Source organism: Nostoc sphaeroides (assembly GCF_003443655.1).
In the GTDB taxonomy this organism is placed as follows: Bacteria; Cyanobacteriota; Cyanobacteriia; order Cyanobacteriales; family Nostocaceae; genus Nostoc; species Nostoc sphaeroides.
The window spans coordinates 1,787,640-2,018,325 of the sequence record NZ_CP031941.1 but is presented as its reverse complement, the minus strand read 5'-3'; the positions used below and the strand labels follow the sequence as shown (position 1 = coordinate 2,018,325).

At 42.0% G+C, this 230,686-nt stretch carries 188 protein-coding genes, 11 pseudogenes and 1 riboswitch; of the genes and pseudogenes, 104 read left to right on the top strand and 95 right to left on the bottom strand.

The window, feature by feature from the left end:
* Positions 1-11: 11 nt before the first annotated feature.
* The 3 genes from D1367_RS09160 (at position 12) to D1367_RS09150 (ending at position 2,960) form a co-directional block, all read left to right on the top strand.
* A complete protein-coding gene (locus D1367_RS09160; RefSeq protein WP_118165944.1) occupies positions 12-848 on the top strand; it encodes a S1C family serine protease in 837 nt (278 codons plus the stop codon).
* Positions 845-1,477 (top strand): response regulator transcription factor, encoded by a 633-nt coding sequence (locus D1367_RS09155; RefSeq protein ID WP_118165941.1) that lies wholly within the window; start codon positions 845-847, stop codon positions 1,475-1,477. The genes D1367_RS09160 and D1367_RS09155 overlap by 4 nt, the downstream gene beginning before the upstream one ends.
* Before the next feature lie 244 nt (positions 1,478-1,721).
* Positions 1,722-2,960 carry a glycosyltransferase family 4 protein gene (locus D1367_RS09150; RefSeq protein ID WP_118165933.1) on the top strand — a complete coding sequence of 413 codons (1,239 nt, stop codon included), beginning with the start codon at positions 1,722-1,724 and terminating at the stop codon, positions 2,958-2,960.
* A 204-nt stretch (positions 2,961-3,164) separates the two neighbouring features.
* Here the strand turns inward: D1367_RS09150 and D1367_RS09145 are convergent, their stop codons facing one another.
* Complete coding sequence (locus D1367_RS09145; RefSeq protein WP_118165930.1) at positions 3,165-3,446, bottom strand: hypothetical protein; 282 nt, start codon at positions 3,444-3,446, stop codon at positions 3,165-3,167.
* Positions 3,439-3,672: a hypothetical protein gene (locus D1367_RS09140; protein WP_118165928.1), complete on the bottom strand. Its 234-nt coding sequence runs from the start codon at positions 3,670-3,672 to the stop codon at positions 3,439-3,441. The genes D1367_RS09145 and D1367_RS09140 overlap by 8 nt, the downstream gene beginning before the upstream one ends.
* A gap of 824 nt (positions 3,673-4,496) precedes the next feature.
* Here D1367_RS09140 and D1367_RS09135 point away from each other — a divergent pair.
* From D1367_RS09135 to D1367_RS09115, 5 genes are all read left to right on the top strand, one after another.
* Complete coding sequence (locus D1367_RS09135; RefSeq protein WP_118165925.1) at positions 4,497-6,023, top strand: calcium-binding protein; 1,527 nt, start codon at positions 4,497-4,499, stop codon at positions 6,021-6,023.
* 122 nt (positions 6,024-6,145) lie between these two features.
* Positions 6,146-6,955: a hypothetical protein gene (locus tag D1367_RS09130; protein WP_118165923.1), complete on the top strand. Its 810-nt coding sequence runs from the start codon at positions 6,146-6,148 to the stop codon at positions 6,953-6,955.
* 26 nt (positions 6,956-6,981) lie between these two features.
* Positions 6,982-7,110 (top strand): hypothetical protein, encoded by a 129-nt coding sequence (locus tag D1367_RS32730; protein WP_267255535.1) that lies wholly within the window; start codon positions 6,982-6,984, stop codon positions 7,108-7,110.
* A gap of 995 nt (positions 7,111-8,105) precedes the next feature.
* Positions 8,106-9,335 (top strand): MFS transporter, encoded by a 1,230-nt coding sequence (locus D1367_RS09120; RefSeq protein ID WP_118165918.1) that lies wholly within the window; start codon positions 8,106-8,108, stop codon positions 9,333-9,335.
* Positions 9,336-9,573: 238 nt separating this feature from the next.
* Positions 9,574-10,551, top strand: a complete 978-nt coding sequence (locus D1367_RS09115; protein ID WP_118165916.1) for a hypothetical protein — start codon at positions 9,574-9,576, stop codon at positions 10,549-10,551.
* Positions 10,552-10,904: 353 nt separating this feature from the next.
* On the opposite strand, the gene D1367_RS09110 is transcribed toward D1367_RS09115, so the two are convergent.
* From D1367_RS09110 to D1367_RS09095, 4 genes are all read right to left on the bottom strand, one after another.
* On the bottom strand, positions 10,905-12,962 hold the full coding sequence (locus tag D1367_RS09110; RefSeq protein ID WP_118165914.1) for a bluetail domain-containing putative surface protein: 2,058 nt from the start codon (positions 12,960-12,962) through the stop codon (positions 10,905-10,907).
* Positions 12,963-13,406: 444 nt separating this feature from the next.
* The gene (locus tag D1367_RS09105; protein WP_118165911.1) at positions 13,407-14,855 is read right to left on the bottom strand and encodes a deoxyribodipyrimidine photo-lyase, 8-HDF type; all 1,449 of its coding nucleotides are present in this window, start codon (positions 14,853-14,855) and stop codon (positions 13,407-13,409) included.
* A gap of 38 nt (positions 14,856-14,893) precedes the next feature.
* Positions 14,894-15,091, bottom strand: a complete 198-nt coding sequence (locus tag D1367_RS09100) for a hypothetical protein (protein ID WP_118165908.1) — start codon at positions 15,089-15,091, stop codon at positions 14,894-14,896.
* 25 nt (positions 15,092-15,116) lie between these two features.
* Entirely contained in the window at positions 15,117-16,466 is a 1,350-nt protein-coding gene (locus tag D1367_RS09095; protein WP_118165905.1) for an APC family permease, read from the bottom strand.
* Between the two features lie 281 nt (positions 16,467-16,747).
* Here D1367_RS09095 and D1367_RS09090 point away from each other — a divergent pair, with 281 nt between their 5' ends.
* From D1367_RS09090 to D1367_RS30635, 4 genes are all read left to right on the top strand, one after another.
* Positions 16,748-17,194 (top strand): TOBE domain-containing protein, encoded by a 447-nt coding sequence (locus D1367_RS09090; RefSeq protein WP_118165903.1) that lies wholly within the window; start codon positions 16,748-16,750, stop codon positions 17,192-17,194.
* Positions 17,195-17,962: 768 nt separating this feature from the next.
* Entirely contained in the window at positions 17,963-18,148 is a 186-nt protein-coding gene (locus tag D1367_RS09085) for a DUF2949 domain-containing protein (protein ID WP_118165901.1), read from the top strand.
* Positions 18,149-18,239: 91 nt separating this feature from the next.
* Positions 18,240-20,114 (top strand): ATP-dependent zinc metalloprotease FtsH, encoded by a 1,875-nt coding sequence (ftsH4, locus tag D1367_RS09080; RefSeq protein ID WP_118165898.1) that lies wholly within the window; start codon positions 18,240-18,242, stop codon positions 20,112-20,114.
* Between the two features lie 42 nt (positions 20,115-20,156).
* Entirely contained in the window at positions 20,157-20,372 is a 216-nt protein-coding gene (locus D1367_RS30635) for a hypothetical protein (RefSeq protein ID WP_181985116.1), read from the top strand.
* Between the two features lie 16 nt (positions 20,373-20,388).
* Here D1367_RS30635 and moeB read toward each other — a convergent pair whose 3' ends face one another.
* Positions 20,389-21,561, bottom strand: a complete 1,173-nt coding sequence (moeB, locus tag D1367_RS09075; RefSeq protein WP_118165896.1) for a molybdopterin-synthase adenylyltransferase MoeB — start codon at positions 21,559-21,561, stop codon at positions 20,389-20,391.
* A gap of 67 nt (positions 21,562-21,628) precedes the next feature.
* On the bottom strand, positions 21,629-22,087 hold the full coding sequence (locus tag D1367_RS09070) for a M67 family metallopeptidase (RefSeq protein ID WP_118165893.1): 459 nt from the start codon (positions 22,085-22,087) through the stop codon (positions 21,629-21,631).
* A 1,032-nt stretch (positions 22,088-23,119) separates the two neighbouring features.
* On the opposite strand from D1367_RS09070, the gene D1367_RS09065 reads away from it, so the two are divergent.
* Positions 23,120-24,538 (top strand): calcium-binding protein, encoded by a 1,419-nt coding sequence (locus tag D1367_RS09065; RefSeq protein ID WP_118165890.1) that lies wholly within the window; start codon positions 23,120-23,122, stop codon positions 24,536-24,538.
* Between the two features lie 111 nt (positions 24,539-24,649).
* Here the strand turns inward: D1367_RS09065 and D1367_RS09060 are convergent, their stop codons facing one another.
* From D1367_RS09060 to gatB, 9 genes and pseudogenes are all read right to left on the bottom strand, one after another.
* Positions 24,650-25,975 (bottom strand): DUF58 domain-containing protein, encoded by a 1,326-nt coding sequence (locus tag D1367_RS09060; RefSeq protein ID WP_118165887.1) that lies wholly within the window; start codon positions 25,973-25,975, stop codon positions 24,650-24,652.
* Between the two features lie 36 nt (positions 25,976-26,011).
* Positions 26,012-26,869: a nitrate ABC transporter ATP-binding protein gene (locus tag D1367_RS09055; protein WP_118165884.1), complete on the bottom strand. Its 858-nt coding sequence runs from the start codon at positions 26,867-26,869 to the stop codon at positions 26,012-26,014.
* Between the two features lie 292 nt (positions 26,870-27,161).
* The gene (locus tag D1367_RS09050) at positions 27,162-27,440 is read right to left on the bottom strand and encodes a coiled-coil domain-containing protein (protein WP_181985115.1); all 279 of its coding nucleotides are present in this window, start codon (positions 27,438-27,440) and stop codon (positions 27,162-27,164) included.
* A 54-nt stretch (positions 27,441-27,494) separates the two neighbouring features.
* Positions 27,495-29,501 (bottom strand): ABC transporter ATP-binding/substrate-binding protein, encoded by a 2,007-nt coding sequence (locus D1367_RS09045; protein ID WP_118165878.1) that lies wholly within the window; start codon positions 29,499-29,501, stop codon positions 27,495-27,497.
* Positions 29,502-29,754: 253 nt separating this feature from the next.
* Positions 29,755-30,594 carry a nitrate ABC transporter permease gene (gene ntrB, locus D1367_RS09035; protein ID WP_118165873.1) on the bottom strand — a complete coding sequence of 280 codons (840 nt, stop codon included), beginning with the start codon at positions 30,592-30,594 and terminating at the stop codon, positions 29,755-29,757.
* Positions 30,595-30,682: 88 nt separating this feature from the next.
* A complete protein-coding gene (locus tag D1367_RS09030) occupies positions 30,683-32,065 on the bottom strand; it encodes a CmpA/NrtA family ABC transporter substrate-binding protein (protein WP_118165871.1) in 1,383 nt (460 codons plus the stop codon).
* Positions 32,066-32,624: 559 nt separating this feature from the next.
* Entirely contained in the window at positions 32,625-33,866 is a 1,242-nt protein-coding gene (gene argJ, locus D1367_RS09025) for a bifunctional ornithine acetyltransferase/N-acetylglutamate synthase (protein WP_118165868.1), read from the bottom strand.
* Positions 33,867-34,005: 139 nt separating this feature from the next.
* Positions 34,006-34,050 (bottom strand): annotated as a pseudogene (locus tag D1367_RS33275) (hypothetical protein); the annotation flags it as partial.
* Positions 34,051-34,523: 473 nt separating this feature from the next.
* Positions 34,524-35,999 carry an Asp-tRNA(Asn)/Glu-tRNA(Gln) amidotransferase subunit GatB gene (gatB, locus tag D1367_RS09015; protein WP_118165865.1) on the bottom strand — a complete coding sequence of 492 codons (1,476 nt, stop codon included), beginning with the start codon at positions 35,997-35,999 and terminating at the stop codon, positions 34,524-34,526.
* A gap of 129 nt (positions 36,000-36,128) precedes the next feature.
* On the opposite strand from gatB, the gene D1367_RS09010 reads away from it, so the two are divergent.
* From D1367_RS09010 to D1367_RS08990, 6 genes are all read left to right on the top strand, one after another.
* On the top strand, positions 36,129-36,656 hold the full coding sequence (locus tag D1367_RS09010) for a DNA topology modulation protein (protein WP_118165863.1): 528 nt from the start codon (positions 36,129-36,131) through the stop codon (positions 36,654-36,656).
* A gap of 434 nt (positions 36,657-37,090) precedes the next feature.
* Complete coding sequence (locus D1367_RS09005; RefSeq protein ID WP_118165861.1) at positions 37,091-37,327, top strand: hypothetical protein; 237 nt, start codon at positions 37,091-37,093, stop codon at positions 37,325-37,327.
* A gap of 172 nt (positions 37,328-37,499) precedes the next feature.
* Entirely contained in the window at positions 37,500-37,625 is a 126-nt protein-coding gene (locus tag D1367_RS32725) for a hypothetical protein (protein ID WP_267255537.1), read from the top strand.
* 99 nt (positions 37,626-37,724) lie between these two features.
* Positions 37,725-37,964 (top strand): PAS domain-containing protein, encoded by a 240-nt coding sequence (locus tag D1367_RS32135; protein WP_225892306.1) that lies wholly within the window; start codon positions 37,725-37,727, stop codon positions 37,962-37,964.
* 64 nt (positions 37,965-38,028) lie between these two features.
* Entirely contained in the window at positions 38,029-38,448 is a 420-nt protein-coding gene (locus D1367_RS08995; RefSeq protein ID WP_118165858.1) for an Hpt domain-containing protein, read from the top strand.
* Positions 38,445-39,413: a GGDEF domain-containing response regulator gene (locus D1367_RS08990; protein ID WP_118165856.1), complete on the top strand. Its 969-nt coding sequence runs from the start codon at positions 38,445-38,447 to the stop codon at positions 39,411-39,413. The genes D1367_RS08995 and D1367_RS08990 overlap by 4 nt, the downstream gene beginning before the upstream one ends.
* Here the strand turns inward: D1367_RS08990 and D1367_RS08985 are convergent.
* The 3 genes from D1367_RS08985 to D1367_RS08975 form a co-directional block, all read right to left on the bottom strand.
* Positions 39,387-40,505, bottom strand: a complete 1,119-nt coding sequence (locus D1367_RS08985; protein ID WP_118165854.1) for a HigA family addiction module antitoxin — start codon at positions 40,503-40,505, stop codon at positions 39,387-39,389. The two genes, D1367_RS08990 and D1367_RS08985, sit on opposite strands and share 27 nt — an antisense overlap.
* Positions 40,498-40,827: a type II toxin-antitoxin system RelE/ParE family toxin gene (locus tag D1367_RS08980; protein WP_118165851.1), complete on the bottom strand. Its 330-nt coding sequence runs from the start codon at positions 40,825-40,827 to the stop codon at positions 40,498-40,500. The genes D1367_RS08985 and D1367_RS08980 overlap by 8 nt, the downstream gene beginning before the upstream one ends.
* Before the next feature lie 89 nt (positions 40,828-40,916).
* Positions 40,917-42,053, bottom strand: coding sequence for a cob(I)yrinic acid a,c-diamide adenosyltransferase (locus tag D1367_RS08975; protein WP_118165848.1), 1,137 nt, complete (start codon positions 42,051-42,053; stop codon positions 40,917-40,919).
* A 220-nt stretch (positions 42,054-42,273) separates the two neighbouring features.
* On the opposite strand from D1367_RS08975, the gene fraC reads away from it, so the two are divergent.
* From fraC to D1367_RS08960, 3 genes are all read left to right on the top strand, one after another.
* The gene (gene fraC, locus D1367_RS08970) at positions 42,274-42,813 is read left to right on the top strand and encodes a filament integrity protein FraC (protein ID WP_118165846.1); all 540 of its coding nucleotides are present in this window, start codon (positions 42,274-42,276) and stop codon (positions 42,811-42,813) included.
* Positions 42,814-42,869: 56 nt separating this feature from the next.
* Positions 42,870-43,877, top strand: a complete 1,008-nt coding sequence (fraD, locus tag D1367_RS08965; RefSeq protein WP_118165844.1) for a septal junction protein FraD — start codon at positions 42,870-42,872, stop codon at positions 43,875-43,877.
* Positions 43,878-44,027: 150 nt separating this feature from the next.
* The gene (locus tag D1367_RS08960; RefSeq protein ID WP_118165842.1) at positions 44,028-44,807 is read left to right on the top strand and encodes an ABC transporter permease; all 780 of its coding nucleotides are present in this window, start codon (positions 44,028-44,030) and stop codon (positions 44,805-44,807) included.
* A gap of 108 nt (positions 44,808-44,915) precedes the next feature.
* On the opposite strand, the gene D1367_RS08955 is transcribed toward D1367_RS08960, so the two are convergent.
* Complete coding sequence (locus tag D1367_RS08955) at positions 44,916-45,572, bottom strand: pentapeptide repeat-containing protein (RefSeq protein WP_118165840.1); 657 nt, start codon at positions 45,570-45,572, stop codon at positions 44,916-44,918.
* A gap of 468 nt (positions 45,573-46,040) precedes the next feature.
* Positions 46,041-46,814: a glucosamine-6-phosphate deaminase gene (locus tag D1367_RS08945; protein ID WP_118165835.1), complete on the bottom strand. Its 774-nt coding sequence runs from the start codon at positions 46,812-46,814 to the stop codon at positions 46,041-46,043.
* 292 nt (positions 46,815-47,106) lie between these two features.
* Between D1367_RS08945 and D1367_RS08940 the strand changes: the two genes are divergently transcribed.
* Together D1367_RS08940 and D1367_RS08935 are read left to right on the top strand one after the other, a co-directional pair.
* The gene (locus tag D1367_RS08940) at positions 47,107-47,793 is read left to right on the top strand and encodes an HAD family hydrolase (RefSeq protein WP_118165833.1); all 687 of its coding nucleotides are present in this window, start codon (positions 47,107-47,109) and stop codon (positions 47,791-47,793) included.
* Positions 47,794-48,185: 392 nt separating this feature from the next.
* The gene (locus D1367_RS08935) at positions 48,186-48,644 is read left to right on the top strand and encodes a helix-turn-helix domain-containing protein (RefSeq protein WP_118165830.1); all 459 of its coding nucleotides are present in this window, start codon (positions 48,186-48,188) and stop codon (positions 48,642-48,644) included.
* Positions 48,645-48,754: 110 nt separating this feature from the next.
* Here the strand turns inward: D1367_RS08935 and gatA are convergent, their stop codons facing one another.
* The 5 genes from gatA to D1367_RS08910 form a co-directional block, all read right to left on the bottom strand.
* Positions 48,755-50,215, bottom strand: coding sequence for an Asp-tRNA(Asn)/Glu-tRNA(Gln) amidotransferase subunit GatA (gatA, locus tag D1367_RS08930; protein WP_118165827.1), 1,461 nt, complete (start codon positions 50,213-50,215; stop codon positions 48,755-48,757).
* Positions 50,216-50,524: 309 nt separating this feature from the next.
* The gene (locus tag D1367_RS08925) at positions 50,525-51,727 is read right to left on the bottom strand and encodes an acyl-CoA dehydrogenase family protein (protein WP_118171248.1); all 1,203 of its coding nucleotides are present in this window, start codon (positions 51,725-51,727) and stop codon (positions 50,525-50,527) included.
* Between the two features lie 551 nt (positions 51,728-52,278).
* Positions 52,279-53,913: a mechanosensitive ion channel family protein gene (locus D1367_RS08920; protein WP_118165825.1), complete on the bottom strand. Its 1,635-nt coding sequence runs from the start codon at positions 53,911-53,913 to the stop codon at positions 52,279-52,281.
* Positions 53,914-53,960: 47 nt separating this feature from the next.
* Entirely contained in the window at positions 53,961-55,715 is a 1,755-nt protein-coding gene (mutL, locus tag D1367_RS08915; RefSeq protein WP_118165822.1) for a DNA mismatch repair endonuclease MutL, read from the bottom strand.
* 218 nt (positions 55,716-55,933) lie between these two features.
* The gene (locus D1367_RS08910) at positions 55,934-56,983 is read right to left on the bottom strand and encodes an adenosine deaminase (protein WP_118171245.1); all 1,050 of its coding nucleotides are present in this window, start codon (positions 56,981-56,983) and stop codon (positions 55,934-55,936) included.
* Between the two features lie 366 nt (positions 56,984-57,349).
* Here D1367_RS08910 and D1367_RS08905 point away from each other — a divergent pair, with 366 nt between their 5' ends.
* A complete protein-coding gene (locus tag D1367_RS08905; protein ID WP_094352741.1) occupies positions 57,350-57,559 on the top strand; it encodes a hypothetical protein in 210 nt (69 codons plus the stop codon).
* 310 nt (positions 57,560-57,869) lie between these two features.
* Here the strand turns inward: D1367_RS08905 and D1367_RS08900 are convergent, their stop codons facing one another.
* The gene (locus tag D1367_RS08900) at positions 57,870-58,799 is read right to left on the bottom strand and encodes a trypsin-like serine peptidase (RefSeq protein WP_118165819.1); all 930 of its coding nucleotides are present in this window, start codon (positions 58,797-58,799) and stop codon (positions 57,870-57,872) included.
* A 195-nt stretch (positions 58,800-58,994) separates the two neighbouring features.
* A complete protein-coding gene (locus D1367_RS08895) occupies positions 58,995-62,417 on the bottom strand; it encodes a CHAT domain-containing protein (protein WP_118165816.1) in 3,423 nt (1,140 codons plus the stop codon).
* A gap of 450 nt (positions 62,418-62,867) precedes the next feature.
* Between D1367_RS08895 and D1367_RS08890 the strand changes: the two genes are divergently transcribed.
* Both D1367_RS08890 and D1367_RS08885 read left to right on the top strand, forming a co-directional pair.
* On the top strand, positions 62,868-63,092 hold the full coding sequence (locus tag D1367_RS08890; RefSeq protein WP_118165813.1) for a hypothetical protein: 225 nt from the start codon (positions 62,868-62,870) through the stop codon (positions 63,090-63,092).
* Entirely contained in the window at positions 63,082-63,459 is a 378-nt protein-coding gene (locus D1367_RS08885; RefSeq protein WP_118165810.1) for a type II toxin-antitoxin system VapC family toxin, read from the top strand. The genes D1367_RS08890 and D1367_RS08885 overlap by 11 nt, the downstream gene beginning before the upstream one ends.
* A gap of 134 nt (positions 63,460-63,593) precedes the next feature.
* On the opposite strand, the gene D1367_RS08880 is transcribed toward D1367_RS08885, so the two are convergent.
* Positions 63,594-63,905, bottom strand: a complete 312-nt coding sequence (locus D1367_RS08880; protein ID WP_118165807.1) for a threonine dehydratase — start codon at positions 63,903-63,905, stop codon at positions 63,594-63,596.
* Positions 63,906-64,175: 270 nt separating this feature from the next.
* Here D1367_RS08880 and D1367_RS08875 point away from each other — a divergent pair, with 270 nt between their 5' ends.
* Positions 64,176-66,461, top strand: coding sequence for a glycoside hydrolase family 10-like protein (locus D1367_RS08875; protein ID WP_118165805.1), 2,286 nt, complete (start codon positions 64,176-64,178; stop codon positions 66,459-66,461).
* Between the two features lie 572 nt (positions 66,462-67,033).
* Here the strand turns inward: D1367_RS08875 and D1367_RS08870 are convergent.
* Positions 67,034-67,912, bottom strand: a complete 879-nt coding sequence (locus D1367_RS08870; protein ID WP_118165802.1) for a phosphodiester glycosidase family protein — start codon at positions 67,910-67,912, stop codon at positions 67,034-67,036.
* Positions 67,913-68,013: 101 nt separating this feature from the next.
* On the opposite strand from D1367_RS08870, the gene D1367_RS08865 reads away from it, so the two are divergent.
* The 3 genes from D1367_RS08865 to D1367_RS30060 all read left to right on the top strand — a co-directional run bounded on the left by D1367_RS08865 (position 68,014) and on the right by D1367_RS30060 (position 69,374).
* Positions 68,014-68,319 carry a hypothetical protein gene (locus D1367_RS08865; protein ID WP_118165800.1) on the top strand — a complete coding sequence of 102 codons (306 nt, stop codon included), beginning with the start codon at positions 68,014-68,016 and terminating at the stop codon, positions 68,317-68,319.
* Positions 68,320-68,769: a type II toxin-antitoxin system VapC family toxin gene (locus D1367_RS08860; RefSeq protein ID WP_118165797.1), complete on the top strand. Its 450-nt coding sequence runs from the start codon at positions 68,320-68,322 to the stop codon at positions 68,767-68,769.
* A gap of 332 nt (positions 68,770-69,101) precedes the next feature.
* Positions 69,102-69,374, top strand: coding sequence for a hypothetical protein (locus D1367_RS30060; protein WP_181985114.1), 273 nt, complete (start codon positions 69,102-69,104; stop codon positions 69,372-69,374).
* Between the two features lie 8 nt (positions 69,375-69,382).
* On the opposite strand, the gene D1367_RS08855 is transcribed toward D1367_RS30060, so the two are convergent.
* Positions 69,383-71,584 (bottom strand): PAS domain S-box protein, encoded by a 2,202-nt coding sequence (locus tag D1367_RS08855; protein WP_228674586.1) that lies wholly within the window; start codon positions 71,582-71,584, stop codon positions 69,383-69,385.
* Between the two features lie 519 nt (positions 71,585-72,103).
* Between D1367_RS08855 and D1367_RS08850 the strand changes: the two genes are divergently transcribed.
* The gene (locus tag D1367_RS08850) at positions 72,104-73,447 is read left to right on the top strand and encodes an adenylosuccinate synthase (protein WP_118165791.1); all 1,344 of its coding nucleotides are present in this window, start codon (positions 72,104-72,106) and stop codon (positions 73,445-73,447) included.
* Positions 73,448-73,686: 239 nt separating this feature from the next.
* Entirely contained in the window at positions 73,687-74,292 is a 606-nt protein-coding gene (locus D1367_RS08845) for a 50S ribosomal protein L25/general stress protein Ctc (RefSeq protein ID WP_118165788.1), read from the top strand.
* A 74-nt stretch (positions 74,293-74,366) separates the two neighbouring features.
* On the opposite strand, the pseudogene D1367_RS08840 reads toward D1367_RS08845, so the two are convergent.
* Positions 74,367-76,091: pseudogene (locus D1367_RS08840) on the bottom strand (tetratricopeptide repeat protein); the annotation flags it as partial.
* A gap of 318 nt (positions 76,092-76,409) precedes the next feature.
* On the opposite strand from D1367_RS08840, the gene D1367_RS08830 reads away from it, so the two are divergent.
* From D1367_RS08830 to D1367_RS08810, 5 genes and pseudogenes are all read left to right on the top strand, one after another.
* Positions 76,410-76,688 (top strand): hypothetical protein, encoded by a 279-nt coding sequence (locus D1367_RS08830; RefSeq protein ID WP_181985113.1) that lies wholly within the window; start codon positions 76,410-76,412, stop codon positions 76,686-76,688.
* 199 nt (positions 76,689-76,887) lie between these two features.
* Positions 76,888-78,423: a bifunctional aminoglycoside phosphotransferase/ATP-binding protein gene (locus D1367_RS08825; RefSeq protein ID WP_118165782.1), complete on the top strand. Its 1,536-nt coding sequence runs from the start codon at positions 76,888-76,890 to the stop codon at positions 78,421-78,423.
* A 144-nt stretch (positions 78,424-78,567) separates the two neighbouring features.
* Entirely contained in the window at positions 78,568-78,777 is a 210-nt protein-coding gene (locus D1367_RS08820) for a hypothetical protein (protein WP_118165780.1), read from the top strand.
* Between the two features lie 132 nt (positions 78,778-78,909).
* Positions 78,910-79,417 (top strand): annotated as a pseudogene (locus D1367_RS08815) (hypothetical protein); the annotation flags it as partial.
* 124 nt (positions 79,418-79,541) lie between these two features.
* Positions 79,542-80,333 (top strand): YdcF family protein, encoded by a 792-nt coding sequence (locus D1367_RS08810; RefSeq protein ID WP_118165775.1) that lies wholly within the window; start codon positions 79,542-79,544, stop codon positions 80,331-80,333.
* 85 nt (positions 80,334-80,418) lie between these two features.
* On the opposite strand, the gene D1367_RS08805 is transcribed toward D1367_RS08810, so the two are convergent.
* A complete protein-coding gene (locus D1367_RS08805) occupies positions 80,419-81,324 on the bottom strand; it encodes an IS982 family transposase (protein ID WP_118171243.1) in 906 nt (301 codons plus the stop codon).
* Between the two features lie 747 nt (positions 81,325-82,071).
* Between D1367_RS08805 and D1367_RS08795 the strand changes: the two genes are divergently transcribed.
* Positions 82,072-82,293 (top strand): hypothetical protein, encoded by a 222-nt coding sequence (locus D1367_RS08795; protein ID WP_118165772.1) that lies wholly within the window; start codon positions 82,072-82,074, stop codon positions 82,291-82,293.
* A 5-nt stretch (positions 82,294-82,298) separates the two neighbouring features.
* Here the strand turns inward: D1367_RS08795 and D1367_RS08790 are convergent, their stop codons facing one another.
* The 3 genes from D1367_RS08790 to D1367_RS08780 all read right to left on the bottom strand — a co-directional run bounded on the left by D1367_RS08790 (position 82,299) and on the right by D1367_RS08780 (position 85,393).
* Positions 82,299-82,520 (bottom strand): ferredoxin-thioredoxin reductase variable chain, encoded by a 222-nt coding sequence (locus D1367_RS08790; RefSeq protein WP_181985194.1) that lies wholly within the window; start codon positions 82,518-82,520, stop codon positions 82,299-82,301.
* Between the two features lie 400 nt (positions 82,521-82,920).
* Positions 82,921-83,259: a hypothetical protein gene (locus D1367_RS08785; protein WP_118165768.1), complete on the bottom strand. Its 339-nt coding sequence runs from the start codon at positions 83,257-83,259 to the stop codon at positions 82,921-82,923.
* 115 nt (positions 83,260-83,374) lie between these two features.
* Positions 83,375-85,393, bottom strand: coding sequence for a protein phosphatase 2C domain-containing protein (locus tag D1367_RS08780; protein ID WP_118165766.1), 2,019 nt, complete (start codon positions 85,391-85,393; stop codon positions 83,375-83,377).
* 233 nt (positions 85,394-85,626) lie between these two features.
* Here D1367_RS08780 and D1367_RS08775 point away from each other — a divergent pair, with 233 nt between their 5' ends.
* The 5 genes and pseudogenes from D1367_RS08775 (at position 85,627) to D1367_RS08755 (ending at position 89,364) form a co-directional block, all read left to right on the top strand.
* The gene (locus tag D1367_RS08775; protein WP_118165764.1) at positions 85,627-86,061 is read left to right on the top strand and encodes an NfeD family protein; all 435 of its coding nucleotides are present in this window, start codon (positions 85,627-85,629) and stop codon (positions 86,059-86,061) included.
* A gap of 214 nt (positions 86,062-86,275) precedes the next feature.
* A pseudogene (locus tag D1367_RS08770) lies at positions 86,276-87,283 on the top strand (SPFH domain-containing protein).
* 539 nt (positions 87,284-87,822) lie between these two features.
* Complete coding sequence (locus D1367_RS08765) at positions 87,823-88,170, top strand: DUF433 domain-containing protein (protein WP_118165761.1); 348 nt, start codon at positions 87,823-87,825, stop codon at positions 88,168-88,170.
* Positions 88,171-88,348: 178 nt separating this feature from the next.
* Positions 88,349-88,531: a DUF5615 family PIN-like protein gene (locus tag D1367_RS33070; protein ID WP_338042148.1), complete on the top strand. Its 183-nt coding sequence runs from the start codon at positions 88,349-88,351 to the stop codon at positions 88,529-88,531.
* A gap of 263 nt (positions 88,532-88,794) precedes the next feature.
* Positions 88,795-89,364 carry a Uma2 family endonuclease gene (locus D1367_RS08755; RefSeq protein WP_118165759.1) on the top strand — a complete coding sequence of 190 codons (570 nt, stop codon included), beginning with the start codon at positions 88,795-88,797 and terminating at the stop codon, positions 89,362-89,364.
* 158 nt (positions 89,365-89,522) lie between these two features.
* Here the strand turns inward: D1367_RS08755 and D1367_RS08750 are convergent, their stop codons facing one another.
* On the bottom strand, positions 89,523-89,927 hold the full coding sequence (locus D1367_RS08750; RefSeq protein WP_118165757.1) for a Fur family transcriptional regulator: 405 nt from the start codon (positions 89,925-89,927) through the stop codon (positions 89,523-89,525).
* Between the two features lie 144 nt (positions 89,928-90,071).
* Between D1367_RS08750 and purS the strand changes: the two genes are divergently transcribed.
* On the top strand, positions 90,072-90,350 hold the full coding sequence (gene purS, locus D1367_RS08745) for a phosphoribosylformylglycinamidine synthase subunit PurS (RefSeq protein WP_118165755.1): 279 nt from the start codon (positions 90,072-90,074) through the stop codon (positions 90,348-90,350).
* Positions 90,351-90,686: 336 nt separating this feature from the next.
* Entirely contained in the window at positions 90,687-91,361 is a 675-nt protein-coding gene (gene purQ, locus D1367_RS08735) for a phosphoribosylformylglycinamidine synthase subunit PurQ (RefSeq protein ID WP_118165751.1), read from the top strand.
* A 228-nt stretch (positions 91,362-91,589) separates the two neighbouring features.
* On the opposite strand, the gene D1367_RS08730 is transcribed toward purQ, so the two are convergent.
* From D1367_RS08730 to D1367_RS08695, 7 genes are all read right to left on the bottom strand, one after another.
* Positions 91,590-92,087: a DUF427 domain-containing protein gene (locus tag D1367_RS08730; RefSeq protein ID WP_118165749.1), complete on the bottom strand. Its 498-nt coding sequence runs from the start codon at positions 92,085-92,087 to the stop codon at positions 91,590-91,592.
* 107 nt (positions 92,088-92,194) lie between these two features.
* Positions 92,195-93,778 carry a beta-barrel domain-containing protein gene (locus D1367_RS08725; protein WP_118165747.1) on the bottom strand — a complete coding sequence of 528 codons (1,584 nt, stop codon included), beginning with the start codon at positions 93,776-93,778 and terminating at the stop codon, positions 92,195-92,197.
* Positions 93,779-94,011: 233 nt separating this feature from the next.
* Positions 94,012-97,017, bottom strand: a complete 3,006-nt coding sequence (locus D1367_RS08720; RefSeq protein WP_118165744.1) for a peptidase domain-containing ABC transporter — start codon at positions 97,015-97,017, stop codon at positions 94,012-94,014.
* A 919-nt stretch (positions 97,018-97,936) separates the two neighbouring features.
* Positions 97,937-101,026 (bottom strand): esterase-like activity of phytase family protein, encoded by a 3,090-nt coding sequence (locus D1367_RS08715; RefSeq protein WP_118165742.1) that lies wholly within the window; start codon positions 101,024-101,026, stop codon positions 97,937-97,939.
* 1,442 nt (positions 101,027-102,468) lie between these two features.
* Positions 102,469-107,892 (bottom strand): phytase, encoded by a 5,424-nt coding sequence (locus tag D1367_RS08705; RefSeq protein ID WP_118165738.1) that lies wholly within the window; start codon positions 107,890-107,892, stop codon positions 102,469-102,471.
* Positions 107,893-107,969: 77 nt separating this feature from the next.
* Positions 107,970-112,865, bottom strand: a complete 4,896-nt coding sequence (locus tag D1367_RS32125; RefSeq protein WP_181985111.1) for a choice-of-anchor I family protein — start codon at positions 112,863-112,865, stop codon at positions 107,970-107,972.
* A gap of 70 nt (positions 112,866-112,935) precedes the next feature.
* Positions 112,936-113,634 (bottom strand): PEP-CTERM sorting domain-containing protein, encoded by a 699-nt coding sequence (locus tag D1367_RS08695; RefSeq protein WP_118165734.1) that lies wholly within the window; start codon positions 113,632-113,634, stop codon positions 112,936-112,938.
* 123 nt (positions 113,635-113,757) lie between these two features.
* Here D1367_RS08695 and D1367_RS08690 point away from each other — a divergent pair, with 123 nt between their 5' ends.
* A complete protein-coding gene (locus D1367_RS08690; protein WP_118165732.1) occupies positions 113,758-113,982 on the top strand; it encodes a hypothetical protein in 225 nt (74 codons plus the stop codon).
* A gap of 135 nt (positions 113,983-114,117) precedes the next feature.
* Here D1367_RS08690 and D1367_RS08685 read toward each other — a convergent pair whose 3' ends face one another.
* Positions 114,118-114,912, bottom strand: coding sequence for a COP23 domain-containing protein (locus D1367_RS08685; protein ID WP_118165730.1), 795 nt, complete (start codon positions 114,910-114,912; stop codon positions 114,118-114,120).
* Positions 114,913-115,052: 140 nt separating this feature from the next.
* On the opposite strand from D1367_RS08685, the gene D1367_RS30630 reads away from it, so the two are divergent.
* Entirely contained in the window at positions 115,053-115,190 is a 138-nt protein-coding gene (locus D1367_RS30630) for a hypothetical protein (RefSeq protein WP_181985110.1), read from the top strand.
* Between the two features lie 87 nt (positions 115,191-115,277).
* Here the strand turns inward: D1367_RS30630 and D1367_RS08680 are convergent.
* The 6 genes and pseudogenes from D1367_RS08680 to D1367_RS08645 all read right to left on the bottom strand — a co-directional run.
* A pseudogene (locus D1367_RS08680) lies at positions 115,278-116,375 on the bottom strand (M48 family metallopeptidase); the annotation flags it as partial.
* A gap of 440 nt (positions 116,376-116,815) precedes the next feature.
* A pseudogene (locus tag D1367_RS08675) lies at positions 116,816-117,352 on the bottom strand (peptidase M48 Ste24p); the annotation flags it as partial.
* A gap of 374 nt (positions 117,353-117,726) precedes the next feature.
* Complete coding sequence (locus D1367_RS08670; protein WP_323808634.1) at positions 117,727-118,047, bottom strand: hypothetical protein; 321 nt, start codon at positions 118,045-118,047, stop codon at positions 117,727-117,729.
* 144 nt (positions 118,048-118,191) lie between these two features.
* The gene (gene psb34 / locus D1367_RS08665) at positions 118,192-118,362 is read right to left on the bottom strand and encodes a photosystem II assembly protein Psb34 (RefSeq protein ID WP_118165726.1); all 171 of its coding nucleotides are present in this window, start codon (positions 118,360-118,362) and stop codon (positions 118,192-118,194) included.
* 283 nt (positions 118,363-118,645) lie between these two features.
* Positions 118,646-119,692, bottom strand: a complete 1,047-nt coding sequence (locus D1367_RS08660) for an N-acetyltransferase DgcN family protein (protein ID WP_118165723.1) — start codon at positions 119,690-119,692, stop codon at positions 118,646-118,648.
* 376 nt (positions 119,693-120,068) lie between these two features.
* Positions 120,069-121,121 (bottom strand): dipeptide epimerase, encoded by a 1,053-nt coding sequence (locus D1367_RS08645; RefSeq protein ID WP_118165719.1) that lies wholly within the window; start codon positions 121,119-121,121, stop codon positions 120,069-120,071.
* A 127-nt stretch (positions 121,122-121,248) separates the two neighbouring features.
* Between D1367_RS08645 and D1367_RS08640 the strand changes: the two genes are divergently transcribed.
* The 4 genes from D1367_RS08640 (at position 121,249) to D1367_RS08625 (ending at position 123,178) form a co-directional block, all read left to right on the top strand.
* Complete coding sequence (locus D1367_RS08640) at positions 121,249-121,800, top strand: NUDIX hydrolase (protein ID WP_118165717.1); 552 nt, start codon at positions 121,249-121,251, stop codon at positions 121,798-121,800.
* Positions 121,801-121,991: 191 nt separating this feature from the next.
* Complete coding sequence (locus D1367_RS08635) at positions 121,992-122,405, top strand: hypothetical protein (RefSeq protein ID WP_220451022.1); 414 nt, start codon at positions 121,992-121,994, stop codon at positions 122,403-122,405.
* Between the two features lie 8 nt (positions 122,406-122,413).
* Positions 122,414-122,749 (top strand): hypothetical protein, encoded by a 336-nt coding sequence (locus D1367_RS08630; RefSeq protein WP_118165715.1) that lies wholly within the window; start codon positions 122,414-122,416, stop codon positions 122,747-122,749.
* 168 nt (positions 122,750-122,917) lie between these two features.
* Positions 122,918-123,178, top strand: a complete 261-nt coding sequence (locus D1367_RS08625) for a hypothetical protein (protein WP_118165713.1) — start codon at positions 122,918-122,920, stop codon at positions 123,176-123,178.
* 29 nt (positions 123,179-123,207) lie between these two features.
* Here the strand turns inward: D1367_RS08625 and D1367_RS08620 are convergent, their stop codons facing one another.
* Positions 123,208-124,131, bottom strand: coding sequence for a nucleoside hydrolase (locus D1367_RS08620; protein ID WP_118165711.1), 924 nt, complete (start codon positions 124,129-124,131; stop codon positions 123,208-123,210).
* A 15-nt stretch (positions 124,132-124,146) separates the two neighbouring features.
* On the opposite strand from D1367_RS08620, the gene D1367_RS08615 reads away from it, so the two are divergent.
* A complete protein-coding gene (locus D1367_RS08615; RefSeq protein ID WP_118165709.1) occupies positions 124,147-124,578 on the top strand; it encodes a nucleoside deaminase in 432 nt (143 codons plus the stop codon).
* A gap of 154 nt (positions 124,579-124,732) precedes the next feature.
* On the opposite strand, the gene D1367_RS08610 is transcribed toward D1367_RS08615, so the two are convergent.
* Entirely contained in the window at positions 124,733-125,857 is a 1,125-nt protein-coding gene (locus D1367_RS08610; protein WP_118165707.1) for a metallophosphoesterase family protein, read from the bottom strand.
* Positions 125,858-126,325: 468 nt separating this feature from the next.
* Here D1367_RS08610 and D1367_RS08605 point away from each other — a divergent pair, with 468 nt between their 5' ends.
* From D1367_RS08605 to D1367_RS08595, 3 genes and pseudogenes are all read left to right on the top strand, one after another.
* A complete protein-coding gene (locus tag D1367_RS08605) occupies positions 126,326-127,198 on the top strand; it encodes an S-methyl-5'-thioadenosine phosphorylase (RefSeq protein WP_118165705.1) in 873 nt (290 codons plus the stop codon).
* Between the two features lie 120 nt (positions 127,199-127,318).
* Positions 127,319-127,732 (top strand): annotated as a pseudogene (locus D1367_RS08600) (DUF4351 domain-containing protein); the annotation flags it as partial.
* 252 nt (positions 127,733-127,984) lie between these two features.
* The gene (locus D1367_RS08595; protein WP_118165703.1) at positions 127,985-129,211 is read left to right on the top strand and encodes an RNA-guided endonuclease InsQ/TnpB family protein; all 1,227 of its coding nucleotides are present in this window, start codon (positions 127,985-127,987) and stop codon (positions 129,209-129,211) included.
* Positions 129,212-129,629: 418 nt separating this feature from the next.
* On the opposite strand, the gene D1367_RS08590 is transcribed toward D1367_RS08595, so the two are convergent.
* Both D1367_RS08590 and argZ read right to left on the bottom strand, forming a co-directional pair.
* Complete coding sequence (locus D1367_RS08590) at positions 129,630-130,181, bottom strand: DUF2085 domain-containing protein (RefSeq protein ID WP_118165701.1); 552 nt, start codon at positions 130,179-130,181, stop codon at positions 129,630-129,632.
* Positions 130,182-130,227: 46 nt separating this feature from the next.
* Positions 130,228-132,339, bottom strand: coding sequence for a bifunctional arginine dihydrolase/ornithine cyclodeaminase (gene argZ / locus D1367_RS08585; protein WP_118165699.1), 2,112 nt, complete (start codon positions 132,337-132,339; stop codon positions 130,228-130,230).
* 983 nt (positions 132,340-133,322) lie between these two features.
* Between argZ and D1367_RS08580 the strand changes: the two genes are divergently transcribed.
* Together D1367_RS08580 and D1367_RS08575 are read left to right on the top strand one after the other, a co-directional pair.
* Entirely contained in the window at positions 133,323-134,906 is a 1,584-nt protein-coding gene (locus tag D1367_RS08580; RefSeq protein WP_118165697.1) for a glycosyltransferase family 39 protein, read from the top strand.
* 235 nt (positions 134,907-135,141) lie between these two features.
* Positions 135,142-139,083: a DUF2157 domain-containing protein gene (locus D1367_RS08575; RefSeq protein ID WP_118165694.1), complete on the top strand. Its 3,942-nt coding sequence runs from the start codon at positions 135,142-135,144 to the stop codon at positions 139,081-139,083.
* Between the two features lie 260 nt (positions 139,084-139,343).
* On the opposite strand, the gene D1367_RS08565 is transcribed toward D1367_RS08575, so the two are convergent.
* The 6 genes from D1367_RS08565 to D1367_RS08545 all read right to left on the bottom strand — a co-directional run bounded on the left by D1367_RS08565 (position 139,344) and on the right by D1367_RS08545 (position 143,386).
* Positions 139,344-139,700 carry a hypothetical protein gene (locus D1367_RS08565; protein WP_118165690.1) on the bottom strand — a complete coding sequence of 119 codons (357 nt, stop codon included), beginning with the start codon at positions 139,698-139,700 and terminating at the stop codon, positions 139,344-139,346.
* Between the two features lie 23 nt (positions 139,701-139,723).
* Positions 139,724-140,626 carry a hypothetical protein gene (locus tag D1367_RS08560; RefSeq protein ID WP_118165687.1) on the bottom strand — a complete coding sequence of 301 codons (903 nt, stop codon included), beginning with the start codon at positions 140,624-140,626 and terminating at the stop codon, positions 139,724-139,726.
* A gap of 225 nt (positions 140,627-140,851) precedes the next feature.
* Entirely contained in the window at positions 140,852-141,019 is a 168-nt protein-coding gene (locus D1367_RS30625) for a hypothetical protein (protein WP_181985237.1), read from the bottom strand.
* A gap of 291 nt (positions 141,020-141,310) precedes the next feature.
* Positions 141,311-141,547, bottom strand: coding sequence for a hypothetical protein (locus D1367_RS08555; protein WP_118165685.1), 237 nt, complete (start codon positions 141,545-141,547; stop codon positions 141,311-141,313).
* 154 nt (positions 141,548-141,701) lie between these two features.
* Entirely contained in the window at positions 141,702-141,869 is a 168-nt protein-coding gene (locus D1367_RS08550; RefSeq protein WP_228674592.1) for a hypothetical protein, read from the bottom strand.
* Positions 141,870-142,438: 569 nt separating this feature from the next.
* Positions 142,439-143,386, bottom strand: coding sequence for an NAD-dependent epimerase/dehydratase family protein (locus D1367_RS08545; RefSeq protein ID WP_118165683.1), 948 nt, complete (start codon positions 143,384-143,386; stop codon positions 142,439-142,441).
* Between the two features lie 689 nt (positions 143,387-144,075).
* Here D1367_RS08545 and purD point away from each other — a divergent pair.
* The 4 genes from purD (at position 144,076) to nblS (ending at position 148,350) form a co-directional block, all read left to right on the top strand.
* A complete protein-coding gene (purD, locus tag D1367_RS08540) occupies positions 144,076-145,374 on the top strand; it encodes a phosphoribosylamine--glycine ligase (RefSeq protein ID WP_118165681.1) in 1,299 nt (432 codons plus the stop codon).
* A gap of 121 nt (positions 145,375-145,495) precedes the next feature.
* On the top strand, positions 145,496-145,912 hold the full coding sequence (locus D1367_RS08535) for a XisH family protein (RefSeq protein WP_118165679.1): 417 nt from the start codon (positions 145,496-145,498) through the stop codon (positions 145,910-145,912).
* Complete coding sequence (locus D1367_RS08530) at positions 145,900-146,244, top strand: XisI protein (RefSeq protein ID WP_118165677.1); 345 nt, start codon at positions 145,900-145,902, stop codon at positions 146,242-146,244. Before D1367_RS08535 ends, D1367_RS08530 begins: the two co-directional genes overlap by 13 nt.
* A gap of 159 nt (positions 146,245-146,403) precedes the next feature.
* Positions 146,404-148,350 (top strand): two-component system sensor histidine kinase NblS, encoded by a 1,947-nt coding sequence (gene nblS, locus D1367_RS08525; protein ID WP_118165675.1) that lies wholly within the window; start codon positions 146,404-146,406, stop codon positions 148,348-148,350.
* Positions 148,351-148,591: 241 nt separating this feature from the next.
* Here nblS and D1367_RS08520 read toward each other — a convergent pair whose 3' ends face one another.
* Positions 148,592-148,960, bottom strand: a complete 369-nt coding sequence (locus D1367_RS08520) for a zinc ribbon domain-containing protein (RefSeq protein WP_118165673.1) — start codon at positions 148,958-148,960, stop codon at positions 148,592-148,594.
* A gap of 264 nt (positions 148,961-149,224) precedes the next feature.
* On the opposite strand from D1367_RS08520, the gene D1367_RS08515 reads away from it, so the two are divergent.
* From D1367_RS08515 to D1367_RS08505, 3 genes are read left to right on the top strand one after another with little or no spacing between them, the layout of a single operon-like run.
* Positions 149,225-150,634: an AAA family ATPase gene (locus D1367_RS08515; protein ID WP_118165671.1), complete on the top strand. Its 1,410-nt coding sequence runs from the start codon at positions 149,225-149,227 to the stop codon at positions 150,632-150,634.
* Positions 150,634-151,377, top strand: a complete 744-nt coding sequence (locus tag D1367_RS08510; RefSeq protein ID WP_118165669.1) for a ParB N-terminal domain-containing protein — start codon at positions 150,634-150,636, stop codon at positions 151,375-151,377. Before D1367_RS08515 ends, D1367_RS08510 begins: the two co-directional genes overlap by 1 nt.
* 42 nt (positions 151,378-151,419) lie before the next feature.
* Entirely contained in the window at positions 151,420-152,175 is a 756-nt protein-coding gene (locus tag D1367_RS08505) for a hypothetical protein (RefSeq protein ID WP_118165667.1), read from the top strand.
* 361 nt (positions 152,176-152,536) lie between these two features.
* On the opposite strand, the gene D1367_RS08500 is transcribed toward D1367_RS08505, so the two are convergent.
* Entirely contained in the window at positions 152,537-153,484 is a 948-nt protein-coding gene (locus D1367_RS08500; protein WP_118165665.1) for a glycosyltransferase family 2 protein, read from the bottom strand.
* 373 nt (positions 153,485-153,857) lie between these two features.
* Here D1367_RS08500 and D1367_RS08495 point away from each other — a divergent pair, with 373 nt between their 5' ends.
* Complete coding sequence (locus D1367_RS08495) at positions 153,858-154,583, top strand: gamma-glutamylcyclotransferase (RefSeq protein ID WP_118165662.1); 726 nt, start codon at positions 153,858-153,860, stop codon at positions 154,581-154,583.
* A 285-nt stretch (positions 154,584-154,868) separates the two neighbouring features.
* Here D1367_RS08495 and D1367_RS08490 read toward each other — a convergent pair whose 3' ends face one another.
* Positions 154,869-155,366 (bottom strand): GNAT family N-acetyltransferase, encoded by a 498-nt coding sequence (locus D1367_RS08490; RefSeq protein WP_118165660.1) that lies wholly within the window; start codon positions 155,364-155,366, stop codon positions 154,869-154,871.
* 277 nt (positions 155,367-155,643) lie between these two features.
* Between D1367_RS08490 and D1367_RS08485 the strand changes: the two genes are divergently transcribed.
* Entirely contained in the window at positions 155,644-156,129 is a 486-nt protein-coding gene (locus D1367_RS08485) for a protein tyrosine phosphatase family protein (RefSeq protein WP_420819798.1), read from the top strand.
* Positions 156,130-156,324: 195 nt separating this feature from the next.
* Here D1367_RS08485 and D1367_RS08480 read toward each other — a convergent pair whose 3' ends face one another.
* Both D1367_RS08480 and D1367_RS08475 read right to left on the bottom strand, forming a co-directional pair.
* The gene (locus D1367_RS08480) at positions 156,325-157,545 is read right to left on the bottom strand and encodes an RNA-guided endonuclease InsQ/TnpB family protein (protein WP_118165656.1); all 1,221 of its coding nucleotides are present in this window, start codon (positions 157,543-157,545) and stop codon (positions 156,325-156,327) included.
* Positions 157,546-157,575: 30 nt separating this feature from the next.
* Positions 157,576-157,818 (bottom strand): hypothetical protein, encoded by a 243-nt coding sequence (locus D1367_RS08475; RefSeq protein ID WP_118165653.1) that lies wholly within the window; start codon positions 157,816-157,818, stop codon positions 157,576-157,578.
* A 239-nt stretch (positions 157,819-158,057) separates the two neighbouring features.
* On the opposite strand from D1367_RS08475, the gene D1367_RS08470 reads away from it, so the two are divergent.
* The 6 genes from D1367_RS08470 to D1367_RS08450 all read left to right on the top strand — a co-directional run bounded on the left by D1367_RS08470 (position 158,058) and on the right by D1367_RS08450 (position 161,768).
* On the top strand, positions 158,058-158,816 hold the full coding sequence (locus D1367_RS08470) for a hypothetical protein (RefSeq protein ID WP_118165651.1): 759 nt from the start codon (positions 158,058-158,060) through the stop codon (positions 158,814-158,816).
* A gap of 5 nt (positions 158,817-158,821) precedes the next feature.
* Entirely contained in the window at positions 158,822-159,298 is a 477-nt protein-coding gene (locus D1367_RS08465) for a DUF2726 domain-containing protein (RefSeq protein WP_118165649.1), read from the top strand.
* 179 nt (positions 159,299-159,477) lie between these two features.
* Positions 159,478-159,591 carry a DUF6888 family protein gene (locus D1367_RS33270; RefSeq protein WP_420819799.1) on the top strand — a complete coding sequence of 38 codons (114 nt, stop codon included), beginning with the start codon at positions 159,478-159,480 and terminating at the stop codon, positions 159,589-159,591.
* Entirely contained in the window at positions 159,588-159,803 is a 216-nt protein-coding gene (locus D1367_RS08460; protein WP_118165647.1) for a DUF6887 family protein, read from the top strand. The genes D1367_RS33270 and D1367_RS08460 overlap by 4 nt, the downstream gene beginning before the upstream one ends.
* An 80-nt stretch (positions 159,804-159,883) precedes the next feature.
* Positions 159,884-159,980: riboswitch (TPP riboswitch) on the top strand.
* Positions 159,981-159,987: 7 nt separating this feature from the next.
* Positions 159,988-161,361, top strand: a complete 1,374-nt coding sequence (thiC, locus tag D1367_RS08455) for a phosphomethylpyrimidine synthase (RefSeq protein ID WP_118165645.1) — start codon at positions 159,988-159,990, stop codon at positions 161,359-161,361.
* A 65-nt stretch (positions 161,362-161,426) separates the two neighbouring features.
* Positions 161,427-161,768 carry a ribosomal eL19 family protein gene (locus tag D1367_RS08450; RefSeq protein WP_118165642.1) on the top strand — a complete coding sequence of 114 codons (342 nt, stop codon included), beginning with the start codon at positions 161,427-161,429 and terminating at the stop codon, positions 161,766-161,768.
* Positions 161,769-162,025: 257 nt separating this feature from the next.
* Here D1367_RS08450 and D1367_RS08445 read toward each other — a convergent pair whose 3' ends face one another.
* Positions 162,026-164,014, bottom strand: coding sequence for a S8 family serine peptidase (locus D1367_RS08445; RefSeq protein ID WP_118165640.1), 1,989 nt, complete (start codon positions 164,012-164,014; stop codon positions 162,026-162,028).
* 360 nt (positions 164,015-164,374) lie between these two features.
* Between D1367_RS08445 and D1367_RS08440 the strand changes: the two genes are divergently transcribed.
* Positions 164,375-164,959, top strand: coding sequence for a hypothetical protein (locus D1367_RS08440; protein WP_118165638.1), 585 nt, complete (start codon positions 164,375-164,377; stop codon positions 164,957-164,959).
* Positions 164,960-165,286: 327 nt separating this feature from the next.
* Positions 165,287-165,646 carry a Rieske (2Fe-2S) protein gene (locus D1367_RS08435; protein ID WP_118165636.1) on the top strand — a complete coding sequence of 120 codons (360 nt, stop codon included), beginning with the start codon at positions 165,287-165,289 and terminating at the stop codon, positions 165,644-165,646.
* A 380-nt stretch (positions 165,647-166,026) separates the two neighbouring features.
* Here the strand turns inward: D1367_RS08435 and D1367_RS08430 are convergent.
* The 9 genes and pseudogenes from D1367_RS08430 to D1367_RS08390 all read right to left on the bottom strand — a co-directional run.
* Positions 166,027-166,185 (bottom strand): annotated as a pseudogene (locus tag D1367_RS08430) (IS701 family transposase); the annotation flags it as partial.
* Between the two features lie 141 nt (positions 166,186-166,326).
* Positions 166,327-166,704 carry a pentapeptide repeat-containing protein gene (locus tag D1367_RS08425; protein ID WP_118165634.1) on the bottom strand — a complete coding sequence of 126 codons (378 nt, stop codon included), beginning with the start codon at positions 166,702-166,704 and terminating at the stop codon, positions 166,327-166,329.
* Positions 166,694-167,008: a hypothetical protein gene (locus D1367_RS08420; RefSeq protein WP_181985109.1), complete on the bottom strand. Its 315-nt coding sequence runs from the start codon at positions 167,006-167,008 to the stop codon at positions 166,694-166,696. Before D1367_RS08420 ends, D1367_RS08425 begins: the two co-directional genes overlap by 11 nt.
* A gap of 104 nt (positions 167,009-167,112) precedes the next feature.
* A complete protein-coding gene (locus D1367_RS08415) occupies positions 167,113-167,643 on the bottom strand; it encodes a hypothetical protein (RefSeq protein WP_181985108.1) in 531 nt (176 codons plus the stop codon).
* A gap of 153 nt (positions 167,644-167,796) precedes the next feature.
* A complete protein-coding gene (locus tag D1367_RS08410) occupies positions 167,797-168,519 on the bottom strand; it encodes a class I SAM-dependent methyltransferase (protein ID WP_118165632.1) in 723 nt (240 codons plus the stop codon).
* A 12-nt stretch (positions 168,520-168,531) separates the two neighbouring features.
* Positions 168,532-169,155, bottom strand: a complete 624-nt coding sequence (locus D1367_RS08405) for a hypothetical protein (RefSeq protein WP_118171231.1) — start codon at positions 169,153-169,155, stop codon at positions 168,532-168,534.
* A gap of 123 nt (positions 169,156-169,278) precedes the next feature.
* Positions 169,279-169,995, bottom strand: a complete 717-nt coding sequence (locus tag D1367_RS08400) for a pirin family protein (RefSeq protein ID WP_118165630.1) — start codon at positions 169,993-169,995, stop codon at positions 169,279-169,281.
* A gap of 303 nt (positions 169,996-170,298) precedes the next feature.
* Positions 170,299-170,871 carry a DNA starvation/stationary phase protection protein Dps gene (gene dps / locus D1367_RS08395; protein WP_118165628.1) on the bottom strand — a complete coding sequence of 191 codons (573 nt, stop codon included), beginning with the start codon at positions 170,869-170,871 and terminating at the stop codon, positions 170,299-170,301.
* A 116-nt stretch (positions 170,872-170,987) separates the two neighbouring features.
* Positions 170,988-172,062: pseudogene (locus D1367_RS08390) on the bottom strand (aldo/keto reductase).
* Positions 172,063-172,539: 477 nt separating this feature from the next.
* On the opposite strand from D1367_RS08390, the gene D1367_RS08385 reads away from it, so the two are divergent.
* From D1367_RS08385 to D1367_RS08365, 5 genes are all read left to right on the top strand, one after another.
* Entirely contained in the window at positions 172,540-173,145 is a 606-nt protein-coding gene (locus D1367_RS08385) for a Uma2 family endonuclease (protein WP_118165626.1), read from the top strand.
* 136 nt (positions 173,146-173,281) lie between these two features.
* On the top strand, positions 173,282-173,683 hold the full coding sequence (locus D1367_RS08380) for a thiol-disulfide oxidoreductase DCC family protein (protein WP_118165624.1): 402 nt from the start codon (positions 173,282-173,284) through the stop codon (positions 173,681-173,683).
* A 299-nt stretch (positions 173,684-173,982) separates the two neighbouring features.
* Positions 173,983-175,830, top strand: coding sequence for a malto-oligosyltrehalose trehalohydrolase (treZ, locus tag D1367_RS08375; RefSeq protein ID WP_118171227.1), 1,848 nt, complete (start codon positions 173,983-173,985; stop codon positions 175,828-175,830).
* Between the two features lie 383 nt (positions 175,831-176,213).
* Positions 176,214-179,012: a malto-oligosyltrehalose synthase gene (treY, locus tag D1367_RS08370; protein WP_118165622.1), complete on the top strand. Its 2,799-nt coding sequence runs from the start codon at positions 176,214-176,216 to the stop codon at positions 179,010-179,012.
* 125 nt (positions 179,013-179,137) lie between these two features.
* A complete protein-coding gene (locus tag D1367_RS08365; RefSeq protein WP_118165620.1) occupies positions 179,138-180,655 on the top strand; it encodes a trehalase family glycosidase in 1,518 nt (505 codons plus the stop codon).
* A 207-nt stretch (positions 180,656-180,862) separates the two neighbouring features.
* Here the strand turns inward: D1367_RS08365 and D1367_RS30055 are convergent, their stop codons facing one another.
* The gene (locus D1367_RS30055) at positions 180,863-181,069 is read right to left on the bottom strand and encodes a hypothetical protein (protein ID WP_147337343.1); all 207 of its coding nucleotides are present in this window, start codon (positions 181,067-181,069) and stop codon (positions 180,863-180,865) included.
* A gap of 596 nt (positions 181,070-181,665) precedes the next feature.
* Here D1367_RS30055 and D1367_RS08360 point away from each other — a divergent pair.
* Complete coding sequence (locus D1367_RS08360) at positions 181,666-182,328, top strand: PEP-CTERM sorting domain-containing protein (RefSeq protein ID WP_118171224.1); 663 nt, start codon at positions 181,666-181,668, stop codon at positions 182,326-182,328.
* A gap of 443 nt (positions 182,329-182,771) precedes the next feature.
* Here the strand turns inward: D1367_RS08360 and D1367_RS08355 are convergent, their stop codons facing one another.
* Positions 182,772-183,098: a hypothetical protein gene (locus D1367_RS08355; RefSeq protein WP_118165618.1), complete on the bottom strand. Its 327-nt coding sequence runs from the start codon at positions 183,096-183,098 to the stop codon at positions 182,772-182,774.
* Between the two features lie 857 nt (positions 183,099-183,955).
* The gene (locus D1367_RS30620) at positions 183,956-184,108 is read right to left on the bottom strand and encodes a hypothetical protein (RefSeq protein ID WP_181985107.1); all 153 of its coding nucleotides are present in this window, start codon (positions 184,106-184,108) and stop codon (positions 183,956-183,958) included.
* Positions 184,109-184,791: 683 nt separating this feature from the next.
* On the opposite strand from D1367_RS30620, the gene D1367_RS08350 reads away from it, so the two are divergent.
* The 4 genes from D1367_RS08350 (at position 184,792) to D1367_RS08335 (ending at position 189,485) form a co-directional block, all read left to right on the top strand.
* A complete protein-coding gene (locus tag D1367_RS08350; protein WP_118165615.1) occupies positions 184,792-186,207 on the top strand; it encodes a nicotinate phosphoribosyltransferase in 1,416 nt (471 codons plus the stop codon).
* Between the two features lie 99 nt (positions 186,208-186,306).
* Positions 186,307-186,906 carry a nicotinate-nucleotide adenylyltransferase gene (locus D1367_RS08345; RefSeq protein WP_118165613.1) on the top strand — a complete coding sequence of 200 codons (600 nt, stop codon included), beginning with the start codon at positions 186,307-186,309 and terminating at the stop codon, positions 186,904-186,906.
* Positions 186,867-187,613: an NUDIX hydrolase gene (locus tag D1367_RS08340; protein WP_012411955.1), complete on the top strand. Its 747-nt coding sequence runs from the start codon at positions 186,867-186,869 to the stop codon at positions 187,611-187,613. Before D1367_RS08345 ends, D1367_RS08340 begins: the two co-directional genes overlap by 40 nt.
* Positions 187,614-187,736: 123 nt before the next feature.
* The gene (locus D1367_RS08335; RefSeq protein WP_118165611.1) at positions 187,737-189,485 is read left to right on the top strand and encodes an NAD+ synthase; all 1,749 of its coding nucleotides are present in this window, start codon (positions 187,737-187,739) and stop codon (positions 189,483-189,485) included.
* Positions 189,486-189,897: 412 nt separating this feature from the next.
* On the opposite strand, the gene D1367_RS08330 is transcribed toward D1367_RS08335, so the two are convergent.
* The 6 genes and pseudogenes from D1367_RS08330 to D1367_RS33415 form a co-directional block, all read right to left on the bottom strand.
* A complete protein-coding gene (locus D1367_RS08330; RefSeq protein WP_118165609.1) occupies positions 189,898-191,112 on the bottom strand; it encodes an HhoA/HhoB/HtrA family serine endopeptidase in 1,215 nt (404 codons plus the stop codon).
* Between the two features lie 530 nt (positions 191,113-191,642).
* On the bottom strand, positions 191,643-192,965 hold the full coding sequence (locus tag D1367_RS08325; protein WP_118165607.1) for a D-alanyl-D-alanine carboxypeptidase: 1,323 nt from the start codon (positions 192,963-192,965) through the stop codon (positions 191,643-191,645).
* Positions 192,966-193,965: 1,000 nt separating this feature from the next.
* Positions 193,966-195,036, bottom strand: a complete 1,071-nt coding sequence (locus D1367_RS08320) for an LOG family protein (RefSeq protein WP_118165605.1) — start codon at positions 195,034-195,036, stop codon at positions 193,966-193,968.
* A 97-nt stretch (positions 195,037-195,133) separates the two neighbouring features.
* Positions 195,134-195,595, bottom strand: coding sequence for a hypothetical protein (locus tag D1367_RS30050; protein WP_147337342.1), 462 nt, complete (start codon positions 195,593-195,595; stop codon positions 195,134-195,136).
* A 10-nt stretch (positions 195,596-195,605) separates the two neighbouring features.
* Positions 195,606-196,061: a pentapeptide repeat-containing protein gene (locus D1367_RS33265; RefSeq protein WP_476739225.1), complete on the bottom strand. Its 456-nt coding sequence runs from the start codon at positions 196,059-196,061 to the stop codon at positions 195,606-195,608.
* A 30-nt stretch (positions 196,062-196,091) separates the two neighbouring features.
* Positions 196,092-196,325: pseudogene (locus D1367_RS33415) on the bottom strand (pentapeptide repeat-containing protein); the annotation flags it as partial.
* Between D1367_RS33415 and D1367_RS33255 the strand changes: the two are divergent.
* On the top strand, positions 196,225-196,527 hold the full coding sequence (locus D1367_RS33255; protein WP_476739224.1) for a pentapeptide repeat-containing protein: 303 nt from the start codon (positions 196,225-196,227) through the stop codon (positions 196,525-196,527). The pseudogene D1367_RS33415 and the gene D1367_RS33255 sit on opposite strands and share 101 nt — an antisense overlap.
* On the opposite strand, the pseudogene D1367_RS33250 reads toward D1367_RS33255, so the two are convergent.
* Positions 196,434-196,868, bottom strand: a pseudogene (locus D1367_RS33250) (pentapeptide repeat-containing protein); the annotation flags it as partial. The gene D1367_RS33255 and the pseudogene D1367_RS33250 overlap by 94 nt on opposite strands.
* 1,040 nt (positions 196,869-197,908) lie before the next feature.
* On the opposite strand from D1367_RS33250, the gene D1367_RS08310 reads away from it, so the two are divergent.
* On the top strand, positions 197,909-200,905 hold the full coding sequence (locus tag D1367_RS08310) for a zinc-dependent metalloprotease (RefSeq protein ID WP_118165603.1): 2,997 nt from the start codon (positions 197,909-197,911) through the stop codon (positions 200,903-200,905).
* Positions 200,906-201,074: 169 nt separating this feature from the next.
* On the top strand, positions 201,075-203,996 hold the full coding sequence (locus tag D1367_RS08305; protein ID WP_181985106.1) for a two-partner secretion domain-containing protein: 2,922 nt from the start codon (positions 201,075-201,077) through the stop codon (positions 203,994-203,996).
* A 231-nt stretch (positions 203,997-204,227) separates the two neighbouring features.
* Here the strand turns inward: D1367_RS08305 and D1367_RS08300 are convergent, their stop codons facing one another.
* Entirely contained in the window at positions 204,228-204,962 is a 735-nt protein-coding gene (locus tag D1367_RS08300; protein ID WP_118165599.1) for a DUF1995 family protein, read from the bottom strand.
* A 508-nt stretch (positions 204,963-205,470) separates the two neighbouring features.
* Here D1367_RS08300 and D1367_RS08295 point away from each other — a divergent pair.
* The 5 genes from D1367_RS08295 (at position 205,471) to D1367_RS31700 (ending at position 207,666) form a co-directional block, all read left to right on the top strand.
* Positions 205,471-206,133 carry a DUF1294 domain-containing protein gene (locus tag D1367_RS08295; RefSeq protein WP_118165597.1) on the top strand — a complete coding sequence of 221 codons (663 nt, stop codon included), beginning with the start codon at positions 205,471-205,473 and terminating at the stop codon, positions 206,131-206,133.
* 10 nt (positions 206,134-206,143) lie between these two features.
* Entirely contained in the window at positions 206,144-206,269 is a 126-nt protein-coding gene (locus tag D1367_RS32720; protein ID WP_267255540.1) for a hypothetical protein, read from the top strand.
* Positions 206,270-206,800: 531 nt separating this feature from the next.
* Positions 206,801-207,064 carry a helix-turn-helix domain-containing protein gene (locus D1367_RS08290; protein WP_118165595.1) on the top strand — a complete coding sequence of 88 codons (264 nt, stop codon included), beginning with the start codon at positions 206,801-206,803 and terminating at the stop codon, positions 207,062-207,064.
* Positions 207,061-207,324 (top strand): hypothetical protein, encoded by a 264-nt coding sequence (locus D1367_RS31705; protein ID WP_220451021.1) that lies wholly within the window; start codon positions 207,061-207,063, stop codon positions 207,322-207,324. The genes D1367_RS08290 and D1367_RS31705 overlap by 4 nt, the downstream gene beginning before the upstream one ends.
* A 117-nt stretch (positions 207,325-207,441) precedes the next feature.
* Positions 207,442-207,666, top strand: a complete 225-nt coding sequence (locus D1367_RS31700) for a hypothetical protein (protein WP_220451020.1) — start codon at positions 207,442-207,444, stop codon at positions 207,664-207,666.
* Between the two features lie 277 nt (positions 207,667-207,943).
* On the opposite strand, the gene D1367_RS08280 is transcribed toward D1367_RS31700, so the two are convergent.
* The 3 genes from D1367_RS08280 to D1367_RS08270 all read right to left on the bottom strand — a co-directional run bounded on the left by D1367_RS08280 (position 207,944) and on the right by D1367_RS08270 (position 210,553).
* A complete protein-coding gene (locus tag D1367_RS08280; protein ID WP_220451019.1) occupies positions 207,944-208,555 on the bottom strand; it encodes a DNA methyltransferase in 612 nt (203 codons plus the stop codon).
* 176 nt (positions 208,556-208,731) lie between these two features.
* Complete coding sequence (locus tag D1367_RS08275; protein WP_220451018.1) at positions 208,732-209,160, bottom strand: hypothetical protein; 429 nt, start codon at positions 209,158-209,160, stop codon at positions 208,732-208,734.
* Positions 209,161-209,383: 223 nt separating this feature from the next.
* Positions 209,384-210,553, bottom strand: coding sequence for a cysteine desulfurase family protein (locus D1367_RS08270; RefSeq protein WP_118165593.1), 1,170 nt, complete (start codon positions 210,551-210,553; stop codon positions 209,384-209,386).
* Positions 210,554-210,825: 272 nt separating this feature from the next.
* Here D1367_RS08270 and D1367_RS08265 point away from each other — a divergent pair, with 272 nt between their 5' ends.
* A complete protein-coding gene (locus tag D1367_RS08265) occupies positions 210,826-212,457 on the top strand; it encodes a DUF655 domain-containing protein (protein ID WP_118165591.1) in 1,632 nt (543 codons plus the stop codon).
* A 69-nt stretch (positions 212,458-212,526) separates the two neighbouring features.
* On the opposite strand, the gene D1367_RS31695 is transcribed toward D1367_RS08265, so the two are convergent.
* Together D1367_RS31695 and D1367_RS08260 are read right to left on the bottom strand one after the other, a co-directional pair.
* Entirely contained in the window at positions 212,527-212,688 is a 162-nt protein-coding gene (locus D1367_RS31695) for a hypothetical protein (RefSeq protein WP_220451017.1), read from the bottom strand.
* A 179-nt stretch (positions 212,689-212,867) separates the two neighbouring features.
* Positions 212,868-213,953, bottom strand: coding sequence for a glycosyltransferase family 4 protein (locus tag D1367_RS08260; RefSeq protein WP_118165589.1), 1,086 nt, complete (start codon positions 213,951-213,953; stop codon positions 212,868-212,870).
* Between the two features lie 577 nt (positions 213,954-214,530).
* Between D1367_RS08260 and D1367_RS08255 the strand changes: the two genes are divergently transcribed.
* From D1367_RS08255 to D1367_RS08235, 4 genes are all read left to right on the top strand, one after another.
* Positions 214,531-215,340, top strand: coding sequence for an ABC transporter permease (locus D1367_RS08255; protein WP_118165587.1), 810 nt, complete (start codon positions 214,531-214,533; stop codon positions 215,338-215,340).
* Positions 215,341-215,747: 407 nt separating this feature from the next.
* Positions 215,748-217,586 (top strand): bifunctional serine/threonine-protein kinase/formylglycine-generating enzyme family protein, encoded by a 1,839-nt coding sequence (locus D1367_RS08245; protein ID WP_181985105.1) that lies wholly within the window; start codon positions 215,748-215,750, stop codon positions 217,584-217,586.
* A 27-nt stretch (positions 217,587-217,613) separates the two neighbouring features.
* Positions 217,614-218,075, top strand: coding sequence for a hypothetical protein (locus D1367_RS08240; RefSeq protein ID WP_118165583.1), 462 nt, complete (start codon positions 217,614-217,616; stop codon positions 218,073-218,075).
* Positions 218,076-218,582: 507 nt separating this feature from the next.
* On the top strand, positions 218,583-219,257 hold the full coding sequence (locus D1367_RS08235) for a hypothetical protein (RefSeq protein ID WP_118165581.1): 675 nt from the start codon (positions 218,583-218,585) through the stop codon (positions 219,255-219,257).
* Here the strand turns inward: D1367_RS08235 and D1367_RS08230 are convergent.
* Entirely contained in the window at positions 219,244-220,785 is a 1,542-nt protein-coding gene (locus D1367_RS08230) for a phytoene desaturase family protein (RefSeq protein ID WP_118165579.1), read from the bottom strand. The two genes, D1367_RS08235 and D1367_RS08230, sit on opposite strands and share 14 nt — an antisense overlap.
* A gap of 324 nt (positions 220,786-221,109) precedes the next feature.
* Here D1367_RS08230 and D1367_RS08225 point away from each other — a divergent pair, with 324 nt between their 5' ends.
* From D1367_RS08225 to D1367_RS08215, 3 genes are all read left to right on the top strand, one after another.
* The gene (locus tag D1367_RS08225; protein WP_181985104.1) at positions 221,110-221,958 is read left to right on the top strand and encodes a prohibitin family protein; all 849 of its coding nucleotides are present in this window, start codon (positions 221,110-221,112) and stop codon (positions 221,956-221,958) included.
* Between the two features lie 175 nt (positions 221,959-222,133).
* Positions 222,134-222,550: a DUF1824 family protein gene (locus tag D1367_RS08220; RefSeq protein ID WP_118165575.1), complete on the top strand. Its 417-nt coding sequence runs from the start codon at positions 222,134-222,136 to the stop codon at positions 222,548-222,550.
* A gap of 71 nt (positions 222,551-222,621) precedes the next feature.
* Positions 222,622-224,550 (top strand): ABC-F family ATP-binding cassette domain-containing protein, encoded by a 1,929-nt coding sequence (locus tag D1367_RS08215; protein ID WP_118165573.1) that lies wholly within the window; start codon positions 222,622-222,624, stop codon positions 224,548-224,550.
* Positions 224,551-224,708: 158 nt separating this feature from the next.
* Here the strand turns inward: D1367_RS08215 and D1367_RS08210 are convergent, their stop codons facing one another.
* Positions 224,709-224,921, bottom strand: coding sequence for a hypothetical protein (locus D1367_RS08210; protein ID WP_118165571.1), 213 nt, complete (start codon positions 224,919-224,921; stop codon positions 224,709-224,711).
* 113 nt (positions 224,922-225,034) lie between these two features.
* Between D1367_RS08210 and D1367_RS08205 the strand changes: the two genes are divergently transcribed.
* The 3 genes from D1367_RS08205 to D1367_RS08195 all read left to right on the top strand — a co-directional run bounded on the left by D1367_RS08205 (position 225,035) and on the right by D1367_RS08195 (position 230,660).
* On the top strand, positions 225,035-229,366 hold the full coding sequence (locus tag D1367_RS08205) for an NB-ARC domain-containing protein (RefSeq protein ID WP_220451016.1): 4,332 nt from the start codon (positions 225,035-225,037) through the stop codon (positions 229,364-229,366).
* A gap of 540 nt (positions 229,367-229,906) precedes the next feature.
* A complete protein-coding gene (locus D1367_RS08200) occupies positions 229,907-230,161 on the top strand; it encodes a UPF0175 family protein (RefSeq protein ID WP_118165569.1) in 255 nt (84 codons plus the stop codon).
* Positions 230,154-230,660 (top strand): PIN domain-containing protein, encoded by a 507-nt coding sequence (locus D1367_RS08195; protein WP_118165567.1) that lies wholly within the window; start codon positions 230,154-230,156, stop codon positions 230,658-230,660. The genes D1367_RS08200 and D1367_RS08195 overlap by 8 nt, the downstream gene beginning before the upstream one ends.
* Positions 230,661-230,686 lie beyond the last annotated feature (26 nt).

Below are 230,686 nucleotides of genomic sequence, written 5' to 3'. Positions count from 1 at the left end.
AATTGTACAACATGGCAAACACAACATTAACTAACATCGCTGCTGAATTAACAGAGGTAGCTGCTAAACTACGCGATCGCACTGTCAAAGTAAAAAGCGGCTCTCTAGGAGTGGGTTCTGGTGTAATTTGGCAATCTGACGGACTAATTATTACTAATGCCCATGTCGCAACCAGCAACCGCGCAACTGTGGAATTGGCAGATGGAAGGGTATTTGATGCGGTGCGGACACAATTTGATCCACAGCAAGATTTAGCAGCCCTAAAAATTGTCGCCACTAATTTAACTGCTGCAACGATTGGTAATTCTGAGGCGCTACGAGTGGGTGAATTAGTTTTAGCGGTGGGTAATCCCTTTGCTGACAGTGGTGCTGTGACAACTGGAATTATTTATGCAAATAATCCACGGGCTGTTATGGCTGATTTGCAGCTATATCCTGGAAATTCTGGGGGGCCGCTTGCCGATTGTCAAGGCCGAGTCGTGGGAATTAATACGATGATTGTTAATGGATTAGCTGTGGCAGTTAAGAGCAACACCGTTGAGCGTTTTTTACAGGGAAATAGTCGTCCGCAACTGGGAATTACACTGCAACCTGTGCTTTTAAGTAGGCGTAGCTTGGGTTTATTAGTGTTGTCAATTCTACCTAATAGTGCAGCAGAAATTGCTGGTGTACAAATCGGCGATGTTTTAATTGGAGTTTCGGGGCAATTATTTACTAGCATGAATGATTTAACTAAATATCTCCATGACAGTAAAGATTCTGTGCCGCTACAACTCCTACGCAATGGGAAGCAATTCGTAATTTATGTTGAGGTGCAGTCTGGTAGAACTGCTGTGGAGGCGACATGATCCGAGTGATGGTAGTTGCCACTTCCCCTGTAGTACGGGCAGGGTTATCAGCTGTGGTAACTACCAATCCTCGGTTGAAGGTTGTGGGTAGTGCATCCGATTTGGATGTATTGGCTAGGGAAGTTGGGCAATTGCAACCAGATGTGGTACTGGTAGATTTGAGTGGCAATCTTCAACAATCGGTGTGGGAAAAATTGCTGGTTATTCAAGAACAGCAATATCCATTAGGAATGATCGTCATTGTTGAGGAACTTGACAGCATTGATTTAGAGACGGGGTTACGTTCTGGTATCCGGGGGATATTGCCCAGTACTAGCACAGAGTCAGAAATTGTTGCGGCTGTAGAGGCGATCGCTTCTGGTTTGGTGGTGCTGCACCCGGATGCTATAGAATTATTATCTATCCGGGAAAAAGTGGTAGCAAATCCCGTACAAACCTTGACACCACGAGAGATAGAGGTTTTAGGTATGCTTGGTTCTGGGTTGGGGAATAAAGCGATCGCTAAAGGCTTGCACATTTCTGAGCATACCGTCAAATTTCATCTCTCATCCATTTTTCAAAAGCTCAGTGTCTCCAGCCGCACCGAGGCTGTTGCTGTGGGCGTGCGACTGGGTTTGATTATGCTGTAAAAAAAGACCTAACCCCCAGCCCCTCAATACGGTTCGGTTAAGGCAAGAGACGCGATGAATCGCCGTCTTTACAATAATCAGTCCTTTGTAGAGACGGCGATTTATCGCGTCTTTTAGGAGAGAGGAATGGAAGTGAGGTCAAAAATTGAGTTGCACATCGGGTGAGGTCTATTCAATATCAAATGATGACATACAGCCTGCAATGAGGTGATGGTATATGTATCACATTTGATTCATCACTTATATGAACATTTTAATGATCTCTTCCACCTTTCCCTACCCACCAACACGCGGGGGAACCCAAGTCAGGACATTTAATTTACTTAAATACCTCAGTCAACGCCATAAAATTACCCTAGTAACTCAACGCGAGGGCGATGTTACAGACGCAGAAGTAGCAGGATTACGCGATTGTGTAGATCATCTAGCCATTTTTGAACGCCCGCCAGATTCTCAAACTACTGGAATATTGAAGAAAATACAGCGATTTGGCAGCTTTTTGCAACAGGGAACACCACCAAGCGTACTTAACCGCTACTCAGTTGAGATGCAAACATGGGTTGATAACTGGGTGGAAGCGGGGAAATGCGATGTAATTACCTGCGAACATAGCGTCAATGAAATTTATGTGCGATGTCTACGACGGGCTACGCCTACGCATTTTCCCAAACAACTAAAAACTATAGTTAATATTCATAGTTCAGTTTACGCTACCTGTCGCAACCAACTAGCAACAGGAATTTCAGAAAATTCGCTCAGAGACAGAATTAATCTGCCACTTTTGCGGCGTTATGAGCAAAACTACTGTGCTAAATTTTCGGCAATCGTTGCGACAACAGAAGAAGATAAAATTCAACTACAAGAGTTTAACCCCAATAGTGAAATTACAGTTATCCCTAATGGCGTAGATTTAGTTTCTTTCCCCAACCGTACCAACGATCCAGGTGGACACCGTTTAATTTTTATCGGTGCAATGGATAATTTAGCAAACATTGATGCTGTCTGCTTTTTCAGCAACGAAGTTTTGCCAGAAATCCAAAAATTGTATCCTAATACAACTTTCGATATTGTCGGTTCTCATCCGGTGGCAGAAGTTTTAGCACTTGCTCAAAAACCAGGAATTAATGTAATTGGGCGTGTGCCTTCAATGGTAAAATATTTACATCAATCTACCATCTGCGTTGTACCCATGCGGACTGGGTTTGGTATTAAAAATAAAACTTTAGAGGCAATGGCAGCTGGTGTACCGATAGTAGCTAGCGATCGCGGTTTAGAAGGATTAGCCGTAGATGTTGCTAGTCATCCATTACGGGCATTACGAGCAAATAAACCGATAGAGTACATCACCGCTATTAATCAACTATTTGAGCAGCCACATCTGCGTTCAGAATTGTCTCACAACGGCAGACAACTGGTAGAAACAGAATTCACTTGGGATATTGCTGGTAAAAGTTATGAACAAGTGTGTCTGAAAAGAGATTAATACTAATTCGTAATTAGCACACACATAAAAATGCTTGATTTAATAGAAACCCACCACTAGCTTCTAGATAAATTCTAATTGTTCTTTCTTGCCAGTGTGGAACAGATGTCTGTAGAGACGTTGCAATCCAATGTCTCTACATCGGCCGTACAAATTATCTTATCTAAATCGAATTGGTTCAGGGTTAGCTTGTAAAGAAACACATCAATTATTGTCAAATTTAGTTGAAGCACCTAACACAAGTAATTTCTTCTGCTTACGTTTATTTTTATTTTTGAGAGTTGTCAAATAATTATCAACGTAGCGGAAAGCCGCTGCACCATCGTAATCAGCAATGGCTATAGCTTGTAAGAAAACCTTTGAAGGAATTTCAAACCCTAAAAATTTTTCTGTTAAAATTAACAAATCTTTATCTGTGGCAGGAAAAGTAATTTCTTCTGTCTCTTCTGGATCGGAAAATATATCTTCAATTAATGCTTTATACACTTTGTACCTCCCCAAAAGCATAAGACGCAAAGCCTGTGATAAAGTTTAGCTGCTGATCGCGAGTTTGTAAGTTAAGTGGGAGTTCAGTCCCAGGACATCCAATCTCTCGCAAAATCTCCAAACAATAAACACCGAGTTGAGTGTATGGAGCAAGCTCCAATTCATGAGCTACTTCTAGAGCCATCTCCAGATTGACTTGGATAACCGTCTTTACAGGGTTGGTCATAAACACGCCCTAATAAACTGGATGCTCTAAGTTTTGATCACAAGTTCAAATAGCGTAACGGTGTTTTTGCGGATTTTATGAAGAGGCGAAAATAAAGTATCAGCGCATTTGCGGTAATGTATCCAAAATTATCCAAATCAGTATGATACCAACTTGAAAAATCATTGCGACAGATAGACAGAGAAAACCCCGATGCACCAAGCGGTTTTCAATCCAAAATCCAAGATAGTATGAAATGCGATCGCACTAGAAGACGTTGGCGTAACCATTTGGGTGTCTTGCTACGCGCAGCATGTCGTAAATCAGACAAAAATAGGACTTACTCACTGTACAAATGCATCGTGATGTGCATTAACTAGTTCCGTGGGTTTAAGTCCCCCGGTTCTACAACCGATAAGTTTTGTGTTGGGGTAAAATCCCCATTACAAAACTTAATTACGAATTACGAATTACGAATTATTTTAACGATGCTCCCGGAAGTTTTCAGGCTTTTCTTAATTATCCTGCGATCATAAATAGACCATGTTGTAGGGAATAAAGGGTGATTAGCAAAAGGCTGAAATGACCTATTGGCTTTGATGCACAGAATATTCTTTTTGTAAAGAATATAAAACATAATGTTATTACTTCTCAATATTTACGACACAATAATACATTTTTGAGAAACCTGAATCTTGATGCATCTTTTGTTTATCAGATATATAAAACAACATTAATTATATTTTAGATGACTTCATCATAAATTTATAATTACAGTACTTGTATTATGCCAGTATTACAACGATCAAATGTATTTGATCTGAAAAATTACAAAGGTATATATTATGTCCATTATTGTTGGAACTCCTAACAAGGTTTTTTTGTCGGGCACTGATAGTGATGCTCAGATTTTGGTTGGTGGAGGCAATGTCAATATCTCCCTTGGTTTGAAAAATGTCGTAATCGATATTGGAGATGGCAATGACAAGTTGGCTCTTAATAAGGTAGATACTCCGTCTACTATTGTTGGAACTTGTAACGATGATTTTTTGTCGGGTACTAATGGTAACGATCAGATTTCTGGTCGTGGAGGCAATGACAATATCTCCGGTGGTCTGGGAAATGATGTAATTAATGGTGGAAATGGCAAAGACCTGATTGATGGTGGTGCAGGCAATGACACGTTAATAGGTGGTGCAGGCGATGATACCTTCAAGGGGAGTCGGGGTAACGACAGCATCAATGGCGGAGATGGCTTTGATAAAGCAGACTACAGCAAACTAGGTAAAGCCATCACCCTCTCAGGTGTAGGGACAATTAAAAAAGCTGGTGGCTTGGGAACAGATATAGTCTTTAAAGTAGAAACAGTTATTGCTGATGCTAGCGTTGCCAATAACACCATAGATGCGTCTGAATCTTTGCCTGGAGTATATGCCACCGCCGACCTAGAAGCCCAAACTATCTATGCCAGTAACGTTCCTGGTTTGGGAAGATTAAAATTCAATGTAGTCAACTTTGACAATCTTATTGGTACAAATGAGGCTGACAGCATTAAGGGCGATAGTCAAAATAATCAATTAAAGGGTCTAGCTGGGGATGACTTAATTGATGGTAGAGGTGGCAATGATCTGATTGATGGTGGTGCAGGTAATGACACATTAATAGGTGGTGCAGGCGATGACACCTTCAAGGGGAGTTGGGGTAACGACAGCATCAATGGCGGAGATGGCTTTGATAAAGCAGACTACAGCAAACTAGGTAAAGCCATCACCCTCTCAGGTGTAGGATCAATTAAAAAAGCTGGAGGGTTTGGAACAGATATAGTCTTTAAAGTAGAAACAGTTATTGCTGACGCTGGTGTTTCCAATAACACCATAGATGCGTCTGAATCTTTACCTGGGGTATCTGCCACCGCTAACCTAGAAACCCAAACTATCTATGCCAGTAACGTTCCTGGTTTGGGAAGATTAAAATTCAATGTAGTCAACTTTGACAATCTTATTGGTACAAATGAGGCTGACAGCATTACTGGCGATAAGCAAAATAACCGATTAGTCGGTAATGCTGGCAATGACACTATCTCAGGTGGCTTGGGTAATGACACCATCATCGGTGGAAAAGGTAAGGATGTTCTCACCGGTGGACTTGGTGCAGATAAGTTTCTCTTCAACAGCCTCAAAGACGGTATTGACACCATCAAAGATTATAACTTTGGTCAGAGCGATCTAATCCAAGTTTCTAAAGTAGGGTTTGGTACTACTAAGAGTAGTGACTTTTCCTATGATAGTTCTACAGGTAACTTGTCTTTCTTAGGAAATCAATTTGCTTTCCTTGAAAATCTCTCAGCCAATTTGAGTATTGAGTTGGTATAAAATTATCAAAGTTTACAGATTCATGACAAGTTAAAGCTTTTTGATCGTTGAAACAGGAATCATGCGACTTTGAGTCGTGTGAGGTTCAAGATATTATTCTACAAAATTCAGGAGTAAACCTTGTGGCATTTACGAGCAATCAATTCTTCCAGTTATCTGTTAAATATTTACCAGCAATTACAGCCATAATAACGCTTCTCCCTTTACCAGTTAAAGCAGCTACATTTTTAGTAAATGAACGCGCTCTTTTAGGAGGTAATGATGAAGTTAATTGGGGAAGTTTAGGTAAAGTACTCAATCCGTCTGCACCTGACTTTTCTGTTTTTTTACCTAACTCTTTTTTAGCAACATCCCAAGGTGGCTTAGGCTTAGATGTAAATATAACTCCAGCTAAAAATCCTCAGATTACTCCACCATATATCTTTGAAACGTTACCTCCACCTGGCATTCGGACTAACTTCGCCCAAGGAGATTTTATTCTTTTCGGAGGTATAAACCCAACAGCTTTTCAACCTCGTGTTCCTGGCGCTCCCGATCCTCGGACTGAGGGGAATGGAGAACCTTTAAGCATTAGTTTTGCCCAACCTGTTTATGGCGCGGGTACTCAGATAGCTGTAGATATTAGTAATTTAGAAGTTGAAACTTTTATCAACGCTTTTGATAGCAGCAATAACTTGTTGGGTAGTTTTTCAGTTCTCAGTACTTCGTCGCTAGCATTAGATAACTCGGCAGTATTCTTGGGGGTTCGTAGTGACACTGCAAACATCTCACGAATCGTTTTTAGCAGTTCTGCTCCACAATACGCCTTGGCTATTAATCAGGTAAGTATTGTTGCAGCTCCTGAACCAACTTTGACTTTGGCTATATTAGCTTTTGGTGTTTCAGGTGTTGTTTTAAAACGACGCCAACGCCCTTGGTCAAATAATTGCTAATTTGTAATATAGCGGTTCCCACTCAGATGGGTTACAACATTACATCACGAGGTGTAGGGGCACGGCAGTGCCGTGCCCCTACGCGTGTACCTCACCAAAACGACAACCGCTATACTCGCAAAGAGCAAGAAACAAGCTACGTAATTCGTAATTGAAGAGGGTACAGCTGATTGGCTGGTCTGGAAAACAGCAAGATCCCCGTAGGGGTATGCAAACTCGCTTTTTCGTGTCGCTATAAGTGATGAGTTCTTAGCTCAAGACATTTCTGAATAATAAATTGCCAGGTCAATTAAAACACCCCTTTTCCCAGTAGGGACAATACAGTTCGGTTAAGGGTAAAGGATAAATTCAAACATCCACCCCTTTTCCCAGATGGCACTCTTAGGTTAAGAGTGGAATGGCACTAAGAAAAGCCCAAAGACTTATGTAGCACTCGTTCCCAGCCTCGAGGCTGGGAACGAATTCCGAATGGGCTGCTGCTTCTCGTCAAGAAAGAGGAGGCGGAGCCTCTGGGAATGGTTTCCCAGCCTCGAGGCTGGGAACCAGTTGGAGCAAGGGCTGTATCTTAACTTAGTGCCATTCGGTTAAGAGTGCTTATCTGAGGCGTATTGTCAAGAGATAATCCGAACTAATTTAATGGGTATATCAGATAATTTATTTTCCGGAAATCGCCTAACAGTGATTGTAGTTAACAATCACGTAGCTTATTTCTCGCTTGAGGCGAGTATTATTATCAATGGCAAATTATTTTGACGCTGTGGAAACGTCAAAATAATTCGTCATTCAATCAGATCGAGGTTTACGACATACTCAAACTTCTGTCAAATGTAAGCTCCACATAATTTTTATCTTTAGCAAGATTAAAGTCAATGTCATACAAAGAATTAGAAGACATCATAGACGCTAAGATACAAAAAGCTATACGCAAGCACGAGGTCATAGTTGCTTCTATTAGTAGTATTATTGGCTTGATTTTTATACTGGGTTTGTTCCATGCTATTTTGCTCAACCACACTCAAATTCAATCATTTTGCTTGAGATTATTACTGGTTGCATTCAATGGGTTTTTATTATCAAGCGTTCCCTAATGTTCTATGCAACCTCATAGATAATCGATATTACACATATTTTTATAAAAGGGAATTGCACTATGGAGACTAAAAATAGTAGCAGGGCTATATTCGTATTATTTTTGACTGTATTTATAGACTTGCTCGGCTTCGGAATTATCCTGCCGATACTGCCTTTGTATGCTGAACAATTTGGTGCAAAACCTAATGAAGCGACACTACTTGTAGCTATTTATTCTTTAATGCAGTTCTTATTTGCACCATTATGGGGCAAGTTTAGCGATCGCTACGGTCGCCGTCCGATTTTATTGCTTACTTTATTCGGTTCTGTAATTGCATACGCAGGGTTAGGTTTTGCCAATTCATTATGGATTTTGTTTATTGCTCGTAGTCTTGCCGGAATTATGGCAGGGAATATTGCGACTGCTCAAGCGTACATAGCAGATATTACCACGCCAGCTAATCGATCTCGTGGCATGGGCATAATCGGAGCAGCTTTTGGTCTTGGCTTTATTCTCGGCCCAGCTATTGGAGGTCTTCTGATCGGATCTGATCGAAACAACGCTAACTTTCATCTACCGTCGTTGTTCGCAGCCGGATTATCTTTATTAGCATTGCTTTGTGCTTTGATGTTACTTCCAGAATCTCTGAATTCTGAGACTAAAGCCAAAATCCAAGCTAATCGCTACCGTCAGCGACGGCTGAACTTGCTACAAGTGTCACAACGTCCACAGTTTTGCTTGCTTGCTGGCATCTACTTTTTTGTTACCTTTGCTGTTGCGTCTATGGACTCTACATTGGCTTTATGGTCAAAGCAGCAATTAAACTGGGGCCCTCAACAAACAAGTTATCTTTTTGCCTTCATGGGGATTGTCAGCACAATCATTCAAGGAGGACTAATCGGATTCCTTAAAAAATACTTCGGTGAAATAAAGTTACTGATCTTGGGGATATTAGGATTAGGTTTAGGATTACTGTTAATTGGATTCTCACAAAGCTTAATTTTATTGTTGGTTGCCACCACACTTGTAGCATGGGGAATTAGTGTTAGTCAACCAATATTAAACAGCCTAATTTCCCAAATTACAGCCCCAGAAGAACAAGGACAAATATTAGGTATTGCTAGTTCTTGCTCTGCGTTGGCACGCATCGTTGGCCCAACGTGGGCAGGGGTTAGTTTTATGAAATTTGGAATTTATGCTCCTTTTTTGAGTGGATCTTTAGTAATGTTGGTAGCTTTCACTCTTAGTTTGCGAGTAACGAAAAGCGCATCTGAACCAAACAGAGAACGTGTAGCCTCACAATCTTGATTTCAAAGCTTAATAATTTTTGGAAACAGCCTTGTATTAAATATTTTTAATTCCAAATCTAAAATCTAAAACAATACTGCGTAGGCTTTGAATATTCGTAGGTTGGGTTGAGGCAATGCGTTACCCAACAAACCCAGGAAAATGTTGGGTTTCGTTCCTCAACTCAACCTACACATTTCTATTTTTTATGCAAAACCTACGCAGTATTGAAATCTAAAATCTAAAATCTAAAATTACTATGACTGGTCGCCGAGTATTGTTTTTAGGCATTATTGTAAGCATCCTTCTCACCTACGCAATTTGGGTAGGTGGGAGCATTCCTGCAAGCATCATTAAACTTCCCGATCAAGGATTAAACTGGTATTACTGGAAGCTTCCCCAACCAACCTTTTGGAGTCGGGCGACGGCTTGGGGTATGTACATTGGGCATCAGTTTAGCATCTGGGGGTGTATCTTGTGGGCGCAGCGATCGCAGTTGAAATACAAATCAGCGTTGCACCCGATTAATTACCTCATGCTTGCTATTAATGGTGCATTCATCGCTTTACACTTTCTCCAAACTTATATTTGGTACGATGCTCTAGCTCAAGATACTTCAATTTGGGCTTCTCAAGGTGCAGTTGTTCTTCTACTGGTGTTCGTACTGATTTTGGAAACGCCTCGACGCGGTTTGTTTTTTGGCAATTCTGTTCCATTTCATCAACAGTTTTTGCAAATTATCAAGCTGTACCACGGCTACTTTTTCTCCTTCGCCGCTATCTACACCTTTTGGTATCATCCAATGGAGGCGACTTTGGGGCACTTAATTGGTTTTCTTTACATGTTCTTGCTTCTGCTGCAATCGTCGTTGATATTTAACCGCAGCCATGTAAATCGCTGGTGGACATTTACTTTAGAAATTACAGTGGTTTTACATAGTGTAGTTGTATCTTTGATGCTAGGGCAAAGCAAGTGGCCAACATTCCTCTTTGGTTTTCTTGGCATTTTAATACTTACTCAACTCCACGGTTTACCTGTAAGTATTTTGACTAAACGTACTATTTATGGAGCCTTTTTAGTGAGTGTACTGGCCGTTTATGGACTGACTGAACGCGGCTTGGGCAGAATTTATGAAGTAACCTATATTCCTCTGATTGAGTTTGGGCTGGTTGGCGTAATTTACTTAATCTTCTTGCTCATCTTATGGACAATTTCTCGTTTACCTATCAAGGCGTAAGTAATATGATTAGGACTAACGCACACTCTACGATTCTTGGCTTCTTGTCTAAGAGACCCTACACATTCGCGCAGCGTCCCGTAGGGAAGGAAAGGCGATTCGATAAATTAAGCTTTTTGGCAATTTTTGCGTAAGTCCTAATGATGTCCGGGCAATTAAGCATAATATCGCCAAGCCCACCCCGCCAAAACTGCGCTTTAGCTCATAATTCCTCTTTTCTCTGTGTTCTCTGCGCCTAATAAGGTTTATTGAAGGAGGCAGAAGACAGGGAGCTTTCTAGCAAGGGGGATAATAAATTCAAATTTGGACAAAGGGTACGAACCGACGCTCTAGTTTTGGTCAGCAGTATGAAGTTAGACAACTGCTAAATTATTCAAGCTGCCTTTGTAGCTACTAATCTCAATCACAGCATCCGTGAGGGCAGAGAATTCATTAGTGTTATCGTTGAGTACCAGAAAAGTCTGCTGATGATTGCCTGTACCGAGGGTAAAAGTTGCCGCACCTTTAGCTACAAAAGCAGTTGCAGTCAATATCTGTTGTATATCTGAGACATTTAGACTCGCAACAGTGCCAAGTTGAACTAAATTAGCCGCGCTAACTGCATATAGCCCATCAATTTTATCTTGAGAAATGTTCAAGTCAGTTATTTTATCAAAGCTAGACAGCAGCGAATCACTTAGACTACTGAACACAAATGTATCAGCGCTACAACCGCCTGTGAGGGTATCACGCCCAGCGCCACCATTGAGGATGTCATTACCACTACCACCAACTAGTTTGTCATTTCCGGCTAATCCAAAGAGTTTATCATTGCCATTTTTGCCGGAAATTTGATCATTACCAGCCCCACCACTGAGTTCATCTGCACCGTTACCACCTTTTAAAGTAATCTTTGGCACATTTACGTCTGTAGTGGTTTTGCTGATTAATTGACCATTGGTATCATACAGATAAGTGGCAACTGCATCAGTAATGCCATCACTGTTGTTGTCAATATCTGCGGAAATTAGTTTGCCATTGCGATCGTAGTTGAAAGTGGTAATCTCATCAGGGATGCCATCATTATTTTTGTCAGCTAGCTGTGCAGTCTGTTTGCCGTTAGCGTCGTAACTGTAAGCGGTGACTTCATCAAAGATGCCATCATCATTATTGTCAATTTTTTGTGATTTCAGGTTGCCGTTAAAATCGTAGCTGTAGATGCCAACTGCATCAATTACACCATCATTGTTGAAGTCATAGCTAGCGGATGCGCGTCCATAAGTATAGGAAGTATAGGTTTGGACAGGATCAAATCTGCCGTCGCCGTTGTTTTCAACTCTAAAGGATGTCAGGTTGCCCTTGGCATCATAAGTAGAGGTTTCGACATAATCAACTTTGCCGTCACCGTTGAAGTCACGGCTAAAGGATGTCCGGTTGCCCTTGGCATCATAAGTAGAGGTTTCGACAAAATCAACTTTGCCGTCGCCGTTGTCGTCACGGCTATTGGATGTCACCTTGCCCTTGGCATCATAAGTAGAGGTTTCGACAGAATCAACTTTGCCGTCGCCGTTGTCGTCACGGCTATTGGATGTCACCTTGCCCTTGGCATCATAAGTAGAGGTTTCGACAGAATCAACTTTGCCGTCGCCGTTGTTGTCATAGCTGGTGGATGTCCGGTTGCCCTTGGCATCATAAGTATAGGTTTGGACAGAATCAACTTTGCCGTCGCCGTTGTTGTCAAAGCTATTGGATATCAGGTTGCCCTTGGCATCATAAGTATAGGTGGTGACATAAATAGGTATGCCGTCGCCGTTGGCAAAGCTACTAAATGTCACCTTGCCCTTGGCATCATAAGTATAGGTTTGGACATACTCAGGTATGCCGTCGCCCTTCAAGTCAACGCTATCAGATGTCAGGTTGCCCTTGGCATCATAAGTATAGGTTTGGACATAATCAACTTTGCCGTCGCCGTTGCTATCAGAAGTATAGGATGTCACCTTGCCCTTGGCATTATAAATAAAAGTGTCGACAGAATCAACTTTGCCGTCGCCGTTGTTGTCAAGGCTATTGGATGTCTGGTTGCCCTTGGCATCATAAGTATAGGTTTGGACAGAATCAACTTTGCCGTCGTCGTTGTTGTCACTGCTGGTGGATGTCCGGTTGCCCTTGGCATCATAAGTAGAGGTTTCGACATAATCAACTTTGCCGTCGCCGTTGAAGTCACGGCTGGTGGATGTCTGGTTGCCCTTGGCATCATAAGTAGAGGTTTCGACAAAATCAACTTTGCCGTCGCCGGTGAAGTCTTGGCTAAAGGATGTCAGGTCATAGCGGTAGGTAATAACTGAGTCTATTATCCCATCACCGTTGTTGTCTGTCCTCTCAGATATCACTTTGCCATCGACATCGTAAGTGTAAGTTGTGGTTGAGGTCATAAATTGGTGTTCCTTATCTGTTTGATTCCAGTTGTTTTACTACCGCATTTATTATTTCATTTGTCAATGCGTAAGAGAGACGTAGCAGTGCTACGTCTCTCGTCAATAAGTAGTCCGACAAAAATATTTACAGTCAATTGCGAGCGATCGCAATGATATTGTGTAATCAATTCTGTCTGACTACTTATTTAGATGCGATCGCCCTATAGCAACACAGGGCTATTTCGTTCTAGACATAAATCGCCCACAACTAAAGTTCAGAGGCTTTTAGCTAAAGTCCGTTTTAACGAACTATAACCTTTTATCAGTCGTCTAAAGACGACTTTCGCTATAAGAGAGGTGAATTCATTCTGAGGCGGGCTAGATGAGAATGAAATAGCCCTATAGCAAGATTTTTATTATGATACAGTATCAACCTAAATAAACATTAAAAAATTCACAATTTTACTCACCACCATTACTAACGGTTTTTTGCTGTTGATAACGCAGTTTAAATTGCTGTTGTTGTATTTTATGATCCACAATAGGTTCAGGATAGCCAACAGCATGACGTTCTAAAGATGGAATTTTCCCAGTAACTAAATATTCTGTATCTACAGACCGCAATTCTGACACCCATTGCCGAATATATTCCCCCTCTGGATCAAATTTTTGTGTTTGACTGGCTGGGTTAAAAATCCGCACAGGTTTAGGATCCATGCCGCTAGAAGCACTCCATTGCCAACCGCCATTATTAGCAGATAAGTCACCATCAATCAGGTGCTGCATAAAGTATTTTTCTCCCAATTGGGGATTAATTAGCAAGTCTTTGGTAAGGAAACTAGCAACAATCATTCGACAACGGTTATGCATCCAGCCACTTTCATTCATCTGGCGCATTGCTGCATCTACAATAGGGTAGCCAGTTCTCCCCTCACACCAAGCTTGGAAATGTTCTTCGTTAGTTTGCCAAGGAAAGTTTTTAAAAGTGTCACGAAAAGCACCATCAGCTAATTCGGGGAAGTTATACATTGCATGTTGATAAAACTCCCGCCAAGCTAATTCTTGTTGCCATGTACGAATATTAACTGCTGTTTCTTCACTGCGGCTGTTTTCTAGTGCTTCTATGGTGGCTTGCCAAACAGTGCGAATGCCAATTACGCCAAATTTTAAAGCTGCACTCAGTTGCGATGTTCCGTCCACTGCGGGAAAATTTCGCTGTTCTTGATATTCAGTAATCGCTTTAGCCGTAAATTCCTCTAGCCGTTCTTGCGCTGCCGCCTCTCCTGGTGAAATAATTAATTCTCCATCCCAAATAAATCCTAAATCTTTCGCTGAAGGTAACGTTAAGGCTCCTGCAAGTTTAGCAATTTCCTGTTCAGCTTCCGTTAAACCCTCAACATTTTGCAGAGTTTCTACTGGGTTCGCTTTCGGTTTGGTAATCCAATTTTTCCAGAAGGGGGTGTAAACCGTGTAAGGTTGATTGCTACCGGTGCGTAATTGTTCTGGGGAATTGAGAATTTGATCCCAGTTTTGGTTAAGAAACTGAATACCTTTTTCTTTGAGGGCATTTATAATGGTACGATCGCGTTCTTGCGAATAAGGTTCTACATCCCAATTCCAAAAAACAGCTTTGGCATTTATTGCTTCTGCTAAAGCTGGTATCGCTTGTATAGGATTGGCGTGGAGTATTAACAACTGGCTACCAACTTCAGCATATCGCTCTTGGAGTTTCTGCAAACAGCCAATCATATAAGTTACTTTCACAGGAGCAACATCATCCCGTTCCAGAATATTCGGATCGAGGCAAAACACCCCCACTACTTTCGGACTTTGTTGTTTTGCCGCAGCCAGTCCCGTATTGTCAGAAATGCGTAAATCGCGCCGATGCCAAAACAGAATTAAGTCAGACATTCCATGTTACATATAGTTCACCCGTACTAGCTTAAATGCTAGTGGTACCAATGAACATCATTCTGGCGATAAATTTCTTTTGGGGGTGGGGATTGGGCATTGGGCATCAATACAGTTCGGTTAAGGCAAAAGACGCGATGAATCGCCGTCTTTACAATAATCGGTCTTTTGTCTTGACGGCGATAAATCGCGTCTTTGTGATAAATTATCGAATCTTTGTGATCTAAAATTTTCATCAAAAAACCTTAACCGAACCGTATTTCATTGGGCATTGGTTATTAATTCTTCTCCCTCACTCCCTCCTCCCCCTGCCTCCTTCATGGTACTTGGGCGATTCGCTCGGCGAATTTTGTGCCAAATTAACCCTGCGACAATCAACCCTAAACCCACTTGCCAAATTGCAGATTCTACCCAGAAAGCCAGAAAAAGGCAACTTACAAGACCTAACCAACCTACCCATACAGGATATAGTCGCTCTGATGGGGTTAGACGCAGGGCGGCGAAGCTGGTAATTGCGTAATAAATTAAAACACTAAAGGCACTAAACGACCAGGTAGTTTTGACATTACCCAACAGTACTAATAGAGCGATCGCTATTCCGACAAATATTACAGCCCAATATGGGGTTGTCTGTTCTTGGTTAAGCCGTGCTAAAAATTTTGGAGCATCTGAACGCCGTCCCATTGCCAGTAACACACGAGATAAGCCCAAAATCAGGTTCAATAGCACGCCTAGCATGGCTGTCACCGCACCAATCCCTAAAACCAATGCACCACCGGAACCGGCAACGCTGCGGACTGCCACTTCTAGGGGCGCTGCCGTCTGCCCTGTGCTACTACCCAAGACATCTGCCCCCACAGCCCCAATACCAACTATTGCTACTGCCATGTAAAGTAACATTGTTAACAGCAGACAGACAATCATCGCTTTAGGAATCGTTTCCCTTGGGGAGCGTGCTTCCTCTCCCATTGTGGCAATGCGCCCATAACCTGTGTAGGCGACAAACATCAAGGCGCTAGCATGAAGTATTGCGGCTGGAGAGGTTCTGAAAAAAGGTGTCAAATTCTCAATTCCCACCTCGGTAGCACGGGGTAGACAAGCCAGGATAAAGAAGCCTAAAGATAGTAGCGTTACCGACACAATCACTGTATTGGTTACATTAGAGCGGCGGATACCACTTAAGACAACTAACGTCATGATCGCTACAGCTAAGACGGCTGTAGGAACTACCCAACTAGAACTCAAACCCCCAATATTCAGTAAGTAACCAGCAAAACCTAAAGCGGCGGTTGCGGCTGATGCAGTCTTTGCTACCAAAAACATCCAGCCGGCGGTGAAGCCCAATGCGGGGGTAAGATATTTGTAACCATATTCATAAGTGCCACCACTGACAGCATGATTAGCTGCTAACTGGGCGCTGTTGAGTCCATTACAGGTAGCAACAATTGCCCCAATTGCTACCGCCAAAATTACCGCCGGGCCAGCAATGCCTGCTGCAATCCCGATAGTGACAAATACACCCGTCCCGACAATCGAACCCAGTCCCATCAAGGTTGCACCAACCACCCCTAACTCTCGTTTCAGTTGGGGTGGAGAATTTGTGGCAGACATATTTGATCTCCCTGTTTAGATTGTTAAGATGTAGCGTTTATCAGTGAGGATATCACGACAGAAAGGCTTGCCGATAATCATAATTTTGATCCCAAAATAAGTAACAAATTGTTTTGTCCCTACAAAAAATAAATATTTATGTAGTTAAATGTATGAGATTAGTTAATGAATTTTCTAGAAAATTGGAGAAAAACCTTCCAAAAAAATATTTTTATTAAAACAACACATCCAATTGATACTTGGTAGAATCATACCAACGAAGAACCAAAATTGATAACATTATGCCAAGAAAAGAACAAGGATGGGTCACATTTCAAACCTCAGAGGACGAGCGGAAGATTCTAGAGGAGTTCTGCGAACAGTCTCAACGCACTAAGACTGAGATTCTGCGGGAACTCGTGCGTAGCCTTAATCACCAATCATCAGCACCGATATCACCACCAATTCAGCAGGAAAAACAGGAAGATATCTACTACACTCAAAAACCTGATGTAGAAAGTAGTATTCAAAAGAAATCACTAAAAGTTAGCTCTCGTAATATTCTTAAAGGTGTCGTTAAACGAGTTGTTTATGGAGCAGTTAATAGTGAGGTGACTCTAGAGATTATTCATAAAGTAGAATTAACCTCGATTATCACTAGAGCTTCGGCAGAAGAGTTGGAACTATCTGAGGGAAAAGAAGCTTATGCAGTCATTAAATCTAACGATATTGTCATTGCTAGAGAATAGAAATACGTTGAGTTTAGGCGTTGGATATTAAAAAGATGAATTATCACCATTAACAAACATTTTTGATCTTGGAAAGCTGCAAGATAAATTGAGTATATATAGTTAATGCGATGCTTACAATCGGCTATTGGGCGTCGCATATCCAATTGCTTAGGGATTAATACCATTTCACTTTAATAATGATAGAAATACGCTCTTTTGGGGCATGGCATTGCCATGCCCCTACGAGAAATCTATATGTATCAGGATTTTCGTGAATTGGTAAAACACGGATCATTTTTGTTTGGCTTGCTGCTATACAAGACTTTACAAAAAGATTTGCAATTGGATGTTGCGATGCCGAATAGCCCGTCGTAGATATCGCTCTGTCCAGATTGTGTACGTATCTATCTAAAGATATAAATTATTGGTGAAAAATGAACATTACATGGGGATATGGAACAGAACACAGAGATTTATCTTTGCTTCTCAGAATCTCTGCCTCTTCTTGGACAGCATTTTCTTCACTAAAGTTTTCTGATTTCGAGTCGTGTAAACTCTTTGAGTACGGTAAACCGTATTTGCTCGTTAGTTCCCAAAGATTAATTTAATTGTTAAGTTTAGTTACATAAATAAAAAAAAATCTGCAACCATTGCTAAATGGAGGAAATTATGAAAAGCGGTAGTATTCTTAACGATCAAAACAAACTGAACAACTTAGCGATGCAGCCTGGACATTACAGCACACAGGTTAAGCTCTCTGAGAAATAAGGCTTATTTAACATTGCTATGAAACCTACAGATAAATTGGTGCATTTTTTAAAGGAAGAGTTGGGTATTCCTAGTGGAGCAATTTCTCTTGCTTTGCGACATTGTGAGCAGACCCCCAACTTTCTGGCTATGACCCTCTGGCAGTATGGACTGGTAACACTGGATCAGTTAGCCCAAATTTTTGATTGGTTGGAAACAGTATAAGCTAGTGCTGCAACTATTCAGATGGTAAATAACAGACTTTCTGTGAAAGTCACATTCTCAACAGTTTTCATTTTAAGGATTGGTAATATTTATGGGAATTAAAGAACAGCCCAAGTCACCTCGGTTTCGGATCATTGCTAATATATTACTGGCAGTATCAGGGCTATTTTTGCTCTTAAATTTATTTTTGCCTGGTTTATTTGCTTCTGGCCCGACTGGTGTTCCTTATAGCTTGTTTATTCATCAAGTACAAGAAGGGGAAGTCAGCCGCGTTTCCGTTGGTCAAAACCAGATTATTTACCAACTAAAAGCAGAAAATGCCGAGCCGCCCCAGGTGTTTGCAACTACACCAATATTTGATTTAGAGTTACCCAAACTGCTAGAACAAAAGGGAGTTGAGTTCGCTGCTACACCTCCACCGAAGAATACTTGGTTTACAACCCTTTTAAGTTGGGTGATTCCACCACTGATTTTTATTGGTATTTGGCAATTCTTTCTCGCCCGTGGTGGTGGCGGTGGCCCCCAAGGTGCGCTTTCTATTGGTAAGAGCAAAGCTAAGGTTTACGTTGAAGGCGAATCAGCTAAAATTACCTTTGCAGACGTGGCTGGGGTAGAAGAAGCGAAAACTGAGTTAGTGGAAATTGTCGATTTCCTCAAGACTCCGGCACGATTTACCCAAATTGGCGCTAGGATTCCCAAAGGTGTGTTGTTGGTTGGCCCTCCGGGTACTGGTAAGACACTTTTAGCGAAAGCCGTAGCCGGAGAAGCAGGAGTTCCATTCTTCAGTATCTCTGGTTCGGAGTTTGTAGAATTGTTTGTCGGTGTAGGATCTTCAAGAGTGCGGGATTTGTTTGAGCAAGCTAAAAAACAGGCTCCCTGTATTATATTTATTGATGAATTAGATGCGATCGGTAAGTCTCGTAGCAGTAACGGCTTCTACGGTGGTAACGATGAGCGAGAACAGACTCTCAACCAGTTACTAACAGAGATGGACGGGTTTGCAGCTGGGGATGCAACAGTGATTGTACTAGCAGCTACCAACCGCCCCGAAAGCCTTGACTCTGCATTGCTGCGTCCAGGGCGCTTTGACCGCCAAGTGTTGGTAGACCGTCCCGATTTATCTGGTCGGGAAGCAATTCTCAAAATTCACGCTCAAAAGGTAAAATTAGGAGATGATGTAAATTTAAAAGCGATCGCTACTCGTACCCCTGGTTTTGCTGGTGCAGATTTGGCAAACTTGGTGAACGAAGCCGCATTATTAGCAGCCCGTAATCTACGTGAAAGTGTTGCTCAAGAAGACTTCGCCGAAGCAATTGAGCGGGTAGTCGCCGGTTTAGAGAAAAAGAGTCGAGTGATGAATGAGACTGAGAAAAAGATTGTTGCTTACCATGAAGTTGGTCACGCAATGGTCGGGGCGCTAACAACAGGAAACGGTCGCGTAGAAAAGATTTCGATTATTCCTCGTGGGATGGCTGCTTTGGGCTACACTCTGCAATTACCAACTGAAGACCGCTTTTTGATGAATGAAGAGGAACTGCGGGGTCAGATTGCGACTTTGTTAGGTGGACGTTCCGCCGAAGAGATTGTGTTTAACAGTATTACAACAGGTGCTTCCAACGATTTGCAACGAGCAACTGACTTGGCAGAACGGATGGTAACATCTTATGGTATGAGCAAAGTCTTAGGGCCATTGGCTTACCAACAAGGACAACAATCGATGTTTTTGGGTAATGGTGGGGCTAATCCTCGGCGGGCGGTGAGTGAAGACACATCCAAAGCTATTGATAGCGAAGTCAAAGAAATCGTGGAAACAGCCCACGAGCAAGCCCTAGAGATTCTCAGACAGAATCGAGACTTGCTAGAAGCGATCGCGACTCAACTCTTAGAAACAGAGGTCATTGAAGGCGAAAAACTGCACGATTTGCTAAGTCAGGTTAAACCTGTAGCTAAGACAACTGCTGATTAGGGACTTCCAAGTAAAAAAATATTCCATTGCTATTGTTGACTGTTGACCGTTGACGGTTCACGAGTTTTCAGTCAACAGTCAACAGTCAACAGTCAACAGTCAACGACTTTAATGTGGAATAATTTATTTTTTGGAGTTCCCTTATGTCGCATCTTAGAACGCCAGAATTTTAAACGCAAAGGAACGCAAAGTTATTCTCTGCGTTCCTCTGCGCTTTCCTTTGTGTACCTAAAGCGTTTCAAAAATGCCACTCTTTAAGGAAAGCAGTGCGTTTTTAATACTCTGGAACAGAAGGATCGATTTCTCGACTCCAAGCGGTAATTCCGCCTTTGACATTCGTCCCGACAATCCCGGCTTCTTTGAGAATAGCGAGGGCTTTTGCCGATCGCCCGCCCATCTTACAATGAGCAATTAAGCGGTGACCGTTCAATATTTCCTTCACCTTGGCAACGCCATTCCCATTTTCAATCTCTGGTAAAGGCACTAACACTGAACCAGGAATCTTAGCAATGTCGTACTCATTGGGGTTGCGGACATCTAGCAGTACAAAATCCTTCGCACCACTATCTAGCAACTCCTTCAAATCCTTAACAGTCATTTCTTGCATTTCCATCTGCTGTTTAGCCTCCTCTGCCTTAGCTTGTGGAATTCCGCAGAATTGTTCGTAGTCTATCAGCTTTTCAATCACTGGGCGAATTGGGTTAGGACGCAGCTTCAACTCCCGGAATTTCATATCTAAGGCGTTGTATAGCAGCAATCGTCCACTTAATGTATTACCTTGTCCCAGAATAATTTTGACAGTTTCCGTTGCTTGAATTAAACCAATAATTCCTGGTAAAATTCCCAAAACGCCACCTTCTGCACAAGAGGGAACCATCCCTGGTGGTGGTGGTTCTGGGAAAAGATCACGATAATTTGGCCCACCTTGGTAGTTAAATACAGTAGCTTGCCCTTCAAAGCGTAAAATTGAACCGTAGACGTTGGGCTTATTCAGCAATACGCAAGCGTCGTTAACTAGATATCTCGTGGGGAAGTTATCAGTACCATCCACAACGATATCGTAAGGTTGAAGGATTTCTAAAGCGTTTTCGGAAGTTAGACGGGTTTCATATAAATCAACCTGACAATAGGGGTTAATCTCGTGAATGCGGTTTTTTGCCGATTCAATCTTAGGTTTACCTACCCACGATGTACCGTGAATTACTTGGCGTTGTAAGTTGGAAGTATCGACAACATCGAAATCGACAATCCCGATACGTCCAATACCCGCCGCCGCCAGATATAAAAGTAATGGTGAACCTAGTCCACCTGTACCGATACACTGGACACTGGCAGCTTTTAGGCGCTTCTGTCCTTCTAATCCTACTTCCGGTAAAATCAGGTGTCGGGAGTAGCGTTCGTAATCGTCTTTGGTCAACTGGATTTCATCCAGATTGGGATTTAGCATAGCAGTTATGATCTGGGACGGAATATTAATCCTATCGAAAAACGATATGCGTCTTTAAAACAAGCCGTTAAATTATATTTTCAATTGCCTCTGCTTGAAACTGATGATGTTCATCAAGGCTCCAGCTTTGCAGTTCTCCAGCTTTGCCGTTTTGGACGGAAACTATTATATACGAATATCCTTGCCAAGCGTATAGGCGATCGCATTCTGAAGGGATAGCAGGATGATCTGGGTGGGAGTGAAAAATACCGATAATGTTGAGTGATTTGTCGCGTGCTTCCCTTTGTGTTTTTAACATGACTTCGGGTGCGATCGCATATTGCCGTCTTTTACTTTCTGCTGTGCGTTCCCCTGCAAACTCAGCCGCCGCTTCTGTATTCCAGGCATTTTCTGTTGGTATGACCTCTACCACAACTTTACCCCCATTAGCCAGATAGCCCAAAATCATACCACAGGACTCCTCTGGATAAGTGCTTTCGGCATGGGTGCGGATAGTTTGCAAGTGTTCTTGGCTAACTCTGATCATCTCTGCGTTTGTAATTTTAGTAACCTATAGCGGGGCGTTGCACAGACTCTACACACTTTCTTTATTTTGCTCACTGCGTAAGTGTAGCCTAACCAAAGCGATCGCCACGATTAATTTTGTATTTCTTTCTTTCAACCATCTAACAAGTTCCCTGCCTTGGAATCTCGGCTCAAACAACTCTTTGTCTGTTGCTTTGTGCAAATAAATTCTTGGCTATAAAAATGTTATGGATACAGATAAGTAAGTATATATATGTACATTAGCATAAAAAATGTGAAGAGTATGCAAAGATGTGTTTTAAGTATGGACATCTCGGTAAATATTCATATATGGTTATTACAAATGGTTATTACAGTGTTATTTAAATGTTTCCTATTTTAAACTAGACACTTACGGGCGATAGCCCGCAACAAGGGTATAAAAATCCCTTTACCTATTTTCAAGACAGCAGGACTTACGTATTGAAAAATATAAAGTATGGAATCTGAGTTTCAGGCATTTAAGCTTAATTTAGCGAGGCTTTTTGAGTGATTGCTATTCAATCAAGGATGATTAAAACAAGCCTGAAACGACTTATTTGAGTTCATTCATACACTCATGAATTTGTACAGTGTGTAAAATGTAATATTTAGATGAGTGCCAGTACTACTCGGTTAAGAAAATTTGTAGGTTGGATTGTAGCAAGATCCCCGTAGGGGTAGGTCGTGAAACCCAACAAAGCCCTGAAAATTTTGGGTTATCGTGCGGGAAGCCCCTTCTCTACGAGACGCTCTGCGAAGGGGCCTACGTTCCTCAACTCAACCTACACCGAAGTGATTTTTTAGGCAAAACCTACGCAGTATTGAAATAGGTGCTACTTGTAAGCTGCTCAACAGAATGAATTTTCGATAAAAATTACTGTTTCTCAATAGTGACACAAAAGAATTTGTCGAAAGTGTCAACTCTCGGCTAGTTCTTTGTGCGCTAAAACAGCACTAACTCAGGGTTTAGAACTAAAGTTACTCCAACAAGAGATTAAATAAGGTAAAAATTATGACAAATATCATTGGAACTATCGGTAATGATACTCTCATTGGTGGCGAGGGGAATAACATCCTCGTTGGTTATACTGGTAGCGATTACTTAGACGTTAACTCTTCAACAGGCAATAACTTATTAGATGGTGGCGATGGCAATGATACTCTTAGTGCCTTAGGTGACTACAATGTGGTGTCTGGTAACAACACCCTCAACGGTGGCGCTGGTAACGATACCTTGAGTGCTGACAGTTCAGCAGGCGATAACCTACTAGATGGTGGTAATGGCAATGATTTTCTTAGTGTCTCTGGTGGATACTACAATCCTGAGGTGTCTGGTAATAACACCCTCAACGGTGGTGCTGGTAACGATACCTTGAGAGCTTTCTATTCAACAGGCGAGAACTTCCTGGATGGTGGGGATGACAATGATTATCTTAACGTCAATCTTGCCAATGGTAATAACACCCTCAACGGTGGTCTTGGTGACGATTCTTTGAGTGCTAACATTTCAAAAGGCAATAACCTACTGGATGGTGGCGATGGCAATGATACTCTTAGTGCCTCTGACTTCGAGGGCTACAGGTTTGATAATACTTCTGGCAAGAATACCCTCAATGGTGGCGCTGGTGACGATTACTTGAATGTTAACTATTCACGAGGCGCTAATCTGCTCAATGGAGGCGATGGCAATGATACTCTTAGTGCTTCTACTTACGACTACGGCTACGGAGGAAGGTTTTATACGACCACTGGCAATAACACTCTTAATGGTGGTGCTGGTGGCGATAACTTAAATGTTGACTATTCATCAGGCGCTAATCTGCTCAATGGAGACGATGGCAATGATACTCTTAGTGCCTCTGGCTACGAGTACGACGAACAGGGCGAGTTCGGCAAAGGAGTCTATCGCAGGACATTAGGAAATAACACCCTCAACGGTGGCGCTGGTGCTGATAACTTGATTGTTGATTATTCAACAGGCACTAATCTTTTGGATGGTGGCGATGGCAACGATACTCTTAGTGCATACAGCGCATTAGGTAATAACACTCTTTATGGTGGTTTAGGTAATGATATCATTACAGGTGGTTTTGGTAATGACACTCTCTATGGAGGAGATGGTACTGATACCTTTACTTTCAATAGTTATAATCAAGGCGTTGATAGTCTTTATGATTTCAACGCCACTGATGAGTTGATTCAGGTATCTGCTACTGGTTTTGGTGGCAACTTAGCAACACCTTCACTCTTTGCCAGTCAGTTTACCATCGGGACATCTGCAACAGCGATCGCTCAACGATTCATTTATGACAATATTACAGGTGGATTGTTCTTTGACCAAGATGGCAGTGCATCTGCATTTACTCAGGTAAAATTTGCCCAATTATCTGCTGGATTATCTCTAACCAACAACAACTTTGTGGTTGTTTAATCATAATTAGAGACATCTCCAAAAATGAATGTAGAGACGTTGCATTGCAACATCTCTACAAGGGTTTCAGGTAACGCATAATTAATTTATGGAGATGTCTAATGCAATTCGCTAAAGTTGATTCCGGGCTTTGAGTTGCACATATCGCTCAACTACCTGATCGGCAATTTGATTTGCTGGTGCATCTAGTACTAATACACCTTTTTGTTTCAACTGAGCATAAGCTACTTGTCGTTGCATTAATAAATCTAGTGCCACTGCACGGGCATAAGCATCTGTAACATTATCTGTGAAGGTGTGTGCTAAACGATCAACTTGCGGATCTCGCAGAGTAACACAAAATGGCAGATACCGGGGGGCTAGCTTAGAGAGTGCAGCTAGGAGTTCTGTAGAAGCGGTGACATCAATTAAGTCGGTAATCACCACTACCAGCGCCCTGCGAGTTTGACGCTGCACAACATTTGTCACCGCCCCCAAATAATCAGATTCAACTAATACTGGTTGAATTGGTGTCAGGCGATCGATTAGCTGATTCAAATGATGTTGACCGCGTTCTGGGGGAATCCACGTATGCATTTGGCAGTCAAATACACCAACACCGACGCGATCGCCTCGATGCAACCCCGCTAATGCTAAGGATAAAGTTGCATTCAAACCCCAATCAAATCGCTGCAAATTCTGTACTTTTGCTGTCATTAATCGCCCGCGATCGAGCAAGATTAGTAAAGTTTGTTCCTGTTCGGGTTCTAGAACTCTCACCAGTGGCGTTGCATTATTATAAGCCCCAACCCGACGGGCGGTAGCTTTCCAATCAATAAATCGTAAATCGTCACCACTGCGATAGTTCCGCAGTTCGGCAAATTCTGTACCAATACCAGTTTTGCGGGATTGGCGGATTGATCCTGATGATTGCAATGTTAAACGAATTGTCAGCGATCGCAACCCCACTAAATCAGGATAAACTTTCACTGGCAAACTTTGGGTAATTTGCCAATCATCCCAAGCTAATCCCCAAATTCCCAACTGTCGAGCTTGGATATTTCCCCAAGGAAACTCGCCGCGCTGTGTCGGGTTGACGGTATATGTCAATTCCTGGGTGCTGTTGCTGGGAATAATAGCCTGAAGTTTGGGTGCAGATACCCCAAATCCTGTTGGGTAGTAATCGCAGATTTCAATTAAAGCGTTGGTATTGGGCGATGTTACTTTTAACACCACTGGATTATCCCGCCCAATGGATAATCGTGAAGGTAATTCGCGGGTAATTTGCACGCGAGAACGGCGTACCTGCAAACCATCTACAACCATCAATCCGAGAACGATCGCATCAAATATCACAGTGATGGCGATCGCTGCTTTAATGTTGAAAAAAAGGCATAGGATCGGGGCGATCGCTATACCTAAAACCAGCAATAAATAAACTCGTCTGGAAGGAACCATTTTTTAGAGTGAAAACTTAGGAGAATGACGATTAGTTTAACCTACGTCATCATGGGCAAAGCGATTAAAGAGGAAATCTAAGGCATAATTACGTAGTTGGTAGTATTGTGGATCTTCCATGATCCGGGCGCGATCGCGGGGACGAGAAAAGGGAATTTCCATAACTTCGCCAATTTTCGCATGAGGCCCATTGGTCATCATTACCAATTTATCTGCTAAAAATAGTGCCTCGTCGATGTCGTGGGTAATCATCAGCACTGTACAACGGTTATCGCCCCAAATTTTCAGCAATTCTTCTTGTAATTCTTCTTTGGTGATGGCATCCAGCGCCCCAAAAGGTTCATCTAAAATTAAAACTTTCGGGCGAATCGCCAAAGCACGGGCAATAGAAACCCGTTGTCTCATCCCACCGGACATTTGCATTGGTTTCTTTTCCATTGCATCAGCCAGTCCTACCATTGCCAAATGATCGCGGACGATCGCTCTTTTTTCGGCTTGTGGTTTGTTGGGATAAACGGCGTTAACAGCTAAGTAGATGTTTTCAAAAGCAGTTCGCCAAGGTAGCAAGGCATAATTTTGGAAGACAACCATCCTGTCTGGGCCTGGCTTGGTGATTGGTTCTCCTTCGAGTAACACTTGCCCGGAGGTGGGAAAGTTAAAACCGGATACCATATTTAGTAGTGTCGATTTGCCACAGCCAGAGTGGCCGATGAGGCAAATAAACTCCCCCTGTTCGACGTTGAGGTTAACGCCATCGAGTACGGTGAAGGGGCCTTTCTTTGTGGGGTAGACTTTGGTAACGTCTTTAATTTCTAGAAAAGGTCTGCGGTTGGTGGTTGCAGTGACGAATGGTTTTCCTAGTGTGCTTGTAGTTGTAAAGTTACGGTTTTGCATGGTATTTGGTGTTTGGGGATTAAAAAGCTTAATGTTAAAGTTCAAAGATTCGTTGACTCAGAATTTGCACCAGTTCCCACGACCGCCTCAGAATGAATTCTGAAGTTTATAGCTAAAGTCTATCTATTGAAGACTAATGAGCCTTGCAAAAATAACTTGAACAATTTTGATGGGGAAGTTAAGCTCACAAGTCGTTCCAGATTAAATTTGTACAACTTATTTTTACATGATGCCTAAGTAAGGGTTTTAGTCCACTTGAGTGGACTTGGGCTATTAGCCTGAGAATTTATTCTCAGGCGGTCGTAGGGACTGGTGCAAGATATAACTTGACAAAGTTCGGAGGTTCATTAAAGGAGTTCAAAGCCTCATTAATGGAGTTCAAAGCCTCATTAAAGGAGTTCAAAGACTCATTAATGGAGTTCAAAGACTCATTAATGGAGTTCAAAGCCTCATTAATGGAGTTCAAAGACTCATTAATGGAGTTCAAAGACTCATTAATGGAGTTCAAAGACTCATTAATGGAGTTCAAAGACTCATTAATGGAGTTCAAAGCCTCATTAATGGAGTTCAAAGACTCGCGCGTGATGTGCTACTTCTCCCACTCCCTCTTTCTCTCACGACTTTTTTATGACGCGAGTCTCCTTCTTGGTGCATCAAGAACAACTTCCGCAACTGAAAAATCACGTTTAATTTTTAAGTTGTTGAGATAAGCGATCGGATCATCGGCGTTAAAGGGAGTACCATCGAACAGTTGAATCGGTTGGCGAATATAGCTAATATCCAAACCTAATTCTCGTGCAGCGGTGCTGAAAACACGAACTCGACACACCCGTTCAACAACTTCTACCCAATTTCTGGGGAAGGGAGTATCACCCCAACGCGCCAATTGACTCATAATCCAAATTTGTTCGGTGCGACTGGGGCGGTTAATGGCAGACTCAGAATAAAATTGGAGATGGGCATAGTCTCGCAACGGATGGTCTAAGTCACAGGTGAGACTATCTGGATCTTCGAGTTGAATGTATTCTAAATCAGTGCTGACATAATCTCGCCCTGCTAAAATTTGCCGAATTTCTTGGGTATTTTCGGGATTTGCACAATACACGCAAGCTTCTAACAATGCTTTAGTCAAGGCGATATGCGTATTTGGATAATTTTCTGCCCAATCTTCCCGCACACCAAGAACTTTACCGGGGTGTCCCAGCCAAACTTCTAAGTCGGTAGCGATGGTAAAGCCGACATTTTCCACAGCAGCGCGGTAGTTCCAAGGTTCACCCACGCAGTAACCATCAATGCTTCCGGCTTTTAAGTCGGCTACCATCTGCGCTGGGGGAATGGTCTTCATGTCCACATCGCTATCTGGGTCAATTCCACCAGCCGCTAGCCAGTAACGCAGCAGCAAGTTATGCATTGATGCGGCATGTACTACTCCCATTGTGTGCCGTTGGTCACGAGTGTGAAGCAGGTATCTTTTAAAATCTGATAAAGTGTGTACACCTTCGTCATAAAAGTGTTTTGCTAAGGTGATGGCGTTACCGTTGCGAGTCATGGTAAGGGCAGTGACAACCGGCAGAGGTTGGTTATTATGTCCTCCCAAAGTTAGCCACATCGGCATCCCTGAAGGCATTTGCGCCGCATCTAAATAACCACCACTTATGCCATCTTCTATACCCCGCCAGCTACTTTCCCGCACCAGGTTAACTTCATCTAAACCATGCTTGACAAAAAAGCCTTTTTCTTTAGCAACTGCTAAGGGGGCGCAAGCTGTCAGAGGTAAAAAGCCAATTTCTAGGTTAACTTTTTCTAATCCATGACGGGCAACGTCGGCAGTTTTCCGCGCCCGAATTTTCTTGATCCGTTTCTGCTGATTCAGGAAGTAAATCATCTCACTCCGCAAGCTGTAGTAGCTAGGATGTTCTACTACTTCCATCCGCTTGCGGGGTCTGGGAATATCCACTTCTAAAATGTCGCCGATTTTAGATTCGGGGCCGTTGGTTAACATCACGATTCTGTCAGATAACAGCACGGCTTCATCTACATCATGAGTAACCATGACGGCGGTAACTTGATTTTCTTCGCAAATTTGCATAAGTTGTTCTTGCAAATTGCCGCGTGTGAGTGCATCCAATGCACCAAATGGTTCATCTAGCAAGAGTAATTTGGGACGAATCGCTAAAGCGCGGGCGATCGCAACTCGCTGTTTTTGTCCACCTGACAACATTCCCGGTTGTTTGTCAGCATGGGGACGCAAACCCACCATATTTATATGTTTTTCGATAATGGCGTTGCGATCGGCTGGGAGTAAACCTTTCATTACTGAGTCCACGGCGAGGGCAATATTTTCTCTTACCGTCCGCCAAGGTAATAAGGAATAATTTTGGAACACCACCATCCTGTCTGGGCCGGGTTTGGTGATTTTTTGTCCTTCAAGAGTGACAATACCTTCAGTGGGCAAATCCAAACCCGCAATCATATTTAATAGAGTGGATTTACCGCAACCGGAGTGACCAATCAAAGAAACAAATTCTCCTTTTTTAATTTGGAGGTCGATTCCTTTGAGGGCGATATATTTGCCACCACCAGTTAATTCAAAAACTTTGTCAATTTGATCAACAGCTACAAACATGCTTATTTGTCCTTTCTTATTTATCGTTTGTTATTTGTTATTTGTCCTTGGTAAGTGGTCATTAGGTTGTGTTTTCAAACCTCTCTTTAAGCACCCTAGTCTTTGAAGATCCCCCCAACCCCCCGATAAATTGGGGGGCTTTTAGAATTTCTTTTCCCCCCTTTTTAAGGGGGGTTAGGGGGGATCTTCGAGTTTGAAAACAGTCTCTAGTCGTTAGTTTTTTACAAATAACCAATGACCAATGACCAATGACCAATGACTATTTTTGCTCTGTTGGTAAAATCTGGTTTTGAAGCCAACCCATTGCTTTATCTAGAAGCAAGCCAACAATGCCGATATAAACTAGAGCTAAAATAACTTCGCTGACGTTGTTATTTTGATAGGCGTCCCAGATGAAAAAGCCGATGCCGACAATACCGGACATGACTATTTCGGCGGCGATAATCGCTAACCATGCTAAACCGATCGCAATTCTCAAGCCGGTAAAGATGTAGGGTAATGCCGCAGGAATCAAAATGTTAGTGAAATATTCTTTGCGGCTAAGTTGCAGAACTTTGGCGACGTTGTTGTAATCTTGGGGAATTTGGGTAACGCCGACAGCAGTGTTAATTAAGATGGGCCAAATGGCGGTGATGAAAATTACGAATAAGGCTGCGGGTTCGTTTTGTCGTAAAGCTGCTAAAGAAATGGGAACCCAAGCCAGAGGTGGTACTGTCCGCAGTAGTTGAAAAATGGGGTCTAATGCTTTAGACATGGTTTTATTCACCCCAATCAAAATGCCTAAGCCAATACCAACGATCGCAGCTAGGGTATAACTGATAGCAACCCGTTGTAGACTGGCGAGAATCTGCCAAAATAGACCTTTATCAATGCCACCTCGGTCATAAAAAGGCCAGAAAATGAGAATCCAAGTGTCTTGAATAACCTGTATTGGCCCTGGTAATGTTGCGCCGGGAGTCCAAGCGAAGAGTTGCCAGAGAACGAGGAAGATTGTGAGGGCGATCGTTGGTGGTATCAGATCAGGAAATTGCTTTTTCAGGCTGGAGATAAAGCTATTACTCAATCTAGGGCTTGCAGGGCGTTTTTGAGCTATTGTCATGATGCTGTGTTCTCCTCAAATTTTATTTTTTATTTGTCGTAGTCGTAGACGCGATGAATCGCGTCTCTACAAGTGATGAATCGTGCGTCTAAATACTGACCTTCTTGATTTTCAAACTCTTCAAATATTCTTCTGGTTTTTCAGGGTCAAATTTGATGCCATCAAAAAACTCTTCTACACCACGGGATGTATTTGTGGGAATTTCAGCAGCAGCAATGCCAGCTTCTTTGGCAGCTTCTTTCCAAATATCTTCACGGTTGACTTTGTTGATAATTTCTTTAGCTTTGGCAGCATTATTGTCTAGGTAATCTTTTGGCAAGAATCCCCAGCGAACGTTTTCAACTATGAACCATAAATCATGACTCTTGTAAGGATAAGAAACACTACCTTTTTCATCTTTCCAGTAGTAAGCTGCCATTGATTTATCATCAATTTTACGACCATCACCCATGTCATATTTACCTTGGTATGGATCGGCCAGTATTTCAGGTGAAGAAAGATTGAAATAATTTCGTCCAGCCAAAATTTGAGCCGCTTCTTTGCGATTATCAAAATTATCTAACCATTGTTGGGCTTCCATAATTCCTTTTAAAATCGCTTTGGTAGCTTTGGGATTTTTATCAACCCAGTCGCCTCTCATAGCGAAGTATTCTTCAGGATGATTTTTCCAAATTTCTGCGGTTAATGCTGCTACGTAGCCAATCTTGTCTTGAACCAGGCGATAAGGCCAGGGGTCGCCTGTACTAAAGGCATCCATTGTTCCTGTTTTCATGTTGGCCACAGTTTGCGCCGCAGGTACTGTGAGCAATTTGACATCTGTATCGGGATCTAAGCCGCCTGCTGCTAACCAGTAGCGAATCCACAAATCTTGGTTGACGTGGGGAAAGGTGAATGCTGCTGTAAAGGGTGTTGAGGATTTTAATTCCGTGAATAGGGACTTAGCGCTGGCGAGTTGTAAACTAATACCTTTGCCTTGATGCTTGTTTGCGATCGCAATTCCATTTCCATGCGTAATTAATTGACATAATACATACATGGGAATTTTTTTATTTCCCTTGGTGATTAAACCTTCTGAAATTAAATGTGGCATTGGCATCTGCCATTGACCGCCATCTATACCACCACCCGCCGAACCAATTTCTACGTTGTCTCTGGCTGCACCCCAAGAAGCTTGTTTGGAAAGGCCAACATCAGTCATGCCATACTTGGCAAAAAAGCCTTTTTCTTTAGCAATAATTAAAGGAGCCGCTTCTACAATGGGAATATATCCCAACTTTACTGTAGTAGTTTCTGGTGTTTGTTCAGGACTAATATTAGCAACCGTTTGAGCCGTTGGTTGTGCTTGAGTGCTTCCACCAGTTAGGTTGTCAGGGGGATTCCCCAAACAGCCTTTGAGGAATACAGTACCCGCAGATACCCCAGCCGTAAAGATGAATTTGCGACGGGAAATTTGATTAAAAAATTCTGTCATAATATCTCCTAAAAACGTAAATTTTATTTTTTATAGCTATGACAATTTCGGCAATAAAACGTTGTGTTTATTGCTGTATTAATGATTAATCAAGCTATCCTTGGCAAAGCAACCGCAGCCATTCCATCAATGACGCGGCAACTTATATAAAAACTCGGCTAATTTTTTGACTCTGCTCTAGTGTGTTTTAGAGGTGTCATTCACCTTGTTGAAATCAGTTTACAGCCTTTGAAGCCAAATTGCTCAACTTGGAGTATCGATTTATTAAAGAAATATTAAATTGGATATATAAGGAAAAATTTATCTATTTTCCTTAACTATATGGATAATTTTTAATATATAAACTTTTATCTATGGAGACTATTAGTTTTATAATATGATTTGCTATTTTCGCTTATTTTGCGACTTAATTTTAGTAGTATTTTCTAATATATAAACTCTTATTTATGGATACTATTATCTTGGAACTATGATTTAGGGTAGCACAGCTAGCTGTGCTACCCTAAAAACGCATTTGTATCAACCTGAAAGTAGAAACGGTATACCTGTAAACGAGATTTTAAGTAGTGTATTCGGCGTTAATCCTCACGTAGTCGTAACTCAAATCACAACCCCAAGCTTTACCTGAACCATGACCATTGCCAACGTTAACGGAGATTAATACAGTATCCTGTTGGAGATAAGCACCCGCCACTGCTTTTTTCAAATAAGCACTCGCTGCTGCACGGTCAAATTGCAGAGGTTGCCCATTTTCTAACATTAAGAAATCCCCTAGCTTTATTTGCAGGTTTTCTTGCTCAAAGGGCACACCGGCACGTCCGGCGGCGGCGGCGATGCGTCCCCAGTTGGGATCTCGTCCAAAGATTGCAGATTTAACTAAGGATGAACCGGCGATGGTTTTGGCTATTTGTCGGGCTGAAATTTCATCATGGGCCCCTGTTACTTCCACTTCAATTAGACAGGTTGCGCCTTCACCATCACGAGCGATCGCTTTGGCTAAATGCTGACAAACTGCTGTTAACATCGCCTCTAATTTCTCTGCTTCTGCACCCCATTCTGTAATTGCTGGGGTGCGAGATTGACCGTTTGCCAAGGCGATTAAGCTGTCGTTGGTGCTGGTATCACCATCCACGGTAATGGAATTAAAGCTTCTATCAGCTGCCCTTGCTAACATCTGTTGCCAAAGGTGAGGCGAAACCACAGCATCACAAGTAACAAATGCCAGCATAGTTGCCATGTTCGGGTGAATCATGCCGGAACCCTTGGCAATGCCACCAATTCGTACCGGGCGATCGCTTATAGTTGTCTCTAGGGCAATGGATTTTGTTACCAAATCTGTAGTGATAATCGCTCCGGCGGCGGCATCTGAGCCTGTTTGTGATAGTGCTGCTACTACCTTGGGAATCCCACTTCGCAAAGCATCCATCTTAATTCTTTGACCAATCACGCCAGTGGAAGCCACTAACACAGATTCAGACGAAATGTTTAGTGCTTGACCGACTGCCATAGCAGATTCTAAAGTATCAAGGTAGCCTTGAGTCCCTGTAGCGGCGTTTGCTTGTCCGGCGTTGCAGAGGATGGCACGAGCGCTCTGTTTAGCTTGCAAGCGTTGGCGACAATATTCTACGCAGGCAGCTTTAACTTGGCTGGTGGTGAATACACCAGCTGCGATCGCTTCCACCTCTGAGAATATCAAAGCTAAATCTGGCAACCCCGAAGGTTTCAATCCTGCGGTAATTCCCGCCGCTTGATACCCCCTTGGTGCTGTGATGCCACCTGTTATTTCTTGCCAATCTGCCATTCTTCTTCCTTACAACTATCAAGTTGGATAGGTCAATTTGTACTTTGGAAAAGTGCTTTCAAAAAGTGCTGAGTTAGGAGTTAGGAGTTGAAAGTTATTAGTTTTCCCCTAATCCCCACTCCCCACTCCCCACTCCCTTTTATTGTGAGTTTATTTGCTGATGGCAATAATAATGCACTAGTTGGCAATTAGCATAATTGTTTTTACCTTTCTTATGAAGAAAGACAAAAGCACAAAAGGAGAGCCACTTGGGTCGCTCTCCAGATCATTACGGTGCATCTTTTTATCACACCATATCACTGATGATGTAAGGAGTAATACTTATTTATTAAGATTATTTTTAAAAATTTGATGAAGTTTTTACGTAAATACCACATAAATCAAATAAAAAAGAGAGCCACTTAGGCAGCTCTCCAGATCATCAGGGTGCATCTACTTACCACAGCATAGCATTTTAGGTATGCGGGCTGTTACCAGTTTTTATATGAAGATTTTGTGAAGAACCACCGCGTAAATACTGACTTGGGAATTGGGACTTGGGAATTGGGAATTGGGAATTGGGAATTGGGGATTGGGAATTTTTTTGCTTCCCCTGCTCCCCCTGCCTCCCCTGCTTCCCCTGCTCCCCTGCCTCCCCTGCTCCCCGTGCCTCCCCTGCTAGGCGTTCAGTTTTTTCTCCACCAATTCGTTAGTCAGCTTAGGATCGGCACGTTTACCTGTCTTTTTCAGAACTTGTCCAACAAAGAAGCCTTTGAGATTGGTGTTACCGTTGCGATACTTTTCTAGTTCTTTGGGATTGGCAGCTATGACTTCATCAACAATGGGTTCTAGTACATTAGGATCGGTGATTAACTCTTGACCTGCAAAGGCTTTTTCAGGAGAAATACCAGTGAGCAAATCTGGTAACTTTTCTTTAGCTTGAGCATTGCTAATTTTGCCTGTTTCAATGCGAGTGATGATATCAGCTAGATTGGTGGGAGTTAGTCCGATTTCAGTAATACTGAGTTTTTGCTTATTGAGGTGGGCGGCGATATCTTGAGTAATCCAGTTTGCAGCAGCTTTCGGATTTGCTCCAGATGCGATCGCAGTTTCAAAATATTCTGCTATTGAACGATCTTCTGTTAACACTCGCGCATCGTAAGCGGAAAGCCCCAACTCACTTTCATAACGATGGCGTTTTTGGGCTGGTAATTCTGGTAATTCGCTACGCCATTTCTCTAATTCGCCATCTGTTACCTCAATTGGTGCTAAATCTGGTTCGGGGAAGTAACGGTAATCGCTAGAACCTTCTTTTACCCGCATACTACTTGTGCGTTGAGCGCCTTCTTCCCATAGCCGAGTTTCTTGGATGATGCGATCGCCTGCTTCGATTGCGGCAATTTGACGTTCAATTTCGTAGTCAATCGCTCGTTGAATGGCGCTAAACGAGTTCATGTTTTTAATTTCTACCTTGGTGCCAAATTCCTTTCGTCCCACTGGACGCACAGAAATGTTGACATCGCAGCGCAGAGATCCTTCTTGCATATTGCCGTCACTCACGCCGAGATACCGCACAATCCGGCGCAACTCTTCGGCATATTCAGCAGCTTCTAATCCAGAACGCAAATCAGGTTCCGAGACAATTTCTACTAACGGTACACCTGCGCGATTGTAGTCTACCAAAGAATAGGAAGAACCGGAGAGGCGATCGCTACCTGCATGTACCAATTTTCCAGCATCTTCTTCCATGTGTAGACGTGTGATGCCAATACGTTTGCGAGTCGGATTCCCCTCAGCATCCACCAACTCAATTTCTAACCATCCATGTTCTGCGATCGGTAGATCGTATTGAGAAATTTGGTAATTTTTGGGTAAGTCAGGATAAAAATACTGTTTCCGGTCAAATTTGCTATATCTAGCGATTTGACAATTCAGTGCCAAACCAGCCTTGACGGCGTATTCTAATACTTTTTCATTGAGTACAGGTAAGACCCCAGGTAAACCCATACAAACCGGGTCAATGTTAGTATTGGGGTCAGCACCGAATGCGGTAGAGCTATTAGAGAAAATCTTCGTGTTAGTACTCAGCTGACAATGGGTTTCTAGGCCAATAATCGCTTCATACTCAGTTTTTACGGTTGTAGCAGTGGTCATAATATCAATATTTGGGCATAATCCTTGTAGTGGTACTATTGTAGCGGCGTATTGAGTTGCCCTGAAGACGGTTATTTGGGTGAGTAATGCTTATCCTTATGAGCTTGAAAAGGGAGATGCAAACACAAGGTGAAGAAAATCTTAATTATTGGTTCTGGGGGTGCTGGTAAATCTACCCTAGCCCGCGAACTGGGAACCATCTTAGGCTTAGAAGTTATTCACTTGGATGCTTGGTACTGGAATCCTGGCTGGGTTGAGACTCCAAAAGCTGAATGGCAAAACATAATTCAAGACCTAACCCTACGAGAATCTTGGATTATGGATGGTAACTATGGCGGGACTCTCGACGTTCGTTTGTCGGTTGCAGATACGGTAATTTTTTTGGATTTTCCCCGTCTTTTATGTTTGTCACGAGTGATTAAACGTCGCTTCATTTATGCTGGACAATCCAGACCTGATATGGCATCAAATTGTCCTGAAAGATTAAATTGGGAATTTCTCAAATATATCTGGTCATACCCAATTAATCGTCGTCCTGAAATTATCAAAAAACTTAGTCAAATAACACCAAATCAGCAAGTTATTATTCTTTGCGAACCAACAGAAGTCAGAGATTTTTTACAAAATATTTATCACCATTCATATTTAATCAATTGATTTTATTAAAAAAGTGTAACCAAAGTTAAATTACTATAATAAAGGATGATAGAAAAATTAAGGGTGTGTCCGCCCGATTAATCATACGCACGTTATTGTTCATTCTCAACTTACTTTTTAAGACGTTGGCGTTCATTTTAACACTGATGCAGATTTTACTTATTTGTATGGATATAAATCATACAAACCCAATATTTGCCAAACTTTCTGCTTGAGCATTGTTGTAGCCTAGAAACAATTGCAAATTAAGGCTTTGAGATTCATTACCACCCGAAAATTCCAACTTAAGTGGTCTAAAATATAGCGCTCAGTGTTGACAATTTTTCCAGAATCGAATAACAAGGTGGCAGCAGCATTAAAAAAAAAGCGTTAGTGCATTCCTACCTAGAAACTAATTAACGCCCTTCATTAAACTTCATACGGTTAACATAATTATGCCAGAAAATACGGATTACAAAGCTTCCAAATCAGACAATCAAGCTATTGCCTATAAAGAACGCCTCAATTCTTGGGCGATCGCTCGTCTACTTCCTAATACGCAACGGCAGATCGTTGCTCGCTTCCGCAGCCGTTCTGATGCCGAAGGCTATATGCGGCACCTCCCTCAAGAAATACCAAATGCTTCCTACATGGTTGTTTTTGATTGTCAACGCCAAGAAGCTGTGATTTAAGGTATAGGCAATAGACCTATCTTGAAAGAGGGCAGTTTTCCGTAAGCTCAAACTGCCCTCTGCCTTCCTCAGTAAAAAAATTAAAAATAGACATCTCCGAAAATGAATGTAGAGACGTAGCACTGCTACGTCTCTACAATGGTTTCAGACAACGAATAATTAATTTCTGGAGATGTCTGTTGAAGAAACCTTGAGACTGAGGGAGAGGGCACTTGCTGCTAGCAGTAATGCAATTATTATTGCCGATGCCAGACTCGCCCATCATCTAGTTATTTACGTCAACCCAGCTTTTGAATAAATAACAGGCTACAGTGCTGCTGATGTGATTGGGCAAAACTGTCGATTTTTGCAACGCACAGACAACCAGCAACTAGCACTCAAATAACTGCACATATCAATGAAAGCTGGAACAAGTTGCAAAGTTGTTCTCCGTAACTATCGCAAAGATGGTACTGTATCTTGGAATGAATTGAGTATTTCTCCTATCCATGACGAAAATGGTAAGTTAAGTCACTTCATTGGAATTCAAACAGATATTAGTTTACGCAAGCTTGCTGAAGCGAGTCTGTGTCGGCAAGCCCTCACCTTGATCCTTTACTCAAGGCGGTTGAACCGATCTGCCGACAAATTGGGCTGAAAGCTGAATTAAGCAGTTCCAAAGAAGTTCTGAATTCACTTCCAGAGGAAAACAAAGTAAAGTGATGTGCTTAGAATTGGAACCTTCGCAAAATATCCTACAGTCAGGGCAAAACCAGACATTAAAAAGCGTCAAAATCGATGCCAAAATTCTCCAATCCTTGCAGAATATGCTTAGAGGAGATCGTGTGGCATTTGTTGAACTAATTGAGTGTTATCTGACAGAGACACCGAGACTGGTGCAAGATATCAGCACAGCTATCACAACTCACGATGCCCAGACTCTATTAAACACAGCCCATCAGCTTAAGTCTAGCAGTGCTTCTGTTGGAGCGATCGCCCTGGCACAGCTTTGCAAGGTGTTAGAAGCACAGGGATGCAGCAGTAAATTAGAAAACAGCCTAGAATTAATCTCGCAATTATATCAGGAATATGAACAAGTTAAAACTGCCTTAGAAAAAGAACTTGCCAAGGAAATACCATGAAAGCCGATGCCCTAGAAAGCCAATCTTTAGTTCTAATTGTTGATGATGAACCTTTTATCCGCCTGATATTGCGGCAGTTCTTAGATCGGGAAGGGTATCAAATAGCGGAAGCTAAAAATGGCATAGAGGCAATAAAAGTTTTTAAGGAATTGCATCCTGATATAGTACTCCTTGATGCTCTAATGCCAGAGATGGATGGGTTCGAGTGTTGCACTCAGTTACGGAGTCTTGATAGTAGCAAGTATACTCCAGTTTTAATGGTTACAGGACTTGAAGATCAAAAGTCAGTTGACCGGGCATTTGCTGTGGGGGCAATAGATTATGTTACCAAACCGATCCATTGGGCAGTTTTGCGCCAACGGGTAAAACGTTTGATTGAGCAATCTCAGTTACAGCAAGAACTGGAAGCGGTTAATATGGAATTGCAGCGATTAGCTACTATCGATGGATTAACTCAAATAGCTAACCGCCGACGGTTTGAAGAGTATTTTAACCAAGAATGGCAGCGCATGAAACGGGATAAATGCCCCCTTTCCCTGATTCTTTGCGATGTTGATTTCTTCAAATTATATAACGATACATACGGTCATCGGATAGGCGATCGCTGTCTTCAAGAAATTGCTAAAGCGCTCAAAGATATTATTAAGCGTCCGGGAGATTTAGTTGCCCGTTATGGTGGGGAAGAATTTGCTGTGATTTTACCTAACACAAATGCCGAGGGGGCGACTTATGTTGCCGAAAAAATTTGTCATGCTGTCCGAACACTAGCAATTCCTCATAAAAATTCCCAAGTTAGTCCTCATGTAACCATTAGTGTCGGGTTGACGACAGAAATTCCTCAGCCAGATTCTGACATAGAAGAAATGATTGCCGCCGCAGATCGGGCGTTGTATCAAGCAAAGACAGCAGGACGCGATCGCTTTGTGCAAAATATTCAACTACCCAGAAGTCAAAATTCCGGCTAGTGCGCCAAACTTCACTTTTAAACCATTCATCCAAGACGGATCAATTAGATGATCGTGTTGCAGCCGACCTACAACAATACCAGGATTAATACTGATACCTTTGGCAAAATCAATTACATCAGTTTCAGATTTAAGCTTCGCTAATTCCCCCTCATACTCAGGTGGGATCAAAAATTCCCGTGACCATTTATCTGCTTGGCGTTCCTGCTCAGATTTCAAACTTTCCCCACTATTCCATTCATCAAGAAAAATATTTTCTTTATCATGTAGCAAAATATGTGCTGCTTCATGGAAAAAATTAAACCAGAAGCGGTCATTGGTTTTACCATAAAGCGAAAGTTGAATCAGTGCCTTATGGGGGTTTAACCATCGTGCAACACCACTGACGTGCGCTTTCTTGATTGATGGTACTAAAACAAGCACAACCCCTGCTTCCCAGCACAACTTTTGCATCTGTGGTTCAAACTCTTCTGGCGGTAACACCGTCAAAGTGCGAATTTCCCGCACCGCCTTTTCAAATTTTGGTTTACTGTACTTGGGAGAGTCTAGTTGTTCTGCTTTTATTTCCCCCAAACGTAACCAAGTAGAAATAGCACCAACATCACTTTGATTTTCGCGTGTACGACGAAAAGCAACTTCCATACCTGCATAATAATTCTGCCAATCTTCCGGCGAGGCAACACCGAAAAATTGCAGTAACTTTTTTACTAAATCAGGCTTATTCTTGTCAATTAACCGACACTTAGGAATTACACCTTGATTCATCAATTCTTTGACTGGTAAGCGATCTAACCAAGATGTCCACCCCTTTAAGCGGTTTTCTTCTTCTTTCTTTGCCAAAGCGGCGCGATATTGAGCTTCATATCTGAGCCAGAATGCTGCTGTACTACCCATAACCCGTTCTAGCTTCAGGGCTGTTTCTTCATTGATGGGTGCTTTACCATTGATCAACTGGCTAATATGTTTTGTGGTGTAGCCTAAACGCTCTGCTAATTGTGCTTGTGTCCAATCACGTTCTTCTAATAAATCAGCGATGGCATCACCGGGAGGAGATACCCAATCTGGTGTAAAGGTACGGGTTGTCTCAATCATGGTAATCTCCAATGAAAACAATACAAACAGCACTCACTTTTGACCAATCAATGTTTCCATCCTCGGTAAGGGGGATGGGGTCGTTATCTGGCTTAAATACAAGTCGTTTACCACCTTCTAGGTTGACTGCAAATTCACCTGCCCTATCTCCTTTTAAGGGATGGGGATGACCAATAACTAATTCCGCGACACAACTAGCAGCACCAAGAATAGCCAACTGGGTTGTCAATTTCTTGGCACAATTTGCACCCAATTTTCTTTGCGCTAGGTTTTGTTGTTCGCATAGCTTTTGCAGTTTGCCGTCAGCGAAGGTGATTTCCATGCGTTACTAGACTAATATAAGTTTACCATTTTGGTAAACAAATTTGTTATGTTTCTAGAGAATCTAGCATATCAACTAATCAGCAACGCCTAAAAATCTACCCCTCGTTTAAGTTCTACCCCTTGATTGGCATAGTGTTTATGGCAGTAAACCTCTGAGTGGACGCTAGCCAAGTCGAAGTACGCTGGTGGATTTTGGCAGCGGCCAGTAATAATGATTTCGGTGTCGCGGGGTTTGCGGAGTAAAGCTTGGACAATAGGTTCAACGGGGAGTAATTCTAAGTCAACGGTGGGATTTAGTTCATCAAGAATAATAGTTTTATACAACCCAGAGGCGATCGCAACTTTAGCGATTTCCCAACCCCGTTCGGCTTCTACATAATCTAATTCTTGCCGGGAATTTCGCCAGACGATCGCATCTCCACCGCAACGCTGATGATCCACCACTTCTGGATATGACTGCTGTAAGGCGGCGATCGCAGCGTCTTCTGTGTAGCCAGTACCACCTTTAAGCCACTGCATAATCAGCACACGGGTAGACCCTGGATGATTTATTCCCCTACCAATGGCTTGTAAGGCTTTGCCCAAAGCACTAGTAGACTTACCTTTACCAGCACCAGTATAAATTTCAATCCCTTCAAGAAACAGGGCTTTGGCTGTTGGGTGGTGATGAGGTTTCATTTCTGAGTGCAAATCTGCAATATCGAGCAACTTTTCCGGTGCGGCGCGTCCGGTAGCAATAATTTCTAACTCTTGGGGTTTAGATTTTAATGTCTTTACCACTTCATCTACTGGTAGCAAACCCAAATCCAGAACCGGGTTAATTTCATCCAAGACGACAACTGAATATAAACCACTAGCGATCGCGCCTTTGGCGACATCCCAACCTCGCGCTGCTTCCTCTCGGTCAAAAGTGGTAATTTCATCATGCCCAAAAAATTCGGCTCTCCCAGTGCGAACCTGGTCAATTAAATGAGGAAACCCGCGTTGCAAAGCTGCGATCGCGCCATCTTCGTCATAATCACGTTCCGGCCCTTTTAAAAACCGCAGCAGTAAAACCCGGTTAGAATTGCTAGGCGTATTTATCCCCAAGCCAATAGAGCGCAAAACCACCCCCAAAGCCGCTTGGGACTTACCTTTACCCACGCCATCGTAGACGTGAATTTGACCAACGAGCCGTTCCTGTCGCACTTGCGCCGTGCGAATACCAATACCGTTCCTTGTCATTTCTCGAAAAGCTATAAGTGGCAGTCTTTAATCTTACCGTCTTGTAATCTTAGGTAAAGAAACTGTTCCTCTGATCCGTCCGTACAATGTATAAATAATATCGACAAGATAATATTGACACACCAACATAGTAAAGGACAAAAACAATCAGATAATTTCCCCCATCACCCTCACTATCCCAGTTATACTCTCTACAGTTAACCCTTAACCTTGACCATTTATGCCTGAAAATTGGATGCTTCCGAGGATTTTTCCTATTGGTGGAATTCTGTTTGACTTTTTATTTGTACTGATTGCCATCCCCATCGAAGCCTATGTTTTGCACAATCGATTAAAATTTGACAAAAAGACTAGCATTTTTTATGCTATCTCTATGAATCTGTTTTCTAGTGTAATTGGTTGGTTCATATTTTTTGTAGCAGAACCAATGTTGCCGATATATCTGAAATCAGAACTAATTAGCTATATGTTTTTTAATAATTTTAAATCAGCAAATACACAAAGTTTATTAATTTTAACTGCCTGTATAATTTTCTTTGCTACTTTTATAATGAAGTTTTTCATTTTAAGGGTATTACTACTATCATTGAGTGAACCAGTTGCTAAAAAAGAAGACGAACCTCAAAAATCTCAACGGCAGAGATGGCGTAGTTTTAGCGGTGCTAAATTACAAAATACTAATTTAGTGACTACTACATTAATTGCGAATTCTCTAAGTTATAGTGCTATAACCATTCTTTTATTCTTTCGGTCAAAGTAGCAAGAATTTACTTAATTCAAAGGAAGACTAGTGATTAATTAGGTGTAGAGAAGAATATGAATACGTTACTTAAAGATGTATTTGGGGTTTTTAAATTTGCTGAAGGGCTTTATGCAGGAATTAGAAAGGTATTAGTTCCACCTAAAGCTTATTCTTGGCAAACATTTATTTATTTGAGTGTTTTTTCTTGGGTAGTTTCATATTTTGCTATAGGTTATATAAAAGATATAATTGCTTTTTTCGGTTGGTTATTTTTAATTGCCGGCACAGCTTGGTATACAACTGAAGATCCTTTGAGGGTTCCTGGTACTTTTATGCCAGTTGGGGCAGTGATCACTGGATTTTTAGTGAGTGTTTTTGCATTTGGAAATCAACAGGATATAATTACACCAAGAACAATCGTTTTTTGGCCGACAATTTCAGCGCTAATTACGGCTATACCAGAATTTATTGAAGGAAATGATACCGATGCAAAAGCTCGAATTCCGAAACCAGAAGACCGCCAAAGAATTATAATTTTAGTTGCTAGTAGTATGCTGCTAAGTTGCTGGATTAATTTTCACTTTGTGATGAATAATTGGTTTCAACAATATCCCAGTTTGCAGGCAGATACTTTTAGAACTAGTACCGTTCTTGTCAGTACAGAAAAACGACTAAAAATCCCACGCAACGGCGCTATAATTCTAGAGAAACTTCAACCAATAGTAGTAGAACAAATAGCCCAAAGACCTTGGTCAGAAGTAGAGAAATGGTTGCTTGATGCCAAACAACGGGTAGGAACTCTGGGTAGGGGAATAATCCAAAAAAACCTGGGCAAATATGAAGAAAAGGAACTATGGCGCATTGAACCGCGCGTAGCTAATACTAAGTCTGGATATATATTAGATTTATTAAGTATTTGGATAGGCCCGAGTTCTAACCCACGGGGCTATTACTTGAAAAAAGCTTGTCGCATTGAACCAGTTGCAGCAACTAGCAATTCAGACAATAAGATTACAGTTGCAGAAATTGAATGCGATCGCGGCAGTAAATTGATTTCTGACTCACCGCCTCCGCAACAGTGAAGGTAGGGAATGGGGAGTAGGGAGTAGGGAGTAGGGCAGGGGAAGGAGGGGGAGAAGAAGCAATGTCATTCCCCATTCCCCATTCCCCATTCCCCATTCCTCATTCCCCATTCCGCACTCCCCACTCCCCACTCCCCACTCCAAAGAAAAATGACTATTAACAGAATTTTTGTATTGGCAAAGAATGTGTTTCAGGAAGTGGTACGCGATCGCATCCTATTTATTATTAGTTTTTATGCGCTGATACTCGCCATTGCCTTCCGCGTCCTTCCTGAATTTGCAGCTACGACTGAAGACAAAATCTTTTTAGATTTTGGGATGGCGGCGATGAATGCCATCGGGCTAATTGTGACGATATTTATTGGTACGGGACTGGTTAATAAAGAAATTGAAAAACGTACTATTTTGGTGTTAATTGCTAAACCTGTCAGCCGCAGTGAAATTATCATAGGCAAATATTTAGGTTTATCGGCAGTATTAGCTGTGCTTGTCGCCACAATGACAGCAATTTATCTAGTGTTTCTGCAATTTGGTAGCATTCCTCATCCAACCGTGAGCATTCTAATTGCTGCAATTTTTTTATTATTGCAGTTGTCATTAATCACGGCTGTGGCTATTACCTTCGGTGTTTTCACTGCTTCTTTACTGGCGACTGTTTTAACCTTTGCGGTATATTTAATTGGAAATATTACTCAAGATTTAGTACAACTTGGTCGTCTCAGCCGTAATCCTGGTATGGAAAGTCTAACTCAAGGTTTGTTTCTCATCTTGCCAGATTTATCTCGATTAAATTTAAAAAATGATGCCATTTATGGTCTGCAAGCACTACCTGACACAACTACACTGATTACAAATGCTGGCTATGGCCTACTTTATAGTGCCATGTTGCTAGCGATCGCTACTTTCATCTTCTCACAACGTGAGTTTTAATCATAGGGCATTGGACATTGGAGCAAACAGAAAATTCTTCTCTCCTGACTCCTGTACAGACGCGATTAATCGCGTCTCTACTCAATACTCCTAACTCCTAACTCCTAACTAATAAATAACTATCTGAGGTTGCTCAATTGTGCCATCAGGCATGATAGTATCCCCAAGCTTCGCATAAATCAAGTTTGTCTCCCAAAGGTTTGCTTTATTCAAGTTTGCCTTGGTTAAATTTGCCCATGTCAGGTCTGCACCAGTTAAGTTGGCCTCAGTTAAATTAGCTTCTAGTAATTTTGCTCCACATAACTTTGCTCCTGTGAGATTTGCTCTAACTAAATTCGCTTCAATCAGTGATGCTTCAATTAATTTGGCTTCACTTAAGTCTGCTTCTCTCAAATCCACATCACATAAAGAAGCACCCCAAAGATTACTACCTGTGAATTTTGCCCGCCATAAGAAAGTTCCGCACAAATTTGCTCGTGTTAAATCAGCATTAATCAAATTAGCTTCGCACAAAGATGCTTCATACAAATTAGCTTCACGTAGGTTAGCTTGCATCAGATTTGCGCCACTTAAGTTAGCACGAGTGAGGATACAGCCACACAAATTTGCATCACGCAAATCTGCTCCTATGAAGTTAACACCACTTAAATCAATTCCTTTCAGGTCGATTCCACGCAAGTCACATCTACTGAAATCTCGGCGCTGATAATATTTATTTGTGATTTGACTTAATATAAATTCCTGTTGAGCAGCATAATTTTTCATGGTATTCACCTCTGGGTGTAATTTATCTCAAAGGTCGAGTGTGATAGTTACCGTATATTGAGAGTACACCGCAAATGGAGATCATCTGAGTAAATAATCAGAAATAAATTCCCAAAAAATCGCTAGGAGCTTGAAAATGCGCTTTTTAACTGGTTATAAAAACAAAAAATGCTGACATAGGTCAGGAAACATTGATAAGTCAAGTGAGGATAATACAAGCGGTAAGCTTGGTACTTCTGGGACTTCCCAATGTTCGGGCTGCACATCATCAATGGCGCTAACTTTAACATCGTACTCCTTTAGGACTGCAACAGAATGTTGTCCTAAACTTTGGAGTCCGCATACTAAGAAAAGGTCTTGGGGTTTTTTGGGATTATTGCTAAAAGGGGGATGCACTTTCTGTTGATGGCAGCATTCAATACTGCTAACAGTATGTGTTTGCTAGGACTATACAGCAGTTTTCGTTTTTCACGACAGCAAACTAGCAGAATTGACATCCAAAAATAACGTCGCTTGAGATTGTTGACGAAGAATAGAAGCTGGACAGTCTGTACTTATAGCTCCTTGCAACATATCTTTTACCACATTCGCTTTACGTGTTTCTGGAGCCAGACAGATAATTTTTTTAGCTGAACAAATCGTCGGGATGGTGACAGTAAAAGCATATTGTGGGACAGTTTCTAGATTCGGAAACTGACCTGTGCTTACTTGTTGCTGACGGTTCACTGTATCTAGTTTTACTAGTTTCACACTGTAATGATCTTGAAAATTTGCTACTGCTGGATCGTTAAAAGCTAAATGTCCATTTTCCCCAACACCAAGACAGCATAAGTCAATTGGTTGTGCAAGGAGTAATTTAGTGTAGCGATCGCACTCTGCCACTGGTTGCAATGTATCACCTTCTATATAGTGAAATTGCTTAGGAACAACCCGCTTCTCTACACGTTCTCGCATATAGCGCCGGAAACTCGCAGAATGTTCAGCCGTAATTCCCAAATATTCATCTAGATGGAACAGAATAATTCGTGACCAATCTACACCACCCAATGCAATCAAAGCATCGAGAAATCTGAGTTGGGAGTTACCTGTTGCTAATAAGACAGCAGCTGTATCCTGAAGATTAAGAACTTGCTGTAAATGCTTTTGCGCGATTTCGGCAACATCCTGGGCCATTTCGACTTCAGAGTTGTAAATCTGCACTAGTAAATCATCAACGCGAAAAAAGTTTGTAGCGGCTAGCATTTGCTTACACAGAAGGTTATCAATTATACGGCAGTCACTTGAGAGGCTGTATCTGTTTGTCTTTACATGCCCTATCAGGTATAGATTTTAAGATTTAGCGCGACTTTTTCCCCCCAATAAACGGGGGGATTAAGGGGGGTAATTCGACTTGTGTGTACACCGTAGCCTTTTTAAGGGGGGTTAGGCGGGATCAAAATTTCAAGTTTTCATCGCGTAATTCCTAATAAGGGCAAAAAAACGATGTAAACTATTTAAATTAAGTTAACAATTATTTACATTTTACCCAAAAATCATGCTGGCTGCAATTCTCTTTGACCTAGACGGCACTATTGTCAACACTGACCCTATACACTACCTAGCTTGGCGGGAAATGCTGTTAAATTACAGCATAGAAATTGACGAAACATTTTATAAATCCCGAATTAGTGGGCGATTAAACCCAGAAATTGTTAAGGATATTCTGCCACAATTATCAACAGCAGAGGGGCAAAAATTTGCCGATGAAAAAGAGGCGCTTTTTCGCAAACTCGCCCCCCATCTAAAACCGTTGAGTGGATTTTCTGAACTCCTAGCATGGACAGAGACACATCAGTTAAAGCGGGCATTAGTAACTAATGCCCCTAGATTAAATGCAGAATTTATGCTAGAAGTTTTGGGAATCAAAGAAGCTTTTCATACAGTTGTTTTAGCAGATGATTGTATTGCAGGTAAACCCGACCCTGCACCCTATCAAGTCGCCCTGAGTAACTTGGGGATTACAGCAGAGGAAGCGATCGCTTTAGAAGACTCTCCCTCTGGTATTCGTTCGGCGGTGAGTGCAGATATCCGCACTATTGGCATCGCCTCCACCCACGATCCCCAAGTATTGCAGGAAATCGGCGCATTTATGGCAATTCCAGATTTTACTGATTTGCAGTTGTGGACATTGCTCAACTCACTCATTGAACCAGATTTGAGTGCGATCGCTTCTAACTTGTAAGTGCAAAATCTTAAAACATCGAGAGTAGAGACGTGAATTTACCGAAACAGAATACATGGGTTAGTCGTCATAATTCATACTGAATTCTGACCAAAAGTGTCTAAACATAAATTGGGAAACATACCCTCATTGCGACTATAGCCCAATACGGTTCAGTTAAGGATTTTTGGTGCTAATTTTAGACCTGTAGAGACGCGAAATTTCGCGTCTTTTAAAGTGTCTATATTAACAATATATTTACTTAGCATAAGCAGCAATAGCATTTTCCAATCTAGATTTCAACCATTATTAAAAAATTTCTCCTGAAAATCAATTATCCAGTAAAAATACGTATGCGCTTTTAAGTCTTCTGACTATATGAATAGTAGGATTAGCCCATACAGTAGAAGACAGTGACACTCTTAAACCAATCTCAAGTAGAGCAGCTAAAAGAAATAACTACACACTTGCGACAAGTAAGACAACAAAAATCTATATGCATAGAAGAAATAGCTGCAAGAACACTCATCAGAGCAGGCGTTTTGCAAGCTTTAGAAGAAGAACGATTTGAAGAATTGCCTGAACCTATTTTTGTTCAAGGATTCATCCGTCGCTATGGAGATGCTTTAGGACTGGATGGAAATGCTTTATCACATACTCTTATAAGCAATGTAGTCTGCCAAGACTCGAAGAATGCTCATAATAATTCAGGCAACAAATCAAATACATACATACCCCTTGTTGTCACCTACATTCTATTGTTATTAGCTGCATCTGCTGGTCTTTTATATACCCTTAATCCACCACAAATTACATCTGAATCCCCGACTCCAGAAGTCAATAGTCAACAGTCAATGGTTAGTAATAAGTGAGTGCGTAGAGACGCGATTAATCGCGTCTGTACAAAGTGGGGAGCAGGGGAAGCAAGGGGAGATGAGGGACAAATGACAAATGACAAATGACAAATGACAAATGCCCATTTTCAAGATATTTGCGGTTTACGCAGATGCCAACTAGTAGATTGCTCATAAGCGTAAGCTACTTGAAATAGTAGGTCTTCTCGCAGGACATTGCTAATTAGCTGTAATCCTATCGGTAGCCCCTGATCGTCAAAACCACATGGCAAACTTAAACTAGGTAAACCAGCAAGATTTACAGGAATAGTCATCAAGTCAGTTAAATACATGCTCAAGGGGTCAGTAGTTTTTTCCCCTGCTTTGAATGCTGTAGTGGGAGATGTGGGACAAACTAACACATCAACTAAGCCAAAAGCCTTTTCAAAATCTCGCTTAATCAGGGTGCGGACTTTTTGCGCTTTCAGGTAGTAAGCATCATAATAGCCAGCCGAAAGTGCATAAGTGCCGATCATAATCCGGCGTTTGACTTCTGTTCCAAAACCAGTGGCACGGGTACGAGTGTACATTGATAGCAGATTATCGGCATCAGGGGCGCGGTAACCATATTTAACGCCATCGTAACGAGCTAGGTTTGCTGACGCTTCTGACGGGGCGATGATGTAGTAAGTGGGTAAGCCATAACGAAAGGTGGGACAGGAAATTATATGAATTTCCGCTCCTAAACTTTGTAGTTGATCTACTGCTTTGGTAACAGCTTGTTCCACTACAGCGTCTAAACCTTCACCAAAAGTTTCTTTGATGATCCCAATTTTTAGCTGACCTCTGGGTTTGAAGTTTGGTTTTAAGCTGGCGGCGTAGTTGGGAATGGCTACTTTGAGACTGGTAGAGTCTTTGGGATCGTAACCTGCGATCGCATTTAATAATATTGCCGCATCTTCTACTGTGTTTCCAAATGGCCCAATTTGATCCAAAGAGGAAGCGTAAGCCACCAAACCATAACGGGAAACCAGACCATAAGTCGGTTTCATTCCTACCACACCGCAAAAAGATGCAGGTTGCCGAATCGAACCGCCAGTATCAGAACCGAGAGCAACCACACATTCTTGAGCCGCTACCGCCGCCGCAGAACCCCCCGAAGAACCACCTGGAACTCGTGACAAATCCCAAGGGTTAGCCGTGACTTGATAGGCAGAGTTTTCTGTGGAACTACCCATTGCAAACTCATCCAAATTGGTTTTGCCTACCATTACCGCGCCAGCATCTGCCAGTTTTTGCGTAGCTGTTGATTCATAAGGCGGCACGAAATTTTCCAAAATCCGGGAGGCGCAGGTGGTAGGAATTCCCTTAGTACATAAATTGTCCTTAATCCCAACAGGAATGCCTGCTAGCAGCCCAATTTCTTCTCCCGCAGCAATTTTCGCATCCACAGCACCTGCCTGCTCTAATGCCCGTTCTGCGGTCACATATAAAAAGCTGTGCAATTTCGGCTCTAACGCTTGAATGCGCTCTAAAGCTTCTTGGGTAATTTCAACGGCAGAACGTTCTTTCTTAACCAGCTGTTGGTGCAACTCGCGGATGGATGCCATGATTGCTCTCTTTGTGACTCAAGTCATTGATTTTAGTACATATTGGTTGATATTGGGTATTGGGTATTGGGTATTGGGTATTGGGTATTGGGTATTAGTCATTTGTCATTTGTGAATAATTAATAAATGGCGTTGCTGATTGCGCTATGAAAACAGATTGTGCTTTGTGGTGAAAATCCTTGTAGAGACGTAAAATTTTACGTCTCTACATCCAAAATTCATACCTCGATTCAGCAACGCCCAATAAATAGTTCTTCTCCCCTGCCTCCCCTGCTCCCTCATCCCCACTCCCCACTCCCCATTCCCCACTCACTTTACTTTCAATACACTCTTCCCTAAAGACTGGCAAATAACATCATTTTGCGGTGTATGAATACGGCTGCACAGAACGTCACGGTAGTGTCGCTCTAAAGGATTCTTTTTTGACAGACCAGGATTACCAGTCAGTTCTAAGGCAATCTCTACAGCACGAATCGAGTTAGTTGTGGTGAGATATTTAACAGCTTGTGCCTGTAATCCTACGTTAGGCTGATACTCGCCCTGCTCAATATCTTGAGCCAAGCTATAAATCAATCTATTGTTAGCAAACAGCAATGCTTCTATCTCACCCACAGCAGTTTGGAAACGTGGCAGAGTTGCCAGTGGCTCTTTGAGATTAGAAGGCGATCGCTCCCAAAGATATTTTACCAGCCAGTCTCGCGCACTAGTAGCAACACCGAGATATAAAGCACTCACTGTCAAACTGCCCCAAGTGGAAATCAGAGGATCAAAGGATGGCGCGGTTGATATGGGGCTAATATTCAAAGCATACTCTCTTGGAATTAATACATTCTCCAAAATGAGATCGTGGCTGCCTGTAGCTCTCATTCCCAAGTGATCCCAGGTTTCGACAATTTGCACTCCCGGCACATCGCGCGGAACCAGAAAACTGCCAACTTGTGGTTCATCCTCAGTTGTCCGTGCCCAAACAATAAAGTAACTAAGGATGGGACTACCCGTGGTGTATTGCTTGTGGCCTGTTAAACGCCAACCCTCTGGTGTCCACTCGGCAATTGTGGCAGGTAATCCGCCTCTAGCTGGCGTTCCTAACTCAGGTTCGACACGGGCAGCATTGAGCAGGGCAATACCTTCAATCGATTCACGACACAGCCGTTTATATACTTCTGGATGCCAACGACGGCTACGGGCTGCATGGGCATGTTGGAGATAGTGCATTGTTAGTACTAGCGCCGTCGAAGCATCGCCACGCGCTATCCCTTCAATCACTCGGCAGATAGTTGGCAGCCCTAAACCCTGTCCACCTAATTCACGGGGAATGGTAAGGCTGAGTAATCCTGCCTCATGCAAAGCTGTAAAATTCTCGAAGGGAAAGGAACCATCTTTGTCGTGTGCCCCTGCACGGGTGGCAAAGTCTTTGGCCAAAACCTCAACCTGGTCGAACATATTATTGGGGAAAGTTTCTAAGCCTTTAGTTACAAAGGTGTTTGGCACTGCTTGCTCCAACTGTGACATAAATATTCCTTTAAAACTCACTTTACTACTGAATCCCATCCTGCGAAAAATTGATGTTTCTGCAAACTTCTGTTGGCTTCCACGCCCGCCCAGAAATAAATTTCAGCGGCTCAAAGCTAAAGTCTACTGAAGTAGACTAAAGATTTTTAGGAATATTTAGTCTACTTCAGTAGACTTTAGCTATTATCCTTGGAACTTCAGTTCCTTGCGGGATATGGCTTTTACGTTAAGTTGACACCAATGGCAAGATGCCCACCCAACAATACTTTTACTTCCAGGTAATATGTAAGGTTATTTGTCCAACAGCTTACTACTTAAAATAAATCGGGATTTAGTACTGAGTAAGTATGACACAAACAACTTTCTAATAGCAAGCCAAACATCCAAATTTACGTTTGATTTTGACCAAATAATTATTAATTCATAATTCATAATTCATAAATTATATGGCTTGGGAGCCAACAATGAAATTTTTGAATCTTGGTGGTCTACAAGAGCGTGGTGGGTTCAGAGCCAACAAAGAATTGCAATTATGAATTAGTAATTATTAATTATGAATTAGATTGACTTGGCTTGATTGGATCTATGCGTTGTTGATGGTTTGACAATCGTTCAAACATTTGTATTAAGGCTAACTGCATTTCTGGCGTAAATTCTAATGTGCCAGAACGCAGATGTAAATCTAACTGGGGGAAGGGGATTTCAATTTGTCTTTGCTGTAATGATTCGTAGATATTGTAGTATAAATCACTTTTGAGCAAAAATTGTTTATTAGGTTCCGCAGTCCATACTAATAACTCAAAATTTAAGCTGTTGTTGCCCAACTCTTTAAATAATACTAGAGGAGAAGGAACTTCCAATACATTGGGATGCTTAGAGGCTGCTTCTAAAAGAGCAGCTTGCACGACTTTGGGATCTGAACTATAAGCAACGCTAACGGGGAGATGAAGGCGAGAAATCGGGTTGCGGTGGCTCCAGTTGATTACTTCTTTTTCTAAGAAACGAGAGTTAGGTACAATGATTGAAACGTGGTCAAGAGTCCGAATTTCGGTACTTCTGCCACCTATTCGCTCGACAGTACCTGTATATTCCCCAACTTCTACAAAATCTCCAACCTGAATCGGACGCTCAAATACTAGTACTAAACCACTGCCAAAATTCTTAGCAATATCCTGTAAACCAAAGCCAATTCCAACGCTTAAAGCACTTGCTAAAATTGTCAAAGAGCTAATGTCAAGCCCCCAGATTTGTAGCAGTACCAGTGTGCCAATAAAAATCAGACCATATTTGAAAAGTATTACAATCGCTTCTTGAGCGCCACGATTGATTCCAGTAAAAGATAGAATGCGAGAACGTAAAAAATTGGTTAAAGTTCCAGCAAAGATAACTAAGCCGAACAACAAACCAATCAAAATTATTAATTCAGTAAGAGAGTAAGGATTCTTGCCTAATGTCAGAATAGGTGAGGTGAAACTGGTGATCAGGATATTTGAAATTTGGTAGCTCCATTGACGAGTGAAAGGAAAGAGATTAGTGATATAAAGAATCGTACTTATCCAAAGTGCGATACGCATACTCGCCAACACTAATTTGAAAAATAATTCCAATACTTTTAGCAGTTCAGAATTAGGTATCTCATTGTTAGGAGTAGTTAAGCGTTGTGAAGCTACTCGGAAAAAGTGATGATTAATCCATCCTAATAGCCAAGTGAATCCGGCAGTTATGAGTAAAATTGCTACTGCTACAAAAGTCGTATGTTGGAGATAGGTTTTAGTTCGCTCTAAACGAGCTTGCTGTAACGCTTCTTCAATTTCCTGCCCCCAAATCCTTGCCTGCTCATCAACTGTGCTACCTGGAACAGTATCTTGTTCTGTAACTGTTAACAGATAGCGGCCATTTAGCAAAATAGTAGGTAGCTGGTTGCGTTCTTCAATTTTAACTTGAATAAATTCAGAAGTTTTAATCGCATATTTTAGTTGTGAGTTGATTAAATTTGTCCGTTCTTGAGCGCTATAATGACCAGAATCGCTGATTTTAAAAATCTCTTGCCCATCTAAAATAACCGGAGCTTTAGTTAATGCTTGAGCAACGACAGGAGTTAACCAGATAAATAAAACAAAAGTTAGTACTGCAATAAAAATATTGAAATATTTTAATGGCAGTCGCAAACGGTGAGAATAACGCATTATGATTCTAACAAGATAATTTTAGTCTAGCTAATTAATATTAACTATCAAATTCCATGACTTTTACCAATTACCCAATTCCGCCGGAAAAACCGGGCTAAAGCTGATTCTTCTAAGGATAAATAAATTGGGCGTCCGTGGGGACAGGTGCGAGGGTTGCGAGTGTGTTGCCAATTATCTAAAAGTGTCTGCATTTCTTGTTGGTTCATAGGTGTACCGTTACGAATGGCACTGCGACAGGCGACAGCTACTTGGGCTGTTTGTAAGTCGCCTCCCCAACTAAGTTCTAAAATTGCTTCTGCACAGTCGTCTCGCTGTCGCAAAGGTGCAGGGATGTTTCGCACTGCCCAAAGTTGTTCGCCAAAGGGTTCTATTTCTAAACCGATGCGTTGCAGTTGCGATAGTTGCGCTGGTGACAATTGATAAAGAATGATTGGCGGTTCAACGGGGACAAGTTGCCAATTATCACACAATTGCTCATACAAAACTCGCTCATGGGCAATGTGCTGTTCCACTAACCACATACCACCTGAATGTTCCGCCACAATATAGGTGTTGCTAACTTGAGCGACAGCTTTTAAAGAGTTAGGAGAGACGCGATTAATCGCGTCTGTACAAGAGTTGGGATTTTGAGGATTGAAATTGTAGCCGCCTTTGGCTTCTGCGGCTTTGAGTAATTTACTAACTCGTGTTGTATGGACAGCTTCTTTGAGATTGCTAGAAGAGATGCTGAGTGCTTGGTTAATTGCTTGGGTAATTTGTTCTTGCCAATAAATGATTTCGTTGAGGTAAATTTCTGTTTTTGCTGGATTGCGATTCCAATTAATTTGATCGGGGGAAATGGCAAGATGTAAGAAACAAATTGGATAGCGATCGCGTGGTAATGTTCTATGAAATGCTGATAATATCGTTTGCTCTAGTTCTGGTGTCTTAACCACCCTGCCGTTAATGGCTACACGTACCCAATCTGGACGATGACGATGAGTGCGATCGGGTAATCCTACCACTAAATTTAGTGAGGAGTAAGGAGAGACGCGATTCATCGCGTCTGTACAAGAGTCTGGAGTAGAGACGCGATTCATCGCGTCTTCTGTATAGGAGTTTAATGGGTTGGGTATTTCGAGTTTGACTTCTTGCAAATCACCTTGTCGCACTTGGGGTAAAATCTGCGGTAGCAATTGCCCAGTTGTCGCAGCTGGAGAGATAGTGAACCATTGACGATCATTTTGCCAAATCTGCCAAGTAATATGGGGATGACACATAGCGATTTGGTGAATTGTGGCTTGCACGGCTTTCATTTGCTGTGCTGCTGTGGGCAATCCCTGACGACGAGATGAGCAATTACCGAAAAGATGAGAAACTGTCACCACTGTACCAGGTGCGATCGCAGTTACTTCAACTTGCACAACTTGCCCACCATCGCCATAGCTAATCCGCCATCCTAATTTTCCACCCACAGGACGACTCAAAATTTCTAAATCTGCCAGAGTTGTTAAGCTATGTAACGCCTCACCACGAAACCCCAAACTGTTAATTTTCCATAAATCGGCACTAGAGCGAATTTTACTGGTGCTGTGGGCTGTGGCTGCTTGTTGCAAATCATCTAGATTCATTCCACAACCATTATCTGCAACACGAATTCGCCATTGCTGCGGCCATAACGAAACCACAATTCGTGTTGCACCTGCGTCTAGGGAATTTTCTACCAATTCCCGCACCACAGAAGCGAAAGAGTCGATTACCTCACCAGCTGTAATAAGATATACGACTTCTGTTGGTAGAGCTTGAATAGTAGATGCCATAAATTATAGTTTATAGCTTCTGGGTGCAAGGGAAGCAGAGGAGATAAAGAAGCGAATACACGAGAAATTTTGATTAAATCTTTTCCCTCACCCCCAGCCCCTCTCCCATCTTTGGGAGAGGGGAGACATAATTCTAGTTAAGAGAATCCCATCTTTGGGATTCGGGGTTAGGGGATGAGGGCTATCAAGGTTTTTGCACCTGAAGGGATGCTCCCTGGTTAATTACTATCCCTTGTTGCCAAAACTTTAGGTGGTTCAGGTTTCAGTAAACCATTCAACAGGGATGCGGGACGCTGAGTGTAAGGCCAAGCAAAAGCATGACGGAAAGCTGCATCCTGACAAGCTTGTAGTTGTGCAAAATTAATAATGTCGTAAGTCAAGAGATTCTCATACTCAAATGGCAGACGCACATTGTGCAATCCAGCATTATCAGTACAGATAGCAATATCTACTCCAGCTTCAAAACAACGGTCAAAAACTAATTTGAGTTGACGGATATCCTGTAAAGTACCAGTTTTCAGGTAAGTTGTGGGGCAAACCTCTAAACACTGTCCGCGTCTAGCGACATCATTAAGTAACTCTGGATATAGTAGGGGAATTTGGATGCCGTGACCGATTCGCATGAGATAGGGTAACAGTTCAGGGTAACAGCCAGCAGTGGTTTCATATAGATGTCCGGTGGTTTTAACGCCCTGCGATCGCGCATAATCATATAAGCTAACCCATTCTTCTAAGCGATCGGCATAATAGCTATCACCCCCTGCTACATCTACTGCACAGACATACTGCTTATTTTGCGCCGCCAAATCAACAATCGCCTTGTTTACCTCATAAGGTAGGCGCGTGTGCATACAGAGAATTTGGCTAGTAACAATCGGATATTCTGGCTGGTTGCTGGCAAGCCCTACTACTTGCACAATTTCTGCCATCTTGTCAATTCTCTGTGATTGATTTAGATGCTCAGGTGTCCGCAAATAGGGAGTGTAGCGCAGTTCCAGATAAGCCAAATTTTCAAAGATGTAAGCACCCCGCACCAAGCGATAGATAAAGTAAGGCAAAGTCTCTACAGTTTGCACACTTTCTACCAGGGTGTGTAATTCTAGATACTCATCTAGGGTGTTGCGTGGACGGGTGTAAAAATCTTCAAATTGTGAATAGTCAGCAAAGCGGGAAATCAACTCCGAAGAATGTCGCTCGAAATATCGCCATAAAACTCTTGGTACGACCGAGCCGCCTAGATGTCTATGTAATTCAGCATATAAAGCCATAGTGGTATTTTTATGTAAAAATTTCATTGATTGTAACAAAAACATAGAAGGAAAAATCTATACTTGAAAAAGTTTAGCTCTAGAAAAATTGGAACGGAGGTTTCCCACTATCTGGATTTTTTCAGATGAGGCTTGCGGCCTAGAGGCTGCGCGAAGGTCGGGATTTTAGGCTTATTTTCTGAAAATCCAGCATTTATATAGCGTTTTGAGCATAAAGAAACTTGACATCATCAAGATTAAATTGATACGATTAAATACTTTAATTTTTGTGCTATATTTAAATAAACATTGCTATTGTTGAAGAAGTGAAATATAACAATATATTTTTCCTTTAACGAAGCAAATTCCTGGCAAGGTTGGTATTAATTGAAAATTCAAGCGTTGGAAGTCAAGGCTGGCGATCGCATTATTGCTTACTGCAATAACAAAATGCAAACCTGCAAGGTAAAACGCATCTTAGATCCCGGTCAAGCTAATATCACACTATCAGTATTCACCTCTGAGAATTATCGCGGTTGCTCAGTTTCATCTATAGTCCGCTTTCAGAGCAACGCCTTGGTTGATTTGGTAAGTTAAAAATCAAGTAAATATTCAATCTAAAAAATATCTCTAGCTATTGTCCAGCCTCAAGCTGGATATAGTTATTTTAAAGGTGCGATGCCTGGGTTGGGCTATTCGACGTCGCACATAGAAATGCGTTAATTGTGGCTGGATGATTTTCCAGAAAAACGCCCTCACAATATAGCAGTGCAGGCGGAAATTTTTGAACAAACTGATATTATTATGTGATAGCTAGGCACAAAGTGATTAGAATTGTGCTTAGTTTCTAGTAGTTTGTCAAATTTAAATTGATGGGTAAGCAAGTTTGTAGTAAGGACTTTAGTCCTTAATTCCCTTGCAACCACTCATCCAAGCGAGACATTTCCACCGCACGGTTCAACAGCAATCCATTCACCTCGTTTGAGCCGGAGTGGAGGGCGAAAATATAATACTTGCCGTTTATATTGCCGATAATTGCACCTCCAGAAGCACCGTGATTACTATCACAGTTGTGGTACAACAAATTACCCTGGCGGCGTAAAATACTGCATCCCAGGTGAACACCAGCAGTCATACTTTTACCAGCAGTATAAGTTTCAAGACCTTTTATCTCAGGGTTGGGAAAATCGCCAGAGTAGCCTACCAAAGAAAACTTTTTCGTATCTCCAACAAGAGTAGAAGATGGTAGGGATTTCCAGCCCAAATAACCATATTTTTTCCCGATAGGCTTGTTGAGCTTCAAAATTGCCCAATCGTTTGCGTAGTCGGCTAAAGTGCCATTTTTAAAGTCTGTGCCGTAATAAACATTAGTGGCGTAGGCTATATCATTTTTACTTTTGACGACACCATTAACTAAGTTTGGCTCAAATGCGATCGCTTGACTAATTTTTCGGGTTTCCGGGTTAACGACACAGTGAGCATTTGTCAAAACAACGTCTTCAGCAATCAATGTTCCCGTGCAACTATAACCGCTACCGTCAGCACCTACCCCCTCGATTTTACCAATGGCTGACCAAGGGTAGTCTCTGCTAGTCATAGGGATACGGTCATCTTTTGAACCAACAATGGCTCGTTCTCCGGGGAGTTCTTCTTTCTGATTTAGCACTGAAGGCTCCCCTTTTCCTTCTAGTTTAAATTCGCCGGGATTTTCAGCTTTGGTAAAGCTGGGTGGGGTTTGTGGTTTGGCTGAGACTGAAGCCCAAATCCCCAAAATTCCTATCCCAATTGTTGCTATGCAGGGAAAAATAAATTGTCTGGATGTAAATATGCTTTTCATGAAAAATCACTCCTAATAAATTTTGTCTTACAGTATTTACCCCTCCCTAACCCTCCCCTTGTAAAGGGGAGGGAACTGGATTTCTTTTTCCCCCCTTTACAAGGGGGGATTAAGGGGGGTAATTCGACCTTTGGAGAGCAAGAATCAAAGCCTCTCGACCTTTCTCTTAGAGGAATAGAAGCGGGGTTCCAACGTTCACCGCCATTCACCCAGCAGGGTAAAAGCCGACCAAGAATAAGGATTTCGCCACTTTTCTTGTTCCCACATTTTGAGTTGTGCGGCTCTGAGGGCAGCAGCCGGAGTTTTCCCTTGCTGTAACATTTCGCTGTAAAATTGACTCATCAATAACGATGTCGCTTTATCATTAACGTTCCATAAAGACACTACCACCCGCGCTGCACCTGCATACATTAGCCCTCTTGTCAATCCCACTAATCCTTCTCCTTTAACTTCCTTGCCCAGTCCGGTTGAGCAGGCACTCAGCACCACCAACTCCGCCGGGAAGTTGAGGTTAAAGATATCAGTGAGGCGCAGAAAGCCTCTTTGGGACTTACCTTGTTTATCTATCAGGGAAAGGACAATTCCTGATAACTCTGGGTCAGTGCTGTCTAGAAAGCCGTGGGTAGCAAAATGCAGCATCTTGTATTGACTCAGTTGGTCACTAGTAGCCCAGTTGTAGTTAGCATCAAAACCAAAAGCTTGGAGATTCTCTGACGCTGGCACAAGTTTAAGAATTTCCTGCGCCTCTTGTTCTGTTCCTGGGAGTCTTCCAATTTCACTGCGGTTCATGTTTCTAGTAGACCGCTTCAAGGCAGACTCTTCTACTTGCTGGTCAACGTTATTATTAGCAACGTTGGAAGATTTATTAGTTACTCGCTGATCATTAGCACTAAACACTGGGTCTGCAAGGATGGCGAGGGTTTTCGGTGCTTTTATCCGCCCTTTGATTTGTTTCCTGAGAATAGCAATGGTCGAGGCGGAAGGTAGACTGATAATTTCATGGTTGACTACCAATGGTTGATAATTGACCTCTTCCCCAACCCCTCTCCTGGGAGGAGAGGGGAGTTTATCTTGCTCCCCCTTCCCTGATAGGGAAGGGGGCTGGGGGGTTAGGTCAGTTAATGCCGCAAAGGGAATGTATTGTAAGGCATCATCACCAACAATTACTAGGCGTTTTTTCCCCAATTTATCAGCAACTGGCGCAAGGATAAGTTGACTCAGTTCATTAGCAGCTTTCCCTGTATCTTCTGGGGAAACTCCCTGCATCCCCGGATTTCTTAAGTTGTTGTATAAATTCTTGGCTGCTTTGTCTATCTTTTCACTTCCTGGGAGTTCATAGCTATAGAGAGAATCGGGTGTGACAGCCCAAAGATAGCTACGTTCTTTACCTAAAGAATATTGCAATAGCAGTGTGTCTTTATCTAGTTGTTGCTGAATTTCTTTGAGAGTCAAAGGTTTGGGATATATCAAATCGGCATATTCCGGGTTTTTGGCGCGAATTTTTATCTGAAGTTCTCGCTGTTGTTTGAGTATGTCTTCGATTTTTTGTTTGGTGTTGGTTAAAACTTGTTCTGGGGTTTCTTTTTTAGATGATAGTTCTGATAATAATTTTTCTTGAGCATTGATTTGCCCTTGTAGACGGCGTTCTTCTGCTAAAAGTGTTGGGTCAATGCCTTTTTTGATATCTATGTTTGCTTCGGTTAGTAATTCAATTAGAACACGGGCGCGGGAGCGATCGCTAACTTCCAGCGCCAAAGCATCGTATCCTTTTGATGGATCTTTTTTGTGCTGTTCCATCAGCAAGTCGATATAGAACTTGTAGTAGACTTGGACTGAGGCAAAGTAGGAAGCGCGTAGTTCTTTGTCGGCTATTTTGGTGCGTAAATCTTCAATGATTTCAATAGCTGCTTGAATCTGTGTTTGAGCTTCTTTTAGATTACCGCGATCGCGTTCTAGATTAGCCATGTGAAAGAGAGTATTAGCTTCCCCTTCCTTGTCCCTCACTGCACGGTTTATGGGTAAAGCTTGGTTGTAGTATTTGAGCGCTTCTTGTTTTTCTCCTAAATCAGAGTAGACTAAGCCAATACTGGTGAGGCTGATGGCTTCCCCTCTTCTCTCCTCCACTGCACGGAATATGGGTAAAGCTTGGTTGTAGTATCTGAGTGCATCTTGTTTTTCCCCTAATGAGGAGTAGACTAAGCCAATATTGTTGAGGGTGGTGGCTTCTCCTTTTCTGCCCTCCACTGCACGGAATATGGGTAAAGCTTGGTTGTAGTATTTGAGCGCTTCTTGTTTTTCTCCTAATGAGGAGTAGACAGCGCCAATACTGGTGAGGCTGATGGCTTCCCCTTCCTTGTCCCTCACTGCACGGCGTATGGGTAAAGCTTGGTTGTAGTATTTGAGCGCTTCTTGGTTTTCTCCTAATGAGGAGTAGACAGCGCCAATACTGTTGAGGGTGGTGGCTTCCCCTCTCCTGTGCCCAACTGCACGGAATATAGATAAAGCTTGGTTGTAGTATCTGAGTGCATCTTGCTTTTCTCCTAATGAGTCGTAGACTAAGCCAATACTGGTGAGGCTGATGGCTTCCCCTCCCCTGTCCCTCACTGCACGGCGTATGGGTAAAGCTTGGTTGTAGTATTTGAGCGCTTCTTGGTTTTCTCCTAATGAGGAGTAGACAGCGCCAATATTGTTGAGGGTGGTGGCTTCTCCTTTTCTGTCCTCCACTGCACGGGATATGGGTAAAGCTTGGTTGTAGTATCTGAGTGCATCTTGGTTTTCTCCTAACGAGTCGTAGACAGCGCCAATATTGTTGAGGGTGTTGGTTTCCCCTTTCCTGTCCTCCACTGCACGAAATATGGGTAAAGCTTGGTTGTAGTATTTGAGCGCTTCTTGCTTTTGTTCTAATGAGTAGTAGACTAAGCCAATATTGTGGAGGGTGATGGCTTCCCCTCGCCTATCCCCCACTGCACGGCGTATGGGTAAAGCTTGGTTGTAGTATTTGAGCGCTTCTTGGTTTTCTCCTAAATCAGAGTAGACTAAGCCAATATTGTTGAGGGTGGTGGCTTCCCCTCCCCTGTCCCCCACTGCACGGAATATGGGTAAAGCTTGATTGTAGTATTGAATTGCTTGTTGCTTTTCTCCTAAATCAGAGTAGACAGCGCCAATGCTAACGAGGCTGATGGCTTCCCCTGTCCTGTTCCCCACTGCACGGAATATGGGTAAAGCTTGATTGTAGTATTGAATTGCTTGTTGCTTTTCTCCTAAATCGGAGTAGACTAAGCCAATATTGTTGAGGGTGGTGGCTTCCCAGCCTTTATCATCAACTTGTTGCCAAAGCTTCAGCGCTTCTTGCCATTTTGCGATCGCCTGTCGCAGTGATTCTGCTGTACCTTGTTGATAAAGCTGCATCCCCTCTTGAAAAACCCGTTCCGCAGCAGCACTAGTGGCATCTTGTTGTGCGTTTGCTGGCTGCTGTGCTATCTGCAACCCTCGGTTTCTCGGTGTCGCCCCCACAGCATCAGCAAGCATTACCGCACTCAGCAAGAAAGTTAAACTGTAGCGGGTCAATTTTGGTAGAAACCACCAGCAAACTCGTTGAGACTTTGCACTTCTCTTCATTCTTTAGCCTCACAGCCTCAATCAGTGATTATTTACAGCCCTATCCCGTCGGCATGAATTCCGATGATTAGTAAATTATTTAATTGTCGCCAGTAATATTGCTGAAACTTTATGTTGATTTTATAGGTGCAGCTAGCGGACTCATCTGTGGTTGCAGTTTTGGTAACAGATTTTTTTAGGGGCTACGGCGTGTTGTTAAAGTCTTAGATCCCCCCAACCCCCTTAAAAAGGGGGGCTAAGAGTCTCTTAAAGTCCCCCAATTTATCGGGGGATTTAGGGGGATCTAAAAAGTTAGGGGGCTAAACGAGTAGTTTGAAAACACCAGAAGAATATTTATCGTGAGGTACAAGAACCCCGACTTTTCAAAAAAGTCGGGGTTCTGAGGATCTGATTAAGCAATGTTCGCTCTACAAAATCTAGAATAAGATAAGGTTTACTAATTATTTGGCAATGGAAGTTTTAAAACTTACAACTAAAATCGATGAATCAGGATATTTAAATCTTAATATTCCAACACAGTTAGCGGCGGTTGAAGTGGACATTGTAGTTGTTTTGAATCCAGTTTCTTTAGAGGGAAAGCAGCAACCTAATTATGATTTCTCCGATTTGGTGGGGCGATTAACTTGGCAAGGAGATGCGGTAGCAATGCAGAGGAATCTACGCTATGAGTGGTAATCGCTACGTGTTGGATACGAATGCGATAGTAGCTCTGCTTCAAGGAAATTCTCAACTTATTCAATTACTCCAAGATACTGATTGGATTGGAGTTTCAGTTATTAGCAAAATTGAATTTCTCGCGTTTTCTGGGCTAAGTCAAGAGGATCGTCAGCTTTTTGAGCAGTTTTTGCAACGAGTTGAGGTTGTCAACTTAGTAGCGAGTGATGCTGTTTTGATTAAGAAAATCATTGAAATTCGCCAGCAATATCGGTTGAAACTACCAGATGCAATTATTGCAGCAATGGCGCTCCAAAATTCAGCAAGTTTGGTGACTGCCGACCAAGAGTTTGCGAAGGTAACAATTTTAACAGTAATTAATTGGTAGCTCTACCTTTTCCTTGCAGTGGGTGGCAAAGCGATGCCTACGACGAGCTTCTCTACGAGACGCTTGGCGTAGCTTGCTTCCACGGAGTGGTACGCGATCGCATTACTAAGATCACCCTCCAATTGCTGATTTTATTAATTCTTTTTCACATCACGAGCCATATTGAGGAAGTAGTCGTCAATTTTGGCATTAGAACGACGGCGGGTAGTGGCGGAAATTTTAGGAGTGTTATCCTGATTCGTTTCAATTTGCTCTTTTGCAGAAGCTTGTTTTGTACCTTGCTCCCGATCAGATTCCAAGAAATAACCAGAGCTATTGAATCCAAACAGGTTGCCAAAAAAACCAAAGAAATTTCCGAAAAAATTGGAAACACTTTGGAATAAAACATCAAGCAAGCCTTGAATCCGAATGAACAAGTTCCGAACAGTTTGAGTTAGACCAGACATAACAGCACCCTCTATGATTGCCTATTATCATTGTGACTTAATTTCAATAAGAGGAATGGTGCTATGCAAAAAATCTACCAGGCGTAGGCGTGAGTGCAGCGCAAATATATTACAGGTTACATTTGAAACATTTATACTTGGCACTACTAACCCGATAACTGCGTCAACTATCTTGCAGCTAAATTACTGTATCAGTTTTCCTGATGCAGTAATTTAATGTTGATAAGAAATGAAATATAACCAATTAACCTCATTTAGTAAGCAGAAGTAATGACAACTCAGTTCTGGGAAAAAACCATAAAAATTAATGCTATTTTAACTAACTTACTATTTAAGCCTGTGCGTAGAGGCTTACTTCTATGTCGTAGCAAGCTACCTAAAGCGTCTGGTATTGCGCCTAGTCGCCTTATTCATCAAGGTTGGTGGCTTTTAAGGAAGCGTCTGCTGCCATTATTATGTCTAATATCATTCCTTGCGGTATTACTACTCAACACTTTTGCCCCTAGCGTTGCCCAACTACCTCCTCAACCTCGTCAAGAAATTCGGGGGGTGTGGCTCAGTGGTAACGATTTTAGCGTTTTCCGAAATCGTTCGCAGGTGCTTGCAGCCATGAGCCAACTGCGGCAGTTAAACTTTAACACTGTTTATCCAGTAGTCTGGAACGATGGCTATACATATTACCCCAGCGCTGTCATGCAAAAAAAGGGTATTCCCTTCTTCTTTAAGGGAAAAGATGGACAAGATGTGATTGCAGACATTATTAGCCAAGCCCGCAGAGAAGGGTTACTAGCAATACCTTGGTTTGAATTTGGTTTCATGGTTCCCCTAAGTTCGGAACTCGCATCCCAGCATCCAGATTGGCTGACACAAAAGCGGGATGGTACGCAAACTTCAATTAGTGCTGCGGGTGAAGTAGCGTGGTTGAATCCGTTTCACCCCCAAGTGCAAAAGTTTATCACCGAACTTGTGATGGAAGTCATTACTCAATACGATGCTGATGGCGTTCAATTTGACGACCATACGAGTTTACCTGTGGATTTTGGTTACGATAAATACACAATTAGTTTATATACTCAAGAAACTGGCAATCCTCCCCCGCCCAATCCTCAAGCCCAAGCATGGATAAAATGGCGGGCAGATAAAATCAGCACATTCATGGTAGACCTCTACCAAACTGTGAAAGCTAGAAAACCGAATGCTATTTTCTCAGTTGCTCCTAATTATTATGATTTCGCCTACAAGCTGCAACTGCAAGACTGGCTCAACTGGGTACGGTTGGGTATTGTCGATGAGTTAGTGATGCAAGTATACCGTAATGATTTAGAAAGTTTTATCGCTCAAATTAACCGCCCAGAAATTTTAGAAACAAAACAAGTCATCCCAACTGGTATCGGTATTATGGCAGGATTGCGAAATCGTCCAGTTTCTATGCCACAAATCCAATCCCAGGTAGAAGCAGCGCAACAACGCGGTTTAGGTAGCGGCTTTTTCTACTACGAAAGCCTTTGGGATATCGCACCTGAACCAGCAGCCCAACGACAATCAGCATTTGCGGCTCTTTTTCCCAATTCAGCGTTGCGCGATATCTCTCAAAATACACCCCGCAAGCCAACTTTTGATACTATATCCCTACCTTTATACACAAAACCTTCCCTCGGTCAACGAGTTCGTGGGTATTTTTTGGAAATGGCGATCGCAGGTGGTCAGCCAAGGCGTATTTTATTAGATACTGGTTCAGCAGGGCTGCGAGTTCCCAAAGAGTTTTTAGGTAATGCCCCTATCCGCAGAACGGGACAAAATATCAAGGAGGTATTAAGTGATGGTACTATCCTGGAGGGAGAATTAGTTTATACTAACATCCGATTTGGGTTGCTTCCCGCCGCAGAACCCGTTCCGGTACAGATTGTTACTAGTCGCCAATGTACTGCCCAAAAGCCGAATTGTTCAGCAAAGAATGGTGTGCCATTTTCCGGTATTATCGGTGTCAACTATTTTGAAAAGTCACTTCTCTATAATCCGTTAAGAAAATTACCAGGCAATCTGAGTAACGGATTTATCGTGATTGGAAATGGTGGTACTAACAAGAATGGCAGTTTAATTCTCGGTTTAACTGCTGATAATCAAGCAGGTTTCAAAATGGCTGCTTGGAGTAAACAACCTGAAATTAATGGTGTACCTGGTAATAGATGGGACTCTCGACTGAGTAAAGTTTGTTTAACTCTTGCTGGAAGTTCTGCTAAAAATTCTTGTAATAGCACAATGATTACTGATACTGGAACTATTAATGGTTTGACTGAATTCAAGTCAGCTTCCACAGCAGGTAAACTCAAACCGGGAGTATTACGCTCAACAAATGCTTTGAAAGTAGCTATTAATAGCATTTTTGATTACAGCCTGACACCAGGAACCCGCGACGGATTTAATCGCTGGAATTTGAGTATCTCACCACAGGCAGAACTTCCTATATTTGTAAATCCTGGCATCGCATTTTTTGATAAATACGATGTCCTTTTTGACCAAGTTAATGGAAGACAGGGTTTTCGCAGTCGGCGGTAAGAGGAAAGTAAAGACTTGCTCCTTCAGATAGCGTTCAAAACTAGTGGTTTATCGCAAAAATTTTGGTAGGTTTGTAGTAAGCACTTTAGTGCTTGAATATTTGAGGACTTAAGTCCTCACTACAAACGGATAAAATTTAATGAGACAGATAACTAGTAGTCTGTCTCGTTAAATTTGACGGTTAGGGAGACGCGATAAATCGCCGTCTCTACTCTTAATCTATCTGTCAAACTAATTCATAATTGATAATTAATAATTCATAATTTAAAGACGCTCTCTACGAGACGCTGCGCGAACGATGACTCGCTAACGCTTCGCTATCAGTGGGAGCTTGAACTCTCCACTGATTTAAGACCACTGATTTAAAAATGAGCGTGGGGGCTGCTGCAATACAGTTCAGTTAAGCCCAAAAACCTTGGTAAAGACGCGAAATTTCGCGTCTCTACAGGTCTAAAATTAGTACCAAAAATCCTTAACTGAACCGTATTGGGGGCTGCTGTACTCATTTTAAAATTTATGAATTATGAATTATGAATTAATAATTATTTGGTCAATTATTTCTTGACAGACTACTAGTTTTTCTGAACCAGCAAAACTGATTTCACGGGACGCTTCATAGAATTTCCTTCCAAATCAACCTTTCCGTAAAAGGTTTTGCCATTGTAATAAAGCGAAGACGAACTCCCCCCGTCGAGATTCATCGCTTTATCAGCACCAAGAGTTTTCATAAAATCAGCTAATGCTGGTAAAGATATCCCAGAATTAGCGGGAGCCGAGGGTTTTTGAGCCACCATAACTAATACAATGCTGCCATCACGGGTAATACCTACGGCAGTTCTGGCATTGGGTTGGTTGCTGCCAAGTGCATCTCGTTTGGTGGCATTATCTACAAAGCCCTCTTTTGCTAACGTGAGTTCTGGTAATAGGCTTGGGCCTGCACCTATAGCATCGACTAACTGACAACCGGCTGGTGGTGACTGACTGTGTAGGGCAATTGAATAGCTAATAGTTTGCCCACATAAATAGCGGCGGAATTCTGAGCGATTGAATATTTGACTCAGGTAAGGTTTTAAGTTGGGATTGTTTACTAATCGTTCGTTTTCCTTGGGGTCAGCAACCAACTTTCTTTGTATGACAATATATGATGTAGTTTTTTGGTTAATTGGGTCAAAAAAGCCTGCATTCAAAATAGCTACGGCTCGATGCTTCTTGGCAAATTCCTCTACAGTGTTTACCTTTTGTGATAATGCAGGAGTTACCAAAAATTTGCTATTAGCTGGAATCAACAGAATGTGAGCGATGCTTTGGGGCAAAGTGCGCTCGAAGTAGCGGATAGTTTTTGGTGGTGACGATGCAACAGTTGGTATTGACGGTGTTGAGAAACGCAAATTCAACCACAACACCATTGCCAAACTAATTAATATCAAAGCCAGTAATTTTATTTTCCTCACATTTAAACCTACTTGTGGTTAGCTCAAACAAAGTTGATTTAGTTGAAATACTTTAAGCTTAAAAATAAGCCATTAACTTAAATTTATATGATATTTTAGTTATGAACAGTCAACCAAAATCCGTTGTGAGTGATTTAGAACAAGCCCATAGTAAAGATATTGAAACAATTACGCTTTTGTTGGCGAAGATTTCTAAGCGTACTCCATCGGAGATTAAACCTCACTTAAATTCCATGCTTGAGCAGCTGGTGCAACCATCAAGGGAACGCCCTTTCTATGAAACTGCAACTCCCCAAGAGTGGGTGACAGCATTTACTGAGTGGGTGGAGAGCCACCGAGAGCTTAACCTCCCGTCGCTTTCGGATGAAGCCATTAGCCGCTCAAGTATTTATGGAGAACGAGGCTAAGTGGCTTATCTCGTAGATAGTAATGTCCTGTTAAGGAGTGTAGACCTTAGCCATCCAATGAACCCGGATGCCATTAATGCTATCAGGACGTTACGCGATCGCGGCGAACAGTCTCACATCGTACCGCAAAACTTGATTGAATTTTGGAACGTCTACACACGCCCAACCGAGCGAAATGGCTTAGGGCGTAGTGTAGCAGAAACACAGGCAGAAGTTAACCGTTTAAAGGTGTTTTTTCCATTGTTGCTAGATACTGAAGCAATTTACCAGGAATGGGAAAGGCTAGTAATTGCCTATGGAATTAGGGGAATTAACGTACACGATGCGCGACTGGTTGCAGCAATGCTGGTGCATGGGCTAACTCATATTCTTACATTTAACATTACTGATTTTGCTCGTTACTCAGAAATTACTGCTGTTAATCCAACTGCGATCTCTAACAGCTACTGAAGAACCAAGAATAAATATTTTAGCAGAAATTAACCGCTATAAAGGTACTATTCCCATTACAGCAGATTTCAGGTAAATGAAGTACATATTAAAACCCAAAACCTTGTAGAGACGTAGCTTTTCTTCGTCTCTACGTGTATTAGATTAGAGCGCAATCTGCTGTATTAAGTAGGTCGGCGTAAATAATTATTGTTGCAATAAGGCAGTTCTTGCTGGGGGCAGGGAGCAGGGAGAGAAAGAGTTTGAGGCTTATTTACTTTTGTTTACATAGTTTGATTTTATTGCACCGACTTACTTACTAAGCGATCGCTAATTTTTGGCTGATGGTAAAAATGCTCTCAAATGTTATTCACCATTCTCGCCATTTGCGGAACATTGTAGTGAAGCGCCTTGAATTACCCGGCTTTAGTTTTAGGGTGACTCCAGATTCCACAATTGGCGGTTGTCCAATCGAAGCACTCGATATCCCACCAAGAGTAAGTCATCCACCAGATGCTTCACCTCGCTATGACTTGTTGAACTTCCGGCTGAGGACTAAGTTAGACTGTTCTCATTTCCAACGTGGACAGAAAGTTTTGGTTGACAGGATTATTTGTAGTCTGTGATACTTTCATTAGCTATCTCCTATAACTGATTCCAGTTCTGGAGACAGCAAATGTGTGTCTTTAGATGTTGAGGCAGGCAAGTACACTGTAAATTGAGTCCCTCTGCCTACCTGACTGTAAACATTGACAAAACCACCATGATTCTTAATAATACCCAACGCGGTAGAAAGTCCTAAACCTGTACCTTTGCCTATCTCTTTGGTAGTAAAAAATGGTTCAAAAATCCGTTGCTGGACTGCCGGCGGCATTCCCATACCAGTATCCGTTACCACGATCGCAATATAAGAACCCACTTTAGCATCAATATTTATCTGGGTAGAATGTTCACCAATCACCAGATTTTCCGCAGCAATCCTCAATATACCACCATTGGGCATAGCATCACGGGCATTAACTACTAAATTTATCAGCACCTGATGTATTTGAGTTGCGTCTCCACGGACATACCACAGATTTTTAGGGATATCTGCCTGACAGATGATGGATTTGGGGAATGTTTGAGTGATAATTTGCTCAATTTCTACCATCAAAGGCTGAATTTGGACAATTGTCTGTTTACCTTCGATGCCCCGTGCAAAAGATAACACTTGCTTGAGCAAATTAGCGCCGCGTTTCACATTATTTTCTAAAGTTTGCAGTATTTGCTGACTCTGCGAATCGGGCAATTTTTTCTGCAACAGTTGAACTGACATTAAAATTGGCGATAGTATATTGTTCAGGTCATGGACGATACCACTAGCTAAAGTGCCGATACTCTCCAAACGTTGCGATCGCAGAAGTTGAGCTTCCAGTTGTTTCTGCTGCGTAATCTCGGTGTTCACACTCAAAATGGATTTGGGTTGTCCATTATCATCTCGGATCAATATCCACCGACTTTCAACGATAATTACTTTACCTTCCCTTGTCAGTTGATGCAACTCACCCCGCCACTCACCTGTATTCATCACCCTCAAGTAAGCATCTTCTAGCTGTGGTGAAATGTCTTTATACAAAAGTTGCAAAACATTCTTACCCACAACTTCCGCAGTTTTCCAGCCGTATAGACGTTGGGCACCTTGATTCCAAAACAATATTTGGTTGTGGATATTTCGCACCAGAATCGCATCACTTGATACATCCAGCAGCAACCCTTGTTCACGGATTTTCTGTTCTGCCTGTTTTTGCTGAGTTATATCTCGCATCAGTGCCAAATGGATGAACGTACCATCAGATTCGTTACGCAATGGTACGGCATGAGTTTCCATGTAGCGGCGGGTACCTTTAAATCCCAAGATTTCAAACTCTAAAGTCCCCTTGTTACCTTGGCAGACATTTTTATGCAAGTCGGCAAAGGCTGCTCTATACTCTGGTACAATTAGATCATCAATAGCTTTACCAATCAATACATCAGCACTTTCCACTTCCATCATTGCCAACCCTTCTGCATTAATTTCTAAAAGGGTGCCATCCCTGGCAATTAATTTGATGCATTCTGGTTCTGCATCTATCATGGCTCGTAAACGATTTTCACTTTGCCGTAGGGCCAGTTCCGTCTGCTGAAGTTGTCTGATATAACGCCACAACAAGTCATACAACAACGCTACCAGCACCAAATCCACAACAGCAGCGATAAAAAATGTGACTATCGCCTTTTGGGAACTTGCTTCTGCCTGCTGCATTCCCTGCTGTAATAAATTTTGCTCTACCTCTAAAGAGTCGTGAATAAGCTGTTGGATTTCTTTGCTGCTTTGCTTGTCTTTGTCAGATAAAATGCGCTGCCGAACTGCTTCAAATCCTTGATTTTGTCTGAGGGAAATTTCTTGTTGCAGCATTTTGAGCCTGTTGGTAATTTTCGGCTCCAGCAAAGAAATCCACTGCTGCTTTTGATGGTTATCAGCAGTTAACTTCCGAATAATTTGAATATTCTTATTAGTTTGTTGATTAGCTGCAATATAAATTTTTAGATCATCTACATCTGCTGTAATTAGGTAATTACGTTGTGCAGTTTCAGTATCTTTGAGTGTAGATTTGATACTTTCAAGTTGAGTAACCACTTTATAGGAGTATATCACCCATTGCTGGTTGTGAATCAGCTTCACAGTGTTGCTATAGGAGACTACAGCATTAGTAAATACAACTGCCAATGCTAGGATGAATATTGCTTTTAGCTTTTGGACTCGATACCATTTTTTGATCATGCGATCGCCCTTTATGCCGCAGATGCCCTCCATCTGTTAAAATTGGAAATTAAAAACAAATACTGAGAATAATTTAATAATTGTGACAGCACGGGTAACAAAACACAATCTCTTCAATTTGTAAATATCTGGATTCTTTAGGATGATTATTTATACATAATAGTCACAAATAAATCCGCTAATTTTTAATATAAATTCATTTCTAGCAGTAGTATAGCCAATGCAGTTTGGATAAAATAAGTTTCCTATCCATAATGTTTGTAGAGACGTTGCATTGCAATGCCTCTATGTTCGGAATTGTAATTAAGCGCACAGTAGCCGTAAATGCAAAACAAAACCAGGTAATATATCTTCTCCAGACAAGCTAGTAACGCAAGGCGGAAGTCAAAAGTCAAAGGTATTTATTGTATTCCGAGCTTCTTGCGCCATTTGAAATGATATATTTATTTCCGCGCCTCATGTACTAAAGTAGTTCTAAAATAAGCTTGACATGATTAAAGCAATATGTTAATAATAATAGTTTGTGGAAACTTTACTTCTTAATTTAAGCTCTTGGCTAACGTCATTGTCATAGGTGCCCAATGGGGCGATGAAGGAAAAGGTAAAATAACTGACTTACTCAGCCGTTCCGCAGATGTTGTGGTTCGTTACCAAGGGGGTGTCAATGCTGGACACACGATTGTAGTTAAAGGTCAGACCTTTAAGCTGCACTTGATTCCCTCAGGTATTTTGTATCCAAATACCGATTGCATTATCGGCTGTGGAACAGTAATCGATCCACAGATTTTGATCGCAGAACTCGACCAACTAAAAGAATTAAATATTTCCACTGACCACCTGCTGATATCTGAGACAGCCCACGTAACGATGCCTTATCATCGGTTGATTGACCAGGCATCTGAAGAACGACGGGGAAGCCATAAGATCGGCACAACAGGTCGGGGCATTGGGCCGACTTATGCAGACAAATCTGAGCGTATAGGCATTCGGGTTTTAGACTTGATGAACCCCGATGAGCTACGTGAGCAGTTGGAGTGGACGATTAATTATAAAAACGTCATTTTAGAAAAGCTTTACAACTTACCGCCTCTAGATCCGCAAGAGGTGATTGAACAGTATTTGGGATATGCAGAACGCTTACGCCCTTATGTTATTGATACATCGTTAAAAATATCCGATGCGATCGCGCGACGGCGGAATATTTTGTTTGAAGGGGCACAAGGTACGCTCCTTGACTTAGATCATGGAACTTATCCTTATGTCACCTCCTCTAATCCTGTAGCCGGTGGGGCTTGCGTTGGTACAGGGGTAGGGCCGACAATGATTGACCGGGTAATTGGAGTGTCGAAAGCCTATACGACACGAGTGGGAGAGGGGCCATTTCCCACAGAATTGCATGGAGAGTTGGGAGAATTGTTGTGCGATCGCGGTGCAGAATTTGGCACAACTACCGGACGCAAACGGCGTTGTGGCTGGTTTGATGCGGTCATTGGTCGCTATGCCGTGCGGATAAACGGCATGGATTGTATGGCGCTGACCAAACTGGATGTCCTCGATGAATTAGAGGAAATCCAAGTTTGTGTCGCTTATGACATAGATGGCGATCGCAGCGAACACTTCCCCACAAGTTCTCGTCAATTTGCTAGATGTCGCCCCATCTACAAAACCTTACCAGGATGGAAAGTGTCAACAACCCACTGCCGCACCCTGGAAGACTTGCCACCGCAAGCACTGGACTATCTAAAATTCCTCGCTGAATTGATGGAAGTCCCGATCGCGATCGTCTCACTAGGAGCAAGCCGCGATCAAACCATAATCGTAGAAGACCCCATCCACGGGCCCAAACGTGCTTTATTGCAGGCCGACGGCACACCTGCTACCCTACTTAGTGCTTAGTTAAGAGTGAGGAGTGAAGAGTTAGGAGTGAGGAGTTAAGAGTTAAGAGTGAAGAGTTAAGAGTGAAGAGTTAAAACTAAAGAGTGAAGAGTGAAAAATGAGTAATTAAATCAAAACTCCAAACTCCAAACTCCTAACTCCTAACTCCAAACTCCAAACTCCAAACTCCTAACTCCAAACTCCTAACTCCAAACTCCAAACTCCAAACTCCTAACTTTAATTAACAACTAACAACTTCTATGGCTATTACAGTCGAATCTCTAAAACGTGCAGAAGGCAGCAAGCCAAGAGCTTTGCGCCGTGCTGGACTGATACCTGCCAATTTGTATGGTCATAAGGGTACAGAATCCATTTCTTTGACCATTGATGCTAAAACTGTTGAGCGCTTGCTCAAAAGAGTTTCAGTCAACAATACATTGATTGAGTTAAACGTTGCTGATGCACCTTGGCGCGGCAAAGCCTTGCTGCGGGAACTTCAAATCCATCCAGCAAAAGGTACACCTTACCACCTTAGCTTTTTCGCGGTTGCGGGCCACGGCGACACAACTGTAGGAGTACGGCTGCGTTTTGTGGGAACTGCTATTGGTGTTAAACAAGAAGGTGGTGTGTTAGACACCGTAATCAGCGAATTGCAAGTGAGTTGTGCGCCAGAAAACATCCCAGATGTAATCGAAATCGATGTCTCTAACCTACAAATTGGAGACAGCTTGAGTATCAGTGATATACCCTTTCCTGAAGGTGTTACACCTCTAGCTGAATCAGAGCGACTTGTTGTGAGCGTTTTGCCACCACAAATTAGCGCTGAAGATGCTGGGACAGAAACTGAAACTGAAGCGGCTTCTTAAGCTAAGTAAACTGTGTAATAATTTTTGATGACACCAGGGGGAAACTCCTGGTTTTTTTGTATTTAGAAATTTTACTTTTTTCGTAAATCGTGGTAGACTTGCTCGATGTTATTGAGTGTAGTCGCAACACCTGTGCGATCGCTCACAGCCCGAAATAGGGGCAGAGCTTGGTTGTAAAAATCGAGTGCTTTTTACTTTTTTCGTAAATCGTCATAGACTCCACCGATGTTATTGAGTGTAGTCGCAACACCTGTGCGATCGCCCACAGCCCGAAATAGTGGCAGAGCTTGGTTGTAAAAATCGAGTGCTTTTTACTTTTTTCGTAAATCGTCATAGACTCCACCGATGTTATTGAGTGTAGTCGCAACACCTGTGCGATCGCCCACAGCCCGAAATAAGGGCAGAGCTTGGTTGTAAAATTCGAGTGCTTTTTGCTTTTCTCCGAAAGCGTCGTAGACTGTACCGATGTTATTGAGTGTAGTGGCAACACCTGTGCGATCGCCCACAACACGAGATAGGGGCAGAGCTTGGTTGTAAAATTCGAGTGCTTTTTGATTTTCTCCGAAAGCGTAGTAGACTCCACCGATGTTATTGAGTGTAGTCGCTTCAACAGAGCGATCGCCCACAGCACGAGATAGGGGCAGAGCTTGGTTATAAAATTCGAGTGCTTTTTGCTTTTCTCCGAAAGCGTAGTAGACTCCACCGATGTTATTGAGTGTAGTCGCTTCAACAGAGCGATCGCCCACAGCACGAGATAGGGGCAGAGCTTGGTTGTAAAATTCGAGTGCTTTTTGCTTTTCTCCTAAATCGTCGTAGGCTCCACCGATGTTATTGAGTGTAGTCGCAACACCAGAGCGATCGCCCACAGCACGAGATAGAGGCAGAGCTTGGTTGTAAAATTCGAGTGCTTTTTGCTTTTCTCCTAAATTGTTGTAGACTTTACCGATGTTATTGAGTGTAGTGGCAACACCAGAGCGATCGCCCACAGCACGATATAGTGGCAGAGCTTGGTTGTAAAATTCGAGTGCTTTTTGCTTTTCTCCTAAATCGCTGTAGACTTTACCTAAGCTAATGAGTGTAGTCGCTTCTCCAGAGCGATTGCCCATAGCACGATATAGTGGCAGAGCTTGGTTGTAAAATTCGAGTGCTTTTTGCTTTTCTCCTAAAGCGTCGTAAACTAGACCAATGTTATTGAGTGTAGTCGCAACACCTGCCTTGTCGCCCACAGCACGAAATAGTGGCAGAGCTTGGTTGTAAAATTCGAGTGCTTTTTGCTTTTCTCCTAAATCGTCGTAGACTTTACCGAAGCTAATGAGTGTACTCGCAACACCAGAGCGATCGCCCACAGCACGAAATAGTGGCAGAGCTTGGTTGTAAAATTCGAGTGCTTTTTGCTTTTCTCCTAAAGCGTCGTAGACTAGACCGATGTTATTGAGTGTAATGGCAACACCCGTGCGATCGCTCACAGCACGTTTAAGGGGCAGAGCTTGGTTATAAAATTCGAGTGCTTTTTGCTTTTCTCCTAAAGCGTCGTAGTTATGCCCAAGCCCAAGCAGTGCATTTGCTTCAAGTTTTTGGTCTTTGAGTTGTCGTGCAATGGTTAAACCCTGCTGGAATATTTGTATTGCCTGTTGGTGTTCCTGTTGCTGTGTCAGTTTTATCCCTTGCTCAAGCAGTCTTTCTGCTTCTTGCGCTTGCAAGTTTTGAGTCTGTCCCCAGGTGGGTTGAGCCATCAGCATTACTGTTAAAGGCGTTAGATAAACGCCCAAAGCCAAAAGACTGGTGATAATTTTTTTCATAGAATAGCGCAGAGGTAGCTGTTTTCAATTGGGTCTATAAGCTGTTGTTACCAACATCGTGATCTTTGTGATGAACATTGTAATGTTTCTTATTAATATCGTGATCTTTGTGATGAACATTGCAATGTTTGTTATTAACATCGCAATGTTCCTTATTAATATTGCGATGTTTGTTATTAACATCGTGTCTGTCGTTATAGCGATTCTCAGTTGCATAGAATACAGACCTAACAAGAACAGCCCTTTCCCTTCTAGCGTTGGGGAGTAAAATTCAAAGCCTCTCTCCTTTTAGGAGAGAGGAATGGAAGTGAGGTCAAAGTGTATTGCATCCGAACGAGAAACGCTATAAGAACGTCAAAATGGTTAGGGTGCAAAACTGCGATCGCTATTCAAGCAACGTTATGGTTAATTAAAATTATCAGTAATACAGTCATCTCTGCCAGTCAATTAATATTGAATCGGATCATCTCTGCGACTCAACACAAACGCTCATGGATAGCTAAACAGCTAAAATCTCTGGCTGAATTTAGTTCTAGGCAACTGCGCTCAGTTAATTTTCTGCGATCGCTAATCAATGAGATAGTAATAGTATACTAGGTATTAATTGTGATATTTTGGTTAGCTCGTTGACCAATGACTAATGACGGTCTTCACGGAAAATAGCGCAATATATAAACGCATTAGCTTATCAACAATCAATTGGTAAACTGTGTAATAATTTTTGATGACACCAGGGGGGAACTCCTGGTTTTTTTATATTTGAACCGCAGAGGCGCAGAGAGCGCAGAGGACAGAGATGACAGAAGCGACTCTTCCAGCTTTAATTGAGCAAATGTTGCAACCGAGATTTTATCCACATGCGGTAACAGAACCTATTCAACTAATTCAAACCCACATTTCTTATGTGCTGTTGACTGGGGATTACGCCTATAAACTAAAAAAACCGATGAATTTTGGTTTTTTAGACTTTTCCACCTTAAAGAAGCGGCAACATTTTTCCCTAGAAGAGTTGCGGTTGAATCAACGGGGTGCTGGTGAACTGTATTTAGAAGTTTTGCCCATAACTCTGGTAGGGGAGCAATACCAACTAGGGGGAACTGATGAGCCTGTAGAATACGTGCTGAAGATGCGCCAGTTTCCTCAAGAGTCGCTATTAAGCACACTTTTTGAACAGGGTAAGTTAGATGAGACGCGCTTAGAAGAGTTGGGACGGGTAGTGGCTCAATATCATGCACAAGCACAGACGAATGATTATATTCGCAGTTTTGGTGAAGTACCAAAAGTTCGCACTGCATTTGATGAGAATTATCAGCAAACTGAGAAGTATATTGGTGGCCCCCAAACACAGGCGCAATTTACAGAAACAAAGCAATATACAGATAACTTTTTTGCCCAACGTCCAGAATTATTCGCTAGCAGAATTCACAACAACTATATTCGTGAATGTCACGGGGATTTACACCTGAGAAATATTGCGTTGTGGCACGATAAAATCTTGCTGTTCGATTGCATTGAGTTTAATGAGCCGTTTCGCTTTGTCGATGTGATGTACGATGTGGCATTCACGGTGATGGATTTGGAAGCGCGACAGCGTAAAGACTTGGGTAATGCGTTTTTGAATTCATACATAGAGCAAACTGGAGATTGGGAAGGCTTACAGGTGCTGCCTTTGTATTTAAGCCGTCAGGCTTATGTTCGAGCAAAGGTAACTTCATTTTTGCTAGATGATCCGAGTGTACCCGCTACGGTAAAAGAAGAAGCGACAAAAACTGCTGCTGAGTATTACAAACAGGCTTGGGAATACACTAAACCAAAGCAGGGAAAACTTATTTTGATGTCGGGGTTGTCAGGTTCTGGTAAAAGTACCACAGCAAGGCATTTAGCGCGTCAAATGGGAGCGATTCACCTCCGTTCTGATGCGGTGCGGAAACATTTAGGGGGAATTTCCCTGTGGGAAAAAGGTGGCGATGATTTGTATACCCCTGAGATGACCGAAAAAACCTACACACGGCTCTTGGAATTGGGAATTATCCTGGCTAATCAAGGTTTTTCGGTGATTTTGGATGCCAAGTACGATCGCCAGCAGTTGCGGCAAGAAGCGATCGCTCAAGCTACAAAGCACCAACTTTCCCTTCAGATTATCCAATGCACAGCACCCCTTGAAGTTATAAAAGAGCGTCTGAACAACCGCACTGGTGATATCGCTGATGCCACCGCCGATTTATTAGACTCACAAATCAAACAAGCTGAATCTTTTACTGAAGAAGAACAACCTTACGTAAAGATTTTCGATACAACTCAACCACAGCAGGCACAATTAAATAATTCGTAATTCGTAATTCGTAATTCGTAATTGAACGTATCGCGGCAGTCCCCACCCTCAGCTTCATGCTGGGTGGGGAAGGATAGCGGTTGACGACGATTGTATCTATGACCAAAATCAACTTCTAGTAGAGATATAGCTGCTGCCGAAGTTATGCTTTACTGGGCTAAAGGTAATCTACCGGGGGCAGGAACTGTCCTCGCAGACGCTGATGTTACTAGCTCTACTTTACGCACCCGAAAAAAAGCGGGGATCTTGAAGCAACTGGGACAAACGAAGCGTCAGAAATCTCAAGGGAAGCTTGCTAAAAATGACTTGGGGAATGTAGAAACCCCAAGCTCAGGCGAAGCCAGCTTGGGGTAGTTCATTCGAAAATTAGGAATTACGTTAGCGTAGCGTTAGCGAGTCTGCGTTCGCTTTTAGCGTCTCGTTGGCGCAGCCTCTCGTAGAGAAGAGAGCGTCATTAGTAATTAGTTAATAGCCTTTTTTTACTCTATGGCAGACAAAAAGAACGACTTTTTCAGTATTTCTCCCAGCTTCTTTTCTCAGTTGTTATTTGGGGCATTTTTAATATTTATATTAATAATGACCGGCTCCGCACCAGCCCTGAGCATCTTCTTAGGAATAATGGGCGGTTTTATCCTTGGCTGGATCACAAATATAACTGATAATAGCCCCAAGCCTCCAACTGTAGCCTCCTCTGATGGTGTTGATACAGGACTAAAATACTGGTTATTTTTCATGCTTGGCTTTGTATATTTGGGGTATCCAGCACCCATGAGTATCTTGCTAGGGGGAATAGGCGCTTTAGCTGGAGGCTGGATTACTGCTTGGTGGGGAAGTAAGGAAGAAACTAGAACTCAGCTGCAAGTTGAAGAATCAGAAGAGGGTGAAATTGAACCAACCAACGACAGAATCAACAAACGGCAAACAAGAAGAACCACCCGCCGTTACCGTCGCACCTCTGGAAGTACTAAAAATTAATTTCAGGTTTTGGAAAAAAAGCAGTAATTTGGGAATTGGGCAGTTATCAGTTGTCAGTTATCAGTTAAGAAAATCGTCTGTGATAACTGTTCACTGATAACTGTTCACTGATTTGAGTCTCCCTCATCTCCCCATTCCCCACTATGTTTTTATATTTTTCCAAATTACTGCCACTATTTTTTTATCCACTAGGATTAGCCTGCGTGAGTTTGGTAGTAGCATTAGTCACGTTGTGGAAACGACCGCGCACTGCGGCGATCGCAATTGCTTTTGCCCTAATTTTATTGCTATTTTGTAGTAATGCTTGGATTGCTAAATCATTAGTGCGATCGCTAGAATGGCAAAATCTTCCACTCGCCCAAATACCAGTTGCAGAAGCAATTGTAGTTTTGGGTGGCGCAACCAAATCAGCTTTTCCCCCAAGACCTACCGTAGATTTGAGTGAAGCAGGCGATCGCGTAATCTACGCTGCCCAACTGTATCGCCAAAAAAGAGCGCCTATAATCATTCTTAGCGGGGGGCGCATTGATTGGCGTGGTAGTGGTTCACCAGAGTCGGCAGATATGGCAACAATACTGACATCTATTGGTATTCCATCTGAGGCAATTATCCAAGAACCTGAATCTCTAAATACTTATCAAAATGCTGTAAATGTCCGCAAAATTTTGGAGTCTCGTGGCATAAATCAGGTATTATTAGTTACTTCTGCAATGCATATACCGCGATCGCTTAAAATTTTCCAACGTCAAGGAATTAATGTCATTCCTGCACCGACTGACTTTCTTGTTAGTGAGGGTGAACTGCAAGAACTCGGCAGCACTCCCAAAGCCGCTATACTGAATTTATTACCTGATACTGAGAACTTACACCAATTTACCACCGCTTTAAAAGAGTACATTGGTTCTTTAGTTTATCGCTTACGCGGTTGGCTCTAATTAAAGTTATGAGTTATGAGTTATGAGTTATGAGTTATGAGTTATGAGTTATGAGTTATGAGTTATGAGTTACGCCTAATGTGAATTAAATAGGTTGAGACTGGAAAGTGAGAACATCAATACCAAAACGGCGACGGAGCAATAAACGTAGAGTATGAGATGCAATCTTGGCTGCAATATGTACACAAAAGCCATCAACGGTTTTGTTGAGTAAGCGTTCGGGATTACGACCAGTGTTTTGAATTTCGTGAAAAACACCTTCTACACGCTGGCGAACACGACTAATAAAGCGCTTCAAGCCCTGAGAATGTTGAAGATGCTGGTTATCGCGCTTGAGTGTCCAGATTCGATTACCAGTGCGACGAGCGATCGCGGCCTGCCAATCAGCAGAGATAAATCCTTTGTCTGCGTAAATGTCACTAGCACTAACCATCTCTAAAACACCATCAGCAGCAATTCTCTCATCTGTATTAGCAGGCACGATATCATAAGCAATAGGGATTCCATTCCAGGTTGACAGCATAACTAGTTTGTAGCCAAAATAACGCATTTCTCTAGCGGCACACCAGCCAGGAGTAGCATTTGCTGCAAAATCGCTATGTCGCTTGTCTCGCTTGAGTCCCAATACTGGTAATGGTTTGGTGTCGAGAAGGAAATATTTTTCACTTTCTCCAACCAATTGCTCTACCCAACTGCGGCGTAAGTTCTCTAACATTCCATCCAACTTACGTAAGCGACGATTAAATTGACTTTGGTCAAGTAAATTTGGAAACCATTCAAAGTAATTTCCTCGGATAAAACCCAGAAACTGTGTTTCTCCTGGAAAGGGCAAATAATCCATTACCAGTGCCAGTGTCATGATTTCACTATCGCTCATTCTTGCTTTCACTCCTGGTTTTAGGAGCGTTGTCTTTTGTACTTGCTTTTGATACCAATCATCTACCATTACAAAGATTGTCGTTAATAGCGTTCCAAAGTCTATGCTATTCATGGGGGAAGTCCGAGTTGAAAAGCTGGTAACTTTCATCTTCTTACTTCTCCCGCCTTTTTTCTCTAATTCACATTAGGCGTGAGTTATGAGTTATGAGTTATGAGTTATGAGTTATGAGTTATGAGTTATGAGTTATGAGTTATGAGTTATGAGTTATGAGTTATGAGTTATGAGTTATGAGTTATGAGTTATGAGTTATGAGTTATGAGTTATGAGTTATGACTTAAGTAAGTAGGCGAGAATAAATCAAACTAAGTTAAGTAATGTAAAAAATATTGAAATTAGTTCGTAGTGAGGACTTTAGTCCTTATTTGAGGACTAAAGTCCTCACTACGAACCTTTAATTATTTACGCCGCTCTACTTATAAGTTATGAGTTATTACTTATAAAGTACAGTAGTTGGCTGAATTCAAAACTCCCAACTCCCAACTCCCAACTCCCCACTCCTAACTCCTAACTCCTAACTCCCAACTCCCAACTCCCAACTCCCAACTCCCAACTCCCAACTCCCAACTCCGCACTCCCAACTCCCCACTCCTAACTCCTAACTCCCCACTCCCAACTCCTAACTCCCAACTCCGCACTCCCAACTCCCCACTCCTAACTCCTAACTCCCAACTCCCAACTCCCAACTCCCCACTCCCAACTCCCAACTCCCAACTCCTAACTCCTAACTCCCAACTCCTAACTCCTAACTCCTAACTCCTAACTCCCCACTCCTAACTCCTAACTCCCAACTTTATTAAGATGTCTAAAAATTTACCTTATATTATGCCATCCCCTCAACCGCAAGTTGAGGAAGCATTTGCCGCTTACCAAACAACCCATCAGTTTTACCACGAAGTTCGTTCACGGTCAGAGTTTCAGCGTTATTGTGAGTGGTATTATACAACAGCAGAACAGAACCGCCAAGAGCTTAAAAGAATGCGCGGCGAACTGAATATTTTTCAGTGGTTTCGCCGCCGATAAGTGATTTAGATGACTTCTAACTCATTTTCACGTAAATGGGCTTTAAACTTTTTACTAAACTGGACTACAATCGGCAAATTAGCGCTTACCGGTCTGTCTCGCCATTGGGTGGCAATACCTACTACATCGCCTTCAGTGCCTTTGATGTCAAAAGGCTGATTCCGATGTTCAGGATGATGATACACTACTACCGAATCTTTAACGCGGACGCGATCGCCAACTTTCATAACAACATTTACACCTAGCATTTTCTTTTCCACAACTATCTGCTACAAAATATATGATTAAATCGCTTAGAATTTGATTTAATCAGCTATTTCTTGACGCTTCATCGGGGTGCAACGGCGCATTTAACCCTCTGCGTCCAGGCACGTCTTAGCAATCCGTGCGTACTTTTTTAAGTTTTTTGCCGCGTTAATAACTATCGCCCCTAGCTTTCGTCTTTACCCCAAAACAGGGAAAGGAAAGAGAATTAGGCGATATCTATTAGATGTGCTTAGTACTTTGACAAGATATCTAACCCTTTTATCTTGACTCTAGGATGTTCCCCAGGTCAACTCTCTCACCAATTTTCGTGTATGGCAGATGCGCTATTATTGCGATCGCTTCACTGTATTATCTCACCAGTTAAATCGTGACTCTAAATCTAGAAACTGTCTTCAGCAACATTGCAACTGAGACGGTTCCCGTTAACTCTGTAGCGGTTCCCCTTAACTCTGTAGCGGTTCCCCTTAACTCTGTAGCGGTTCCCCTTAACTCTGTAGCGGTTCCCCTTAACTCTGTAGCGGTTCCCGTTAACTCTGTAGCGGTTCCCCTTAACTCTGTAGCGGTTCCCCTTAACTCTGTAGCGGTTCCCGTTAACTCTGTAGCGGTTCCCCTTAACTCTGTAGCAGTTCCCGTTAACTCTGTAGCAGTTCCCGTTAACTCTGTAGCGGTTCCCGTTAACTCTGTAGCAGCTCCCGTCACGACTGAGATGACTAATGTTTAAAAATTGGTCATCTCAGTCGTAATTTTTGTGACTAACAATAGGTAATAAACCTACAATAGTTGTCACTATAAGCTAGTTCCCACTTCTGATTCCCTATTTCCCACCCGGACACACTTGCTGCACTCTTTGGGGAAGTTGCCGACACATCTGCTGAAATCCTTGAGGATTAAATTGCCACCAAGCTAATAATCCCAGACTTGTACCTCCCACAAGCAACGCTAAAGCTCCCCCCAGCATTATCAAACGTTTACCCCGATTAGGTTTTGTAATTAAGGTTGGTGGAATTTCTGGGGTTATAACTGGTTCTTCTGAAAGATCCAAATCTAGATCCAAATCTAGCAAAGCTTGCGAACTTTCTGTAAAAGAAATTGGTTCTTCCAGTTTTAGTTCTTCTAGTTCCTCTAGTTCTTCTAGTTCTTCTAATTTTTCTAGTTCCTCTGGTTCTTCTTGTATCTCTGCTTCTATAATTTCTTCTGGCAAAGCTGGAGTCACAGGTACTAAGTATTCTGGGGAGACACGGCAATAAGTGAGAACAACCGACGTATTATCACGCCCATTTTTTTCGTTTGCCAAGTCAATCCAGTTGCGGACAGCATCTTCAACTGTCAGTTCACCTCTTAACAAGGGTATTGCATAATTTTGCCAAGATTGTTCCACCAAGTTATTATCACTTAAACCATCAGAACAAAGTAGCAATATGCCATCTTCTTCTACAATAAATCGCTGAACTTTAAAACGCAAAGATTCTGAATCTCTTGTGCCTAATGCTTGAGTTAAGGCACTAGCATCTGCTCTCAAAAGTGCCTTTCGATACAAGCTTTTACCATAGCGTACTTCCCGCGTTGCCACATCATCATCTACTGTGAGTAGCTGACAATAATTGTGAGTAATCCAATAAGCACGGCTATCGCCAACATTAGCCAAGTAAAGTTCATGGGTATTATTTGATTGCCACCCTGTACTCGTCTGCACTCGTTGGGGAACTTGCACCGCCATCACAATAGTTGTAGCCATGCGTTCTTTGCCTTGGCGTTTTTGTTGATTATTCCGGGCACTAATCAGATTATTTACCACCCGCAAGCTTGCTTCTAATTGTTCCTGCAACAACTCTGGTGGTACAAGTACAGTTTGTTCTGTAACCTCCTTGAGTAAAGCGCGAATTTGCAACTTTACAGACTCCACCGCCAACCTACTAGCAACCTCCCCGCCTTCATGTCCGCCAATGCCATCGCAAACAATCGACAAGTGAGGCAATAAAGGTTCATCTAAGTCACTTAAAGCATTTGGGTAGCAAGCGTCTTCATTTTGCGGCATAATTGGGCCAATATCTGTAGAGCCTGCCACCTTCAAAACTAATGGCAATTCCGCAGCAGATGCTAGTAGTAAATTATTCAGTTGAATATTAATAGTCTCTAACTCAACCTCATCACACATCTGCTCGACTATTTTCTGTAACCCTTTGGCTACTGATGCCTTTGCAGACGCTAGCCAAAACTGCCAATACTCTCCCAGATTTTGTAAACTCAGTTTCTCATCTGCTGGTGTTTGGTAGAGTTCCAACAGGCGCACACACCAACCTTGAACTCTCAAATTGTCTACTACTAGTAAACTGCGGCTAAGTCCTAATTCTGATAAAGGTGTCCAAAGTTGGAGAATTTGCCACAGCCAATAAACTTGTCGTACCGCCGTTGCTTGCTCCCATGCCTCAACAATAGTTGGATAGATATTTCCTGTTTCATCTATCGGCACATTTTCTAATAAGAGGATATCAGTTGTATCTCCCTCAAGATTATTAGCAAACCCATAAGCCTGGGGGAGATGTAATCGCTCTTGATATAACCGTAGATAAGAAATTACTTCCGTTGGCAATTCTTCAGGTACATCTGGCGGTAATCCCGGTTGAGTATCCAGCCAAACTTGGGGACTAATTACCTCATACCTATCTGCTACCCTCCTACCTGGTGAGATTTTGGCAGACAATGAGCCAGTAGCCCAAAGATAGCGGTGAACTAAAGGAGTTTGACAAGTCGCACAAACACTATCTCCAATAGGATTAATCGGGCTATTACAGCCTGGATTTATACAATAAATTATCAGTTGAGTAGAAATCATAAAGGTATAAATTTAACAAACCAATCAACTTATGAACTTCGATTAACTTTAGCTGGCAAAGATTTGAAGGCTAGAATAGACTGGACTTGTGTACCGCTAGCTACATCTTGTTACTGAAATTAATCAAAATTATTGGTAAAAATACCAAATTTTGTTTTCTGTAAATAACTTACGTCTGGCTGTATCTAATCGTAGAAATGCATTTACGTCAATGTAGAGTTTAGGATGGCGCTATGCCAAGTTTTACCTTAATCTGGCTTCTGGCAGGAGCAGTTCTGTGTTTGATGGAACTATTCTTACCATCGGCGTTTGTCGCATTCATGATGGGAATCAGCGCTTTTGTGGTGGCGCTGCTATCTGTAGTGGGTTTGGGAAGTGTATGGTTGCAAGTTTTACTTTGGCTGTTGTTTTCTACAGCATTAGTTTTGTTTTCCCGTCGGTTTTTGCAACCAAGACAACGCAAATCAAAAATTCGGGATGCAGTCATAGCTGAAACTTTAACAGAAATTCTGCCTGGAAAAACAGGGCGGGTGCGGTATGAGGGAAATTCTTGGCAAGCACGATGTGACGATGACAAATTTACCGTACCACCCAATCAAAGAGTTTATGTGGTTAGGAGAGAAGGTACTACTTTGATTGTGATACCAGAAAATCTGTTGAATTCTTAGTTAATGGGGAGTTAGGAGTTTGGAGTTAGGAGTTAGGAGTTAGGAGTTAGGAGTTTGGAGTTAGGAGTTAGGAGTTAGGAGTTAGGAGTTTGGAGTTTGGAGTTTGGAGTTTGGAGTTATCTATCTCCTTTATCCTTCTCATCTCCCTCATCCCCCACTCCCTATTCCCTACTCCCCACTCCCTTTATCTTTATTAAAAATTAGGAGATTCACTATGGAACAGTTCTTTTTACTAGTATTTTTAGCCCTTGGTGGTTCTGCTGTAGCAGGTTCTGTGAAAGTCGTCAATCAGGGCAATCAAGCTTTGGTGGAAAGATTGGGTAGTTATAACAAGAAACTGGAACCAGGACTAAACTTTGTCATTCCTTTCTTAGATAAAATTGTCTACCGAGAAACTATCAAGGAAAAAGTCTTAGATATTCCTCCCCAACAGTGCATTACCCGTGACAATGTTGGCATTGAGGTGGATGCAGTGTTTTACTGGCGCATTGTGGATATGGAAAAAGCCTGGTACAAGGTAGAAAATCTCTAGTCGGCAATGGTAAATATGGTGCTGACTCAAATTCGCGCCGAAATGGGGCAACTGGAGTTGGATCAAACCTTTACTGCTCGATCGCACATCAGTGAACTTTTATTACAAGATTTGGATGTTGCTACCGATCCTTGGGGTGTGAAAGTGACACGGGTGGAATTGCGAGATATTATTCCGTCTCAGGCGGTGCGTGAATCAATGGAATTGCAAATGTCGGCAGAACGACGCAAACGGGCAGCAATTTTAACTTCTGAGGGCGAACGCGAGGCTGCTGTCAATAGCGCCAGAGGTAAAGCTGAGGCACAAATATTGGATGCCGAAGCTCGTCAAAAATCGACAATTTTGCAAGCGGAAGCTGAACAAAAGTCGCTGGTGATGAAAGCTCAAGCAGAACGTCAGCAGCAGGTTTTGAAAGCCCAGGCGATCGCAGAATCAGCAGAAATTATTGCCCAAAAACTCCACACTAACCCCAATGCCAATAAAGCAGTTGAAGTTCTGTTTGCCTTGGGCTATCTAGATATGGGCGCGACGATTGGTAGAAGCGATAGCAGCAAGGTCTTATTTATAGATCCGCGCACTATTCCTGCTGCTTTTGAAGGTATGCGTTCCGTTATCTCAAATGCTCAGGTTGACTCTAACGAGTTGTTTTCTAAGCAAATCCCAGGATTAGAAAATAACCGCCCTAGTTAAGAATGGGGAATGGGGAGTGGGGAGTGGGGAGTTAGGAGTTAAGAGTGGGAGAGATTAGGAAGTAGAGATTAATTTCTTCCCCATGCCCCATGCCCAATGATAATTAACCCAGAACAGGTCACAATAATTCGTAATTGTTAATACTTCGGCTACGCTCAGTACAAGTTCGTAATTCGTAATTATTACCCCATGCATTTTAGGCTGGGGCTTGTAGTAAAGATGCTACGCATTTTTTTCTTTTTCATAATTAAAATTAGGTGGCTCTGTACCCAGAATGAATTAATTAATAATTAATTTAGTAATTTTTAATTACGAATTACGAATTACGAATTACGAATTATTCGGTCAAATAAGACTTGTCGAACTCACGTTAGATTAAATTAAAGTCTCAGAACTTGGCTTCGATTATTGTTTTCTGAGAGTGACAAAAGAGGGTTAAGGTAAGCTAGCGCGATGTCTACGAAGGACTACTCGGCGTCGCGCTTTTATAGTAAATTTTCAAACCTCGTTAAAATATAGTTAATCTTAGATAGTTTCCAATGACAGCCCAAGAGTTAGAAACACAGTTACTATCCCTAACACCAGCCCAAAAGGTGGAAGCAATTCGCATCTTAACCCAAGGTATTAGTAGCAACAATGATGGAATTACCAAAACCCCTGGTGTAATGGGTGCTGATGCTTGTATTGCCGGAACACGCATTCCTATTTGGTTGTTGGTAAGTTATCGACGACAAGGTGCTAAAGATGCTGATATTCTAGATCAATATCCTCAACTTAGCGCAGCTAACTTGGTAACAGCATGGCTTTATGCTGAAGCATTCCCTGACGAAATTGATACTGCTATCTACGAACAAGAACAAGCTGATGCAATTTTAGATGCTTCTTAAAATATTTTATTGATGTATGGCAAGGTTGTTAGCAGATGAGCAGTTTCCCCGTAAATCGGTAGAATTATTACGTACTTTTTGACATGATGTTATCACTATACAAGAAGCAGGTAAAGCCGGAATTTCTGATGATATGGTGTTAGAGTTTGCAATATTATAAAATCGGGTTGTATTAACTATTAATCGTCGTGATTTTTTTAAATTACATAAGATTAAACCCGAACATACCGGGATAATTGCCTGCAAAGATGATTTAGATTGGAATCGATTAGCAACAAATATTGATGCGGTGATTTCTACAGAATCAACATTAACAGGAAAAGTTATTCGCGTTAATCGATTTTCTTCTACAACGCTATAAACCAATACAGTTCAGTTAAGCCCAAAAACCTTGGTAAAGACGCGAAATTTCGCGTCTCTACAGGTCTAAAATTAGTACCAAAAATCCTTAACTGAACCGTATTGCGCTATAAACTTTATGCGATCGCATATTTCATCTGACCTATTTGATAAAATTACAATGGCTACTGAAAAGAATACGATGTCTATGACGGGCTACGGCTATGCACGACTCGTCCCATTCTTCTCATAATGAAATAATCAAGTTTTGATAAGTTGTAAATTATGACCTTATCTATTCAGTCAACTACAGCATTAAATGTAGAAGAGTTCTTAAAAGTACCAGAAACAAAGCCAGCAAGCGAGTATTTTAACGGACAAGTCTACCAAAAACCTATGCCACAAGGAGAACACAGTACGTTACAGAGCAGTTTAGTCACAGCTATTAATGAGATTGCTAAACCGCAAAAACTAGCTTATGCCTTTCCTGAATTACGCTGTACATTTGAAGGTCGTTCAATAGTACCAGATATTGCTGTATTTGAATGGCAAAGAATTCCCCTTGATGTAAAAGGTAGAATTACAAATAAATTTGTAATTCCTCCAGATTGGATAATTGAAATTCTATCACCAGAACAATCACCTAACCGAGTTATCAGCAAAATTACTTTTTCTATTCAAAATGGAGCAAAGCTAGGTTGGTTGCTCGATTCGGCTGATGAGTCAATCATGATTTTTGAACCCAATAAATTACCAGAATTAAAAGAGAAACAAGATATTTTACCCGTTTTGAGTGTTATTGAAAATTGGCAATTAACAGTTGCAGATGTATTTAGTTGGTTGAGTTTTGTTTGAATAAAGCAACAGTAAGCTGACGCTAACGCACTTCTGAATCATTATGGAAAATGAAGACTTGTAAAGGAAGGCTGATTTACCGCAGTAACAAAACCTCAACTCCTAAAACCTCAGCACTTCTTGCTAAAGCCTCATCAGCCGTTACTAATGGGATATAACTATTGATTAATCCCAGTAGCTTGATTTACTTGGCATTCGCTGCACAACCCAAAAAACTCTAGGGTGTGATAAAAAACTTTAAACTTATGGCTGGATTCTAACTGGTTTTCTAGGTCATGCACGGGGCATTGATGAATTGGAATTGAGACACCGCATTGCAAGCAAGTAAGGTGGTGTTTGTCTTGCTGCGCTAGGCTATAGAGGGCTTCACCATTAGCCAAATTCCGCACTTGTACCATGCCTTCGAGTTTTAAGGCTTCTAGGGAACGGTAAACTGTCGCTAAACCCATGCTCTGATTTGTGTTACGTAGTTCTACGTAAATATCTTGAGCGGAAATGCCTTTTTTGATGGTTTTCAGTAGGTTGTAAATACGCTCTTGACTGCGGGTGCGTATGGCTCTCATAGACAATAATTTAAATATGCCACTGTAGTTGAAGCTGTTAGATAGGCTAATGGATCAATTAACTTTAACCGCTTCGTAATCTTATTTTGACTCAGTTGGAACAGAAAGTTATAGTATAGCGATCGCAGCATTCAGCAAAAGCCCGTGCAAACCAAGTATCTAGCCAAAATTTTCGTGACGCTTCGTCCTTCAGTCTTAGACCCTGCTGGCGTGGCTGTACAATCCGGTCTTAAGCAAATGGGATACGAGAACGTTGACCAGGTGCGGATTGGTAAGTACATTGAACTCACCATCACTTCGTCTGATGAGAAGAAAGCGCGTCAAGACCTCACTAGCATTTGTGACCAAATGCTAGCAAATCCCGTGATTGAAAATTATCGCTTTGATTTGATTGAGGTCGAAACCCAGACTGGGGTATTTTAAGGATTGGGCATGGGGCAGTTATCAGTTGTCAGTTATCAGTTATCAGTTAAGAAAATCGTCTGTGATAACTGTTCACTGATAACTGTTCACTGATTTGAGTCTCCCTCATCCTCCCTGCCCCCCTGCCCCCTGCCCCCCACTCCCCAATACTGCTCGGTTAAGGAATTTCTTCGTTGAGGCAAGCAGGGGGAGCAGGGGGAGAAATGGAGGCAGGGGAAGAGTTTTGCCTCCCCTGCCTCCCCTGCTTCCCCTGCCTCCCCTGCTTATCCGAGCAGTATTGCCCCACTCCCCACTCCCCACTCCCCACTCCCCACTCCCCACTCCCATTAACTAATCATGAAATTCGGTGTTGTTGTTTTTCCCGGTTCTAATTGCGATCGCGATGTTGCTTATGTAACCAGAGACTTGCTCTTACAACCGACTCGCATGGTTTGGCATCAAGAAACGGACATTGCTGATTTGGATGTCGTTATTATCCCTGGTGGCTTTAGTTACGGGGATTATCTGCGCTGCGGTGCGATCGCGCGTTTTTCACCCGTGATGCAGCAGGTTATCGAACATGCCCAAAAGGGTAAGTTTGTAATCGGTATTTGCAACGGTTTTCAGGTATTAACTGAAGCTGGACTTTTGCCAGGGGTGTTAACTAAAAATCGGGATTTGCATTTTATTTGCGATCGCGTCCCCTTAAAAGTTGAGCGGACTAATCTCCCTTGGACGCAAGCTTATACAACTGGTGAAGTTATCACTTTGCCCATTGCCCACGGTGAGGGACAATTCTACGCTGACGCAGCCACTCTGGCAGAAATTGAAGATAACGGGCAAGTTGTGTTTCGCTATGAAGGGGAGAATCCCAACGGTTCACTGAACAACATTGCCGGAATTTGCGATCGCCAAGGCAATGTGTTGGGGATGATGCCGCACCCAGAAAGAGCATCTGACGCGATGCTGGGGAATAGCGATGGCTTGAGGCTGTTTCAAGGATTGTTAGAGAAGGTAGCGGCATTAGCCTAACACCGCAGGGCGGAAATCAAAAGTTAAAAGTTAGTTTTAAAATGGTAATTTGATTTTTGCCCCGCTTGTAGAGACGGCGATTTATCGCGTCTTCTAGAGACGGCGATTTATCGCGTCTCCCTAACCGTCAAAATGAATTTGACAGACCACTAGGTTGGGTGTTTTGCGATCGCTGTCTGAAAGATAGACTAAGATTCTTCTAGAAACCGCGATCGCTCTCAAATTTGCTCACCATCCCCAAGTACCAGGAGCGCCTTTGAAAGGCCCAACAATATCACTGGTGACCCAACCGCCGTAGAAGTTACCTGGTTGTGGTTGCACCTCTTCGTCATTCACGTAGCATTTATCCATTAAATGAGCGTAAAAAGCTACATAGTCCTTGATATCTCCAAAAGCTGGTGTAGGGCTAGGGTAAAACCAGGCAGCATTATGGACTTCTTTTTCACCAACTCGGATTGTGTAGTAACCAGCACTTCCCTTCCACTCGCAAAAGCTAGATTGCGGTGTTAGCTGCAAATATTCCATTTTGATATCGGCAGGGGGAATGTAGTAAGAAGGAGGATGACTAGTTTCTAAAACACGTTTGGCGTTGTGGGTATCTACAATTCTGACGCCGTTAAAGATTATTTGGATATGTTTACTTGTGTCCTCCAGACGAGGAGGACGGGGGTAATCCCAAACTGATTCTTGTCCGGGAGCGGGTTCAATGCGTTGAAAATTAACCATCGTAAAATCTTGATGTCATAATTGCCGATTAGTGATAGGCGTTAATGGCGCTTTTTTATCTCCCAATATACGCAGGGTAACTGATAACTGTTGACTGTTCACTAGATTTAACGTACCTCTTTAAGAGTATCAATTTGCTTGGTAAACATCTCAGTGAATAAACTCAGCACAGTCCGTTCTTCGCGTACTTTTATATTGGCACTAATGGACATACCTGATTGCAAGGGGACGTTTTTACCCCTAATCACTAAAGATTGTTTATCTAAATGCAGCTTTGCCGGAAATCTATAAAATTGATGTGTTTGATCTGGCGGTAATGCGTCTGACCCTATCCCAGCCAGTTCCCCTTTGATATCGCCAAATTCGCTGTAAGGAAAAGAGTCAATTCTGATATCTACCTTCATACCTTTTCGTACAAAACCGATATCTTTGTTAGTGATGAATACTTCAGCTATATAGTTTTCATTTGGGACTATTTGCATCAGTTTTGTAGTCGGAGTCGCTACAAATCCAGGGTTTTTAGCTTGTAAATCGAAAACTGTTCCGGCTACAGGCGCACGGAGTTCTTGATATTTAACATTTAACTGTGCTTGAGAGATTTTACTATTGACATCTGCTAAACGCTGCTCATTATCTAAAATAACTTTCATGAATTGGCTATCGATTTGGGCAATGCGCTGTTTGTTATCAGCTATCTTATCCAAAATGTTTTTATCAGAAAGAGCCACCGTATTGCTTAACTCTTGTTGCCCTTTTTGTATATCAAACTGGAGGCGTTTTTCTTCCTCACCTAATTGCGCTACTTCTGCCGTGCGGTTTTGTACTTCTTGTTGTTGGTTGAGATACTGAAGCTGAGAAATACCACCTTCTACTGCTAATATCTTAAGTTTAGCTAAAATCCCCTCTTGAATAGCTAAACTTGCTTTACTATCTTCCAGCTTATATTTATTTTGAGCTAGTTGTTTTTTAATTTTTTCTACTTCTAATCGCGCTGCTGAAGTTCGAGAGTCTAATTCTTTTTTGGCAACTTGTAGAAGTTGTTGCTCATCAATACCTAGCTCAGAACCTACACCAGAATTTTTTAATTGAGTCCGTAATAATTCATTTTCTCCTGTTAAGGCTGACCTACTTTTCAGCAGAAAAGCAGTTTCTTGTGGCAAATTACCGCGCAAATATAACAGTTCAGAACCACTGGCGTTAGTTGCCGTCATCAATCGGCGATAAATCTGGTTTTCTTTAGTTAATGCAACGCGAATTTTATTCAAAGAATCTAATTCAGCAACAGAAGCGATGGAATCAAAAGTTAGCAGCAACTCTCCTGGCTTTACTGCTTGTCCATCTTTAACATTAACTGTTTTCACGACTCCACTAACAGGGGACTGAACTTCTTTGACTGTTCCTTCTGGCTTTAATTGCCCTGTTGCTGGCACTACTTGCTCAATTTTGGCAAAATAAGCCCAAGCAATGCCAAAGCAGGCTAAGGCCATTAAAGTCACCATGATTGTCCGCGACCAAATTGGAGATTGGCGCAAGACAATAGATTGCTCAAATTCCTGACTACTTGAGTTGATTAATGACTGTTGAGCAGCTTTCTGTTGTTTTGTAAGTACTAATGAATCTTGCTTGACTCCATTTTTGTGATTACCGTTTTTCTGATTACCGTTGACGTGATTCCCATTAAGTTGAGTCATAACGATTTTAGATTTTGGACTTGTCGTGAGCGTTGAGTCGAACGATTTTGGATTTTTTGTAGAGTGGGCACTCTTTACCAATGCGAAAACCTTGATTTTGATATTTTGTGATAGTACCCACCTTACAGTTATTGCTATAAGTAGCTCGGCGTAAATAAATTAAAGTTTGTAGTAAGGACTTTAGTCCTGATAATCCTTGTTTTGAGCGATGAATCGCTCACTACGAAGACTAATTACAAGTTCACATCTTGTTGCTGATACAGGTAAAAATAATGACCTTTAGCAGCCATTAATTCGTGATGGCTACCTTGTTCTATCACCCTGCTATTATCCATCACTACGATCATGTCTGCATTACTTACAGTGTTCAGCCGATGGGTAATAAAAAATACTGTATCACCCTTGAAGGCTTTGGCTAAATTGAGACATATTTGCCGTTCTGTGGGATAATCTAATGCGCTGGTCGCTTCATCTAAAACCAGTAATTTTGGTCGTTGTAAAACAGAGCGAGCGATCGCAATTCTTTGTCGTTGTCCCCCTGAAAGTGCAGAACCCCGTTCTCCCACGCGGGTGTTGTAACCGTTGGGTAAGTTCATGATAAATTCGTGGGCGCACGCAACCTGAGCCGCTTCGATAATTTCTTCGGTTGTCGCATCGGGATTGGTGAGGGCAATATTTTCCTGAACGCTTCCGTCAAACAACAACGTTTCTTGGGGAACTACGCCAATTTGTCGTCGCAGTGAATAGAGTTCCACTTTGGCAATATCATAACCATCAATCAAAATTCTGCCGGACTCAGTTTCGTAAAGTCTCAGCAGTAATTTCATCATCGTACTTTTACCAGATCCACTTTGTCCGACAATGCCGACAAATTTCCCTGGCTCAAATTCGAGGTTGACATTAGAAAGTTGCAGAGGCCCACTTGTGCCAAAACGGAAGGAAACATTTTCGTATTTCACCGCTCCCTTAATCGCAGGTAAAGGTATATTGTAGCGGTCTGTTTCTCCTTCTTGTGGCGTATCGACAATATCGCTTAAACGCTCTAGAGACAAGGCTGTTTCTTGGAAGCTTTGCCAGAGTTGAGCTAAACGCAATATTGGGCTGGTAACGTAACCCGATATAATTCTAAAGGCAATTAATTCGCCTAAAGTTAATTCTCCTTGGAGTACTAAATAAGCTCCTACCCACAACACGAGTAAGCTACTGAGTTTATTGAGAAAGCTGCTGGTGGAGTTAGCGAGGGTGGAAGTTACAACTGTTTTAAAACCGGCGGCGACAAACCGAGCATAACGCTCTTGCCAAGAAAAGCGCGATCGCAATTCGATATTTTGCGCTTTTACGGTTTGAATTCCTGACATCACCTCCACTAAATAAGATTGAGTTTCGGCGTTGCGTTCGGCTTTGGCACGTAACTGTCTACTAATGGTGGGAGAAGCAACTAAGGTGATAATCACAAACACTGGAATTGTGCTTAAGCCTACTAAGGTGAGTTGCCAACTGTAAATCAGCATCACACCGATATAGACCAGGGAAAATAGAGCATCTAACCCGACTGTTAAGGCAGTACCAGTCAAGAATTGGCGGATATTTTCTAATTCGTTGATGCGAGTGGAAAGTTCACCCACCGGTCGGCGTTCAAAGTAGCGCAGTGGTAAACGTAATAAGTGGTCAATAATTTGTGACCCTAACCCCATATCGATCCGGTTAGTGGTATCGACAAATAAGTAGGTTCGTAAGGTAGTTAATACGGCTTCAAATAGTCCGACTACTAATAGTAAAATCCCCAAAATATGTAGTGTGCCAATACTATTTTGAGTGATAACTTTGTCGATAATTAACTGAACCACCAGAGGATTCGCCAACGCTGCCAACTGCACGAAAAAGGAAGCGACAAAAACCTCTATCAGGACTCGACGGTGCTTTGATAAATAGGGGATAAACCACCGTAAACTAAAACGCTCTTGGGGTGTTTGATTAGTTGCAGTTAGCAATAATACCCTAACTTTGGGCGGAAAGTCGGTTGGATCAACCTCTAATTGTTCAACCAATTCAGCGGGTTTGCAGCGCACAATCCCTTTGGATGGGACACCCACAACTGCGATATTTGCATCCACTTCATATAAAACGGCAAAATTATCACCATAGCGAATCAGCGCCGGTGTCGGAATGCGCGACACCGAGGCGATTGGTAGCTCTATCAACTGCGCTTTCAGTCCGATTAACTCTGCCAGGTAAGCAGTAACTTGAAACGATATGACACCCTGACGTTTGACTTGCTCAGTTAAGATGCGGCGAACCACTTCTCGACGAAACGGCATTTCTAGGTGCTTCGCGATCATTTGGAAGCAGGCGAAGGCTGTATTTAATTCTCCCTTACCACTAAAAAACGGGTATTTTTGTTTTGACGAACTCTTGGAGGTTTGGGGTGTTGTCTGGGGAACTATTTCGGTTGATGCGTAGGGAATATCATCTAATTCTTCTGCGCTATCTGATTTAGTGTTACTTACCGCAAGGACTATCTCATGACTATCTTCCAAGACCAAATCTGACGGATGTATACCAACCAACCGGGCGGGGTTTTGACTTATGACTTGGATATTGTCTCTATCATTGTCCGATTCTATGCGATCGCCTGGTGAGAAATTCGTTACTGTACCTCCGCCACTCAAAAACCAGACTCTTTCCCTATCGAGTTGGTTGAATGGAGTTGCCCCTGGAGGGAGGTAATGTATTTTCGCCTGTGGTAAGGCGTTTTCTGCCACTTCTTTAAAATTTAAAGTAGCGAGGGGTTGCTGTTTCCAATATGAACTGAGAATATCGAAAACTTCTATTAAATAGCTGCGGTTCTTGCGTGCATCGGCAAAATCTGGGTATAAACCCAGAAAGCTAAAATATGCCGATGCACTCACGGTTAAACATACTACTTCGGTGGAGGCGATCGCGGTTTCACAGGCAACATCGCGCAACAAACCAATTTCGCCGATAATTTCCCCAGGTTGCAGCAATTTTAGCGTAATTGGCAGTTGCGTCTGGGGATCGTATCCCAACAGGCGCACTTGTCCCTCATAAATGATCGTGATGTGTTCCGGGAGACTTTCTTTACCGATGATTTTCTGACCTATCCGATAGCGCCAAGCTTGCACCTGTTCTGATAGATTAGCGATCGCAGCATCAGGTAAATGCTCAAATCCTTCTAGGGTAGTGACAAATTCCAGAAAAGTGTTCTTAATATAAGTCATATAAAACAAGTAAAAGTGAGGAATTAAGCCGAAAACATTAGGGAGTATTCCTTACTAACAGTATCAGTGTTGGCTTTTCTGCTAGTCTTGGCAAGACTTCTGTGCAATTCCGGTGTCTAAATAGGTAAAAGTACAGAGGGGAGGTTTGTCTAATTGCAGGACTGTATTTATATCACACGCTTACAATTGTTAGTTATGCGTTTTTCAAAAGAAAGTTAAAGTATAGTGTAAATACATTGAGGATAAGTTATCACTTGGTTAATATTACATAATTTATACAAACTTTAACTCAGTAAAATTGCAATTATGTAAAATGGATACTCATCATTAAACTAAGACACAGAAACGCAGTTGTTAAATTTAGCGTTGCCCATTCTACATATAATATGATAATCAACATGAAATTATCACAGATGCTTTTTTAAGTAAATACCCTAGTTAAGAATTATGTAATCAAAAAAACTTGAAATTTTAGAATTGTTTTTTACAAATTATTATAGGGATTGACAGTATCACTGATGGCAAAGACGGTCAGGTTTCCTTGGTAAACAGCGCCATACCCGACCTGTAAAAGAATTATCCATCACTTTTTTGCTAGCTTAATTTCAGAAAAATTAACTGGAGAACTCAAGTTAAATTTATGAAGCAAAGACTATAACTGCCTTCAGTAAATTTACTGATTTAATTAATATTGAGTCCATTTAAGGGACTTCCAAGTAAAAAAATATTCCATTGCTATTGTTCACTGTTGACCGTTGACGGTTCACGAGTTTTCAGTCAACAGTCAATAGTCAACGACTTTAATGTGGAATAATTTATTTTTTGGAGTTCCCTAATTGCTATGCATAAAACAACCCCATATCGCAACCGAGATGGGGTTGTATTATTTTGCTAAGTAATATTATGTCCGTTTGATTACTTAACTAAACCCAACGAAGTCATTTACAGTCAAGCTAGTTAAGTTAATTTGCAGCAATGAAACCAACTCTGTATTTCCGGTTTTCACGAGAGTGTCAGCACCCTGTTGCAATACCCTTAGACTACTGAGGGCAATACCGCCCAGACCGATTTTATCAATGCCGATCGCAAAATCAGTAATAATGTTTTTGCTAGCTGGCAGACTACCATTGGTAATCCAAAATTGGTCAGCACCAGTGCCACCACTGAGGCGATTACCGCCCTCTTGACCTGCAAATAGCACATCATCGCCATCGCCACCAAACAGAGAATCATTGGCGCTGGAGAAGAGTTTGTCATCTCCAGAACCACCGTAGAGACGGTTATTGCTACCTTGACTCTTGAGGGTGTCGTTACCTGAGCCACCGAAGGATAATTGACGAGTTCCTTCAACTACTGTCAAAGTATCATTACCTGCTGCCCCAAACAAATTATTAATACCATTGGCTTCAACTACGGTAACTTCATCATCACCAGCACCACCATTGGCACTAGTATTTTGAGCCGGGCCGTTTTGACCAATCAATATCTGATCGTTACCATCGCCTGTGGACACTGATGAGTCACTACCCACAAGCACCGTATCATCCCCGTTCCCAGTTTGGATTGTGTTACCTTTATTACCCTCGACAAAATCTGCTCCGTTGCCTGTAAATAAGGTTTGATTTGGCTGAAGTGTAACATTATCGCTGGTAGTGGAGCCAAACTTAATTACTTCAGATTGAGGTTGCCCTAAACCAGGAGCAAGATTGAGGGGATTCTCCAGTTTCAACAGAATAATTTCATTGTTGTCTATAACTGGATTTTGAGGATCATTTCCAGGACGGCCTGTAGAGAAAGGATAGTTGTTGTCATTAGCTACCAAAATGGTGTTTTTGTCAACAACCAACACATTTTCAATGGTTACAAATGGGAAGTCGAAGGTAGTTTTACCATCTCCATTCAGGTCGTTGGGGTCTTGGATGTTTAACAAGTCGCCAACTTCTTCTTTAGCTACATAGCCATTAGAATCTGTTTTAGACAAGTCTATTTTGTAAATCTTCTTAAATTCAGCCGCAGCCCCTTGACCACCATCCCGCTCAATGACTAAGTATTCATTGTCATTAATGACAGCTAAATCGCCGATCGCATAAGCAGGATTTTCCAACTTGTAGTAAAGTTTTTTACCAGTGTACTCACGGCTAGCGATATCAAATTCATTAATCCGCAAAGCACCAGCAGGATCACCCTGAACCGTACCCTCTAGCAGCATATAGAGTTTGGTTTTGCTGGCGTTGATTGCTCCGCCTTCAAAACCTTTGGAACCACCCAAGTTAGCAAAAGCATCTCCTGAGAGAACATCGGGGTTTTGTGGCGATCGCACTAAGTTATTCTGAGGATCACTCAAAAAATCTCGAACTTTATCCCCTGTATCTGGGAAGTCTGTAAATAGCGCATCTACCCCTAATTGGAAGAACTGCTGAAATTCTAGTTCTGGATTACCTTGGTAATCTGCGGCTAAATATAGGTCTTCGTTCCGAAAGGTGTAGGGATGAACCTGTAAGCCTGCATTATGAGCATCTTGAATTAAAGTCGTGGGAGGTAACGTTGTCCTATCAGCATCATTTACTTCTCCATCCCCATTGACATCATCTGCCAACCCATCACCATTAGCATCAGTACCTTTGACACTAACAATCATCCGTTTCCAAGGGCCAATGCCATCAGCATAGGTGGCAATTTCAGCCAAGCCTTGTGGAGTCCGTAAATCACCATAAGTCCGAGGATCATTACTGACTTCAAAATCATAAGGCTGAGTTTCTATGAGCGTACCATTTAGCTCAATGCCAGATGCATCTAGAAGTTGGACGAGTGGAATATCCACTCCTGCTTCTGGCATAATGCGATCGTGGAGATCCTTGAGATTACCTACTTCAAAGGACTGGATGAAGATCCGACTTGGATCGGTGAAGTTCTCGGCCTTGAGTGTATCGATCAGTATCTCACTGATGTTTCTGTTAATTTTTTCTGTCGTGCCTACATAAGTGGCTTCTTCGGCAGAATAGGTGGGATGCTTAGTTTCTGGGTAGATGCCAATCTTTTTACCTGTCTGGGCTTCTACTTGTTTAACCAAGTCGATGATTTCGGCGAGAGTGGGAATTTCAAATTGACCATTGAAAGATTGGTCACGGAAAGGTACACGCTGTATCGCCCCTAAAGTCTTGATTTCTTCTAAAGTAAAGTCTTCAGCGAACCAACCTGTAATTGTATTGCCATCTAGGCTGACTGTTTTCTTGCGATCGGCAAACTGTGGATATTTGCTAATATCGTAAACGTCTGTGGTTGTATTGCTTAAATTGACGCTGCCATCAGCATTTAAAATTGCCAAAGCAGGCTCATGACGAGCAATTAACACACCATCTTTTGTAACTACTAAGTCTGGCTCAATAAAGTCAGCACCATCTGCAATTGCTTTTATGTATGCTTGTAGGGTATGTTCTGGAAGATCCCCACTTGCACCTCTGTGGCCAATTACTTTAGGTGCTTCTCCATTTAAAGTTTTGAATTGGTCGGGTGTAGCGATCGGAGCCTCTAATAACTTACCACTGGCATCAAAATGCAACAGGTAGGGGCCAAACTCGTCTCCAATCCAGATTGTCCCGTCTTTATCAAAGACGAATGACTCTACATCAAAGTCTGCACCAGTTAGTAATCTCTCAGCACTTCCTTCATTAACTATTTGGAAAGGAATTTTGTTGTTAGGGTCAGACAGTTGAATGTAATCTAAAACTTTAACAGTGCCATCTCCATTTTCTGTTCCCTTAAAATTCGGGTTTAGACGATTGATTCGTAGTAGAAAATCTGCACTATTGTCTTTGCTACCGTAACCATTATCTGACAAAAAGTAGAAAGAGTTACTGTTAGCAAACTGGACACCGCTAAAGCCCTGTATTGGCTGTCCTGGAAAAGGCCCCGTTCTGCCGTTAGCTGAAATTCCTTCACCAGAAGTTGGCCCATCACCATAGGTATCAGCAGGTAAAGAAGCAAAGCCGACTAACTCAATTGCCATAATTTAAAATTTTGGTTGGGTATTGGGATTTAACTGCATCACAAGCTATTGAAGTTTTCTCATTACTTGTGGAGAGATAAATCATGAACTCAGGCTATAAACCGTAATTACTGGGAAATTTCAGAGTTGCAAAAATATAGTTTCGGCAAGCCCTTTAAGTCCAATTTTGTATTAACGCCGAGAATACATTTACGAAAAGCGTATTTTCTCAGAGTTATCAAAACTTTGAACATAATAGTGGAATGTCAACTACTAATCTGTGTTAGTGAATAATCAGCATGGAAGACTGAGATTCAGAATTTAATGTTGATAGTAGTTATGAGATAACTTAGCTAGCAGTAAAGATGTTTCCATGTAAAGATTAAGATAAGATAAAATTAAACAGAAGAAATGATTAAAATCTATTTACAACCTCATGTACTTCTGACAATTCAGCGGTGTCTGGAAAACCTCACTTCTATTTCTCTCTCCTAAGAGGAGAGAGACTTTGAATTTTCCCACGTACCGCGACGAGTTGGGGGTTAGGGGGTTAGGTAAATCGTTAGCTTTTCCACATAACGTGAAAAGTCAGGTGTACTTGCAAAACGCTGTAATTATCAAAAAATAAAATTTGAATTTTGCAGTTTGATATGATGTCTAGTTAAAGTCGTTGACTGTTAACTGTTGATTGTTGACTGAAAACTCGTAAACCGTCAACGGTCAACAGTGAACAATAGCAATGGAATATTTTTACTTGGAAGTTCCTTAGAGGATGTTTGAAAAGTCCTCTTGTTGGTAGCAAAATGTTCTAGATCCCCCTAAATCCCCATTAAAAAGGGGGGTTAGGGGGGATCAACAAGCACCTAAAATCACAGCTAGCTACTTTTCAAACAACCTCTTAGATTATTTTAAGATTTCCGGTAGCAAATCAATTCATAAGTTCATTACAACAATTGTTGCAATGATTTAAACGTTTCTTATACATGGAAGAGTATTTGTTGCAAAGTATTGAGCAATTGCAGCAACGACTTATACATTTGCAAGAAATACTTAAGCCTTTCTTATACATGGAAGAGTATTTGTTGCAAAGTATTAAGCAATTGCAGCAACGACTTATACATTTGCAAGAAATACTTAAGCCTTTCTTATACATGGAAGAGTATTTGTTGCAAACGTTTAAATTTTCACAGATAAATTAAGTGTAAGTTGGGGAGCTACTGCGCCCTTACGGTTTCCCGACTTAAAGCAAGTGGCATTTGAGGAAGGAAACCCAACATTATCGAGACTTTGTTGGGTAACGCTTACGCTCAACCCAAGCGTATTGCCTTACCAAGTTGCAATCTGCTGTATACCATTTGTGTAAATCTTTGCAACTAATGAAATGTTTAGATACCCGACTTCTTAAAGAAGTCGGGTATCTCGTTGTTCACGAATGATTTAGGATTGGGATAACACTAGGCAACAAACTAAGCCACGACGCTAGCAGAGAAAACGAAATCATTTGCAGTCAGGCTCGTTGAGATAATTCCTAGCAATGAAACTAACTCTGTATTTCCGATTTTCACTAAAGTGTTACTACCCTGTTGCGACAGTGTTAGCCCACAAAATTGAGTTACGCCAACACCGCCAAGCCCGATTTTGTCAATCCCGATCGCAAAATCAGTCACAATGTTCTTGCTAGTTGGCAGACTGGCGTTAGCAATCCAGAATTGATCAGCACCAGTACCACCAGTTAGGCGATCGCTACCCTGTTTACCAGCAAATAGCACATCATCACCATCGCCACCACACAGGGAGTCGTTGACATTAGAGAAGAGTTTGTCATCTCCAGAACCACCGTAGAGACGGTTATTGCTACCGCCACTGCTAAGGGTATCATTGCCTGAGCCACCGAATAATGATTGACGAGAACCTTCAATTACTGTGAGAGTATCATCACCTGCCGCCCCAAACAAATTATTACTACCACTGGCTTCTACTACGGTAATAACATCATTACCATTGCCACCATCAGCACTGGTATTTTGAGCCGGGCCATTTTGACCAATAAATATGCGATCGTTACCGTCATTCCCAGAAACTGAAGAGTCACTTCCTGCAAGCACTATGTCGTCACCGTTTCCGGCTATAATTGTGTTACCTTGAGTGCCTTCAACAAAGTCTGCTCCATCACCAGCATTAAAGAATTGCCCTGGTTCAAGATTGACAGTATCGCTGTTGGTGGAACCAAAACCATTGGGGAAAGTAGGCTTTACAACTGTTAGGTTATTGGGTAGTTCCAATATGCCGAGTTTTTCAGCAGCAGTATTACCCGTAACGTTAAAGTCGTTGTCGTTAATCAAGGCTAGAGTGTTGGGTGCTACCAGTGCCAGACCTTCTAATTTTTCGACTCCGGTGTAACCCAATTGAGCAGCATTAGCGATTAAGCTTTTGGTGACAGGGGTAATATTGGCGGTAGCTAACTCCGCAGAGGTTAGTTGTTCGATAGTTTTACCAGCTGGCAAAGTAAAGTTAGCAGGGTTGTTAATGTTCGTCGCCCCAGCTAAATCAATTTGGTAAATGAGTTTATTGCCAGCAGATGTACCATTGTCGTCTCGCTCAACTACTGCAAATTTGCCGTTACCTAAAGATACTGCATCGCCAATTTTGTCAGTTGCCGGTAGACCTTCCAGGAGATACAAATATTCTCCTGTTACCTGCTTGGTGACAATATCAAACTCTAGAATTCGCAGGTTGAGAGAACTTCTGGAAGTCGCATCATTGGCGACATCTGGATTATCAATTGGACTCTGAATAAAGGCATATAATTTATTACCTTCCAGGGCTACAGCTTCAAATCCTCGGTTATTGCGGCGTTGGGCATAAACTTCTGGCAAAATCTCAGTGCCAAATGTTGCAGATGGTTGATCTGGGTTGGGTGCAGTGGCAGTTCCTTGAGGAATAAAGCGGTCAATTAGTTTACCATTAACGTCAAAGTGGTAAATTGCCGGACGGTATTCATCTACCATCCAATAGTCTCCATTTTCCGCAATTACAATTCCCTCTAAGTCAGCACCCAAAGGATCGTTAGCGAGAACATTGTTGTCTAAGTCAACGGCAATTTCATCTGTGTAGGCTAAACCGTTTCCTACAGCTTGCAAATTAGGCAGTCCCGTTAATGGCGTTGTCCCATCTTGACGGAATAGCCCCGTTCTCTTGGTAATATTGATTTCACCTGTGCTGCGGTTGAGTTCAAAGCTGACTATTTCTGGCTGGAAGTCGGGTAATAAAAATGGTCTGTTTACACCATCAGGTTCTCCATTGGGGCCTCGGTCTGTGTGAGTGACAAACTTCAGATTCCCATTTGCTGCAAACCCTTGGAAATACAACCCAGAGAAACCACCTAAGAAAATATCTTGATTTTCAGAGGTTGTTCCTAACTTGGGTAGGTTTTCAAATTCATAGATAGTTAACTTGGGTTGAGCAACAGGATTGCGTGGATCGTAACTTGTGGTGTCAATAGTTAGAGAATTAGGGAAGGCATTGGCGATATTTTCCCAAGGTACTAGCTTGAAGTTAGAACTAATATTTTCTTCTTCGCCTTCATCACTAACTATTTTGGCAGGTTCATTGGAACCATCTTGAGTGACAAATAAACCAAATGGGAAGTTAGACCCCAGTGGTACGTTAATTACATCAGCACCATCTGACTCTTGTACGCTGTCAATGGCCCCATTGTTACCAACGGCAAAGTTACCCACGTATTCGTTATTACCTTCACGGGTGTAAGCAACAAAAGTGTTGTCGCCTTGGCTAGATGCTAATAAATAGCCTGTGCCATTTTTGCCGTAATAAATGGTCAGTCCTTCTACGTCATCGGTGAGATAATTACCCCCTAAATCTCTGACTTGATCAATTAGCTTGCCAGTTGTGCCACCGTTTGGTTCTGCTTGGAACTTCCAAATCCCGACATTTTCTTGTCCAATGTAGAGGAAGCCAGTTTCTTGGTCTACCACCATACCCTCAGTTTGAGGATCGCGTCCCTCAATTGTGGGTATGGTGAATTCCCGCACCCGTTCAGCCCCAATTTGGCCATTACCTTTGTCAATCAGTTTAAACTGAGCGATATCTCCGGTTTCTCGGCGATTGGCAAAGACATAATAATCATTGGTGATTGGACTGCGGTACAATGCCAGCCCGTAAGCACTCCGAGAAGATGAGGAATAAGGTTCTGCAAAAGGTAGCCCTTGGAAGAGAGTACCAAGACTACTGTCGGTGATGTCTTCCAGGTAGTTACCTGGAGTGGTAGGGTTGGGGTTAATTTTGAAGATTGCTAGTTTGTCGTTGTTGCGATCGCTAGCTACCGCAATATCAACCGATTGATTGCCTAATTTAAAACCGTATTGCAGGTCAATATTGTTGTAGCGAATACCACCCGGATTAACTGTTTGCAACAAATTGCCAGACAAGTCATAAACCCGCAATCCAGCATTTTTGACTGAGGTTAATACTAAGCTATCGGCAGAATTTGTAGCATTAATATAGATGGCAGGATCATCAGCATCAGCCCGTTGATCAACTGGGAGTGTTTCATCGTCCAACAAATCGGGACGAGTTTCTACTGTGGGTGCAGCAGTTGGAACTAAGTCTGCATCCAGTGTGAGAATTTGGGTAAATTGACTTTGATTGAAGTTGTTGTCACTTACCAGTACAATCGACTGGCTACCATCTGCTAGTTTTGGGCCAAAGGTGATGCCTTCGATGTTATCTGTACCATTAGGCAAATCCAGATCATTTAAATTTAATAGCAGACGCTTTTGAGGAGGTTGGATAGTAGCTAGTTGTTCAGCACTCAAATTATTGAGAGAATCGTAGAAGCTAATATCTGTTGCACCTTGCAAAGAAACTTCGTAGATTTTGATGGTGTTGCCTACACCTTGGGCAAAGGAGCGCTCTAACGCCAGTAATGTGCCACGATTATCGATCGCAAGTAAATCCACTAAACCATTGTCAGCAAAGCCTGTACTAGGGTTGGGCACATCCGCGATCGCATCGGTAATATAAAGGTATTCTTTTTCTGGTTGTCCACTAAGCAGATTGTATTGCAGAATCCGGGAAGGACTGCCACTGGTAAGCGAAGCCCTTAATCCATCTTGAGAAAGTGCGTTTTCGGTGGCGGTGAATAGGGTTTTTTGGTCGGGTGTGATAGTGAGGCTTTCAAATGCCAAATTATTGTAAACACCTGATGTCTGCGTGTCACCTGTATCGACAATACCGTTGCTGTTGGTATCTTCAACTATCGGCAGGAATTTGCTGGGGACAAATAGCGATCGCACTTCTTGCCCCGTAGTCAGCGAAAATTCCTTAATAAAGGGATTGCTAACACGACCAGCAGTAGGATTAACTTCGCCTTCTGAAGAGATAAAGACTGTCCCATTATTGGTCAAAGCAATGCCTTCAGGGTCAATGCTAAATGTTGCAAATAAGTTGCCATTGCTATCTTTCAGGGGCGTGACATTGGTAAAAGTCACCCCAGTATCAGCAGTTAAAGTATAGAAGCGGGCGGGGCCAAATTGAGAGCGATCGTCTGAGACAGAGTAGTAGCGGTTGTTAGCTGCATCGTAAGTGACACCAGATAATCCGCCCACCGGAGTCTGTACCCCATTCACAGTTCCCGCCGCGCCAGTAGGAATAAAACCAGTAACAAAGGTAGTTTGTTCCACAAATCCTGCACGAGGAATGGTTTTACCTGGTTCATTTGGCCCAGTTTGCACATCTGTAAATACTAAGCGATGGTCAGAACTAGGGAAAGGAAAAGTACCTACCAAGGGGAACGTTGGGTCAGTATTCAGTGGCCAAAATACTCCTGAGTTGGCAATTGTCAGGTTAGCGGAGGGTAATACGTAATCAGTCCGCAGGTTTCCGGGAGTTGTATCAGCAAAGTCTGCGGTGTCAAAACTAGGATTACCGTTTTGGCTAGCGTTTGCACCACCTTGTAAGTCTGCTTGTTGGGAGCCACCAAGACTAGTAGGAATGACATTAGTATTAATATTGGGATTTTGCAACAGTTGGCGAATAGCATTGTCAAAACTATCACCATCCAAAGGATCGGCATTTTGATCGCCCACAATCACAAAGCTTGACCCAGCATCAATCCCGCCGATTTTTCCCTGATCATCGTAGATGTAATTACCTTTACCAGGAGTAATATAGTCTGCCCAAAAGCGGATCTCGTCGTGGTTGCGTTTACCGTTGCGGTCTTCTACGCCATCAAAGGTTGGGGGTGTGGGGTGGCTGGCGAGGACATGAATTGTCTCGCCGTTTACTTGGATTGGGACATCCCAATGACTTTTGGAGGAGAGGCGTAAAACTTCCAGTTCGTCCTGGGAATACCAATCATTTGCCTGTGGTGTTGTCGGATCATCGGGAAGCAAAGCATTGGGCATATCCTTCCAGAGAAAGTTTTGGAAGGTGCGGACGTTAGCTGTATCGATGGGATATTTGGACAACAGCAACATCCCAAATTGACCGGGGAAATTGCCGAATCCGAAGGCATCATCGCCATATCCCGGTTCGCCTGGGGTTGTAACTGCCGCGCCGTTGTTGTTCAAGTCAAACCCAGAAGCAATACCCGTATTGGAAGGGGCAATGTAAAAGTAAGGGTAATCAACAGGATTTGCACCATTCTGGCTGACTGCAAGGTAATTTTGCTTGAATAACTGAACTGCTTCTTGGGAGTAGTCAAACTCATTAATCAGCAGCACATCTGGGTTGTTACGCTGAATAATTTCCGCAACAGCTTTTGCTTGAGCATTGTCAGAGGTAGACAGATCGGTTACTAACTGACCTTTTGCGTTGCGATTCAAAGAAGCATTGAACTGAGAAAAGCGAACTGTGCTTGTAGTTACCATAGGTTAGCTCTGAGGTAGATTTCACTTTATCCGCGATCGCCTTCAAGTTTCCCTAAAGGCAATCGCTTAAATCTGCGTTAAACAAAGACGAAACGAGTATCTGTTGCCAAATTGGTATTGCTGTTTAACCCGTTTTCCACAACACCAATCAATTCTGTACCACTGTTAGTGAAAATACCTACAGTTGATCTAATTGCAGACACGCCTAGTGAGTAATTGCTAGCACTTCCTTTGAGCTGAATCTGATCGTTTGCTCGGAAGCTGGCAATATTGGCATAGTCAAGATTGCCGGAACTGGCATAGAAAACTGAAGTAGCATCACCCAAGACGTAAGTATCTACACCCTGATTAATGATGAGCGGGTTGAGTACGTCAATTTCGTTTGTGCCACCCCCCCAACCAATTAGGCGGTCATTGCCAAATCCACCTGAGATTGTGTCATTACCAAGTCCACCTGAGATTGTGTCATTGCCAAGTCCACCATCGAGTGTGTCATTGCCAGCTTCACCTGAGATTGTGTCATTGCCAACTTCACCTGAGATTGTGTCATTGCCAAGTCCACCTAAGATTGTGTCATTGCCAAGTCCACCGAAGATGATGTCATTACCGCCCTTGGCATCAAGGTAGTCATCGCCTACTCCACCATCGATTGTCTCATTGCCATCAGTGCCGATGACGCGATCGCTCCCAGTTAGGGCATTGACTGTGTTCAAACCACTAAGTTGGTCGATAAAGATAATGTCGTTGCCAAATGTCGCCTTGTTATTAGCAACAGTCAGGTCAAAGCGATCGCTAACATTAGCGCCACTGCTATCAGTAGCGGTAACTGTGACTCCGAAAATGCCAACTTGGGAGATAGTGCCGGATATCACACCTGTACTAGCAACAATACTAGATCCGGTGGGTAAGCCTGTAGCGCTGTAGCTGAGGGTGTCGCCTTGATCTACGTCAGCAAATTTGTTACTGACATTGAAAGAAAAAGGTTTGTCAGTAGAGATGATTTGGTCGTCAATCGGTTGTACTACAGTGGGAGCATTGTTTCTAGAGAGATTAAACCGAGCTACACTAGGGTCATGGTCGCTATCCTGATCGGCAAACTCTGAGTTGATGTGAACTACATCATACCCATCCAGCTTACTGAGCAAACTATTACTCACTAAAATGTGGTCAAGTGTCTGGGCGTTGCCTTCAAAGTTGTAGGTGTAACGCTCATTTTGAGGCAGAGTTTCAATTAATGAATTCAGCCCAGCGCTTTCTAGAGTGGTGACAGGGTTAGAGAACTCAAAGTCATTCAAGTCACCTGCTACTACTACATTGGCATTGGGGTTGATCGCTAAAATACTATCAACAAAGTTTTTCACCAGGGTAGCTTGTTGCTGACGCTGGGTTTCGCTGGTGAGGGTTGGCGGTTGATTCACACCAAATAATGGTTGATCGCCACCTTTAGAATTAAAGTGGTTGCCAATTATATAAACAGTTTCACCCTTGAAAGTAAATTCCCCAACTAACGGCTTACGACTGCTAGTAAAGGCCGAGTTGGTGGGGTCAATCAAACCAGGACTATTAGAAACTGTAGGAACACCAGAGACGTTACTAACTGTGGTGCTGGAAGTGGAAGTACCACCAGGTCGATCTACAAAGTTGACACGATTGGGATTAAATAAGAAACCTACCCGGATATTTCCACCAGGTTCACCGCCATTAGTATCGTCTACTGGGTCAATTTGGCGATATTGATATGTAGGGCCACCAGCAACAGCGATCGCATTAATTAATGTTTGGAAGGTGGTGCTAGCATCAACTACGCTATCATTCGTCGCTCCGTTATTGTCTTGAATTTCTTCCAGACTAATGATATCTGGTGATTGCAGATTATTGACAATGCGGCTGGCAAGGTTATTAAACTTGATTGCACCATCGCTTGGGTCAAGGTTTTCGACGTTGAAGGTAGCAACTGTCAATTGGTCAGTGGTGGGAGTTAAATTTGTAACTTCTCTTTGCAGGGTACTGTCCTGTACTACTGTGGGAGCAGCCGATACTAAAACTTCATAGTTGCTAAAGTCGTAGTTAACGACACCAGTAATACTGCTAAGTTGCGTACCAACATTAACTTCAGGTAGTACTAAGGCATTGTTGAGATCGTCGATTTGAATCCGCTCAGGATTAAAATCTGAAGCACTAATTAGGCTACCACCACGAACCGTTCGACCAGTCGCATTTGCCCCATTGTCTGCTAATACCCAAATTTCTTGTGATGTACCAAAGCTTGCAGTGGGTGAAGTGGTAATCGGGTTATTGACCTGTACTCGCACTCCTTCTAAACTTTCGTAGAAGTCGATGCCATCCTGGGCAGGATCAAAAGTGGTCGTTCCAGTTTCGATATTACCAGTCGTGTCGTTATCGATTACTGTGGTTGGGATGGTTCTGCCGCCATTACCCAGAATTGTGGCAGTTGGCAAAGCATTGCCACTGGAGAGTGTGACAATTGTAGGGCTAGTAATTTGTGTTACCGTCAGGTTATTTGCATTATTACCGGGACGGAACTCCGCGACTGTTCCATTGACTAATATAGAATCGCCGACAGATACGGTTGGTGCTGATGAGGTGAAAACGAAAATACCTTCAGAAGTGCGATCGTCGCTATCTGGGTTGGGGTCTTGCAAGTAAAAACCATTACTAGCTGTAACCGTGACAATTCCCGCTACATTGCTGACGGTTTGACCTCTCAAGGGTGAGATATGCCCCGTTCCCTGAATGTCGCTAATGCGAACGGATGGAGTTACTTCAAACACCGCAACCGTCTTACTGACTTCGTTCGTGGTAACTAATAAAGGCTTGCCTGTGGGACTCTCAGCCGCCGAGACAAAGGTTAGCCCTTCGATCGCAATATCTTCGGGTGTGTTGATATATTGAACGAAGCTTGGCGCTTGCGGGTTTGTCACTTCGTAAACGATGACATCGCCAGTACGTTCTAAACCAATAAAAGCGTATGTGCGGTTATTGATGACTCCGATCACTACGCCTTCAGGTTCGGGCCCTTTGTTATCGCTGCGGCTGTCAAAGGTTGCAACTGTACCATCTGAGTTAAACAGAGTTGGTACTTTGGTTGCGGTGATTTGTTCAAATTGGTCGCCACTGTCGAATATCTGATTACCGCTTGCATCCCAAATAGAAAAGGAACGTCCCCCTAATGCTTCGATGCGATCAAAATCTCCGTCTTTGTCAGTGTCTCCTGTGGCGTTGGTTAGTTGCAACCGTCCCAGATTGGCATTATTTTTTAAGGTTGCTGCATTGGGGAAAACAGTTGGATCTAAAACATATCCGGTTGCGCCAACCCGGATTTCTTCGCTAAAACCAGTGTAATCACGGGAATCTCCTTCGTTGGCGGTGATGTAGTAAGCTTGTCCGTTGGCACTGAAGCTAGCGATCGCATCGGGTTGATATAACCCAAACACTGGCACATTCCGAATATTGATCCCACCATCCTGATCGCTGGCATCTAATCCATTGCCTGGGAGATTGTAATTTTTCGCACTCAGAGGTAAGATGCTGGTGATGGTGGCGCTGGTAATATCTAGGATGGCGATCGCATTATTTTCTTGCAACGTAATCTGTGCAGTTTGACCGTCTGGAGATACAGCAATATACTCTGGTTCTAAATCTTGTGCCACCGTCGAGCCTGGCCCAGTGATCCGCACGCCTGCGGCTTGGAGCGTGGCAATCTGACTATTGAAACTCGTAAATAAAGCTTGGGCAACGGTTGCACTCGCCACGCCACCAGAAATGTCAATAATGCTGACTGAACCTTCAGGATCTACCGAATTTGCTTGCCCGTAGCTGTTAGGTTCTCCCTCATTTGCTACTAATACCTTCGTGCCATCGGGCGTAAAGGTGAGCATATCAGGTAATGCACCCACTGCTACGGAGTTTAAGAATGTGCCACTGGCGGCATTGTAAAAACTCACCTGTCCTGTCTGTTGGGCGTTTGTGCTGGTGTTTTGAATGGCGTAGGCGACTGCGACAATGCCATTTTTCACCGCAACGCTGTTGGGAATAGCTTGTGTCCCTGCTCCCGGCGTAAATCCTGTTGTCAAAGAACCAGCCGAGGTGAGCGCCCCTGTATTGCTGACACTATAAACTTCAACTATGCTGCCAGCAACCACAAACAGGCGATCGCTTCCAGAATCAAAGGCGGATATTTCGGCTCCATTAGTACTGGTGAAGCCACCAACTTTCTGCAAAAAGCTGGAGTTATTGTTGGTAATTGTAATATTTTGCTCAGTGGTGCTGCCCAGGATAATGCCTGCCGAGGGTGTAGCAATTGTCAATGTTGCGGTTTCTGTTGCTTCGGCGATCGCATCATCGGCAACAATAAAGGTAACAGAACCAGTGGTTTGTCCGCTAGGAATGGTAATGATATTGTTGGTGAGGTAAAAATCTCCGGTGGTGATGCCTGTTCCCGAAACCCCTAAATTAACGGTCTGATTGCCAGATACAGCACTGGAGGCAGTAGCAGTAACGGTGATAGCTGTTGTGTTTGCTTCCAAGCCAGCAGTAGCACTCAGAGATAAGTTGACAGTTGGAAACGCAGCAACTTCGTTATCAGCGATCGTGATGTTTTGAGAAACGGTAGTGCCAAGGCTAATATTAGCAGAAGGGTTACTGATGGTTAAAGTAGCGGTTTCTGTACCCTCAACTAAAACATCATCCACAACTGTGAAGGTGACAGAACCTGCGGTTTGTCCGTCAAGAATTGTGATGATATTGTTGCTCAGGTTGTAATCTTCGGCGGTGATGCCTGTTCCGGTTACACCTAAGTTAACTGTTTGATTACCGGAAACAGCACTAGAAGCATTAGCGGTGACTGTAATTTGGGTTGTACCTAGGCTGTTGACTTTGGCTATTTTTCGGTAATTTCCCGAAAAATTATTTGTGCTGGTTTTTGCTTGTGTGAAAGCGCCTGTAACAGCCATCTTTACGCCAAAATAAAAAACACAGTTTTTGCATGAAGTCTTGTGGGCTAAAGGGTACAGAGTCAACAGCCTAGGTTGTACCTGCTTCAGTTCCTGAATTCGTGTTGACGGATAAGTTGACTGTGGGATTTCCATTAGCGATCGCAAATGCTGTCGAGCTAAAAGGTACATCAGGAGCAGTACCATCAATACCTTGATCGCCAGTCCCGTCTTGTGTCTGCCAGTTAGCAGGATTGTTAATCAGTGGGAGATATGAAGCGAAGTCTGCTTGTCCACTGCGAGAACCATTGTATGCAGCAATATCTACATCATCATCAACAGTTAAGAAGTCAATGGCATTAGTGCCTGCTGTTAATCCTGTGTTAGTTAAAACACCATTTGCAGTACTGAACCCACCACTAGCGATCGCTGTGATAAAGGTGGGAGAGGTTGCATTTCCTTGATAAGCATAGATAGTTTCGTCACCACCAGCAATACCCCTGTTTGTACCCCGTCCAGTAACGCCAGTTGTGGCGGTTCCTGTGCTTGCTGTGATCGTTCCACTTCCAATGTTGTCGATGCGGACAATTGTACCTGCGGTTACTAAAGAAGTAGCTGTCCAACTAAATGCACTCTCGTTTGTGTCAACCCAGGCAGTGCCATTCCACTCGTTATCCTCGAAAATAATTACTTCATTAGGGTTTATGTCAACGAGCGCCACAAAAGCGATATTGTCATTTCCATCCGCATTAAAACCTACAAATGCGATATTTCCGGCTGAAAGCGCCATAAATTCTCCTTAGAAGTTGTTTGTACGGTTATTTATCCTGACAACATCATTGATAGAGGTATTACAGGTTTGGTTTGAAAGTCTGAAAAAATCAACCAAATAATAGAACGGGAATATATATAAGTGCTGATCGCCCTTGGCAATTATCCAAACTTGTCTGCACTTTGTAACAGTCCAAAAGCGATCGCTATGCCCACCACAACCCTGATCATTAGTGGGGCGATCGCAGGATGCAAAAACTTAATTCATCCAAAAATTGGCTATATAGTAAAAAAATTACATATTTTAGTAGTATTCATCCGTATTCAGCAACCTCAAATTATCTCGGTGACATTAAGAAACCGCTAGCAAAAGGTTAAAATAACAAATATTTGCTATGGCATCTCGCCTGCCTATTAAAAAAGGCGGACAAGATGCCCGCCCCACAATAAGTAGTTAGATATTTTTATTTGAAAGTAATTTTGTATTAAAAACCACTCTTGCCTAGCGGAACTTACCAGGATTTAAGCGAACAGAGTTAGGTTGAGACTGACGACGAATTGCTACTCCATTGCGAAGATTTCTAGCGGTACCACCATCTTTGCGATCAAGGAAAGGTTTGAGATTAATCCCACTTCTTGATGAACTAACCCGATTATTGCCACCGCCTAGAAGTGTGCGTCCTAAATTATATAATTCGTTGGCTCCACTACTGCGATCGCCATAAGTATTAACAGCTATAGTCTGCTGTCCACTATCAGCTGTAGTCAAGTTCTGAAAAATACTATTGCGGATAACAACAGGATCTTTCCCACGCGGTACTGTCAGCACAATTCTACAGGTTGGGTTAGCTTCTGTTGTGACGCAGACAATATTTTCGTTATTTTCGACAGATGTCTGGAGTTCTTGTAAGCCATCTGGGCGATACTGTTCTAAACGACTGGCAATTGCTGTACAACGCCTTTGTGCATCCCAACCACCGCCCAAAGTCGCAGGCGCAGCCCAAGCAAAGTATTGCCCTGGTTGACTTTGTGGCTGATACATAACGGTATACTGACCATTGTAAGTCTGACAGGTAAACCGAGTTGTACCGTCAGCTGAGGGTGAAGTTGGTATACCTGTTGATGTGTCTATTGGTATTGATGTGTCTGTTGGTACTGATGACCCACCTGATGGTACTGTTGGTACGACAACGCCATCGCCAGTAGAATCATATTGCGCCATTGCTACGGAATTGCCCAGACACAAAGATAAGCCAAGACTGCCCAAAGAAATCAATCGAAGCAGTTGTGATGGCATAAATCATCCTCCAGTAGAAATATGTAGGGAACTGATAAGCTGTTACACATTTAATTTGTACACTCACCTGATGACTGATGACTGATGACTGATGACTGATGACTGATGACTGATGACTGATGACTGATGACTGATGACTGATGACTGATGACGGTAAACACAATGTTTTAGCTAGTTTAGCAGTCAACCATCAACCATCAACCATCAACCGTCAACCGTCAACCGTCAACCGTCAACCGTCAACCGTCAACCATCAACCGTCAACCGTCAACAGTTAACGACCCTAAGAAGTGTTCATATACTTTAGACGCGCATCAGCTTAGTTTAAGTGACGAATAATTATCTGTTTTGATTCATCAAAAACGCTATTTTTTTTCCTCTCTTGCTTTCTTCTCTTCGAGTAGCTTTTTTACCCGTGCTTTAATTTCTAGATGCCGCCCCACTCCTTCATAAGCGTAACGGTTGTAGCTATTACGGGTAATGAGGTTTTCTAAATAACTAACTCGCTCATTGCCGCCTGGGTGCGAAGATAACCAACTAGGAGGAGCATTTTTTTGCTGTTTTTCTAGCGTCACCATTAAGTTACGCAAGCCATCAGCAGCGTAGCCAGTGGCAACAATTAGGCGTGTGCCGAGATTATCTGCCTGACGTTCCATGTCGCGGCCGTAACTAAGTGCAAAGAGTTGACCGATAGTTCCACCCAGAGGTATATATTGGGTAACGTTAGAGATCAAGTTGCCTTGGCTGACTAATTGAAAACCGTGGGATAAAAGTACATGGGATAATTCATGACCGATTAACCCAGCTAATTCTGCTTCGGAATTAGTTTTAGCGATCGCACCTGCATTAATAAAAATTTTACCCCCAGGTAATGCAAAGGCGTTAAGGCTTTCTTCGGGAATCACAAAGAATTCGTATTTAAACTCGTCCCGTCCTCCTACCTTCGCCAATTTCTGTCCAATTTCATTGACGTATGCCAAAATATCTTCGTCTATAATTACACCCAGTTGTTTTTTTGCCTGCTTTGCCACCGACTCACCTATGGCTTGTTCACCTTGTAGCAGCATGATGGTAGAATCAAGGGCAGAAAACGGCCCAAGCAGACTACCAGTAACGGCGTAACCTAAAGCACCTGTAATAATATTACCGATAACATTGCCTCTAATTTCTCCTTGTGTATAAGATTTATAACGGTTCAGATTTTCCTCTGCTAGTTTTGTAAACTCAGGCGCTTGGGGATTTTTCGGGTTGAGAATAGCAAATTGACGTGCCGCTAAAGACGCTTCCATCCATTTTTTTTCACTAGCTAGGGCTGTAACTCTACCTTTAATTAATTCTGGTTGATCTGGATACAGCGAAGAAGCCCGTTCTAATATATCTAACGCTTCTTTAGTGCGATCGTATTGTTTCAATACTTCAGCATATCGGATATGGCCAGGGATAAATTCAGGATATTGCTCAAGTGACATACTCCCACACCTCAGCAAGCTGTAGGTGTGGGCTTCTCAGCGACTCCCGGTATCCCGTAGGACATTAACTGAGCTTTCTTTTAAGTCCACGAGATGCCCCTCCGCAGACTTTGAACAAGTACCAAAAAGTATGTTCTTGCCTTAACCGCTAGAATTTTACCCATTCACGGAGACGATACAAAAATATCTATTCTTGAATGGAACCCCATATTCTAGATTGTCTAGGTTCAGCGTACAGCTAGCATTTTCGGCTTTGTCTGTACTTACCTACAATACCATATTTCTCTCAGGGAATATAATGAATATGGGTCATGGTTCGACATAGCAATTAACTGTTTCGGCTACGCCAAAATATATTAATTACTATATCTCCCCACTCCCGCGCATTCATCCCACACTCCTAAAAGTGAGTGTGGGGCTTCTGCTGATCTAGCTAACAGTTGCAAAGGTACTAAAGTTTTTGTTTGCAACTTTTGTGCTATCCCCGCCTCTGATTCTCGCCAGTAGACTTTACCTCCTGGGGATAGTTGCGTGGGGTCGAGTATGGCAGCTTTACGCTGTTGATTATCTGATGTTTTACCAAAAGGCTGCTTAACTTCGCGGTAAATTTTTTCCGCCTCTGGGATTTGTCCCGCCAGATAAAGTCTATCCGCTTCTATAAATTTTAGCTGACGGCTGAGTTCTTCAGGAGTGAGTGGGGGTTCTGCTGGCGACTCTGGCTTTTTCGGTTCGGAAACTTCAGGGGTGGGTTTTGGTGCTTCTGGCGTTGATGAACGTTGCAGCACTTCCCGTAACTTTTGGATTTTAGTTGTTTCTGAACTGGGCTTTGTCGTTTCAATAGTGGTAGAGGCAGCAGGTTCTTGTGCCAAAAGGGGTAAAGTTGCTTGCGTCAGGATTATCAAAATTGATGTAGCAGCTGAAAGTAATACCCACTTCGAGGCTGGCAGTAAAGGCTTCCAGATTCGTTTCATGCTTGGGCCCACGTATGCAAAAGGCTCTTTTTTAAATTTTATGAGCAATTAGCAAAATACGCATATAGCGATGTGTTTTTTGTGAGACACCATGCCCAAGCGCGAACTGTTCGGTGGACGTAGGGATTGCCCGGATTCAAAGGTGTACCGTTGCTATTAAGAATCAAGGAGGCTCCCAGGTATGTAGGGCCGCCAATATGGGCATATTCACCTAAATCCCGAATCGTGACTATGTAACGGTTTTTGGGGTCGTATTTAACAAGTGGTAGGGGTTTAAGTCAAGAGCTTCTATCAAGCAGCGCGTTTTGTGACGGGGATTTAGACCCCGACACAAAACGTAATTGCGTTAGCGCAGCGTTAGCGACGTAGGAGCGTCATTGCGAATTGCGAATTGCGAATTGCGAATTGCGAATTGTTTTAATGGTCTTCCCTGAACTACCTCCATTCTGAATAGTCAACCATTCCTGAAAATTGATTAGAAAGTCATTACCAGGAAGAGCAGTACGAATCAATGGCGAAATAGACTGAGTTCCCCAAGGAATAGTTAGCAATAAAAATTGTGAGATGTAAGGGCCATCTAGTACCCCCGGCGGAGTCACATATCTTGTACTTGAACCTGAACCAACGTAGTTGACACTACCACGAAATAGAGTTTGAGGAGTGACACGGCCATTTTGTTTTGGCCCTCGAAACACTGAAAGCCTGTTGAGGTAGGTTTTGATGAAGCATCAAAGCCAACCCACAGCATTAAAAAACAAAAAACCCCGGCGAAACTAGCCGAGGTAAGAGAGAGAGGTACGAATGACGATGAGATACAGCGATACCGAAATCGAAAAATCTTAGCTAACGCTAAAACCAACTAAAACTAAAGTTGTAACAATTAAAGTTGCAAAAAGAGCCTGTAAAACATATTTACGTTGTTCCCAAATTGCTGGGTATTCAGCGTAGTAAACTTTGGGTTCAGATGCGTAGTTATTGAGAACGCCGTCTTCATTAGTGGTGGTGTACATAGTTTTTTTTCTTTTTTGTTTGCTTATGTAACTAAATTTAACAATATTGTTACGAAACGTCAAGAGGACTTGACAAAAAAAGGCTGATGGTTATTATCAAATTTACTTATCAGGTATAGGGAATTTAGGCGAAGCTGCTCCAGTCGCCGAAAGTGCCATATATTACGCAATTTTTTAAATGGCAAAATCTAAAATGGTATAAAAGAGTAGAGACACGTTAGTGTAACGATTTCGTGTCTCTACTAGTAATCGTATTTAGCGCTCCATCTGTTGCAATCATTATCTAATTATTCATCACCGCATCCAATAGCACATTGGCATCAAAGCGGACTACATCTGTGCAAGGTAGTCCGGTTTCTGCTATTGTTTGAGCGATCGCATCCTCTGCCGCAGACTGATCTAAATGGGCTGTGTTAAGAGCTATCCCCACTACAGGGACGCTTCCAAAAGCACCACCGGCACTAGCAACAGTTTCATAAAGCCGAATCACTTCTAGTAAAGGTGGAATTGGTACATGGGGATTATTACGGTTATGAGTTTGTCCCGCACGATGTACTAACAGCAGTTGGGTTGGTTGCGAACCACGGATTAGGGGTAAGGTTGCTGTTGAACCAGGGTGTAGCAGTGAACCTTGTCCTTCAATGTGCAGGATGTCGTAGTTATTGCCATAGCGCATAACTATTTGTTCTACAGCACCGGCGGCAAAGTCTACCCGCACGGCATCTAAAGGCACACCATCCCCTTCTAACATCACCCCAGTTTGACCGGTGGCGAGGAATTTAGAACGCCAGCCTCGTTGTTTTGCTGCCCAATGTAACTCTAGACTAGTTGACATTTTACCGATCGCCATATCGGTTCCTACTGTCAAAACCCGCCGACAGGAAAGGGTGCGGGCCATTCCACTAGCAACACTTATATTAGGCGGTTCTTTGCGTACATCCCAAATTACTTGCCCTGGTTTGAGTAGTGCATTTAACTCTGGTATGTTTGCCATTGGTGTATGTAAACCATTTACCAGCGACATTCCAGCTTTTAGAGCGTTTTTGATTTCTAACCAGTAATCATCTGGTACAGCACCACCTCCTGGGGCAATGCCTATTACTAAGACTTCTGGCTTGTACTCTAGGGCTGCGGCTACCGATGCTACTATTGGGACATCACGCTTGATATTGGTTAATTCTGGTAGGGATTTGCCAGCACACTTGCGATCGATTACGGCTACGATTGGGGCTTCACTGTAACGTAAAATTGCTAGCCCTGTTTTGCCGTGATGCCCAGTAATTCCGTCATGCAGCAAGATAGCTACTCGTTGATTAGGTGATAGACGCACTCTGTTGTACCGTTCATAATTTACTAACGTTTGTTAACAAACTGAAATTTTCTTGCTTCATTCTGGAAGTGTCGGTACTATCCAGTCCACAAGCTGACACGGTGTGACTCACCGCGTTTTTGAGATTAATCGCGGCATTCAAATCTCTGTCAAGACTGAACCCGCAATGATCCTGTCTTAAATGCTAGTAACATATATATATTGTACAGCATATTGACAGACGATGAAAGACGAGAGAAAGGTGACAATAAGAATTCCGCAGCAAGAGTTGGATTTATTAGATGCATACTGTGAACAAGTCTCAAGGACTAAATCAGATGTATTGCGTGACTTTATTCGTAGTTTGTCAAAGAAAGTGACTAAAAGTGAGTGATTGTTAGCTTATTGAGTGTTGTTGGCTAACCCCCAAGCCTGGTAAATCGTTTGGCAAAACTCTCCCTTCTTTTAGCAATGCACCCGTAAAGGGATCATCGATTAAATTGAGGTGACTGTCTAAATCTAGATAATCAGCTAGTGGCGCTAGCTGTAATGCTGCTGTATTAGCTAGCGCACTGTCAGAATAGCAACCAAACATTACTTGCAATCGATATGCTCGCGCTGTATGTACCATTCGCATTGCTTCGGTTAGTCCCCCTGATTTCATCAGTTTGATATTAATACCATCCACGTAGTTTGCCAAATGGGGAATATCGGAGCTTGTGAAGCAACTTTCATCGACAAAGATGGGCAGGGGAGAGTGTTGTTTGAGTTTTGCTAAACTTTCTTCCTGCCCCCGTGGCAATGGCTGTTCTACATATTTTATACCTAAATTAGCTAGCCAATTGCACATTGCGATCGCATCCTCCAAACTCCAACCCCCGTTGGCATCAACAAAAAATTCTAGTAATGGTGCTTCTTGTTGCACAGCTAAGAGCATTTTTTTATCTGCATCTATGCCATCTGGACTACCTAGCTTCACCTTGAGAAGGCGGACATCAGTAAATTGTAACCAGTCTCGCGCCCTAGCTCTGGCTCCTTCAGGTGAATTAATCCCAATTGTGACAGAAGTCGGTACTATTTGGTTGCGATCGAGTCCCCAAATTTGCCACAAGGGTAATCCTACGCGCTTACCTAACCAGTCGTGCATTGCTATATCTAACGCCGCTCTTGCAGCAGAAGGAACCTGGTTTTGTGTTAAAACTTGCTCAATTTCCTGTCGTTGTAAGGGGCTGAATGCTTCCAACAGTGGTACAACTTGCTGTAGGGCGTCTTTGATTGCATCAGTTGATTGCCGATGATTACCCACGCCAAATGGTGATGCTTCTCCCCAGCCTTCGATGCGATCGTGTGAAATTCTCACCCATACATTAGTTGTCTGTGCCGTTGTCCCTCGACTAATAGTCAACGGAAACCTTTTGTTTACTGTAAATAAATTTATATTTATTTGCATACTGGTTATACATATTATGTTATGCAAAAGCCAGTGTAAGTTCAAAGTTTAGATTATCAGATGGATCTGTTATACTTTTTTACATTCATTGCTTGATGACTAAAGGTTTTATACATTATTTTTATTTATGAATAACTTAAAAAAATGGAAGATTTTAAAATCAAAAATGGTTTTAGATCATCCTTGGTGTCAGGTGAGGCAAGATGAAATAGAATTACCCAATGGTAAAATTATAGATGATTATTTTGTCAGTATTAAGCCTGACGTTGCGATGATTTTACCTATTACTAATAATAGAGAAATTATTTTTGTCCGGCAATACAGACATGCAGTAGGTGAATTTTTCTTAGAACTGCCAGCAGGGGATTTTGATCCTACAAAAGAGAGTGCAGAATTAGCAGCAATTAGAGAACTCAGAGAAGAAACTGGTTATATTTCCCAAGAATTTATAAAAATCGGAACTCTATACGATAAGCCGAGTAAAGATACCAATCAAATACATTTATTTTTAGCAGAAAATGTGAGCAAAGTTGGAGAGCAACAACTAGATATTACAGAAGAGATTGAAGTTGTATTAATTCCTGTAGAATCAGTTTTAGATAAAATTGCCCAAGGTGAAATTTCTGTGGCGGGAACTATTGCGGCTATTTTCTTAGGTTTAAATTTTATGAATTATTAATAATCGTTTTATCTGTCTTCTGTTTTGTAAAAAAATACTTGAGACGAATTGTATCGGAAAGCTTTGACAGCAGATTTTTTGGGCGTTTTGACATAAAATATTATTAATAAAGTTTCCATATAATGTCCTCGTAAAGATGAGTACAGAATTTTTCTGTATATCACTGTTACTATTTGAAGGACAGAGGGCAAGTGGCTAAATTCAAATTGGCGGTTTGTAACGTGGATGTTCTAATTGAGTCAACAAGAAGCTTTGAAAAGGATCTTGGCAGGCTGAGTGAAGATGAGAAAGCCGCAGCGATTCAAAAAATTAATGATTGCGCCAGCCTCTTCCCAACTCAAAAAGCTGACGTTTATCGTAAGTTGCGTCGTCTTCCCCTACCGTCAGATATTAATGGCTATGAATCTTCGCTTTACACGCTAAGGGTTTCGCAGAAACTAAGGGTAATTTTGACAGTTGACGAAGATCCAATTTTTGGGCAAGTTATTTTTACTCTTTTTCGAGTTGTCAAACACGATGAACTCGATAAAGCGTATAAAGGTGTGGCAGAGTCTTTGTATCAAGGATTACTCAACCACAATCAAGAAACTGCCCGGATCTTGTAAGTTGGTTTATGACACAAACCCTTACTCTCTGTGATGAATACGGCATTATTTATCAAGCCATGAAAATTTTGCCAGATGACGAGCTAAAGATTGCTTTTCTTGAAGCCTTAGCAGAACTTGAAGATAACGAGTGTCACAGAACAAGAAAATTTCCAAAAACGAGGCTGCACAAAATAAAAGGTGTGAAGCAGGCAATTTATCGTGCTGATATCGATAAAGTCTCAGGTTGGCGCATCCATGTTCAATACATTAATGGGCAAATTCATCTCAAGGATATTATCGAAGGGCAAAGACACGATGATGTCATTGAGGTGATTAAATCTAAAAAGGCACGCTACGAGTAATTCTCAGTCATGGAGGTATGGAGGATGTCTTAGAGGTTGTTTGAAAAGTCCTTTTATCGGTAGCAAAACGTTCTAGATCGCCCTAAATCCCCAACCTTGTACAAACCTCTTTTCTTTGCGTCCTTTGCGGTTCGTTATTTGCAGCAGTTATAGTTTGGATCGCCTAGAATGATTACCCCTAGAGTTTTTGCAGATTTTCATAATGCTGATGCTGAAGGGCGTTTGCGTTTGAACTGTATTGGTACAATCGAAGACTTGGCAAATCAAAGTATTAAGCTACAAGATGGGCAGTTACTCACGATATCTAGTGAGGATTTGGAAGTTGATGGAGTGGTGCAGTTCTCCGAAGAGGAGAAGTTGTGGCTTGCTGCCATTGATTGGGATCGAATCAGACAAATTGAGGATTTTGTTGTGCAGGCACAAGTTTGAATATCCACACCACCTAATTTTTTAGTTTTTTATCTTGCCCATTGCTGCAAGATATAAGCATAAAAAGCTTCTTTATCTACCTTATCCATTGCAGAAATTTTTCTTCCACCAGAAATTACTTTAGTACGCCCTTGACTAATACCAGTGGTGATAATTTCTGTTTCCCATTCGCGCAATTGATAAAATTCTGGATGTCCCAAATAAGCTGTTGCTAAGACATCCCAAAAATAATAATCTTGAGGGATAACTAGTGCATAACATTGTCCGGCTAAATCAGAGATGGGATAGTGGCGTTGTCGTCCCATTTTGTATACTAACTCCGATGTAACTGGGACATTGTTAGTTAAATCCAAAGGACACATAATAATTTCAATTTGGGTTTGCCATACCCGCGCTGCTGAAACCGCATCCCAATAAACATTCCATTCTGCGGAACCATCTTGTCCCGCTTCCAAACTTTTTTCTACATTACCACTAACATTTAATGCACCTCCCATCCACACAATTTTGTGAATCTTGGCTTCAATATCCGGTGCTTTGTCTAACGCCACTGCAACCGTTGTCAAAGGCCCAGTTACCATCAACGTTACGGGGTCTGATGCCTCCTGCAACACCTTGATCATGAAATCTTGACCTGTTTCAGCAACCAAAGGCGTAGTGATGGTTTCCCTTTGATTGAGAATGGGGAGATGGTCAACGATAAATGAATCACGGCGATAGAGAGTAGGAAATGGATTGATACCACGCACAGTGCTTTCTGCTACCGGGATATGAGAAAATCCCATCAAATCTATAATTTTACGTGTGGCGCTAACAGCCGGTTGAACGTAACAATCTGCTGGAGTGACAACGACACCAAGGAGTTCAATATGATCCATCGTCAACAGCAGCATAGTTGCTAAATAATCATCTACACCGCCATCGTGATCCATTAATACCAGTTGTTTTGTCATAAAAGGAGAATTAATATGGATGAGTTTATGGAAGCTGCTATTCAAGAAGCTAAACAAGGCAGACAAGAAGGGGGAATTCCCATTGGTTCGGTTCTCGTCAAGGATGGCAACATTATTGGCAGAGGACACAATAAACGTGTGCAAGACGCAGATCCTGTTACTCACGCGGAAATTGATTGTCTCCGTAATGCTGGGAGAGTTGGCAGTTACAGAGGTACTATACTCTATTCAACTTTAATGCCGTGTTACCTGTGCGCTGGGGCAGTGGTACAATTTGGGATTAAAAAAGTCATCGTCGGAGAATCCAGAACTTTTCCTGGTGCTAAAGAATTTATGGTATCTCACGGTGTGGAAGTAATTGATCTAAATCTTGATGATTGCGAACAAATGATGAGTGAGTTTATTGAAACTAACCCCGAACTTTGGAATGAAGATATCGGTAATTAGAGACGCGATTAATCGTACAAGAGAGACGCGATTAATCGTACAAGAGAGACGCGATTAATCGTACAAGAGAGACGCGATTAATCGCGTCTGTACAATGACTTCTCATAGGAGAATTATGGTAAGAGCGATCGCTATCTAAAAAGTCACCAGCCTTTTAACTTAGCAAAAGTGTGCTGTTATTATCAATCAGCGTAGGAGTTCCACTAGTAGCGATACTGGGGTTTTGCTGCGCCAATGCACCATAGGACTGAATGTAACGCCGCACTTCTAGCGGAAAGTGGGGGTAATCTAATACTGCATCTCCATCGGCAATAGTTGCCCAGAACTCGCGCAAACTAGGAGCTAATTCTTTTGCCTGTGATAATGGTAAATTTAATGGAGAGTGAGTTAGTAGCTTGATGAGGAAGGGGAAAGAGCGATCGCCCATCCATTGCCGCGATGATTGTTGCAAGTCGGGGAACTCAGGCACTGACTCTACCCGATGAGATATAATTTGCAACGATTCTTTACCTTGGTCATCCCGATGAAACTCTAGCACCCGATAAGGGTGAGGATAGCTCACTAAAGAGCCAGTGGTAATATCATATACTCCATCTGAATAAGCAATATCCTGAACGTGCAAATGCCCCGTAAATACTAGTTTGACTCCGTAGCGTCTTAGCAACTGCAATAGTTCTGCTGAATTCGCCAACATGTATCGATTTGCCAGTGGATGGTTCGATTGATTGGGCAAATGCTCCACTACATTATGATGCACCATCACCAGAACTAATTCATCAACAGATGCCGCCAGCACCTCTTCTAACCACCGTAGCTGTTTGGCATCCAAACACCCCACCTGTTCACCTTGGTCATTAAAGGAGTTAGAATTTAGTCCAATCAGCTTAACTCCAGGCAATAACTGACGAATGTAGTAAATCTGCTGGGGATCTTCGTAGCCAAACTTAGTGTAATAGTAGGGAAAGTCCGCAAAAGAAATTGATTGCTGATCAGCTAACAGCACAGGAACGTCATGATTGCCAGGAACAACATACACGGGAAAAGGTAGCTGGGCTAAACATTGTTGCAACCAGGCGTGGTTCTCTGGTTCGCCGTGCTGGGTTAAATCTCCTGGCAATAACAAGAAATCTAAATCGAGTTGTGTTAAATGTTCTAGTACACTTTGAAACGCCGAGATACTGACTTCTACTAGGTGGAATCGGTTGGGATGATCCCAGATTGTATGGGGAAGTGCCAGGTGTAAGTCACTGACTACCGCAAAGCGAAAATTGAGAGTCATTGATTTATGAAAATGTTAAAAGCAGAGGTTAAAACAAGCCTTTTCCCAAAAGTATAACGCTTGCTTTGTTTCGCTGCTCAGGAGTGCATTTACTTAATATTTGTATACATTAAGCATAGATTAAACGCTATGCTGACAATTAATTTCAAGGCTGAATATAACCATTAATCTGAAAAATTATCGGAAATTAGCATAAACTAACAATTAATGGATAACAATTCAATAGTGTTATAGCAATCCTAAATGAGCCGTGAAAAATATAGATTAGGAAACGAACCGCCAACGCGTAGCGTCTCATAAGAGTTAGACGCAAAGATAAGAAATAAAAAAAAAGATATATATAATAATTTTCACAAACGATTTAGGACTTCTATAGCGGCACGAAATGCGATCGCTTTGTTTGTTTCTCTGCTACTCCCCTTTTCGGTAAAATAACTTAGCAGATCAGCAAGGAACAGGTTCAGGATCATGGCTCAAGCTAGTATTGGAATTATTGGTGGTAGTGGTCTGTATAAAATGGACGCACTCAAAGATATAGAAGAGGTGCATGTCCAAACCCCTTTTGGTTCACCATCAGATGCTTTGATTCTGGGGACTTTGGATGGTACACGGGTAGCTTTTTTGGCGCGTCATGGTCGTAATCACACGCTGTTACCCTCTGAGTTGCCGTTTCGCGCTAATATCTATGCGATGAAGCAATTGGGTGTAAAGTATTTAATTTCAGCTAGTGCTGTGGGTTCCTTGAAGGAAGAGGCGAAACCACTGGATATGGTGGTACCAGATCAGTTTATTGACAGAACGAAAAATCGGATTTCAACGTTTTTTGGTGAGGGAATTGTTGCTCACATTGCTTTTGGCGATCCGATTTGTAAGAATTTAGCTGGTGTGTTGGCAGATGCGATCGCATCTCTCAATTTACCAGAAGTTACTCTCCATCGCGGCGGTACTTATGTGTGCATGGAAGGCCCAGCTTTTTCCACTAAGGCAGAATCGAATCTTTACCGCAGTTGGGGTGCAACAATTATTGGGATGACGAATTTACCAGAGGCGAAGTTGGCAAGGGAAGCGGAAATTGCATACTCAACTTTAGCGCTGGTGACAGATTATGATTGTTGGCATCCAGATCATGACAGTGTGACGGTGGAATTGGTGATTGGCAATTTGCTGCGGAATGCTGTGAATGCTCAAAAGGTGATTCAAGAAACTGTGCGGCGGTTGAGTGAAAATCCACCAACCAGTGAGGCGCATTCGGCGTTGCAGTATGCGATTTTGACTCAGTTGGATAAAGCACCAGCAGCGACGAAGGAAAAGTTAGGGTTATTGTTGCAGAAGTATTTGTAGATAATTTGAAGAAAATTAAGCAGCCTTACCACCCTTGATTTTCCAGGCATTCTGACTCGTAATTTCTGTACAGACGCGATTAATCGCGTCTCCTGAATTCTTACAAAATAACTAATGGCAAATGACACTGGTTTGTTACCGTTTGCCACCCTCAGTCAAACTGAGGATAAAACGCGAACATTACAACAGGTTGCTGAAGCTATTGAGCAAATAAATGATACCCGAACACAAAGTAATATTGCTGCGTCAACGGCAATCTTATCTGGGTTAGTATTAAACAAGGAACTGATTAAAAGGTTATTACGGAGTGATGCTATGCGCGAGTCTGTAATTTATCAGGATATTCAGCAGGAAAAAGCTTTATCAATTATTATCCGACAACTTCGCCGTAAGGTCGGAACTGTTCCACCTGCACAGCTATTGAAAATTCAAGCTTTAGACTCAACACAATTGGATAATTTAGCTAAATCAAAAATTCATCCCACATCTGACCGAAGGCAGTGTGGGATGAATTTTTGGATGATGACGAATTGACCAACAACTAATTCAATCCGTAGGATTGAATTAGTTGTTGGTCGATGAGGAATCATCAGTCTTGGAGCTTGGCAACCTATCGATCCAATCCTCAATTATTTGTGTCACTGTTTTATCCTTATTTGCTGCATACTGCCTCAGCTTGTTTAATCTACGTGTTGACATTCTGACACTTAATCTAGAATTTTTCATAATGGGTACACAATGTTTACCCTTTTAGGATAAAGTATATCTGGTGCTGAGAATCAAGAAATGAGGATTGCATACCAGTACAAGCTACGTCCAACAAAAGTGCAAGCCGCAGAGATAGATAGATGGTTATCTATGTTGTGCGCTCAGTATAACTATTTGTTGGCAGATAGATTTAATTGGTACGAACAAAACCGTAGTCCTGTCAATGCTTGTCCACTAGTTTGTCATCTCCCAGAATTAAGAGATAATCCAGACTACTACTCTCAAAAGAAAACATTGCCTGAACTGAAGAAAAGTCATCCCCATTACGGTGATATTTATTCACAAGTTTTGCAAGATGTTGTTAAGCGAGTTAAGGTAACTTTTGACAGATTTCTGAAAGGTGATAGCAACGGTCAGAAAAGTGGCAAACCAAGGTTTAAATCTAGAAGTAGATACAAAACCTTCACTTATCCTCAGATGAAAGAAGACTGCTTGCAGGATAACTTGATTAATCTCCCAAAGTTGGGGTTAATAAAAGTTGTTTTGCATCGTCAACTACCTACTGGTTTCAAAATTAAAACTGCTGCTGTCACCAAAAAAGCAGATGGATACTACATCACTTTAAGCCTAGAAGACCCTACAGTTCCTACTGTTAAGCCCGACATTAATCCCGAATCGATTACTGGCATTGACTTGGGATTAAAAGAGTTCTTAACAACTTCTGAAGGTGAAGTTGTTGCTATTCCAAAACATTATAGAAAAGCACAAAAACGCAACATAGTGGTTCAGAAGCGAGTATCTAGACGTAAAAAGGGCAGTAAAGGGAGACAAAAAGCAGTTAAGCAACTAGGTAGGCAACATAAAAAAGTTGCTGACAAACGTCGGGATTTTCACTTCAAAACTGCTAATGATTTACTCAAAAAATATGATGTCATAGTCCATGAGGATTTAAACATCAAAGGACTTTCAAAGTCCAAACTAGCAAAGTCAGTTCATGATGCTGGGTGGTCAAGCTTTTTATCAATTCTTGCAAATAAAGCCGAAAATGCTGGTTTGCTTGTGATAGCTGTTAACCCAAAAAACACATCTCAAGATTGTTCTAATTGTGGGGCTAAAGTTCCTAAAAAGCTGCATGAGAGATGGCATAGTTGTCCTCATTGTTCATGCAACTTGGATAGGGATCATAATGCTGCGATTAATATAAAGAAAAGGGCGGTAGGGCATTCCGTTCTTAAAGCCAAGAGTCTCCTAAGCAATAGCCGGATTGTCTTGGAAGCCTACACTTACTGCGAAGCAGAAGTGTAGGAGATGTCACCAGAGGCTTTACTTGATTTTTCGAGTTTAACTGATTTAGAAGCTTGGTTAGCGCAAAATCAAAGTTAATGTAGCAGAATTGGGGAATTTTCCGAGTCAGAATAGTTTCTAAAATTAAAGCAAAAGCGATCGCTACTACGGGCGTCAATACTACTCGGTTAAGCATTTTGAACTCAGAATTTGGTTTGGGGAAAAGGTTAAAGGGGAAGGGTTAAAACAATTCGCAATTCGCAATTCGCAATTCGCAATTACGTTTTGTCACGGGGATTTAGACCCCGACACAAAACGCGCTGCTTGATAGAAGCTCTTGACTTAAACCCCTACCACTTGTTAAAGGTTTTTTCTTTCCCTTTTCCCCTTCCCCTTTTCCCCTTAACCGAGAAGTATTGCTACGGGCGTAGCTGTGGCACTATTCTCTGAAATCATACAGGCGATCGCTCATTACTAAAATTTGTGTCCCCCCTCTTTGCCACCGGTGCAAAATCGGCATAGTAAATAATCCCCACGCCAAACCTGTAATCAACCCAAAAGGCGTAACCAGATAGTTATTAAAACTCCACAAACCGAAAATCTGTGCTGCCAATTCCAAAGGATAAGCCATCATTAGCACACTAGCTAAAGCCGCACCACCCCAGCCATACTGATTCAACCAGTAAAAACCTTTACCACCAGTTACCCCATACAACAGACGAGTAATCAGCAAACCCGTGACAGTGCCGTAGCAGCGCATACACACAGCCATAATAAACGGTGGTGCTAAATCTAACCCCATATCTGGTTGCGGACAGACATGATTACCCATGAAATAAATGATGTCGGCAATCCCAGGAAGCAAAGACACTCCAGACGCAGCCAAAAAGGGAGCGATAGGCGGGCCAAAAACCATCCCTACCAACAAGAAATCAGCAATCAAACTTACCCAATTAACCTGCAATTCTTCACTGAAAGCTACTCTTGTCATCTCCCTTTCTCTGCGCCCTCTGCGCCTCTGCGGTTCGTTCGTTCTCTTAACCTACCTTATTTACATAAGGACTTGTCAACTTATCCAACTGCTGAATCAACAGACTCAAGAATAATCCCACATCTGTCACCACACCCACCGATTCTACAGAACCGCGATCGCTTAACTTAGTTACCACAGCTGGATTAATATCTACACACACCATTTTCACCCCCGCCGGAGTCATATTTCCCACGCCAATAGAGTGCAGCATCGATGACAGCATCAAAATCATCTCCGCACCTTCTAGGTGTTTAGCATATTCCTCCTGTGCTTGAATCAAATCCATTACGGTATCAGGCAAAGGCCCGTCATCCCGAATCGATCCCGCAAGCACAAAAGGTACATTATTGTGGACACACTCATACATCACGCCACTTTTAATTGCTCCCGCCTCCACAGCTTTATGAATGCTGCCATAACGGCGGATACTATTAATTACCTTCAGGTGATGGCGGTGTCCACCATGCACGGCGACACCCCGCTTCATGTCTACACCCAAGGAAGTGCCCATGATATTTTGCTCGATATCGTGAACTGCGATCGCATTACCACCCAGCAATGCTTGCACATATCCTTCCCGAATCAGTTGCGCCAAGTGTTCGCCGCCACCAGTGTGAATCACCACCGGGCCAGCCGTGACAACTACCTTACCACCCGCATCGCGGATTTTACGTAATTCCCAAGCTACTTGCTCAACAACCAATTCCACGCGCCGTTCGCTAGAAACCCCCGCCGACATAAAGCTAAATTCTTGGGTGCTGCGGAGTTCGCGTGATTCAGTTTTGCGGATGGTGCGGATACCTAGCACATCTACAATTACTCGTTCGCCAACTTTTAAATCGCGTAGTATTTTACACCGAGCGACAAAGCCATTAGCAGTTTGAGTAATTGCGATCGCGCCATCCATGCGTTGATTTTCCACCTTCACCCACTGGCCATTAATTCGCACTTCGGTGGGATAAATTGTACTGACGTAGAAATCATCGGGCGCAACACCATCTTGAATTACCGGCTCAAGTTTAGCGTCTCGCTCATCATGGGGTAAATCTACAGCACCCAAATCAATCAATCGGGAGATGATCTCTTCCATCACCTCATGGGATGGCGCTGATACCCTAACCTCGGCGGCTGAGGTACTTTGGCGCTGTTCTCCCAAGTTAAAATTCAGGACTTTGAAGCTTCCCCCAGCGTCTATAATCAAATCCAAAGCGCGGTTAATTAAGCCTGCGTCGAGCAAGTGTCCCTCCATGCGAATGACACGGCTTTCTACCGAGACATTGGCATGAAGTTCATCTCTAACTGGTTCTGTTACCCGCAAAGTTAAGCATTTAGCTGCACCGCCAGCTTTGAGAAATTCGGTAAGCGGTGTTTCCAGCACTTGGAAACCTACATCTGCTAGGCGGGTTTTCAAAGCATCACTCGCCTTGTTCATGATGACGATGCTATCTACATTCACCGCATTACAAGCGAAGTTGACTGCATCAGCCTCTTCAAGTGCGATTCGCTTTTCGGCTGCGACTCGCATTTCGATTAAGCGGTTGGAGTAAGAATCAAAAGCCCCTGGATAGTATAGCAAATAGCCATTTGCTAGGGGACAAAAACAGGTATCCAAGTGATAAAAACGTTCGTCTATGAGTCGCAGGGATAGCACCTCTATATCCAGCCATTTAGCTAAATAAGGGTGAGAATCTAATTCTGAGCGGAAACCGTATCCCGCCCATAACCAGCGTCCTTCTCGATCCAGGAGTGCATCCCCTGCTCCCTCAAAGGGCAAATCTTTGGGAAGTTCATTGACTGTATAACCATTTGCCTCAAACCATTGTTTGAAGAAAGGCTCCTCTCCCTGACGTTCTTTGTGTAAAAAGCGACTGAGGACGACATTAGTCCCCAGTACTAAGCCAGCGTTGGCGGTAAAAACCAAATCTGGCCAACCTTTTTCAGGTGGTACTAAGTCTACAATGGCGTGTTGTTTAAGGATCTGGTTTAGTCCCTGCCACTGTTCCACGGCGCGATCGCGCGATGACTTGTGAATATTCCCTTCCATCCAAGGATTAATCACATAGTCTACATCGTAGTGGTCAGGAGGGCACATCAAAAAGCGAATACGGGAAGTCATAAAAATCTTACAAGCGTTTTATATGCTACAAGCCTACTTGGGATCAGATTTTCGATTTACTGACATTCGGTAAAATCTGTTACTAGAGCTTCTATCTTTTGATAGTTGACGGCTTTACAAAGGGTTCGTTATTAATTCTATTACTGGAAGATGGTAATAAGTAGAGAAGGTGGCAAAAGTCATTAGTCATTGGTCATTTGTCATTAAGTATTCTCCCCCTGCCCCCTGTCCTCATCATTTTTGGGCGCGATCGCTAGTACAGCGCGGCGTAAATAAACAGACCATTCAAAATCAACGGAACGCTTACTCTGTCTTAATTTTGAATTTTGAATGCGTGAATTTTGAATTCCGCCTTGCGATCGCTAGCTTAGTCTCCTCGATATACCAGACTCAGCATCTTCGGCTTGTTTTCAATTTTACACAAGGGCGTATTTATACTATTTATATATAAACTTTATGAAATCTTTTTGTTTTTAACACAATTATTTTACATTTAGTCCATCTTATAATATATTATGAGATGGCAAATAAAAGTAATCGATTGTAATATAGCAATCCTAAATCATGTGTGAGAAAATACTTAAACTATAAGCGTAGTTTTAAACACTCCTTTATGACTTAATTTGGAGGCTAGAGTTATATATATTGCATAATATTATATAGCTTAAAAGTAAGTTTAATAAATCACGTTGTATATCTCCGTATATTCTCATAAATTATTTAGGATTGCTATATATGGAATAATTTTGCTAAAAGTTGCAAACTTATTAAAACTCATATTAATAAGAGAAATTTAACTCAAAATCTACAATTTATAAATTTTAAATTAACCTGAAACTGAATTTTGCGGTTGACCAAAAATAGTTGTAGGGTCTTGGAATATATTTGAGAGTAGCATTAGAAGCAAAATGTCTTTTAAGAAACTATTCTGATAGTAAAATTATACCAACATTTACTAAGCTCTTGAGGAGATTGAAAAGTACATGAAAAAGCAATTCTCACAGAACTGGTTTATTTCTCAATCTTCACTACGTTTTTTAATCATCATCCTATTAGTAATAGGTGTATTTTTTCGCTTCGTCAATCTTGACAAAAAACTTTATTGGGGCGATGAAGTTTTCTCATCATTACGCATATCTGGCTATACGCAGTCAGAAATGAATGAGCAGTTAAGTAATGGTAGTTTGCTCACTATAGAAGATTTGCATAAATATCAGTATCCAAATCCTGAAAAAAATGCAATTGATACACTTAAAGGGGTTATGTTAGAAGACTCACAGATTCTGCCACTATACCTTGTAATGAACCGGTTTTGGGTAGAGTGGTTTGGCAATTCTGTAGCAGTGACGAGAAGTTTTTCGGCATTTATTAGTCTGCTTACCTTTCCTTGTATTTATTGGCTATGCAAAGAATTGTTTGAGTCTTCACTAGTAGGGTGGATAGCGATGGCGTTGGTAGCCGTTTCACCTATTCATGTCGTGTATGCACAAGAAGCACGAGCATATAGTTTATGGATAGTAACCATCTTAATATCGAGCGTAGCACTGCTGCGAGCTATGCGTCTTAAAACAAAGGTTAGTTGGTGCATTTATGCAGCAACGTTATCATTAGGGTTTTATACTCATCTATTTTTTACATTGGTTGCTTTTGGGCAAGGAATTTATGTAATTGCAATCGAACGCTTTCGATTGAGTAAAACATCGATTTATTACCTGATTTCATCGCTTGCGGGGTTTCTAACTTTCGTACCTTGGATTTGGATTATTATTACCAACCCTCAACCAGAATCAGTAAGTTGGGCAAGTGCTAAACAAACATTTTTTGCGTCAGTTGCAAGGTGGGCTGGGATATTTAGTCGTACCTTTCTTGATTTAGGTATTAGCCCTAGCGATCCAGGAAAACTTAAGATTGCCTTAATTCCTTTCATTTTAATTATTTTAGCTTTAATACTCTACTCAATTTATATTATTTGTCGAAGAACCTCTAAGGAAGTTTGGTTATTTGTCTTAACCTTGATTGGAGCAGTAGGGCTTCCCCTACTGATAGGAGATTTCGTCTTTCAAAAACGATACGCTACTAGTCGATATACACTTTCCTCCGTTTTAGGTATACAGTTAGCTGTTGCTTATTTATTTAGCACTAAACTCACCTCTATTTCTACTAAAGTTTGGCAAAAAAAGCTCTGGTCACTTGTAGCCTTTATGGTAATCATTGGTGGAATCATATCTTGTACGATCAGTTCTCAAGCCCAGATGTGGTGGAACAAAGTACCGGAAAAAAACCAAGAATTGCCACAAATTGCTCAGATTGTTAGTGAAGGTAATAAACCGCTTTTAATTAGTGATGCTAGCATAATTCCACCAATACAAATTCTTGGTCACTTAGTTGATCCAAAAGTCCGATTTCAACTTGTCAAGAAAAATCAATTACCAGAAATTACTAATGGCTTTACTGACATATTCTTATTTCGTCCCTCTGACTTCTTAAAAGCTGGAATTGAGAAAATTTATAACTCAAAGTTACAGCAGATAAACGACTTACTCTGGAAAATAACAAAATCCACCTAAACCGAAGATACAGGCATCTGATTGAGCAAATAGTCATTGGTATTAATGACTAATGACTAAAAACTCCATCCCGCAAGTGGCGTGGAGTTTTTTACTGTTGACCGTTGACGGTTCACGAGTTTTCAGTCAACAGTCAACAGTCAACAGTCAACAAGCCTAATAAGTGGCACAATTAAAGCCAAAATATACTTTAATTAAATACACAATTAAGTATATAGTTATACTGCTGCCTCTTATGTCATCGCCCCTTGAGCGCCCGCTAAAATTTGAACTTAGGCTGCCATCTTCCCATCCGCAGTTATTAGAAGGACTAGATATATGGCTGCGTTTAGGTTTGATATCCGATACCCAAGTTAGGCAGCTATGCCGAGAATTCCTGGTGTGTACGGTGGTATTGCAACCCCAGCCGGAAGCTGAAACAAAGGTAGCTTTTGTACCTTCCGATTCAGTGCAGCAGTTGCCCGTAGCAGCTTTACAATCTAGTAGCCGTAGACAACCGCAGCAAAAACCAGCTAAACCCAACTTTATCAGCACAATGTTGCAGTCTTTAGGGGCAGAACTGAGTGTGCGTTGGCTACTTTTTCTAGGAGTATTCTTAGTAGTGGTGTCCTCTGGGGTACTGGCTGCGAGTCAGTGGGAGAGGTTTCCGGCTTCTGGACAATATGGAGTTTTATTTGCTTATACTTTGACTTTCTGGGGATTAAGCTTTTGGGCAACTAGGCAAAGCAACCTGAGATTGACGGCTCAAACTTTGCTGATTGTCACCCTTTTGTTAGTCCCAGTAAACTTTTGGGCAATGGATAGCTTTCGGTTGTGGCAAAATCCTGTGGATTGGATTGTAGTTGCGATCGCCTGTCCTACCCTTACTGCTATAACTGTTTTACTCTCCAAAAATCGCAGTATTTTTCCCAATTTACTTACCGGGAAATTACCTCTAATAAATATTCTGGCGCTGAGTTATCTGCATTGGGGTTGGCAATTAAAAGGATTTCCCTTGATTGCCGTTTATGTGGCAATGATCGGCACAACTATTATTACTGTTTATCACAATTACCAACAGCCTAATTCTATCAGTGAGGAAAATCGGCATCGATTAAGTATTAGTTTACCTGCCACTGTAATTATTTATGCTCTGATAGTGCTGCTAGTTCGGGCGATTTTTGTTGCCAAGGTAAATGTCACACAGTTGGGGTTAGCTATTGGCATTTGCGGCTGGTTAGTAACTTGGTTAGCACAGAAGGGGGAAACAATTCAAAATTCAAAATTCAAAATTCAAAATTACTCTCCCTCATCTCCCTCATCCCCCTCATCCCTCTTACTCTGGGAAAGACTGGGCGGTACTCTACTCTTCTTGGGTTGGCTGGTTTCGGTAGTAAATTATCCGATGTCAGCGATCGCTGTAAGTGCTTTGAGTTTGTGGTTTGTGGGGAATCGCTTGCGGCAGTACAGTTTAAAGCTAGACTTTGCAGCAGTTTTCGTCATTGGCTTGCAGACAATTTGGTTAGGTTGGCGATTAGTACCTGATAGCTTACAGAAATTAGCGATCGCAATTAGCACCCAACTCACCAATTCTCAAAATGAACCTTGGGCGTTGCTGAGTATAGCTTTATTTCCATACATAATTTTGATGGTGGCGCTCACAGATAGATTGCATCGCACCGAAAAGCGAGAATTGGCTAAATTTGGCGAACTGCTCACCCTGTTATTTGGAGCTTTTTTAACAACTTTAGCGATCGTAAATCCCGCATTGCGATCGCTAAATCTGCTATTTTCTACCATCACTCTGGCATTCGTCACTCAACGCCGTTCCCCCGCATCCCTTCCTCTGATATATCTAACTCACATCATGGGAGTGCTGACGTTTTGTTTTACCATTAATTGGTTATTACCAACCCTGAGTCAACCAGCCTGGGCAAGTATTTTATTAGCTCTGATGGTTGCAGAATGGGTATTTAGCCTTAGTGAAGGTTTATGGCGACGTAGTGCATGGGACATTGGTTTAGGATTAGCCGCCGCTAGTTTTTTTGTATTGTGGATGAATGCAGAATCATCTTGGTATGGCATAGCTAATGGACAAGCTTATTGGGGAGTCTTATGGCTAGTTACGCCTATAACTCTCACGGGTGTTGCCAGTGCCACAATTATAGAGCGTCGCCTTACTAGCCGTTACTTGAGTGTATTGGCTGTGGGAGTTGCCCAGTTACTGACTTTACAGCTACCAGAAACCAGATTAATCGGTTTGGCTGTGGGTACGGGATTGATGTTCGCAAATACGCGCTATTTGCGAAACCAAATATCTGCGGTAATAACAGAAGGATTTCTTCTAAGTTTCATTGTGGCGCTGTTATGGGTAGGCGCACCTGGCTTACCTCGCCTCGCGCTAGGAGGTTGGTTTGTCGTCGGAGCGATCGCAATCCTAATTTTATGGTTAGCGCAGACAGTTTTGAACCGACGCGGTAACGAATTAGCAATTATATATGCAGCCGCCAGTGATAAATGGGCGATCGCCTTGTGTGGTTTTGAGTTGTTTGGTTTGACACTACACTCAATCCTAATTTACTCAGGGTTTATTACTTCTGGATTTTTGTACTTAGCTGCCACTGCAATCACCTTGACAGCTATTGTTTATCGCAGTTGGCGGCAACCGACAAATTGGGCATTTTATGGCATCGGTTGGTCTTTAGAATTGTTGACTGCCCAGGTGTTGGGATTTGGGGAACATTCAACTGTTAAGATAGCGATGCCTACGGCGGCAAGCTACGCAAATATCGCTTTAGGTTTAATCGCTCAACTTGTCGGCGAGTGGTGGCGACGACGACATCAATTAGAAAGGCTTCCTAGCAGTTTTCACATTTTGCCATTAATTTATGGTGCATTCAGTGTATTGCTGCGGGTGAACACCTTCACCGAGTGGACAGGTTTGTATTCCTTGGGTGTAGCTTTAATTATCATTGGCGTGGGGCGACGGCGCGAAGACTTTAAACCCCTGCTGTACTTAGGAATCATTGGCGTATCCATTTCTGCTTATGAACTTTTGTTCTATCAAATGTTACAAGCTTCAGGAGGAGGATTAGGTGATGGATTGATTGCCATGTCTGCCCTTGGCGCAAGTATCATGTATGCTTACCGCATCCTGTCGCCTTGGCTAGTTGGCTACTTACGCCTAACTCCCCAAGAACTGAAAGGAATTGCTCATATTCATTGGGCTTGGAGTAGTTGTTTATTAATGGCTGCCATTCCTCTTCCCATTGGAGTTAACCGTTTAGTGGGATTGGGAACTGGAGTATTTTTGATTCGCTATGCCATCTTTCAGGGACGAAATTCGCAGACTTCCCCCAGCATTTTCGGAGGAATCACAATAGCCGAGATGTGGGTTTACCTTGGCTTATTAGAAGTAGCTGGGATGAGGGTTTATTGGCGCGAGACAGCAGTGGGAAAATTTTGGGCTGGGCCATTAGTTCCTTGGAATGGTGCGATCGCCTGTGTGGTAGCCTATTTTCTGTACATTCTACCTTGGGAAAATTGGGGTTGGTCTAAAAAACCTTGGCAACAAGCTGCATACATCATACCACTGATAATTTTATGGGAAACTAGACTGCAAACTTACCCGATTACCTTAGTACTCGCAGCTGGATTCTACATCTTCCTTGCAAAGGTGGGTGAAAACATCCGTTTTACTTATGTTAGCGTGGCGTTGATTGATTGGGCGCTTTACCGTTGGTTTGATTCCTTACGCCTAACTGATGCTTTGTGGTATGTAACACCAATTGGGTTATCACTGCTTTATATTGCTCAAGTAGATACCCAACTGAAGCTACCAGAGTATAAAACCGCTCGTCACATTCTGAGAGTATTAGGTAGTGGTTTAATTTGTGGGTGGGCAATTTTATTTGAGCAAAACACACCCTGGATACCGGGAATTTTCAGCCTCATCGCCATTTTTGCCGGATTAGCTTTGCGAGTGAGGGCTTTTCTCTACATTGGTACAGCGACTTTTTTAATCACTACAATCTATCAATCAGTCATTTTTAGCTTGCAGTACTCCTTTTTAAAATGGGTTGTAGGCTTGCTAGTTGGCATCTTACTAATTTACATCGCCGCTAACTTTGAAACCCGTCGCGCTCAAATAACTTCCTTAATTCGTAGCGCCATTGATGAATTTCAATCATGGGAATAGTAAGCTAAAGATTAAACTAATTAAACAGGCGATCGCAAGTCAAATTACCTGACTTTTCACGTTATGTGGAAAAGCCACGAAATACCTAACCCCCTAACCCCCAACTCGTAGCGGGAAGGGGGAAATTTCAAAGTCTCTCTCCTCTTAGGAGAGAGATTTAGAGAGAGGTTTTCCAGATCCCATGAAAAACCGTAGCCGTTTGAAACAGCATTACCTAATTGGGTTAAAAGACTTAAAATATCGAAAAACTTCATGGACTGTCAAATTACCACATGAACAATCTTTTCAATAGTATTAATCGTCCGACCCAAAATGTCTAAGAAATCTACAGTATCATTTATTTCCTGGATTTCTTGATTTATCGCTTTAATGCCATCTTCAAAACCTTTCTCATTTTGCTCCAGTTGGTTGACTAGATCGGCGGCAATCTTGTTCCTGTCTGTGTCGACACACTTCTTCAATCTGAGACGATATTCTTTAAGTTTTTCTTGATGTTCTGGAACGGTAAATTTACTGTCAATACCAGGTTTATTTAACTCAGTATTTATCTTACTGATTGTTTTGAAAAATTCATCCAATGCTTTCTTGTTATCGATATTAGGTGCTATCTCTGACATAAAATTAATTCTCCTTTGGTTTATTAGTTATTTTTGATTCCTTCGGCTACATTAACTAGGGAATTGATATCAGATAAAAGTTCATTAGCGCGTGCAATAGTAAATTTATCTTCTAGGAGCAGCTTAAAAGCTTCTTTGAAGTCTTTGGCTGATTCACTAGCATCATTCAAAGCTTCTATCGAAAGTGTCATCGTCAATATATTCCGCCGTCTTTCTATCCATGCGTCAGGATCGCTAATTAGATCGGCAGCCGTATAAGGTCTGAGGAGTAAACGATATTCCTGATGATTTTGAATATTTTTTAAATCTTCTGTTAGTTGAATAGTAAGAAGTTTAAGCACTGATTCCTGAAGTTCAAGTTCTTTATAAATTGTTTCTTTCCTCTGCTCTAATTCTTTTCTCAACGCACCTTTAATTTTATTACTCAATATTATTTTAGGAATTTCAGATAAAGCAGAACCAGCTCTGTCAGAGAAAACAGAATTACCTTTAATATCAGTGCTGACATTATTTAATTGAGTGAATATATCCTCAGTAACTTCTTGTGCTTGTATTGGAGCATCCGAAGTTGCTAGATTTTCTAAAGCAATAAAGTAGCGTTGGAGTAAAGCGGTATGTTGGCGCATTCGTCCAATTAACATAAGCCAGTCCTTATCTTGTTTAGTAAAACTCCTATAGTATTCTTGACGCTTTTTGACATCTTCTAAACGGTTACGCAGCAAACTTTCCGAATTTGCATCAACAGCATAATTTCCTGATGTAACTAATAAAGTATCTAGTGCAGCTGCATATTCTTGTCCAGCCCTGGCAAATTTTTCATATTCTCTTAGAGAAGCACCACAGGCAACTAATGAAGCTCCAATCAAAGAGATGATTGATGCCTTAATAACAAATTTAGATTTGATAGTAATCTCCTTTCTAAGCATAAAACGTACAATTAAGATGTTTGAAAAGTAGGAATTTAAGTAAAAAAATCTCAGGGCATAAGCTTGATACAAGTAAATCTGTGATGATTCAGAATGGAATCAACAAACCCGGAAAAGGATTCATATTGGCTTCCCCTCGCGCTATTAGTAAAATCGCTGTTATTTCTTTCTCCACTCCCAAATTAGTCAATTTCGGAATTTTGCGATCGCATTAGAAATTTTTTTCTAAACTCGATATCTTTCACTAGCAGCATCAAGTAATTTATCAACTGCATTGGCATATTCATTTCCTGCTTTGGGAAATTTTTTGTATTCATAAGTTGAGCGACACCCTGTTGTTAGCGTTGCAATTACTGTAAATACAACGACGGTTTTACAAAAAGTCTTTTTCATCAACTAATGATTGTTTGCGTTCTTATTAACTTTGGAGGTTAACGTTAATACCATAAACTTACCTGACTTTTTACGTTATGTGGAAAAGCCACAAAATACCCTAACCCTCTAACCCCCTTCCCGATGCAGTAAGGGGGAAATTTCAAAATCTCTCTCCTTTTAGAAGAGAAAAATAGAAGTGAGGTTTTCCAGATCCCGTGAAAAGTCAGATAAGCTTACCGGAAGCAAAACACTGCTAATTGTGAATAGGAAAAAGCAAATTTGTTTGACCTATACACAATATAAAGTTGGTTACGTTAGTTGAATTCCTATCTGATTAGCACGGAGATGAATAATTTGCGCCAGTCTAGTTTGTGTTATTATTGCAGTTTGATCGCCTTGCCATTTTTGGTAATTAGCACGAACTGAGTCTAATTCTTTCTCTAAATCTTCTTTACTAGTCATTGCCATAAGTTTGCTTTCAATTGGGTTAGTACTGTTAGGACTGGGATTGGGTTTGCTATTTTCATTCGGAATTATAAAATTCATAGAGCCTCCAGAAGGATAATATTAGGATTGATTAACACAACTATTGAATGCATCTTTACTTAGCGTTGCGCTATTAGTAAAATCGCTGTTATTTCTTTCTACACTCCCCAATTAGTCAATTTCGGAATTTTGCGATCGCATTAGATATTTTTTTCTAAACTCGATATCTTTCACTAGCAGCATCAAGTAATTTATCAACTGCATTGGCATATTCATTTCCTGCTTTGGCAAATTTTTTGTATTCATCAGTTGAGCGACACCCTGTTGTTAGCGTTGCAATTACTGCAAACACAACGACGGTTTTACCAAAATTCTTCTTCATAAACTAATGATTGTTTGCGTTCTTCTGTACTGTTCTGTGCATTTCTAAAAGCCTCCCACAGGGTATTTCCATAAATCTTTCATCACCTCATTGGTACGCGGTCAGTAATATTACTGTTGGCGATAAGTTATAGATTAAATGAGAAATTAATTTTACACATCGGACTTTTCTGCTTATGTGCGTGCAGTTTTCATCTCTGGAAAATGCACTCAGGTGATCGCCTAAGTGCAGAAAACTGTATAATTTAGGAGTTACGCATTGACAGAATAACAAAATAGTGAATTGATAAATAAGCTAATCGTCATTCATTTTTCCAGACTGATTCGCTTGTAGTAAGGGCTACCCTGCGGGAACGCTTTGCGAACAGCCCTGGTGTTATGCAACTTAAATGCTCATTAGCTTATAGGTTTGAGTCGATACGGTTTGCATAACCGAAGTGAAGATGAGGGGGATGAGGAAAATTAGGAGGATAGGGAATAAACATAGGAGTCAAAAAGAATTGTTTTGACGTAGCATTCCTACGTCAAAACAAGGGTTCTAGATAACGCATATTTAATTTCTGGAAATGTCTAATACAAAGACTTAATCCACTCCCATTCCTGTGTCAAACCCTCTCTCAAGGAAACTTGCGGCTGATATCCAAGAATTTTCTGCGCTTTAGATACATCAGCAGCCGTGTGACGGGCGTCTCCCATCGCTTTTTCTATATGGTTTCTTTTGATAGGTTTCCCAACAATTTCTTCAATCGTATTTAAGACTTCTGCTAAAACTACCCTGCTACCGCCACCGATATTAAAGATTTCTCCCACTGCAACGGGTGCGATCGCTGCGGCTAAATTAGCGGCGATAATATCACTAACAAAGGTAAATTCTCGCGTTTGCTGTCCATCGCCGTAAATCGGAATCGCCTCATCCTGCAAAATCGATTTAAAGAACTTATGAAATGCCATATCTGGGCGCTGTTTGGGGCCATAGACTGTAAAATAACGCAATGTCACACAGGGCACACCAAAGTTTTTGTGATATAGTTCACATAAAAACTCCGATGCTAACTTCGTAATGCCGTAAGGAGAAACCGGTTGAGGGCAAATTCTCTCATGGGTAGGTAATGTTTCTGCATCACCATATATACTAGATGAAGAGGCAAAGACTAACCTTTTCAGGTGTTTAGCATCCTTAGCTGCTTCTAGCAAAACTTGTGTAGCATTAATATTGCGTTCTGTATAACCTCGAAAAGCTTTACCCCAACTTGCTCTAACACCTGCTTGCGCCGCTTGATGGTAAACTATATCAACATCTTTTAGGAGTTTGTGCCAATCTAAAAACTGCATATCTCCTTCAATTAATGTAAAGCCAGGTGACTGATGTAAGTGTGCAATATTCTTACGCTTTAACATCGGATCGTAGTAATCATTGAATTCATCAATCCCGATCACTTCTTCTCCTTGTTGCAGCAATGTTTCTGCAAGATGAGAACCAATAAACCCAGCAGATCCAGTAACAATAATTTTAGCCATGTTGCCTATTTTTTGATATTTTCATTAATCTCCATATTCACAGGTTAATACTTGTAACCAATAATCGTCATTACCTGAAGATGATTTTTTTTACTCAATTATTGAAATACTTAAAAAACTCATCATAAATACTTAAATATTATCCTTTGATTGGAAAAATATAAGTATATTTATTTACTGATTGCAATTAATAAAATTTCTAATTATGCTAATTCACTAAGTTGGATTTTAAAAATAAATACAGTAAAAATTCAATAGCTATATTTCTTCGGCGTTGCAGAGAAAGCAGAATGATTTGGCAACTTCTAAAATTCCCCCCTACCTCCCCTGCTCCTCAGCCTTTTTAATTACAGCAGATTGCAAGTTGGTGAGGTACAGATAATTGTAAGGGCATGGCAGTGCCATGCCCCTACCTCCGTACCTCATTTACCTGAAATATGCTGTATCTGACAATTCAGGTTATGTGGAAAAGCTAACGATTAACCTAACCCCCTTCCCAAAGCGGGCAGGGGGAAAATTCAAAGTCTCTCTCCTTTTAGGAGAGAGATTTAGAGAGAGGTTTTTCAGATACCGCTCAATTGTCAGTTTTAATCATGAGAGGGCTTGCATAAGTGTAAGAATTGATGAAAAAATTGATCCGCGAGAGCGCTAAGGCATTCTCGTTTCGCAAGGGACACACGAGGAAATTAGTGAAAGTTTTAGTTGTAGGTAATGGGGGGCGCGAACACGCTCTGGCATGGAAACTGTTGCAATCTAAGCAAATTGAGCAAGTTATCTGTGTACCAGGCAATGGGGGCACAGCAAGTATGGAACGTTGCCAGAACTTGCCCCTAGCAGTAGATGATTTTGAGGGTATAAGCCGATATGCTCTCTCAAATGGGATAACTCTGGTGATAGTTGGGCCAGAAGTCCCCCTGTCTAAGGGAATCACAGATTACCTCCAAGACAAAGGATTGATGGTATTTGGCCCAGTCAGAGCAGGAGCGCAAATTGAGGCGAGTAAAGCTTGGGCAAAAGCCCTGATGCAAGAAGCGGGAATTCCAACGGCACGGGCTGCGGTATTTACACAGGCGGTAGCAGCCAAATCTTACATTAAATCTCAGGGAGCGCCAATTGTCGTCAAAGCTGATGGCTTGGCGGCTGGTAAGGGCGTAATAGTAGCTGAAACAGTTGCACAGGCTGAAAGTGCCGTTGATGCAATTTTTCAGGGACAATTTGGCAGTGCTGGTGAATTTGTCGTCATTGAAGAATGTTTGATTGGGCAAGAGGTATCAGTTTTAGCGTTAACGGATGGGTTAACAATTAGACCCTTGCTGCCAGCTCAAGACCATAAGCGGATTGGTGACGGCGATACGGGAGAAAATACTGGTGGCATGGGAGCATACAGCCCAGCACCCATTGCTACGCCAGAGTTGATGGCACGCATTCAAACAGAAGTCTTAGAAAGAGCGATCGCCACCTTACGAGCTAAAGGCATTGATTACCGAGGTGTACTGTATGCTGGATTAATGATTGCACCCGATGGCGACTTGAAGGTTTTAGAATTCAACTGTCGCTTTGGTGATCCTGAAACCCAGGTGATTTTGCCACTGTTAGAAACACCCTTAGAAGAGTTGCTTCTAGCCTGTGTACAACAGCGATTGAGTGAATTGCCGCCCATTGCTTGGAAAGCAGGAGCATCAGCCACTGTCGTTGCAGCTTCAGGTGGTTATCCAGGAGAATATGAGAAAGGTCAGGTCATTACCGGCATTGATGAGGCAGAGGCAACCGGAGCAACTGTATTTCATGCAGGTACGAAATTGAACCAGCAACAAGAAGTAGTAACAGATGGGGGTCGGGTATTAAATGTGACTGGAATTGGAGAAAATTTTCAGCAAGCGATCGCCCAAGCCTACACTAGTATCAAACATATTCAGTTTGAAGGGATCTATTACCGTAGAGATATTGGGCATAGAGTGGCGAGTGGGAAGCAGGGGGAGAATCCATAAGCGATCGCCTGATGTTTGTAGTTGATCTGCGGGTGATTCTTGCGTTGCAAATGCAGCCTAATGTCAGCTTAAAGCTGGCGCTAATTTCCATGACGCAACGAGGCTGACTTATACTTAAGCTATGCCCAAGTTAGACATTATCCATAACGCGGTAAAAAATGCACTGATAAAGGACGGTTGGGTGATTACAGACGATCCCTACATAATTCAGTATCGAAGAACAACATTATATGCTGATCTCGGTGCTGAACGTCCCATCGGGGCTGAACGAGATGGGCAAAAACTTGTTATTGAAGTGAAAAGCTTTGTTGGTGCATCAAAGATACAAGATTTGAAAGAAGCTCTCGGACAGTATGACATCTACCGTTATCTTTTAGAGGAAACAGCACCAGACCGTAAACTTTACCTTGCTGTTGGTGCGATCATTTATAAAAGTTTTTTCAACCAGGATGTGATTCAACTCATCCTCCACAAACATCAACTTCCACTTATTGTTGTCGATACAGAAACAGAGCAAATCACACAATGGATAAATTAACTGAGTATCCCAAGATAATTAAGCGTATCCTGACAGAGTATGTAGAACTATGTAACCGTCGTCATAACCGAGACATGGAAACATTCTTGATTATTGATGAGCCAAAGGGTCACTATATCTGGATGAACCTTGGTTGGCAAAATGGCGAACGCATTACTGGTATGACTGTCTACGTTCGGATTCGAGATTGCAAATTTTGGATTGAGGAAGATTGGACTGAAGATGGAATCGCAACTGACCTAGTTCGTGCAGGTGTTGCCAAAGAAGATATAGTTTTGGCATTCCATGAGCCTAAGATGCGGCAGTACACAGATTTTGCAGTAGCATTGTAGCGATCGCGCCCTCTTACAATGGGGTATTTAAGACAATAGAAGTATTTTGCTACTGATGCCCAATGCCCAATGCTCAATGCCCTAACATATTTGTCAAATTACTGTTAATTTTTTAGTTGTTGGGCTTTATAACAAAGACTAATAACAACTTTATTTAAGATGCTAAGTCTGTTAAAAACAATTCGACATGCGATCGCTAGTTGGTGGTCGGAGTTCACACTCCAGACCAAATTATTGGCTGTGGCTACAATGGTAGTCTCATTGGTGATGAGTGGTCTGACCTTCTGGGCTGTGAATACAATTCAGCAGGATGCGCGGATGAATGACACCCGCTTTGGCCGCGACTTGGGGCTGCTACTTGCTGCCAACGTTGCTCCCCTAGTTGCTGACAATAATCTGAGTGAGGTTGCCCAATTTTCTCAACGCTTCTACAGCAGCACCTCTAGTGTGCGTTATATGCTCTACGCTGATGAAACCGGGGAAATATTTTTTGGCATTCCTTTTTGGGAAGCTGAGGTAGAAAACTCCCTTACCATTAAACGGCGAATCCAACTACCAGAAGATTACCCTGGTGATGGGGAAAAGCCGATGGTGCGGCAACATACAACCCCAGATGGGATAGTCACCGATGTATTTATTCCCCTGATCGTCAATAAAAAATACTTAGGTGTATTAGCGATCGGTATCAACCCCAATCAGACTGCTGTCATTTCTACCAATTTTACCCGCGATGTCACCATTGCCGTTTTTATCACCATTTGGGTAATGGTGATTTTGGCAGGAGTGATTAACGCTTTGACTATCACCAAGCCCATTAAAGAACTGTTGGTGGGGGTGAAGCAAATTGCTACCGGGAATTTTAAGCAGCGCATTGATTTACCTTTAGGGGGAGAGCTAGGGGAATTAATTTTAAGCTTTAATGAAATGGGAGAGCGATTAGAGCGCTATGAAGAACAGAATATTGAGGAACTGACCGCAGAAAAAGCCAAACTAGAAACCCTAGTTTCCACAATCGCAGATGGTGCTGTGTTGATTGATAACAACATGCAGGTGATTTTAGTCAACCCCACAGCGCGGCGAATATTTGGCTGGGAAAACGCTGATGTGGTAGGCTGCAATGTGTTACATCACTTGCCAGCATCAGTACAAATGGAAATCACTAGCCCTTTGTACGAAATGGCAGCAGGCGAATGTGAAAGCGCCGAATTCCGAATTTTTATTAACCAACCCACCCCGCGAACGATCCGCATTCTCTTGACTACAGTACTCAATGTGCAAAGGGAAAGTATCAAAGGCATTGCGATTACCGTCCAAGATATAACGCGTGAGGTGGAATTAAACGATGCAAAAAGCCAATTTATCAGCAACGTTTCTCACGAACTGCGAACGCCTCTATTCAACATCAAAACCTATATTGAAACCCTGCACGACTACGGCGAAGACTTAGCTTTAAAAGAACGCCAAGAGTTTCTGCAAACAGTCAACCATGAAACCGATCGCCTAACCCGCCTAGTTAACGATGTTTTGGATTTGTCAAAACTCGAATCTGGTCGCAACTACAGTTTCGATGGTGTAGATTTAGCCCAAGCGATCGAGCAAACACTGCGTACTTACCAACTCAATGCTAAAGATAAAGGTGTTGAACTCCTTCAAGAAGTTGCTCCTAATTTGCCGCTAGTAATGGGTAATTATGATCTGTTAGTACAAGTGTTTGGTAATCTAATTGGTAATGCCCTCAAATTCACCAAAGCAGGTGGTAAAGTGGCAATCCGCGCTTACCGACTAGATTTTAAACCCAGTCACACCCAATCTGCTCCAGTACGGATTGAAATTTCCGATACTGGAATTGGCATCGCCACAGAAGATCAACACTCAATTTTTGAACGCTTCTTCCGCGTAGAAAACCGAGTTCACACCCTAGAAGGCACGGGTTTAGGTTTATCGATTGTCAGAAATATTATTGACAGACATCGTAGTAAAGTCCATCTAGTGAGTGAAGTCGGCATTGGCACCACTTTTTGGTTCGACTTAGCCGCCTTTGAAGAAAAAGCGCTACCGATACAAGTTGAACCTATTGCGGAAGCATCCAAAATCACCACAACTTGAAGGTTAGCGATCGCGCATATCTCGTTCCTCGTTCCCATGCTCTGCATGGGAATGCTGATTAGAGGCTCTGCCTCCAGTTAAATATTGAGTCTCTGGCTCAATGAATGCATTCCCATACGGAGCATGGGAACAAAAAAAACCTCATCAAGCTAGGTTTTTAGGACTTGTGTGTACACCGTGGTTATAAAGGAGAGGGAGGCTAGAGACAAGATGAAGTTTTGCATTTTATTTAATCACGTTCCTAAGTTACCAGACTGAAGAACAAACAGGCCAATAATAAACCCAAAAGTAACAGCAAAGCCTGATTTTGTTTTACCCAAATTTTCACAGTTACCGCAAAACTGTTAGTGTAACGCTGCTGTTGCAACTCTAACTTTGTCTCTTCAATATTTTGGTAGAGGGTACACTCTTTAGCGTATGGACGCTGAGGAAAATTGCAAGTATCATCAGCGTGATAAGTGCAAGTGTCGCATAGATACCCACCCCCAGTAGCGCGGTGCAATGGAATACCGGGATGACCGTAAGCTTTGAGTGTCGTCCGGCAATAGGGACAACTAATAGCTTGACTATCAACGAGTTGATGGCAGTGGGGACAAGATACAGTAGCCAAAACCTTTAGCGCAAATAGGTTGAGTAAACTCTTTGATTCTAGCCATTTACAGGAGTAATGGGGAAATACATGCGTAGCCTGTTAATTTTGAATATGGCTAGCTTTTCAAATTGGTTATTTTATCAGTAAAAGTACTACTTTAATGATGAATTTTTAGATTTGTCTAAGTGATTTCTATCACTCCAAATAATTAAGGCTATGCCATAATCTAGCAAATATGAGGTTTTGTCCCAAGTCCAATAATTATTTAGAGGTAGAAAAATATTGCCTTTTAATCCTGAGCTATGCCGTAACGAAAGCGAAGTTGAAAGCAAACTCATAGTGCAATATTTGCTACCGCAGCTAGGTTATACTCCTGACACCTGGCATCAAGAGGTTGCCGTTGGTAGCATCCGCTTAGATTTTTTAGCATTTGCTGCACAAGTGATTCCCTTTGTCTTAGATGCCAATTCGCCCTTAAGTGTCGTCATGGAGGCAAAGCATCCCAAAAAAAACTTAAATCATCATGTCCCTCGACTCAGGCATTATTTAACCAGCTTAAATGTCAGGTATGGATTGTTGACTAATGGCAAAGAGATTAGAATTTATCAAAAATTACAGACTGATATTCAATTAGTATTTCAATGTTCTGGCAAAGAAGTTGAGACTAAATTAGAGAATATTAAAGGTTTAATTGGTAGAAACAGTTTGCAGGAAAAATCTATCCAATTTAATTTGGATAATAAAGATATTCAAAGTAATAAAATACCAATTCAAGTTATTTCTGATTTTAGTATTGAAACCAAGAGGCAACATTCAATGAAAACAATTGCAATTTACCATCATAAAGGTGGCGTAGGTAAAACCACAGTTGCTATTAATTTGGCAGCAGCCTTGAGTAAGAAAGGAAAAAGAATTCTTCTAATTGATATAGATGCTCAAGCTAATACAACTTTTGCTACTGGTTTAATTAAATTTCAATTTGAAGAAGATGATGATTTGAAAGACCGCAATGTTTATCATATATTAGAACAAGGTAAAACTAATTTTATACCAGAGATTGTTCGGAAATCTCATTTTTTTAATAACCCAGAAATTGATGTAATTCCATCACATATAAGCTTAATTGAAAATCAATCTAACCTTGTCGGTTTCGCTGCTAGTCGGTTTCGGCTATCTAGAAAATTAGAAAAAGTCAGAAATGATTATGATATTGTAATTATCGATACGCCACCATCCTTGGATCTCTATGCTGAAGCGGCGCTGACTGCTGCTGATTATTTAATAATTCCTTCAGACTTAAAACCATTTTCTAATCAAGGTTTGATAAGTGTCAAAAATTTTATTCAACAAAAAATATCTGAAAATAGGGAAGGTGAAGGTCAAGCACCTATCAAAATTATGGGCGTGCTTCCCTCTAAGATATCAACTAATGCTCAATATCTTAAGTATAATTTAAATAAGCATAAAGGTGTGATTACTGACCGTTATGAATTACCTCTTATGGATAGTACTATTTCTGAAAGGACAGCTTTTTCAGCTTGTATTAACAGAACTATACCATTAGGAAATCTGGAGATTCCCGATCCTAAATCTATTTTAGATTTTGCTGATAACGAACCTTCGGCAAATATAGCTGCTGCTGAATTTGAGTTTTTAGCTGTAGAAGTTCTAAGAAAAATGGAGATACAATAATGACGAAGTTTTTGATGGTAGATGTTGAAAGTGTTAATTCCAATGTTCCGCGTTCGCAATTCTCAGAATCTGATTTAAATATGATTGCAGATATGATCTTAAATTCTGGTGGAATTGTAAAACCTTTAGTACTTAAAAAGACTGGCTTTGAAAAATATGAAGTAGTGAATGGTCATTTTGAATACTATGCTGCCGTAAGAGCTAGTGAAAAAAACTCTATTGCTGGTGAAATGGTTAATGCATTGATTATTTCGCCAGAGAAAGAGGAAGCAATATTAAAGCAAGCTGCTGCCCTTAGAGGGGTCGAGTTTTCTAATCAACCAGTAAATCCCATAACTCAAACAACAAATTTAGAATCATCGCGTATAGCAAATCTGGAATTGCGCCTTGAGAAACAACTCAATGATTTTAGGTCAGAATTAGCACAAGAAAGAGAAAGGGTAGAAAATAAGCTAAATAAAATTCAAAGTCAGATACCCAAGCAAATTAGACCTTTAGATGTATTTAATACTCTAAGTTTATCAGAACTGACTTTGAGATTGGTAAATGCTGGTTTTAGCAATCAAACAGCCACTAAGGTTACTGAAAGTGTGGAAAAAGAACGTAATAAAAAACCGTTTGCATCTTTGAATGATGTAGTTGCACGGGTAAAAATTACAAGTGGGAAAAGACAAATTAAAGGTATAACTAGCGATAAAATGATTGCTATTATTGATAGCTGGTCACGTACCTTGTTTATTTAAAATTTAGTCACATCTTAATTGCAAGAATAATTCGGGGCTAATATGGATAGTCTGGAATCTAAAATTGTTGAAATATTAAAACGTGGTACTCCCCTAAGAGCAGTAAAAATTGCTGATATGCTGGGAGTTGAAAGACGGGAAGTCAATCATTACTTATATTCTTCATTGAAGAATATGGTTGTCCAAGATAGTGAGTACAAATGGTCATTGAAGACAAATGAAATAGGTAATAATCAGCGTATCCCAACTCAACCACGAACACCTCAAAACCAATCAGCTAAACCTGTAACGCAAAATAACGTATACAGTTTCACCAAAAAAGAAATTCGACAAGATACTCCGATTAAACCACCAATTCTGCCAAATCAATCCTCACAACCCGTCAAACATGAGAAACTGGAGAAATTTCCTCAACAAAATTTTCAACCAAACTCTCAAACTCCATCTTCACAACCTGTAAAGCAAACTAATCCGTATGAAGTTGTCAAGAGAGAACTTGCTCAAGTATCTTCTGAGGAAAAAGTAAAAATTCTAGAAAATGCTTTTAGACAAGATAGATATGCAAAACTGGAAGATGAGCAGATAAATGCGCTCCAATCAATTTTAGAAGAAGCTAGGCGGGAAGTGAATATAGCCAATAGGGCTTATACACAAGGAAAACTGAGCTTTTGGAAGACTAACTCTTTAGCGATCGCACTTGTATCTATAGCATTAACTCTTGCTACATTCTTCGTGATTAGTCAACTGAGATCCAACTCAACTTACCAACCTACCCCAACTATTCCACAAAATAGGTAGATTTTCCAATTTCTTTGCGGTTTCGCGTTAGCTTTTCCATATATACCGGTTCTTGTTTACGTGAGGTACACCCGTAGGGGCACGGCAGTGCCGTGCCCTTACACCTCGCGATATAATGTTGTACCGCATCTGAATGGGAACCGCTATAAGGCAATATGGTTCAGTTAACCCTAAAACTCTTTATCAAAGTCATTTTTTTTAACAACGAACCACAGAGGCACAGAGAGAAGAAAAAAATGCTTAACTGAACTGTATTTCGCTATAAGGGACTTCCAAAAAATAAAATCAGCATTGATTTTTATTGAGTAATCTATTCTTTGAAGTCTCTAAGGTAAAACTCAGTTGTAGAATATGTCAATTCCTAACCCCGCACCTGTCGCAGTGCATTAAACGCCTTACCTCGCAACCCAACTGGTAACAACGATAAGCCTAAACCAGTCCAAGCTTTAGAAGTTGAAAAAGACTGTCCTGCTAAAACTAGCTCTCTCCCTTTTTGCGTTTCACCCTTTTCAATTAAACGCAAACCTAATAATAATTGCGTTTCAGTTAGACGATTTTTCCTGATTGTCTCAATTTTTTCTGACTCAAACTTATAACTTTCTAAATATCGTATTTTATCATATAAATAAGGAATAGCCCGATTGATACCTTGCTGCTCTGCATGAGAGCGATATTCCATCAATAATTCTGGTAAGTAATAACCCTTTTTTCCAGCTAAAGCCAGACGCACAAATAAATCATTATCCTCACAATTTTGCAGATTTGGCTGCATATATCCTAATTCTTGCAATGTTTTACGGCGAAATAATGTCGCCCCAACTTGAAAACTTTGCTGAATAAATACAACTTCCAACAAATTATCTACAACACCTGCTGGTAAATTCTTTCTACCCCAGCGATGAGAATTTTCTTGAGTTTTTACCTCATCCCGCACATTATCAATATCAATTATCCAATGGTCTGTACCAACAAAATCAATGCTAGAGTCTTGAGCAAGAATAGCTGCGGTACTTGCGAGAAAATCGGGTGTTAACCGATCATCATCATCAAACTTAATAAAATATTCACCACTGGCTGCATCAAAGCCCGATCGCATATTATTACTTTTACCAATATTTTGCAGATGACGGATATATTTAATCCGATCGTCTGTATACTGTGACATTAACTCAGGTGTGCGATCGCTAGAACCGTCATCACAAACAATTAGCTCAAAGTCTTGCTCAGACTGATTAAGTACACTGTCAATCGCATAAGGGAGGAGATGAACACGATTAAAAGTAGGAACGCAAACAGTAATTTTAGGCATATTTTATACTATTTTAGGAATATGAGTAAATAAAAATTTTATATCAATTTTCACGAATGATTTAAAATTGGTATAGTTTGCATGATGTTAACATTACCCGTTGTTTGTTTGCATTGCTAAAACCCATGCTGTGTTATCGTTTATCCAACGGGACAAGAACATTAAAATAATTCGTAATACCTCGACTTCGCTCGGCACAAGTTCGTAATTCGTAATGACGCGACGCTCCTGCGTCGCTAACGCTTCGCTATCGCTACGCTAACGTAATTAAGTTTTGTAATGGGGATTTCAACCCCAGTAAAAAACTTGCCTATTTATTGAACCGGGGGACTTAAACCCGCAAACAGCAGTTAAACAGGAAATAATCTAAATTATGTCACTGAGTCGTAGCGATCTCGAAGCTGGAAATGAACAGACAAGACTCTTAGAAGCATCACACTCTGGAATAAAGCTAACAACTCTGAGCGAAGATGAATTACAGCGATCGCTTGATGAAACACTACAACAGCAACCGCCAAATTCTGATATCTGGATATTTGCCTACGGTTCGCTAATTTGGAATCCCTTAATCACATACGTCGAGCGCCGTGCTGGGATCATTTATGGTTGGCATCGGCGCTTCTGTACATGGATGATCCTGGCTCGTGGTACTCCAGAAAATCCCGGATTACTCTTAGGACTTGATCGAGGGGGTAGTTGTCGTGGTGTTGTTTATCGGGTTGCGGCTGCTGATGTACCATCCGAATTACTGCTGATTTGGCGACGGGAGATGTTAGGTGGTGTCTACGTTGCTCGTTGGGTAAAGGTGTTTGATGGTACACAGGAATTCCAAGCGATCGCCTTTGTTGCCAATCGCCAACATCCCAGGTACGCTCATCAGATACCATTAACAACTACTGTTAATAGCATTGCTACCGCATCTGGAAAATTAGGTTCCTGCGCTGATTATCTCATGAGAACTGTTGAGGGATTGATGGCAGAAGGCATTAAAGATAGACAATTACTTTTGTTACGCAAACAAGTGTTGGCAAAACAACAAGCGCTTTTAGTTAGTGGCGATCGCTTTACTTTAGTGCCTATTTACGGGCAACAGCCATGATATGAGCGCTCATCCCCAATATAGAGGGTTCGCTTTCTAACCACTGACATCATTCTTCCTTTTCCAGACGAATTACATTTTTCGGGAGATGGTAAGGTTGATCTAGCTTAATATTTAAACTTCCAGGAAATAATTTCATTCCTGTTTTTCTCAAGTAATATTCTTGGAGTTTCTCAATCCAGTAAGAAAAGTTTCCTAAACCACAGCTATCGCAGCTTGAAGAAAAATAATATTAATACCAGCATTTTTAAAGTTATTGAAAATCTTCTTAGTATCGGCTCAAATTTATTTCGGTGCAATAGCTAATACTTTACTCATCTTAGTAACTGGGACAACTATTCCACTTCTTAAATAATGAGGTGCTTTTTGGATGGCAGTAAATCCCAGTCGTAAATAAAACCCTTCGGCATAGAGGCTAGCAGTTGTAATTACCTTATCTATACCTTGAGCAATTGCTTCATCGCAAAAATGTTGAACTAAAGCACGCCCGATCCCTTTACCTTGATATTTAGGATGGACATACAGCCCAATTAGTTCATCAACAATAAAACTAGCAAAACCTATAACAACATCTCCCTCGATCGCAACCCAGAAAGTTTCCAATTTCATACTCTTCAAGATATTTGAACCATCAGGTTTGTCGCGGTTATTACGCCAAGCTAAAAGTTCTTTTCGGGTGTAAAAAGTTGCAGGCAGAGCTTTAATGGCAGCAATATGAATTGCACTCAGCACCCACGCATCTGTTTCTTGGGCAGGCCGAAGAGATATTTCGTTATAGCTCATAGGTTCTGTAATTCGATCGATGACAACTCCTAAAATATAAGTTACCGTAATTTGATACGTAAAAACTATAACATGTTTTAATCTACTTTAAATCTATCGACAAACCGTATATTATGGATAAAGCAATAAAATAACCAGCTTAAAAATACAGATTTTGAATTAATCAAGCAATATCTTTAGATATTTGGCTAATTTTGCGGTGCTTATTTGAATATCTTCTTAAAGCTTGCTGATTAGACTATTTACCAAGCTGGAAGCCATTAGAAATTGAAAAGGAGTGAATGTGATCAACGCCATACAGATTAATGAATACTTGACAACAACAGGACAAGTTATACCAAAACAGCTTGAGCAAGCTATTCAAGAAGGTTTTAAGTCCGTTCTAAATCTGCGATCGCCAGATGAGCTAGGATTTTCCCAGGATGAGCAAAAAGTAGCGGAAGCATTGGGGCTGCATTATACGAATGTTCCACTCAAGGTGGATTTAAAAAATTTGAATGAAGAGGCCATCACCAAAATTCTCAGGACACTCGAACAAATCCCTAAACCAGCAGTTGTGCATTGTGCAGCCGGAATGCGATCGACTGGAATTGCACTCTTAAGTATCGCTATCCAGGAAGGATTAACACCAGAGGAAACCTTAGCAAGAGCTAAGAATCTCGGTTTTGGATTCTTTGAACATGCTGGCGTTAGTCCCAGGCTGAAGCAATTATTTGTGGACTACGTTAATAAACACGCGCAAGTAACTGTGCCTACTTGCTGAGACAACGAGTTTGAAAAACCTCTCCCTGCCTTGAACAAAAGTTCAAGTCTGTCCCTCTCCAAATCGGAGAGGGACGGTTTTGCGTAGTAAAGCCTTTTTAGAGGTTTCTTTTACTCAGGTACAATTCGCGCAACTGGGCAGTGGATGAGGCAATGTACAAATTGACATCTACCCCAGCCATAAATGGCGGGGATTCTAAGAAGTTGCCTTCTTAGGTTTTCTCTTTCCACGACTCGGCTTATCCAGAGGAGTTTCCCCACCTGTGCTCTTGTCGATGTCTCCAGAGACGATTAACGTTCCCGTGTGCCCCACGGTACGGAGTCCGATCTCAAGTATGTTCCGCGCCGCGTTCCAATCCCGATCTTGGGTGTGCCTACAATGAGGACAAGAATGAGTTCTAGTGCTAAGGGATTTTTTGACAATCTCGCCACAGTTAGAACAATTTTGACTTGTATTGTGGGGTGGAACTGCAACAGTTGCCACACCAAACACTTTGCCAAAATATTCAACCCATTGCCGAAATTGTGTCCACGCTGCGTCATTAATTGACTTGGCTAAGTGATGATTCCTCACCATATTTCGCACCTTCAAGTCCTCGTATGCCACGATGTCGTTAGACATCACTACGCACCTTGCCGTCTTAACAGCAAAGTCTTTACGCTGGCGACTTACCTTGAGGTGCTTACGGGCTAATTTATTTCTAAACTTAGTCCGGTTCTGAGAACCTTTTTTAGTTTTAGAGAAACGACGTTGCAACCGTTTAAGCGATTTTTCCGACTTTCTTAAATGTCTGGGATTCTCAACTTGGTTTCCATCACTATCAGTCAAGAAATAGTTTAAACCAACATCTAACCCAACTGTTTTATTAGTTGGCTGTCGTTTTTCTATTCGATCTTGGTCGATGCAAAACTGGCAATAATAACCATCTGCACGACGCACAACGCGAATGCGCTTAAACTGCTTCAACTGATAAAAATGCAGGTCACGAGTTCCCCAAAGCTTAAAAGTTCCTGCTTGAAAACCATCCGAAAAAGTGATGTATCTACGGTCTTCAGAGAGCCGCCACCCACTGGTCTTGTACTCAACAGATCCATTTGTCTGTTCTTTCCTGAATCGTGGATAACCTTTTTTCCCTGGTTTGCTTTTCTTGCAGTTCTCAAAAAATCGAGCAATAGCAGACCACGCTCTTTCAGCGCTAGCTTGCCTTGCCATCGAGTTCAGCTTGGCGACCCAAGGAAACTCGGTGTTAGCAGCAAGAACAGCGCAAAATTTACTCAGGTCATATCGCCCAATGCCCTTGTTATCCATCCAGTACCGAAGACAAGCATTGCGAACAAAACGGGCAGTTCTAATCGCTTGATCAAGCGATTGGTACTGTTCTTTTGTTCCTTCCAATTTTGCCTCAAATACTAGCATCATTACGTTGAATACACTAACGTAATTATATCACAATAGAGAAGTATCACTGCGAATAAATTCGCCCCTGATGTGCCCCCATAAATAGAATTTAGGGGCTTTCCCGGCACGGATAACTCGGTAAAGGCGATCGCCCCATAATAACTGGTGGTTAAAAGCTTTTGCTTGAAGGGTGTGAGGGTGCGATCCAATACTGCGTAGGTTTTGGCTAAAAAATAAAAATGTGTAGGTTGGGGAGCCACTGCGTTGGGCGGGTTCCCCGACTTGAAGCACGTGGCGTTTGAGGAACGAAACCCAGCATTTCCAGGGCTTTGTTGGGTAACACTAAAGTTCAACCCAACCTACAAATCTTCAAAACCTACGCAGTATTGGGGTGCGATCGCCTTAAGTATACCCTGTAAATAAGCACTTCCCAGAAAATCTAAAAATCTTATCTAAGACTATTGGATTATTTCAGAATAAGCGTTACACTATTTACAAGAACCTAACCTAAGGTTTTTGGGAAATAGCTAATGTCAAAAATCATATACGATGTCATCCAGCGTTTTGAGGTAGAAAACGGCGTACCTCGTTTGATTTCAACAAATATTCAGGTGATTGAAGGCGGAGAAGATTTAATGTCTTTGGCTACCAGTCTGCTGAATAAACTTGGTTTTTATAACAAGTTTGAGGAAAAACGCACATCTCAATACATAGGATATAAACTGAAAAATCCTAGAAAAGGAGCTAAACGTTATCAGCTAATTTTGGCTCAAAGAAAAGAAGGTTTATCCATTTCTATTCCTCAGGAGATATTAGAGCCATATTTGCTAAAGCTAAATTTTTCAATCAATTTTTTGACAAAAATGCCTGAATTGAAAAATGTAGTAACAATGTTTCAGGAAATATCAAAATTTTATTGGATCATACCTAGCCAAAAAAACGTTTTTTTTGATTTAAGTAAAGAATATGGAGCAACTTTTCAAGGACAAATAGCAGGAGATTTTGAATTAAATTTTGATGGCATAGCTTATAATGAAGCCAAAAATGCTTATTCTGATTCTAAAATTCAGAATATTAATGATATGGAACTCATTGATATAATCCAAAACAAATATATAAGGAAGCATCCACTTTCAAACTCTTTGGATAATAGTGACTGCTGCTTAAAAATTGGTAAGGGCGACATAGGTAAAGATAAGCTTTTTAATTATGCATATCAGGTAATTATAAATTCCAAAGAAGTTTTAGAAGAATTTATTACTTATTTTGCCAAAATCCTCATGGAGTAACAATAATGTCTGTCAAAGTAAGAAGGCTAGTTAATGCATACGAAGAAAGGATGCTAGAGTTTTTGCAAACTTGTGTAGATGATAGTTATAAAATTCATACACAGGTTAGCGTATGCCAATTTTGCGAACTAGATGATAGCATTGATTGGGAACTAAAAAGATTTTTCTTTAGCTCTAATGTGGATGCTTTAATAACAAACCATGATTATAAACCTTGTTTGGTTGTAGATTTTCAGTCTTCATATCATGACTCAGATGAGGCAAAAGAGCGCGATCGCAAAAAAGCAACTATACTCGCTCTTGCAGAGATTCCCTTACTTTATTCACGGTTGAAAGACTTTGGATTATTACATCTTTACTCTCAATCTGAAGAAGTAGTATGTAATTTATTTACAGGAAACCGACGAGAAAATGCCCAAGCCCTAATTAGAAAGTATTGCGAACAATCTTTTTCTTCTGATGTTGGACTTACAGCTTGTTAAACCACAAGATGTTTACACGGCAATAACCATAAATCTCAGCAAAGGCAAAATTAGCAGACTATGGTATCGCTTTGGTTCCATTAAATTACTATAAAATATAAATAAGCTTTTATATCAAAGGAGCGGTTATCCTTCCAACAGCAGCACAAGCCTTAAAATGTGTCTACCTGTGTCAATTTTTGACAAATACCTACAAACCAATTTACGATGAGCGCACTGGAAAAATATTCATCTTGGCTGGAGAAGATATAGAAATTCTGATTAGTCGTGATGGCAACTGGGAATATCCATGAGTAAAACAAACTTTGATGCTATGAGCAAGGCAGAATTACGCGCCTACGTCATCGCACACCAAGATGATCAAGAGGCTTTTTACGCACTTGCGGATCGTTTGACGGCAAAACCTCCCTCTGCGACTTATCCCGCATCAATGACTCCAGAAGAAATCCACAAGGCAATATTAGACATTATTCAACAAAAACAGCGTAGGCGCAGCCCGTCGTAGAGTAGACATCGCCAGACTCCGAAAAAACAGCACAAATTTTTAATACCCTTGCCCCCAGATATAACGAAGGTGGTACACTACATCCATGCTAGGGGTGCCTATATAACGAGGCTGAGATCACACCCTTAACACCTGAGTCTGGGTAATACCAGCGGAGGGAAGCTGTTTATTGAGGAATTACAATATGCGGACAGAATGGGTTGCTAAACGACGTGGGCAGAGTAATGTATCTCAAATGCACTACGCCCGCCAAGGTGTTATCACCGAAGAAATGCACTACGTCGCCCAACGGGAAAATCTCCCGGCTGATCTCATTCGTGACGAAGTAGCGCGGGGACGAATGATTATCCCAGCTAATATAAATCACACTAACCTAGAGCCGATGGCTATTGGCATCGCCTCTAAATGTAAGGTAAATGCTAATATCGGCGCTTCCCCCAACTCTTCTAATCTTCAGGAAGAAGTTGATAAACTGAATCTAGCGGTGAAGTACGGTGCTGATACCGTGATGGATTTATCCACAGGCGGCGGTAATTTGGATGAAATTCGTACCGCCATCATCAACGCTTCACCAGTTCCTATTGGTACAGTGCCAGTTTATCAAGCTTTAGAAAGTGTCCACGGCACTATCGAGAATCTGACTGCTGATGATTTTCTCCATATCATCGAGAAGCACGCCCAGCAAGGAGTAGACTATCAAACTATCCACGCTGGAATTTTAATTGAGCATTTGCCTTTGGTGAGAAACCGCATTACTGGTATTGTCTCTCGCGGCGGCGGTATTTTGGCGCGGTGGATGTTGCATCACCACAAACAAAACCCGCTTTATACCCACTTCCAAGATATTATTGAGATTTTCAAAAGGTACGATGTCTCCTTCAGTTTAGGAGATTCCCTGCGTCCTGGCTGCACCCATGATGCCTCAGATGAAGCACAATTAGCTGAATTAAAAACCCTTGGACAGTTAACTCGCAAAGCCTGGGAAGATGATGTACAGGTGATGGTGGAAGGGCCTGGACACGTCCCAATGGATCAAATTGAGTTCAACGTCCGTAAGCAGATGGAAGAGTGTTCTGAAGCACCTTTCTATGTTTTGGGGCCATTGGTGACAGACATTGCTCCCGGTTATGACCATATTACTTCAGCTATTGGAGCAGCAATGGCTGGATGGTACGGTACTGCAATGTTATGTTATGTAACACCCAAAGAACATTTGGGTTTACCAAATGCCGAAGATGTGCGGAATGGGTTGATTGCCTATAAAATAGCGGCTCATGCGGCTGATATAGCTAGACATCGCCCTGGTGCAAGAGATAGAGATGATGAACTTTCTAAGGCGCGTTATAACTTCGATTGGAACCGTCAGTTTGAATTATCACTCGATCCAGAAAGAGCTAAGGAATATCACGATGAAACTTTACCAGCAGATATCTATAAAACTGCTGAGTTTTGTTCGATGTGTGGGCCTAAGTTCTGCCCAATGCAAACCAAGGTTGATGCTGATGCGCTGACAGAATTAGAGAAGTTTTTGGCGAAAGAGGCGGTAACTCACGGCTAACAGATTGTCTTGTGTCGTTACAATAGCTTTTCATCCGCAAAACTAGACGTGCTTTGGGGCAATTCATGAATTGCCCCTACCTCAAAACCAGAGTTTCGCCTCTTGTGTGCGAACTACCGAGTAAAAAGGCTCAACTGCCGAGTAAAAAGGCTCAACTACCGAGTAAAAAGGCTCAACTGCCGAGTAAAAAGGTTCAACTGCCGAGTAAAAAGGTTCAACTGCCGAGTAAAAAGGTTCAACTGCCGAGTAAAAAGATTCAACTGCCGAGTAAAAAGGTTCAACTGCCGAGTAAAAAGGTTCAACTGCCGAGTAAAAAGGCTCAACTGCCGAATAAAGAAGTGGTAATGAATATAAAAATCACCTTGATAGGGCTAGGGATTGGGTGGGTATTTTCCAAAGTAATTTAAATTATGCGATCGCTCACCCAGCCTATAATTCAATACGGTTCAGTTAAGCGCTATTTCTACTAAATCGCCGTCTCTATAAGACGCGATAAATCGCCGTCTCTACAAGTGTTTTGGTCTTATCTGAACTGTATTGGCCTATAATTATCCTTAAACCAATACCCTCAATACGGTTCGGTTAAGGCAAGAGACGCGATAAATCGCCGTCAAGACAAGGGTTTCAGGTAACGCATAATTAATTTCTGGAGATGTCTCTTGGTTTAAAATCCGATTTCAATGGTGAAACTGCGAATTTTTCCTGTATCTGCCTCAGCTTTATCTGCAACTTCCAGAGTCCAGGTTCCTTGGGGATTTTTACCTTTAAGGGCAGCAAGTTTAAGGGTATTTATCTCGTCATAGGTTGTTTTAATATTATCTGTAGCTCCGCCCTGGCGATCGTGCAGAATTACAGGAAGTACGCCTGTTTGCACTGGGGGAAGGAGAGTAACTACAAGATCCCCAATAAAAGTATGCTCGATGTCTACATTAACTTTGATGGATTTCACGAGGCCCGTAGTAGCGATCGCCAACGACAATGTTGATGTTTGTAAGTCGTTAATTGGGATATCTTGCACTGCCTGGAATCTACTGATGGGTGATGTTTCAGGTGGCTTGGCTAATTCTACAGCTTTTAGAGCATTCATTCGACCGTAACCGTAGAAAGGGCTACGACCATTGGTATCATATTTACCTCCAGATGGATCAATGCGATCGCAAGAGCGTTTAATAATATCTCGCACTTCGTCCCAACGCAGACTTGGGTTTCTAGCAATAATTAGAGCTGCTACACCAGCTGCACCTGGACAAGCACTGGAAGTACCGCCGAATTGGTTCGTGTAGTTACCTGGAACGTCACCCAGATTCCGATTACCCGAATTATAGCCAACTACACCAGAGCGATCGGTTGTCCAAATTCCAGGCGTTTGAGAACTGTCGCCATTGTTGCTGGGGAAGGCACACCAGACCGCCTGACCAAAATCACTGTAAGCGCTTCTCGTGCCGTAGTCGTTACAAGCTGCCACAGCAATCACCTTTTGGTAGCTGGCGTAGCCATCATTATCCACGCTTTCGTTACCATTGCCAGCCGCAAATAAAATTACACAGCCCTTGCCGTTGCGTCCCTTATTAATTGCAAAGTCTATAGCAAGGCGTGTGGAGTCAGGCAGAGGTACTTTCTGGTTATGTACAGGATCGTTTCGCTCAAACCAAACACCGTCTGAGGGCCCCCAGCTACAAGAAATTACATCAGCCCCATTTTGAGCCGCCCAAACAAAAGCATCTGCTTCATCCTGCGATCCCAGCGCCGAAGCTAAACGAATCGGCATCAGTTTTGCACCCGGTGCCACACCAGAGGCACCAAAGTTGCCATTTCCACAAGCTACTCCAGCACAAGCTGTCCCGTGGTTATTGTCGTTTCCGGGTCTTGGATTGTCAGTTTTACGTGTGACATCACGCGGGGCAACAATTTTTCCAGAAGACCGGAACTCTTCATGTTCGAGATCCACGCCGTCGTCGATAATTGCAATAATCGCCCCTGTGCCATCGCTTAACTTCCAAGCTGCCTCAACGTTGGCATGGGCGTTAATTACCTTACTATTAATTGTTGTTTGCTTTAAATGCCACTGCTGTGGGAAAACCTGACGTTGGCGTGATTCACGCACTAGTTCAGGATGGCACAGTTCAACTGATTCCTCATTCAAAAGTCTCTCGGCGATGTCAAAGACGGCTATACCAGTATTTGTAGGGGCATTGACAAAATAAGCATTTTGTGAATATTCAAGTTGACGTTTAATTGTTAAGCTGTAACGTCCTAAGACATTTTGGCAGACCGTTAACTCTTCTTCGTTATCGAATTTAACGAAGAGGTTTTCGGTGTAAATTATCGGTTGACTGGATGCTGGATCGATAAGGACACGTCCGGCAAATTGGACTTCAGACTCATTGTTGAGAATATCACGGGCGCGATCGCGCAAAGCCACACCTTGAGTCGGAACTTTCGCTCGTAAAATTTCTACACCCGCTTGCCGAAACCGTGTTGTTAACTCGAATTGATTAAGGATACTGCGAGCTGTGGGTGACACTGGTGCGACTTCAAACGGTCTTGCACCGACAAGATTACTGCGGCTTTCGGTACGCACTACAACATGTTCGTTACTGATAACAAGTTCATATTGTTGACCGTTCTGCCCACCATAGCGAACTTGAACCATAATTTTATCTCCAGGGATATTTGAAATATTACTATCTTAAAAATTGGGCATTGGGATGGGAAAAACTGCATCATGCGTTGTGTTCTTGCCGCGTGCGCTTGATATTTACGTTTAGTTTATGGATGCTTCTGATTTCATGTGTTATATGTGTATTACGGTATAAAAAAATATAACTTAAGCATAATTTAATCTATCTAAGTTCATACAATCCTTCGATTCGTCTTTCGGTAAAAGAGGGATTCAAGGTGAGGCTGCTTTAGGAATCTTCAATATGAATAAAGGCGTATAGCTTGCATTCTGATGAAAAATTTGTATTCCATACCATTGAAAAACGCTATAACATCATTAGAACTTGAAAAAATGTTTTATTTCCCGGCAGAGTATTTTCTACAGGTGTACTCTTTACCCCTGATTTCTGAAGTGAGATTTGAAAAAGATTACTTTTCTGAGTATCCTGAACAAATTCGCGTTGGCAACGATGCCTACACCGGGCTACGACTACGTACTGCTGTATCTTACACTCGTAAGCCTGGATATTATGCAATACATTACAATCAACCTAAAACCCTGGTAACAGGAGCAATTTTACAACTTAACGATGGTAAAATAGCAATTTTTCCAGGCGAACCAAATCAATCAGAACAGGGAACACTAAGTCCAGTTTACACATTACAACCAAATGGTTCCTTAGCAGTACCAACCGGGCTTATTTTCATCCGCTTTGCTGAAGGCGTTGATGTGAAGTCGCAGCGAGAGGTAATTAATCGAGCAGGTTACGAAATAGTAGAAAGCTTTCCCTATGCACCTCACACCGCTTGGTTGCGTGCCCAATCAGGTAATATTGCTGATGCGATCGCTAGGATTCCTCAATTAGAAGCGATACCTCAAGTTGAGAATATCGAACCTCAGATGCTTATGGAAAGAGGTTTGAGACTAGGGTATTGATTTTATCGCAAATGAGCCTAAGATTTTTCATCAACCTATCAATCCTGTGCTGAGAACAGCAGAGGTAAAAGCTGCGGGGGTGAAAGCTATCAGTCTGATTTTTAAAATGATTGCGATAGATGGACAGAGAAAATCCAGAGACACCAAGCACTTTCCAATCCAAAATCTAAAATCGTTCGACTGAGCGTAGCCGTTCGCGTAGCGTTCCGCAGGAAAGTCCAAAATCCAAAATGGTATAACCTTTTGCACTCCCTACTACTGAAAGGCGATCGCAGTGGTCACAATTGCGAGAAACTGAAAGCAGATTAATTAGGAGAGGAGAACCTAATGAGTTGGACTAAAGTTCTTGCAGTCGAAGCACTTTCCCCAGGTACGCGACAAGTGGTGAAAGTTGGCAACCGGAAAATTCTGGTTTTAAATCACGAAAATCAGCTTTATGCCGTAGATAACACCTGTCCCCACTTAAAATTACCGCTGAAAAGTGGGAAAATTAACGAAAATGGGGCAATTGTTTGTAGCTTCCATCACAGTGCTTTTGACCTGCGGACTGGTGAAGTACAAGACTGGTGTTCCTGGCCACCTGGTGTAGGTAAGGTACTCTCGTTGGTTTCGTCACCAAAAGCATTGCCAGTATTTCCTATTCGTGTGGAAGAAGGTAGCATCTGGGTTGATGTTCAAGAGGAATAGCGCCCTCTCCCGGAATTTCTTGGAATATATTAGCCTATCTATTTTTTAGGAGTTAAGCGACAAAAACCCCAGCCGATAAGTTTAGCTGGGGTTTTTCTCACAATGCAACTATTGGGACTTAAACGAAAATTAAGCCCAGATGTAGCCCAAACTAGCTTTGTAAGCAGCAAATACGTCACGATGGGTCACAATAATTCGTAATTGTTAATTCGTAATTCGTAATTATTACCCCATGCATTTTAGGCTGGGGCTTGTAGTAAAGATGCTACGCATTTTTTTCTTTTTCATAATTAAAATTAGGTGGCTCTGTACCCAGAATGAATTAATTAATAATTAATTTAGTAATTTTTAATTACGAATTACGAATTACGAATTACGAATTATTCGGTCAACCATTCAAAAAATCGATAAGACATAGCCGTTCTAAAGGCATCTATTGCTTCAGTAAAAGTGTTCAAAGGTTTAGAAGCCCATCTTCGTCTCAAGCCACCAGTCATCTGATGCCAAAGAATAAAAGTATATGCACAAAAAACAAGGATCTAACTCATAGATTGCGCTTTGGCTGGATGCTGGAAATATGAGATTGTACCTGCACTCCTCAGAAGAAGCTCTCGGTACTTATGAGGAGTGCAAGAGACTGGTTAAAGAGTGCCAGAGAGAAGACGAGTTATTAATGTTTTTTAGTTAGATGTGACGAAATGCATATTTTGACTGATGGGGTCAAAACCTCTAGAAAACCGCGTGCTGTTATCGTAGTAAGCGCCGGTCAGATTCGCTCCATACAACTTAGCATAGTTGAGTTTTGCTCCCCGAAGATTTGCTTCATTCAGTTTTACACCGCTCAAATTAGCTCTGGTCAAGTTTGCTTTGGCTAAGTTGGCTCTACTCAAATCTGCTCCCCAGAGTTTAGCTTTAGCTAAGTTTGCTCCACTCAAGTCAGAACCCCATAAATTGATTCCAGGCAAATAGGCTCCAATCAGCTTGTCCCTACTCAAATTGACGGCTGGAAAATATCTTTCTCCTGCGGCAAAACGTCGTTTTAATTCCTCAGCATTCATGCGTCCCGTTCACCTTCGTTAGTAATACAGAAGTTATTTGTTCCCATTCCTGGCTTAGTTCTCCTAAAAACTCTGGCTGACCACTGCGACGATACCAGAAATGGGCATTGTTCAAATCGCCTTCTTTGTGGTGCAGGTAAGCATGAACCCAGGCACTATCAGCATCACTGGCATTCTGAACTATTTCATGAGCTTTGTTCCAATCACCTTTCTTGTCATGCCACATTGCTTGCAGACCTTTTGGAAGTGTCTGAGGACATGGGCGCTGCTTTTCCATCAATCGCAGGAATTCCTCTGTATTCACGATCGCCACCTAACAAAAATCAAACTTCTACCTCTAAGATACTCTTCAGCTTAAGGGACTTCCAAATAAAAAAATATTCCTTAGAGCAGGCCTTTTCTTTGGCTCTACTTGACTGGAATAAGTTCAAACTTGAAAGTACCGATCAAACGGTCATCAATATAGACCTCTATTCTATGCTTACCAAGGGGATCGCCAGGAGCGATCGTCCAAAAATTCTCAATCACACCGTCTGGAGCCGACTGTGTGCGTCGTGTCACAGATGTAGTGCCATCTGCTGATATTGAGAAGTCTTCACCGTTATCTGTACCCCAAGTTTCTGGAGGTTTTGGTAAATGCAAGACTTCGCGCCATTTCACTTCACCTTGGTAGTCTTTGAGTTTAATCCGCCATCCGTAGGCGTTTCCTTCCTGAAGTGGCACTCTTGTTGTCCGCAAAATGGTAACGTTACCTTTGGAGTCAACTCTCTTCAGCCCGAACTCGGTGTTACTAACAGTAATCTGTTTTGTATTCGTTGGCGCAGGAGATGAGATAACATTTTCTACCAAAACAGAAGTAGCGTTGATTGGCTTAGAACCTATGACCCCAAATATTAGCCAAGAAAAAACTAGCACAGCAGTAGTAGTCCAAATTCTCATTAGAATAGTTTTCCTGTCAGACTTTTGGTACTTATTCAAGTAATCTGACATGTTTTCCGGGTCAAGGCTATCTTTAAGCCAAGTTTTACAGGCGATAACACTGTTGAGCCGTTCGCGCAGCGTCTCCGACAGGAAAAGGCAACTAGGAGTAGTTCACAACCGCACCTTATACAACTCGAATAATTCCCCTGATTTGTGCGTTACGACTTTACCACCAGCCGCCTTAATCGTTTTTTCCCACTCAGCTACAGGCTCTAAAAACACCTCAGCACCTAAATAAGTTTCCAAAACTGCCCAATCTTCTGCTAGAGGCTGTTCTGGATTGAGAACGTCAAACACAAAATGTCCACCTGGTTTTAATACGCGCTTGACTTCTGCTAGTACAGCATTCCAGTATTCGAGGGGAAAATAGCAGCTAAATCCTGTGGCGATCGCAATATCAAATTGCTCTGCTGAATAGTTTAACTGATGAGCGGCTCCCAATTCAACACCTTTGAACAGCTTAGAATTCAACTGTGGCCCACGAGAATTAAGGGTATCCCGTGCCACATTACTGATTTCTTGCCCATGAAAAAATGCTTGCCAATCGCGCCAAGGATAAATTAAAAAGCTGATACCACAGCCTATATCTAAACAGTGCTGGTTCTTTTTAGGTTCAGCAATTTCCCAAAAAGGCGAAGCAATTCTTCCTGAGAAACTACCTCCAATCCACTCGCCAAATATCGGCATCGCCTGTACTTCTGCTGGGAGTTCAAAGGTTTCACGTTGATACTCTCGGTTAAAGCGATAGGCTATTTGGGCTAATCTTTCGTCCCAGTTGCTTGATTTGGGTGAACTAAAGAGATTTTGGAACTGCGAATCGGACTTTTTAGACATTCGTTATTTATTTTACTGAACTGATGTTTGTAGTAAAGCAGATTGAAATGGTTGCAATAGAATGCCAAGAATCTTGTTAACATCACTAATATAGTATTCCATTATATCAATGTATGCTGTTAGTCCTTCCAACATTAAAAATCGCCAGTTAGTTCCACTGGTGACAACGCCATATATTATCTTAACTTCTTGTTGAGTATTGTGATTGAATAATTGGGCAGCTATCATAGTGGCAATACATTGTCCTAAACCACTTTTGATATTTTCATTTTTGGCCTCAACAATTGTAAGTATAGGCGCTTGAATGTAAAACTGTTCTTCAGAACCACAGAGAATGAAATCACAAAATCCATTCAATCCTTTACTACTATCTACATCAAAGTCTGTGCCAGAAAACAGTGATATTTGATAATTTAACTGCCGTCTAACTTCCGTGAGAACTGGCATAATTAGTAATTCTGAGCGGGCTTTTTCAGTGTTAATAGCAGTTGCTAGTTGAATATATTCTTCTAAGAGCGTTGTTAAAGCGGCGGAAGGTTGAATAGGCGACACATCCTTGAAAAGATTGCGCTTTTCATCAATTAGAAGTTGAAAAGTCTCTCGAACTTTGGCAAGTGTGAAATCACTGTATGCCATCTGCAACATCCTCAATGATTTATTAAGTTAACTCTAACAGTTGTGCAGACAATATAAATGACTGTAGGGTAGACATTAGAATGCCCACCCTACAAGCTAGCCTTTCAGCAAACAGACTTTAAATTAGCCTAAATCGAAAAGCAAGATTTCACCGCCGATGTTGGTGCTAATTTCTAGCTGTTCTTCGCCGTTGATTTGTACACCATCGCCGGCTCTGAGTTCCTCGCCATTTAAGTTAACTATACCTTGGGCTATTTGTAACCAGGCATAGCGATCGCGTTTAACTTGATAATTAACAACATCGCCTGACTCTAAAATAGATGTATATAACTCAACATCTTGGTGAATTGTCACAGCACCATCACGCCCATCTTTAGAGGCAATTAAGCGAAGTTTACCGCGCTTTTCTTCGAGAGGAAAAGCTTTTTGTTCGTATCTTGGCGTTATTCCTTCTCGATCGGGAAGAATCCAGATTTGTAGCAGGTGTAGTGGTTCAGTTGGCGAAGGATTAAATTCACTGTGACTGATTCCAGTTCCAGCGCTCATAATCTGTGCATCACCAGGGCGAATCACCGATCCAGTACCCAAGCTGTCTTTATGCTCTACAGCACCTTCTAAGACATAAGTGAGGATTTCCATGTCACGATGGCTGTGGGTAGGGAATCCAGCACCGGGGGCGATGCGATCGTCGTTAATCACTCGCAGAGAGCGAAATCCCATGCGGTTGGGATCGTAAAAACTACCGAAGGAAAATGTGTGATAACTATCGAGCCAGCCCATTTTAGCGTGACCACGAGCGTTGCGATCGTGAATTAGATGGGTAATTGTATTTTGAGACATATATTTACCTCGTTGTTAATGAGTATTTAGTTAGAGTTAGGAGTTAGGAGTTAGGAGTTTGGAATTAGGGGTTTGGAACCAGAATAGAATTAGATGCTTTTTCACTAACCGACAGCTTATTGAAGTTGAAGTATTAATCTTGATGTATCGCTTGTCGAAGATATTCTAAAGTTTTTCGACCTAGTTTTGAACTATTTCAATAGTAAAGTATATACATAAAAATGAAAAGTACGCACTTAAAAGTGACGTACTTACCAAAAAGATACTATTAGATTTACGAAAGACTACTTTTATCAAAAGTGCTTATTTTACACCAGCAGGGATCTTTTGAGTTTTAGTAGTAGCCGTTTTGCCATTCTCTGCCTTAATTTCTGCTACTTGTAGATGAGCTTCTAAGAACCAGAGTCGTTTGTCAATAGTGCGAGAAATTTCGGTGTAAAGGTCGGCGGTATCGAGGTCGCCTAATTCATCAGTTTTATCGATCGCTTCTCTAATATGTTTACCATAGAGTGCATAACGATCTGACAAGGCTGTTACATGATCTTTACCATCCAAAATATCTAAGGGATATTCTGGCAAAATTGAATTACTAGCTGCGGCGCGGGCTGTTCCAAAAGCGTATCCGCCTAAAGCTGTAACGCGTTCAGCGACCATATCGATGTATCCTTCTAATTCCCCAGCAAGTTCATCAAATAATAAGTGTAACTGGTAAAAGTCAGTACCTTTAACATTCCAGTGCGCTTGCTTTGCTTGGGTTTTCAAATCTGAAGTAGCAGCCAAAGTTTGGTTGAGAAGTACCACTATTTCCACTCGCGCTTCGGCGGGAATGTCAATGCGGGTAGGGTACAAACGTGATGTAATGCTGTTGTCGCTCATGATTCTACGTTGTTAATGCCTTTTATATCTAACTCTACAGAATTGCAAGGCTTGGCGAAACTCTCTGACGATGGATTGAATTAATGCCTGAATGTGTTACTGTTTATTACTATTAGTTAGATCCGATGATTTTCTATGGTATTAAATGTACCACCGAAAAGGCGATCGCGAATAAGATCATTGTGTAAAAAGTCATGGGGAAAACCCAGTTCAATTTGACTCACTTCATTTAAACGTTGCAAATGTTCTGGCGAGAGGGTGATATCTAAAGAAGCTAAGTTATCTTGAAACTGCGTTAATTTACGTGCCCCAATTATCGGAATAATCACACCATTTTGAGCGTGTAACCAAGCTAATGCTACCTGTGAAGGTGTGTGTCCAATTTGAGCTGCAACTTCACTGACAACTTGAGCGATTCGCTAAATTCCGTTCTGAAATAGTTCCTAATGCTGCATTTGCTAATCTTCCTTGTTCATCGCCTGCTTGAGGAGGCTGATTATACTTACCTGTCAGCACACCACCACCTAAAGGCGACCACGGTGTTACTGCTAAATCTAAGGCTTTAGCCATCGGTAGCAAGTCACGTTCTGGGGTTCGTTGAATTAAACTATACTCAATTTGCAGGGCGACAAATTGCGTCCATCCTTGGTATTGGGCGATGGTATTTGCTTGGGAAACGATCCAAGCGGGTGTGTCAGAAATACCGATGTAAAGTACTTTACCTTGACGGACTACATCATCAAGCGATGCCTACGGCGGGCTACGCCTACGCAATACTTCTTCAATAGGTGTTGTAAAATCCCAAGCGTGTAACCAGAATAAATCAATGTAATCGGTATTGAGTCGTTTCAAGCTACCTTCTAAAGACTGAATTAAATTTTTGCGATGGTTTCCACTGGCGTTAGGGTCGCCCTTTTTGTTATTCATCTGCAAGGGAAAGGAATATTTTGTCGCAACTACAAAGCGTTCCCGTTCTAAGCCAATCAACTCGCCGACAATTTTTTCACTGCTACCATCGGTATAACCGTTGGCGGTGTCAATGAAATTTCCCCCTGCTTCTACATAGCTATCAAAGATTTTACGACTTTCGTCAACAGATGCACCCCAACCCCAATCTTCACCAAAGGTCATGGTTCCCAAGGAGAGTTCAGAGACTCTTAACCCGCTTTTGCCCAAGAGTTTGTATCTCATAAATATTTTCTCATTAATGAAAAAACTAAGCAAATACCATTCCAAAGGCATGATAACTGGAAACAGGGGGCAATGTTTGTGGACAAGCTTTTTAGTATTTGTATTATCGTATTAACTAGTTCCGTGGGTTTAAGTCCCCCGGTTCTAAAACCGGCAAGTTTTGTGTTGGGGTTAAATCCCCATTACAAAACTTAATTACGAATTACGAATTACGAATTACGAATTACTTTAAGTAGTCAGACAGAATTAATTACACAATGTCATTGCGAATGGAGCGAAGCGGAATGAAGCAATCGCAAGGGCTGGGATTGCTTCGCTTCTCTTCGAGACGCTAACGCGAACGCTCGCAATGACTGTAAATATTTTTGTCCGACTACTTATCTAAATGCGATCGCTTCCAAAAATTAACCCACCTTTTTTGTACTTGGCAACGGCAGTCGCTACAATAAGCCAAAGTCCAAATCAAAACAAGACATAATGACCTACACCTCGCCCAAACTACTTACCTTTGAGGAATTTATAATCCAATATGCTGACAATACACGCTACGAATTAATCGACGGACAACTAAGAGACATGGAACCTACAGGGCCACACGAAGCTGTTGCAGGTAGTATTGCTGGTAGAATCTATATCGAAATTTTTAATTCTAATTTAAACTGGCTAATTCCAAAAACTTGTTTGATTAAACCACCTGCGGCTGAAGCTACAGCGCTGCGTCCTGATGTAATTGTTTTAGATAAAGCAGAAGTTAATAAAGAACCGCTTTGGCAAAAAGAACCTATTATTTGTAACGGCAGTACTATTAAACTTGTTGCTGAAGTTGTAAGTACAAATTGGCAAGATGATTATGCAAGAAAAGTGGAAGAATACGCTTTTCTTAACATTCCAGAATATTGGATTGTAGATTTTCGTGGTTTGGGTGGTTTGCAATTTATTGGCAATCCGAAACAACCCACATTCACTGTTTGTCAGTTAGTTAACGGTGTGTACGAGCAGCAACAATATCGCTTAGGAGATACTATTTCGTCTGAACTCTTGCCAAATTTACAACTTAAGCTAGACGACATTATGCATATTTAACAAATTAAATTTTGTTTTGACTGAGGTAGATCGGATTATTTAGCACTGCATTACTGAGGTAAGAGCGATCGCTAAGGTTTTCTAAGCTAGAATACCAAAGTTGTATTTATACACATCTGCCAACTCAGTTATTTTTATGAATTACTACGTAATCTACGACGGGAATTGTAATCTCTGCGTTACCTTAGTGCGATCGCTAGAAACCTTAGACCAAGGAAAGCTATTTCGCTACAGTCCTATGCAAGATGAGCAAACACTTTTACAGTGGGGAATTACAGCCCAAGACTGTGAACAGGGAGTGATTTTAATTGATGGTAACGATCCTCAGAGACGTTGGCAAGGTAGTAACGCGGCTGAAGAAATTGGGCGATTATTGCCAGCAGGAAGTATATTTGTAGACGCTTATCGAGCCTTACCTGGGATGAAATGGGCAGGCGATCGCTTTTACGAACAAATCCGCGATAATCGCTATGCAATCTTTGGTAAACGTTCTAATACATATCAATCGTCGTACTGTGTGGATGGGAACTGCAATTAAGACAAGACGCGATGAATCGCCGTCTCTACAATAATCAGACGCGATGAATCGCGGATTTGTGATCTAAAATTTTCATCAAAAAACCTTAACCAAAACTTATTGCCCTGTCTGCTTCACAACTGAATTTGTCATTAGAGAGAATTTATTCTCGTAAAAAATCCGCCTCCAGGTGCTAGCTAAAAGCTCGGTAGACCAACCATTATGCTATCTGGCGTGTTTGTAAATATTGTGCAATCCATGACATTTGCGATCGCGCCATGATTCGGCACAACAAACTGGAACTGATGGGAGGATACTGCGTGAGAATAGGTGCTAACTACTTGGGTGACGGAGAGTGTGAATTTACAGTTTGGTCTCCGCTATTAGAGAGCGTCACTGTACAAATTTTGACGCCAGAACAGCAGTTAATTCCGCTCAAGCCTCAGTCTGAGGGATACTGGCAAACGAAGGTTAACGATGTATATCCAGGTACGCTTTATCGGTATGTCTTAAATGGGCAAGACGCTTTTGCTGATCCTGCGTCGCAGTATCAACCAGAAGGGGTACATGGGCCGTCGCAAATTGTCGATCAACAGTTTGAGTGGACAGATGAAGGGTGGGCTGGGATTCCTGTAGAGTCGATGATTTTTTATGAAGTTCACGTTGGGACTTTCACGCCTGAAGGAACTTTCACTGCGATTATTCCCCGTTTACCGGATTTGAAAGAACTGGGAATTAACGCCATTGAAATCATGCCTATCTCTCAATTTCCGGGAGATACGCATATTGAAGCTTCTCTTGCATACCGCAACTGGGGTTATGACGGCGTTTATCCTTATGCTGTGCAAAATTCTTACGGTAGCCCAGCCGAACTGAAACAACTGGTAAATGCTTGCCATCAACACGGAATTGCCGTAGTGCTGGATGTGGTGTATAACCACTTTGGGCCAGAAGGCAACTATATGAGTCAGTTCGCGCCCTACTTTACAAAAACCTATAAAACACCTTGGGGCGAAGCGCTGAATTTCGACGATGCTCATAGTCAGGGTGTGCGAAATTATTTTATTGAAAATGCGCTTTACTGGTTGCGCGATTTCCACATAGATGCATTGCGGCTGGATGCCATTCAAGCAATTTACGACTTGGGGGCAAAGCATTTTTTATGGGAACTGGCGGAAGCAGTTCATCATTTTTCAGAACAAGGGCAAAAATGGAAACGCCATTTAATTGCCGAAAGTGACCTGAATAATCCCCAAATAATTCGTCCAGCAGAATTGGGTGGATATAGTCTTGATGCCCAGTGGAGTGATGATTTTCACCATTCATTGCACGCACTCTTGACAGGCGATCGCCAAGGATATTATCAAGATTTTGGGCAAACTGCTCAGTTGGCAAAAGCTTATGAAGATACTTTTGTCTACGATTGGAAATATGCACCACATCGTAAGCGATTTCATGGCGTATCTTGCCGCGATCGCCCTTTATCACAGTTTTCTGTCTGCATCCAGAATCACGATCAAATCGGCAACCAAATGAAAGGGGAACGCCTCAGCTTGCGAATCTCTTTTGAGGGATTAAAGTTAGCTGCTGGGGCTGTGCTATTGTCGCCCAATTTACCCCTGTTATTCATGGGAGAAGAATACGGTGAAACAGCACCCTTCATTTACTTTGTTAGTCACTCCGATCCAGATTTAATTCAAATGGTGCGAGCCGGACGCAAAGAAGAATTTGAAGCATTTCACTATGCAGATGATCCCCCAGATCCCGAATCGGCAGAAACTTTCCTAAAGTCTAAACTTAATTGGGAATTACGTAATAACGGTAAGCACAAAGTTCTGTGGGATTGGTATCGCCAGTTAATTAATTTCCGCAAGACGCATCCAGCACTTTTGAATCAAGAGCGCAACTCTATCCAAGCGACTAGCGATGAAGAGAAGCAGTTGGTAATAGTGCGCCGTTGGTGCGAATCCAGTGAACTAATATTTGTGATGAACTTCAATTCGTCTCCAGTGACAGTGAATTTGCCGTTTGAGCAAAATGCTAATAAATTGTTAGACTCTGCTGATACCTCATGGTCTGGACATGGTTCTGAAGCTGCGGAACATCTTTCTGTAGGTCAAGAAGTGAAATTGCAACCTACTAGTTTAGTCCTCTATGAAAAAGGATAAGAGGGAAAGTTAAAACTTAAAGTTTCAGCCTCATAACCTCAACGTTTAAGTAAAAAGGCTCAACGTCCGAGTAAAAAGGCTCAACGTCCGAGTAAAAAGGCTCAACGTTCGAGCAAAAAGGCTCAACGTTCGAGTAAAAAGGCTCAACGTTCGAGTAAAAAGGCTCAACGTCCGAGTAAAAAGGCTCAACGTCCGAGTAAAAAGGCTCAACGTCCGAGCAAAAAGGCTCAACGTCCGAGCAAAAAGGCTCAAACTCCCCCATCTCCCGGTTGGTGAGCGAAGTCGAACCACATCCCCCTCACTCCCCACTTTGTACAGACGCGATTCATCGCGTCTCTCCCCATCTACATCGCGTCTCTCCTCATTCCCCACTCAAAAAAAATATGCGAATTCCTACCGCCACTTACCGTATCCAATTTACACCTCAGTTTGGCTTTGACAACGCCAAAGCGATCGCAGCTTATCTAGCAGATTTAGGTATTTCCGATTTGTATGCTTCCCCGATTTTCAAAGCAAGATCCGGGAGTACCCACGGCTACGATATAGTAGATGCCACTCAACTTAACCCAGAACTGGGAACTAATGAATCCTTTGATGCATTAGTTGCTGAAGTTCAATCCCTTGGTATGGGCTGGTTACAAGATATAGTGCCCAACCACATGGCTTATAGCAGCGAAAACGATTACTTGATGGACGTATTGGAACACGGCCCAGATTCCAGCTATACCGACTACTTCGATCTTTCTTGGAATGCTCCCTTTGGCGATCGCCAAGAGCGAATTCTCGCTCCTCTCTTAGGAGATTTCTATGGTACATCCCTAGAAAACGGACACATTCAACTGCAATACGAACAAAACGGTTTAACCGTCAACTATTACAGCTTGAAACTGCCACTGCGGTTAGAATCTTACACAAAATTTATCACTCATAATTTAGGTAAACTCACCCGCACACTAGGACGCAATCATCCCGATTTTATTAAGCTATTGGGGATTCTCTACATTCTCAAAAGTGTGCCTTCAGAAGTTGCCGGAAAACAGCGACAAGACCAAATCGCCTTTATTAAAGGATTAGTTTGGGAACTCTACACCACAAACGATGCTATCCGTGAGTTCGTTGATGAAAATATCAAAACTTTTAACGGAGAACCCGGTAATTCCGAAAGCTTTAACCTCTTAGATGATTTACTCAAGGATCAATTTTACCGCCTCGCCTTCTGGAAAGTTGGCGCGGAAGAAATGAACTATCGCCGTTTCTTTACTGTCAATGAATTGATTTCCGTTAAAGTTGAAGAAGTGCGGGTTTTTAATAATACCCACAGCCTAATTCAAAAGCTGGTTGAAGAAGGCAAATTTACTGGTTTACGGATTGACCATATTGATGGACTTTATAACCCAATCCAGTATCTCGAAAGGCTGCGGGAAAAGATGGGAGATGTTTATATCACCGTCGAGAAGATTTTAGAACTCACCGAAGAATTGCCGGAAAACTGGGAAATTGAAGGAACGTCTGGTTATGACTTTCTCAACTATGTAAATGGTGTATTTTGTCAAGTTGAAAATGAATCATCCTTCGATAAAATTTACCAGAACTTTATTAGTTCTAGAGTAGATTATACCTCAGTAGTGAAGGATAAAAAGCACCTGATTTTAGAAAAGAATTTAGCAGGTGATATTGACAATCTGGCACTTTTATTAAAGAACGTTTCCAGCAAATATCGCTATGGCAATGATTTTACACTGAATGGATTAAAAAGAGCGATCGCCGAAGTTTTGACACTGTTCCCGATTTACCGTACCTACATTACACCCGATGGAATTGGAGAAAGCGATCGCGCTACCATTCAAGAAGTAATCGATCAAGCCAAAGAACAAGCGCCCCTATTGCAGAACGAACTGACCTTTATTGAAAAGTTAATGCTGCTAGAGTTTGATAATTCTCTGACTCAAACAGAACGCGAACAGTGGATATATTTTGTCTTACGGATGCAGCAATACAGTGGGCCATTAATGGCAAAAGGCGTAGAAGACACCACATTATATGTTTATAATCGGTTGCTGTCGCTGAATGAAGTCGGGGGAAATCCTGGTCATTTTGGCATCGACTTAGCCAAATTTCATGCATTTAACAAACAGCATCAAGAAACCTGGCCACACACAATGAACACCACAGCTACCCACGACACCAAACGCGGCGAAGATGTGCGGGCCAGATTGAACGTCCTCTCAGAAATCCCCGATGAATGGGATCAGCAGGTAAATACCTGGAGTGCCATGAATCGAGGACATCGTAGCCATCGCCACGGGTTCGCTATGCCCGATCGCAACGACGAGTATTTTATCTATCAAACCTTGGTAGGGGCGTTTCCCTTTGCCGAACAAGACCATGCATCCTTCGTGGAACGGGTGAAAGACTATATAATAAAGGCAATTCGAGAAGCGAAAGTGCATACAGCCTGGTTGCGGCCTGATAGCGAGTATGAAGAAGCTTGTACCTCCTTTATTGAAAAAGTACTCGACCCTTCCCTCTCCGGCGAATTTTTAGAAGCCTTTCGTCCCTTTCAACAACGAATTGCAGAGTATGGTATCTTCAATTCCCTTTCCCAAACTCTACTGAAGATTACCGCCCCAGGCGTACCCGATTTATACCAAGGAACAGAACTTTGGGAACTAAGCCTAGTTGATCCAGACAACCGTCGCCCGGTAGATTTTGAACAGCGACGCACCTACTTAAGCGCCATCCGCGAACAAGCGAAAACCGACACTCTAGGTTTGATTCAAGAATTGCTGAGTAATAAAACCGACGGTAGAATCAAACTGTTTTTAACGGCTCAATTACTGCAAGCTAGAACAAACTATGTCTCATTATTCCAGGACGGCGATTATTTACCATTAGAAATTCAGGGAACCCACGCCAAGCATATAATCGCCTTTGCGCGACGGGAAGGCAATCAAACAGCGATCGCGATCGCCCCTCGTTTTTTAACAAACCTCATTCAGCCAGGAGAAAACCCCTTAGCCGAGTCAGTATGGCAAGATACACACCTATTATTACCCCCTGGAACTCCCTCCACCTGGAAAAACGTCATCACTCAACAACCCTTACAGGCAACAGAAACATTATCTATCGGATCTGCCCTCGCCCATTTCCCAGTCGCCCTATTAGTTAGTACTGCCGAGTAAAAACCATAAATCTATCTCACGCAGAGAAATGCCGTAAAATCTCTGCGTACCTTTGCGATTTCCTTTGCGCTCCTATGCGTTAAAAAAAATTCCTCCAACCTCCTCACACCCCGTCAAATTAAATTATGATCACTTCCCCAGTACTTACCGCCACGCAGATAGACACCGTGCGATCGCACATCAAAAAAACCTGGAAAACCTTAACGCGATCGCACGAACACTTATTACAATCTGCCAAAGATACCAAACTAGATCACAAAACCGGCACTCCCTGGATCGTCTACATTTCCCCCTTAGAAGATTGTCCCAACATTCAGACAGTGTTAGAGCGATCGCTATCTTCCAAAGATATGCAAGCAATCGAAATTCGCACTTTGCCCTCAGAAGTCGAAGCGATTAAACAGCATGGCTTACTATACCTACCAGGGCCTTATGTCGTCCCAGGTGGCCGCTTTAACGAAATGTATGGCTGGGACAGCTACTTTATATTACTGGGACTTTTGCACGATGGAGAATTGGAGCTAGCGCAAAGCCAGGTAGACCAATTATTGTACCAGGTGAAGCATTACGGCACTATCCTCAATGCCAACCGGACTTATATGCTGTCGCGATCGCAGCCTCCAGTCCTCAGCATGATGGTTTTGGCATTATTCCAGCACACCCAGGATGAAGAGTGGTTGAGGACAACCGTACCGCTTTTAGAGCAATTTTACTATTACTGGGTAGTACCGCCCCATTTGAATCCCGGAACCGGCTTATCCAGATTTTATGCCTTTGGGGAAGGCCCAGCGCCAGAAGTTGTGTTCTCCGAGCGCGACGAGGAGGGAAAAAGCCACTACGATCGCGTCAGGGAATATTACCAAAGCTTTGAGGTTGAAGATTATGATGTCAATCTTTACTACAACCGGGAAAATGACGAATTAACTAACCTATTTTATAAGGGCGATCGCACCATGCGCGAGTCCGGTTTTGATATCACCAACCGATTTGGCCCCTTCAGTGCTGATATCCTCCACTACGCTCCTGTGTGCCTCAACACTTTGCTGTATCAGGTAGAACAAGATATGGCGAACATTAACAATATTTTGGGGAACGAACAAATAGAACAACAATGGCGCGATCGTGCAGATATCCGCCGCGATCGCATCGATCAATTTCTTTGGGATGAAGAACGAGGACTCTATTTCGACTATCACTTCCAGAGTGGAAAACACCGCCGCTACGAATTTGCTACCACATTTTATCCCCTATGGCTAGGAATTTCTTCTCCAGCCCAAGCCCAGCGCGTCGTGGAAAATCTCTCTGTGTTTGAAGCCCCAGGCGGAATTTTGACCAGTACTCATATCACCGGTAACCAGTGGGATGCTCCCTTCGGTTGGGCACCATTGACATTCATTGCCGTCCAGGGACTTCACCGTTATGGGTTTCATACAGAAGGCGATCGTATTGCCAACAAGTTCCTGACTATGGTAATTAAAGAATTCGAGCGTCACAATACCCTAGTTGAGAAATATGATGTTGAACGCTGTTCTGCCAACGTTTCCGACGAAATCTCTTTTGGATATAGTTCTAACGAAGTTGGTTTCGGCTGGACAAATGGAGTGATTCTAGAACTCTTAGCAGGCGGTGGGAAAAAAGTTTAAGTAAACCGCGTCTATCTTGAAACCTGTAGTTCTTCGGTGATAAAAAGGATTTGCCCTCATCCCCCAACCTATCCCCCAGGTTTGGGAGAAGGGGAGCCAGAATTTCAAAGTCCCTCTCCCAGATATGGGAGAGGGATTTAGGGTGAGGGCAAAAACTACGGTTCTCAACTTAGATGAGGTTTAAACGTGAGTTCGACAAGTCTTATTTCAATACTGCGTAGGTTTTGAATATTTGTAGGTTGGGTTGAGCTTTAGCGTTACCCAACAAACCCGGCAAAATATTGGGTTTCGTTCCTCAACCCAACCCAATACGGTTCGGTTAAGCCAAAAGACGCGATAAATCGCCGTCTCTACAATAATTAATCCTTTGTCTTGACGGCGATTTATCGCGTCTTTGTGATTTAGAATTTTCATCAAAAAACCCTAACCGAACCGTATTGCAACCCAACCTACACATTTTTTATTTTTTTGCCAAAACCTACGCAGTATTGAGTCTTATTTGACCTCTCCCCCAGCCCCTCTCCGACGCCCAGAGGGGAGCAAAAAGCTTAATTTTTCATTGCTCCTTCCTCTCCGTTTCCCAGAGGGAGGCTGGGAGGGAGAGGTTCATCGAACTCTTAAGAAATAAGGCAGGAGGCAGAAGGAAATGTCCAGGACTTACGCAACTGGCACATAGGTTATTTAGTACAGCTTTTTTGTATGGCACAGTAAGAATTTGAGGATTTTAATTGATTTTTTTAATAAAAAATTGTCAAGTATATTTTTTTTTGAAAAAAGATAAACTAAACATATTTTTATTGAAAACTTTTAGTTAAATATTGTAACTAAATATTGTGAATTGCTTAAATTACTGAAATACTTGTATCCAAGATTACTTGTTATGAATAGTAATTATATTAAAGTACTAAAAATCTTGATTATTTACTTAGCATAACAAGTAGTTTTAATATTCTCAGTTCCTGTTTCATATTAACGGTCAAAAATCGAAAATAACAACAACCTAGAAACTCATGAGAAAGCTTCGATCTTTATATATTGGAGCAGTTTTGGCTGCTTTACCCTTAACTTTAGCAACCAAACCTGCTATTGCCGTAAGTATAGTTACGAATGGTGGATTTGAACAGCCCGTAATAGCACCTGGTAGCTTTACAATTCAAAATCCTATTCCTGGCTGGAGTTTAACACCTGATTCTGCTCCAAACGCTGGTATTGAAGTGCAGAACAATATTGCTGGCAGTCCATATGAGGGGAATCAATTTGCTGAGTTAGACGGTAATGCTGTTAGTGGCATCTTTCAAAACCTAGCTACCACAGTTGGTCAAACATACAAACTAGAGTTTGCTTTTTCACCGCGTACAGGGGTACAAGACAATAGATTAAATGTTTTTTGGGGAGGTAATACTGTTGCTAATCTTGTTGCAAATGGAGTCCAAAATTCTGACAATGTTTGGACAAAATATGTATATGATGTAGCTGCCACAAGTGAAATAACGACTTTGAAATTTGATAATTTGGATGAGCTTTCCGATTCTTTCGGCGCATACATAGATAATGTGAGTGTCACTCCTATTCCAGAACCTTCAACTATGGGAGGTATAGCCTTATGTGTCGGTTTCGGAGCTTTCCTAAAAACTCGTTATTCCAAGAAAGATAAACAAATCGAGAAAGCTTAAATTCAGAAAATTGAGCTACTTAAAATGACTCTGTTGTTAACATAACTTACGCAAGTGGCACAAAATGCAAAATGCGGGCGTCGCTATGCCACGCTCTACAGAATGTAGGTTGGTTGAACGGTAGTGAAACCCAACATTAATAAGAATCTCAATGTTGGGTTTCGTTCCTCAACCCAACCTACATTATAAGTTTTTAAGCGGACATGATATGAGGTGCGATCGCTTTGAGTAGTTTATCAACTTAAAATTGCTCTGACTATTCACGCTATCTGGAAAACCTCTCTCTAAATCTCTCTCCTAAAAGGAGAGAGACTTTGAATTTTCCCCCCTTAGAGCGTCGTGAAGGGGGATTTTAAAGCCTCTCTCCGCTTCGGGGAGAGGTTTGGAGAGGGGTCTTTTTTGTTTTTCACCAGATGTCTATTTGGTTCCAACTGTGGAAACGCTTAATTGTAGCAGCTTACCCAATCAATATCTGCCAGACCGCCGCGATAAGCAGTCCAAGTAACCGCACAGGTTTTTCTTGCCGAATAACCCTCACGAAGTATATCTGTAATTTCTTCGTACAAAGGATTATCTTTCCACAAACATAGCCAACCACCAACAGTTGGTAATGTAGGGTTCATTTGAAGACATACACCCCTTCCTTGTACTTGACTATTTAGATGATATTCCCTAATTGTACCAGATGCAGTGTCAGCCAGAGATGGTGTATTACCCAGCATAACTAAAGCACAAGGTAAACCCAAATACTTGAAAAGTTTCCCATTCATAAACTTTCAGTCCTTTGCTATGTGATTAAATGTCTAGAATTGACAAAATAAATGTCTAATTCTAGACCCAAAGTAGTTTTATTTAACTAAATCAAGCCAAATGAAAGCATATCTGAAAAGTAAAAAACGCATCCTGCCAAACTACTAAACTAGCCTGAGAGAGTTGCTAGAACATTTACTTTTTCAGATTAAAATGCTGATGAAAAACAAGTAAATATTATCAGAGGATGTTTTAAAAGTATTGGGCGAATCTAGTTCGCTACTACACAACATTACTCCACACTTCGACAAGCTCAGTGACCGCCGTCGTGGACTAATGCAAAATCAAGAGTTTGTTAACCTGCGGAGGCAGGTTTTGTATTTCGACTCCGCTCAACACAAGTCTGTGTAGCCGCGATTTCTAATCGCCCAGGCGAGCAATAAATTAGACTTTACAAACATCCTCTGAAATTCATAACCAGATTATGTTAATATTTTCTCACTGATAAGTCAAGTTAATAAAATTCATATTTTTAATTGCAACTATAGTCCTAATTAATCATTAGTAAACAACGAGATCCCCGCCTTCTCGAAGAAGTCGGGGATCTGAGTCTTGCGATTTTCACAAATCAAATAGGATTGCTATATGACACTATTTTATTACTCTGAATAGAGAATATTTAAAACCTTGTTTCTCCAGCTTTTAAAAAGATTGAAGGTCAGCATCTTATTTTTCTGTTTCCAGAGATATAAAACATCGATAAATAAGTAGTGCGGGCAGCGTTCGACTGAGCGCTCACGCCGAAGTCTTGCCCGCTACTACAATATGGGAGCAAGATGCTCCCGCTACTATCAGCAAGGATTTTTATATTCAGCACCTAATTATTCTCATCTTTATGCTTATCATAAGGCTCACCTGTAAAAGGTTGTACGCCACTAACAGGATAAGCATCATCATTAGGCCCAAAAATCCGCATTGCAGCTTCAGAAATATACTGGGTTATCTTCGCAATGATATTGGAAATAGCCATAATATTTGACTCCTTATTTTTGAGTCGCCATTAATTGTGATACCTATACTTTAATGCTGATATTCTTCGCTGGCTCTAATTCTCAATATATTGAGATTATACGCAATGTTTATTCAGATAACTTCGCAATACTTTAATTTCTCAAGAAGCCAAACTTTTATCATTAATTCTAATTGTAACTTAGCCATTTTTTCAACCCCAGTCTGGAAAAGAGGCCGGTAAACAAACTTGCCTTACCAGGATATTATTTTCTTTCATTAGCCACCTGTCCAATTAAAATAATTACATCACAAAGACGCGATAAATTGCCGTCAAGACAAAGAACTGATTATTGTAAAGACGGCGATTTATCGCGTCTCTTGAGACGGCGATTTATCGCGTCTCTTGCCAAAACCTACGCAGTATTGAATACAAACCTAACCCCCAGCCCCAACCCTTGTAGCGTTGGGGAGTAAGATTCAAAGCCTCTCTCCTTTTAGGAGAGAGGTCAAAATGTATTGCATACAAACAAAAATTGCTATTTTACTATTAAAAAACATTAAGTATTTTATGAAGTTAGTATTAACTTGCCTATAAATCTACTGTTATACGGCAATCTCAGAAAATATACTTGCCGATAGTTGACATTATTTATGGTAAATATTACCATAAATTGCAGAAGCATCTTGTAAGGAAGCTCTTGCATGACAACAATGCCTTATTTGGACTATCTATATAAACAGCAAAGCCAGCAGAACCAGGAACTAAACCTCTCTGCGGATGATTACAGCTTGCTGACCGACCTTTACCAGTTAACAATGGCAGCTTGTTACACTGGCGAAGGTATAGAACAACGACGGGCAAGCTTTGAGTTAACTGTTAGGCGATTGCCAGAGGGTTTTGGTTATTTAATTGCAATGGGGCTGACGCAGGCATTGGAATATTTAGCCAAATTCCGCTTTAGTTTGGCGCAAATTGCGGCATTACAGGCAACAGGAATTTTTGCTCAAGCAGGCGATCGCTTTTGGTCACTTTTAGCTGACGGAAAGTTTACGGGTGATGTTTGGGCAGTACCAGAAGGGACAGCCGTCTTTGCCAATCAACCACTATTGCGAGTGGAAGCACCACTTTGGCAAGCGCAACTAGTAGAAACTTACCTGCTGAATACGATTAATTACCAGACTTTGATTGCTACAAAAGCCGCACGGTTACGGGATATAGCGGGAGAATCAGCAACACTTTTAGAATTTGGCACAAGACGAGCATTTAGTCCCCAAGGGTCTTTGTGGGCAGCGCGGGCGGCGTTGGCAGGTGGTTTAGATTCCACTTCTAATGTGTTAGCAGCGCTACAACTGGGACAAAAGCCTAGTGGTACGATGGCACACGCCCTGGTGATGGCGTTGTCAGCAATAGAAGGCACTGAAGAACAAGCTTTTAGTGCATTTCATCGATATTTTCCGGGTGCGCCATTGCTGATAGATACTTACGATACCATTGCTGCTGCTGAACGCTTGGCCGAAAAAGTAAATTCCGGGGAAATGCAATTAACAGGAGTGAGATTGGATTCAGGAGATTTAGTTACCTTATCAAAACAGGTGCGATCGCTCCTCCCAGGTGTGCCAATTTTTGTCAGTGGCGACTTGGATGAGTGGGAAATTGCCAAATTAAAAGCTGCTGGGGCTGAAATTGATGGTTATGGACTGGGAACGCGACTAGTTACAGGTTCGCCGGTAAATGGAGTTTATAAACTTGTAGACATTGATGGTATCCCAGTGATGAAGCAGTCTAGTGGTAAAGTTACTTATCCAGGGCGCAAGCAGATTTTTCGCTCGTTTTCGGGAGGGAAGGTAAAAGCAGACAGGTTGGGACTTTTAGGTGAAATTGCTTTGGAAGAAGAACCTTTGTTGCAGTTGGTAGTGCAGGAAGGTGAACGTATACAGCCGTTAGAATCGTTGGCAACAATTCGCCAGCGTACCGCCGCATCAGTTGCTAGTTTGCCACAACAGACACGGCGTTTGGATCATCCGGTGGCTGTAGAAGTGGAGATTTCTGAGGGGTTACGGGTGTTGACGGAGGAGACTAAGAAACGAACCGCAGAGGCACAGAGAACACAGAGGTAAGAAGTACTCTTTCAGTCTGTCTTAATTACGAACTTGTACTGAGCGACTCGCCCTGAGCGCAGTCGAAGGGAGCCGAAGTATTACGAATTACGAATTATTATGAGAGTTGCTTTGTTTGGAACTAGTGCCGATCCACCAACTGCGGGACATCAAAAAATTCTGAGTTGGTTGTCTGAGCGTTATGATTGGGTAGCGGTTTGGGCAGCAGATAATCCATTTAAGTCTCATCAAACACCCTTAGAACATCGGGCGGCAATGCTGCAACTGTTGATTGCGAATATAGACGCACCACGGCACAATATTGCTTTGGAACAAGAATTGAGTAGCTTCAGAACGCTGGAAACAGTTGAAAAAGCGAAGCTTATTTGGGGTGAGGATGCTGAATTAACGATGATCATTGGTTCAGATTTACTGAGTCAGCTACCACGTTGGTATCGCATTGAAGATTTGTTACAGGAAGTGCAACTACTGATTGTACCGCGACCGGGATATGCAATAGATGAATCTAGTTCAGAGGTAGTGCAAAAGCTGGGAGGGAAGATTGCGATCGCTAGTCTGACCGGTCTAGATGTTTCCTCAACAGCGTACCGCGAACATGGAGATTCTCAAGCCCTCACAGCCCCTGTAGTTGCCTATATTAATCGAGAGCATTTGTACGAATGCCAGGACGTTCACAAAAAAAGATACCAACTCCGTTAAACCAACAACCTTTAGCCGATTTCAAGGTTGGTGTTGATAATGTAATTTTTTCTGTAGATACTGTACAAAATCGGCTGTTAGTTCTACTAGTAATGCGACAGCAAGAACCATTTCTAAATCATTGGAGTCTTCCCGGTACTTTGGTACGTCCAGGAGAGTCTTTAGAAGATGCCGCCTATCGCATTATGGCGGAGAAAATTAAGGTCAACAATCTCTATTTAGAACAACTCTATACATTTGGCGGCCCAAATCGCGATCCACGGGAAGCAACTGATAGTTATGGTGTGCGTTATTTATCAGTTAGTTACTTTGCCCTAGTGCGATTTGAAGAAGCCGAATTAATTGCCGATCGCATGACTGGCATAGCTTGGTATCCGGTAAAACAAGTGCCACAATTAGCTTTTGACCATAATGAAATTTTGGCTTATGGGCACAGGCGATTACGAAATAAATTAGAGTATAGTCCGGTGGCTTTTGAAGTCTTGCCAGAAATGTTCACCTTGAATGATTTATATCAGTTATACGCCACAGTTTTAGGTGACAATTTTTCCGATTATTCTAATTTTCGGGCGCGTCTACTCAAGTTAGGTTTTTTATGCGATACCGGAATTAAGGTATCACGGGGTGCTGGCCGTCCAGCTAGTTTGTATAAGTTTGACGCGGAAGCTTTTGCTCCCTTAAAAGATAAACCTTTGGTGTTTATTTAATGAACCGTTCTGGGATGAGGGAGATGTGGTTCGACTTCGCTCACCAACCGGGAGATGAGGGAGAATAATAACTCCTAACTCCTAACTCCTAACTCCTAACTTCTAACTCCTAACTAACCAAAAATGAAGATTGCGATCGCTCAAATTAATCCGACAATTGGTGATTTGCTTTTAAATGCCCAAAAAATCTTAGAGGCGGCACAATGCGCAGCATCTAGCGGGGCGCGTTTGTTGTTGACACCAGAACTTTCTTTATGTGGCTATCCACCAAGAGATTTATTACTAAATCCTAGTTTTGTGGAAGCGATGGGCATCACTTTACAAAATTTGGCCCAGGATTTACCACCAAATTTAGCTGTGTTAGTAGGAACTGTTGAACAGAATATCAAAGCACATATTAGTGGTGGTAAAACCTTATTTAACAGCATGGCTTTGCTAGAAGATGGCAAGGTTAAGCAAGTTTTTCACAAACGGCTTTTGCCTACTTACGATGTATTTGACGAACGTCGCTATTTTGAACCAGGCTTAGAAGCCAATTATTTCACTTTAGATAATATCCATATTGGCGTAACTATTTGCGAAGATTTATGGAACGATGAGGAATTCTGGGGTAAACGTAGTTATGCAGTAAATCCGATTGCTGACTTAGCAATTTTGGGTGTAGATTTAATTGTAAATTTATCTGCTTCCCCCTACACTGCCGGCAAGCAGCAGTTTCGAGAAACAATGCTCAGACATAGTGCAATACGTTTTCAACAACCGATGATTTATGCTAATCAGGTTGGCGGAAATGATGACCTAATTTTTGATGGACGGAGTTTTGCCTTGAATTGTCAAGGTGAAGCTATGTGTCGCGCCCGTGGCTTTGATACTGATTTAGTAGTAGTTGAATTTGACGAAGCGCAACGGGATTTTCAATTAGGTTCTGTAGCACCTGTCTATGAATCGGAAGATGAAGAAATTTGGCAAGCGTTGGTTTTAGGAGTACGAGATTATGCTCGTAAGTGTCGCTTTTCTAAAGTAGTGTTGGGTTTAAGTGGCGGGATTGACTCTGCAATAGTAGCTGCGATCGCAACTGCTGCACTTGGTAAAGAAAATGTCCTTGGTGTTCTCATGCCTTCCCCTTACAGTTCTGAGCATTCTATCAGTGATGCTGTGGCATTAGCCGAAAATTTGGGGATTAAGACTCATCTTTTACCAATTGGGGAGTTAATGCAAGGCTTCGATCAAACATTAGGCGATTTATTTGCGGGTACTGAGTTTGGACTGGCAGAAGAGAATATCCAATCTCGGATTCGCGGTAATTTATTAATGGCGATCGCTAATAAATTTGGCTATCTGCTTTTATCTACCGGTAATAAATCAGAAATGGCTGTTGGTTACTGTACTCTCTACGGCGATATGAATGGCGGGTTAGCAGTGATTGCAGATGTTCCTAAAACCCGTGTGTATTCACTTTGTCAATGGTTAAATCGCAATAATCAAATCATCCCACAAAACGTCTTGACTAAACCACCCAGCGCCGAACTCAAACCAGGTCAAGTTGATCAAGACTCTCTACCGCCTTACGAAATTTTGGACGATATTTTGCAACGCCTGATTCACAATCACCAATCAGCAGCACAAATTGTTGCAGCAGGTCACGATCCGTTAATTGTAGACCGAGTAATCCAAATGGTAGCGCGGGCTGAATTTAAACGGCGACAAGCACCCCCCGGTTTAAAAATCACCGATCGCGCCTTTGGAACTGGTTGGCGAATGCCAATTGCTAGTAACTGGGTTGGTGTCAAAAACGCCTACCAGACTAAAACTGTATCTACACCTACCCTAGTCTGTTGGGATGGACAAGATGCCCATCCGCAAATAAAGTAATTATAGCGGTTCTCGAATGGAACTATGAAAGACCATCTCTGTAGAAATCAGGTCTAAGTAGAGCGGCGTGAATAATGAAGAGGTTTGTAGTGTACCCCTGCGGGGAAGCAAGCTACGCGCAGCCCTCATAAGAGGACTTTAGTCCTCTTATGAGGGCTGGAGCCGCTCACTACGAACTAATCTCAATATTTTTTACATTACTTAATCTAGTTTGATTTATTCTCACCGACTTACTTAATACATAAAAAATCCAAGTAGCAAAAGGACGTTTTCTACTCATGATGTAATCTAAGAACATCGGAGTTGATGTTCTTAGATTACATCTTATGCTTCCTTTTTGCTTAAGTTGACACCAATGAGCATTGCTGTGCCCCTACTATTACACACAATTAAAATCGGCTATATTGTCCCTCTACGAAGCATTTTGCAACTCGGCTGTGCGGATTGAAAGCTGCTGTGTTTGATTACCTCGTTGCACTTTCACCTGTAATACTTGACCAAGCCGACTGTCTTCTACAACGTTTTGCAATTGTTCAGCACTGGTAATAGCTTTACCATCAACTTGCAGAATTACATCCCCGCGTCGGATACCGGCAGATGCTGCTGGAGAATTGGGGACAACTCGCATCACAAAAACACCATTAATTTCTGGTATCTGAATCGGAGAGTTAGGATCGGTGTTATTTTGCTTGGCAAGATCGGGTGTCAAAGTTAGCATTTGCACGCCCAAATAGGGGTGAGCAACTTTGCCATCACGTTGTAGTTGCGCTGCGATCGCTTTAGCTTTATCGATAGGAATGGCAAACCCAATACCCATCGCGTCAGGACGAATGGCTGTGTTAATGCCAATCACTTCACCTTGGCCATTCAATAGCGGCCCGCCAGAGTTACCAGGGTTAATAGCAGCGTCTGTCTGAATGAAATCCAAGCGTTTGTCACTAATACCGACTTGGGCGCTAGAACGTTTGAGGGTACTGACAATTCCCAAGGTAACGGTGTTATCAAATCCCAAAGGATTACCAACTGCGATCGCCCAGTCTCCTACTTGCACATTACTAGAAGAACCCAAGGGCGCGACTGGTAAATCGTTACCAGCGTTAATCTTGACTACTGCCAAATCTGTAACTTCATCAATACCTTGAACTTTCCCTTCAAAGGTGCGGCCATCTTTGAGTCGGACTGTTACTTTATCAGCCTTATCAACCACATGAGCATTAGTCAAAACTAACCCGCTCTTGTCAAGAATGAAACCTGAGCCTAAACCGCGTAACTGCTGCTCAGGAGGCATCTGTTGAGAGAAACCGTCACCAAAAAACCGCCGGAAAAAGGGGTCTTCCATAAATGGATCAACCCGACGAGTAATTGTCCGCTCAGTATCAATACGGACAACTGCTGAACCAACACGATTGACTGCTGCTGTGACAAAGCTACTGCTACCGATCGCACCAGTCGCTGGTAATTGTCGTTGGGCAATGAGTTTTGAAGTTTCAACAGTTACTGTCGGTGCTGGTTCGGCTTGGGATGGTAACACTTGCAATGTGCTAACCGTTAGCAAAACTCCTAGCGCGATCGCTAAAACATGAGTACTGAGTTGACGTAAAGACCTGGGTAATTTGAAAAATCGCATAATCACAACCTAATCTATAAGACTAATTGTTGCTCAGTCGTGACAAATCTATTTACAGTTATTTTTACTTTAGGTTTCGCCTGCTCTTTCCCAGACTGGGGTTAAGGCATTTTGCGAGTTACCTGGGACTTCCAAGTAAAAAAATATTCCATTGCTATTGTTCACTGTTGACCGTTGAGGGTTCACGAGTTTTCAGTCAACAGTCAACGACTTGAATGTGGAATAATTTATTTTTTGGAGTTCCCCCTGTAATCAACTTAATAGAAAATTTAACCCAAAAGCTATCATGGACATTTCCCATTTACAAGTTCGGTTTTTACCCATTAATAAAAATTTTGGGTTTTGGACAAAACTGGAAGGCAATGAAATAATTCGTAATTAAAAGAGCAGCGTGAATAATTCAAGGTTTGTAGTGAAGGCTTCAGCCCTCATAAGAGGACTAAAGTCCTGACTACAAAATAATCTCAAGATTTTTTACCAACTTACTTGTAAAGTAAATAGACACCTGGCTAATGAAAATTAGTCAGGTGTTAACTTTTGTATAAAATTTCATTCCGACTGTCTGCGCCTAGCTGGGGTAAAGAGTTGATGGCTGAGTGGGGTGTGAGGGCAACAGGAACAGTTGGAGGTTGTTGTAATTGTTTTACAACCTTTTGTAAAAGTTGGTCTTGTCCAGTTCGCAAACCCCAGACATTTGTCCCTCGGTTGATAATAGCAAACCAAACCAAACCGCGATCGCGTGTGGGCATCACTCCTGCCAAAGCACTAACATCGCGGAGAGTGCCAGTTTTAATCACAGTAGCAAGGGGAATGTGTCTGGAGTGTAGTGTCCCCCGGTGATCAAATCCAGACATGGGGAACAAGTCAGCTAGATTCAGTTGATGGGCAGATGCCTCACCTTGAATAGCCATCAACATGGCACAAGCAGCTCTGGGAGAAATGCGATTTTCTGGCCCTAATCCAGAACCATTGATTAACTGAATTTCCACTTGTGGCACTCTCGCAAGATTAGCAGCAGTTGATTGCACTACAATTGCTCCTCCCACTGAGTCTGCCAGCATCTCTGCCATATCGTTGTTACTGTAAACATTCATTTCCTTGATTAGTTGTTTCAAGGGCAATGAGCGATGACGCAGTAACAAAGTTTGTCCTGGGTTTGGTTGCGCCTCAAATTTCACCGCACCAGCAATGACAACTTGAGGCTTGGGCGTTCCCTTGGGCATGATTGAGTGTGTATAAATAGCGGGGCGGCCCCAAGTCGCACGATTTAGTGTTTGCTTGAGCATCAAACCCGCTAGCATCGGCTGACGTTGGAAATTCATGGCAAAACGGCCATTAACGATCAAATTTCCCTTTACCTGCTTGATGCCCATTTTATTGAGAGTATTACCAAGAGCGATCGCTTCTTCCCAAACAAACATCGGATCGCCACCACCAGTAATCACCAAATCGCCTTGCACAACCCCATTTACCACCGGGCCAGTGGCACTGACTAAAGTATCAAATTGGTAGTCTGGCCCCCAAGTTTTCAAAGCAACTAATGAAGTAGCAATTTTGGTTAAAGAAGCAGCTGGCAGAGGTGTTGTACCTTGGTGATTTGCCATCAGCATCGGCCCCGACTGCATCCAAATTCCCTGACTCTGACCCAGATTTTGCGCTATCAGTTTCGATGCTACTAGCTGTTTCAGATATTCCTGCACCGTAGTAGCCCCAGTTGGACTGGGATCGGGGGCAAGAACTAAGCCAGGGCTACTTTGCCAAGTCAAAGCATCTAAGGCATCTAGAGGTTTGATTTGTACCCCGGCCATCTCTAGCCAGAGCGACACCAAACCTGAACCCAATAATTCCAGCATGTTTTATCCCTCTGTTTAAGATGTGACACAGTGTTTAGGGAACTCCAAAAAATAAATTATTCCACATTCAAGTCGTTGACTGTTGACTGTTGACTGTTGACTGAAAACTCGTGAACCGTCAACGGTCAACAGTGAACAATAGCAATGGAATATTTTTTTACTTGGAAGTCCCTTACTGTGCTAATATACAAGCTTTTTTACAAGAATCAGCATTGAGTGATAATAACTGCTGTTTTCTCATTTGTAAGTAGGGTGAATCATAAGTAGTCAGACAGAATTAATTACACAATGTCATTGCGAATGGAGCGAAGCGGAATGAAGCAATCGCAAGGGCTGGGATTGCTTCGCTTCTCTTCGAGACGCTAACGCGAACGCTCGCAATGACTGTAAATATTTTTGTCCGACTACTTATTGTTTTCGCGGCTCCTTGGACAATGCCAAAATGCCCATTGCTCATGAAGATAGCCGCATGGGAATAAAAGGGAAAAGGTTAAAGGGATGAACAGGTCGCCCACAAGGGGCGAGGTTTTTACCTTCCCCATAAAATTTGGATTATTTTGCCCACAAGGGGCGAGGTTTTTACCTTTCCCCCTTCCCCTTCTTCATAAAAAATCTCTAGCTGAGGCAATGATATGAATTAGTTATGAGAAAAGTTTATAGCGGTTTTCCTTTACGTGAGGTATACCCGTAAGGGCACGGCACTGCCGTGCCCCTACACCTTGCGATGTAATGCTTGTACCGCATCTGAATGGGAACCGCTATATGGTCAGGTATGAAGCGATCGCACTCATCAAAATAATTCAGAAAAAGATAATTCGTAATTCGTAAATTAATTAGTTAAGGATTCATACCCCGACTAATTATAGACCAACAATTTTAGAATTTAGTACGGAACCCAAACCCGAAAATTACGTTAGCGCAGCGCGTTCGCTCTTAGCGTCTCAAAGAGAATAAGTCCGCGAACGTAATTACAAATTACGAATTACGAATTAGTTAATACCTACTTTCTTTCTGGATGCGCTACAACCTCTGGTGAAGGATTACCCATCTGGTTAATTGTGGCAATCATCTGATACAAGCGTCCCAAGTCGCGTTGATTGAAGTATAAAACGAGGCGGGGTAGTTCAACAGTTTCATCTTGTGCTTCTTGAGGTAATGCCTGACTTTTTTCAATCCGTCCTTGAATAATAATGTCGCTGAAATTAGCATTGAGTTGCTCTACCTGAGCATCTGATATATCTGTCTTCAGACGGATGACTAACTTATTGCTTACATATCGGCAGGAGTGATAAACCTGGTAAAAACGAGTAATGGCATCACAAGCCACATCCAAGTTGTCTGTCACTGTGTAAAGACTGGGGTCTTCAGGACTGACAAGACCATTTTGTACGAGTTGCTTATCAATATATTCGCTCCAAGAGCGCCAGTAATCACCGCCAGGGTGGTCAATTAAAACTAAAGGTACTGGGCCAAATTTACCAGTCTGGCTTAATGTCATACATTCAAAAGCTTCATCTTGAGTGCCAAAGCCTCCCGGAAACAAGGCTACAGCATCACTTTCTTTGAGGAGAAACAGCTTGCGGGTAAAGAAATATTTGAAGTGAATCAGCTTGGGATCACCTTCTATAAACGGGTTCGCTTCTTGCTCAAAGGGTAACTGAATATTTAATCCAAAGGAATTTTCTCGCCCAGCCCCTTCATGACCCGCCTGCATGATTCCACCGCCACCGCCGGTCATCACCATAAATCCTAATTGAGAAACAGCGCGAGCAAACTCAAGGGCCATTTGGTACTCTGGTGTATCTGGTGCTAGACGAGCAGAACCGAAGATGGTAACTTTGCGAACGTGTCGGTAATCATAGAAAAGCTGGAAACCGCGCTCCATATCTGCTAATGCAGCCGACAATATTTTCCAATCAAGACGCTCAATTTCGGTATCAGCTAGACGAACGATAGTAGCAAGTGCTTGCTGAATAAATTGCCGATTTTTTAATGTCGGTAAACGAGCGATTAATTCAGCGATATCCGCCTGTAAAGACTCTAATGTGTCAAACGACGCAGATGAGGTCATGAGAACTGCCGCAACAATGGCACTATATTTTACGTGAACTACTCACACTGTAGCAAGCAGGATATACGCTTCTGATGTACAGTTATACCATTTCACTTTAATAATACGCTGCTGTAGGGGCATGGCATTGCCATGCCCCTACGATAAATCTATATGTATCAGGATTTTGTAAATTGGTATTATAGCGGTTCCCATTTAGATGCGGTACAACATTATATCGCGGGGTGTAGGGGCACGGCAGTGCCGTGCCCCTACGAGTGTATTTAAAACGGGCTTTGAGGTAATATTGGTCATTACTCAAGCTGAGATTCCCATCTTTTGAAATTGGAACTCGGAAGATGGTGTTCAGAACTCGGAAGATGGTGTTCGGAACTCGAAAGTTAGTGTTCAGAACTCGGAAGGTGGTGTTCGGAACTCGGAAGGTGGTGTTCGGAACTCGGAAGGTGGTGTTCGGAACTCGAAAGTTGGTGTTCAGAACTCGGAAGGTGGTGTTCGGAACTCGAAAGTTGGTGTTCAGAACTCGGAAGGTGGTGTTCAGAACTCGAAAGGTAGTGTGCAAAGCTTGGCTTTTACTTCAATCCCAGTTCTTCCTTCAACGCCTCCGGCACATTCACTGCTGTCTCTAATCCCCGCACATCTTCCCACTGCTGCTTTTTACCCCAGGTGATTTTTTCCATATTGGCGTCGCTGAGGTCAGCACCTCCAAGTATGGCGTAACTTAGATCACTATGGCTGAGATCCGCACCATTGAGGATAGCACCACTGAGGTTACTGCCACTGAGGTTAGCACTCTTAAGGTTGGCATAGCTGAAGTCTGTACCGAAAAGGATCGCGTCGGTGAGGTCGGCACCACTAAGGTCGGCTTCGCTGAGAATCACCCCACTGAGGTCGGCTTCGTTGAGGATTACCCGACTCAGGTCTACACCACTGAGGTCTGCGCCTAAGAACATTGCACCGTTGAGTCTGGCGTTGTTAAGCTTGGCACCGTTAAGTTTGGCATAGCTGAGGTCAGCGGCGATGAGGATGGCATCACTAAGGTTGGTACTGAAAAGAATTGTGTCACTAAGGTTAGCACCGTTGAGGATGGCGTGGCTCAAATCAGCACCACTGAGGTCAGCACGACAAAGGTCGGCATGGTTAAGGTTGGCGCTGCGGAGGTTGGCTTCACTCAAATTCGCACCGAAAAGGATGGCGTTACTGAGGTCGGCATGGCTAAAGTTGCTGCTGCTGAGGTCGGCACGGTTGAGGTCGGCACGGTTCAAGTCCGCACGGTTGAGGTTGGTGCTGCTAAGGTCGGCGCGATTGAGGTCGGCGCGGCTAAGGTTTGCACAGCTAAGGTTTGCACCACTAAGGTTGGTGCTGCCAAGATCAGCACCACTGAGGTTTGCACCACTGAGGTTTGCACCACTGAGGTTGGCATCGCCGAGGTTGGCACCGCTAAGGTTGGCACCACTGAAGTTTACGCCAGTTAAGTTGGCATCGCCGAGATAAGCAAGGCTTAGGTTTGCACCCCTAAAGTCTGCCCCAGTCAGGTTGGCATCGCCCAGGTAAGCACCTTTAAAGTTACCGCCTCTAAGAAATTGCCCGACTATACTGCTAAAATTGCCAATTTCCAGAGCATCGCTATAGTTGATGATCCGCAGCAGTTGGGATGTGAAAAAATTGTCTGTATCTGGTTGAGCAGATGGATAGAAGGTGATTTTTTGTTTGAGTTCATCTCGCTCTTGGGCGTAGCGGTGCAACTCTAACAGTAAAATTAGTACGTTTAGCCCTGTATATATATCAACCTGTCTCAGCCCGATCGCAATATTTTGCGCCGCTAAGTTTAACATTGTTTTCTGAGGTAGGTTATCATCTGGTGTCCCATCGATAAATTCTCCCTGACACCAGCGATGATAAAAATCTTCTAGCCGCCAAAAAAGTAGTTGTGAGCGAATTTTTTGACTAGTCACAACCAATTCCATTAGTTGGTTAACTATTTCTGGTTTCAGCGCCCCATTGCCCAGTAGATCATAAATCTCTTCATGCATCTGGCGATCGCACACTCTAAAGGAAAACCCAGAAGGTAGTGTTCCTGATGTCTGATTACCTATCTTAGAAGTCAAACCGCCCTTTGGTATTGCCCATTTTTCTAAGCTTTCTTGCAGTCTTTGAAACCATAAATCTTCCTGTAAATTATCTTGACCCAATTTAACGCTTTTATATGGTTCTTTAATACTTTTTCCTAGAGGTAAAACTACTTCGGTTTTCACAGATGTGGTCTTTGGCATCTCTTCTAACCTTATATCCCTCACATAATTTCTCAGCAGTTGCCAAACTTGAGATAAATATGTTGACATTTCTGTGTCCGTTGTTACATTTAAATTACTGTTTTGATAATTCGGAATTAAAATTTTTTCTATGGTAGTTTGCTTGCCATTGCCAAAAATTAATAGTATCAATAAATACTACACGAAAAATATCATGCGTTGGCGATATCTCCGATGGGTTAAACCAACGGTGTTCCTGGAGGGCGGCTTCTCGCTAACCTGTAGTAATCTCAAGTTCCTTCTCCTGATGTAAACAAAGTGTCATCAGAAAAAATCTTTAAAAAATCAAGTAATTTTCCGCCTTTGGCTAATCTGTGATACTTTTTTCCCAGGATATTTACTAGTCTTATGTAAAAATAATACTTACTGTTTGTGAGAGTTGCAATTGTTAGGAAAAATTCTGCTGTACAACAGTGTGAACATTGCCCAAAAATCGCAACTGAAATTGAAGTCTAAAGTTGGCTGCTTGATCTAAAGCATCTGAGAAAATCGACAAAAAGCAGGCTACATAGCTTTGCAAAAGTTAAAAATTAACCACGGAATGACTATCGGAGATACAGGGGATGAAGAACAGTTTAACTTTTTATATGATTTTGTTACATGGTTTGTTTTTAGGAATAGCAACGGCTAGCGCCAAGTCAACGTCTGTTAACATTGATACATTGTCAGTGAACCAGAAGGGTGTGCGGGTTGGAGAAGCCGTAGTAACAGCCAGAAGTGGAGAAAAATCCAATAGTCAGTTAATGACAGAAACTTCTTCAGCTTTATCACCCAAGAATATTAATATTCCCCAAGAAAAGAGGCTAGCGTCAGGGCAAGTTTGGGTGGTTAATCAAAATAAACACGCACAGCCTCAACCGTTTATTTGGGTAGTAAAAGACCTGAAAAAAGCAGGACAGCAACCATTTTTGCAAGTTGCAAAACCAGCAGAAAAGCCTAAACCTAGCAAAACACCAACAACAAAGGATGAGTTAGAGCCATTTGATGAAGTCATCAAAGACACCCAAAAGTCAGGGGGATTGTTCACCCTATATCGTAATAAAGAAAAGAATAAAATTTATTTAGAAATTAAGCCAGAGCAACTCAATAAAAATTATCTAGCTACGGCAACCCTGGAATCGGGCATTGGTGAACGAGGAATTTACAGTGGTATGCCTCTGCAAGATTTTTTGTTTTATTTCCAGCGAGTAGATGATAAATTAAACTTTGTGATTCGCAATGTTAATTTTCGCACTCGTGAGGGAGATCCGCAGGTGCGATCGCTAGCCCGGTCTTTTAGTGATTCTGTTCTCTACAGCATTTCCCTTAAAAGTATTCATCCAGAACGCAAAACTCTTCTTATCGACTTAGGAGATTTGCTACTGACAGATTTAGGTGGATTATCTGCAAGTTTAGGAGTTCCAGCAACCACAGACCAATCTTATTTTGGGACTGCCAAAGCTTTTCCCCAAAACTTAGAAATTGAGTCAGTTTTAAATTTCTCCGGTAGCGGTGATCGTGACAGTGAAGTGGCAAGCTTTGCCTCGTTAGCTGATAACCGTGGTTATACCTTGCGCGTCCACTACAGTCTCTCCCAACTACCTGATAAAGATTATCGCCCGCGCCTTGCTGACGAGCGCATCGGTTATTTCATCACCGCCTACCAAGATTTATCGAAAGACGATCGCGGCGATTCTTTTGTCCGCTACATCAATCGCTGGAATTTGGAAAAACAAGACCCGAAAGCAGCAATTTCTCGTCCCAAAAAACCGATTGTCTTTTGGATTGATAACGCTGTGCCCTTAGAGTACCGCGATCCTATCAAAGAAGGCGTTTTAATGTGGAACAAAGCCTTTCTAAATGCTGGATTCAAGGATGCAATTGAAGTCCGTCAAATGCCGGATGATGCCACATGGGATCCAGCAGATATTCGTTACAACACGATTCGCTGGATCAACACAGTCGATGGTTATTTTGCAATGGGGCCATCTCGTGTTAACCCATTGACTGGGGAAATTTTGGATGCAGATATTCTCGTCGATGCTAGCTTTGTGCGGGCACTTAAGAGTGAGTATCGCAAAATCGTCCAACCTAGCCAAACTGAAAATCGCACTACTCTATCAGCTTTGATGCAAAATCGTCTACTTTGCACCAATGGTTTAGATGCGAAAGATAATGGTAAGCCCCAGCAAACGCAAACACAACAGGAGTTGTTAAATCGTTTATCGAAAATGGCAGGTGAGTACGATTTATGCTATGGCATGGAAGCTGCTAACCAGTTTGCCTTTGGTTCGCTGGCAATGTCACTGCTTCCAGATACTATGGCCACTCCAGACCAGGTGAAAGAATATATCAATCAATATTTACGTTTAATTATCGCTCACGAAGTTGGACATACTCTTGGTTTACGCCATAACTTCCGTGGTAGTACACTGTTACCACCCGACGAGATGAATAATACGGAAATTACCAAAACTAAAGGTTTGACAACTTCGGTGATGGATTATATTCCGCCCAATATTGCCCCTCAAGGGACAAAGCAGGGAGATTATTTTCCCACTATGGTGGGGCCTTATGACGACTGGGCGATTAAGTATGGCTACGTACCAATTCAAACATCAACTCCGATCGCAGAAAAGCCAATTTTAGAAGAAATTGCTGCACAATCTTATAAGCCAGAGTTGAGTTATTCCACAGATGAAGACATGTATGACCTTGACCCAACTTCTGATGCTTGGGATAACAGTGGCGATGTCCTGCTTTATTCTCAGTGGCAATTGAATAATTCGCGGGTGATGTGGGAACGTCTCGATAAGCGTTACCCAATGGCTGGTGATAGTTACAGCGATGTGAGCGAACGTTTTAGCACAGTATTGGGTAACTATTTTCAGCAAATATATTACACCACAAAATACATTGGCGGACAGTCTTTCTATCGCATCCACCCCAGCGAAATACCCTCTGGAGTTAGCCAACGCCGATTACCATTTGAACCAGTCCCAGTTGAAGAACAACGACAGGCTTTAGAAACACTGCAAAAGTATGTATTTGCAGAAGATGCCTTCAGCTTTTCACCAGAACTATTGAATAAATTAGCACCTTCCCGTTGGCGACATTGGGGTAGTACTCCGCAAGTTGGTCGTTTGGATTTTCCAATTCATGACTTGGTGTTGTTCATGCAAGGTTCTGTGTTGCGGGATTTACTCTCAGGCGATCGCCTCTCTCGCCTCAAGGATATTGAACTGAAAACTAAGTCAGGAAATGCACTGAGTCTGCCGGAATTATTTGACACTTTGCAATCAGATATCTGGACAGAAGTAATCAAACCAAAAGGTCAACCAATGAAGATTGCTAGTTTACGGCGAGGCTTGCAACGGCAATACCTGGACATTTTGACGGCTATGGTGTTGCGAAAAGAATATGTCCCAGAAGATGCCCGGACTCTGGCGTGGTATAAACTCAAACAACTTGATGAGAAACTCAAGGGGGTTAATTCCGAAGATGAATACACCAAAGCGCACATATTAGAAACACGCGATCGCATAGAGAAAGTCTTAAATGCGCCGTTGCAAGCGAATTAAAAAAGTTGTAGAGACGCGATCAATCGCGTCTCAAAATATTACCCGATAAATCTCCTACTCAGGTGCAACAAGCGTTAACCTGCGCTGCAATTCCCAAAAGTTAATGATGTTATCAACAACGTCATTCAGGGAACTATAACTACAAATGAGGTTAAGGAAGTTTGTAGTGATGAGAGTTGTACCATTTCTATTGATATTCACAACTGGATTTTTCACTTCGGGAATGCAGTTACCAGCAACGGCTCAAGTGACATCCGATAGTACAACTAACACCCAAGTCAACTCCAACGGTAATAATTTTAATATTCTTAACGGTATAGAAAAAGGTAATAATTTATTTCATAGTTTCAGTAATTTCTCTGTGCCTACAGGGAGTTTAGCAACTTTTGATTTAACAAACACACCAAATATTACTACTATATTTAGTCGGGTGACGGGTGGAAATGCTTCTAATATTGATGGATTAATTAGCACAGCAAATAATAGTAACCCGGTAAGCTTATTTTTAATTAATCCGGCGGGTATTGTATTTGGTAAAAATGCGGCGTTGAATATTGGTGGTTCGTTTGTGGGGACGACAGCGAATAGTGTTAAGTTTGCCGATGGAGTTGAGTTTAGTGCCGTAAAGTCAGTAACATCACCATTATTAACCATGAGTGTCCCCATTGGTTTGCAACTCGGTAGTTCTGCAAGTCCAATTCAGGTGCAGGGAAAAGGCAATGATGGTATAGTGCCTACCAATAATTTAGGAATAGTAGCAAGTCCGGGAAAGACCATCGCCTTAGTTGGCGGAGATATCACATTTACAGGTGGTGTAATTACTGCCCCTGTGGGTCGAATTGAAATTAGTGCAGTGGGTAGTGGCACAGTGAGCCTGACACCGACACCCGCAGGATGGCAGCTAGGTTATGCACAAGTGGAAGATTTTCGAGATATTAACTTTACACAGCGTTCCTCCCTGTGGAATCCCTACCCTGTGGGCAATCCTTTTGGGGGTATTCAAGTAGTGGGTAGGGATATTCACCTGGATCAATCGCAAATTGCCGCAGCCACTACCGGCACTGGACGGGGTGGTAGTATTACTGTGAATGCAGCGCGATCGCTCTCTCTAGATGGTGTCAATGCCAATGCTCAAGCTCCCAGCGCCTGGATTGTCAATCAAGTAGCACCAGGGGGAACGGGGAATGGGGGTGATGTGAATATTCAAGCCGGACGATTGACTTTAAAAGATGGTGCAGCAATTGAAACTTTCAGCCTGGGTGCAGGGACAGCAGGGAAAGTCCAGGTAATAGCAGATACGATTACTGCTAGTGGTGCCATTGCTCTGAAATCTCCACTAGCACCTTCTGGGAGTAGCAGTAGCCGCATCGGTAGTCAAACTTATACTTTGGGAGATGGGGGAGATGTCAATCTAGTTGCCCGCAAACTAACACTGGAAGATGGCGGTTTAGTGGGAAGTATCGTCTTTCCAGGGGCTACAGGAAGAGGTGGAAATATTTATGTTGATATCGCTGATGAGATTTCTGGCACTGGTGTGAGTCCGATAAGTTTGCTCAATAGCGGTATAGATACTTACACCTTCGGGATTGGTAATAGTGGGAGTGTGAGAGTCTCTACAGGGACATTGAATCTGAGCGATGGGGGAGGGATTTTTAGCTTTGCTAGTCGTGTGGCAGGAATACCAGGTACGGGTATTGGTAATGCCGGGGATGTGACCGTGGTAGCACGACAAAGTATTAATCTGGTGGGTGCATCCCCAATTTCACCAGCCCAAATCAGCTTTATTGGTAGTAGTACTACTGGTTCTGGTAATGGTGGTAATCTCTGGGTGACAACACCTCTGCTTTCATTGCAAGACGGAGCAACCTTGGCAACAAGTTCTCTATCTCTAATTGGCAGCTTTGGAGATGCCAGCCAGTCCAATAATTTGGGCAATAGTGGCAATATCAGTGTAAATGTAGGAGAATGGTTAACCGTCAGTGGCATCAATCCGTATACACTCGCTTCTAGTCTCTTAGGCAGCGCCACCTATGGCAACGGTAACACAGGAAATGTCAAGATCCAAACTAATCAATTGCAGGTACTTAATGCTGGGGCAATTGCCAACATTACTGGCGGTACTGGCGATACAGGGGCTTTGACAATTCAAGCAAATGACATTCTGGTAGAAGGTAAAAATATCCACACCTCAGCGATTGCTACTGCTGCCTTAATCCCGCTTGAAACCGCCCGTCAATTTTATAATCTACCGGACGTACCCACAGGCAACATAGGTGTATTAAACATCAATACTCACCAGCTAACGGTTCGTAATGGAGGTAGGGTTACTGTCACCTATGAAGGCACAGGTAACGCCGGACAGTTAAACATCGAAGCTGATAGAGTCTCTTTGGATACTGGGAATATTACTGCTACCACTGTATCTGGAGAAGGCGGCAATATTAATCTAGTGCTAAGAAATGCTCTTGTGAGTCGTCATGGTAGTCAAATTACCGCAACCGCAGGCGGCAGTGGCAATGGCGGTAATATAAAGATTAATTCTCCCGTGATTGTTGGGTTAGAAAACAGCGATATCATTGCTAATGCTGTTACAGGTAATGGTGGTAACATCAACATTACAACTCAAGGCATTTTCGGTCTAGAATATCGCAACCAACTCACTCCTGAAAACGATATTACCGCCAGTTCCCAATTTGGTGTTAACGGTACAGTCAATATTAATAATTTTGGCGTTGATCCAAATTCTGGTTTACTAGAATTGCCCGTAGAATTAACAGATTTATCTAAGCTTATTGCTACAGGTTGTTCTAGTAATACTGGCAGCAGTTTTGTCGCCACAGGACGGGGTGGTGTACCGCAAAATCCAACGCAGGAAATTAGCAGCGATCGCACTTGGTCTGACATCCGCGATCTCTCTACATACCGCAAAACTGGTAATACCACTGCCCAAATACCGACCTCCCCAGAAGCTCTTGTTCAAGCTACTTCTTGGCATCGCAACGAATTAGGCAAAATCGAGTTAGTTTCAGATAAATCTCCTAGATACTTGCAGCAACCATTAACCTGTGCTGCTATTACCAAAATTAAATGAGGATTATGCTTTTGGGGCGACCTGGTGGCTACTCTTGCCCTCAAGGATCGTAAAATGCGATCGCGTATTTCCTGATAATCTGGTCTAACTTCTTCACTAGCTTGTCTATCTTCTTCTAGCGGTGGCTTTTAAACGAGTAATAAAATGGACTTATTGTAAATTAATTTATGTATAAAAAACTCCAAATGAGGCAGCAGATGAGAATTTTCCTCCTGCTACCTCTGTTTTTTCCTAACTACTCAACGCCTTTAAAAACCGTTGCAAACTTTTAAACACACTCGGCTTTCTCGCAGGTGCAGCATCTGTTGTTGTTTGTGGTTGTCCCTTTAAGAGGATGAGATCCAACTCATCACCCGATGGTTTTGTAGGTAATTCCGCAATTCTTTGATATTCGCCGTTAGTTTCCAGCCAAACTTCCCACAGCCCTGGATAGCAGCGACATAGGGCACTTTCATCATCTATAGGGCGGAGATAATAGGCAGATTCAATGGTACTGAGAAAGCGATCGCGGATTTTTCTAGCTGTATAACCAATGCCTACAGTTCCAGCATCTTCTAAGCGGGGATTTAACAAGACTAAAGGGCGATCGCCTATTACTTCACACAACTTTTCCAACTGCGGTACTTCTACGGAAGTGGGCGCGATAAATAAGAAAATTTCATCCTCTGGCTGAATTTTTGTCTGCAAAGAAGCAGCCCTTCCCGTACCAATATCCAAAATTTGAAATGGTGCATCAGCCCAATCGCGTCGGGCTAAAGCCGCAGCCCCAGCGTCAGCAAAGAAAATCTTCAAACGAGAATCATATTCTGTAAACAGGGGCAGAAATTGTTCCGCCACCGGCATAAACTTGAGTTCTGGGAACAGGAACTCAACTTGTATGCGAGTACAGCCATCTGCAAGGGCAGCTTGGACAGCTACACGAGATTGAGCGATCGCATCTTCAAGAGTATTGGGAAGTTCACTCATAGTTTGTTATGTGGGTTTAGCATTACTCCCATTGTTCCAGTATTAGCTCTTATTGAGTAGGCTTAATAAGACTTGACTCGTTTGACTCGTTCCCAGTCTCCGACTGGGAATGCATTCATTGAGTCTCTGACTCAATATAAAACTTGAGGCAGCAGCCTCCAATCAGGCATTTCCATGCTCTGCATGGGAACGAGAGTAACAAGAGAATAATGAGAAATAGAGCTTTTTTAGACTTGTGTGTACACCGTAGTTTCCAAGGGGAGGGTTAGCGCTCTTTTATTACTCCGAAAAAATAAAATATTTGTAGGTTGGGTTGAACATTCGTGAAACCCCAACAAAATCAGAGATTGTTGGTGTTGGGTTTCGTTCCTCAACCCAACCTACGCCTACGCCTAAGTTCATCAAAGTCCTTAAAAATAAGGGTGGATGATTTTTATCCCGGATTAATGTTGTCTGTTGCTATTGATATGGGAATCTTAACAATAAAGTATTAATATCAGCGTCTTTTATGAAACCTGTTTTGCGTAAAGGTCAATTAACAACATGGAAAGATGACAAGGGCTTTGGCTTCATCCGCTCCAGTGATGGCAATCAAGACGTTTTTCTTCATATCACTGCACTCAAAGAAACAAATCATCGTCCCCAAGTTGGTGATGTGATTTGCTATCAGCTAACGGTTGATAAAGACGGAAGAGTTCATGCTTGCAACGCCTTCATTGAGGGAGTTGTATCCAAACCTATACAGAGAAACTCACCTTCTGTAATAGAGAAACCAACATTCAAACCCACAGTGAAATATTCTTTAATATTTGAGGTGTTGCTTTTATCATTGTTACCGGGTTTAGGAGCAATACATTTTGCATTAACGACTTTCAACCCAATCCCTCTAATTCTCTATCCTGTAATGAGTTTTATTACCTTTGCCCAGTATGCGGATGATAAATATCGTGCAAAGCAGGGGCGTTGGAGAATATCAGAAAAGAGATTACATTTATGTGAATTTATGGGTGGATGGTTGGGGGCATTCATTGCCCAACGAAGATTACGCCACAAAAGTAGCAAGGTTTCATACCAAGTTGTATTTTGGGTAATAGTAGCTATTCACATTGTATTTTGGTTAGATTGGCTTTTCTTGGGTAGAAGACTAGTAGGTTTAGTTTTTAGAGGATAGCAAAGAACCCTTGCAAAACAAACTGCTGAGTCGGGATTTCCTGACTGGTTGCCCATTTATTGAAGAAGTATTGAAGAAGTGCGATCGCATAAAAGACACGCTCAAAATTTTACCTGTTGGTAAAAGACTTGTTTAAGGCTTTGGGCGACGCGCCGATCAGATAAAACCTAGATATTTTGATACGCGATATCCAAGCCAAATCCCCACAAGGCCACCAATGACGCTGAAAAGAATCGAGGTGAATGATAGCACACTTCCACCCCACAAGGCAGGGATATAACTACCAATTGTAGAGCCAACGAACATCCCAATTCCAATGATGAATTTATTCATTCAAAAAAAAAGCCTCAAAAGTAATCAAAATAAGTCATGCTTGAACTCCTTTATGACTCAAAATATTACCTTTTGGGAAAAGATTTATTTAACCCTTTTGGCAGTCGTGACAGCAACTTGAGAAAATAGCGCTACCAGGAAAGTTTAAGGTTGCCATTTGCGCGTAGGCGTAGCCCATCGTTCGCGTAGCGTCTCGCAGAGAAGATATCGCAACCTGATAGTCATTCACAATTAGTACAATCGCCTCTAAACACTGCAAAATATCCTACTTTGGGATTATACTGAAATAGGTTTATTGTGTTCAATGTATACATAGTGCTAAAGCCAAGGCACAATGAAATTTGTTTTCAGCCAGGACTATGAAATATTCCGTCGCTGTATGATTGCGGCTCGTAAGGAAGCAAAACTAACTCAACAGACGCTTGCTAAATCCTTGAATAAGCCACAATCTTTTGTAGCCAAATATGAAAACGGTGAACGGCGGTTAGATGTAATTGAGTTTCTGTTAGTTACTCGTGTAATCGGGGTAGATCCTTGCAATATTCTGAGAAAAGTCGAACAAGGAATATCTAAAGCATCTTGTGAGGAGGAGGTATGAATACACAGGATGTAATCAAGCTTGCATCTCAATATTTAGATAACTTATCCGGTCATACTTTTGATATTTTAGATATATCTAAGCCTGTAACTGTAGACGCAGCAGTAAACTTGGCCAAAGTTATCTCAAAGCTTTCACCCTTACTCGGAAATTTAATCGAATTTAACACAGTTGAATTTTTGAATAAGCAAAATGAATTTTTTGAATTTGGAAAGTGGCAGAGGCAAGATCCGGGGTTTCCAGATACTATTTTTGTGTGAAGAGTTCAACCAACACCAGGATTAGAAATTAAAGCATGGTTTCCATTAGCAACGGAAATAACAGCACGCTTTAAAGACAGTCAAAATCACTTTAAGTACGATCAGACCTATGTTGCTATGCTGGCATGGTTGCCTGAGAAAATTATCTATGGGAAGCCTCGTATTCTTGATGTATGTGTTGTCTCTGGTTTGTCGGTAGCTTTAGCTAGAGATACTCATTATCATAATCCGCCAGATTATCTTGTTTTGGAGCCAGAGGATACAACTCAAAGAACAGCAAATTTGCAGCAGACAAACACTAGCGGTTATAAATTTCAAGGATCTGTTGAAGAGTTATTATAAGCTCAAAAAATAGTTGATTCATGGGGTGTTGAAGGAAAAATATATAAACCAACTAGAGAATATCAGCACCTTTTACGTGAACTATTGATCCGGTACAAATACAGACTGGATACTAATTTCGCTAAGATGGACAGAATTGTGCATCCAGGTATTGAAAAATTTAAGCAGCGTGTCTATAACATTGAAGTTTCTAGCATTACAGTTGGTCAATGGAATAGACTTCTATCCAGCCGTCGAGAAGACAGCATCAAGAAATCTCTAAAAGATTATCTAGAAATTAGAGAAGAGAGCATTGATGAACTTCTTGATTAAATCTCTGAACTCCATAATAAAAATAATCTGGATCAATTTCGCAAGAGTAAGCTTTTCGTCTCAGGTTACGTGCTGCTAGAGATGCGCTGAATAGTCCTCCGAAAGGTTCCCATATAACATCATTTTTATCACTTGACGCTTCAACAATAATGCTCATCAAGTCGAGGGGCTTCTGATTAAAGTGTACTGCTTTTCCAGAGAGAGTCTTAATTCTCTCATCACCCCGTAGAGCTTGCCGATCCCAAACATTTGTAAAACCATGAGGGCATCTGAATTTGGAGCGCATTTTACTCCATTCTTGCCCTGTTAAAGATTGGTTTCCATCCAAAGAAAAATAAGGTCTTTCTTCTGGATTACCATGCTTATTTGCATAGTTCACTAACCTCTCAAACATCTCTGGAGGAGGGAAATACCATAAGTGTCCTTGATCGAAATATTTCCTAGTTGCAGCATTAGCTACACCACAAGCATCGTTTGCCCGTTGTAGTGGTAATCCAGAACGTTTCCACTCTTTTAGCAACCATACTTTCAACGTCAGTTTGTTGACTTTAACTTCTCTTACATATTGAACGCACACTTCTGTAACTACAGGGAATCTACGAATTTTCTCTGTATTAATATTCCCTGCTATAGGACTAATATTTGATTTCTGAAAAAGCTCGGGTTCTACTCGAAAAGCCTAATTCCCTACTCCCCACTCCCCACTCCCCACTCCCCGCCTACGTAGATAATTTCAAAAATCAAATACGATTCCTATATATGACCTTTTCCTTTGTTCCAAATATTACAATTAACATAACGCCAACCGTGCTTTTCTAAAACGGGATGCACAACAGCCCAGCCAATTTCTGAATTCCAAAACCAGAGTGTTGTGCATGGTATAGCTGCTTTTGACCATGCTTCAATATGAGGTTCATACCAATTTGGTAAATCAATATGATCTGAAGTATCTCCTTCAAAACCAAGAACACCGTAAGCTCCATCTGAAACGATGACTGTAGGCTGCTCCCAATTGTTGTAATGATCGAGACTATTACCCAGATATAGAGCAACGCTTTCATCATTCCACGCAGAAAAATTTAAGTTGGTGTTGAGGTTTACTACTTTCCCCCGACCAACTGTGCTGGTAGCCTTGTGTTTTAAAGTCTTGGGAGAACTCGGTTCTGGGTTAGATAGACTCATTTATTGGTTTACATGGCTCTGAAACTTGAGTATCTCTGAGTTTATCCTGTTTTGGGATATTTACATAGTGATAGACAGTAAAATTAACCAGAGACACGCTCAATATGCAATATTTCCTATCTCACAGGTAGGTAATTTATGATATTTAATTTATCCCGCGCCCGTGTTTAGCTAGTTTATACGGCTAGTATTCCCACAGGTATGCGATTATGTCACATTTAATTTAACGCTTAACTAAAGATAAATCCGGTGTCAGCCTTTGCAAAACTTGCTTCAACACCATCACTGTCCAATCCACGTCAGCTTCGGTAGTATCACGCCCTAATGTGATGCGAATTCCACCCAAAGCCGCTTTTTCGGAATAACCCATCGCTAACAATATCGGACTAGGGCTAAGTTTACCACTGTGACAGGCAGCACCAGCACTGATGCCGATGCCAGCAAGGTTTAGCTGTCGTACCAAGGTTTTACCGCTAAGTTTTTCCCCGTCGGCGTATTCTAAGCACATACTCACATGGTGAGGTAAACGATCGCAGCTATCCCCTGTAGCAATTAAACCAGGAATCTCAACTAATTGGGCAAAGGCGCGATCGCGTAACTCAATTAATCGTGGTGTTTCTGTAGCCAATTCTTCGGCTGCTAATTCTGCTGCTACACCAAACCCCGCAATTATCGGTACTGCTTGCGTACCAGAACGCAGTCCCATTTCTTGTCCACCGCCACCCAGTAAAGGCATCAATTCCACACCAGGACGCATATATAACGCCCCTGCACCTTGAGGCCCATATATTTTATGACTTGAAAGGCTAAGTAAGTCTACGGGTAGTTGTTGCACATCTATAGGTAAGCGTCCCGCAGCTTGCACCGCATCTGTATGGAACAAAGCCCCATGCAATCGCACAATCTTACCCAATGCTGCGATCGCTTGCACAGTTCCAACTTCACTTTGTCCGTAAATTATAGAAACTAAAACTGTGTTATGTCGCAATGCTGCTTTTAAATCTAGGGGGTTGACTCTGCCTTTAACATCTACAGATAGGCGCGTAACTTCCCAACCCCACATTTCTAGCAACTTTACTGTTTCAGAAATTGCCGAATGCTCGACGCTAGAGATAATAATATGTTGAGGAACAGCATACAACCGAGCCACACCCATAATCGCCAGATTATTTGCTTCGGTACCACCAGATGTAAAGATTATTGATGCTGGATCGACAGCGTTAATTAATCCAGCAACTTGAACTCTGGCTTGTTCCACAACCGTTGCAGCCCTTTGCCCCCACTCATGTAAGCTGGAAGGATTACCCCACTGTTCGGTGAGGACTGTTTGCATAACTGCGATCGCTTCTTTTCGAGTCGGAGTAGTGGCGCTGTAATCTAGATAAATTTGCATATAACTGAATAATAGTGAGAACACACGGGGACTTATAACCCTCTTTTACCCCCTTAAAAAGGGGTCGCCGCAGGCGGGGGGATCTTAACCGAACCGTATTGGTAGGCTGCTGATCTTGTTAGCATATACAGTTTTCGTGAAAAAATCTCTGTAATGCACCTAGCAGTGAATTTTTCCCAATACTAGGAAAGTTATTTTTCTACTTAATTCAGAACACAAAATTTTGGGAATGATAAATATGTCCACTCCCAATCCATTTTTAACAGATTACAGTGCAATTTATCTCTAGACGAAGATATTTTTTATATATCTTTTTACTGATATTTCCCCTTGCTGCTTGTCAACGAGTCCAGTCTTTCAATCAGCGTCCCGCACCTTTACCACAAGATCCGTTAGTTCAAGTTTACTTTAACCATTCTGAGTCTTCAGAATACAAGGAAGCTTACCGTCAGCAAACTCGTCTTGGGGATGATTTAGAAAAACAGATTGTTGATGCTATTACCCAAGCTAAATCTACAGTAGATGTGGCGGTGCAAGAATTACGTTTACCCAAAGTTGCCCAAGCACTGGCTGATAGACAAAAAGTTGGGGTAAAAGTCAGGATAATTTTAGAAAATACCTATAGCCGACCTTGGAGCAGCTTAACATCTACTGAAGTAGGTAAGTTAGATAAAAGGGAACAGGAACGTTACAACGAATTTCGCAAATTTATCGATATTAATCAAGATAATCAACTCAGTCCAGCAGAAATAAATCAAAGAGATGCTTTGATAATTTTGCAAAATGCCAAAATTCCCTGGATAGATGATCAAGCAGATGGTTCAGCAGGTAGCAGCTTGATGCACCACAAATTTGTGATTGTGGATAATCGCATTGTAATTATTACTTCAGCCAATTTTACTTTAAGTGATACTTATGGTGATTTCACAAATTCTAGCAGTTTAGGCAATGCCAATAACTTATTGCAGATTGACAGCCTAGAATTAGCATCTTTATTTACAGAAGAGTTTAACATTATGTGGGGAGATGGCCCAGGAGGTAAGCCAGATAGTAAATTTGGGTTGCAAAAACCGATGCGTTTACCTAAACAAATAACTTTAGGGAACACCCAAATTACTGTGCAATTTTCGCCTACTTCCCCAACTCAACCCTGGAGTAACAGTAGTAATGGTTTAATTGGCAAAACTTTAGATTCAGCAACCAAATCTGTTGATATGGCCTTATTTGTCCTTTCCGATCAGCGGATTGCCAATATTTTAGAAAAACGCCATCAACAAAGTGTGCAAATTCGCGCTTTAATTGAACCACAATTTGCCTATCGTCCTTATAGCGAAGCATTAGATATGATGGGGGTTGCTCTTAGTAACAAATGTAAATATGAAGTAGATAACCATCCTTGGTCAAATCCAATTACAACCGTAGGCGTACCTGTGTTACCCAAAGGTGATTTATTGCATCATAAATTTGGTGTTATTGATAGTCAAACAGTAATTACAGGTTCTCATAATTGGTCAGATGCCGCTAATTATGGTAACGATGAGACGCTTTTAGTGATTGAGAGTCCCATAGTTGCTGCCCATTATGTGCGAGAATTTGCTCGTCTTTATGGTAAAGTTAAACCCGGCTTACCACCAGCAATTCAAGCAAAAGTTAAATTAGAACAAACACGGTGTCCTCAGATAAAAAGTTCTTCATCAAGTGAACCACAAGCAGTTAAACAAATAAATATTAACACTGCAAGTCTAGAAGAATTAGTAACTCTCCCCGGTGTAGGTAAGAAGTTAGCACAACGGATAATTATTAGCCGTCAACAGCAAAAATTTACATCTTTACAAGACTTAGAAAGAGTTCCAGGATTGAGTGGTAGAACTGTAGAAAAATGGAGCGATCGCGTAATGTGGTAGGGATGCACATCTGTGCATTAGTGTCAACTTAACGTAAAAGTTGACTGAAAACTCGTGAACCGTCAACGGTCAACAGTGAACAATAGCAATGGAATATTTTTTTACTTGGAAGTCCCTAAAACATGCGATATTAGGGAACTCCAAAAAATAAATTATTCCACTTAAAGTCGTTGACTGTTGACTGTTGACTGTTGACTGTTGACTGAAAACTCGTGAACCGTCAACGGTCAACAGTGAACAATAGCAATGGAATATTTTTTTACTTGGAAGTTCCTTACACAAATGTGATGTTTAACCGAGTACCGTGGGTTTAAATCCCCCGGTTCAATAACCAGCAAGTTTTGGGTCGGGGTCTAAATCCCCGTCACAAAACTTAATTACGAATTACGAATTACGAATTACGAATTATTTTAAGTGCGATCGCTAGCTAAACTAACCAAACTGCGGAAATGCCCATTCTGAGAAAATCGTTTTGCTATTATTTGTTGATAAACCGCCTCATAGCCATCAGTCATTTGCTGAACGCTGAAACGGTCTTCGACATACTGGCGACAGGCATAGCGGTCTAACTTTATTGCCCGATCAATGGCACTGATGCATTCTTGAATATCATTGCAGAGGAAACCCGTCTTGCCGTGGGAAATTACCTCCTCAGTAGAACCCAATTTCATCGCAATCACCGGCGTACCCGAAGCCATTGACTCCACCATCACCAATCCAAAGGGTTCTCGCCAAGTGATGGGGAATAGAGTTGCGACTGCACCTCCCATAAGGGCATTTTTTTGAGCATGGTTAGCTTCACCCAAATACTCAATTTGCTTACCGTCAATGTGCGGTTTGATTTCCTTCTCAAAGTATTCGGCATCTATGGCATCAATCTTACCTGCCATTTTCAAACGCCAACCAGCAAGTTTTGCAATTTCTATTGCTAAATGCGCTCCCTTCTCAGGAGACATTCTACCCAAAAAGGCTAAGTAGGGCGGATCTTCTGGTTGGGCGTGAAAATTATAACTGCTGACATCAATTCCGTTGTAAACCGTTGCTTGATAGTTCAACCCTAACCTTGGTTCTCGTTGTGAATCGGAAATACTAACGTAGGGTTGTTTTTTCCCAAAACTAAACATCTTTTCGTTGTCAGGCGTAAAAGTACCGTGCAACGTGTGAACTGTAGGGGTTGTGACGAGATTTGTGTAGGACAGCGCCCCATACCCTACATGGGAGTGAATAATATCAAACTCTTCTGCCCGTTCATAGACCGAAGCTAGATTCAGCATTTCGTAAACGCTGTAATCTTTGATAGTGCGATCGTGTCTCACGGCACGCGGATGAACTGACACTAGTTTTGCCAGACTGATAGAATCTCCCGAAGCAAATAAAGTTACTTCGTGTCCACGTTGGACTAATTCATCAGTAAGTAACCCCACTACTAACTCTGTACCACCATAAGCTGGAGGTGGAACCCTCTCCCACAGTGGCGCTATTTGAGCTATTCGCATCACAAACCTCCTAACAAATAAAACTTGAATTACAAGTTTTTTTTCTGTTGTTGTAGTGCTTATAATTAATTAACTTAGTATTAAAAAGTTACTTTAGATACTAAGTTTATTTACACTTCTCCCAAAATCTTATGCTTTTATTTCTATATATTTCTTCTATCTTAGTACGTAAATTACCCACATCTAAAGAGGTAAATAAATTCTAATCTATTAATTTATGTGTGATTTTGTCCAATTTTAAATATAGATTTTTTGATAAATACGAATTGGAGAAAATGGTAAAAAATAAAGCTAAATATGGATAATCACCGAAAATACTCTATTATTGCCTATAAATTATCTGATTTTAAAATCTTATTTAAAGAGTAAACTGCGTACTCACTTTTTGGGCGGCTTTTGGTACTCCGAAGGATAACTCATAGCCAGCCAAAGAACACATTGTCGTCAAGTAGGTACTTTAAAATTAGAGGCGGCAAAGTTTTATCAGCAAACAAAAGGAGAGAAGAGAGTTAAATTATTGACTTATTACATAAAATATGATATTTTAGTTTGCTATCAATAAAAAACAAATATAAACGTGAATATCTCTCCATCTCTTAAAAAACCGCGTGTCTCATGGCAGGCGGTTTTCTCACTGCTGATGTTTGTGTTCATGTACCTGCCCATACTGGTACTTAGCTTTTATAGCTTCAATCAGTCACCTTACAGTGCAGGTTGGCAAGGATTCACTCTCGATTGGTATGGCAAGTTATTCAGTGACGATCGCATCTTATCAGCTTTGCAAAATAGTTTAATAGTTGGTGGTTGTGCCGTGGCAATATCAGCAGTGTTGGGAACCTTGATGGCGGTTGGGTTGGCGCGTTACGAATTTCCTGGTAAGAAATTATATCGGGGTGTTGCTTACCTACCATTGATTATTCCCGATATTGCGATCGCAGTGGCTACTCTAGTATGTCTAGCAGCCTTTGCAATTCCTTTGAGTTTATGGACGATAGTTGCAGCCCACATCGTGTTTTGTTTGGCTTACGTCGGGCTTGTGGTTGCTTCCCGACTTACCAATTTAGATCCACACTTAGAAGAAGCAGCACTAGATTTAGGTGCAACACCAACGCAAGCTTTCATCAAAGTATTGTTACCTCAATTAATGCCTGGTATTGTAGCTGGTTGTCTCCTGGCTTTTGTCCTCAGCTTAGATGACTTTCTCATTGCCAGTTTTACTGCCGGTAGCGGTTATAACACCCTACCAATGGAAATTTTTAGCCGGATTAGATCAGGAGTCAAGCCTGATATTAACGCATTGAGTGTCATGTTGATTACAGTATCTGCGATCGCTGCTCTTGTAGCTGAATTAATTCGCATTTCTGGAGAGAACAAAAGCTTAAATTAAGACTTGCGATCGACAATAAAAATTATCCGCTATTTAGTTCTTAATGGACTTTTTTCGGTAATTAACAACAGCTATCTTAAAAAAGTCATAATTCATAATTCACAAATAGGGTGCGTTATGGCGTTAGCCTAACGCACCATATCCCCCAACTCCCAACTCCCAACTCCCAACTCCCAACTCCCAACTCCCAACTCCCAACTCCCAACTCCCAACTCCCAACTCCCAACTCCCAACTCCCAACTCCCAACTCCCAACTCCCAACTCCTAACTCCCAACTCCTAACTCCCAACTCCCAACTCCTAACTCCTAACTCCTAACTCCCAACTCCTAACTCCTAACTCCCAACTCCCAACTCCTATAGATAACATTGGGGCTAACTTTGGAGAAGATGCTATTTCCCCCTCATTATGCAAATCTGCCAAAATCCCAATTGCTCAAATCCATTCAACTCTGATAGCAATAGATTTTGCGTGAGTTGCGGACAAAGCAACTTTGGCAAACTTCTAAGAAACCGTTACCGTGTATTAAGACTTTTAGGTGAAGGTGGATTTAGTAGAACTTATGCTACAGAGGATGTAGACAGACTAAACGCGCCTTGCGTCATCAAACAATTTTTCCCACAGTTTCAGGGAACAGGACAACGTACTAAAGCAGCAGAATTTTTCAAAGAAGAAGCTTTTAGGTTGTATGAACTGGGAGAAAATCATACCCAAATTCCCAGATTACTAGCTTACTTTGAACAAGGTGCTAGTTTATATCTCGTACAAGAATTTATTCAAGGAAAAACTCTCTTACAAGAAGTTCAGCAACAAAACTATAGTGAATCACAAATTTGGGAACTTTTAACTGATTTATTGCCAGTACTGCAATTTATTCATACTCATAATGTCATTCATCGGGATATCAAACCAGAAAATATTATCCGCCGTGCAAGTGATGAAAAACCCGTATTAATTGACTTTGGCGGTGCTAAACAGGTAACACAAACCAGTATAGGAAGACAAGCTACAGTAATTTATACCCTTGGTTATGCCCCAACCGAACAAATGGCTGGATTTGCTTGTCACGGCAGCGATTTGTATGCTTTAGGTGTAACTTGCGTGCGTCTTTTAACTCGTTGTTTGCCGTTGCAGGATGCTTCTGGACAGGTTATTGATCCTATTTATGATGCCATGAATGCTAAGTGGTTGTGGCGTGAGCGTTTACAAGAAAAAGGTATTACTATCAGCGACGACTTAGGGAAAATTTTAGAGAAATTACTAAAACATCTACCTAGTGAAAGATATCAAACAGCAGTAGAAGTTATCAACGATTTGAAATTTGCAACATCGAACATTGAACCTGTTGCCCTTAAAATTGTTTCGATGCCTCAACCAATATTACCGCCGCTACCACAAAAAGTAATAGTACCATTACCCCCTTTAGAAACCTTTGAATTTGATGTAGTGACAGTAGACACAGGTGGTAGAGAAGTAAACCGCATGAGTTGTAATGCAAATTTCTTTGCCGAAGAATTGGGTAAAGAAGTCACATTAGAAATGGTATCGATTTCTGGCGGTACTTATATGATGGGTTCACCGGAGTGTGAAGGAGATGCTGACGAACGTCCTCGACATAAAGTTACCGTTGAACCATTTTTTATGGGGAAATTTCCCGTAACTCAAGCACAGTGGAGAGTAGTAGCAGCTTTACCCAAAGTCAAACAAGCTTTAAATCCCCATCCGTCGAAATTCAAAGGTTTAGATAGACCAGTAGAAAATGTATCTTGGTATGAGGCTGTAGAATTCTGTCTCAGACTATCAGAAAAAACCGGACGGGACTATCGTTTACCGAGTGAAGCTGAATGGGAATACGCTTGTCGGGCTGGAACTACAACATCCTTCCACTTTGGGGAAACCATTACCCCTGAGTTAGTTAACTGCACAATGGAACCAAAAAGCAAATTCCGTAAAGAAACAACAAACGTCGGTAGTTTTGAAGTTGCCAACGCCTTTGGATTATACGATATGCACGGGCTAGTTTGGGAATGGTGCGCTGATTCGTGGCACAACAATTACAGCGACGCACCTTCAGATGGAACAGCTTGGGAAGTTGGCGGTGATATTAATCGCCGAGTGCTACGCGGTGGTTCGTGGAGTTTTAACGCCGAACTGTGTCGCAGCGCTAGCCGTAGCTGGAATGAGTCAGACGGTGGACTGAGGGTTTGTGGCTTTAGAGTAGTATTTTCTGTAGAGGAGATTATTTAGCAATTTAATTTATAGGCTGTAGTAATTATGAAAGACAAAATTGAGAAAGGTGACATAGTACTTATAAATAAAAGGGGAGAATATCATAATCAAGTGGGTGAAGTAAGTGAGATTGATTACAATATTTTCTTTGTAAAAATCGTGTTAGTAAAGTTAGGTAATCAAGAAGAAACCTTTGAAGAAAAAGATTTGCAATTACAAACTAAAAAACCGAGCATTGAAGAAGTATTTGCATCAATAGACAAAATTTTACAAGTAGTTGATCATATTCCCCACTTGCCTACAAAAGAGAAAGTAGAGTTACCCAATCGGCTGAAATATCTGAAATTAGATATTCCTAAACTTGATAAACAGGTGATTCTAAAAAACTTCGACAGTATAGATAAAATACTCACAGCAACCAGAGAAGCAGACTCATCAGCAACCTTTTGGCAGGAAATAGATTCTAATTTTGACAAAATAAGCTGGTGGATTAGAACAAGCTTGTGAAATAATTCATAATTCGTAATTTAAATGAGTTGTAGCTCCTGAACTTTCCACTCATTTAAGACCACTGAATTACTTGTACTGACAATACGGTTCGGATAAGGTTTTTTGATGACACGCCGCTAATTGTAAAGACGCGATAAATCGCCGTCTCTACAAAGGATTGATTATTGTAAAGACGGCGATTTATCGCGTCTCTTGCCTTAAAAATTTATACTTTACCACATCATAATTTTTACATTTAAGGCTAAATGATTGGCACTGGACATAATTAAACGTAACTATATTTTTATCATTTTTTATCCCTAATACCCTATATCTGATACCTTGTGCTTGATTCTAGGCAGTGATATTTATCTTTACCCACATACCTGAATTTGTATTTGTAACTCTACGATTGAAATTTTGCTATTAGCTTGACGATTACTTGATATAACTTTTATAAAAGTGTTTTTATTTTTACAAGGAGCGCTTTTTAGATAAAATGAACTACTAAAATAAGGGGTATTTATGCGTTTTTTTCAGTTTTCAGGGATTCTTGCTTGTACAACAGCAGCTTTTATATCAGTTGCACCCATACAAGTAGAAGCTGCAACTTTTAAAGTGATATCTGGAGTCACTAGCATTGATCATGACCACGAGGATATTCTTAGAAGTATCGGGCTAATCTTGACAGGCAGTAATAATACAGTCGCACCAATTCCTAGCAATTATTTGGTTGGCTTCAACATCGAACCAGCCAGCAACTTTACGTTCAGTGACGAGGGCGGTTTTACTCCGCTTTCAGGTACAATCGAGAATACTGGGACTGTTACCTTCAATAATCAAATTACTGTGGGTGACTTTTCAATTGGTTTTGCTCCAGGACGTACTGTTAAAGATGCTAGCGGATTTGTTTTAAGAGACACATATTCTTTAAATACAATTTTGTTTGATTTGAGTCTTCCAGAACCTGTGGTATTTGATAATCAAAATTTAACCATCCCTGATGTAAAATTGCTGGTTTCTCCAGAGTTTGCTAATATTCTCCAAAAACCTGAATTAACAGGTTCGTTTGCTGGAACTGCCCGAATTGATGCTGAAGTTGCTGCCGTACCCGAACCTGATAGTGTACTAGCAGTTTTGGCAGTGGGTGCGGCTCTCTTGGCAACTAGGTTTTATACTCGAAAAGTTAAATACACTTGATATCTTGAAGCATTGCTAAATGCTTATCAACCGGTGCAAGGGTATTTGCAGCAATCAGCCCACTGGCGGCGACTGCTGGTAAACCAATACCGGGAAATGTCGAGTCTCCACAGCACATCAGCCCCGCTAAAGGTGTGCCAGGGCCGGGAAACATAGCGCTTCCAGCCTGAATTGCTGGGCCGTAGGAACCTTGATAACGACGGAGATAACGTTCGTGAGTTAGAGGTGTACCAACAAGTGTGACTTCGCAACGAGAGCGAATATCTGGAATTATCCGCTCTAATGCTTGCCACATTACTTCTGCACGCGATCGCTTTTTTTCGGCATATTCTTGGTTCCTTCTATCCATTCCCTGCCAGATAGAGTATGGCTCATTACCAGGTGTATAAACATGAATTACGTGCTTACCTGGTGGCGCTAAGGATGGATCGAGAACTGAAGGAATTGATATCACCACAACATTCTGAGGTGCTGTTATGCCCAATTCCCAGTCATTAACCACGATGTAATGACACCGCAAATTTGGCTGTAATCCTTGAGCATCAACGCCTAAATGGAGATGCATAAAGCTATCACACTCAGGTGTCGCCTGTCGTTTAGCGCGGTAGTTTTTGGGTATTGCCTTTTCTGGTAATAACTTCAGTGTGTCCCAAACCGATGCATTAGAAATCACTGCCCGCCGCGATCGGATTTCGGAGCGATCGCGCAGACGCACACCCACCGCCCGATTCCCTTCTACAAGCACTTCTTCCACATGAGCGCCTAGAATCAACTTCCCACCGTGACGCTCCAATCCTTGTACAAGGGTGTCAACTAAAGCACCACTACCACCAATGGGATATTCAAGTATTGCGTTTGGCCGATACCAATCCGCAAACATAAATCCTACCTCTGCGGCGCTAGTACCATCTGCGGGCAATCCAGAAAGCAGAAAACACAGCAAATTCAGCCAATTTCTGGTAAAAGGATCTTTAACAACGCCATCCATAATCCGGCTGAAGGGGCCCGTCAGCTTAATTATATTCGCCAGATTTTTTGTCAAAGATGGGATAAATGGGCCCACAGTTCTAGCTGCACCAAAATCAAAGCGTAATGCTGCTGGTGGTATAGAAGTTGCTGCACTAGCGAATGGTTCCATAACGCGCTGGAGTTCTTGCCATTCGGCTACAGCATCATGTCCCCGGAATTTCATCAGCACTTCACAAAATTGCTGGGCACCAACCGACGTATCAAAATCACCTTCTGGTACACAACAACCCCAAGTATCGTAAGTTACGCATGGTAATTCTGAACCAATTGCATCTAAGACTTGCCGCAGAGGGTTAGCAGAGGGGCTGTAAGACAGTCCAGAGTAGAGAGACGGGCCCGAGTCAAATTTGAAACCATTGCGCTCAAAAGCATGGGCAGCGCCTCCAGCAATGGAGTGGCTTTCGCAGACTATCACATCAAAGCCATACCGTGCCAAAACAGCAGCACAACTCAAACCGCCAATACCGCTACCAATAACAACTACATCTGTAACTTGCATATATGTTTGCAACAATAAACTAAAACAGTTGGGGAAACTTGGATAATATCATTCGCTCCTCCATCCATAAACCGCTCTAATTGGTTAATCTCATTACAAACGATGGAGATTAAACCACCAGTGCTGCCTTCTTCAGATTAAAGGCTTAATTCAGACAGACTAATGAGAAACTTAAACTAGTAACTGAGTTTACCCAAACCAAAGTAATACTTTTTACTCAGCACTATGGACTAGAGAAGGAAGACAAGGAGAAAAATAATAACTCTTCATGACCAATGACAAATGACAAATGACCAATGACTAACTCATATTGGAGAGAAGAATTTGAAAAATCAGCAATTTGGAAATTGGCAAAGCACAGTTTTAGGAATTGTGTTAGCAACACTAGTGCTTTTGGGACTAAATTCCTTTATCATTATTAACCCAGGACAAGCAGGAGTGATCAGCATTTTGGGTGGAGCGAGAGATGGGGCATTGTTGGAAGGGATTCATGCAAAACCGCCTTTTATCTCAGTGATAGATGTGTATGATTTGACTGTGCAGAAATTTGAAGTACCAGCCGAGAGTTCTACTAAGGATTTGCAAAATTTATCTGCGAGATTTGCGATCAACTTTCGCCTCGATCCCATCAAGGTAGTTGAAGTTAGAAGGAAACAAGGAACCTTAGCAAATATTGTATCGAAAATCATTGCACCACAGACCCAAGAAGCATTTAAAATTGCAGCCGCTAGAAGAACAGTAGAAGAAGCAATTACCAAAAGAAGTGAGTTGAAAGAAGACTTTGATGAAGCGCTAGGCGATCGCTTAGACAAATATGGGATAATTGTGTTAGATACTAGCGTAGTTGATTTAGCATTCTCACCAGAATTTGCCAGAGCTGTGGAAGAAAAACAAATTGCTGAACAACGGGCGCAAAGAGCCGTTTATGTAGCACGGGAAGCAGAACAAGAAGCACAAGCAGATGTGAATCGCGCTAAAGGTAGGGCAGAAGCTCAAAGACTCTTAGCAGAGACACTCAAAGCCCAAGGAGGACAGTTAGTTCTGCAAAAAGAAGCAATTGAAGCTTGGAAGAGTGGCGGCGCTCAGATGCCCAAAGTCCTCGTTATGGGTGGTGACTCAAAAAGCGGCGTCCCCTTCATATTCAACCTTGGAAACGTCCAAAATCAACCGTAACACTTTAACTTCGTTTAAGATTAAAGCCATGCTCACTGAGCGTTCGCGTAGCGTCTCCAAGAGTTGTCGAAGTGAGTTTTGTCGAGGCTTTAATTCGAGTAAATAATATTTAGTAAGTTGGGTTATTCCCAACTTCAACACAACAGAAAAACCAACAACAGAAGAATCGAAGTTTATGTCAACCCCTAATCCCCAGAATATCACCGCCGAAGAAGCAAAAAAATTACTGAATAAATTCAACTGTCTAGATATTGCGCCTGTCCTCAAGCCATCAGAAAAATCAGTAATTCGTAGTGCCTTAATTTTGATCGCTAAACTTGCTGATTATCAAATTTTAGGAATTTGTGCTGATACAGCAGAAGAAGGAATACTTGCCATGAAGACTTATTCTCTGGCTTTGGGTTATGAAGTACCAGACAATTTAGTTACACCTGAAGGCCCAGTTTATATCAAATTAAATGGTAAAAATGGCTTGTGTTATCTCGATTCTTATGCTGGACATCATCGTGGCGTATTAGTGTCTTGCCAGTCTTACCACGAAGGCGGAATCAACGAAATGTATGGACATCTCCCCTTGGACTTATTTCTATAGAACTCAGCGAATGTAGGTAGGGTATTTGCCTTACCTACTAACTAATAATCAATGAAAAACTACTAAATCTTATGAGTATTATTACACTACAATCAGTCAAGAAAGACTTTGGCATCAAGGAAATTTTAAAAGATGCCAGCTTTAGCCTCGATGCTACCGATAAAGTTGGCTTAATTGGTACTAACGGTTCTGGCAAATCAACCCTATTAAAAATGATTGCCGGGTTAGAATCCATTGATAGCGGTCAGATTTTAGTCAACTCTGGTTCTAGAATTATCTACTTACCCCAGTTGCCAGATTTAGATGAGAATCACACAGTTTTAGAGCAAGTTTTTGCCGACAGTGGTGAACACATGTCTTTGGTGCGTGAGTATGAAGAACTCTCAGATAAATTGGCTCACTATCCAGATGATAGCCAACTGATGTCTCGCCTTTCTGTGGTGATGCAACGGATGGATACAAATGGTGCTTGGGAATTAGAAACTAATGCTAAAATCATCCTCACTAAATTAGGAATTTCTGACTTTGACGCCAAGATAGGCACTTTATCTGGAGGCTATCGCAAGCGGATTGCTTTAGCATCAGCGTTGCTAGCAGAACCAGATGTTTTGCTCATGGATGAGCCGACAAACCATCTTGATGCTCTTTCTGTAGAATGGTTACAAAGTTATTTAAATCGCTATCGTGGCGCACTTTTTCTCATCACCCACGATCGCTACTTTCTAGATCGCGTTACCAATCGGATTATTGAAATCGACCGAGGCGACATTTACACCTACACAGGTAACTATTCATATTACCTCGAAAAGAAGGCTTTAGCAGAAGAATCTGCTGTAAGTAGTCAACGTAAACACCAAGGTTTGTTGCGGCGTGAGTTGGAATGGCTCAAAAAAGGGCCAAAAGCCAGAAGTACCAAGCAAAAAGCGAGAATTGACCGCGCTCATGCTTTGCGGGATACTGAGTTTAAACAAGTTCAGGGTAAAGTTGATATTTCTACAGTTGGTCGTCGCATTGGCAAAAAAGTTATTGAATTAGATAACATTTCTAAAGCATACAATGGACGCACCCTGATTAATAATTTCACTTACGAATTTAGTCCAGAAGACCGCATCGGCATTATCGGCGCTAATGGTGCTGGTAAATCCACTTTAATGGATATTATTACTGGTCAAATTAAGCCAGATTCAGGTGTTGCAGAAATTGGTACTACAATTCACATCGGTTATTTTGACCAGCATTCTGAAGAATTGCTTACAGCTTTAAACGAAAATCAGCGCGTGATTGACTACATCAAAGAAGAAGGAGAGTTTATCAAAATTACCGATGGAACTCAAATTACTGCTTCGCAAATGTTGGAGCGGTTTTTGTTTCCCGGTAATCAACAGTATGCCCCAATTAATAAACTTTCTGGTGGTGAAAAACGCCGTTTATTTCTGTTGCGTGTTTTGATGAGTGCGCCCAATGTCTTGATTTTAGATGAACCGACAAATGATTTAGATGTCCAAACATTAGCAGTATTAGAGGATTATTTAGAAGATTTTGTCGGGTGTGTAATTGTAGTTTCTCACGATCGCTACTTTCTCGATCGCACCATCGACACAGTATTTTCCTTTGAGGAAGGCGGTAATCTGCGGCAATATCCAGGGAATTACTCGATTTATCTGGACTATAAGAAGGCTGAAGAGGCACAGCAACAAGCTGCGAACGCTAAGGAGAAGCCGAAAAATGCCGAAGTCCAAAATGGTGCGGCTTCACCCAAGGAGGTAGAGAATACCAAGCGGCGGAGGTTATCCAATTGGGAGAAGAAAGAATTTGAGCAGTTGGAAGGTAAGATTGCCGAGTTAGAAGCTGAGAAGGCAGAAACTGAGAAAACGTTGGCGAATGTCTCACCGGGTAATTATAGCGAAGTGCAGAAATTGTATGATCATGTGGAAAAGCTCAAGCACGCGATCGATGTGGCGACTGAACGCTGGTTAGAATTAGCGGAGATGGAGTCTTGATATTTTAACGTGAGTGAATTAAGACAAGAGACGCGATGAATCGCCGTCTCTACAAAAGATTGATTATTGTAGAGACGGCGATGAATCGCGTCTTCATGATGATTTATTCAGCGTAGGTGCGTTACGGCGTTCCGTTAACACACCTAGCATTTCATCTTTTACTTTTGAGAATCGGTTTCCTCTTTTTTCTCCTGCAAGCTACGAATTTTAACCAGCACTGAAATATATTGTTGAGTCATCCAAATCAACGCCTCAATGGATGAGTTACCTTGGTCAATCTGGCTTTTAGCTTGTAAACCAATCAAGAATAGTTGCATTGCCAGCAACAAAGCAATGGTTTTACTAAGAATATTTTGACGCTTGCCTTGCATTTGTTTGTACCCCAAAGAGTTGATAGATATAGGTTCTCTTTGGGGTTGTGTCCCTAAGCAAATACCCCAATGTCGCTGAAAATGCCTTAAAATCTGGATTACATAAGTTTGGGGTGGTAGTTTCAATATGGGTAGCCCCAAACTTCTTACTCAATTTTTTGGATGTAATGCCACGAGAATCTACTAAAGGCCCTGTAATTCAGAAACGAGTCAAGCGTCTGCTAGAGGCGTTACTTTGTTTTGTCGATGGAGAATTTGAGGACAGTAACTTTAAAATTGAGTACGACTGGAAAGAAGCAGACAGCGTTAACCCCAAGCTGACTGTGCAGACTACGTTAGTCACGTTGGAGTTGCTGACGCAAAAAGACAAATACCCTGGCAAGTTAACTAAAGCGCAAATTCGAGAAGCACTGAATTTGCTCAAGGATTTCTTGAACATTCTCGAAGATAACCGTATCCAAATCAAGGGTATTGAGGAATGGCGTTTTACACTCAAGCTATGGTCAAGAGATCGAGAAAAGAACTTAAAACGGTTTGATGAGACATGGGAAAACAGCAGACCAAAGAAATCGAAAGAATTAGCAGCTACACCCGAAATTAAACTTGCGCTATTTCAAGCACCACCCTTACCCGAACACTTTGTAAAACGCCCAGAATACAGCGACGATTTAAAGACTCGCCTCCTCACAGAGTCATCGTCAGGTAATCGCACTTTGGTAATTACTGCAATTCACGGCTTGGGTTCTGTGGGCAAATCGACTTTAGCCGCAGCTTTAGCCCATGATGCAGAAATCCAAACTCGGTTTTGTGACGGTATTCTGTGGACAACATTAGGTCAGCAACCTGATGTACTTTCTTTACTTAGTGGCTGGGTGCAGGCGCTAGGAGACTGTAATTTTAAACCTACCAGCATAGAAGCAACTTCTACCCATCTGCGGACTCTGCTTTATGACAAAGCGGTGCTGCTGGTGGTTGACGATGCCTGGAATACAAAAGATGCCTCAGTATTTAATATTGGCGGGGTGCGGTGTCAGGTTTTAGTAACTACTCGTGAAGGTGCGATCGCTGACGCATTAGGAGCCAGCACCTACAGTCTGGATATAATGACAGCATCTCAAGCAATGGAATTGCTGAGAAACAAGTTAAAACGGGAGATTACAGGTAAAGAATATGAGTCAGCAGAAAAGTTAGCTAAAGGCGTTGGTTATCTCCCCCTAGCATTGGAACTTGCAGCAGCAGCAATTGCAGATGGTACAACTTGGACAGAGTTGTTACGAGATATTAAACAAGAAATTGCTCGGTTAAAAACCTTGGATAGACCAGGGGCAAATGATATTACTGATGAAGCAAGTTTAAAACGCCTCAGCTTAACTGCATCTTTGAATTTGAGCATCAAGCGATTGGCACAAGAGGATAAAGAATACTTTACTTGGTTGGGGGTCTTACCTGAAGATGTAACCATTAATCCCAAAATGACGGCAACACTTTGGGATATTGCAGATGAGCGCGATGCCTCTGATTCATTGAAATATTTACAAAGTAAAGCCCTATTATTACCTGGTGTTCCTCTTGCTGATGGTACGCGTACCTATCGCTTACATGACTTATTCCACGACTTAGCACGAAACTTGTTAACTGCTCCCTCACAGCCGCGCCGGGGTAATTTACCAGGACTAGGTATTTCCCTTGTCAATGCTCACGTTGCTTTGTTAGAAAAATATCGGCAAAAGACTCAAAAAAACCTTTGGCATACCCTACCTAATGATGGTTACATTCATCAATATTTAGTTTGGCATTTAGATAAAGCTGAACAAATAGAAGAGATTCACCAGTTATTGCGGGAGGAGTCACAGACAGGAAGCAATGGCTGGTATGAAGCGCGAGAAAAATGGGGGCAAACTGCGGGTTACATCACAGATATTTCTCATGCCTGGGAATTAGCAGAAGCGAATTGGAATGAATCAACTCTGCCGCAACTTGTGAGTTGGCAGTGTCGTTATGCTTTGATTACTGCTTCCCTTAATAGTTTGGCAGCTAATTTACCAGCACAACTGCTGGTGGCACTAGTCAAAAATAACATCTGGACTTGCGAACAAGGACTAGCTTACGCCCTGCAAAACCCAAAGCCAGAGGATAAAGTCAACTCGCTGACACAACTAGTCAATTATTTGCCATCAAATCTTGAAAAATTAGCACTGCAAAAAGCCCTTGCTGCTGCCAGGGAGATTCAGTCTGAGTCGAATCGTGCCAATGCCTTGAGTGCCTTAGCTGAGAAACTGCCAGAGTTATTGCCAGAAGCCCTTGCTGCTGCCAGGGAGATTCAGGATGAGGATTCTCGTGCCAATGCCTTGAGAGCCTTAGCTGAGAAACTGCTGCCAGAGTTATTGCCAGAAGCCCTTGCTGCTGCCAGGGAGATTCAGTCTGAGTATTATCGTGCCAAAGCCTTGAGAGCCTTAGCTGAGAAACTGCCAGAGTTATTGCCAGAAGCCCTTGCTGCTGCCAGGGAGATTCAGGATGAGTATTCTCGTGCCAATGCCTTGAGTGCCTTAGCTGAGAAACTGCCAGAGTTATTGCCAGAAGCCCTTGCTGCTGCCAGGGAGATTCAGGATGAGGATTCTCGTGCCAATGCCTTGAGAGCCTTAGCTGAGAAACTGCTGCCAGAGTTATTGCCAGAAGCCCTTGCTGCTGCCAGGGAGATTCAGTCTGAGTATTATCGTGCCAAAGCCTTGAGTGCCTTAGCTGAGAAACTGCCACCAGAGTTATTGCCAGAAGCCCTTGCTGCTGCCAGGGAGATTCAGTCTGAGTCGAATCGTGCCAAAGCCTTGAGTGCCTTAGCTGAGAAACTGCCAGAGTTATTGCCAGAAGCCCTTGCTGCTGCCAGGGAGATTCAGTCTGAGTCGAATCGTGCCAAAGCCTTGAGTGCCTTAGCTGAGAAACTGCCACCAGAGTTATTGCCAGAAGCCCTTGCTGCTGCCAGGGAGATTCAGGATGAGGATTATCGTGCCAATGCCTTGAGTGCCTTAGCTGAGAAACTGCCAGAGTTATTGCCAGAAGCCCTTGCTGCTGCCAGGGAGATTCAGTCTGAGTCGAATCGTGCCAAAGCCTTGAGTGCCTTAGCTGAGAAACTGCTGCCAGAGTTATTGCCAGAAGCCCTTGCTGCTGCCAGGGAGATTCAGTCTGAGTCGAATCGTGCCAAAGCCTTGAGTGCCTTAGCTGAAAAACTGCCACCAGAGTTATTGCCAGAAGCCCTTGCTGCTGCCAGGGAGATTCAGGATGAGTATTATCGTGCCTATGCCTTGAGTGCCTTAGCTGAGAAACTGCCAGAGTTATTGCCAGAAGCCCTTGCTGCTGCCAGGGAGATTCAGTCTGAGTCGAATCGTGCCAAAGCCTTGAGAGCCTTAGCTGAAAAACTGCCAGAGTTATTGCCAGAAGCCCTTGCTGCTGCCAGGGAGATTCAGGATGAGGATTTTCGTGCCAAAGCCTTGAGTGCCTTAGCTGAAAAACTGCCAGAGTTATTGCCAGAAGCCCTTGCTGCTGCCAGGGAGATTCAGGATGAGTATTATCGTGCCAAAGCCTTGAGTGCCTTAGCTGAAAAACTGCCAGAGTTATTGCCAGAAGCCCTTGCTGCTGCCAGGGAGATTCAGTCTGAGTCGAATCGTGCCTATGCCTTGAGTGCCTTAGCTGAAAAACTGCCACCAGAGTTATTGCCAGAAGCCCTTGCTGCTGCCAGGGAGATTCAGGATGAGTATTATCGTGCCTATGCCTTGAGTGCCTTAGCTGAGAAACTGCCAGAGTTATTGCCAGAAGCCCTTGCTGCTGCCAGGGAGATTCAGTCTGAGTCGAATCGTGCCAAAGCCTTGAGAGCCTTAGCTGAAAAACTGCCAGAGTTATTGCCAGAAGCCCTTGCTGCTGCCAGGGAGATTCAGGATGAGGATTTTCGTGCCAAAGCCTTGAGTGCCTTAGCTGAAAAACTGCCAGAGTTATTGCCAGAAGCCCTTGCTGCTGCCAGGGAGATTCAGGATGAGGATTATCGTGCCAAAGCCTTGAGTGCCTTAGCTGAAAAACTGCCAGAGTTATTGCCAGAAGCCCTTGCTGCTGCCAGGGAGATTCAGTCTGAGTCGAATCGTGCCTATGCCTTGAGTGCCTTAGCTGAAAAACTGCCACCAGAGTTATTGCCAGAAGCCCTTGCTGCTGCCAGGGAGATTCAGGATGAGGATTATCGTGCCAATGCCTTGAGTGCCTTAGCTTCCGGTTTGTCACAAATGCCATCTACCAAACTTTTTCCCCTTTGGCAATATACACTTCATCAACTCTCGCTTCGCACTCGCCCTAATTTGCTGCAAGATATCAAGGCATTATTTGCCGTTATCTTTGCATTAGGTGGCGAAGCAGCTACGGCAGAAGTTGCCCGTGCTATTGGAAATGTGGCGCGATGGTGGAAATAATTCGTAATTTAAGAGAGTTAGATTTAATTTGAGTTTACAGGCTTGCATCTGTAGCCTGATTTTAGTCAATTGGTATAAGAGGATGTTTTAAAAGTGGTTGGCTGTGATTTTAGGCACTGCTAGATCCCCCCTAACCCCCCTTAAAAAAGGGGGGAACCAGAATCAAAGTCCCCCTTTTTAAGGGGGATTTAGGGGGATCTAGAACGTTTTGCTACCGACAAAAGGGCTTTTAAAACATCCTCTAAGGGGATGCAGGATCTATAGTTTTAAACAAAGTGCGATCCTATACTTTTGCAGCGACTCAACCCAGTTCTCTAACAACAGCGCAAGAATACGAGGTATTGCATTTACAAACTCTCTCTGGTGTCCATGAGTGAGCGATCGCAATTAGTTATAAAATCATCACAGAAATTGTCTAGACTGTCAATGAGCGATCGCCAGGGGTTATCTTTGCCTTTGTTTTCGTCTTTATTAGTAATAGTAGTATTTGATTGTTATTGTTGATCGCGCTATTAGCTCTCCATAAATAATACTGAATTTATGACCATACAAATTAATATTCAACTTCCAAATGATGTTTTTTCAGCACTCCGCACTAACCCAGAAACATTTGTTCAAGAGATGCGTTTAGCGGCGGCTGTCAAGTGGTATGAAGTTGGTACACTTTCCCAATCTAAGGCTGCTGAAATTGCCGGAGTTAGCCGTCACCAATTTCTAGAAGCACTCCATCGCTATAATGTTTCACCTTTTCAAGTAACTCCTGAAGAATTAGCCCAGGAGTTAGCGCGTGACTAGACAATGGGTTGTAAATGCTTCTCCATTAATTGTACTGACTAAGATTAACCAAGTTCATTTGCTCTCAGAACTTTGTAGTCAAGTTGTTATTCCTAGCGGTGTTGTTCAAGAAATCTGCATTGCGCCAGATAATGACCCTGCAAAACTCTGGATTTTGAATGAAGGAACTATTTATATTCAAGATGTGAAACAAATCGATCCAGTGATTGCTGCATGGGGTCTTGGTTTGGGAGAAAGTCACGTTCTCACCTGGATATATAACAATCCTGGCTATGAAGCAATTTTAGACGATGCCTGCGGCGGGCTACGCCTACGCGCCGCAAAAACCGCAGCACTTGCTTTAGAGATTTCGGTGCGGGGAACTCTCGGTGTTATTCTGCTTGCAAGACGGGAAGGTAAGATAGAAACTGCTAGACCGATTTTTGAGCAACTGATTCAGGTTGGTTTTAGAGTCAGTACACAAGTTTTGGAGTCAGCACTTAGACTTGTTGATGAGTAGTGTATTAGATGTGTAGATTTATTTTA

Bases quoted from the DNA above. Each gene is read 5' to 3' on its own strand.
- D1367_RS09160 (WP_118165944.1), top strand. From the start codon at position 12: ATGGCAAACACAACATTAACTAACATCGCTGCTGAATTAACAGAGGTA.
- D1367_RS09155 (WP_118165941.1), top strand. From the start codon at position 845: ATGATCCGAGTGATGGTAGTTGCCACTTCCCCTGTAGTACGGGCAGGG.
- D1367_RS09150 (WP_118165933.1), top strand. From the start codon at position 1,722: ATGAACATTTTAATGATCTCTTCCACCTTTCCCTACCCACCAACACGC.
- D1367_RS09140 (WP_118165928.1), bottom strand. From the start codon at position 3,672: ATGACCAACCCTGTAAAGACGGTTATCCAAGTCAATCTGGAGATGGCT.
- D1367_RS09135 (WP_118165925.1), top strand. From the start codon at position 4,497: ATGTCCATTATTGTTGGAACTCCTAACAAGGTTTTTTTGTCGGGCACT.
- D1367_RS32730 (WP_267255535.1), top strand. From the start codon at position 6,982: ATGGGTTACAACATTACATCACGAGGTGTAGGGGCACGGCAGTGCCGT.
- D1367_RS09120 (WP_118165918.1), top strand. From the start codon at position 8,106: ATGGAGACTAAAAATAGTAGCAGGGCTATATTCGTATTATTTTTGACT.
- D1367_RS09115 (WP_118165916.1), top strand. From the start codon at position 9,574: ATGACTGGTCGCCGAGTATTGTTTTTAGGCATTATTGTAAGCATCCTT.
- D1367_RS09110 (WP_118165914.1), bottom strand. From the start codon at position 12,962: ATGACCTCAACCACAACTTACACTTACGATGTCGATGGCAAAGTGATA.
- D1367_RS09105 (WP_118165911.1), bottom strand. From the start codon at position 14,855: ATGTCTGACTTAATTCTGTTTTGGCATCGGCGCGATTTACGCATTTCT.
- D1367_RS09100 (WP_118165908.1), bottom strand. From the start codon at position 15,091: ATGAAAATTTTAGATCACAAAGATTCGATAATTTATCACAAAGACGCG.
- D1367_RS09095 (WP_118165905.1), bottom strand. From the start codon at position 16,466: ATGTCTGCCACAAATTCTCCACCCCAACTGAAACGAGAGTTAGGGGTG.
- D1367_RS09090 (WP_118165903.1), top strand. From the start codon at position 16,748: ATGCCAAGAAAAGAACAAGGATGGGTCACATTTCAAACCTCAGAGGAC.
- D1367_RS09085 (WP_118165901.1), top strand. From the start codon at position 17,963: ATGAAACCTACAGATAAATTGGTGCATTTTTTAAAGGAAGAGTTGGGT.
- ftsH4 (WP_118165898.1), top strand. From the start codon at position 18,240: ATGGGAATTAAAGAACAGCCCAAGTCACCTCGGTTTCGGATCATTGCT.
- moeB (WP_118165896.1), bottom strand. From the start codon at position 21,561: ATGCTAAATCCCAATCTGGATGAAATCCAGTTGACCAAAGACGATTAC.
- D1367_RS09070 (WP_118165893.1), bottom strand. From the start codon at position 22,087: ATGATCAGAGTTAGCCAAGAACACTTGCAAACTATCCGCACCCATGCC.
- D1367_RS09065 (WP_118165890.1), top strand. From the start codon at position 23,120: ATGACAAATATCATTGGAACTATCGGTAATGATACTCTCATTGGTGGC.
- D1367_RS09060 (WP_118165887.1), bottom strand. From the start codon at position 25,975: ATGGTTCCTTCCAGACGAGTTTATTTATTGCTGGTTTTAGGTATAGCG.
- D1367_RS09055 (WP_118165884.1), bottom strand. From the start codon at position 26,869: ATGCAAAACCGTAACTTTACAACTACAAGCACACTAGGAAAACCATTC.
- ntrB (WP_118165873.1), bottom strand. From the start codon at position 30,594: ATGACAATAGCTCAAAAACGCCCTGCAAGCCCTAGATTGAGTAATAGC.
- D1367_RS09030 (WP_118165871.1), bottom strand. From the start codon at position 32,065: ATGACAGAATTTTTTAATCAAATTTCCCGTCGCAAATTCATCTTTACG.
- argJ (WP_118165868.1), bottom strand. From the start codon at position 33,866: ATGGCAGATTGGCAAGAAATAACAGGTGGCATCACAGCACCAAGGGGG.
- gatB (WP_118165865.1), bottom strand. From the start codon at position 35,999: ATGACCACTGCTACAACCGTAAAAACTGAGTATGAAGCGATTATTGGC.
- D1367_RS09005 (WP_118165861.1), top strand. From the start codon at position 37,091: ATGCCAGAAAATACGGATTACAAAGCTTCCAAATCAGACAATCAAGCT.
- D1367_RS32725 (WP_267255537.1), top strand. From the start codon at position 37,500: ATGTCTGTTGAAGAAACCTTGAGACTGAGGGAGAGGGCACTTGCTGCT.
- D1367_RS32135 (WP_225892306.1), top strand. From the start codon at position 37,725: ATGAAAGCTGGAACAAGTTGCAAAGTTGTTCTCCGTAACTATCGCAAA.
- D1367_RS08995 (WP_118165858.1), top strand. From the start codon at position 38,029: ATGTGCTTAGAATTGGAACCTTCGCAAAATATCCTACAGTCAGGGCAA.
- D1367_RS08990 (WP_118165856.1), top strand. From the start codon at position 38,445: ATGAAAGCCGATGCCCTAGAAAGCCAATCTTTAGTTCTAATTGTTGAT.
- D1367_RS08985 (WP_118165854.1), bottom strand. From the start codon at position 40,505: ATGATTGAGACAACCCGTACCTTTACACCAGATTGGGTATCTCCTCCC.
- D1367_RS08980 (WP_118165851.1), bottom strand. From the start codon at position 40,827: ATGGAAATCACCTTCGCTGACGGCAAACTGCAAAAGCTATGCGAACAA.
- D1367_RS08975 (WP_118165848.1), bottom strand. From the start codon at position 42,053: ATGACAAGGAACGGTATTGGTATTCGCACGGCGCAAGTGCGACAGGAA.
- fraC (WP_118165846.1), top strand. From the start codon at position 42,274: ATGCCTGAAAATTGGATGCTTCCGAGGATTTTTCCTATTGGTGGAATT.
- fraD (WP_118165844.1), top strand. From the start codon at position 42,870: ATGAATACGTTACTTAAAGATGTATTTGGGGTTTTTAAATTTGCTGAA.
- D1367_RS08960 (WP_118165842.1), top strand. From the start codon at position 44,028: ATGACTATTAACAGAATTTTTGTATTGGCAAAGAATGTGTTTCAGGAA.
- D1367_RS08955 (WP_118165840.1), bottom strand. From the start codon at position 45,572: ATGAAAAATTATGCTGCTCAACAGGAATTTATATTAAGTCAAATCACA.
- D1367_RS08945 (WP_118165835.1), bottom strand. From the start codon at position 46,814: ATGCTAGCCGCTACAAACTTTTTTCGCGTTGATGATTTACTAGTGCAG.
- D1367_RS08940 (WP_118165833.1), top strand. From the start codon at position 47,107: ATGCTGGCTGCAATTCTCTTTGACCTAGACGGCACTATTGTCAACACT.
- gatA (WP_118165827.1), bottom strand. From the start codon at position 50,215: ATGGCATCCATCCGCGAGTTGCACCAACAGCTGGTTAAGAAAGAACGT.
- D1367_RS08925 (WP_118171248.1), bottom strand. From the start codon at position 51,727: ATGTCACAGTTGGAGCAAGCAGTGCCAAACACCTTTGTAACTAAAGGC.
- D1367_RS08920 (WP_118165825.1), bottom strand. From the start codon at position 53,913: ATGCGTTATTCTCACCGTTTGCGACTGCCATTAAAATATTTCAATATT.
- mutL (WP_118165822.1), bottom strand. From the start codon at position 55,715: ATGGCATCTACTATTCAAGCTCTACCAACAGAAGTCGTATATCTTATT.
- D1367_RS08910 (WP_118171245.1), bottom strand. From the start codon at position 56,983: ATGGCTTTATATGCTGAATTACATAGACATCTAGGCGGCTCGGTCGTA.
- D1367_RS08900 (WP_118165819.1), bottom strand. From the start codon at position 58,799: ATGAAAAGCATATTTACATCCAGACAATTTATTTTTCCCTGCATAGCA.
- D1367_RS08895 (WP_118165816.1), bottom strand. From the start codon at position 62,417: ATGAAGAGAAGTGCAAAGTCTCAACGAGTTTGCTGGTGGTTTCTACCA.
- D1367_RS08890 (WP_118165813.1), top strand. From the start codon at position 62,868: ATGGAAGTTTTAAAACTTACAACTAAAATCGATGAATCAGGATATTTA.
- D1367_RS08885 (WP_118165810.1), top strand. From the start codon at position 63,082: ATGAGTGGTAATCGCTACGTGTTGGATACGAATGCGATAGTAGCTCTG.
- D1367_RS08880 (WP_118165807.1), bottom strand. From the start codon at position 63,905: ATGTCTGGTCTAACTCAAACTGTTCGGAACTTGTTCATTCGGATTCAA.
- D1367_RS08875 (WP_118165805.1), top strand. From the start codon at position 64,176: ATGACAACTCAGTTCTGGGAAAAAACCATAAAAATTAATGCTATTTTA.
- D1367_RS08865 (WP_118165800.1), top strand. From the start codon at position 68,014: ATGAACAGTCAACCAAAATCCGTTGTGAGTGATTTAGAACAAGCCCAT.
- D1367_RS30060 (WP_181985114.1), top strand. From the start codon at position 69,102: ATGCTCTCAAATGTTATTCACCATTCTCGCCATTTGCGGAACATTGTA.
- D1367_RS08855 (WP_228674586.1), bottom strand. From the start codon at position 71,584: ATGGAGGGCATCTGCGGCATAAAGGGCGATCGCATGATCAAAAAATGG.
- D1367_RS08845 (WP_118165788.1), top strand. From the start codon at position 73,687: ATGGCTATTACAGTCGAATCTCTAAAACGTGCAGAAGGCAGCAAGCCA.
- D1367_RS08825 (WP_118165782.1), top strand. From the start codon at position 76,888: ATGACAGAAGCGACTCTTCCAGCTTTAATTGAGCAAATGTTGCAACCG.
- D1367_RS08820 (WP_118165780.1), top strand. From the start codon at position 78,568: ATGCTTTACTGGGCTAAAGGTAATCTACCGGGGGCAGGAACTGTCCTC.
- D1367_RS08810 (WP_118165775.1), top strand. From the start codon at position 79,542: ATGTTTTTATATTTTTCCAAATTACTGCCACTATTTTTTTATCCACTA.
- D1367_RS08805 (WP_118171243.1), bottom strand. From the start codon at position 81,324: ATGAATAGCATAGACTTTGGAACGCTATTAACGACAATCTTTGTAATG.
- D1367_RS08795 (WP_118165772.1), top strand. From the start codon at position 82,072: ATGTCTAAAAATTTACCTTATATTATGCCATCCCCTCAACCGCAAGTT.
- D1367_RS08790 (WP_181985194.1), bottom strand. From the start codon at position 82,520: ATGAAAGTTGGCGATCGCGTCCGCGTTAAAGATTCGGTAGTAGTGTAT.
- D1367_RS08780 (WP_118165766.1), bottom strand. From the start codon at position 85,393: ATGATTTCTACTCAACTGATAATTTATTGTATAAATCCAGGCTGTAAT.
- D1367_RS08775 (WP_118165764.1), top strand. From the start codon at position 85,627: ATGCCAAGTTTTACCTTAATCTGGCTTCTGGCAGGAGCAGTTCTGTGT.
- D1367_RS08765 (WP_118165761.1), top strand. From the start codon at position 87,823: ATGACAGCCCAAGAGTTAGAAACACAGTTACTATCCCTAACACCAGCC.
- D1367_RS08755 (WP_118165759.1), top strand. From the start codon at position 88,795: ATGACCTTATCTATTCAGTCAACTACAGCATTAAATGTAGAAGAGTTC.
- D1367_RS08750 (WP_118165757.1), bottom strand. From the start codon at position 89,927: ATGAGAGCCATACGCACCCGCAGTCAAGAGCGTATTTACAACCTACTG.
- purQ (WP_118165751.1), top strand. From the start codon at position 90,687: ATGAAATTCGGTGTTGTTGTTTTTCCCGGTTCTAATTGCGATCGCGAT.
- D1367_RS08730 (WP_118165749.1), bottom strand. From the start codon at position 92,087: ATGGTTAATTTTCAACGCATTGAACCCGCTCCCGGACAAGAATCAGTT.
- D1367_RS08725 (WP_118165747.1), bottom strand. From the start codon at position 93,778: ATGACTCAACTTAATGGGAATCACGTCAACGGTAATCAGAAAAACGGT.
- D1367_RS08720 (WP_118165744.1), bottom strand. From the start codon at position 97,017: ATGACTTATATTAAGAACACTTTTCTGGAATTTGTCACTACCCTAGAA.
- D1367_RS08705 (WP_118165738.1), bottom strand. From the start codon at position 107,892: ATGGTAACTACAAGCACAGTTCGCTTTTCTCAGTTCAATGCTTCTTTG.
- D1367_RS32125 (WP_181985111.1), bottom strand. From the start codon at position 112,865: ATGGCTGTTACAGGCGCTTTCACACAAGCAAAAACCAGCACAAATAAT.
- D1367_RS08695 (WP_118165734.1), bottom strand. From the start codon at position 113,634: ATGGCGCTTTCAGCCGGAAATATCGCATTTGTAGGTTTTAATGCGGAT.
- D1367_RS08685 (WP_118165730.1), bottom strand. From the start codon at position 114,912: ATGCCATCACAACTGCTTCGATTGATTTCTTTGGGCAGTCTTGGCTTA.
- D1367_RS30630 (WP_181985110.1), top strand. From the start codon at position 115,053: ATGACTGATGACGGTAAACACAATGTTTTAGCTAGTTTAGCAGTCAAC.
- psb34 (WP_118165726.1), bottom strand. From the start codon at position 118,362: ATGTACACCACCACTAATGAAGACGGCGTTCTCAATAACTACGCATCT.
- D1367_RS08645 (WP_118165719.1), bottom strand. From the start codon at position 121,121: ATGCAAATAAATATAAATTTATTTACAGTAAACAAAAGGTTTCCGTTG.
- D1367_RS08640 (WP_118165717.1), top strand. From the start codon at position 121,249: ATGAATAACTTAAAAAAATGGAAGATTTTAAAATCAAAAATGGTTTTA.
- D1367_RS08630 (WP_118165715.1), top strand. From the start codon at position 122,414: ATGACACAAACCCTTACTCTCTGTGATGAATACGGCATTATTTATCAA.
- D1367_RS08625 (WP_118165713.1), top strand. From the start codon at position 122,918: ATGATTACCCCTAGAGTTTTTGCAGATTTTCATAATGCTGATGCTGAA.
- D1367_RS08620 (WP_118165711.1), bottom strand. From the start codon at position 124,131: ATGACAAAACAACTGGTATTAATGGATCACGATGGCGGTGTAGATGAT.
- D1367_RS08615 (WP_118165709.1), top strand. From the start codon at position 124,147: ATGGATGAGTTTATGGAAGCTGCTATTCAAGAAGCTAAACAAGGCAGA.
- D1367_RS08610 (WP_118165707.1), bottom strand. From the start codon at position 125,857: ATGACTCTCAATTTTCGCTTTGCGGTAGTCAGTGACTTACACCTGGCA.
- D1367_RS08605 (WP_118165705.1), top strand. From the start codon at position 126,326: ATGGCTCAAGCTAGTATTGGAATTATTGGTGGTAGTGGTCTGTATAAA.
- D1367_RS08595 (WP_118165703.1), top strand. From the start codon at position 127,985: ATGAGGATTGCATACCAGTACAAGCTACGTCCAACAAAAGTGCAAGCC.
- D1367_RS08590 (WP_118165701.1), bottom strand. From the start codon at position 130,181: ATGACAAGAGTAGCTTTCAGTGAAGAATTGCAGGTTAATTGGGTAAGT.
- argZ (WP_118165699.1), bottom strand. From the start codon at position 132,339: ATGACTTCCCGTATTCGCTTTTTGATGTGCCCTCCTGACCACTACGAT.
- D1367_RS08580 (WP_118165697.1), top strand. From the start codon at position 133,323: ATGAAAAAGCAATTCTCACAGAACTGGTTTATTTCTCAATCTTCACTA.
- D1367_RS08575 (WP_118165694.1), top strand. From the start codon at position 135,142: ATGTCATCGCCCCTTGAGCGCCCGCTAAAATTTGAACTTAGGCTGCCA.
- D1367_RS08565 (WP_118165690.1), bottom strand. From the start codon at position 139,700: ATGTCAGAGATAGCACCTAATATCGATAACAAGAAAGCATTGGATGAA.
- D1367_RS08560 (WP_118165687.1), bottom strand. From the start codon at position 140,626: ATGCTTAGAAAGGAGATTACTATCAAATCTAAATTTGTTATTAAGGCA.
- D1367_RS30625 (WP_181985237.1), bottom strand. From the start codon at position 141,019: ATGAAAAAGACTTTTTGTAAAACCGTCGTTGTATTTACAGTAATTGCA.
- D1367_RS08555 (WP_118165685.1), bottom strand. From the start codon at position 141,547: ATGAATTTTATAATTCCGAATGAAAATAGCAAACCCAATCCCAGTCCT.
- D1367_RS08550 (WP_228674592.1), bottom strand. From the start codon at position 141,869: ATGAAGAAGAATTTTGGTAAAACCGTCGTTGTGTTTGCAGTAATTGCA.
- D1367_RS08545 (WP_118165683.1), bottom strand. From the start codon at position 143,386: ATGGCTAAAATTATTGTTACTGGATCTGCTGGGTTTATTGGTTCTCAT.
- D1367_RS08535 (WP_118165679.1), top strand. From the start codon at position 145,496: ATGCCCAAGTTAGACATTATCCATAACGCGGTAAAAAATGCACTGATA.
- D1367_RS08530 (WP_118165677.1), top strand. From the start codon at position 145,900: ATGGATAAATTAACTGAGTATCCCAAGATAATTAAGCGTATCCTGACA.
- nblS (WP_118165675.1), top strand. From the start codon at position 146,404: ATGCTAAGTCTGTTAAAAACAATTCGACATGCGATCGCTAGTTGGTGG.
- D1367_RS08510 (WP_118165669.1), top strand. From the start codon at position 150,634: ATGACGAAGTTTTTGATGGTAGATGTTGAAAGTGTTAATTCCAATGTT.
- D1367_RS08505 (WP_118165667.1), top strand. From the start codon at position 151,420: ATGGATAGTCTGGAATCTAAAATTGTTGAAATATTAAAACGTGGTACT.
- D1367_RS08500 (WP_118165665.1), bottom strand. From the start codon at position 153,484: ATGCCTAAAATTACTGTTTGCGTTCCTACTTTTAATCGTGTTCATCTC.
- D1367_RS08495 (WP_118165662.1), top strand. From the start codon at position 153,858: ATGTCACTGAGTCGTAGCGATCTCGAAGCTGGAAATGAACAGACAAGA.
- D1367_RS08490 (WP_118165660.1), bottom strand. From the start codon at position 155,366: ATGAGCTATAACGAAATATCTCTTCGGCCTGCCCAAGAAACAGATGCG.
- D1367_RS08480 (WP_118165656.1), bottom strand. From the start codon at position 157,545: ATGCTAGTATTTGAGGCAAAATTGGAAGGAACAAAAGAACAGTACCAA.
- D1367_RS08470 (WP_118165651.1), top strand. From the start codon at position 158,058: ATGTCAAAAATCATATACGATGTCATCCAGCGTTTTGAGGTAGAAAAC.
- D1367_RS08465 (WP_118165649.1), top strand. From the start codon at position 158,822: ATGTCTGTCAAAGTAAGAAGGCTAGTTAATGCATACGAAGAAAGGATG.
- D1367_RS08460 (WP_118165647.1), top strand. From the start codon at position 159,588: ATGAGTAAAACAAACTTTGATGCTATGAGCAAGGCAGAATTACGCGCC.
- thiC (WP_118165645.1), top strand. From the start codon at position 159,988: ATGCGGACAGAATGGGTTGCTAAACGACGTGGGCAGAGTAATGTATCT.
- D1367_RS08450 (WP_118165642.1), top strand. From the start codon at position 161,427: ATGAATTGCCCCTACCTCAAAACCAGAGTTTCGCCTCTTGTGTGCGAA.
- D1367_RS08445 (WP_118165640.1), bottom strand. From the start codon at position 164,014: ATGGTTCAAGTTCGCTATGGTGGGCAGAACGGTCAACAATATGAACTT.
- D1367_RS08440 (WP_118165638.1), top strand. From the start codon at position 164,375: ATGTTTTATTTCCCGGCAGAGTATTTTCTACAGGTGTACTCTTTACCC.
- D1367_RS08435 (WP_118165636.1), top strand. From the start codon at position 165,287: ATGAGTTGGACTAAAGTTCTTGCAGTCGAAGCACTTTCCCCAGGTACG.
- D1367_RS08425 (WP_118165634.1), bottom strand. From the start codon at position 166,704: ATGAATGCTGAGGAATTAAAACGACGTTTTGCCGCAGGAGAAAGATAT.
- D1367_RS08415 (WP_181985108.1), bottom strand. From the start codon at position 167,643: ATGAGAATTTGGACTACTACTGCTGTGCTAGTTTTTTCTTGGCTAATA.
- D1367_RS08410 (WP_118165632.1), bottom strand. From the start codon at position 168,519: ATGTCTAAAAAGTCCGATTCGCAGTTCCAAAATCTCTTTAGTTCACCC.
- D1367_RS08405 (WP_118171231.1), bottom strand. From the start codon at position 169,155: ATGGCATACAGTGATTTCACACTTGCCAAAGTTCGAGAGACTTTTCAA.
- D1367_RS08400 (WP_118165630.1), bottom strand. From the start codon at position 169,995: ATGTCTCAAAATACAATTACCCATCTAATTCACGATCGCAACGCTCGT.
- dps (WP_118165628.1), bottom strand. From the start codon at position 170,871: ATGAGCGACAACAGCATTACATCACGTTTGTACCCTACCCGCATTGAC.
- D1367_RS08385 (WP_118165626.1), top strand. From the start codon at position 172,540: ATGACCTACACCTCGCCCAAACTACTTACCTTTGAGGAATTTATAATC.
- D1367_RS08380 (WP_118165624.1), top strand. From the start codon at position 173,282: ATGAATTACTACGTAATCTACGACGGGAATTGTAATCTCTGCGTTACC.
- treY (WP_118165622.1), top strand. From the start codon at position 176,214: ATGCGAATTCCTACCGCCACTTACCGTATCCAATTTACACCTCAGTTT.
- D1367_RS08365 (WP_118165620.1), top strand. From the start codon at position 179,138: ATGATCACTTCCCCAGTACTTACCGCCACGCAGATAGACACCGTGCGA.
- D1367_RS30055 (WP_147337343.1), bottom strand. From the start codon at position 181,069: ATGAAAATTCTAAATCACAAAGACGCGATAAATCGCCGTCAAGACAAA.
- D1367_RS08360 (WP_118171224.1), top strand. From the start codon at position 181,666: ATGAGAAAGCTTCGATCTTTATATATTGGAGCAGTTTTGGCTGCTTTA.
- D1367_RS08355 (WP_118165618.1), bottom strand. From the start codon at position 183,098: ATGAATGGGAAACTTTTCAAGTATTTGGGTTTACCTTGTGCTTTAGTT.
- D1367_RS30620 (WP_181985107.1), bottom strand. From the start codon at position 184,108: ATGGCTATTTCCAATATCATTGCGAAGATAACCCAGTATATTTCTGAA.
- D1367_RS08350 (WP_118165615.1), top strand. From the start codon at position 184,792: ATGACAACAATGCCTTATTTGGACTATCTATATAAACAGCAAAGCCAG.
- D1367_RS08345 (WP_118165613.1), top strand. From the start codon at position 186,307: ATGAGAGTTGCTTTGTTTGGAACTAGTGCCGATCCACCAACTGCGGGA.
- D1367_RS08340 (WP_012411955.1), top strand. From the start codon at position 186,867: ATGCCAGGACGTTCACAAAAAAAGATACCAACTCCGTTAAACCAACAA.
- D1367_RS08335 (WP_118165611.1), top strand. From the start codon at position 187,737: ATGAAGATTGCGATCGCTCAAATTAATCCGACAATTGGTGATTTGCTT.
- D1367_RS08330 (WP_118165609.1), bottom strand. From the start codon at position 191,112: ATGCGATTTTTCAAATTACCCAGGTCTTTACGTCAACTCAGTACTCAT.
- D1367_RS08325 (WP_118165607.1), bottom strand. From the start codon at position 192,965: ATGCTGGAATTATTGGGTTCAGGTTTGGTGTCGCTCTGGCTAGAGATG.
- D1367_RS08320 (WP_118165605.1), bottom strand. From the start codon at position 195,036: ATGACCTCATCTGCGTCGTTTGACACATTAGAGTCTTTACAGGCGGAT.
- D1367_RS33255 (WP_476739224.1), top strand. From the start codon at position 196,225: ATGGCGTTACTGAGGTCGGCATGGCTAAAGTTGCTGCTGCTGAGGTCG.
- D1367_RS08310 (WP_118165603.1), top strand. From the start codon at position 197,909: ATGAAGAACAGTTTAACTTTTTATATGATTTTGTTACATGGTTTGTTT.
- D1367_RS08305 (WP_181985106.1), top strand. From the start codon at position 201,075: ATGAGAGTTGTACCATTTCTATTGATATTCACAACTGGATTTTTCACT.
- D1367_RS08300 (WP_118165599.1), bottom strand. From the start codon at position 204,962: ATGAGTGAACTTCCCAATACTCTTGAAGATGCGATCGCTCAATCTCGT.
- D1367_RS08295 (WP_118165597.1), top strand. From the start codon at position 205,471: ATGAAACCTGTTTTGCGTAAAGGTCAATTAACAACATGGAAAGATGAC.
- D1367_RS08290 (WP_118165595.1), top strand. From the start codon at position 206,801: ATGAAATTTGTTTTCAGCCAGGACTATGAAATATTCCGTCGCTGTATG.
- D1367_RS31705 (WP_220451021.1), top strand. From the start codon at position 207,061: ATGAATACACAGGATGTAATCAAGCTTGCATCTCAATATTTAGATAAC.
- D1367_RS31700 (WP_220451020.1), top strand. From the start codon at position 207,442: ATGCTGGCATGGTTGCCTGAGAAAATTATCTATGGGAAGCCTCGTATT.
- D1367_RS08275 (WP_220451018.1), bottom strand. From the start codon at position 209,160: ATGAGTCTATCTAACCCAGAACCGAGTTCTCCCAAGACTTTAAAACAC.
- D1367_RS08270 (WP_118165593.1), bottom strand. From the start codon at position 210,553: ATGCAAATTTATCTAGATTACAGCGCCACTACTCCGACTCGAAAAGAA.
- D1367_RS08260 (WP_118165589.1), bottom strand. From the start codon at position 213,953: ATGCGAATAGCTCAAATAGCGCCACTGTGGGAGAGGGTTCCACCTCCA.
- D1367_RS08245 (WP_181985105.1), top strand. From the start codon at position 215,748: ATGCAAATCTGCCAAAATCCCAATTGCTCAAATCCATTCAACTCTGAT.
- D1367_RS08240 (WP_118165583.1), top strand. From the start codon at position 217,614: ATGAAAGACAAAATTGAGAAAGGTGACATAGTACTTATAAATAAAAGG.
- D1367_RS08235 (WP_118165581.1), top strand. From the start codon at position 218,583: ATGCGTTTTTTTCAGTTTTCAGGGATTCTTGCTTGTACAACAGCAGCT.
- D1367_RS08230 (WP_118165579.1), bottom strand. From the start codon at position 220,785: ATGCAAGTTACAGATGTAGTTGTTATTGGTAGCGGTATTGGCGGTTTG.
- D1367_RS08220 (WP_118165575.1), top strand. From the start codon at position 222,134: ATGTCAACCCCTAATCCCCAGAATATCACCGCCGAAGAAGCAAAAAAA.
- D1367_RS08215 (WP_118165573.1), top strand. From the start codon at position 222,622: ATGAGTATTATTACACTACAATCAGTCAAGAAAGACTTTGGCATCAAG.
- D1367_RS08210 (WP_118165571.1), bottom strand. From the start codon at position 224,921: ATGCAAGGCAAGCGTCAAAATATTCTTAGTAAAACCATTGCTTTGTTG.
- D1367_RS08200 (WP_118165569.1), top strand. From the start codon at position 229,907: ATGACCATACAAATTAATATTCAACTTCCAAATGATGTTTTTTCAGCA.